Genomic DNA, 225,177 nt, shown 5'->3' on the forward strand with positions numbered 1-225,177 from the left:
CACCGTTGCGGGCGGTGAAGCCCTCGGCCCGCCCCACCACGCCGAACACCTTCATGCCGCGCTCCTTGGCCTCGCGCACCGCATGGACCAGATTGGCGCTGACGTTGCGCTCGGCATCGCCGCCGCCCACCGACAGGACGAACAGGGCATCATCGGCCCGCGCGCGGCTGGTGCGCAGCCAGGCGACAAAGACGGTGTCCCAGCCCTCGTCATTGGTCCTGGCCGTCAGTTCCGACACATTGTCGATGGGAGCATACGCCTCGATCCCGCACAGCTTGCGGAAATCGTTGACGGCGTGGCTGCAATTGCCGGCACTGCCACCCACCCCAAGCAGGAACAACCGCCCTCCCCGCTCGCGCAGGGCGGCCAATTGGACGGCGAGAGCCTCGATGGCATCGCGATCGATGGCGGCGGCGATCTTAGCGACTTCATCGAAATAGGTCTTCGCGTGCATGTTCACTACCGTCATCCAGTCCAGGGAAGCCCGTTTCTAGACCTTGGGCGTCATCAGGGTCAAGCGCCGAGGAATTCTCCCGCCAGGACGTATTCCTCGCCGTTCATGCCGCGCTTGAAGGCGGCGATGCCCGGGGTCAGCCTGTCATCGATGCCCCCCAGGTCGAGCCTGCTCACGCCATGTCGGGGCAACTCCTCCACCGCCTGCCATAGCAGACGGTTGTTCGCCTTAAGCCGGCGCCCCGCCTCACCGTTCCATCCCACCAGATAAGTGGCGCATTGGCCGTGACGGGCCACAAGGATTCCGGCCACCGGCTCGGTGCCGTCCATCGCACGCAGAACCAGCAGATCGTCGGGACGGAAAGAATGGGCCGCCAGCGCCTCGATCAGGGCGGGCGGCGTGGCTCCGAATCCCCGTTCGGCCAGCAGCGTGCCGTAACGCTCCAGCATCCAGGGCAGAAAGTCGGGCGAGGATTCCACCGACAGCGCGGTCTTCTCCGAAGCGTTCAGCATGTTGCGCCACTTGCCATCCAGGCGCTTACGCAGTTCGGCCGGCTCCCGGGACAGATCCAGCCAGGCCGAGCGCCAGCAATCGGCGCGGCGGCGCAGAAAGGCGGGAAGCGGGCTGCCCAAGGGCAGTTCCGGGGCCAGGGACAGTGCGCCCAGACGGAACCAGCGCCAGGGGCGGCGCAACCGGCTGATCACCGCAAGTTTCCCGGCGATCGCCAATTCGTCCAGCCATACCGGCCCACGATTGAGACGACCCACCCGGACCAGCCCGGCGACCCGCTTTTCCAGCACCTGGGCCAGAGCCACCGGCCGGTCGCCGAAGCGGACCACGGCGCGGCGCGGCACCCACCCCTCCACCTGCCGTTTGGCCTCGCCATAGGCCCAGCTCTGCACCAGAGATGAGGCCGCAGCGTTGGCGAACATCACCTCCCACTCCGACCGGGTGGCGCCATCCCAGGAAACCGTCAGGCTCATGTCAACACCTTGGAATAGGCGGACCCCACCTGGTCGGGCGACAGCGCGCCATGCACGGGCAGCAAGAGCACCGAACGGCGCAAGGCCACGGCACCATGGACATGAGCCGGATCGCCGGCCACTTCCGGCGGCAGATCGGGCCAGCTTTCCACCGGCAGATGGGCGGCCCGCAAGGCCTGATAATGGCGGACCGCCAGCTCGGGCGACGCGGCGCGAAGCGCCATGCGGTAGGGAACCCAGTCGCCGGCCGGAAACAGCGGTTCCAGATCCGGCACTGCCGCCACCATCCGCCGCAGGACGGCCTCGTTTGCCCGGCGCCGAGCCGCCTCGCGTCCCAGGTCGCCGACCGCCAGCAGCCGGCGGGCCAGGCGGGAGGGGGCGACGGGCGGCTCCATGGAATGGGTGGCCGGATCCGTATTGAAATCCGCCTGTCCGCCCAGGGACAGGCACGGGCGCAAAGTGTCGGGGATCAAGGCCTGGATCAGACGCCGTCCCAGCCAACGCCAGTCGTCGGAGGCATTGGCGGGCTGCCCCAAGACCTCGGCCATGGCCGAGGTCCAGCCGGCGGCGCGTGACCGCATGACCAGAATTGCGCCTTCCGGCACCGCCAGCAGCTTGTGGGGCGAATACAGCACCATGTCCCCGGATTCATGGAGGCCAGGGCCAGGCATCAGCACGTGGGCGGCATCCTCGACCAGCAGCGCCCCCCGGTCATCGGCGAATTTCCGCGCCGCTCCCGGCTCGGCCGGGAAGCCGAAGGTATGGACCACCACCACCACGTCTATGGCACCCATTACCCCGGCGGCGGCCCAGTCCATGCCGCCATCGGAGCGCACCGGCAAAAAGGTCAGCTCGGCCCCGGTCTGACGCAACGGCCACAGGGACTGATTGCAGATCCAGCCCGGCAGCAACACCCTGGCCGGAGCGCCTCGACGGCGCGATACGGCCGTCGCCACCGCCGCCAGGGCCCAGGCGGAACGCGGGGTCAGGAACCCGGTATCCAGGGGTCTCAGCCAGGGTGAAACCAGCATCGCCCTATCCGGCCGGGCAAAGGCGGCTCGCCCCAGATCGGCCCAGTTCGGCAACGGCGCGGTGGTGATCATCGCGTCGCCTCCCAGCGCTCCAGTACCAGCAATGCCCAGACCAGCAAGGAACAATCCCGACGCCCGGCCCGATGGGCCGCCAGCAGGCGGTCCACGGCCTTCCACTCCAGGCCCAGGGCGGCCATGCGCTCCGGCACCAGACGCTCGGCCACCATGGCGGCCAACTCGTTCCTCAACCACAGGCCCATGGGGGGATTGAAGCCAAGTTTGGGACGATCGACGATCTCGGTTGGCAACAGCCGGCGGGCAACCGCCTTCAGCAGCGTCTTCTTGCCGGCGGCGAAACGACAGCGTGCGGACAAATTTTGGGTCAGTTCGATCAGGCGATGGTCAAGCAGCGGCAGGCGCAATTCCAGAGCATGGGCCATGCTCATTGCATCGCCATAGGCCATCAGGTTGCCGGGCAGGAAGGACAGCAGATCGGTCTCCTGCATGGCGTCCAGGGCATTGCCGCGACCGGTGGCCGTATAGATCCCGGCGATGGGGCGGCCGGGCAAGGTCCCGCCCAGCAGGGCCTGCCGTTCCGCCGGGCTGAAATATTCCACCCAGGACGCGTACATCTCGGCGTCGGGCAGTCCGGCGGACGCCACGAATTCGCGGATTCGGCGCAAGGTATGGTGGCCGGAGGTGCTTTCCGGCAGCAAGGCCACGACCGGCTCTATCACACCCTTGCGCAGGATCGCCGGAATGCGCCGCCACTTGGCCGCCAACAGGCCGCCCTGATAGCGGGGATAGCCGGCGAACACCTCGTCTCCACCATCGCCCACCAGGGCAACGGTGACATGCCGGCGGGCACTCTGCGACAGATCACCGATCAGCAGCGCGGTGGGATTGCCGAAAGGCTCTCCGAAAGCGGCGATCATGCGGTCAAGCCCGCCGACCAGCCCGGCGGAAGCCGGCAGTTCGCTATGGCGGGTTCCCACATGCCGCGACACCGCCTTGGCGGCGTCGCGTTCGTCATAGGCGGCCTCGGCGAAGGTCATGGTGAAGCTGGACACCGTGTCCCGCCCGAGTTCCTCGGCCATCAGGGCGGCGATCACCGAGGAATCGATGCCCCCCGAGAGGAAGCAGCCCACCGGCACATCCGACACCATGCACGACCTCACGGCCGAGCGCAGGGCCGGCATCAGTTCCTCCACCGCCTGATCAGGGGTCAGCACCCGCTCACCGGAAAAGGCCGGACGCCACCATTGATGGACCTCCGGCGGGCTTCCCGGCACGAAGCGCAGGAGATGGCCTGGGGCAAGCTTTCTGATCCCCGCATGGATGGTGCGGGGGGCGGGGACGTAAAGGCAGGCGAGGAATTGGCTCAGTGCCTCACGGTCGATAGCGAGATCAATGCCGGGCGCCTGGCTGAGCGCCCGGATCTCCGAGGCGAAGGCCAATCCGCCACCGGGCAGCGTCGCCCAGACCAGTGGCTTGATCCCCACCCGATCCCGGGCCAGCAGGACAGAACCGGTTTCGCGATCCAGCAGGCCGAAGGCGAACATCCCCACCAGCCGTTCCAGAGCCCCTTCGCCCAGACGCATCAGCAGGCGAAGCAGGACCTCTGTGTCGCTGCTGCTGGTGAAGTGCTCCCCCTTGGCCTCCAACTCGGCTCGCAATTGGGCGTGATTGTAGATTTCACCGTTGAAGGCAATGACCCATCGTCCGCAGGGCGAGACCATGGGCTGGCGCCCGCCTTCGCTCAAATCGATCACCGCCAGACGGGTATGGGCGAGGCCGAAACCGGTTCGCTCGCAGATGAACACACCATTGCCATCCGGGCCACGGTGGGCCAAGCGATCGAGCATCCCGGCCAGGAGCTGCGGTGTGGCGCCGCTGGTTCCAGCTATTCCGCACATGGCGACCAATCCTGAACGGCGGCATTTTCAAGCATCGGCCATCTCCGCCAGACCTGACGAGGGCGCCTGGGCGTGGCTGCCTTCCACATGCAGGCGAATGGTCAGTTCGAGAGCCGTCAGGGCGTAAAGCCGGAACGCGTCGGCGCCCGGGCGGGCCAGCAGCCGATCGATCCCCCGCTCCGTCCACCAGCCGCGATCAAGGGTTTCCCGGCGAGTAAGCAGACGCCGGGCCGGAGCGGCCAAGCCCCCGGTAGCGAACCAGGCGGGCACCGGCGAGGCGAACCCCTGCTTGGGTGCGTCCAGCAGCGCGGATGGCAGAAAATCGGCGGCAATCGCCCGTTCCAGCGCCTTCTGCCGGCCGCCGGGCGTGCGGATGGCGGGGGGAACGGCCAGGGCGGCCTCGACCAGCCGGTGATCGAGCAGCGGCACCCGCCCCTCCACCGAATGGGCCATGGTGGTGCGGTCCAGCAGGCACAGCAGGTCGTCGGGCAGATAGGTGTTGATCTCGGCGTAAAGCGCCCCGCTGTCGGCCGGCCCGTCGAATTCGGCGAAATAGGCCGATTGCGCCGGAGAGGGCAAGGACAGGCGCCCACCCAGAACCGCCATGACCGGCGGCGGAAACAAGGTGGAATGATCGAACAGATAGGCCCCACGGTCGCGATCGAACTTCTCGGCCCGGGCCAATTGCCAGGCCCGGAAGGGCTGGACCGTCGCGACCAGCGACTCGGCCGCCTTGCGCAGCGGGCGGGACAGACCCAACCAGCGCGTCTCGACCGGCAGGCGGAAATAGCGGCCATAGCCCGCGAACAGTTCGTCGCCGCCGGTACCGTTCAGCACCACTCTGGTCTCGCGGCCGATCACCTCGTTGATCAGATAATTGGGCAGCAGCGAAGCGTCGGCCAGGGGCTCGTCGGCATGCCAGCAAAGGCGGGGAAGCAACTGGGCGGCGCTGTCGGTGGACAGCTCGAAGACCGTGTGATCGGTGCCGTAGCGCTGGGCCACCGCGGCAGCCAGCGGCGTCTCGTCGACCCGGGCCCCGAGGAAGCGCACCGTATAGGTCTTGAGCGGTCGGTCCAGTTCCCGGGCCGCCATTGCCACCAATAGGCCGGAATCCAGCCCACCCGACAGCATGGCCCCAACGGGCACGTCCGAGCGCAATTGCAGCCGCACCGAATCGGCCATCACCTCCACCAGTCTGGCGCGAATGCCTGCCTCGTCACCCGGCAGGTCGGCCACCGGCGTGGGACGCCAGTAGCGCTCGATGGAAATCTCGCCATCCCGATTCACCGTCATCCGCGATGCCGGCGGCAGCTTGAACACACCCTTGTACAAGGTGGCGGGAGCCGGGACGTAGCCATGGGCCAGGAAAGCGGCAACCGACGCTTCGTCCACCTCGGGCCAGGCCAATCCCGAGGCGAACAGCGCCTTGATCTCCGAGGCGAACAACACACCGCCGCCCGCCGTGCGGGTCCAGTACAGCGGCTTGACCCCCAGGCGGTCGCGGACCAGCGTCAGGCGGTGCTCGCCGCGCTGGTAAAGGGCCATGGCGTACATGCCGTTGAGGTCATCGACGAAATCGGGACCTTTGGCGACAAAGGCCTCCAGCGCCGGTTCCATGTCGCCTTCGGTATGGAAAACATGGCCCTTGGCACGCAGTTCGGCCCTTAATTCCCGGTAGTTATAGACCTCGCCATTGCCAAGCAGAACGGTCTCGCCGCCATTGCGGACCAACGGCTGGCCACCGGTGGCCAGATCGATGATCGCCAAACGCGCGAATCCGGCCTGGAAGCGGCGATCCTCCGAGACATGACGACCAACGCCGTCGGGTCCCCGATGACGGATACGGTTCAGCATCCCATCCAGACGGGCCTCGACCACGCCGGCGGCGCGGGGCAGGAACAACCCGGCAAAGCCGCACATGTCAGGCCCTCGCCATGAGGTTCGGGGAGATGGGCGGCCGGCGGCGCGCTATCCGGGCTAAGGTCATGAACATGGAATGCTTTTAGCGGAGACTCGGGGCGGACACCATAGGTGATCGCAGCGCGACCAGTCGGGCCGAAAGGCTAGGTCTTCGGCAATCCAGCCGACCGCCAAACCTCCGAGCCGGGCAGCGGAACCTCCGCCGTTTCCAGGCCCGCGATGGCGGCACGGCCCATGGCCAACACCGCCTCCTCGGCGCTGCCGCCGATATGGGGAGTGGCCAGCACGTTGGGCATGGCCAGCAATTCGCGGTCTTCCGGCGGCTCGCCGTTGAAGACGTCCAGGCCAGCACCCGCCAACTTGCCCTCGGCCAGCATGGCCTTCAGGGCCGCCTCGTCCAACAGCCCGCCTCGGGCGCAATTGATCAGCACCGCGTCGGGCCGCATCAATGCCAGCTTTTCCACCGACAGAAGGTTGGAGGTGGACGCATCCAACGGCAGATGCAGCGTCACCACGTCGGCACGGGCCAGCAATTCGTCCAACCCCACCTTTTCAACGCCATGCGCCGCGTAGAACTCCGGGAAATCGCGAATGTCGTGGGCCAGCACCGAGCATCCGAAGGCCCGCAACAGAACCGTCAGGTCCTTGCCGATATGTCCACAGCCGACAATGCCGACCGTGCGGTCCGAGAGGTGGCGCCCCATCAACTGGCGCCAGCCGCCGGCCCGTACCTCCTGATTGCCTTGGGGAACGCGACGCAGCAGGGAGATCGCCATGGCGATAACCAACTCGGATACCGAACGTCGGTTGACGCCGCCGGTCCAGCCCAGACGGACGCCGTGGTCGCGCATGGCGGCAAGATCGATCATGTCTAGCCCGACACCATACTTTCCTACCACCCGCAATTCCGGCAAGGCGGCGAAGAAGGCGCCGTCCAGCCGCTCCAGGGCCGTTACGGCGCGGTCGTGACCGCGCACGAACTCGATCAAATCCTGTCCCGCCAGGCTGACCCCGGCATCATTGAAGGTGATGTCGTCATAGCGGGCCTGCAATTCGGCCCGCAGCACCGGATGGCGCGAGAAAGAGCGGGAGCAGACCGCGATGCGGGTCATGACGCCAAATCCGCGAGAGCCTGATCCAACCGGTCGAAATGCTCGATCACCCGGTCGGCGCCCAAGTCCTCGATGCCGTCCTTGCTGTAGCCGAAAGCCACCGCGACCACCGGCAGCCCGGCATCGCGGGCGGCGGCCACGTCGGTTTCGCTGTCGCCCACATAGGCGGCGCGAAGACCGGCGGCCCCCATGCGGGCCAGGGTCTCGCTGACATGACGGCCATCGGGCTTGCGGAAGGGCAGGGTATCGCCCCCCACCACCGCGGTGAACAAGCCGCTCAGATCCAGGGCATCGAGAACCAGGCGGGTGACACCCTCGGGCTTGTTGGTGCAGATGCCGAGCAGGGCGCCCGTCGCCTTCAGCCGGCGCAGCGCCTCGACGGCGCCGGGATAGACCACCGTATCGACCACCGGCCGCGCCGAATAGGCCGCCAGGTAATCGGTCAATGCGGCTTCAAGGCCTTCATCGGGCCCACCAGTGGCGGCGAAGGCGCGTTCAAGCATGACGCGAGCCCCCTCCCCCACCATCAGGCGAACCTCGTCCAGGGACAACGACCGGCGCCCTCGTCCACCCAACATGGTGTTCAAGGCATTGCGCACGTCCGGAACACTGTCGATCAGCGTTCCGTCCAAGTCGAAAACCACGGCCCCGAAGACCATGTCCCTCTCCCTCACCGGGTGGAAGCGCGGGGAGCATACAGCCCCTGCTCGACGAACCACTGTCCAATCGCCTGGCCGGCAATACGGTGCCCGGCCTCCGACCAGTGCCCGTCATGGGCAAAATGGGTTCCCTCCAGCCCCGCCTGCTTGAACTGAGGGAACAGATCCAGGGTCTTGATGCCGCGGGCGTTCAGCGCCTCCGCCTCGGCGAGGCGCATGTCGCGGAAATAGGTGTTGCCGTCGCGAATCTCGAAACGGGCAGGGAACAGCACCACCAGGAAAGGAACCTCGGGGGGAACCATGGCCCTCAGGCCCTTCAGGGCATCGGCGGTGGTTTCCACCATGCGATGCGCCTCTTCGGGCGAATGGTTGGCATGCAAGACGAGTTCCGTGCTTTTCACCAGCCCCAGGGCCAGAAGCCCCCTCTCGATCACCCCGACTCGTTTAAGAGAGACCGCAAAGAAGTTATAAAGTGCCGAATGCGCGGTCAGGAACATCTTGGTGGTCATGGGGTCGAGCAGTTCACCCAGGCCGGGAGCAGGCGGCGGACGATGGGCCGCCTCCTCGGCCGCGCGCACTTCGGCGTCACAATCATAGACCTTCATGCGGTTTTCGATGGTGAGCCCCACCACCACCGCCGCCGGCACCACGTCCTTGGGCATGCGGGCATAGATCGCCTTCCAGCCACAGACGTTGGTTCCCGGTCCCGCCACGTTATAGGTCCTGGCCTCAATCACGTCCGCTATGACCTGGGTATAGATCCGCTCGCGGTCTACCCCCCAACCGAAGGACATGGAATCACCGATCACCCAGATCCGCCCGTCGGCCGCGGCAACCGGCTCGTCGTTGCGCAGACCGGATTCGTTAATACGGATGCGGCTGCGAAAATCGCCGTTGTTTTGCGAGAAATAACCGTCGAAACCAGGTCGCCCCAGCGTGACGGCGGCGTATCCCGGGGTGTGAACCGGCACCATGAACCAAGCGGAGGAATATTCCCGCCAGTTGGGCATGGCAACCCGCAGGATGACTTCCGCCATCGCCCCCAGCAGCAGCAACCCGACCAGCAGCGCCACAAGGGCGCCCAACGCCGATGGTTTGACCTTGTCCTTCATCTCTCTCAGCCCCGCTTGCGTCCGATCATGTCGAAGAGCGCCCCCTCACGAGCGAAGGTGGCCAGCCACGAGGTCTGAGTCACCGTACGCTGGTAGATATTTCCCGGGCTGGTCTGGTCGAACAGGCCGGGCGCGTCCTCGCCGTCGGTCCCCAGAATGGCGGGCGAGCAGTTCAGGAAGTCCACATGGTTTTCCTCGAACCATCCCAGCGTCTCGTCGATGGAATGCCAGGTCTCGTGCGGATTGTAGTACTGGTCCTTGATCCAGATATCGGCCTTGCGGGCATCCTGGATGCGATTGCGCACCACGTAATCGATGCGGTTGCCGAACAGTCGGATCAGCTTGGAGCGGATCCATGTGGGCAGACGGGCCGGACGGTTGTACAGCCCGACCATGATGATGCCGCCGGGCTTAGCCTTGCGGACGATCTGGCCGAAGGCGCGCCGCGCGTCGAAGGTGTGGTGCAGCACGCCATGGGAAATCACCACGTCGAAGCTGTTGTCCTTGATGGACAGGTCGAAGATGTTCATCTGGGCAAAGGCGCTGCGCGGCAGGTCGTTGCGCAGTTTGTGTTCCATGGCCAGGCCCAGGCTGGCCAGGCACATGTCGATGCCCAGGACGTGATTGTTGTTCAACTGCAGGAAGTGACTGAGCTGGCCGGTGCCGCAGCCGCATTCCAGCACGGTCTTGTTGTAGCCGATGGCCTTCAGCAGCTGGGCCGAGAACGGATTGCGGCCGCCCTTGTTGACCAGTTCGCCGAATTCCTCGAGGCCCTCGTAGCTGGGAATGGGGTTCTCCTCGTAGAACGAACGCACGCGGGCGGTGACCTCCTCACCCTCGCCGGGTGGCGGCTGGTAGAGCGACGGTACGCCCCGGATATGCTCGTAGATTTTGCCGGAGAGAGTCCCACGCAAACCGCCGTCCACCAGTTCCAGCCCCGATTCGTCGGGGCCGCCGGGCTCCTTCAGGCAGGCCAGGATACGCGGGGAGAACAGCGGTGTTGACGCGACGGCGCCGTCTTGGACTGGGGCCATCACTGCTTCTCCTTCCACAGAACCTTGTTGCCCAACACCAGCATGTCCATCTCGGTTCCCATGAAGCAGCGATAGGCGTCGTCGGGAGTACAGACGATGGGCTCGTCACGGACATTGAAGCTGGTATTGACCAGAATTGGGCAGCCGGTACGGGCCTTGAAGGCCTCCAGAAGACGATAGAACTGGGGATTACTCTCCGGATGTACCGTCTGGATACGGGCGGAATAATCCACGTGAGTCACCGCCGGAATGGAGCTGCGCACCTGGTTTAGCCGCTCGAGACCCTGCAAGGCGGCCTCTTCGGCACCGAGAGTGCGGCGGTGTTCCTCCAGGACCGGAGCGACGATCAGCATGTAAGGGCTATCCCCGTCCAGACCGAACCATTCGCCCACATGCTCGCGCATCACGGCCGGCGCGAAGGGGCGGAAGCCCTCGCGGTATTTGATCTTCAGATTGAGCATGCGCTGCATGCGCTCGGAGCGGGGATCCCCCAGGATCGAGCGGTTGCCCAAAGCACGCGGTCCGAATTCCATCCGACCCTGGAACCAGCCCACCACCTTGTCCGAGGCCAGAGCCTCGGCGACAGTGGAAAACAGGTCGGCGTCGGATACGTCGCTCCACACCGCGCCGCGAGCGGTCAGCGCCTCGGCCACCTGGGCCTCGTCGAAGGCCGGACCCAGATACGAGCCCTGCATGGAATCGCCAGCGGCGGCCACCACCCTGGGAACACCCCCCTTGGTGTGTGAAACCGCCAGGGCCACGCCCAGCGCGCCGCCGGCATCGCCCGCCGCCGGTTGGATCCAGATGTTCTTGAACGGTCCTTCCCGCAGCAGCCGGCCATTGGCGACACAGTTCAACGCCACGCCACCGGCCATGCACAGATTGTCCATCCCGGTCTCGCGGTGCAGCGTCCGGGCGACGCGCAGCACCACTTCCTCGGTCACCGCCTGGACCGAACGGGCCAGGTCCATATGGCGCTGGGTCAGCGGCTCCGCGGATTTGCGCGGCGGACCGCCGAACAGCAGGTCGAAGGCGCCATTGGTCATGGTCAGCCCGGTGCAGTAGTTGAAATACTGCATGTCCAGGCGGAACGAACCGTCATCCTTCAGGTCCAGCAGCTTGTCCAGCATCAGCTGCGCATATTTCGGCTCGCCATAGGGTGCCAGCCCCATGACCTTGTACTCGCCTTCATTGACCTTGAAGCCGAGGTAGTAGGTCAGGGCGGAATACAGCATGCCGATGGAATGGGGGAAGCGGATCTCCCGATCCAGCGTCAGGGTGGCACCCTCACCCCGCCCCATGGTCGTGGTGGCCCATTCGCCGACGCCGTCCATCACCAACACCGCCGCCTTGTCGAAGGGCGACGGGTAGAAGGCGCTGGCGGCATGGGAGTGGTGGTGGAAACTGAACAATATCTGCCCGGGACTCACCTTGCCCCGGTCGAGTCCGTTAAGGCCGTCGCGGATCAGATCCTTTTGCAGGATCTTTTCCTTCACCCAGACCGGAATGGCCGCGACGAACGAACCAAAGCCGCGCGGCGCGAAGGCAAGGTAGGTTTCCAGCAGCCGGTTGAAGGTCAGGAGCGGCTTGTCGTAGAAGGCGGCATAATCCACCTGATCCAGGGAAATTCCCGCCTGATCCAGGCAATAGGCGATGGATCTGGCGGGAAAACCGGAATCGTGCTTCTCACGGGTGAAACGCTCCTCCTGGGCGGCGGCGATGACCACGCCGTCGCGGACCAGGGCTGCCGCGCTGTCATGATAGAAGGCGGAAATACCAAGGACGATCATGGATACCGGCCGTCAGAAGATAGCGTAGATGAAGGGGGCGATAGCGGTGCTTTGCGCCGCGACCAGCAACAGACCCAATGCCAGCAGGCCCAGAATGATCGGGGCAAGCCAGAATTTCCGATAGACCTGCATGAACTTGAACAATTGGCCAAGGACGGAAAGCATTGCCGGCTCCGTAATTCGCTAGAAAAGATCGTCGAGGGTATCGGTGGTGGATTGCCGCTGAACTGGGGTCCAGTAGGTCCCATCCCCAGGCATCCTGTCCCGCTGCATGGGGTCCTTCCCGAGCGCGCGGAGTATAAACCCGACCGGTGTGACCAGGAGGTAAAAAAACAGGCCGAGCAGCAGATGATTGCTCACATGTCCCACCGCCCCCCCCACCAGCCGCCACAGCCGGTTGAACGGCATCAGCAAGCCGGGCATGACCAGCGCAACGGCCAGGAAGCCCACCGCCCAGGCCCACGCCCAGGTCAGCCAATGCTGGAAGACCACGCCGGCGACCACGAAGATGACGGCGAACACGCCGGCAAAGGTCAGGCCAAAGGCCCGGTCGGTCTGTTTGGGTGGCTTCATGACGGTTCCTCAAGCTTCCAGCGCGCCTTCCAGGCAGGATCGGCGCAATAGATTCGATAGACCAGTTCCATGGTCCGCAACGCCTGCAACGAGGAACCGTCCTCAACCGGGCGACCCTCCGTCACGCAGCGGGCAAAATCGGCGATCTCATCGGCCCAGGACGGGTCGTGATTATAGCGGGTGGTCTGTTCACGCGGATCACCGCCGCCATCCTCGTCGGCCCAGACCACGGTCAGGGTTTCGGCGCCATAGCTCTTGGAGCCCGAGAGAATGCCCGACAGGATCAGGCCACCCCTCTCCAGGGTGACCTCCAGGCGGAAACGATGCCGCCACTGGGTGGCCGAAGAATGCAGCATGGCAACCACGCCGGACTCGCTCCGCATCAGGGCGTAGGCGTTGTCCTCCACGTCATGCCCCCAAAAGCCGTTGGAGATCACGGAGTGGATATCGGTGAACTCGCCGGCGAACAGCCGCATCAGGTCCACCATATGGATGCCCTGGTCCAACAGGATGCCGCCACCGGCAATGGCGCGCTTCGAGCGCCAGTCGCTCTGGCCGAAACTGATGACCTTGGACTTGCCGTAGGCCCCCTTGATGTCGATCACCCGGCCCAGCTCGCCCGAACGCATATGGGCCAGGGCATCGCGCACCGAATCATGGTAACGGTGGTTGAAGCCGTATTTGAGCTTCAGGCCGGGATGGCGCTTTTCCACCGCGATCACGCTCTGGATATCGGCCACGTCGCGGCCCGGCGGCTTCTCGCAGAAGACATGCAGGCCGCGCTCCAGCCCCGCACGGGTCACCTCGGCGGCCACATCGTTGGTCAGACAGACGAACAGGACGTCCAGAGTCTGATCCAGCAGCCTCTCCCAACCGACGAAGGCGGGAATTCCATCGTCCAGGGTCCCATCCTCTGCGAAGGCGCGGTCACACACCGCCACCGTGACCATGTCGTCACGGGCATCGATGTGCTGGCGCCGTCGCCGTCCCACCACGCCGTAACCGGCGATACCGACCCGCAGCCTGGTCATGCCGGAAGGTCCAGATAGCGGGCCGTCGCCGGATCGGCACGCAGCATGGATTCTCCGCGCGCCAGATCGGCGGGCGTATCGACGCCGACAGTCTCGATATCGCTCCTGACGATGCGGATGGGCAGGCCGTGCTCCAGGGTGCGCAGCATGTCGATGCCCTCGGCGATTTCCAGAGGGGTGCGCTCCAATGCGCCGAAGCGGGTCAGGAAGGATGGCTTGAAACCGATCACCCCGGTCTGCTGGTAGACAGGCACCTCGGGTTGGCGCACCCGGGAGGGAATGGGCGAGCGCGAGAAGAAAAGGGCGCGGCCGTCAGGTGCGCTGCACACCTTTACCGCGTTGGGATCGTCGTGATCCTCGGGCCGATACAGCCGGGTGGCGAGGTTGACGACCTGATCACCGGTGCGGGCGTAGGTCTCCACCACCTCGGCCATCATCTCGGGCGTCACCATGACCTCGTCGCCCTGGACCATCAGCACCAGATCCGCGTCGTTCAAGCTCTCGCCCATGTTGGCGATGGCCTCCACCGTGCGATCGACGCAGCCGGGATGGGTGTCGGCGGTCATCACCGCCTCGCCGCCCGCCGCGACCACCGCATCGAAAATCTCCTGGTCACAGGTGGCCACCGCCACCCGATCGACACCCGCGGCAAGGCGGCAGCGGTGCCAGACGTGCAGGATCAGGGCGAGGCCCAGCATGGGCTTCAGCGGCTTGCCGGGAAAGCGGCTGGAGGCCATGCGGGCGGGAATGACGCAGACTGTTCTCATGGCGCGACCTTGGCGACGGCCGCCAGGGCGGTCCGGATGGCGATGGCGTCGGTGCCGTAGGCGATGAAGCGGAAACCTTCGGCCTTGCGGGCCTCGAGCTCGGCGGCGACCGTGGCAACCTGATGAATACCAAGGGCCTTGCCGTGCAGGCGGCAAGCCTCCCTGACCCGGACGAGCGAGTCCTTATACCCCGGGGTGGTGAAGTCGCCCGGCTGTCCCAGGCTGGCCGACAGGTCGTAAGGTCCAAGGAAAAGGGCGTCCACCTCGGGCAGGGCGGCGATGGCGGCGGCGGCCTCCACTCCGGCCATGGTCTCGATCTGCGGCACGATGACCGGACTGAAGCCGGTCAGGTAATCCTGGAAGTGAGCGCCCCACTCGTTGCAGCGCGACAGGCCGACGCCGCGCCGCCCCTTGGGCGGATAGAGGCAATGGTTCAGGAAGCCGGAAAACGCCTCGGCGCTTTCCACCACCGGCACGATCAGTCCGGCGGCGCCGCCATCCAACAAGCGTCGGGCCAGATAGGGATCGGCCGAGGTCAGGCGGGCCAGCGGGGCAACACCGAAACGCTCGGCGGCGCGGAAGGCCGCGCAGGCTTCGCGCACCCCGGCCGAACCGTGCTCCATATCGACCGCCAGCCAATGGAAACCCAGCGAGGCCATGATCTCGGCGACCTCGTCGGACGAAGTGGTCAGCCAGGCCCCCACCAGGGTCTCGCCCTCGGCCATACGGTGCTTCAGCGGGTTGCCCATTCCCGATTCCCCCTCAGCGCCGCAACAGGCGAAACACCGCCCGGCCCAGTTGGAACAGCCCCAGGCGCCGCAGCAGATCCTTGACCGTCTCGCGGCGCTCGAAGCGGCGGATGATGGCGCGCATCATCGCATATTCGCCGGACAGATCGGGCTCGGCCACCGTGTCGGCCCGGCGAAAGGTCAGCGAGAAGTGAACGCCGCCGTAGCTTTCCTCGTGGATGGCTTCCAACCCGGCAACGGCAGCGAGTTGGCGCAGCCGCGCGGGAGTGAAATACCACAGATGCGCGCTTTGAAACATGCCGAGGCATACATCTCGGCCATCGGGAACTTCGATATGGAAGACGCCACCGTCCGCCAGCATGGCGGCGCCCTGGGCCAGGGCGGCAGCGGGATCGGGCATATGCTCCAGCACGTGGGAAAGTATCAGGACATCGAAGCGCTCGCCCTCCAGGGCGTCCATGGCGCCCTGGCGGATGTCCATGCCCATGGCCCGTCCCGCGGCAGTCAGCTCGGGACTGTAATCGACACCGGTCACCGACTTGCCGTCCTCATGGAAGGCCCAGAGATTCCACCCCGCGCCGCAACCGATCTCGCCCACCCGCCGGATACGGTCGTAATCCACCGACTTCGCCACGGTATCACGTCGCCGCGTCATGCCCTCGGCCCGCGCCAGAAACTTCTCCCGGGTGTGGGGCAGCATCTTGGCGCTGTTGTAGAGGCGGCGATAGACGTCACTGCCGTAGAACCAGGCGATGGTGTCGTCGGCCATGCGCGGCCGGCAAAACATCAGGCCACACCGGCGGCACAGAACAACCGGCTGCCAGATACGGTACCGGTCATAGGTGGCGACCTGATCGAACTCGGTATTGCCACACAGGCATTGAGCCGGCTCGGTGAACGCCAGCTCCCCCGCCCTGGCCCGGCGGTTGAATTCGGCGACCAAGGCCTGCTGTTCACTGTCCAGGGTCTCGCTCGACGGATAGGCCGGGTCATGAAACAGCGGATGGCGGGTGATGATGGTCACGGGCACGAGGTTCCCCGGTTGGCGAATGGGCCAGACAATAGTCGAGACCATGCCTCTTCGTCCACGGTGGCGAAAATCACCTCGCGAGCCGGCGGCGTAGACGGCTGCAAACGGTCGAGATCGGCAGCCAGCGAGGCTGCCGAAGTCACCGGGACCGCCGCTCCCTCCGGCAGGATATCCAGGGCGACGCGGCCCGTCGGGCGGAATCGCAGGGTCGGCAACCCCATCAACAGGGCCTCCAACCCAACGGTCGTGGCGGCGAAAACCACCGCCGAAACCGCCGTCATCTCGCCCAGGCCACCCGTGGCACGCGCCACGCCGGGGGATTCGGCGAAGGCGAAGGGCGTCATGGGGTGGTCCTTGACCACGAAACGGCGCCCCGTGGCAGCGGCGAGGCGGGCAGCCTCCACCATCTCGGCGGCCACCGGGGCGTCGAAGGGCAGCGCCACGAATACCGGCGCGGCGGAATCAAAGCGCCCCCCGGCAACGGAGAACGGCCGCCGCGCCCCGCCCACCGCCAGCCGCTCGGCGGGAAATCCCCAGCGGCGCAACTGATCCAGGGTGGCGGAACCGGAGCACAGGACGTGGTCGGGAAGGCTGGCGGCACCATCTGGATTGGAACCGGGGCCGTAATTAAGCATCTGGCGGCCGATCACCGAATGCTGATAGCCCAGGGTCTTGATGCCGAGGCGGCGGGCCTGGCGTACGAAATCGCGCTCCCAGCCATGATTCTCCCACGGCCAGGCCACCACCGGCGGCCGGGCACGAGCCAGCCAGCGGCGCTGGCAATGCAGCTGCCAGGCGATGGCGGCGGCCTGGGCACCACCGCCTTCCAGGGCGGCGGCGCGGCGGACCAGCCAGGAATACCGCCCAGACATCACCGCCGAACCGGGCTTCCAACGGGCCAAGGGCAGGGCCAGAAGGGCCGTCAGCGGCGAGCCGAAACCATGCAGCGACACGGTGCGGCCGGCAACACTCAGGCTCTGGAGACGTTCGCCCCGCGCATCCACATGGAGCAGCCGGACCAGATGGGGCTGGCGCGCCATCAGGTCGCCGAAATAGGCGTCGGCCCCGGCGGCGTCGCTGCGGGGATGGCCATAGACCAGCAGGCTGGGGGTGGCGGCGGGCAGCGAGGCGGCCATGCCCCGCTGCGCCCAGGCCAAGCGGGCGGTGGACAGGCCGTAGGCGAGCCGCGCGGCGAGGCCGCGCAGGGCGAGACGCAGGCGGCGCCACAAAATGGGCGGTGCGTCCCCGGCCTCGACGCCGGGCAGCGCGGACAGGTGGCGGAACAGCCAGGGATCATCGCAAACCACCAAGGTAACCTCGGCTTCCCTGGCCCAGGACTCGATCAGCGCGGCCCAAGCCATCATCAGGCCGAAATCGGACGGATTGGGCGCGGCGCTGGGCGCGTGGGCCAGCACCGCCGAGGGCTCCGCTCCCATCCGTTTGGCCAAATCCAGCCAACAGGGGGCGGCGGCATCGAAGGCCCCCTCCAGCGTCGAATCCAAATCCGGCCGCCGCGACGCGGGATCCAGGCCGATGGGGGAAGGAGCGGCAATGGCGATCCACCAGCGCCAGGACGAAGCCGAAAGCGTCCGGCCGGACCGGCGCAACAATACGGTCATGGCCGCCCCGGCCGCCGGGCCAGCAGCCACATATGGGACGACAAGCCGTTATCCGCCAGGAAATCCTGGAAGGCCTCGGCGACGCAGGCGGGGCCGCGCAGCAGCTGTCGCAGGAACGGATCAATCACCGCCCCATCGTCCTGGGCCAGCGTATTGCGGACGATGTCCACGTCCAGCTTGCCCGGGGTCAGGAACGACAACAGCTCCAACCCGGCCTTGGCCACCATGGTTTCGGCACCGGCCCGGCTGAGAAAGGTGAGATGGTGGGGAGGCGACACCGCCTTGGAACGCTCCCCCAGGGTCATGATGTCAAAGCCGGTGCCGCACAGCCCCGACAGCGCCACCAGCCCGCCGGGGCGGGCAAGGCGGCCAAGATCCGTCAGAAAGGCCAGCGGATCGATCAGATGCTCGATCACCTCGAAGGAGGCGACCAGATCGGCGGTGCCTTCCAGCCCGGAAGCGGCCGCGTCGGCGGCGAAGCCCTCCACGGTCTGGAAGCCCTTGGCGCGCAGCTGGATCGCCGCGTCGCAAGCCGGCTCGACGGCCCAATGCTCGCGGCCCAGGCCCAGCGCGCGGGCTTCCTCCAGGAACAGCCCCAGCCCGGCCCCCACATCCACCACCCGCACCGGGTCGATGCCATGGCGGGTGGCCAGCTCCTTCAGCCGCTCGACACGCGGCCGAAAGATGGCGCCGCGCCGCGCCTCGGCCACCGCCGGAAAAAACACGGTGTTCCAATAGGTCTGGGACGGGCTGTCGCGATAGAAGGCCGACAAGGCCTCGCCGGGCGGCACCGCCTTGACGTAAAGGGTTGCACAGGCGCGACAGCGGACCAGGGTGAAACCGTTCTTGGTGAAGCCGAATTCGCTCGCATCCTCGCCACAGCCCGGGCAGGCACGATCAACCAGACGGGCGGAATCGGGAAAGAACCGGGCGGAATCCTCGGCGCTGAGGCGCAGATATTCCGCCAGCAGGTCGGCGGGACGGATATCGGCCTCGCGCATGGCCGGACCTAGTTGTACGGCCGGAAGACAGGCTTCACCACCGGCCCCAGCAACAAGGCATCGGTTCCGCTTTCCAGGGCGCGGACATAGACCTTCAGCGCCTTGCGGGCGGCCTCCAGGGTGGCATCGACCTCGGCGGGACCGTGGGAATAGCCCGGCGCGATGTAATTGATGATCACCCCGTGACGGGCCATTTCCTGCAGGAAGAGGGTCCGCAAGGCCATGGAGACCTTACCCTCCGCGTCCAGAGTAAGGTAGGCCGGGCTGCACGAAATGCCGAAGGCCTTGAAGGACTGCCCCACCCCCATCTCGGCGGCCACGGCGTTAAGGCCTTTGATCAGCTTGGCGCCGGTATCCCACATGGTCTCGATCACCGGCTGGGTACGGAAGATGTCCAGGGTCGCCATGCCCGCGGCGAGTCCGTGATTTTCGGCGCCGTGAGTGGTGGAGATCATGAACACCCGCTTCTTGTCATGGAACAGGCCGCCCAGTTCCATGACCTCGCGCTTGCCCACCAGGGCGGCGACGGCGAAACCGTTGGCCATGCCCTTGCCGAAGGTTGCCATGTCGGGATCAAGGCCATAGGTGACCTGAGCCCCCTGCTGGTGCCAGCGGAAGCCGGTGATCATCTCGTCGAGGATGAACAAGGCGCCATGCTTGCGGCACAGGGCCTGGACACCCTGGAGAAAGCCGGGCTTGGGCTCCTCGGAGGTGGCGGCTTCCATGATCACGCAGGAGATCTTGCCGGGATGGGTGTCGAACTGGAATTCCAGGCTGGCGAGGTCGTTGTAGCGGAACGGCAGCGACAGAGCTCCGAAACCTGACGGAATGCCGCCATCGCAGGGCGTGGTGCCAATGAACCAGTCGTCATAGCTGAAAAATGGATGGTCCTTGCAGAAGGCCACGTAGTCGCGGCCGGTATAGGCCCGGGCCAGCTTGACGGCGGCGCTGGTGACCGTGGAGCCGTTCTTGGCGAACTTGACCATCTCGGCGCAGGGAATATGGTCGATCAGCCGCTCGGCATATTCAGTTTCGATGAAGGAGGGCCGCCCGAAATTCGAGCCCCTCCACATCTGGGCGATGGCGGCCTCGATCACCGGCCTGATGCCGTAACCCAGGCTCATGCTGCGCAAGCCGGCGGTCCAATCGAGGAACCTGTTGTCCTCGTCGTCCCACACATAAGGGCCTTCGCCACGCTCGAGATAGGCGGGCGCGTTCGCGGGAAACTGGTCGTCACCCTTGGAATAGGTGTGGGCCCCACCGGGAATCAGGCGATGGGTCAAGGCCGACTTGGTGTTGCTCATGCCTGAATACCTTGCTCGTTGCTCTTCTCGGCGCGCAACAGCAATTCGAGAACCGCTTCATCCTTCTCGAAGCTGAACGGCCATGGCCGTTCACCCCGCACGGCGGCGACAAAGTCGGCCATCTCCCGCTCATAGGGCTCGTCGGAATGGATGTAGTCGGTCTCGACCCGCACGGCGTCAAAGGAGAAGACCTGCTCCTCGTAGGCGTTGGCCTTGCCGGTGGGGGTCCACAGACGCACCGAATTACTGGCGTGGTTCCACTCCATGGAGCCTTCCGAACCGTTGATGCGGAAGATACGGAAAGCGGGGCGCGAGACCACGTCCACCACCAGATGGCCGATCATCCCCGATTTAAAGCGCAGCAACAGCTGGTACACATCGTCGATGTCGCATTCCAGGTCGGTCAGCTTGTCCTTCATGCACATCAACGCATCCACCGGGCCCAGCATATCCACCATCCAGGACAGCTCGAAGGGCACGATCTCGCGGCAGGCGCCGGTGTCGCGCTTGGAGACGTAGAAGTCCTTGTAGCTTTCCCAGGGGTGCCAATCGGGCAGGTACTGGCCGCTCTGATAGGTGAAGGACAGGGGCTTGCCGATGGCACCCGATTCCAGCAGTTCGGTCATCTTGCGCGGGCCGGCGAAGTAGCGCAGGGTCGAGGACGGCGCCCCCACCTTGCCGGTCTCCTTCAGGCGACGGATCATCTCGTGACCACGCGGGTCGGTGACGTTGGCTTCGCAGAAGAAGTGGCGCCCCCGGTCCAGCGCCTTGAAGCCGTAATCCAGATGGGTGTCTGGCGGCGTGGAGATGACCCAGGCGTCCACCTCCAACGCTTCGGCGACGGCCCAGTCGCCCACCGTCTTGATGGCGTATTTTTCCTCGGCCTCGGCACGGCGGTCGGCGCGGGGGTCGAAGCCGGTGATGTCGGTGAAGCCAAGACGCTTGAGATTGCGCACCCGGCGCTTGCCCATGGAACCGAGACCAACGATGAGAAAGCGCATGGGAGCCAACCTTGATTGTGGAAGTGATGGGCCGGGTCTCAGGAGGCCGGCGAATCGCCCTGCGACCAAGCCGTTCAGGCGTTAGGGGGCATTTTCGAGAGCGTTTCCTCGGCAAGGCGAATGAAGACGGGGCGAGTGAAATCCATTTGCCGGGAGAAGTCAATTGAACCGGATAGGCCCGCCGCCACCGCGGCGTAAGGCGCCATCTTGAACGACGCCGTGGCTTGCGCGGCACGGCGATTCTTGCATTTCCCCGGACCCGCCCGAGCATACGTTTCAGCCCGTAATTGGCGCGGGCTTTACAGTGACGGAATGTTCCGCTCTTCGACTATTGCGCCCGATGCTGATCAGTCCTGCGGAATCCCACGGAGATGGTCGTGGACTGATCGGAGACGGGTCTGGTAAGAAAGCGCCGTCTGAAGTTGACCTCGCTCTTGCTAATAGCCATCGGGCAAAAATGGATCATCTCGATCAACTCGAACACCAAAGCGTCTACATCTTCCGTGAGGCGTTCCATGCCTTCGACAAGTTGGCCATGCTGTGGTCGATCGGCAAGGATTCCAACGTGATGCTGTGGCTGGCCCGGAAGGCCTTCGGCGGCCACGTGCCGTTTCCGGTAATTCACGTGGACACCAGCTACAAGATTCCCGAGATGATCGAATTCCGCGATCGCATCGCGGCCGAATTGAAGCTGAAGATCATCATCGGCAAGAACGAGGAGGCGCTCGCCGCTGGCATGGGGCCGGACAAGGGCCGCGTCACCTGCTGCGGCGCGCTGAAGACCGAGCCGTTGAAGAAGATCATCGCCGAGCACGGCTTCACCGGCGTCATCGCCGGCATCCGCCGCGATGAAGAGGGCACACGCGCCAAGGAGCGGGTGTTCAGCCCCCGCAACGTCGCCAATGAATGGGACGTCAAGGACCAGCCGCCCGAATTCTGGGACCAGTACAAGATCGATTTCGCGCCCGGCACCCATGTCCGTATTCATCCCCTGCTCGCCTGGACCGAGCAGGACATCTGGCGCTATATCCGCCGCGAGAAGATTCCTCTGGTGGAACTGTATTTCGCCAAGTGCGGCCGCCGCTACCGTTCGCTGGGCTGCGCGCCCTGCACCGGCTCCATCGCGTCCGAGGCCACCACCCTGGACCAGGTGATCGCCGAACTGGAGCAGACCACCCTGTCGGAGCGGTCGGGCCGCGCCCAGGATAAGGAATCCGAAGACGCCTTCGAACGTCTTCGCGCCCAGGGATACATGTAATGACCGACCCCCGTGCCCCCCTTCGCATCGTCGTCGCCGGCCATGTGGACCACGGCAAATCGACCCTGGTCGGCCGCATGCTGCACGAAACCGGCGCCCTGCCCGACGGCAAGGTCGATGCCCTGAAATCGGCCAGCGAAAAGCGCGGCATGCCCTTCGAGTGGGCCTTTGTCATGGATGCCCTGCAAGCCGAACGCGACCAGGGCATCACCATCGACACCGCCCACATCATGTTCAGCACCGCGCTGCGCCCCTATGTCATCATCGACGCGCCGGGGCACAAGGAATTCCTCAAGAACATGGTGACCGGCGCCGCCGGTTGCGACGCCGCCCTGCTGCTGGTGGACGCCGAGGAGGGTGTCCGAGACCAGACCCGCCGACACGGATATCTCCTCCATCTGCTGGGGGTCAGAAGCGTCGCGGTGGTGATCAACAAGATGGACCGGCTGGGCTTCGATCAGACCCGCTTCGACGGCGTCGCCGCCGAGGTCCGGTCCTATCTGGACGAATTGGGCCTGTCGGCCTCGGCGCTGATTCCCATTTCGGCCCGCGACGGAGATAACGTGGCCGCAGCCTCGGACCGTACGCCCTGGTACAAGGGGCCGACCGTGGTCACGGCCCTGGACGCCTTCCCCGAACGCCCCCAGGCCATGGACCGGCCACTGCGCCTGCCGGTGCAGGATGTCTACAAGTTCGACGACCGGCGCCTGATCGCCGGCCGGATTGAAAGCGGCCGCCTGGCCGTGGGCGACCGGCTGATGTTCTCGCCCTCAAACAAGACGGCGCGGGTGGCTTCCATCGAGACCTGGAACGCCCCGCCCGCCACGGAAGCGGCGGCGGGGGAATCGGTCGCCATCACCCTGGACGACCAGATCTTCGTCCAGCGCGGCGAGGTAATCAGCCACATCGAACGCGCCCCGGTGGAAACCAATGTCTTCAGGGCACGCGTCTTCTGGCTGGGACATCGCCCGCTGACCCAGGGCGCCGGTTACCGCTTGCGGGTGGCGACCGCCAGCTACCCTGTGGAAGTGGTGTCCATCGACCGGGTGATCGACGTCAGCGACCTGTCGCACCATGACGGTGAGACGGTGGAGCGTAACGGCGTCGCCGAAATCACCCTGCGAAGCCGCGTGATGATGGTGATTGACGATCACGCCACCGATCCGGCTCTGGGGCGCTTCGTGATGGTTGATGGTTGGGACATTGCCGGCGGTGGCATCATCAGCCTTGAGGGATGCCGAGACCAGCGTTCCAGCCATACCGTGCGCTCGACCAACGTAACCACCGCCGAGCACAAGGTTACCATGCCCGAACGCTGGCATTCCTCCGGCCACAAAAGCGGCATCCTGTGGCTCACCGGTCTGTCGGGGTCGGGCAAGACCACTCTGGCGCTGGAGTTGGAACGCCGTCTGTTCCGTCGGGGCCGCATGGTCTATGTCCTGGATGGCGACAATATCCGTCAGGGGCTGTCGGCGGATCTGGGCTTCACCCCGGACGAACGCTCTGAAAACATCCGCCGGATCGGCGAAGTGGCCAAGCTTTTCGCCGATGCCGGCCTGATCGTCATCACCGCCTTCATCTCGCCCTATCGCGATGACCGCGATCGGGCGCGCGCCATCGCCGGTGACCTGTTCCATGAGATCCACATTGCGGCCGATCTCGACCACTGCGAAGCCAGAGATCCCCGAGGCCTGTACAAGAAGGCCCGTGCCGGAGAGATCCGCGAGTTCACCGGCATTTCCGCCCCCTATGAGGCACCGGTCCAACCGGAGCTGAAGGTCGATACCGCCAATCAGACAGTCGAGCAGAGCCTGGAATGCCTGATGAGCTACATCGAAGCCCACTTCACCCTGAACGAGTGACGGAATTCCGGCCAAAGTTGACGTAACTCGCTCGCGCCCCGTATGGTGCGCCTCGATTAGCAAGATAGCGGCCAGAGGGTAGGGATGGGACGCCTAGGTGGAGCTCTCATGAGGCATATGTACGTTCATATCAGCCAGCCCAAAGCCGACACCGCATTCTTGCTGCGACAGGTGTTTCCCCAACCCGACGTCCAGTTCCCGGACCATCATGACCGTGCAAATCCGGTCCCTGATCGGCGAATCGGTGGCGACTTGGCCCAATATGGATATTTTTGACCAGACGGAGAGCGCCAAATGAGACGGTCGGCCGTAATCGTCTGGAGCCTGTTCGACCGGGCGACCCGTTTACGGGCCGTCCTGCTGGTCGGCCAGATTATCTTCACGGGATTGCTTGAAGCCGCCGGCATCGGCATGGTCTTGCCGCTGTTCCAGGTGATCAGCAACCCCGCGAGCCTGGAAACCGACCGCTGGCTCAGCATGGCTAACGACCTTCTCGGCCGCCCCGGGCATGGACGTTTCATCCAGCTCTTCTGCGTCTTCATGCTGATCTTCTTTGTCTTCAAGAACATCCTGGTGGCATTGGACAGTTATTCCCGTGCCCGCTTCGTCTGGCGCGGCAGCACGCGTCTGGCCGCCCGGCTGCTCACGGTTTACATGTACCGCCCGTTCAGCCGCCACCAACAGGAAAATTCCGCGGTGCTGGTGCGCAACGTCACCACCTCCATCAACCAGTGCTTTATTGGCATGGTCATGCCGGCATTGATGCTGCTCTCCGAGTTGGCGGTGGCGACGGCGGTGGTGGGCGTGCTGTTCATGGCCCAACCGATGGCGGCGAGCATCGTGGTGGCGGTCCTCGGCCTGCCCATGGCGGTGCTGATGCCGTTCCTGCGCCGCCCACTGTCCCGTTGGGGGCGACGCCTCCATGAATGCAGCGCCGAGATTCTGACAATCCTGCATCACTGCTTTGGCGGTCTGAAGGAAATCAAGGTGTTGGGACGCGAACAGAACTTTCTCGGTACCTTCCGCGAGGTCACTCAGGGCTTTGCCCTGATCCAGGAACGACGCATGCTGCTGGAAAGCGTGCCGCGCATGTTGCTGGAGATTCTCATCATCATCAGTCTTATGTCCATGGCACTGGCCGTGGTCGGCGAAGGCAAGAACGCGGTCGATGTCGTGCCGGTGCTGGGTCTGTTCGGCGCGGCGGCCTTCCGGCTGATGCCGTCTCTCAACCGCATCAGCAGCCTGACCAATTCCATGAAGTTCAACGAGGCCGCCCTGGTGGAAATCGCCACCGACATGGAGGAAGAGCCCCAGGCCAGGCGGACCGCTGCCCGGATTGCCGATTCCGTCCGCGACGTGCCGCTGCGCCAATCCTTCGAATTGCGTGACGTCACCTGCCTGTATCCCGGTGCCGACCGGCCGGCGCTGCAGGATGTCAGCATCGCCATCCGGCGCGGCGAATCGGTGGCCTTCATAGGGTCGACCGGCGCCGGCAAGACCACCCTGGCCAATCTGGTCCTGGGATTGCTGGAACCCGATTCCGGCAAAGTCCTGGTCGATGGTGTCGAGGTCAGCCACCGTGGCGCCTGGGTCGGGCATGTGGGCTTGGTACCCCAGGACGTGTTCCTGCTGGATGATACCTTGCGCCGCAATATCGCCCTTGGCCTGCCCGATGCCCTGATCGACGAGAGCGCCCTGGCGCTGGCCGTCTCCATGGCCCAGTTGGAAGAATTGATCGCCACCCTGCCGTCAGGCCTCGACACCGTCGTAGGTGAGCGCGGGGCGCGGCTTTCGGGCGGGCAGCGCCAAAGAGTGGCCATTGCCAGGGCGCTTTACGGCAATCCCGACCTGCTGATCCTGGATGAGGCAACCTCCGCCCTGGACGCCGAGACCGAAGCCGCCGTCACCGGCGCCATAACCCGCCTGCATGGCGCCAAGACCCTGATCCTCATCGCCCATCGCCTCAGCACGGTGCGTCATTGCGACCGCCTGTACTGGATGAAGGACGGTCGAATCGTCGATAGCGGCAGTTTTGACGACCTCGCCCGCAGGAATCAGGAGTTCCAGAGCATGCTGCGCCATCTGGACCTGTCCGAAACTCTGGCGCTTGAGCGCGATGGGGATTAGAACCTTTTCTTGGCTTGCGAGTCTGGGCGATCAATGAGCGGACAGAAAATCCTCGTTACCGGATCCGATGGTTTCATCGGATCACACCTGACGGAATATCTGGTGCGTGCCGGACACGACGTGCGCGCGTTCGTCATGTACAATTCATTCAATTCCTGGGGATGGCTCGATCAGTCCGAACCCAGTGTCAAGGCTGACCTCGACGTGTTCGCCGGCGACGTACGCGATCCCCACGGCGTACGGGAAGCCATGAAGGGGTGTGACATCGTACTGCATCTGGCGGCACTGATCGCGATACCCTATTCCTACCACTCGCCCCAGTCCTATGTGGACACCAACATCACAGGCACCCTGAACGTGCTGCAAGCGGCGCGCGATCTTGGCATCTCGAAGGTCGTGCACACCTCGACCAGCGAAGTCTACGGCACCGCCCGCTTCGTTCCCATCACCGAGGAGCACCCACTTCAGGGCCAGTCGCCCTATTCCGCCAGCAAGATCGGCGCCGATCAGATCGCCCTATCGTTCCACCGCTCCTTCGGGACGCCGGTAACCGTCATCCGGCCCTTCAACACCTATGGTCCGCGACAGTCGGCCCGCGCCGTCCTGCCCACCATCATGACCCAGCTGCTGACCGGCCGGAAAACCTTGAAACTGGGGGCGCTGCGCCCAACCCGCGACTTCAATTTCATCAAGGACACCGTGGCCGGCTTCATCGCCATGATGAACTCCGACGCCGTCCTCGGTGAAGTGGTGAACATCGGCAGCAATTTCGAGATCAGCGTCGGCGATGCGGTGCGGGTCATTGCCGAGGTTATCGGAGTGGACCCGGTGATCGAGTGCGAGGCCGAACGTTTGCGGCCGGAGGCCAGCGAGGTGGAGCGTCTGTGGGCCGACAATGCCAAGGCCGCCCACCTGACGGGGTGGGCGCCGAACTATGGCGGCCTTGACGGCTTCCGCCGTGGCATCGCCGAGACAGTGGAGTGGTTTCGCCAACCCGAAATCCTGAAAGCCTACAAGCCCGAGCTCTATAACCGATGAAGAGCAACGCCGACCTTCTGCCGTCGCTGATCGTCCCGCCCGAGACGACCATCATCGATGCCGTGTCCCAGATCACCCGCGCTGCCCGCAAGATCCTGCTGGTGGCCGACAGGGACAATCGTCTGCTGGGTGTGGTGACCGATTACGACGTGCGCCGCGCCATCCTCGACCACATTGATTTCACTTCGCCGGTAGAGGTGGTGATGTCGCGTCATCCCGTGGCCGGCAGGGTAGGCATGTCGCGGACGGATATCCTCGCCCTGATCCGGGAACGGGCCTGCGCGCAGATTCCGTTGCTGGATGCGGACGGGCGAATCGTCGACATCCATTTCATAGACGAATACCTGAACGGCGATTCCTCGCCCCGGATGGCCGTGGTCATGGCCGGTGGCCAGGGCAAGCGGTTACGCCCGTTCACCGAACACACGCCCAAGCCGCTGTTGACGGTGGCGGGACGCCCCATCATCTTCATCCTGCTCGACCAGTTGCTGTCGGAAGGCATCGAGCGGGTCTACGTCTCGGTCAATTACAAGGCCGACATGATCAAGATGGCGGTGATGGACGTGCCCCGCTACCGCAATCACGTCACCTTCCTGGAAGAAACCAAGGAGCTGGGTACTGCCGGGCCGCTCAGCCTGCTGCCGTCACGGCCGGACGAGCCCTTCCTGGTGGTCAATGCCGATGTGCTGACCAGTATTTCCATGCAGGAAATGCTGCGCTACCACGCGGCTGAAGGCAATGAAATCACCCTGGCCACCAAGCGCGACGTCCACAACGTCCCCTATGGTGTCGTGAATCTGGAGGGGAGCCAAGTCACCGGCCTTGTGGAGAAGCCCAAATACGTCTACTTCGTCAACACTGGTGTCTATGTCCTGAACCCATCGGTCCTGGACCAGCTTGAAAGCGCCGGCCACCGCGACATGCCGGACGTCATCGCCCAGACCCTGCAAACCGGCAAGCGGGTAGGCAGCTTCCCGGTGCATGAATACTGGCTCGACATCGGCAATCACGAACATTACGCCCGCGCCCAGGAGGATTTCATCCGCCTGTTCGGCGACGGGGTCATCGGCGAAGTAGAATCGTGAACAGCGCGGCGGCAGGCCTGCTTGACCGGTTGAACGGCCATTTTCGCGGCCGCGAGAGGCGAGAGGGGCTCATCACTCTGCACGAGCCGTGGTTTCGCGGTCGCGAATGGGACTACGTCAAGGAATGCCTGGACACCGGCTGGGTTTCCTCGGTGGGCTCCTTCGTCGATCGCTTCGAAGCCCTGGTGGCAGAGGCTTGCGATACCCGTTTCGCCGTGGCCGCGGTCAACGGCACCGCCGCCACCCACGTCCTGCTTCATGCCATGGGAATTGGCCCCGGCGACCTGGTCGTGGTACCGGCACTGTCTTTCGTCGCCACCGCCAATGCGGTCGCTCATTGCGGTGGGTCGCCCATCTTCATGGACATCGATCCCGCCACCTTGGGCATGAGCCCTGCCGCCCTGGCCTCATTCCTGGCCGAGGAATGCGAGTACACCGCCGACGGCACGCTGCGCCGGCGTGGTTGCGGCCGCCGGGTGGCGGCAATCATGCCGGTTCACGTCTTCGGGCATCCCTGCGACATGGACGGGCTGGCGGCCTTGGCCCAGCAATACGGCCTGCCGCTGGTTGAGGATGCCGCAGAGGCATTGGGCAGCCGCTACAAGGGGCGACGCTGCGGCAGCCTCGGCCGGGCCGCCATGATCAGCTTCAACGGCAACAAACTGGTGACCACCGGCGGCGGCGGTATGGTGGTGACCAATGACGAGGCCCTGGCCAGGCGGGTCAAGCATCTGTCCACCACCGCGCGGGTCGGCAAGGGGTGGGTGTTCGACCATGACGAGGTCGGCTTCAACTACCGCCTTCCCAACCTCAACGCCGCCCTGGGCTGTGCCCAGATGGAGGCGTTGACGGACACGGTGGCCCGCAAGCGCGGGCTGGCCGGATTGTACCGTGATCTGGCCGCCGGGCTCGAAGGCGTCTCCATCTTCTCCGAACAATCCTGGGCCGAAAGCAATTACTGGCTGAACGCCGCCCTGTTCGACAGCCCGGCCGAGCGCGACATCTTCCTGGAGAACAGCAACGCCGCCGGTTTGCAGACCAGACCATGCTGGCGACTGCTGTGCGACTTGCCCATGTATGTGGATGCGCCACGGGGCGCCCACGGGCTTGATGCGGCCCGGACGGTAGAGGCCCGGCTGGTCTGCCTGCCCAGTTCCGCCTTTCTGCATGCCAACCCCTCGGAGAATGCCCAGCCGTGACCGCTTTTCCCCTGGTCATCGCCGAAGCCGGCGTCAATCACAACGGCGACGAGGCTCTGGCCCACCGCCTGATCGACGAAGCCTCCGCCTCCGGGGCTGATGTGGTCAAGTTCCAGACCTTCAGAACCGAAAGACTGGCCTCGGCCGATGCCCCGAAATGCGGTTATCAGATCGAGGCTACCGACCGGGGCGAGTCGGCATTCGCAATGCTGAAACGCCTTGAGTTGGATCGGGAAGCCTATCCCCGCCTGATGGCCCATTGCGCAGAGCGCGGGCTCGAGTTCATGTCGACCCCATTCGACGAGGAATCCGCCGACTTCCTGGTCGCCCTGGGCATGCGCCGGGTCAAGCTGCCCTCGGGCGAGGTTACCAATGTACCATTGCTGCGCCATGTGGCTCGGCTGGGGCGTCCGATTCTGCTGTCCACCGGCATGTCCGACCTGGACGAGGTCGTGTTGGCCGCCAGCGTCCTGCAAATGGCCGGCTGCACCGATCTCACATTGCTGCATTGCCTGACCGATTACCCCGCCCCGGTGGCCGAGACAAATCTGCGCGCCATGGCCACCATGGGCGCGGCCACCGGCCTGCCCATCGGCTATTCCGACCATACTGAAGGCATCACCGTGTCCCTGGCCGCCGTCGCCCTGGGCGCGGTGGTCATCGAAAAGCACTTCACCCTGGATCGCACCATGGAGGGGCCCGACCATAAGGCATCGCTCGAGCCGGCCGAGCTGAAAGCCCTGGTCGAGGGCTGCCGAGCGGTGGCACTCGCCCTCGGGGACGGCCGCAAGGTGCCTGCTCCCAGCGAGGCGGAAAACCGCAACGTAATCCGCCGCAGCCTTACCCTTGTGGCCGCCGCCCCCGCCGGGACGCCGCTGACAGCAGAAATGCTGATCGCCAGGCGCCCGGCCAGCGGCATCTCACCCGCCGCCATCGATCGGGTGGTGGGCCGTCGCCTCAAGGCCGCCGCCGAAGCGGGCGCCATCCTGACCGAGGACATGCTGGCATGAGCGCTTCGCCCCGTGAAATTGCGGTGGTTACCGGAACACGCGCTGATTTCGGCATCTACCTTCCGGTGCTGCGTGCCATCCTGGCCGAACCCGCCCTCCGGTTGCGGCTGCTGGTCTGTGGCATGCATCTGGCGCCCGAATTCGGCCATACCGTCGATTCCATCCTGGCCGAGGATATTCCCGTGGCCGAGCGCATCGACACCCTGCTGGCCACCGATACTCCTGCCGCCATCGCCAAGTCCATGGGGTTGGGTCTCTCCGGGTTCGCCCAGAGCTTCGCCGCTCGCCGGCCTGATCTGCTGCTTTTGCTGGGCGACCGCTATGAGATGTTTGCGGCGGGCGCCGCCGCCCTGCCCTTCGCCCTGCCCATCGCCCACCTGCATGGCGGCGAACTGACGGAGGGGCTGATTGATGAGGCCATCCGCCACGCCCTTACCAAGATGAGCCACATCCACTTCGTCTCAACCGAGACCTATCGCCGCAGGGTTATCCAGATGGGCGAGGCCCCCGAACGGGTGCATCTGGTGGGCGCGCCCAGCCTGGACAATCTCAAGACCGTACCCTTGCTGTCGGACGAGGAGTTGTCGGAGCGCATCGGCCTACCTCTGAATCCCGCTCCTCTGGTGGTCACGTTCCATCCCGTCACCCTGGAATACCAAGATACCGCCAGCCATGCGGTGGAGCTGATGGCGGCGCTGGACCGGGCCGGATTGCCGGTGGTGTTCACCTATCCCAACGCCGATACCCAAGGCCGGGTGCTGATCGAGGCCATCGACACCTATATTGCCGCCCATGCCAATGCGCGGGCGGTGCGCAGCCTGGGCACCCAGGCCTATTTCTCCCTGATGCGTCGCGCCTCGGCCATGGTGGGGAATTCCTCCAGCGGCATCCTGGAGGCCGCCAGCTTCGGTTTGCCGGTGGTCAATATCGGCTCGCGCCAGCAAGGCCGGGTCAAGGGCGCCAATGTCATCGATTGCGGCCCCGGCCGTGACGCCGTCTCCGCCGCCCTGGCCAAGGCGCTGGACCCCGCTTTCCGGTCCAAGGTGGCGGATATGGTCAATCCCTACGGCGACGGCACGGCGTCGCCGCGCATCGTCGCGTGCTTGCGCGACATCCCGTTGGACCGGGCCCTGATCGAGAAACGCTTCCACGATTTGCCGGAGACCTGATGCGAATCGTCTTTATCGGGGCGGTTGAGTTCAGCCGCCATTGCCTGGAAGTCACACTGGACGCCGGCGGCGACGTGGTGGGCGTGCTGACCATCCCGCCCGAGGCCAACAGGTTCAACGCCGATGCCGCCGACCTGGCCGGGCTGGCCCACTCCCGCGGGGTTCCGGTGCACCTGGTGGCCAAGGTGAACGACCCCGCCACCATCGCCCTGCTCCGCGACCTGACACCCGATGTTCTGTTCGTATTTGGCTTCTCCCAGCTGATCGGTCCGGAAATATTGGCAATTCCCCGCCTGGGCTCCATCGGCGTCCATCCGGCGCTTCTGCCCGAGGGGCGGGGGCGCCACCCCCTGATCTGGGCTTTGGCGCTGGGCCTGCCCCGCTCTGGCCTCAGCTTCTTCTGGATGGGCGAAGGGGCGGATGACGGACCGCTGCTGTGGCAGAAGGCGTTTGACATCTCTCTGGAGGATGATGCCGCTAGCCTCTATGCCCGCATCAAGGTTCTGGCCGCCGAGGCCATCCCCCAGTTCCTGCCGCAACTGGCCGGGGGCGAGCCACCGAGGATTCCCCAGGACGAAAGTCGCGCCACCGTCTGGCGCAAGCGCGGCGAGGCAGATGGCGAAATCCAGTGGAACGGTCCCGCCCGTACCGCCTACGACCTGATCCGCGCCTTGACCCGACCTTACGTCGGGGCGCATACCTTTCTCGGTCAGGAACGCCTGACGGTGTGGAAGAGCCGCCTGGACCCCTGTCCCGCCGGAGAGCCTGGCGAGGTGGTCGAACTGGGGCCCGATGGTCCGCTGATCAGTACCGGAGACGGCGGCTTGCGGCTGTTGCGGTGGACCGGCCCCGCCCTGGCTAAAGGGCACCGTTTGGGAGGATCAAGGTGAACCAGCGCATTCTTTGCGTCGCACCCCACGCGGATGACGAAACCCTGGGCTGCGGCGCCACCTTGCTGCGTCACAAGGCCGAGGGCGACCAGATCCATTGGCTGCTGGCCACCGATCCCAAGCCCCCCCTGTACGGCTCCGACTACATCACCAACCGCGAGGCGGTGATCGCCAGGGTGGCCGGCGATTACGGATTTGCCGCCATTCACCGCCTAGGCCTGCCGGCCGCCGGCCTGGATCGTATCCCCGAAGGCGAAGTGATCGAGGCGCTGCGAACGGCGATCGCCAAGGCTGCCCCCGACGTGATTTATCTGCCCCATGGCGGCGATGTCCATTCCGACCACCGCATCCTGTTCGCTTGCGCCATGGCGGCGCTGAAGCCATTCCGCTGCGGCCTGTCAGTCAAGCGGATCTATGCCTACGAAACCATCTCGGAAACCGAGCAATCCGCGCTCGCCCCCCCGTTCCTGCCCAACAGCCTGGTGGACGTTTCGGGCACTTTCGAGGCCAAGCTGGACATCATGGCCCGCTTCGAAACAGAACTGCAGCCCTTTCCCCTGCCCCGGGAGGCCAGCGCCATCCGGGCCCTGGCGCGGCTGCGCGGCGCGACCCTGGGAGTGGCGTATGCCGAGGCCTTCATGCTGATCCGTGAAGTTCGATGAACCCGATTGCCCTGCTGGGCGGCGGCGGCCATGCCCGATCCCTGCTGGAGGCTCTTCGCGGCCTGGGAATCGAGGTCGTGGGACTGGCCGATCCCGATCCGTCCCGCGCAGCGATCCTGGGACTGGCCTGGTTGGGAGCCGATCTGCCCCCCGACTTTCCTGTCTCGACCCAACTGGTCAATGGCCTGGGCGGCGTCCGCGACACGCGCCTGCGCCGCGCCGTGTTCGAGGGAGCCCGCCAGCGCGGCTTTCGCTTCGCCACCATCGTCCATCCCGCCGCCTATGTCGCCGACGACGCCAAACTGGCCGAGGGCGCCCAGGTCATGGCGGGAGCGGTGATCGGCAGCGGCGCCGGCCTCGGCGTCAACTGTATCGTCAATACCAGGGCGGCGGTGGATCACGACTGCATCATTGGCAACCACGCCCATATCGCGCCCGGGGCCGTCCTATCCGGCAGCGTCACGGTCGGCGAGGGCGCCCATGTGGGAACCGGTGCGGCGATAATCCAGGGCATCACCTTGGGTCGCCACTGTCTGATCGGAGCTGGCGCAACCGTCATCCGCGATGTTCCCGATGGCGCGACGGCGCTGGGCGTGCCCGCCCGAATAGGGAATTCGACGACCGGTCTGCCATCTCGCCGGAGCTGACACAGATCCCGCCCAATGGCCAAGTTTAGCGCGACGCCGACAATCAACAGATTGCCATAATGGCATGCCATGCTGCCACATTGCCCGATGGTGCCAAGAAGCCATTCCGCCCATCGGCGACCGGTTCCACGGAAGCGAGGGGCATTGGTCCACCGCATCGAATGATGGACGTCCACATTCAGCCAGAAACGGCGTTTTGAATTGCTCACGGGGCTTTCGCTGACATATTCTCTTCGATCGGCTGACCCTGCGCGAATCTTGATCTGATTGTGCCCTAGTTGTGGGAACGTAAGCTCCTTCAGGAAGGATGATGTTGATGAGTGACGGTAGCGATTCCATTGCCCAAGCGGAAAGTGCAGAGGGTGTGGAGTTCAATGCAAATGCGACTTTTCATGAAGAGGTCTATCGCGAAGACTGGAAAAGTCATCGTCCTTCGGAGTACTTCGAATACCGCAGGATGTGGGATGAAGTCCCCCGCAACAAGGTCGAGCTGGATTTTCCCCTCCACCTGGACATCGAGACGTCCAACATCTGCAATCTGCGCTGCCCCATGTGCCCGCGCACTCTGCTGGTGGATCAGGGCGATACCAACTACACCGATGCTTCGCGCATGAGCCGTGAGGATTTCGCCTCCATTATCGACCAGGGCGTCACCCACGGGGTCAAGAGCATCAAGCTCAATTACCTGAGTGAGCCGCTGGCCCACAAGGATGTAATGTGGCAGGTGGAATACGCCAAATCCAAGGGCGTCCTCGATGTCATGATGAACACGAATGCCGTCCTGTTGCGCAAGGACAAGGCCGAGCAATTGCTGGCCGCGGGCATCGACAACGTCTTCGTGTCGTTCGATGCCATTTCCCCTAATCTATGGGAAGAACAGCGTGTCGGCAGCACGCTGGGCCAAGTGATCGACAACCTCTATGGCTTCGTTAAACTGCGCAACCAGTCGTATCCTCACGTCCAGGTCCGGGTCTCCATGGTCATGTACAAGGAGCCCAAGTGGCTGGAGCAGTTTGAGGGCCTGAAAACCATGTGGAAATACGTGGTCGATGCCGTGGGTTACGGCTTCTACACGGAGCGGGATCCCGACAAGCGCGGCGAATACGATCGGGTCCAGGGTTTCTGGTGCGCCCAACCCTTCCAGCGCATGTTCCTCAAGAACAACGGCAACGTCACAATCTGCTGTGTCGATGACAAGGACGAAGTGATCGTCGGCGATTGGCGGCGTGAAAAGCTGCACGACATCTGGAATGGCGAGCAGTACCGCGAAATTCGCCGCCTACATGCGACCGGCAACTACTACGACATGGCGCTGTGCCGCAAATGCTATATGCCGGTTTCGGAGTAGGTGGATACGTGCCATGCCGGAATTGAATGTTCTGATTACCGCCCGGCTCGGCAGCTCGCGACTGGCTGCCAAGCACCTTCAGGCAATGAGAGGTGAGACGCCGGCCATCGTCTGCCTTATCGAACGGTTGCGGACCCAGCCCCTCCCGCTGGTCCTGTGCGTTCCCACCGGCGATGTCGATGCCCCACTGAAGGAAATCGCCACGGCCCAGTCAATCGGCTGCTTTGCTGGTGACGGCGATAACGTGCTGCTCCGATACTCCCAGGCCATGGAAGCCAGCGGCGCACCGGCAGCGATCATCATCGATGCGGATGACGCCTTCGTCTGCATCGAAGCCATCACCGGCATCGCGGAGGCTTATGATTGCCACGACGTCATCACCTGCGCCGGATTGCCCTATGGTGGAGCGCCCTATCTGCTCTCCAAGCGGTTCATCGATGCCATGCTCGCGTCGGACATTACGACCAGCGGCTGGTCGCGCTTTCTTACTAGCCTGCCGGGCAAGAAACTGACGTTGAATGATTGGGCAGTAGGCCCGGCCGAGCAATCCTATCGTCTGTCGCTGGATTACGACGAGGACCTGGCATTCATGCGGCACATCTACGCCCATGTTCCGGCCCGGCCAGTGGTTCGCCTTGCTGATGTGGTCGGCTACATTACCGCTCATTTCGACGCATTGAAGTCGCGGTTCCCGACTCTGTTCGATGGCACCTTGGCCGAACGGGCGCAACAGCACATGGGCCGCTAAGTGTCCGGTGAACTGAGGGTCGCCATTCTCGGCTGCGGGCTGGCCGCAGGCCTTGGTAATGACGAATCCGTATGGTCACACCCCCAGGCCATGGCCCATGTGCCAGGCCTCCATCTGGCTGCGGCCTTCGACCCGGATGACGGGCGCCTGGCGGCCTTCTGCGACCGTTGGGGCTGCGCCGCAGCCACCTCGGCCGAGGATCTGCTGGCGCGCCGGCCACATATCCTGCTGATCTGCGCCCCGACGGCCCTTCACGAACACTATCTTTCCGCCGCGCTGGCCGCCGGCATCTCGACAGTGGTCTGCGAAAAGCCCATGGTCGGGGATGCCGCCACGGCGCGACGCCTGGTCAACGCCTATGGCGAGGCCGGACACTCGCTTTACGTCTACTACCCTCGCCGATGGATCAGTGATCTCCGCGGTCTTGCCGCCGAGATCGCCGCCGGGGCATGGGGGCGGCCCTTGGGTTTTCACGGTTGGTACGGCAAGGGAATCCTGACTATAGGCTGTCATTGCATCGATCTGGTACGCCAGTTGCTGGACCCGGTGGAGCGGGTCATGGCGTTGCCCCGGCACATAAGTGGCACCGCACCCAACGAAGTTACCCCGGATCTTCGTCTGACCCTTACCTCGGGTGTTTCAGGCATCCTGCAGTCCTATGACTATTCCCGCTACGCCTTGACCGATCTTGACCTCCTGTTCGAAGAAGGCCGCATCCGGCTGACTGACCTTGGATTCCGTATCCAGCGCTGGCGCCGCAGCCCCAGCCCCCATTTCGAGGGGTTCTTTGAATTGGCCTCCCATGGTCCATCCGAGACGGATTATGCGAGAGCCGCCCTGAGCCTGTGGCAACAGGTCAGCGACAATCATGGCCGCCTGACCGTGGTCGATGACGGCGATTGCATGATACTTGGCGTTATCGACGCGGTCGCCCGTTCCCTCCAAAGCGGGAGAGAGGAAAATGTCCATTCTGGCGATTAAGGGCGGCTCGCCCGTCCGTCAACGCCCCTTCCAGGAATACAATCCCTTCGGCGAGGCTGATCGCAAGGCAGTGCTGGAGGTAATCGACAGCGGGGTGCTTTCGGGCTTTGTCGGCAGCCGTTGCGACGAGTTCTTCGGCGGTCCCAGGGTGAGGCGCCTGGAAGCTGCCTGGGCCGAGGCCCACAGCATCAAGCACGCCGTCTCCTCCAACTCAGCGACCTCCAGCCTGGTGTCGGCCCTGGGCGCCTGCAAGATCGGCCCGGGCGACGAGGTCATCGTCACCCCCTTCACCATGAGCGCCACCATCACCGCCATCCTGTTCAATCATGCAGTGCCGGTGTTCGTCGATGTGGAGTGGGAAACCTTCAACCTCGATCCTGCCAAGATCGAGGCGGCCATCACAGATCACACCAAGGCCATCATGGTAGTGCACCTGTTCGGCCATCCCGCCGACATGCCGGCCATCATGGCCATCGCCAGAAAGCACAAGCTTTGGGTAATCGAGGACAACGCACAGTCGCTGGCCGCCACGATAGACGGTAAACTGGCGGGAACCTTTGGCGATATCGGAGTGTTCAGCCTCAATCGCCACAAACTGATCCAGTCGGGCGAAGGCGGCATTGCCGTCACTGACAACGATGAACTGGCGCTACGCCTTCAGTTGATCCGCAATCATGGAGAAAACGCGGCTTCCTCCTTTGGCCTTGCCGACCTCTCCCACACCATCGGTCACAACATGCGCATGACCGAGTTGGAAGCGGCAGTGGCCTACGAGCAGTTCATCCGCAAGGACGAGCTGATCGGCGGCATCATCGACATGGCCGCCCTGCTTGACCGCGAACTTGGCCGTCTGCCCGGCCTGGCCCCGGTTACCGTTCGCCCCAACGCCACCCACACCCGCATGCATCACACCCTGATTTATGACGAGACGGCAACCAGAGTTCCTCGCGACCTGTTCGTCAAGGCGCTGAATGCCGAAGGCATTCCGCTTTGGGGGGGCTATCTCTTCCCGCAGTATTTGATGCCTGCCTTGCAGCAGCAGGCGGTCTTCGGCCCCACCGGCTGCCCACTGCGCTGCCCCCATTACAAGGGAAAGCTGCAGGACTGGAAGCAAGGGCTGTGCCCGACGGCAGAGCGGCTGCATCAGGTGATGATCAATCACGACCTCCACCGCCCGCCCAATACCATGGCGGATATGGCTGATATCATCACCGCCTTCCACAAGGTGAGCGATAATCTGGATGAGCTGCGGAGCCTGGCATGAGTATTCTGCTGGTCGGTGAGGATCCGGGGGGGATCGATGTCATCGTCCCCATCAAACGCCGCCTGGATACACTTGGAATGGCCGCGCCGGTGATTTGCAGCGGCCCCGGCTGTCCGGTTTGGGAGAGGCACGGCATCGCCTTTCAAGACATCACCGACAAGGTCGCGGGGCAGATTAGCGCCGAGGAAGCCAGGAAACTGATCGCCGCCCACCGGCCGAGCATTCTGCTCACCGCCACCAGCTTTCCCCGCACAGTGGAGAAGGTGTTCCGCCGAGAAGCCCGGGCAACGGGTATTCCCACGGTGATGGTACTGGATGCCGACCGCGACGACCTTTACCGCTCGGAGCCCCAGGAACTGGCCTGCCGGCCTGATTTAGCTCTGTCCATCAGTGGGCGGATGACCAGCCAGTTGGAAGCGGCCGGCTATGCCAGGGTACTGACCACCGGCCATCTCGCCTTTGCTGATATCATTGCTTCGGGCAATGCGGTCAATCCCGTCGACTTGGAAAACTGGAAAAGAACAGAGCTGAATGTAGACCCGTCTCGTGAGCTCATCGTCATTTTTTCAGACAACATTACACAGGTGTTTGGAGCGGAAGGCGCGCTTACCGAGATAGGTTTCCACGAAGGGATTGCAGTGCGGGACTTGCTGAGAGCCATCTCGGCTTTAGCACGTGCCAGCCAGAGATCATTTGAAGTTATAGTTAAGCTTCACCCGAAAGAAAATTTTGGTGGTTTTAATGACATATTCGACGAGCTCTCTGATGAATATGTAAGATTTAAGGAGATATCACGCATCGACAATATAAGGTTGATTCTTTCTGCTGATTATATCATGGGCATGTTTTCAATTATCATGGTCTGGAGCGCCCTGCTTGGGCGACTGACTCTCAGTTACCAACCAGGGGCTAAAAAGAACACTTTCCTGGTTACCGCTCAGGAAAATGTTGTTCCCTGCTGTTACGATCCCTCCTCTCTGCCAGAAATGGTTCGATCCTTCCTGACCGATTCCGGGTGGCGGGCAAACTGGCTGGCGACACTGGCGAATTGGCGCCCTCCTACGGACGGATTGGATCGGGCCATGAACGAGATCCTCCGGCTCCACTCTCAAGGAACCTCGACGCCTTCGAGCCGATAAGGCGTCAACCCGGCTGGGCCCGTCGATCTTCTCGTGAAGAGATGTAATGTATTCTTGTTGGTCGTATCATAGGCGTTGTGATGGGTGCTCAAAATTTCCGGCCGGACGACGTTAGCTAGCGGAGTTAGTATGCCTCAGATGTACATCCATATTGGCCTTCCCAAGACCGGCTCGACTTTCCTTCAGCGGCAGGTTTTTCCCAAGCTGAACCTGCTTTTCCTTGATGACCCAAGGAATTCCCGCAAGAACCCTTCCCACATCTTCAACAAAATGCCGCCTCGGGAATGGACCGCCGCTGAGAAGGTCGCCATCAGGGACGAACTGACGGCCTTTGTTGATCAAGCTATAAAAGAAAATCCCGGTACGGAAAAGATCTTGTGGTCCTGGGAAGGCTTGGTCGGCGATGTGAACATGGGATATCTCAACCAAAATAATGTGGCCGACATATTGAAGGGATGCTTTCCTGAGTCAAAAATTATATTATTTTTGCGCCGGCAAGACAACTATGCTGAGAGCATTTATGTTCAAACAATTCACAACTACTCATGGGGAAAGCCTGATGATTTTATATTGAGAGATGATAATGGAAATTTTTGCCAGTTTCACTTCAACTCAGTGCGGCATAATCCTGTTTTGTCAGTAAACGACCTCGACTGGACGAATATCTGCGAGCTTTACTGGGACAGATTTGGCCGGGATAATATGCTCGTCATGCCGTATGAGGGTATGCGGGGAGATTATGAAGCCTTCATGGCGGAATTATACGCGTTCCTGGAAAGTACCCCCAACAGCCCCGTGGTAAGGCGGGAAGAAAATCGCTCCTACTCCCAGCATTCATTCCTCATCGCCCGCTTCTTGAACCGGTTCACCAGGGAGGGCGGATCAGGCTTCCCGCTCATCATCAACAAGCCATTCTGCAACAGGCTGTATCCCCATATCCACACCAACCGCCTCGCGCGATTGGCTTATGGAGTGCTGCGTCGCCTGGATTTACGCCGGATTCTGCAAGAATATGTCGATCGGCTGTTCTGGCAGCCAAACCATGCCTTTAGTGATTCGCTGAAAGAAGAAATTCGAAAGCATCATGGCGCCGCCAATCAGGCGTTGGATGCCAAGATTGGCGGAAAGCTCAAGAAATACGGCTATTACTAGAGCGGCTTCTGCTCGATCACGGTCATATCCAGCAGCGACGAAGTCGCTCTGACATTCGATTTGGATGAAAGCATCAATACCCGGGCTAATACCAGCCTGCGCTGACCGCGACTCATCGCAGTTTGGATAGGCCCGAAGGGCCGCGCCGCTTATGCGGCGGGAGGCAAGGGCGCTCGCGCCCGCCCGCCGATTGTGGGCGATCCCGGTGATCGGTTGCGGTCACTGGGATCTGGTATAAGCGTCGATCCGGGTTCCCCAGGCCAGACCGGGCGCGGATTCGACCTCGGCCAATCCCGCCGCCTTCAGCAATTCCGCCACCTCGCGGTGGTCCTGGCAGATCTCGTAATGGGGATTGAGCCAGTCGAAGGTGTCTAGCACCGTCCACTCGTATTGCTGCTCGCGGCTCAGTTCCGGCGGATGGGTGGCGCAGATGGGGACGAAGCGGGTGAAGAAACGCACCTTGGGGATAGCGCTCATCCGGCGGGTCAGCGGGAAGAACCAGCGCACCAGCGCCTCGCACAGAGCCAGCAGGCGCTTCTGGTCCCAATGGGGGGTCAGGCGGCGCAGGGCGTACTTGACCACCTCCAGTCGGCGCAGCGGGTTCTTCTCGTAGAAATTATAGGCCAGATGCCCGCCGGGCTTCAGCAGGGGCGGCAGGGCGCGCATCACCGCCGCCGGGTCGGGGGTGTGCTGGATCACCCCCATGCAATACACCGCGTCGAACACGCCGGGACGCAATGGCAGGTTCAGCAGGTTGGCCTGCAGCCAGGCCACCTCGCCGCGCTCCGGGGCGCGCCCCGCCGGTTCGTCGCAATTGGCGCGACAGGCGTCGATGGCCGCCGACAGGTCGCAGGCCACCACGCGGGCGCCCAGTTGGGCGGCCACGTCGGTGAAACGCCCGGCGCCGCAACCGGCATCGAGGATCAGCTTTCCCTTGATCCAGGCGGGGTCCCAGCGGGAATCCGCCAGGAAGCGGCGCTGGGACAAGGGATGACCGGACAGGCGGTCCACCTGCAGGGTGCGCCAACGGTTCCACTGCCAGCCGAAGCCCTCGGCATAATTCTCCGCCCCCTCCACGAAGCGGGGAATGCCGCGCACCACCGGCACGCGCCTGCCGCAGCCGGGGCACAGCAGGGCCTCGCCGTCCAGAACCAGCGGCGCGTCGCTCCGGCAGGATGGGCAGTGCAGCAGGTCCAGCAGCCAGGGGGCGATCACGGGCGGCCTCACGTCGTTATGAAAGCGGAATGGAGACGTCTGGCCCAGCCGCGCAGGGAGGATTCTCCCAGCCACTGTGCCACCGGCACGAAGAATCCGGTCTTGGGGCGGTCCAGGATGGCGGCGGGCAGGGCCGGTTCGGCACAGGCGGCCATGTCGGCCTTCCCGGGCGCCCGCCCGGCGGCGCGCAGGTCCAGCACCGCGTCCAGGAGGGCGGTATCCACCAGCGGCACCCGGATTTCCAGGGAATGGGCCATGCCCGCCCAATCGGCGTCGCGCAGCAGCTGGTTGCGCATGTAGAACTGCATTTCCAGGGCGGAGATGGCCGCGACGGGATCGTCGAGACCGGCGGCGGCCTCCTTCAGGCGCAGGCGGGGGGCCAGGGCCTCAAGCCCGGCCCGGGCCATGTCCGGATCCATCAGACGGGGCAGTTCCCAGGGCATGAACAGGCCGCGCCGCAGCAGGTAGGCGTCCGGAAGGCGCCCTCCCAGTTCGATCAGCCCGGCAAGCTTGGCCCGCACCAGGGGCCCCGCCACGACGCGGAACGTCCGTCCGAGGCCGGGAACCGCCGCCAGCGGCCCCAGCAGCGACACCATGCGGGGAATGGCGGAGAAATTGTCGTAGCCGGCGAACAGTTCGTCGCCGCCCAGGCCCGACAGGGCGACCTTGAGGCCGGCTTCCCGCGCGGCGCGGGCCACGAACCAGACGTTGACGCCGTCGATGGTCGGCTGGTCCATGTCGGCGATGATGCGGTCGCGGCAGGCGGCGAAGTCTCCGGCGGGAATACGTCGGGTGATGTGTTCGGTTCCGTAACGGGCCGCGACCCGCTCGGCCAGGGGGGCTTCGTCCTTGGCCGTGCCGGCGAATTCCGCGAAGGCCAGGGTGACGCTTTTCAGGGCGCCGTGGCCGAGCCCGGCCGCCAGGGCGGCCAGGGTGGCGGAATCGCGCCCGGCCGACAGGAACACTCCCACCGGGACGTCGGCGATCAGGTGGTGGGCGACCGAATCGGCCATGGCCGCGCGCAGATCGATGCGGGGCGCCCGGCGTGGACGGCGCAGTTCGGCGCCAAGGTCGTAGAACCTGCCGTCGCGCCGCTCTCCATCCAGGCCGCGCCACAGCCACGTGCCCGGTGGCAGTGCCTGGATGCCGCGATACAGGGTATGGGGCTCGGGGACATGGCCCCACAGGAAGAACCCTGCGTGTCCGGCCGGATCGGGATCTGTGTCGATGCCGCCGCCGGCCAGCAGCGCCCTGACCTGGGAGGCGGCGCGCAGGCCGTCCCCGGTTTCGGCCAGATAGAGCGGTTTGATGCCCAGCCCGTCGCGAGCAAGGAGCAGTCCCTGCCGCTCCCCGTCCCACAGGGCGATGGCGAACATCCCCCGCAGGCGGCCCAGCATGGCCACGCCGTGGCGACGGTAAAGCTCGAGGATCACTTCGGTATCCGAGCCCGAACGGAACCGCGCGCCCTGTGCTTCCAATTCGCCTTTCAATTCCCAGTAGTTGTAGATCTCGCCGTTGAAGGCGATCACCGCCCGTCCATCGGCCGAGGCCATGGGCTGGGCGCCGGATTCGCTCAGGTCCAGGATGGACAGGCGGCGATGGCCCAGAAGGACCCGGCCCTCGGCCCCGCTCCAGGCGCCGCCGCCATCGGGGCCGCGCTTGTGCATGGCACCGGTTACCGCCGCCAGCCAAGGGGCGCCGGGCAGTGAAGAGCGGGACGTCAAATTGAGAAAGGCGGCAATGCCACACATGGAAAGCTACGCAGTTCACTCGACGGAGAATCGCCCACCAATAGCGGATTTTCCGCGGGTCCACCAGCCGCGCGCTCCGCTTTTGCCGTTGGACTCGCCTGCGGGTTCGGAATAAATATGGCGCGAAGATTCGGTCCGGCGGACGGGACGTGCAGGTGCGGTGACGAAAATCAGAGTTCAGTTGACACGGGCGCATATCGCCTTCACCCACGACATGGTCATGGCGGCGGCGTCGTTCCTGATATCGCTTTATCTTCGTCTGGGTGACGACATGGTTCGGCTGTGGACCGGCACCGACCTGTGGCTGGGAGTTCTGCTGTTCGCCGCCGTCGCCGCTCCGATCTTCCTGTCGCAGCAGCTCTATCGCGGGGTCTGGCGCTATGCCTCGGTCAATGATCTGATGGCGTTGACCCGAGCCGCCACCATGACCGTCCTGGTGTTCATGGCGCTGCTGTTCCTGGTGACCCGCCTGCAGACCCTGCCGCGCTCGGTGATGTTCATCAACTGGTTCGTGCTGATGGCATTGCTGGGTGGCCCGCGCTTTCTCTACCGATCGTTCAAGGACGGGCGCCAGCGGGTCCGGCACATGGCCAATTCGCACAATCAGGTGCCGGTGCTGCTGGTGGGGGCTGGCGACGAGGCGGAACTGTTCATCCGCGCCACCCGCAATCCCGAGGCCGAGTATCGGCCGGTGGGGCTGGTGTGTGAGCGCAACACCCGGGTGGGACGCAACATCCATGGCATCGACGTGCTGGGCAGCACCGACGATCTCGAGGAGGTGGTGGCGACCCTGCGGCGCAAGGGCCAGGCGCCCCAGCGACTGATCATCACCGACCATCGCATGGATGGCGCCGAGGTCCGCACCCTGCTCGACCTGGCCGACCGGCTGGGAATGGGATTGGCCCGGATTCCCCGGCTTACCGATCTCAAGGACGGGCTGACCGATGGCATCACCATCCGCCCCATCGCGGTGGAGGATTTGCTGGGCCGGCCGCAGGCGGTGCTGGACCGCGCCGGTATCTCGGCCATGATCAAGGGCCGGCGGGTTCTGGTGACCGGAGCCGGCGGTTCCATCGGCAGCGAGCTGGTGCGTCAGGTTTCCGACCTGGAACCTGCCCAGCTGCTTCTCTTCGATGCCTGCGAATTCAACCTCTATGAAATCGACATGGAGATCGCCCTGCGTCAGCCCGATCTGGAACGGGTGGCCATATTGGGTGATGTGCGCGACACGGCGCGGGTGCGCCAGGTCATGCTCGAGCGCTCTCCCGAGCTGGTGTTCCATGCCGCTGCCCTCAAGCATGTTCCCATGGTCGAGTACAATCCCGACGAGGGAATCCTCACCAATGCGGTCGGCACCCGTATCGTGGCCGATGCCTGCCGCGATGCCGGTGTCGGCCTGATGGTGCAGATTTCCACCGACAAGGCGGTCAACCCCACCAATGTCATGGGTGCGTCCAAGCGTATCGCCGAGATGTACACCCAGGCCCTGGACCTGGCTGGAGCCACGTCCGGAGGGACCCGCTACGTCACGGTGCGCTTTGGCAACGTGCTGGGCTCGACCGGCTCGGTGGTGCCGCTGTTCCAGCGCCAGCTGGCCAAGGGTGGGCCGCTGACCGTGACCCATCCCGAGATGACCCGCTATTTCATGACGGTGCGCGAAGCGGTGGAGCTGGTGCTTCAGGCCGCCGCCTTCGGGCGCGAGAGCAGCAACTACCGGGGGCGGATCTTCGTGCTCGACATGGGTGAACCGGTACGCATCGTCGATCTGGCCCGTCAGATGATCAGGCTGGCCGGACTACGCCCCGATCACGATATCCGGCTGGAATTCACCGGTCTGCGGCCCGGCGAGAAGCTGTTCGAGGAAATCTTCCACGGCGCGGAGCCGCCGATGCCGACCGAGCGTCCCGGCATCCTGGCGGCCGAACCCCGTGTGGTGCTGGTTGATGAACTGGGGCCGGCGCTGGACGATCTCGCCCTGGCCTGCGCCGCTCACCAGCCCGAGCTGGCGCTGGCGATCCTGCATCGTCTGGTTCCGGAATATTCCCCGGCGGCGAACTGATCTTGAAGGACGGGGCCATGACCCGGCGTATCGGCCTGATCGGCCTCGGCACCATGGGCCGCAATCTGGCCCTCAATTTGAGGGATCACGGCCTGGAGGTGGTCGGCTTCGATGCCGACGACGGCGCCCGGAGCGCTTTCGCGGCCGCCGGTGCCGGTCCTGCCGCGGCAAGCCTTGCCGCTCTGGTCGCCGCTCTCCCGCCGCCCCGCATTCTGCTGCTCCTGGTTCCGGCCGGCGCGGCGGTTGAGCGGATCAAGGATGCGGTTCGGCCCCTGTTGGCGGCGGGGGACGTGGTGGCCGATTGCGGCAATTCCCACTACGGCGATACCGGCCGGCGCTGCCGCGACTGGGCGGCGGACGGGCTTCACTGGCTGGGAATCGGGGTGTCGGGCGGCGAGCGTGGCGCCCGGCGCGGCCCGGCCATCATGGCCGGCGGCAATAGCGAGGCCCTCGATCGGATCGAGCCCTTGCTGGCCCCGGCGGCTTCCATGTCGGCGTCAGGTCGTTGCTTCGGCCGGTTCGGCGATGAGGGCGCCGGCCACTTCGTCAAGATGGTTCACAACGGCATCGAATACGCCGAGATGCAGCTGATCGCCGAGGCCTACCTGGTGCTTCGCCATGGCCTCGGTCTTTCGCTGCCGGCGCTCTCCGCGCGTTTCGCCCAATGGGCGGCGGGAGACCAGGGGTCCTATCTGCTGGAGATCACCGCGGCGATTCTGGCCGAGGGTGATGGCGAAGGCGGTGGGCCGCTGATCGATCGGGTGGCGGATGCCGCCGAGCAGAAGGGAACCGGCCACTGGGCCATCACCGCCGCCGCGGAATTGGGGGTGGCGGTGCCGACCATGGCGGCGGCGGTCAATGCCCGCCTGTTGTCGGCGGCCCTGGCGGATCGCGCCCAGGTACGCGAGCGGCTGGCCTCGGTCAGTCCCGGCGGTGTGGAGTGCGAGATCGATCAGGTGTATGCGGCGCTTCTGGCGGCGCGGCTCTGCGCCTTCGCACAGGGTATCGCCCTGCTGCGGTCGGCCCGGTCGGCCTTTGGCTGGGACCTTGATCCCGCCGAGGCGGTGCGGGTGTGGTCGGGAGGCTGCATCATCCGCACCCGTCTTCTGGCACCCATGGCGGCGGCCCTGGCCACCGGCGGCGAAGGGATCAATTTGCTGGCCCTGCCGGCCATGTCCCAGGCGCTCGACGATGCCGATGCCGGGTGGCGCCGGGTCGTGGCCTCGGCCAGCCATGCCGGATGGCCCATTCCGGCCCTGGCCTCGGCCCTGGCCTACCGCGACGGCTTGGCCATCGCCCGCCCGGGGAGTGAACTGATCCAGGCCCAGCGCGATTGCTTCGGAGCCCACGGCTATGGCCGCCTGGATCGACCCGGCCGCTTCCATTCGTCCTGGGGGGTTGATCCGTGATCCTGGTGATCATGGGGGTGTCCGGGGTGGGAAAGACGGTGATCGGCCGCCTGCTGGCCGAGGCGCTGGCGGTGCCCTTCCTCGACGGCGACGACTTCCATCCGGCGGCCAATCTGGCGAAAATGAAGGCCGGCGTGCCGTTGGACGATTCCGACCGCCTGCCCTGGCTGGCCATCCTGGCGCAGAAGTTGGGCGAGGCGGCGGCGGGGACCGGCCTGGTGCTGGCGTGCTCGGCCCTCCGCGAGGAATATCGCCGGATTCTGCTGGCCGATGTGGTGGGGCGGGCCCGGCTGATCTGGCTGCACGGGCCCCGGTCGCTGATCGCCGAACGCCTGGAAAGGCGGCAGGGCCACTTCATGCCGCCCGGGCTGCTGGCCAGTCAGTTGGCCACCTTGGAGCCGCCCGGGGCGGACGAAGCGCTGCCGGTGGATATTTCCTCGCCCCCCGCCATCCTGGTCGCCACCATCCTGGCCTCGCTGCGGGGCGGCAATGATGATTTCCTGCCCGGTCCCGGCTGTGCTATACCCCCGGCAATTTCCCACTTCTTCCGCCAGCCGGAGGCTCTCATGTCCGATTTGATGCCCGTTCGCCGTGCCCTGTTCTCCGTTTCGGACAAAACGGGACTGATCGAATTCGGCCGCTTCCTGGCCGGCCAGGGTGTCGAGATCCTGTCCACCGGCGGCACCTGCAAGGCGCTGCGCGACGCCGGCATCGCCGTCACCGAGGTCGCCGACCACACCGGCTTCCCCGAGATGCTGGACGGCCGCGTCAAGACCCTGCACCCCAAGGTGCACGGCGGCCTGCTGGGCATTCGCGGCAACGCCGAGCACGAGGCGGCCATGGCCCAGCACGGCATCGCCCCCATCGACCTGCTGGTGGTCAACCTCTATCCCTTCGAGAGCACGGTGGCCAAGGGCGCCGGCTACGACGAATGCGTCGAGAACATCGACATCGGCGGCCCGGCCATGATCCGCGCCGCCTCCAAGAACCACGCCGCCGTTGCCGTGGTGGTGGACGTGGAGGACTACGCCGTGGTCCGGGCCGAGATGGAAGCCAATGACGGCGCCACCTCCCTGGGCCTCAGGAAGCGCCTGGCCGCCACGGCTTACGCCCGCACCGGCGCCTATGACGCCGCCATCAGCCAGTGGTTCGCGCGTGAACTGGGCGACACCTTCCCCCGCCGCGTCGTCGTCGCCGGCGAGTTGAAGCAGTCGCTGCGCTATGGCGAGAACCCGCACCAGGCCGCCGCCTTCTACGTCACCGGCCACCAGCGCCCCGGCGTGGCTTCGGCGAAGCAGCTGCAGGGCAAGGAACTCAGCTACAACAACCTGAACGACACCGACGCCGCCTACGAGCTGGTCGCCGAATTCGACGAGCCGGCCGTGGCCATCATCAAGCACGCCAATCCCTGCGGCGTGGCGGTGGGCAAGGACATCGTCTCGGCCTACAAGGCGGCCCTGGCCACCGATCCGGTCTCGGCCTTCGGCGGCATCGTCGCCATCAACCGCCGCCTCGACGGCGCCACCGCCGAGGAGATCGCCAAGCTGTTCACCGAGGTGGTGATCGCCCCCGAGGCCGACGAAGCGGCCGTCGCCGCCTTCGCCGCCAAGAAGAACCTGCGCCTGCTGGTCACCGGCGGCATGCCCGACCCGTCGGAGGCCGGCATGACGCTCCGCCCGGTGGCAGGCGGCTACCTGTTCCAGACCAAGGACAACGGCCGCGTCATGCTGCCCGACCTCAAGGTGGTGACCAAGCGGGCGCCTTCCGAACAGGAGCTGAAGGATCTGCTGCTGGCCTTCCGCATCTGCAAGCACGTCAAGTCCAACGCCATCATCTACGTCAAGGACGGCGCCACCGTGGGCATCGGCGCCGGCCAGATGAGCCGGGTGGACAGCTCGCGCATCGCCGCCTGGAAGAGCCAGGAGGCGGCCACCGCCGCCGGCCTGTCCCAGCCCGGCACCATCGGCTCGGTGGTGGCGTCCGACGCCTTCTTCCCCTTCGCCGACGGCCTGCTGGCCGCCGCAGCCGCGGGCGCCACGGCGGTGATCCAGCCGGGCGGCTCCATGCGCGACGCCGAAGTCATCGCGGCGGCCGACGAGAAGGGCTTGGCCATGGTCTTCACCGGCATGCGCCACTTCCGGCACTGAGGCGGCGTGGCATCTTTGGAAGGAATGGGGGGACTGCCATTGGCTGACGCGAGGGATCAGGTGAAGAGTGTAATCGTCGCCGGCGGAGCCGGGTTCGTCGGCTCGTCCCTCGCCCTTTCGTTGAAGCGGGACCATGCCGGCTGGTGCGTGACCGCCCTTGACAACCTCAAGCGCCGCGGCAGCGAACTGGCCGTGGAGCGGCTGCGCCAAGGTGGTGTCGGGTTCATCCATGGCGACATCCGCAATCCCGAGGACCTGGAGGCGGCAGGCGCCTGCGACCTGCTGCTGGATTGCTCGGCCGAGCCCAGCGTCCATGCCGGCTACGGGGCCAGCCCGGCCTATCTCATCAACACCAATCTGATGGGGACCGTGAACTGCCTGGAGCACGCGCGGCGCTCGGGCGCCGCCGTAGCCTTCATCTCCACCAGTCGGGTCTATCCCATCGCCCCGTTGCGTGCCCTGCCCCTGTCGCCCGAGGGCGACCGCCTGGTCCTGCCGCCCGGCGCCGCCGGCCCCGGCTGGTCGGAAGCGGGCATCTCCGAGGATTTCCCCCTGGCCGGGCCGCGTTCGCTCTATGGCGCCACCAAGCTGGCCTCCGAGATGCTGGTGGAGGAATACCGCGCCACCTATGGGCTCAAGACCCTGACCTACCGCTGCGGCGTGCTGGCCGGGCCGTGGCAGATGGGCAAGGTGGACCAGGGCTTCATGGTTCTGTGGGCGGCCCGCCATCTCTATGGCGGCGGGCTGGGTTACATGGGCTTTGGCGGACATGGCCATCAGGTGCGTGACGTGCTGCATGTGGAGGATCTTTACGATCTGCTGGCGCTGCAATTGGCCGACCTCGATCGCTGGAACGGTTCGCTGTTCAATGTGGGTGGCGGCGCCGGCAATTCCGTGTCGCTGCGTGAATTGACCGCCCTGTGCGAAAAGGCGACGGGCCGCACGGTGGCCATGGGCAGTACGCCGGAAACCCGTGATGCCGACATACCCTATTATGTTACCGACAACGCCCGCGTCACCGCCGCCACCGGCTGGAAGCCGAAGCGGGACGTGCCGGGCCTTGTCGAGGATATCTGCCGCTGGCTGACGGATAATCGCGCCCGGCTTGAACCCATCTTGCGCTAAGGACGTCCATATGAGCGTTGCCATCGTCACCGGCTCGGCGGGTCTCATCGGTTCCGAGGCCGCCCGTTTCTTTCACGCCCAGGGGCTGGAGGTGGTGGGTATCGACAACGACATGCGCAGGGCCTTCTTCGGCGAGGGCGCCAGCACCGCCTGGTCGCTGGGTGAACTGACCCGCGACTTGACGGCCTATCGTCACGAGAGCCTGGACATTCGCGACGCGGCCGCCATGGACGCGCTGTTCGCCCGCTACGGCAAATCCATCGCGGTGGTGATTCATACGGCGGCGCAGCCTTCCCACGACTGGGCGGCCAGCGATCCCCACACCGACTTCACCGTCAACGCCAATGGCACGCTGGCCCTGCTGGAGGCGGCGCGCAAGCATTGCCCCGACGCGCCGTTCATCCACTGCTCCACCAACAAGGTTTACGGCGATACGCCCAACCGCCTGCCGCTGGTGGAGCGGGAGACCCGCTGGGAGCTGGACCCGGCCCACCCCTTCGCCACCCACGGCATCGACGAGAGCATGAGCATCGACGGCTGCATGCATTCGCTGTTCGGGGTGTCCAAGGCGGCCTCGGACCTGTTGGTGCAGGAATACGGCCGCTATTTCGGCATGAAGACGGCGTGCTTCCGCGGCGGCTGTCTGACCGGACCCAACCATTCCGGCGCCCAGTTGCACGGATTCCTGAGCTATCTGGTCAAGTGCGCCGTGACCGGCGACGCCTATACGGTGTTCGGCTACAAGGGCAAGCAGGTCAGGGACAACATCCATGCCTGGGACCTGGTCAACGCCTTCTGGCATGTGTTCCAGGCTCCGCGCTCGGCGGAAATCTACAATATGGGCGGTTCGCGGCACTCCAACTGCTCCATGCTGGAAGCCATCGCTTTGTGCGAGGAGCTGACCGGGCGTCCCATGAACTGGAGCTACGCCGAGGGCAACCGGGCCGGTGACCACATCTGGTGGATCAGCGACGTCCGGCGCTTCCAGTCCCATTATCCCGAATGGTCCTATCGCTACGACATCCGGGGCATCCTGGGCGAGATTCACGAGGCCATGGCCGAAAGGTTCGCAAGATGACCGAATCGGCCTTCCGCTCCCTGGCCGAGTGGGTGGAGGTCGGCGTTCCCGGCCTGCTCAGCGTGGTGATTCCGGCCCATAACGAGGAAGGCAACCTGATCGAGACGGTTCCGGCCCTGGTCACCGCCCTGGAGGCGGCCGGCATCGATTACGAGATCGTGGTGGTCAACGACAATTCCACCGATGGCACCCTGGCCGAGTTGCAAGGGCTGGAGGCGCGCTTTCCCAAGCTGCGCCATGTGGACAACACTCCGCCCAACGGCTTCGGCTTCGCCGTGCGGCGCGGCCTGGCCGAGTTCCGGGGCGAGGCGGTGGCCATCGTCATGGCCGACCTGTCCGATTCCCCCGCCGATCTGGTGGCCTATTGGCGCAAGCTGAACGAAGGCTATGACTGCGTCTTCGGCTCGCGCTTCATCAAGGGCGGCAAGGTGGTGGATTATCCGCCGCACAAGCTGGTGCTGAACCGGCTGGCCAACACCTTCATCCGAGTGCTGTTCGGCCTGGGCCTCAATGACACCACCAACGCCTTCAAGTGCTATCGGCGCGAGGTGATCGCCGGAGTCCAGCCCTTCCTCGCCCACCACTTCAACCTGACGGTGGAACTGCCGCTCAAGGCCATCATCCGGGGTTATTCCTACGCCGTGGTGCCCAATTCCTGGCACAACCGCAAGACCGGCGTGTCCAAGCTCAGAATTCGCGAAATGGGCTCGCGCTATCTGTTCATCGTGCTCTATTGCCTGATCGAGAAGTTGCTGTCGCGCGGCGACTATCGCCGCCCCACCTCGCGGACCGCCTGATGGCGTGGCCGCCATATCCCAACCGTATCCTGCTCGCCACCTCGGGCGTGGCGGTGGCGGTGGCGGCGTTGCTGATGGCCATGCGAGTGGGGACGGCCATTTCGTTGGGCGAATCCCGCCTGGTGGTGACCAGCGGCGCCGAGGAAGAGGCCGTGATGAGTCTCTTCCGGGCCATGACGGGCGAGCCCTACGCCGATCCTTCACGGCTGCCGTTTTCCGCCTCCTACTACAACTTCCTGTTCTACGCCGTGTTCGGCGGAATCGGCCGTCTGGCCAGTTGGGCCGGCATGCCCGTGGAATGGCTGCCGACGGTCTGGCGGCTGGTGTCCCTGGCGGTTGTGCCGGCCTGGCTGGGCGTGGCCTTGGCCGCCATGCGCATCTTCGTGCCGGTGACAGCGGATGCTGGCGTCCACGGCCATAACCGTCTCGCGGCACTGTTCGTGGCCGTGGGGCCGCTGGTCGGGTTTTGGGCGGTGTCATACAACCCGGAGCTGGCGGCGTCGGCCCTGTCGGCGGCGGCGCTGGTGGTGCTGGCGGCCCGTTATGACCGGTCACCCCTGTCGGCGGCGGCGGCGGCGGCGACCCTGTCCCTGGCGGCGTGGTCGTTCAAGCAATCCTATCTGTTCGCCGCCCTGGCCTTGGGTCTATTCCTCCTGCTGCGCAGAGACTGGCGCGGCGTGGTGCTGGTGGTGGTGTCGCACGCCCTGTGGGTCGCGGCGGTCATGGCCTTCGGATCGGAACCGTTCCGCCGGCAATTGCTGAGCCATGTGGAAATTCCCTGGGCCGGCTGGCAATTGGTCCGCAACCTTCAGAATTTGGGGATCAAGGTTCTGCCGTTCCTGGCCGGTGCCGCCCTGGCCTTGTTGTGGAGTCGCGGGCGAATGCCCAAGGACACACCGGGCCAGGTGGCGGCCCTGGGGCTGCTGGCGGCGCTTCCCGCCCTGCCGTTCAGTGCCAAGGTGGGGGCATCGGAGAACTATTTCTTCCTGCTCAGCCTGATGCTGGCGGTCATGAGCGGCCGCGCCACGGCCATCCTGGCCCAGCGGGGCTGGCCGCGCTGGCCCACCCTGATGCTGGCGGCGACCTGGCTGGTGGAGGCGGCGGCCTGTCTCGCCGTGGTGTCCGGCCGGCAAGGGGCGGTGTCCCTGGATGACATGCATCGCCGTCACCTGGCGCAGCGCTCTTGCGTCGCCGATCTGCCTGCTCCGTTCTACTCCACCGATTCCTACCTGGTGTTGCCGTGGATGCATTCGGCCGGACCGCATATCGTCCCCGCCTATTATTATGCAGACGACCGTCGGCGGAACCGCCCGTTCGAGAACGGTGGAATCGGCGGCATGATCGCCGCGTCGACCATGGCGTCGGTCGCCGTGCCTCATTCCGATGAGCCGCCGGTTGTGGATGGCGCCCCCCTCTCCCCATCTTACGTCAAGTTCCGCACCGATTGCGCCGGCCTGGACATCTGGGTGCCCGCCGGAAAGCGCTAGGAAATCTCCCTTGGATAGTCTCGCGTCACGTCTGAGCATCGTCATCCCCTCGTATCGCTCCTCCCACCTCGGCGACGTCGTGACGGCGCTGCGGAGCCTGGGGGCGCTGGAGATCCTGGTGGTGGATTCCTCGCCCGAAGCGCCGGTATTGCCGGAGGGCTGCCGGCTGATCCGGCCCACGGGGCGGTGTGGTGCAGGGCAGGCCCGCAACCTGGGCGCCAGGGCTGCCAAGGGCGAGGTGATCCTGTTCGTGGATTCCGACGTGGTGCTGCGGCCCCAGGCGCTTGAAGAGGTGCGGCACCATCTGGCAGAGCCGGTCTCCGATATCCTGTGCGGACTTTATCGCTGCGACGTCCCCGGTGACAGCTTTGCCAGCCGGCTGCAGAACCGCATTCTGGCCTACCGCCTCTTCCACCGCTGGCAGGGGCGGCCGCCTGTGGGCTCGTCGTCGCATTTCCTCATGTCCAAGGCCGCCTTCGAGCATGTGGGCGGCTTCAACGAGGCGCTGCCGTCCTACGAGGATATCGAGTTCTTCGTCCGTGCCACCGCCATGGGCCACACCCTGGCGACCTCGGAGCGGCTGGTGGCGGATCACCTCAAGGTCTTCAGCCTTAAGTCCCTGCTGGGCGATTACGGGCGCAAGACCTTCCAGGCCTACGGCATCCGCAAGGACCAGGCGGCCCTGTTCCGCCAGTGCGACGCCAATCTCGGCGCCATGATGATGGGCTCCTGGTTGGCGGCGGGGGTGCTGCTGCCCCTTTTCCTGCTGCTGTCGCCTTGGTTTTCCTGGGCGCTGCCGCCCGCGCTGCTCTGCGCCCTGGTTCCCTGCCTGGCCTGGCGCCCGGTCCTGGCCGCCGAGTCCCAGGCGTTCAGGTTGGCCGCCCTGGCGTGTTGGCCACTGATCGGCGCGGTGGTGTTCGGTGCCGCGGGATTGGCGGCACTGGTCTGGCATGCCCGGCGTGCGGCGAGGCTTCTGGTCGGCTGGTGGGACTATGCCCGTATCCTGGTTCGCGTCCTGCTGCGCACCGGGCGGCCGATCCAGCTGATCCAGTATGTGACGGCGCGCTGCAATCTGCGTTGCGAGCACTGCTTCTACAAGGAATCCCTCGAGGCGCCCAATCCCGGCGAACTGCCGTTCGAGACGCTGGACGCGGTGATGCGCGACACCGGGCCGGTGCTGTGGTTCTCCCTGGCCGGTGGCGAGCCTTTCCTGCGCAAGGATCTGGTCGAACTGATGCTGGCGGTGCGCCGCCATAACCGCCCCAAGGTCTTCTCCTTTCCCACCAACGGCTGGTACACCGAGCGGACCTTCGAGATGGTGCTGCGCTATCTGCAGCGGGCGCCGGGTGGCAACTTCATGCTGTTCTTCTCCCTCGATGGCCCGGAAGAGGTTCACGATTCCATCCGTGGGCCGAATTCCTATGCCAAGGTGCGAGAGACCATGGAGCGGCTGCGGCCGTTGCAGAAGCTCTATCCCCATCTGCATCTCAACGTGGTCACCACGGTGCAACCCGGCAACATGGCCCACTTTCCCGGCTTCATCGACCGGATCGCCGAGGAGTTCCGCCCCAACGCCATCTCCATCAATCTGTTCCGTCACCATTCCCTCGACCATCCGCCGCTGGCGCCGGGGCTGATCGATGCCTATTCCAAGGCGGTGGACGCGTACCGCGCCCTGCTGGCCCGAGGCGGACTGGCCCATTACGGTTTCACCGGCGGGCGGGTGCTGCGCTTGAAGGAGATTCTGCAGAAGGACCTGATCGAGCGGGTGGCGCGCAACAATGAATTCGTCACCCCCTGCACCGCCGGCACGCTGAGTTATGTCTCCATGGAGGACGGCCGTCTGCTGCCCTGCGAAATCCTGTCCGACAGCATCGGCAATGTGGGTAGCCGCCGGCTGGCCGAACTGATCCGCACCCCCGAGGCGGCCGAGCTGCGGCGCTGGATCAGGGACACCAAGTGCCGCTGCACCTATGAATGCGCCATGTCGAGCAACGTGCTGTTCTCATGGCCCATGACGCGGAGACTGATGGTGGCCTATGTCCGCGATCTGGTCCGATTGCGTTAACGGCCCTATTTCCGGCCGCGCAGCAGTACCACCCGTTCGAACCATGGAATGAGACGGCGGACGGTTCCGGCATCGACGAAGGCCGAAGCCAGGATCGAGGCGGTGCTGAAATAGCCCTGCTCGGGAATGTCGCAGCCCTCGCACAACGGCAGGCCGGTATACTCGAGGCGTTTAAGCTTGGCGCGCAGAGCGATCAGTTCCGCTGAATTCCACAAATCCTCCAGCGCGGTCTCGCGGGCATTGCCGGACAGGACCGCCGCATCGAAATCCATGCAGCAGAGTTGAAGCCGCCCGTCCCAGGCGATGGCCATCATGTTCCACAGCCAATAGCAGGGACGGGTATGGCGCAGGTTGTTGTCCGCGGCCGAATAGGTCTTGAACAGCGGCTTCAGGCGGAACGAGCCGATCTGACGGCGCTCCTCGGGCGTGAACTGATTCCGGAATGCCTCGATCTCGGGCTGGGTCCGGTCCGAGACGATCATCTGGAGTTCGATGTGCGTCCGCGCCTTCAGCTCTGCCCGCCGGGCCAGCAGCATGCGGATATTGACGACCAGCCGGTCGAAATCCCCGCCGACCCGGATGGATTCGTAGGTTTCCTTGGTGGCGCCATCCATGGCGATGATCAGATGGTCGAGGCCGCTGGTCAGAATCGCCGTGGCACTGCGTTCGGTCAGCGGCAAGCCGTTGGTGGAGAGCACCGTGGTCAGGCCCTTGCCGGCGGCGTAGGAGACGTAGCCGGGCAATTCCTTATGCAGGAAGCTTTCACCCGTTCCGTACAGGTAGACCAACTCGGCCCGTCCGGCGGCCTGGTCGATGATGGAACGGAACAGCGCTTCGTCCATGAAGCCCTTGTCACGGGTCATGGTCTTCTGGGGGCACATGACGCAGGCGAGGTTGCAGTGATTGGTCAGCTCGATAACGACTTCCTGGGGGAAGATCCGCCAGCGGGGGGCACCGGTGAAGTAACTGCCGATCATGCGGGCCCGGTTGATGAAGCCGCCGATCATGACTTGCGGGCTCCCAAACCCAGCGCCTGTCGGAAGGTCATGAAGGCGCCTTGGGCAACGGCGGCCGGCCGCGTCATTTCGTTCCAATCGACCATGTTGCAGAACGAGCAGAAACGGCAGGGCAGATCCGACGCCCGGTCCAGGGCACGGTCGAGACCTCCGTCGAAGACTGTGAGAGCCTTGAAATCCGGGCTATTCCACCAATGGGCACAGGGGAATACCTCGCCGTACTCATTGAAGTGGTACTGGAAGCGGCCGTAGGGGCAGGGCGTGGTGTAATAGCTCTCTTCGGGATCCCCTTTCATCACAACCCGGTCGAAGGTGGTGGGGTAGCCCATCATGTACTGCATGGACGCGTCGGAATTCATGATCCGGTCGTTGTTCCGGCGTGTCTGCGCCAGATTTCGGAAAAAGCTCCGCATGCCGTCGTCCGACAATTGCCAGCGGGCGGTCTCCTCGCGGCGGAATTCGGGCACGTCGATGCAAGGCGTGAAGGTCACGACCATGCGCCGCCTTTCGCAAAGGTCGAGAATGTAGCCGACCTGCTCGGCGTTGGCCCGGGTGACGACCACGTTGAGGCGGACGGGAATTCCCGCCGCCTCGGCCGCATCGATGGCCGTCAGGGCACGGGCGTGCCAGCCTTGTCCCCGCAGGAGATCATTGCTTTCCCGGTCGCCATCCAGGCTGATGGTAAGCTGCGACGCTTTGGCCAGGATTTCCAGCTTGCGCGGCACCAGCGCTCCATTGCTGGTCACGTTAAAGAACATGTCGCGGCGATGCAGATGCTCCACCACAGCATCGAAATGGGGGCTGAGCAGCGGTTCACCGCCCACCAGGGTGAAATAGCGCACGCCCCGCGCCACCAGATCATCGATCAGGTTCAGCCATTCCTCGGTGGAAAGCACCCGCTTGGACGCCGCCACACTGGCGTCGGCGGGGTGGACATCGCCGACATAACAATAGGTGCATCGCGCGTTGCATCGCGAGGTGAGGAACAGATTGGCGACCAGAGGCCGCGGTTCGGGCCGCCGCCCACGGGTCAGAAGGCCAGCCACCAGGCGGCCTCGTTGGCGGAGATTGCGAAGCAGCCAGCCCAGTCTCATGCCCGCGCGACCTTGGAGAAGCAGCACACGTGGCAAACCGGCGGCAAGTCGCTTCCGAACGCGTCGATGCGCCGCAACACCTCACCATAGGCGGGGGCTGCCAGGACTTTGCCCACCGAGTACCCGCTATCACGCACATTTCCCAGTCCCTGGGACTGGCAGGGGATCACCTGTCCGTCGGGCAGAACGGTGATCAGGGCGCGCGGCAGGGCGCACGGAGCATAGCCCTTGCGACCACCATTGGCGAGGAAGCGGCGCAAGGTGGCGGGATCGGAAATTCGCGGGAAAAGGACCACCGGACAGCGGCGGTTGTCCTCGTCCCACAATTGCGTGATCTCCTCGACGATCCGCTCGGGCTGGGCATAGGGATAGAGATGGGAATCGCCGCTCCAGATGCGCTCTGGGTCATTACAATGGAGCAGCGACCATTGGTGATGGCCGCCTTCCTTGCGCAGCGAGACATTGAGGGCGCTCGCTCCCAATTCCTCGGCGCAGAAGCGGCGGAATTCCGCCATGCGTCCGACCATGTCGTCGCTGAGCACCGTCTTGATGGAGATGGCCGGCCGGCGGCGGCCATTGCGCATGGCTTTGAGCCGTCGGAGATTGGCACACACTTTGTCGAACAATCCCGGCATGTTCCGGTTTCTATCGTGAGTGTCCGCGAAACCATCCAACGACACGGAGACATTGCGGACATGGGGTTCGGTCAGGATCTGGAAATGCTGCTCCTTCCATTGCGACGCATTGCTGTTGACCGTGATCAGATGGCGCCCTCGGGCAGCGGCGACGATCGGAGCGAACGCTGCGCAGATGGTCGGCTCGCCGCCGGAGAGTCCCAGCAGGGTCGGGGCGGGAAGATTTTCCACCACCTTGACCCATTCCTCGGCGCGGAAGGGCGCGCGGCTGGAATCCACGAAGGGGGCGATGGTGAGCGATTGCTCGCGCTGCCAGCAATAGCTGCAGTCCAGATCGCAGGCGCCCGTAATGTAAAGGAAGACGCTGAGCGGACGACGCAGCAGGAACGGCAGACGTCGCCGCGCATGGCCGTAGCGGTAGAGGAGTTCGTCGGATAGGGATTTGGAGATCATGGTGTTACGCAATTCCTTACGGCAAGCCGAAAGATGTGCATCTCGGGTCTCGCCGTCGCCGGGCTCCTGCCCGCCATGCTCTCGCCGTGGAGAGGCGACCATAGCAAACCCGAATGGGCGGTTCAATTCGCATGTTTTCTGTGGTTTTTCCCGGGCTGCGGCGGGGCGTCCGGTCGGGTTTTTCTTGCGGCGCCCGGACCGGATGGGCTAAGAACAACGGCGCTACTCCCTCGAAATTCTTTACGTTTCGGACAGCAGAGCAGTCTATGAAGGTTCTTCTTGTCCGGCATCGCTATGTCACCGTCATCCGGCCATTCGAGCCGTATGGCATGTTGACCATTTCAGCCGTGCTCAACGCCCTTCCCGGCATCGAAGCCAAGGTTTTCGATGCCAATACCGTGATCCGCGACTACACCGAGGATCAGGTTATGGCGCGGATCAGGGACGAGGCGCCCGACCTCCTGGGGCTGGCGGTCAACCTGTACAATGCGCGCGCCACCTATGACCTGATCGAGCGACTGCGCCGTGAGATGCCGGACCTGCCGGTGGTCTTGGGCGGCATCCATACCTATGACGCCATCGACGAGATCATGCGGGAATCGCGGCCCGACGCCATCGCCAAGGGCGAGGCGGAAATCCCCATGTCGCAGCTGGTTCAGGCCATGGGTGCCGAACGCGGCAAGGCGGCGCTGCGCCGGGCGGCGCGGGGAGTCGCCGGGTTCCAGGTGCTGAACGAGGACATGCAGGGCTTCACCGATACGGGGCGGGGTGCGCTGATTGAGAATCTGGACGAACTTCCGTTCGTCGATCCGCGCCAGATGAATATCGAGGATTTCGTCGCAAGCCCTAACGACCATCAGTTCAACACCAATATCGTGCTGTTCCAGCGCGGCTGCCCGTATTCCTGCTCGTTCTGCAAGGCCGACTTCATGGCCGGCAAGGTGCGCCAGACCTCTCCGGCAGTGGCGGCCCGCCACATCGCCTTCCTGGTCGATATCATCAAGTACGATCATATTTTCATCGCCGACAACAATTTCACCCTCAACAAGAAATGGGTGATCGCCTTCGCCCGCGAGATCGTGGCACTGGGGCTCGATAAGCGCGTGGCATTCGAGATCCAGACCAATATCCGCACCAAGATCGACGAAGAAGTTCTCGAGGCCATGCGCCTGGCAAACGTGTCGCGCATTGAACTTGGCATCGAGCGCCTGACCCCACGGGGCTGGCGCATGGGGGAAAAGGCTTTTGATCTCGGCGAGATGGAGCACAAGCTCAAGCTGATGAAGGCTTACGGCTTCGAGATTTTCACCAATATCCTGCTGGGCTTTCCGGAAGACGATCTTGACTCGGTCCGCGAGGAAAAAGCTGCCTTCATGTCCTATCGTGACTATTTTGGAGCAATCGGGGTCAAAATCTTCATTCCCATTCCAGGAACGGCCTTGCATCGGGCAGCCGACGAACATGTTCGCGAATGGTATCTGAAGAAGGATTTTCTCAAGATCCGCACTTCATTCTTCCAGATGTCCCTGTTCGATTTCGCGGCGGTGTATTTCGTCAATCCCTACCGTCTATCCCGCCGCCTGCTGCGTGAAATCGCCTTGATCCAGGCGATATTCCTCACTCATACCGCTGTACGGACCCACCCGCTTCTGCTGGTGCCGCGATTGGCCGAGATCGTGCTGAGTCTCCTGTCCCTGGCCCTCTACCGCATCCATCCCCGGCTGGAGAACATGGTGTTCGGTGCCCTGATGACCCTGCGTTCCAGGCTCCTCAACGTCATCTACACCAAGCTCTTCAATCGCAAGGGACGGCATTCCGCCGCAGTGGCGATTTCCTCGGAAGACCATGCGGCCTAGGCCAGGAATTTCGGCCGGCGTCACGGACAGTCGAGCCCGTATCGCGGCGTTTCTGTGCCTCTTCCTGCCCTATTGCGTCGTACTGGCGTTGGAACTGGCGGTTTTCGGCCGGAGTTTCACCGATATCGCGGCTCTGGACGCCAATATGTGGAGTCTGGTTGGCGGTCTGTCCTGGCTGTACCAGGATGTGCCGTTTTTGGGCCTCAATGCTCCGCAGGTGACCCATCATCCCGATATTCTGCTGGGGCAGGTGGCAGCGCTTTATCTTCGCTTGTGGGGGTTGCCATTCGCCGACCTGGGGCCGTTTTCCGGCTTTCTGATCGGTACTAACCTGTCGATGACCGCATTCCTGGCCGCAATTGCGGCCCATTTCGGGGCAGGGTTGCGGCTTCCCCCGATGGTTCTGCTGGGATTCGGTGTCCTGGGAGCCGTCCATCCCGCCAACTGGATTTTGTATTGCGACTATCCTTTCCTCACCATGATGGCCATGGCCATCGGCCTGGGGCTGGCGGCCAGCCTGGCGGGACAGACGGGGCGGGGCGGCGAGTTTCTGTGGCTGTTCCTGGTTGGCCTGGGCGTGGCTATCCATTTTCTCATGGTTTTCGTGGCGGCTGGTGCCGGGCTGGCCTTCCTTTGGGGGATGCGGCGTGATGGATGCCGCTTGCGATCGCCCACCGTGGAGCGTCTTCTCACCACTGTGGCACTGCTGCTCGGATTGGTCTTCGTTTTGGGTTTCGTATGGGCCGGAACGCCGGTTCTGGGCAAGCTGTCCGATTTTCTCCGTCTTCAGGTCGGCTCGCTTCGGCCCTATCGCCTTCCTGTTCTGATCGCGCTGCCGCTCGTGGTCATGGGGTTGGCGATGGTGACGGCCAGACTGGCGGGGTGGGTTAACGGCTCGACACCCGGTTGGCTCCTGGCGCGGCTGGCCTGTCCGGCCCTGGTGGGCTGGGCGATCGGGATGAACGTCGCCATACTCAACGGTTGGCAGCAGGCCCTTCTGGCCCATGCGGCGGGATTGGAGGCAAGGGCCAGTTGGCAGGATTTCCTGATTTATCTCGCGCCGCCGCCATTTGGCGCCATTCCGATTCTGCTCTGTCTTTCCGGCCTGGCCATGCTGGTGGCTCGCCGGGGGGATTATCGCGCCGCCGGCCTGGGCGGGCTGGTCTGCATTGCCGGTTGCGGGCTGGCCATCTGGTGGAACAGTGGCGGCGCCATGATTTCGGTGCTGGCCACCGATCACGAGAATGCTTTCCTGTCCCTCTTCATCCTTGGACATCTGATGTTTCCCATGCTGTTCGGCGCCACGCTTCTGGGGGGGAGCACGCTTCGCCAACCAAGTGTTGCCGCGGGAACCATCCTTGGCCTGTGCCTGCTGCTGTCGCTGGCCAGCAAGATCAGGGCGGAGCTGTCGATCTGGCCACATCTGTCGGCGGATCATCGCCTGGAGGCCGCGTGGGCCGTTCGCTCGGCCCAATTTCTTGAACGTTACCCCGAGGGTGAGGTGGTTTGCCTGGCGACCCGGCGGCTGGATCGTTGCGTGGCTGCGCAATCCTATGCCCGCATGGCCGAGGCCGTAGAGGGGTCTGCGCGCCTTGACCTGATGAATCGGCTGGCGGCAGGCCGAACTCGCTGGATCATGCCGGGCAGAGCCTGCGGTTCGGTGGAAGAATGTCTGGCCGCGGGGGAGGCGCATGGTCCCATCCTGGTGCTGGCCGAGGGCCCCTTGCCCCCGCCGGTCCGCGATGTGGCGATTCTGGTGGAGGGAGACGAGCATGGTGCCATCCCTCATGTTTCCGCCATCGTGCCGGGACGAACGGAGAAGGATCGATGAGCGCATCCAACCAGTCGTGCGGGTGCGGAGGGACGTTCCGCCAGTATCGGGCCGGCTATCACCGCTGCGGCCGCTGCGGCCTGTGGAGCCTGCTTCCGCAGCCTTCGGACACCCGCCTGGCCGAGATTTACGGATCCGGCTACTATCAGTCATGGGGAGAGGCCGGTGGCGATCACATGTCGCGGCCCACATACTGGACGCTGAAGCACGATCTCTTTCGACACCTGCTGAGCCGGGCAGGTGTCCGTCCGGGACCTGGACGGGCGCTTGATGTCGGCTGCGCGACCGGAGCGTGCTTATCGGTTCTGGGCGAGCTTGGCTATACCGCCCACGGTGTTGACATCAACCCCCATGCGGTGGAGGTTGCTCGTCGTCTGGTTCCCTCGGCGGTGGTGCATACAGGTAGCCTGGAGACCGCGGGTCTCGATACCGGCAGCTTCGATCTCTGCGTGCTGTCCGATGTAGTCGAGCATCTGCGTGATCCCTGGGCCTTCATGCGATGCCTGCGTGAGGTGCTGCGCCCAGGGGGCCGAGCGGTGATCCTGACGCCCGACGTGGGATCGCTGAGCGCCGCCATGATGCGGGGGGCTTGGCCGCACATCAAGGAAGAGCACCTCTTTCTGTTCAGCCGCACCAGCCTGGTCAAGCTGGTTCACGATTGCGGCTTTAAGGTGGTGCGGGTATGCGCGGCCTCAAAGCCCCTAACCTTTGACTATGCGGTGCGGCAGTTTGATGCCTATCCCCACCCCCTGATCTCGCCCGCCTTGCGGCTGCTGAGGCGAACGGTGCCCCACGGCCTGGCGCATCGCTCCATACCGGTTCGTATGGGCGAGATGCTTCTGGTGGCCGAGCGGATCAGCTAATCGTTGTGGTCCGGCGAAAAATGCCCAGGACATAGGACCCCCAGCCCACCGGCAGCGCACCGGGCCACCATCGGTCAACCAGCCGCAGGGTCTCGGTGGCCAGCCAGAATAGCGGCCAGAGCCTGAAGTGCCGAAGGAATGCGAGGCCATAGCGGGGGTTGATCCCCTCCACCAGGACCTGCTGGAAGCCACGCACGGCCAGTTCCCCGGCGACATTGCGATAGTCGAGCGCCTCCTCGTGCTCGTCGAAATAGACCAGTCTGGCCAGCGGAGAGGCCATGAACAGCCGCCGCGGCAGGAACAACCTGTTGGGTTCGAAGATCAGTATCAGACCGTCCTCGTCCAGCAGCCGGCAGGCCTCGTCCAGCGCGGCCTGGCGGTCTTCATCGCCGAAATGGTGCAGACTGACCCAGAAAGCGGCCAGTCCCATGGTTCCATCGGCGAGATAGGGGCGCCGTACGTCGCACCGCACCCGATAGAGCGTCGGGTCTGCATTGGCCAGGGCCCGCTTTGAAACGTCGCACACATAGGCTCTGGTACCGGAGGATCTCATGAATGCTCGGGCGAACCATCCCTCGCCGCCGCCGATCTCAACCCCCGTCCGGGTTCTTCCCAGAAACGGCATGACCTTGTCCAGCACCCGGGTGAACAAGCCCGGATGGAAATAGCAGACGCCTTCGATGGGCAGGCTGTCGAAGACCTCGGCCTCGTGGGCGGCACGCCCCTCAAGGCGGTGAGGGGCGATGAGGTCCGCGATGCCGTCAGAGACGGGATAGCAGGTGCCATCCGACGCCATCAGGCCGGACTCCCCCGATCTCAATGGAGCCCGATGGAGTGGATCGACCAGCCGGGCCAGACCCTCATCCTGCATGGCGGAATCCGCTTTCGGCCAGAAGATCGTCTATCTTGGCGGTCACCTCGGTCACGGTGATCCTGTCCATGCAATGGGCCGGGAAGCAATTTTCGAAATGCTTGTTGTCGATGGCCGTGAGGCAGGGGCTGCAATACAGCCCCTTATAGACGGTGCGGGCCATGGGATTGAGCGGCCCGTACAAGACCGGTGTTTCCGGTCCGAACAGCACCACTTCGGGAATACGGTAGGCGGCGGCAATGTGGGCGGGTCCACTGTCGTTGCTGACCATCAGCGCCGCCCCCTCGATCACCGCCAGGAGCGTCTGAAAATCCGTTCGCCCGGCCAGATTGATGACCCGATCCTGCAGATCCCCGACCATGGACTGAAGCAGGGCGACCACCTCCACCTCCTTGGGAGCCCCGATCAGTACCAGTGTCAACTCGGGGTACTTGACGGCCAGATGGCGGATCACATCGGCAAAGCGTTCGGGCTTCCAGGCGCGCAATGGGCACAGGGTCGAGGTGTTGGGATTGATGATGGCGTAGGGACCCGATTGCAATACCGCCGGCAGGGCATCAAGGCCGTGGGAGTTGTCGCGACGCATGCTGGGCAGGCTGGGGGGCTTGTCCTGCACCTGGGTGATGTCGATCTCCAGGGCTTCGGCCATGGCAAGGAAGGCGCGCGACACGTGCATGTAGTGATTGAGCGAAACGGGATGGGTCAAAAGTGGCGAGCGCAGGTTGAAATGCGCGAAGAAACCGACCCGGGTGCCGGCACCCGAAAGGGCTGACATCACCGCCGAAAAGCGTGAGAAGAATTCCAGGTCGATACAGATATCCGGCCTCAGGCGCCACAATCTGAATACCACCCGGGCGATGTCGGCCAGGAAACGGCCGGCGGAGCTGGGATCGATCACCAGAATCTCGTCGACCAGTCCAGAGATGTCCACCAACTTCCGCTGTTCGGGAAAGGTCACGAAGACCAGGCGTGCCGTCGGATACCCCGTCCGCAGCGCCTGCAGTAGCGGCAGTGCGTTGATGATACTGCCCATGCCGAGATATTTCTGCACCACGATGGCCTTGACTGGCCGTGGTGACCGATGCGATCCGGCACGCAATGCATCTGCGAGGGCCGTGACGGCGCGCAGTATGACCAGACTGACCGCCCCGGCGTAACGGTCGATGCGGCGCATGGTGCCAATAGAGATGGCCACGACCGTCGGCTCCTTTATCCGCTAGGGCGATAGAACAGCCGATAAAACATATCCTTCGCCCAGATTTCCAGCGGAAATGCCGTGAAATGGTGGCGCAGGCGCAGACGGGCGATGGGCTTGTACAAGGAGATGAAAGGCTGCATCGCCCGGGTCAGCCAACCGTTCCGGGCGAAATACATGTCGTACTTGTTATCGACGAAGTAGATGGCACAGTAGATGGTGTCCAGGAGACGGCGGCGCCTCTTGTCGATCCACGGGCATTTCTTGGCATTGTTCTCGAACTGGAGATCACCCCATTCCTCGAGGGTTGACGGCACGGGAAAGCCGGATTTGACGGCGCTTTCGAACAACTCGTTGCCGGGATAGGGGGTGTACTGATGGAAGCCGGAAATCTGGCAATTCCGGTTCTCCTTGGTCAGCTGCAGGATCAGCCGGGTGGACGCGGCGATGTCCTCTTCCGTCTCGCCAGGGATGCCGGAAAAGAAATTGTAGAGGGGAACCAGCTGGGGATGCTGCGCCAGTCGGCGATTGACCTCAATGGCATGCTCGGCCTTCATGCCCTTCTTCAATTCCTTCAGGATACGGTTGCTGCCTGATTCCACGCCGATATTCAGATGGCGGGTGCCAATGCGTTCGAGAAGGCCGATATCGTCGTCGGTGAGCTTGCGCAAGTCCGAGATGCGCACACCGCGGAAGCCCACCTTGATGTGCTTGGGCTTGGTGGCCTCCACGTGGCGCAGGATGGCCCGGGCGCGCTCCAGGTCAACGAAGAAATCATCATCGATGAACGACAGATAGCTGGGCTGGTAGCGGGCCAGGATGTCGTCGATTTCCGCGCAGGTATCCGCCACTGGGTCGGGGCGCCAGCGGATGTCGCCGACGATGGCGCTGTTATAGCAGAAGGTGCATTTGTGCGGGCAGTTGCGGCTGGTCATGATCGGGAAGACCCGCCGTTCGAAACCCGTGCGGGCATAATCGTCGATATCGACCAGATCGTAGGGGACCGGCGGCATCTTGCCCCAATTTCCGTCGTCGTCCTCGGCGTTGGATCGGGTCCTGCCGTCTTCGATCCAGGTCAGGCCGGGGACGTCGTCAAGGCGCCCGCTGCCATCCAACGCGCGGCTGAGAGCCAGGGCCGCGCGCTCACCCTTTCCCCGGATGAGGTAGTCCACCAGGGGATGGGCGATGGTCACGTCGGCTAAAATAGTAGGGTGAATTCCACCCCATACCATGGGTGCGGAGGAGTGTCGGCGAACAACCTGGGCCAATTGCAGCGCGTGCCAGATGGGCTCGCCGGTCATGGTGGTGAAGCCGATCCACAGGGGCGGGGATTCCTCGATCAGCTCCTGCAGCCTGGAATGGGTCCGGTTGAGGGTTACCCGTTGATCCAGAACCTGGACGTCATAGCCCTCGGCGACGAGCATGCGGGCCGTGTACAGCAGCCCCAGCGGCATGTCGCGGATAAACAGGTCGTATTTGCCGCAGGCCGGCTGGATCAGAATGATGCGCTTGCTCATGGCCGTCCCGTCGGCTTCAGCGGATGAAGGGGGTGTTGTTCCACCGGGACCGGCAGAACATCACGCCCGTTGATGGGAAGAAGGTACTCATCGACGTAATGCTGATCCAGCCCGATCAGGCAGACGGGAGAACGCTTCTTGTACTGGTCCCATTGCAGCATGCGGCTCCACACCGACTCGAGGCGTTCATCGCGCAGGTTGCCGTGGGAAATGAAGCTCATGGCGCATCCCTGGACGTCGCCATAGGGCGAGACCGAGATCTTCTCGTATCCTGCCGGGCAGCCCTTGCGCAGCGAGAGATTGATGGTCCAATCGGAGCGGACATGCGGATTGGCCTGCATGAAGGCATCCACCTCGTCCCATTCCTCAGGGGTCAGCATCTGGTCCTTGGCGCCATTCCAATTGCCCGCCGGCGTGGCCAGCGAGAACACGATGCCGATCCCCATATCCTCGGCATAGGACGTCAGCTGCCGGACCGATGCGAAATTGCCGTGGGCCACCACCACCGACAGGCAGACATCGTAGCCCAGGCCCTTGGCGGTCTTGATCGCCTCGGCCACCTTGGCGTTGTGGCCCTTGTGGTCGCGCTCGCGGTCGTTGGTCTCCGGGTCGAGGCTGTTCAGACTGAAATGGATCACCGACAGGCCCGCCTTGCGCAGGCGTTCCATCTGGACGGCGCCCAGCAGGATGGCGTTGGTGGTCATGCTGATGATGGTGTGCTTGGGGTCCAAGGCCGCGATAATGTCGGGCAGATCCTTGCGCATGGTGGGCTCGCCGCCGGACAAATGGGCCGTGAAGGCCCCAAGCGCCTTGGCCTGCTCCCAAATGGCCGCATACTCGTCGGGCTTCATCATCTGCCGGTCGTTGTCCACGATCTTGGTGGCGTAGCACATGGGGCAGTTGACGTTGCAATGGGGGGTGATGGCGAATTCGAGGGTTCTAAGAACCGGCCTGCCCAGCACCAGAGTGTTGAAATATCCCTGCACCAGCTTGGGCAGCACCCCGATATTGTTCCAGACAATGCTGGAATGGTAGACAAAGTGCTTGGCCTTCTTCAGCACGGTCATACGCGGCAACTCCGATCTCAGCCACAGTCCGGATTCGATGCGGCGCTAACATAGGCCCGTTCCGGGTTTCCCAGGTCAAGGGCATAATGCACCCCCTTGTGGCTGAATCCGGATCCGCGATGGCATGTGAGGATGCGCCGACCTGGTTTCAAGATAAAGCCCGCACCGCCAAGGTGCCCGCAAGGCCATTGAGTTATTATGGTTATTGTGGAGAAATGATGTATCGGCCACGATCTCGATGTGGATATATCAGTTCAAATATCTTTCACGAAATACGTGAAAAGGTGAGCAAATAATGCTTTTTACAGATCCGGTATTTATTTTCTTATTTTGCCCTGCCGCAATCATTATATTTCATGCCGCAAATGCGTGGCGGCCTGGGCTAGCTATCTGCTGGCTCGCCGGCGCATCGGCTTTCTTTTACGGCTGGTGGCGCTGGGAATCGCTTTTCCTGCTGGCCGGGTCCATTGGCTTCAACTACCTGATGGGACAAGTGATTGCGGGTCTGAAGGCTCCGGCGCAAACCCGCCTCCGCCATCTTGTCCTTGGAGCGGCCATCGGAATCGATCTGGTGGTTCTCGGCTACTTCAAATACGCCAATTTCTTTGTGCAGACGGTAAACGGCGTGGCGGGGACGGGATTATCCCTGGGCGACATCGTCTTGCCACTGGGAGTATCCTTCTTCACCTTCACCCAGATCGCTTATCTGGTGGATGTGGCCAGGGGGCAGGTGACGGGATCGCGCTTTGCGGATTACGTTCTGTTCGTCACCTATTTCCCCCATCTGATCGCTGGCCCGGTCATTCATCATGCCGAGGTGATGCCGCAATTCCGCAAGCCGCTCCAAGGCTCGGCCATGCCGGATCTCGCGGCAGGCTTGACCTTGTTTATCATCGGTTTGTTCAAGAAGACGATGCTGGCCGATAGCGTTGCCCCGTTTGTTGCCCCGACCTTTCAGGCCGCATCCAAGGGTTGGGCACTGTGTTTCGTGGATTCCTGGATGGCGGCCACTGCCTATGCCATGCAAATCTATTTCGATTTCTCCGGCTATTGCGACATGGCTATCGGCTTGTCCTTGATGCTGGGGATAAGACTTCCGGTGAATTTCAATTCACCCTACAAGGCCGTCAATATCTCCGAGTTTTGGCGGCGTTGGCACATGACGCTGTCGCGGTTCCTGCGCGACTATCTCTATTTTCCTTTGGGAGGAAACCGCAAGGGCCGGGGTCGGCGCCACCTCAACCTGATGATCGTCATGGTACTGGGGGGCGGATGGCATGGGGTGGGCTGGACCTTCCTGGCCTGGGGTGCGCTGCACGGTGCCTATCTGGTGGTCTATCATCATTGGGCCGAGCACATCCGCCCCAGTCTGCCGGCCAAGATGGTGTCGGGGAGGGTGTGGCGGGGAGCGGGCGTGCTGCTGACCTTCGCCTGCGTCACGCTGGCCTGGGTGTTCTTTCGGGCTCCGGACATCGAAACCGCGGGACGCATGGTTCACGCCATGCTGGGGCTGGATGGCCTGACGGTCCCAGGCCCCTCGGGATTGGCGCCCGCGTCCCTGGCGGGGAGGACGGTGGAGGCGCTGTTGGGACAGGGTAACCCCATGCCTTATGTTCCGCTTCAGGCGGTTTCCCGATTGACCGGCCTGCTGGCACTTCTATGGCTGCTGCCTAATTCCCAGCAGATCATGGCCTCGGCGCGGCCGGTCCTGGGGGAGATCGGGGAGGTGAAGGGATGTCTAACCTGGCGTCCTTCCCTTTCGTGGGGGCTGGGCATGGCGATCCTGGCGGGTGTGGCCATCTGGAACATCGACGTTTCCAGTGAATTTCTGTACTTCCAGTTCTGATGATGCCTTCGAAGTTCTATTTTCTCGCCCTGGCGGCGGTGATGGTGGCAAGCGGACTGGCCGTCCAGATGGGGGCCGGGGTGTTTGCCTGTTCCGCCGGCGGCTATGGGCCGGGGCGCTATCTCGGATATTGCGATCACAAGTATTACGGCAATTTCGACGAGAAGAACCGGTACTGGTCGTTTGATGGCCGATCGGCCGAAGCTCTGGCATCGGCCGAGATTCTCGTTCTCGGCAACAGTCGTACGCAATTCGCCTTCTCCAACGACGTGACCCGGAATTTTTTCGGATCACATGGGTGGAGGGCCTATGTCATGGGGCTCTCAGGGCGGAATTATGGCATCGCTGAAAGTCTTCTGGCGCGCCATCACCCCCATCCGCGCGCGGTGATCGTCAATGCCGATCCCTTCTATGCCCCCGGAGATGGCGGGATGCCGGGATTCGGTCCTTGGGAAAGGGCGCGCGGCTGGGGCCAGTGGTTGGCTCAGTCGGTTCACCGCCGGGTCTGCGGCCGGTGGGCGGAGTTATGCGGAGCGTCGCGGGCCGTGTTTATGTCGTCGGAAGACGGCACCTGGGTCCTGAACGAGGAGTGGCGGGTGGGGGCCATTCCGGCCGGAAGCTTCGGTGCCACGTCGGAGCCGTGGGACGATTCCGGAGTGGCGGGGCTGGCCAGGGAGATGGCGGACATGCTGGGGGTTGAGCCGGCCTGCGTGATTCACACCTATGTCCCAAGCGCCGAAACTCGCCCTTCGGCCGGTCGGGCTCTGCTGGCGGCGGGCTTTGTTTACGTGGAGTTGCCCTTGACCGGGCTGACGACCGTCGATGGCACCCACCTCGACCAGGAGAGCGCCCGGCGATGGTCGAAGGCCTTTCTGGCGTCCATCGAGCCCAGGCTCCGCCAGTGTCTCGAAAAGCGCTGATCTGATCGCGATCAGATTGGCTTGCGCGCCGAGATGAACCAGGAAAAACCCATGATCTCGCCCAGTTTCAGTTCCATGGGGGACTGAATGGGCCAGGGCTCGCCATAGACCAGGACGCCGCCGGGATGGGTGCCGTAACGCTTGATCTGGTATTTGCGATAGAGTCGGCCGAGCTTGGGCACCAGATACCAGAAGAAATCGGCCTTGCGATAGGTCAGACCCTCGAAGGCGGCGAACAGACGCCTGATGCCCGTAGCGGTGTAGCAGCGGGTGATGGGGTTGGCCACGGTCTGGCGATGCTTGCCGCCCCATTCGGTGGCCTTGCCCAGCCAATTGGGGTCGCGGAAGGCCTTGCCCATCAGGAGGCCGATGGGCAGAAACATGTTGATCCAGTAGTGCCACGAGCTCTTGCAATAGAGCATGATCACCGCTTGTCCGCCGGGCTTCAGGACGCGGAAAACCTCGGCGACGGCCCTTTCGGTGTCCAGGGTGTGGTGCAGGACGCCGTTGGAATAGACGATATCGAAGGTGGAATCGGCAAAGGGCAGGTTTTCCGAATCGCCGTTGAGGGCGTGGCACTGTTCCGCCCGCTCGCCCATCAGCCGGAACTTGGCCTCCGTGGCGCGGGCGCGGGCCGGGGTGATGTCCAGGCTGGTCATGTGGGCGCCATGCTTGGCGAACAGCGCGGAATGGCCGCCAGCCCCGGGGCCGATCTCGAGAACTCTTTTTCCGGCCAGGTCGGCCAGGGGCATCTCCACCACCGCCATATGGCGCCGGAAGCGGAACATGTCCTCGAGATCGTCGAGGGACTTGAACAGCGCCTCGCGGGTCAGCCCGGCATCCACATCCTCGTAGAGGGAATTGTACAGCGCCTTCCAGAAGGCCTGGATGTCCGTCTTGGCGGGAGCCGTCATTTATACCCTCTCAAAGCCCAGCAGGATGCAGGTGCACAGCCAGCGGTCGAGGGGTGAGGCCTCGATCAGCGGCTCGACCGGACGCAACATCCGGAACAGCCATTCCGGCGTCATGTCGGGAAAGAAATTGAACCGTTCCACCCGATAGGGCCGGAACCCGGCGGCGGCGAAGATTTTCGTCAGCTCATCGACCCGGAAGCTCTCCTCCCCGGCGGCGCGATAGCGGGGGGTGAGCTCGGCCAGCTTGCGGCCGAAATTGTTGCCGTTGGGCTCGAGAATCACCACCCGCTTGGCGACCTTGCCCAGGCAATTGACCACCGCCGGGGTGAAGCTCTTGATATGGTGGAGGATCGCCATCAGGAAGCAGGAATCATAGGTTCCCAGGGACTCCAGATCCATGGTGGTGATATCGGCCACGCGGAAGTCCGCATTGGCCGCGCCCTGGGCCCGGGCGCGGGCGATGGCTGCTTCGGACACATCGAAGGCCTCGACCTTGCCATAATGCCGGGCCAGCTGCTTCGCGGCGAAGCCGCCGTCGCCGCAGCCCAGCTCCAGGACCCGCCCATCGCCGGGGGTGCCCATGGCATCAGCCAGGGCCATGGTCTTGGCATAGACCCGTTCCATCACATGGCGGGCCACCACCGGGCTGGCGAACACCGCGTTCTCATAGCCCATTTCGCCGGCGCGTTCCCAGAAGGCGCGGGATTCGACGGTATCAACCATGAAGGCTCTCTCCGTAACGTCTGGCGCGCAACAGAGCGTCGAGATCGGCAAGTCCCTGATGGGAACCGACCTCGTAGAAGCGCTGGAAAATCTCGTATCCGGCCAGGTGCCCCTGCTTGACCAGGCTGCCATAGAGCGCCGCGAGATCAAAGGCCTGGTCATCGGGCCAGGCTTCCAGCGCCTCGGCCTTCATGACGCCCAGACCGTAATCGATGTGCAGCATGGCGGGCGTGCGATCCACCTTGTCGTAGCGCTGGATGCGGCCATCGCTGAACTCAACGTTGCTGGTGTCCCACAGGCCTTCATTGCGGAAGACGGTCATCAGGGCTGGCTGGCCGCTGGCCCGGAAGGCGGCGATCACGGCGGCGTAATCGATCTCCAGCCAGCTATCGCCGTAGAGAATCTGAAACTCGTCGCCCAGCAGGGGCAGGGCCTTGCGCAGCGCGCCACCGGTGCCCAGCAGGGGCTCGCCGTCCCAGGAATAGGCAACCTCCAGGCCGAAGCGGCGGCCATTGCCCACATGCTCCTCGATCATGTTGCCCAGATAGCCGGCGCAGATGACCGCGCGGCGTACCCCCTGACCGGCCAGCAACTCCAGCTGCCAGTCGATGAAGGGGCGCCCGGCGACCTCCACCAGGGATTTGGGGATGGTCTCGGTGATGGGACGCAGCCGGGTGGCGAGGCCGCCCGACAGGATGGCCACCGGCGGCAGATTCATTGGACGACCACCTTGGTGCCCTCGAAGTCGAAGCGCAGACGCACCTCGGACAGGCCGGCACCCAGCATGGCGTGGCGCAGCTTGATCTTGTTCTCGGTATAGAACATCAGGAAGCCGCCGCCGCCCGCCCCGATCAGCTTGCCGCCGATGGCACCGTTGGCCATGGCCAACCGGTACCAGTCGTCGATCTTCGGATTGGACATGCCACCCGAGCGTTGCTTCTTGTGCTCCCAATGCTCGTGCATCAGCGTGCCGAAGGTGTGCAGGTCGCCGGTCTCCAGCGCCTGCTTACTGCGCAGTCCAAGATCCTTGACGTAATGCAGGTTGGCGACCATGCCCTGGTCGTCCTTGCGGGTCTTGTCGTCCTGTTCCTTGAGGATCGACGAGGCCGAGCGGGAATAGCCGGTGAAGAACATCACCAGGCTGTCTTCCAGGTTGTGCTGGATCTCGTCGGACAGCGCCAGTGGCCGGGCTTCGACGCTGTCATCGGGATTGAAGGTGAAGGCCGTGATGCCGCCGAATGCCGCGATGTATTGGTCCTGCTTGCCGATGGGCTCGCCACAGCGGTCGATCTCGATGTGGCAGGCCTGTTCCGCCAGCTCCTGCGGGTGGATCAGGTTCTTCTGGTAGGTGTGCAGCGCCGCCAGCAGGGCGGTGGTGAAACTGCCCGAGGAGCCCAGCCCGGTACCGGCGGGAATGTCGGCCATGCTGGTCAGTTCCAGGCAGCGGCCGGGAATGCCCAGCAGGCCCAGGGATTCGCGCACGATGGGGTGCTGAAGCTCCGAGGCGTTGGCCACCCGCTCCATGCGCGAATACTTGACGATCAGATCCTCGACGAAGGTCTCGTGCAGGGTGATGTAGACGTAACGCTGAATCGCGGCGGCGATCAGGAAGCCGCCGTGGTCGCGGTAATAGGACGGCAGGTCGGTACCGCCACCGCCGAGAGTGATGCGCAACGGGCTGCGGGTGATGATCATGGGCGGCTCCGGGGGGCGTAGGCCTGTTCAATGATACGGTGCATGGCGACGGCGTCGTCGATGTCGCCCGAGGCGCGCCGGCCGGTGGCGATGGCGGCGGCGAAATCCTCCATCTCGCGATCCCATGACCTATCCGGGAACGGCCATTCCCAGGTGGTGGTCTCGGGCGGCCCCATCTCGGGGAGCATGCGATAATAGGTCAGGCGTTCGACGCCATAGCTTCCACCCAGGCCGTCGATCGCCAGCTTGCCGTCGCGGCCGCAGATCTCGAACGAGAACATGTTCTTCCATTCGGTCCAGGTGGCATGCAGCCAAGCCAGCGCCCCGCTGGTGGGCGAGCGCAGGGCGAGGAAGCAATTGTCTTCCACGTCGATGTCCCAGTAATAGGTTGGCACCGCCGCGTAATCCAGTTCCAGATCACCCAGGAACCAGCGTGACAGATCGATCAGATGGGTGCCCTGGTCGATCAGCTCGCCGCCACCGGACAATTCCTTCTTGCAGCGCCATTCCTGGTCATAGCCCACGCGGCCGCCATGCCCGTAGCGGCCGCGGATATACATCAACGGCCCCATTTCACCCGTATCGAAAATCTCTCGGGCCTTTTGCAGGGCGGGATGGAAGCGATGGTTGAAGCCCACCTTGACCACCACGCCCTTGGCCCTGGCGGCCTCCGCCACCCCGGCCACGTCGGCGCTGCTCATGCCCGCAGGCTTTTCCACCAGCACATGCTTGCCCGCCGCCACGGCGGCCAGGGAGATTTCAGCCAGGGCACCGTGATTGGTGGCCACCATGACCGCGTCAAGATCGGCGGCGATCACGTCCCGCCAATCGGCGGTCGCCATGGCCTTGTGCCGCGCCGCCAGGGCCTGGGCGCGGTCCAGGTCCAGGTCGGCGACCGCAACCACGGGATGCTTGCCCGCGGCATTGGCACGCTTTTGTCCGATCAGGCCGCAACCGATGATGCCGATACGCATGGGCTAATCGTTCCCCCAGGTCTTGCCGCGTTCCTTGGGCAGGATACGACGCAGCGTATAGATGTCGCCGCCATCCAGGTCGTCCTTGTGCTCGTGCAGGGTCTGCCACGGATCCCACACCGCCGCCAGCAGGCGGCCGCCGATACCGTCGCTTTGCGCCGAGGCGAGATAGACGCACAGCGAGGCCGGAACCTCCAGCGGCGTGCCGCCCTCGGCGCGGATCTTGACCATGCGGGCGTGGAAGGCCTCGCCCACCCGTTCGGGGCCGGCGTCGATGACCTGGTCCATCAGCCGGGTCGCCAGGGCGCCGGGGGCGATGGCGTTGACGTCGATGCCCAGATGCTTGACCTCTTCCGACAGGGTCTCGGTGAATCGTACCACCGCGGCCTTCGAGGCGGCGTAGGCCGACAGCCGGGGCAGGGGCTGGGTGGCGCCGCCGCCCGACAGATTGACGATCTTGCCGTAGCCCTGCCGCCGCATGAGGGGCAATACGGCACGGCAGGGATAGACGGTGCCCAGCAGGTTGATGGAGATGGCATCGGCCCATTCGGCCCAATCCACCTCGTCGATGCAGCCGGTGGGACCGTAGACTCCGGCGTTGTTGACCAGGACGTCGATGCGGCCCAGCGTTTGGGCGGCAAAAGTCACCAGGGCGTCCACCGAGGCGGGATCGGCCACGTCGGCGGTCTGGGCCAGAATCCGCTGTCCGGGGGCGGCGCGGGCGGCGAGGCGATCGCGAATCTCGGCCAGCTTGCCCTCCGAGCGGGCGCACAGCACCACCGAGGCGCCGGCGGCCACATAGGCCTCGGCGATGGCGACGCCCAGCCCATGACTGGCTCCGGTGATGATGGCGTTGCGTCCCTTAAGCGGCATGAGGTTCCTAACTCCTTGGCTCGGCAATGGTTCCAGTCAGCAAGGACCGGCGCATGGCCAGGGCGGTGCGCTGCCCTTCGGCGGCACGCTCGAGGGCGGCCAGCGGCTGTGCCTCGCCGCGGCAGCAGGCGAGGACGTGGCGCATCTCGGCCATGAACATCTCGTTGCGTTCGAACCCGGGAAACTCGGTCCGCTGGCGTCCGCCGTCGGCGACGTTGTCTACCACCACCGTGTTTTCGGCAAGACTCCATGTGACCACGCCGTTCTCGCCCCGCACCACGATGGAGGCCTGGGCCGGGCGCTGGACGAAGGAGGTCGCCAGGGTCACCGGCAGGGGCCGCCCGTCCCGGCGGCAATCCATCAAGGTGGTGGCGGTGTCCTCCACCGCCAGGTCGAGGGGGGACAGGGCTCCGCCCAGGGTCCACAGGCTTTGGGGCCGCCCGAACATCTCGACCAGCAGGTCCAGCAGATGAATCTCGGTGAGAATCACGCCGCCGCCCAGGTCGGCGCGGCCGGCATAGAAATCGGTGACGCTCTCATAGGGATGCCAGGCGGGCAGGAAGGAATGGGCCTCGGCCCGCACACCGTAGAGCCGGCCCAGAACGCCCGAGGCAACCACCTCCATCAGGCGGCGGACCGCGGGGTTGAAGCGCAACATGTAACCCACATGGATCGGCGTCCCGCTGTCCCGGACGGCGTCCAGGATGGCATCCAGCTCGTCATCGGTGGCACAGACCGGCTTTTCCAGCAGGGTCGGGATGCCGGCCCGGGCCAGGGCGATGGCCTGGGCGGCATGGACGCTGGTCGGGCTGGCGACAACCGCCAGAGTGGGGCGGAATTTCTCCACGGCCGTGGCGATGTCGGGGAAGGTCCGGATGCCGTATTTCGCGACGATATCGACGCCCATGTCGGCGCTGAGATCGGATCGGATTTCAAAAGCGCGGCCCAGATGCCGCACGGCCGCCAGTTCCGCATCGGGTTCGATCCGGCGCAGATTGCGCAGGTGACGCTGGCCGACACCGCCAAGGCCCAGGAACAACGCGCGCGTGGTCATCATCCCACCTCCACCGGTATGCCGCCGGCCAGGGAGTCCAGCATGGCCATGGCGATGTGATGTCCGTCCATGGTCTGGGCGAGCGACGGCTCGGGCGGTCTGCCTTCGGCCAGGGCCGCCAGGAATTCGGCCATCTCCGCCGCGAACATGGAATTGCGTTGGAAATCAGGAAGTTCGTAGATCTCTCGCTGGCCGGCCATCTCGTCGTCGAGGCTGACCCTCGCGGCCAGCAGGTCCCATTCCAGCCGGCCACGCTCGCCGTTGATGGCAAGGCGCCGCGCCGAGGGCCGTTCCACCATGGACATGTGCAGGCTGACCGGAAAGGGCCGCCCCTGTCGGCGGTATTCCAGCAAGGCCGTTACCGTATCGTCCACGTCGGGACCGCTGCCCGACAGACGGCCGCCGACACACCACAACCGCTCGGGCTTACCGAACAGCAGACCCAGCAGATCGGTATTGTGGGTTTCGCTCAGAATCACGCCGCCGCCCAGGTCGCGCCGTCCCAGATAGAAGGACTCGATGGGCTCGTAGGAATGGTTGCGGATCAGCCAGTTGTGGCAGATGGACTGGGCCGACAGCAAAGGCCCGATGCGTTCCTCCGCCAGCCATCGGGCCAGACGGCGGGTGGCGGGGTGGAAGCGCTGCATGAAACCGGCCATGACCGGCACGCCGCGCGCCTGGGTCTCGGCCAGCAGGGTTTCGGCCGAGGCCCGGTCGCAAGCCAGCGGCTTTTCCAGCAACAGCGGGATTCCCGCCTTCACCAGGGTCAGGGCGGTGGCGGCATGCAGGCTGGAGGGATTGGCCACCACCGCCAGATCGGGGCGCCAGTCCACACCCTGAGACAGGTCGGTGAAGCACTCGATAGCATATTTGGCAACGATATCGGTGGAATGGTCGGGAACCAGATCGTCGCCGATCTCGAACGTCCGGTCGCGGGTCCGGACCGCGCCGATTCGGGCATCGGGACGCTGACGGAGCAGATTGCGCAAATGGCGCTGCCCCACCCCGCCCAACCCTATGAACAGCGCCTTCATGACGGCAGCAATCCTTCGGCCTTCAGGGTGGCTATGGCGGCGGGCCAGAATGGCTCGTCACGGGTTCCCGGCATCTTGATGTAATCGGCGATAAAGCGGTCATAGACCCCGTCATCGATCGTCAGGTCGCGGGGAAGATCCAGACGGGCGGGGTCGTCGATCATCTGAACGCTTTGGCCCAGGGCTTCGGCATAGGCAGTCAGGGCGATCTCGTGCCACCAGTGGCGGGCCTGGCGGCGGGTGGCAAGGATCATGATCGGCTTGCGGAACATCACCGCCATGGTGATGGAGGTGCTGCGATGGGCCAGGACCAGACTGCTTTCCGCGATCAGACGGTCGGTCTGGCCCTTCAGGATGACGCGGTCGCCGAACAGACCCGGGCGCGATTCATAGTCGGAACGGGGTGAGGCGGCGATCACCACCGTCAGGCCCAGTTCGCGCTCAACCCGGTCGAACACGCCGCGCAGGGCGCCGTAATAATGGTCGGGATCTTCCGGCGGCTCGGCGTTGACGCCTGCCAGATCGCGGTGATAGGGCAGGTACTCGTCCAGGAAGACGGCCGTTCCGGTCGGCTTGCTGGCGGCGGCGGCAACCCGCAGGAAGCGGTCGTAATCCATGGAATGGACGAAGACCTGCCGGGTGGCGGGACCGGCATGGCGATTCAGCCCCACCGAGCGGGCTCCGCTGTAAAGAATGGCGTCGGCATGGGGAATCCCCAGCCATCCGCGCGGCAGCCGGGCGATCAGCGAATCCATGAGGTCGATATTGGGCAGTCGCTTGCAGATGTCGGCCAGCCGGGCGCCCAGACGGCCTTGCTCGGCGCGGAAACGGTTGAAGCCGGGATAGATGTTGGTGGAATGGGTGATCCACGGCCTCGCGGCCCCCGCCACAGCCCGGAAGATGGGCAGATTGCCGCGGGTGAAGCCACTGGTGCCGCATAAGCAGAGGATCAGGTCGGCGCGAGCCATCTCGCCCGCTTCTTCCGCCAGCATGGCGGTGCTTTCGATCCGCCGCAGCCGGAAGCCGGAAAAACCACCATAGGCCGAGCGGTCCTGTTCCAGATGGGGAAAGGACAGATCGGCGCATTCCAGCACCGTGACCGAGAAGCCGTGCTCCATCAGGCAGGCGATCCCCCAGCGGTCGAGATCACGGGGGGCCAATGCCGATTCGATCAGATAGACGATACGGCCGCCTACCACGTTGTTCGCCCGCCATCGGCCGAGATCACGGCGCCGTTCATGTAGCTCGAGGCGTCCGTGCACAGGAACTGGACGGCACCGCGGTACTCGTCCTTGCGAGCCATGCGGCCCAGGGGAATCAGCCGGCTCAGCTCGGCCACGAAGGCATCCGGCTGACCATTATAGACGCCGCCGGGGCACAGCGCGTTGGCGCGGACGCCGCGATCGGCCCAATAGGTGGCGAGATAGCGGGTCAGGCCGATCAATCCGTGCTTGACCACCGAATAGGTCACCGGCTTGACCGGCTGCTCGTCGGGCTCCAGGCCGGGCTTGCGGTACAGCCGCTGATCCGGCGCAATCAGCCCCAGATCCGAGGCGATGTTGAGGATCACGCCGCCGCCCTGGCGGGCCAGATGGGCGCCGACCACGCGCGAGCACAGGAAGGCGCCGGTCAGTCCCACCGCGATGTCCTGGCCCCAGGCCTCCAGGGGAAAGTTCTCCAGCCGCGACCATGACGGGGCGCCTCCGGCCGGCACCTTGGGGTCGTTGGCGGCGTTGTTGATCAATCCGGCCAGCTTGCCGTCGCACGAGGCCAGGGTTTCTGCCAGACCGGCCTCCACCGCCGCCTGGGAGGTGATGTCCACCCTCAGGCCGTGACAGGGAGCATTCCATCGGGCGGCGATGGCGGCCGCCGCCTCGGCCACGGATGGGTTGAGATCCCACAGTACCGGAATCCCTCCGATCTCGGCGATGGCGGCGGCGTGCTCGACCCCCAGCAGGCCCGCGCCGCCGGTGATGATCACCGCGCGTCCGTCCAGACGGAACCGTGACGGCGCGCTCACGTCATGCCCTGCGACTGCTTCCATTCTTCCCATTCCTCCGGGGTATCGATCTCCACCAGCCGTCGGGCGGTCTCGTCGTCCAGCATCACCGGCAGGGTGTGGGGTCCGATCAGCTCGCTGTTGAGCCCATCGACCGCTCCGGCGCGGCAGCAGGCCAGGTAGTGGTAATAACGCCAGGCTGGAGGCCGGTCCTGTCGGCGGAAGGCGTCATTGGGGATGTACTGGCTGAGGACGCGGCTCGTCTCGTCCCATTCCCAGCAGGTCCAGGGATGGCAGGGGGCGGGAATGAAGCTGAGCAGGCTGGGCGCATTCTCCTGCTCCAGCATGGCCCGCGCCCGGTCGAAATCGGCGCGGTCCTTATAGAGCACGGTCAGATAGAACAGCCACAAGGCATCGTCGTCGGCCAGTTTCATATCGTCGACGATGCGGCGATAGACCTGCTTGATGGAGACGGCCGGGCCGGCCAGTTCGGCGGGGCGGAGATGGATATCATAACCACGTCCGCGCGCCATCTCTTCCACCACCGGATCGTCGGTGGAGACGATCACCCTGGAAATCCAAGGTAATTGGGCCAGAAAGTCGGCGGTGTAGTCGAAGAAGATGCGGTTCTTGCCGGGAAAGCCCATGCTGCCGGCGCGGGCGGGGATGATGGCGACGTGCGTCATGATGCCTGTCCATCCGGCCAAAGCGCGGCCAGCCACTCCAACTGGCGGCGGAACACCGCCACGCCCTCGTCGTCGCGGAAGGCCTGCATGATGAAGGGGCCGCGAAAGCCGACCTGGGCGACACAGTCGATCACCGCGGCGAAATCGGCATCACCGGTGCCGAGCACGACCGAGCCGCCACCCAGGACGCGGTCCTTGATGTGAAGGTCGCTGATGCGGCGTCCATAGGCCGCGAACTCCTCGCGCGGCTTGAAGCCCAGGGCGGCGCTGTTGCCGATGTCGTAATTGACGGTGATCCGGGGTGACGGCAACCGCTCCAGCAGGCGGGCGAAGCGGACGGGGTCCAGATCGGTTTCCAGGGACAGGTTGAGCCCGGCTTCCTCGGCGGCCGGCAGGCAGGCTTCCAGCGCGAGGGCCAGGCGCTCGAAATCCCCATCATCGGCCAGCCGCGACTGATCGACGCAGGGCACAACCACGTCGGTGACACCGATCTCACCCGCCCGCCGGATCAGCCGCAGCATGACCGCCAGACTGTCATCGGCCGTTGCAGGCCGGTGCAGCGGCGCCTCCATGAAGTAGTCGGCGCAAACGGTTCGCACCGCCACGCCGGTCTGGGCGGTGGCCGCCAGGATCGCCGCCGCCCCATCACGGGCCAGCAGGGGGTTTTCCTCGGCTCCGTCGAAATCGAGAATGAACTCGATCAGCGACAGGCCCAGCGAAGCCGCGACGGGAAACTCGTCCCGCCAGTAGCCGCGCGGATGCGCCTGATAGCGGCCCTGATACTTGGGCAGCAGGCGCCCCTGCATGACGCCGATGGGGGTGGGCAACGGCATGGCGGCCAACCGGTCCTAGAGGCCCATGGCGGCGGCGGTGGGCTTCAGTTTCTCGCGCGCCTTGCGCTCGGTCTCGGTGACGCGCTTGACGCCGTCGCCCATGGCGCGCTCGACGGCACGGACCATCTTGACCAGCTTTTCCAGGCCCACCAGTTCCACCGAGGCGGCCTGGTCCGAACCGTACATGGCGCGATCCAGGGTGATGTGACGTTCCAGCGAGCTGATGCCCATGGCTGCGGCGGCGACGCTGACGGCGAGGCCGGTCTCGTGGCCGGAATAGCCCACATCGCAGCCATAGCGCTGACGCAGAGTGTCGATGCAGCGCAGATTGGCGTCGTCCACCGACATGGGGTACGAGCTGTTGCAGTGCATGATCTCGAAGGGGCACTTGGCGGCGCGGAAGATTTCCACCGCGGCGTCGATTTCGGCCAGTTCGTGCATGCCGGTGGAGATGAAGGTGTGCTTGCCTTCCTCGGCGATCAGCTTCAGCAGCGGAAAGTTGGTCAGCATGGCCGAGGCGACCTTGTTGTACTTGCAGTCGAACTGACGCAGAAAGCGCTGGGAATCCACGTCCCAGGCCGACGCGAACCAGGCGATGCCCTTCTCGCGGCAATAGGCGTCGATCTCGCGGTACTGCTCCAGCCCGAATTCCAGGCCTTCCTTCTGAGCGCGCTGGGTGGTGCCCCAGGGGCTCTCGCGCGGGCCGTCCAGGGTGGCCTTGTCATAGACCTTGTCGATGGTGCGCTTTTGGAACTTGACGGCATCGGCGCCGAACCGGGCGGCGCCGTCGATCAGCTTTTTGGCCAGGGCCATGTCGCCGTTATGGTTGATTCCGATTTCAGCGATGATGAAGACAGCCATCAGACGGCACCTCCGGGGCCAGTAAGGATATCAAGGAATTCGCGCAGCACGCCTTCGCCCCCCCTGGCGCGGGTCACCGCGCAAGCCAGGGCGAGAATCAGGGGATGGGCATCGGCCGGGGCGACGGGGAAGCCCACCAGCCGCATGGCCTCAAGATCATTGGTGTCGTTGCCCACATAAGCGGTCTTGGTCAGGTCGGCCCCGATCCCGGCGGCATACTTGGCCAGTGTGGTCGCCTTGTCGTCGACGCCCTGGATCACCGGAATTTTCAGCTTTGCCGCCCGTGCCGAGACCACGGGATTGGCCTCGGTGGAAATGATGATCTGACGCAGGCCGCGCTTGCGCAGGGCGGCGACCGCCATGCCGTCGCCGCGATGGCAGAATACCGCTTCGCGGCCGTCCTCGGAAACCAGGACGCGGTTGTCGGTCATCACCCCGTCGAAATCGTAGACAATCAGGTCGAGCTGGTCGAGCCGGGGGGCGGCACCGGACTTGGTCATTCCGTTCCTCGCGGCAGGCTGATACGGAGCAGTTTGGGATGCAGCACCCGCTCGGTCGGCAAGTGGAGGGCCGCGCGTTCGAAAGCGTCCAGCGGATGAACGAGGGCGGTGATCAGCACCGCGTCCACCTCGCCCAATTCGGCAAGGCCTCGGACCACCGGCAGGCCCAGCAAGTCGCCCTCCCGTTCTCCGTCGATGACCGCAAGAGGCCGCAGCGACAGCTCGCTGGCGCACAGAACCGCAATCTCGGTAAGGTCGGAGGCGCCGAAGAACGCGACCCGGGTCCAGTCCCGCTCGACGCAACGGCGCAGCAGGTCGGAATACTGGGTGCGGGCCTGGCGGAACAGGCTGAAGGATTGCGAGACGAATTCCGCCGTCAGCCGGCTCTTTTCCACGAAGCCGTGGGGCGTCAGGTAATAGGCGTAGCGTTGGGCCGGGACCTTGGAGATCTTGACGTAGCCCTTGCGGATGCAGCGTCCCAGATAGGCGTTGGCCAAGCCCAGGGCGATACCCAGACGGCTGGCCATGGAGCGCTGGCTGACCGTGGCACTGTCCTCGATCATGGACAGCAGCTGGAGGGTGATCTCGCTCTCGTTGTCGATGGCCATGAGGCTGGATGTGCCCAAGAAATTGCGCCCCCCCTTTACCATGTTCACGGCGTGAACGTCAACGAATGGAGCGCTTACTTCAGCCGGGCGGCCAGACGCCGCCCCAGCGCGATTCCGGGGCGTTCCAGGCAGAGATGAACCAAAGCGGCCAAAGCCAGCGCCAGCGCGATGTTGACGCCGGGCCAGATTCCGACGGTCCCGAACAGGCGGGGCACGACGGGGTGCAGCAGATAGAGGCTGTAGCTGATGTCGCCAAGGCGCCGGACCGGCCGGGCGTTGATGGGCATGAGCTTGCTCAGCACCAGGAAGACGACGAGGGCGAACAGGTGGTTTCCCACGAAGGAGGAATAGTTGTCGGCTCCGATCCACCCATCGCCGAAGACCAGGCGGCCGATGGCATACAGGATGCCGAAGGCGAAGACGCAGAAGGCCGATATGGTCCAAGGCTTCCAAAGCCGGTCCACGTCAAGGCGGTGGAACAGGGCGCCGATGAAGAAGATCGCCAGGAAAAGCGGCAGCGAGAACGGCAGCGACACCCCCGCGTACCGGCGGGCGGCGGCGGCGGCCAGGGCCAGCAGGAGCAGGATTCCCACCAGGACGGTCAACCGTCTGGCCGACCCCAAGATTCCCAATGGCGCCAGGATCGTGATCAGGACATAAAAGACGATCTCATAGAACAGCGTCCAGAATACGCCCAGCACGTCGGGCTGGCCCAGCGCCGTCTGGATCATGGTCAGGTTGGCCAGATAGGTCCATGGGCCGTAGGATCCGCCGAACGGCCCGCCCTCGACCAGCATGACCAGGAGCACCGCCAGCCAATAGGCGGGATAAAGGCGGAACAGCCGCCGCACCCAGAACCTCGCCACGGTGCGAAGCAAGGGCCGAGCGAGCGGCAGCTTCAAGGTCAGGGCGATGGAATAGCCGCTGACCAGAAAGAACAGAAGCACGCCGGTACGACCGGCGTCACCGACCCAGGGGATCGGATGCAACTCACCGACATGGTAGGTCACCACCAGCATGGCGGCGATTCCGCGCATGGAATCGAGCCAGCCGAGGCGTGGTGGCGTATCTGGCGCCCTGGTCGTGGCCGAGCACTCCGGGATCAGAGCTTGTAGCCAGCCGCCTGGGCGTCGCGATAGAACATCTTGACGGTCTCCAGCGAATACTCGGCCAGATCCTTGCCCACCAGCGCCAGCTTATCCAGGACGTCCTTGGTGGCGGTGATGATGTGGCAGCCGGTCTCGTCGGCCTGGAACACGTTGAGCAGTTCGCGCGGGCTGGCCCACAGCAGTTCGGCCTTGGGCTTGTCCTTCATCAGGGTCAGCGCCTGGGCCATCACGGGAACCGGATCGACGCCGGTATCGGCGATGCGGCCGGCGAAAACGGAAATCACGGCGGGAGTCTTGGCGTCCAGGGCCTCGGCCACCTCGGCCACCTGCTCCAGGGTCAGTATGGCGGTGACGTTCAGGGCCACGCCCTCGGCCGACAGTTTGCGGATCAGCGGCGCGGTGGATTCGCCCTTGGTGTTGGTCACCGGAATCTTGATGTAGGTGTTGCCGCCCCAGGAGGCGATGACCCGGGCCTCGCGTTCCATTTCCGCCAGTTCATCGGAGAAGACCTCGAAGGAAATGGGCAGATCCCCCACCGCCTGCAGCGCCAGTTTGGCGAAGGCGGCATAATCGTCGATTCCTGCCTTGCGCATCAGGGTCGGATTTGTGGTGAAGCCCTTGATCATGGGGTTCTTGGCAGCTTGGCGCATGGCCTCCACGTCCGCCCCGTCCATGAACAGCTTCACGCGCAAAGAAGAGACCTTCGACATGATGGATAGACCTTTTCGTCCGATATGGCCCTGGGCATATCTGCTCAGGGCGCTTGGTAGGCCAGTTGCCCCAGCCTTGTCAATGGCGACCGGAACCGACCGTAATCCAGCGCAGCCCGGGCTTTCCCCCCAGATTGGCCTCCAGGAAGCGGTTGGGGTCGATCACCAGCGGATTGGCCATGGCCGCTGCCGCGCGGCCGGCCTCCAGCTCGCGGAACTCGGGCCATTCGGTCATGACCACGGCCGCATCGGCGGCGGCCAGGGCGCAATCCATGGTCTCGGCCAGGGTGATGATGCCATTGAGCTCTGGCGGCAAGGCGATGACCGCCGGATCGAAGCCGACCACGGCGACGTCCTCGGCGGCCAGGGCGCGGGCCAGTTCCACGGAGGCGGACCGCCGCAACGTGTCGGTGCCCGGCCGATAGGCCAGCCCCAGAAGGGCGACCCGCTTGCCGCGAAGTTGCCCCAGTTCCAGCCGCAAACGCTGCAAGGGCCAGTTCTTATGGGCGGTATTGCTGGTCAGGACCGCGCCGAACAGGCGGCCCGGCAGGCCCAGACGGTGCTGCATGCCGTCCAGGAAGGTGACGTCGCGGGCCAGTGTCCCGCCGGCGAAGCTGCCGCCGGGACGGATATAGGCCTTGGGGCCGACGCGGGGTTCGCTTCGCAGCGCACGTTCCACTTCTCCGGCGTCGGCGCCCATGTTCTCGCAAATCACCGCCAGCTCGTTGATGAAGGTGACGCAGGTGGCGAGATAGGCGTTGAGCGCGTGCTTGCTCATCTCGGCGGATTCCACCCCGATCCACAAGACGGTGTCGCTGAACTTTGCCAGGACGGGGGCGATCACCGCGCGGGCGTGTTCATCGCGGGCTCCGACGATGATTCGTTCCGGCTTGCGGAAGGCGTCCAGCGCCTTGCCCAGGCGCAAATTTTCCGGGCTGTAGGCAAAGGAGGCCCTGCCCTCGGGACGCAGCCGGGCAAAGGCGGCCTCCAGGACCGCCGTGCTGCCCACCGGCAATTGCGACGAGATCAGCACCACTGCGCCATCGGCCAGATGGGGCAGAATCGCGCCGACCCGCTTCACCACGTAATCCACGTCGGCGTGGTCGTCGTCATCCACCGGGGTGTCCCAGGCAACCCAAACCAGATCGGCTCCGGTCACGGCGGATTCGAGGTCGGCGGTGAAGGACAGGCGGCCGGAATCGAGGCCGTCCTTGACCAGATCCTCGAGACCGGGTTCGAACAGCGGCGGCTTGCCCTGACACAAGCCGGCCACGGCGGCGCCATCATCGTCGCCTCCCATTACCGTGAAACCAGCCGAGGCCAGACAGGCGGCGGTCACCGAGCCCAGATGCCACAGGCCGAGAACGCAGATCTTCATGCCCTCTGCTCCAGGACCCAACGATTGGCCTGCAGCCATTCCAAGGTGCGGATCACGCCGTCGCGGATGGTCAGCTTGGGCGTCCAGCCCATGGCGCGAATGCGTGCCGTGTCGAGATAGATGAAAGGGCTGTCGCCGATCCAGCCGCGCTCGCCACCGGCATAATCCAGGCGCGGCCTCACCCCCAGGTGCTCGCAGATCCAGCCGATGGAATCGTTGACCTCGGTCCAGCCGTCCACCCCCAGATTGAGGATGTTCAGCGGGGCCTCCGAGCCGTCGATGGCGGTCAGCATGGCATCCAGGCAGTCCTGGATATAGAGGTAGGATTTGCGCTGCTTGCCGTTGCCCAGCACGTCGAGGCGGGTGGGATCGGCGAGAAGCTTGCGATAGAAATCGAAGACGTGGCCGTGGGTGTAGCGCTCGCCAAGAATGGAGGTGAAGCGGAAGATGAAACCCTGGAAGCCGAAGCCGGTGACATAGGCCGAGATCAGCCCCTCTCCCGCCAGCTTGGAGGCGCCGTACAGCGATGTCTGAGTGGGAAAGGGAGCATCCTCCGGGGTGGGAAACACCTCGGGCTCGCCATAGATCGAACCGGTGGAGGAGAAGGCGATGCGCCGCGCTCCGTTGGCTCGCATGGCCTCCAGAACATTGAAGGTCACGATGGTGTTCTGTTCCAGGTCGCGGCTGGGGTGATGAGTGCCGAACCGCACATCGGCATTGGCGGCCAGGTGGAACACGAAATCCACCCCCGCCATGGCCTCGGTCAAGCTCTTGGTATCCAGCAGGTCGGCTTCCACCAGGCGAAAGGCGGGATTGGCCAGGGCGCCTTCGAGAAACCGGATCTGGCCGGTGGACAGGTTGTCATAGGCGGTGACGCGATGGCCCAGCGACAGAAGGCGGTCCACCAGATTGGAACCGATGAAGCCGGCTCCTCCGGTCACCATGACGTGGCTGTGTTCCATGTCGTCTCCTCTTGAACTAGCAGTGGGTCAGGGTTTGCGCGCCACCGCGAAGCAACGGATGCCAAAGGGCAGCCGCGCCAGCCGCGCCAGCTTGGCCTCGATCCGCATCAGGGCGGTCAGCGGGCCGTTGAGGCGGCCCGACCGCTGATTGGCGCTCAGCGCTTGTTCCAATTGCGCCTTGGCGTCGGCCGGCGGCATTTTCTGGTGGCGGCGCTTGGTCCAGGCGAAGGGGGGATAGAGGAAGAAGCCCATGTGATTGGCCTCCTCCACGATCAGGCCCGCCTGTTCGACCAGGGCGACCAGATCCTTCAGATCATAGCGGCGGTGATGCATCCAGGCCTGATCGTAGAAGTCGAACAGATGCCGGCCGGCCGGCAGTTCGATCACCGTGATGCCGCCGGGCTTGAGCAGGCGGGCCATCTCGGCCACCGCCCGGCCATCATCCTCGATATGTTCCAGCACGTTGAGCGCCACCACCGCGTCCATGGAGGCGTCGGGCAGCGGACAACGGGTGAGGTCGAAGCGAAGCAACGGAACCGGGGGCAGCGTCCGGGCCAGTCGGACCAGCGGCTCCAGCACGTAATCGGAGCCGATGACGAAAGCCTCGGGCAATTCCCGGACCAGGTCGGCCAGCAGGTAGCCTGACGAGCAGCCCACTTCCAGGATGGTCGGCGCCCGGACCGGAAGGTGGCGCCTCAGCGCGGCCACCGCCCGTTCGCGCGAGGCGATCTCGATGAAATGGCGGCCGCCATGCATGTCTTCGAGCGAATCGGTGAATTCCTCGGTCCAGCCCGACAGGCCCACATCATAGGCCAGGACAGGCTCGCGGTGGTCACCGATCTGGAAGCCGCCGCCCAGCCATTCCGGAATCGGCCCGGTGGATTCGGTGGGAGGGAGCGCAAAGGGAAATGGTCGAGGCAATGAAGGCGACCCTACCGGCTGGGAAGCCAGGCGCCTCCGTAGCGCCCGTCCAAAGGGGGGTTATGCACATGTGGGGCGGCGATCGCAACCCCGCTCTCTCGCCGTGCGGGGCGTAAGCTCGGGGAAACGCTGCCGCCGTCACCGTCAAAGCTTGACTAAGCAAGTTTGGTATCAATATAAAAGCTCCTCTAATAGCCTTGAATATCCACACTGTTCTCGTTGGATTTATGTGGCGATACGAGAATTTGCTTCCTCTGGCGGTGGGCGGAGGGCTATATCCGTGTCGCTCTGAGATGGCCGAGGCGCGCCGGTTCCGCCGATCGGGCCGCAGGAAGGTGGTTTCGATGAAAATTACCCTGATTCAGACTCCGTGGTCGGACGCTTCGCATCGCGAGTACAAGGGTGTGGCCAAGCGCTATGCCCTGTATCCTCCGCTGGGGCTGCTTTACCTGACGGCGGCGGTGGAACGCAGCGGCAGGCATCAGGCCGACGTCATCGACCTCGAAGTCCGCAACATGCACATCGACGAACTGGTGACGCAGATCAAGGCCAGCGGGTCCGATCTGATCGGTTTGACCGTCACATCACCGGTGTTTCACCTGGGCCAGGCCCTGGCCGCCGCCCTGCGCGAGCGGCTTGATCAGCCCATCATCGTCGGCGGTCCTCACATCACCGTGGTCAAGGAAGAGGCATTCACCCCGGAATTCGACTTCGCCGTGGTGCAGGAGGGCGAGGAAACCCTGGTCGAATTCATGGACCAGTTGGAGGGGGGCAAGGATTTCGCCAGCGTGAAGGGCCTGATGTGGCGTGACGGCGAGGGCCGCATCGTCACCAACCCGCCGCGCGCTTTCATCAAGGATCTGGATTCCCTGCCTTTTCCGTCGCGGGAAAAGCTCGATCCCATGGATTACGTCTTCGAGGTTCCCAACCAGGGCGTGATTCCGGTGGCGACCATCGAATTGACGCGGGGCTGCCCGTTCAAATGCGTGTTCTGTTCCGAGCCGCTCAATACCGGACGCGGCCTTCGCAAGCGTTCGGCCAAGAACGTCGTCGACGAGATGCTGGACGTGAAGCAGCGGTTCGGCATCACCCATTTCATGACCCTGGATTCCACCCTTACTCTTAATCGCAAGCTGATCGAGAGCTTTTGCGAGGAGTTGATCGCTCGTGACGCCGGGGTGACCTGGGAAGGCCAGACCCGCGCCAATCTGGTGGATGAGGATCTGCTGGTGCTCATGCAGCGGGCCGGTCTGACCCGCATCAGCTTCGGCCTGGAAAGCGCCAACCGTGAGGTTCTGAAGCTGATGCGCAAGGAGGTGGAGCCCGAATCCATGCGCGAGGCCTATCGCCTGTGCAAGAAGCTGGGCCTGTCCACCTTGACCGGCGTGATGATCGGCAATCCCGGCGACACCGTGGAAACGGTGATGGAAACCGCGCGCTTCATTCGCTCCATCCCGGAAATCCGCTACGCGCCATGCGCCATCGCCATTCCCTATCCCGGCACCGAACTGGCCCAGATGGCGGAAAAGGGCATGTACGGTCTGAAGCTGCTGACCAAGGATTACGCCAAGTATTCCCGTTATGCCGGTGGCGTAATGGAAGTCAACGGCATGGGACCTGCCGAATTGTTGCGGCTTCAGCGCCACGCCTTGTTCGTGATGCATTCGACCCCCGGCAAGGCCATTGGCCTGATTGCCCATTTCGGGTTGAAGAACGTGCTGAGTATCGGTCTGAAGATGCTGAAGAGCGAGATCGTGACTCTGTTCGGCGGCAAGGAACCCATGCTGATGGACTCGGTGGCGGAGAACAACACCACCCTGAAAAGCCTGGGAACCACCTTCAAAAGCGACAAAGCCGCCTGACCCTGGAAGGAGCCGGCGAAAGCTGCTATTTATCGGCCTCCCTCCTTCAGGTGCTGAAGATTCTGATGGTTCAACCTGTCATTTCCGTCATTGTTCCAGTCTACAAGGAAGAGGACAACATCGTTCCCTTCCTTGAGCGGACGGTTCCGGTGCTTGAGGCCATCGGCCCTTACGAGATTCTGTTCTGTCTGGATCCGTCCCCGGACCGCACCGAGGAGGTCATCCGTCGCGAAGCCGCCACCAATCCCGCCATCGGGTTGATGGTGTTCAGCCGCCGCTTCGGCCAACCCGCCGCCACCATGGCCGGCATCCTCAATTGCCGGGGCGATTCTTGCGTGGTGATCGACGTTGATCTCCAGGACCAGCCCGAACTGATCACTCAGTTGCACGCCAAGCTGGTCGAGGGCTACGACGTGGTCTATGCCAAGCGACGCCGGGGCAGGAAGGGCGAAACCGCGTTGAAGAAGCTGGTGTCCTACGTGGGCTACTGGCTGATCAATCATGTTTCGGACGTGGATATTCCCCGCGATACCGGCGATTTCCGCATCATGAGCCGGCGGACCATCGAGGCCCTCCGCCACCTGCCCGAGCGGCACGGCTTCCTGCGCGGTCTGGTGGCCTTCGCCGGTTATCGCCAGACCTATGTGGAATACGACCGCGATGCGAGAGCTGCGGGAATCACCAAGTACAATCCGTTCACCGGATCGTTCAAGATCGGCTTCAATGGTCTGTTCGGCTTTTCCACGTTTCCGCTGGCCTTCATCCTGTGGCTCGGGGTGGTGGTCGCCACCTTGAGCTTCATCGTTATCACCCTGATGTTCCTGGCTCGCTTCGTCTTCGACGTGGATTATCCCCTGGGTGTTCCCACCATCACCGTGGGCATGCTGTTCATCGGCAGCGTCCAACTGGTGGCCATTGGCGTGTTGGGGGAGTATGTCGGCCGGGTCTACGAGGAGGTGCGCCACCGCCCTCTGTATATCGTCGATCGCACCGAGAATGTGGTGGTCCGCAATCCCTGGGGGCCACAACCCGACGTCCAGGCCCCGGCTGGACACAGTGAGGGCTCTCCGTGAGTCTTGGGTTCTTCGGTGTCTTGGATCTGACCCAGGCGCTGGTAAGTATTGCCGTCTTCCTGACCATTCGCCACAGGATGCCGGCTCCCATGGGCCGTCATGCCGCCGTGCGCTGGGCAATCCTCTGGGTGGTGGCCGCGACGGCTCTGTTCTGGGTGGCGGGCCCCTATTCCTTCGCCCTGCGGGCTTCCGAGCTTGATAGTGTGCCCTTGGTGGCGGTTCCCCCGCTTTTTCCGGGAGAGATGGGCTTCCTGCACAACTATGCCGGCGGTGTTGATGCCTACGGATTTGCCGTCAACACCGGGCAGTACCTGTCTCTGGAACGCGTGCTGTTCCAGATGCTGCCCCTTTGGCCGGCCTACGCCATCCACAAGATCACCCTTTACGCCATTTACATGCTGGGTGGGTACAAATTGGCCCGCGGTTTCGGCGGATCGCGTGAAACCGCACTCGCCGCCGGGGGGCTGGCGTCCATGGGAATGGGGGCGCTGAACTTCGTCACCGTCACCCATGGCCTGGCCTATGGACTGGCGCCGTTGATCGCTCACGTTCTGGTTCAAAGACTGGGCCGCCGGCGCTATTGGGCCGGAGTTCTGGCGGTTGGTTTTTCGCTGTCCATCAGCAGTTCCTTTCCCCATGCACTCCTGTCGGTGATTACGGCAACCGGTGTCGTGGCACTGTTGAATGGATTTGGTACGGCGGTGCGCATCATTCCCGCGCTGGCCGTGGTGGTCGGTCTGTTTCTGCTTAACTGGCACGAAACGGCCTATGCCATGGCTCTGCTCGGACCACACACCTTCAGAGGTGCCGAGATATCGTTTGCCGCCCCCGATATTCGAGGATTCCTGTCACAGCTTTTCAATCGTTACGGAGAATTCCGCGAGGTCACCGCGCTTACCGCGTTTGCCGTGACGATGATGCTCGTCCGGCGTTCTCCCCGGGCCGTATGGGTTGGCGGATTGATGGTCCTGTTCCTCGTGGCGGGGCCGGCTCTGGTCCAGGTGCCCTGGGACCGTCTGGGTCTTGGCATATTGCGGGGCTACAATTTCCATTACCTTCTGTTCGCCTTGCCGGTGGTGGCGGCGGCTGTCGCCGGGATTGCCGACCGGGAGTGCGCCCGGCCGGGGACTGTCGGTCCGGTAGCCACCATTGCCTTGACTCTTCTGCTGGGACGCTTCGCCTGGTCACAGGCCTACGAGGTGTCGGTATGGCTTGGCGATGGTGGACTTCAAAGTATCGTGGGGAGCCCGAATCTGGCCCAGCGCAGCTGGGCGCCGGACCCGACCACACGGGTGATATCCGTTCCCTACCGGCTGCCGACCGGTGCAGCGGCTATGGCGGGTCTCGAGACGCTGGACGGCACATTGCACCTTATGACCAGAAGCGCCGCTCTTTATTGGCAGAAGGGCATCAATGCGCCGACCTCCATCAGTGCGAGTGGCGGACATCTGACCCTGTGGCGGCTTCAGAAGATGGAAAAGTGCTGCCCCCACTATCGCTTGGCGGAGTATGCAGACCTCAACCTGCTGCGTGCCGCCAATGTAGGGATGGTGCTGTCGCGCCTGCCGCTCACGGATCCCGAGCTGTCCCGCGTTGATGGTCCGCCGGACGGCACGGTTCCGCCGCGGGCGGGGACTCCGCTCCCGGCGAGAATCCGCGAGTATATCCGCCTCATCGTCTCCCCCGATCCGCTGTACGTCTACCGTCTGTCGGATCCGTGGCCAAGGGTTTCAGCGGCCCGTCGTCTGGAGATCGTGCCATCGGGCATTTCCGAGCAGGACATGCTGGCCCATCTCAGTAAGCTTGCGGGAGAACGTCCCGCCGTCATACGTGCCGACGCCGCAACGTCGCTTCCCGCCGCGGGACGGATCGAGGTGCGGCGCTTTACCGTGATACGGGATGGCTTCGACATCGAAGTCGATGCCCCCGAAGCCGGAATCGTGATGCTCAATACTCCATATCTGCCGTTCTGGAAGGTCCGTGCCGATGGTGTGGAATTGGCCGTGGTTCCCGCCAACGGCATCCAGATGGCGGTTGCGGTTCCGCCGGGGGCAAAGCGGCTGGAGGCACGGTACGAACGCCCGCTGTTGCGGGAGCGGGCATGGGAAAAAGTAGCTCCCGCGAAGCCTTTGACGCACGCGTCGGCACCATGATAGCTTCCAGCTGTGCCGATTGAGCATGATTTTCTTGCACAAGGACGAGTCCCAGCCTGTGGTGGAGACATCTGATCAGCGGTCTGTTGCCCCCCCTGCCGGTAAGGCGAGAGTCGTCATCATCGACACCGGTGTCGCCAATAACCAGTCGGTTCTCAACGCCTTCGACTATCTTGGATGCGACACCCAGGTATCGGCCGACCCAAAGACCATCCGTGATGCGTCAAGGCTGGTTTTTCCGGGTGTTGGCGCCTTCGGGGCGGGAATAGGGTCGGTTCGCGCACGTGGGCTTGACGAGGTGCTGGCCGTCGAGATCACCAAGGGCAAGCCGATCCTTGGTATCTGTCTGGGATATCAAATGATGGCGGAAATCAGCCACGAAGATGGCGAGTTCCGGGGTTTGGGCTGGGTTCCCGGCCAGGTGGAGCGCATCGTGTCCACCAGCCCGGAGATCAAGGTACCCCATGTCGGCTTCAATACTGTGACTGCCCGTGCCGGCTCGCGGCTGTTCGCCGGGGTTGAGACCGCCGATTTCTATTTCGTTCACAGCTATCATCTCATCACCCGGCCGGAAATTGTTGCCGCCACTGTCAATCATGGCGGATCTTTGTGTGCCGCCATTGAATCCGACAACCTCATGGGTGTTCAGTTCCATCCGGAAAAAAGCCAGAGTGCGGGGCTGCGTCTGCTCCGCAACTTCCTGGCAATGGAATAGGATGCGGCGCCGTGCTGAAGAAACGCATGATTCTCTGCTTGCTGATGCGCAACGACGGCGTGTTTTGCAACAGCCGGGACTTCAACTTGCAGCCCGTGGGTGAGCTCGCCTGGATTCGGCGCTATCTCAGCTTTGATGCCATCGATGAGCTGGTGCTGCTCAACGTGGACCGCAAGCCCAAGTCGGTATCCGCCTTCGCCGCCCAGCTGCGCCAGCTGGGCCGGCTCTGCTTTGTTCCCATCGCCGCCGGCGGCGGGGTTTCGACCCTGGAGCATTTCGAGGAACTGCTGCAATCAGGGGCCGACAAGGTGGTGATCAACAGCCACGCATTCATCAACCCCGCCTTCATCACCGAGGCGGCGCGCCGCTTCGGCAGCCAATGCGTGGTGGTCTCAATCGATTATCGCGGCGGTTTGACCGGGTCCACACTCATCAATAACGGCCAGAAGCGTACCGGCCGTACTCCCCTGGACTGGGCCCGCGAGGTGGAATCCCGGGGCGCCGGCGAGATCTTCCTGACCTCAATCGATTGCGACGGCACCGGTACCGGCTATGATCTCGACACCATCCGCGCCATCAGCGAAGGGGTCAACATCCCGGTGATCGCTTCGGGCGGGGTCGGCGAGTTTTCCCATCTGGTTGACGGAATTGTCGAAGGCAAAGCCTCGGCCGTTTCGGCGGCCAACATCTTTCACTACATCGGCAACGGCCTGGAGAAGGCCAAGCAGTACCTCGCCAGCCAGGGTGCGGACTTCCCGATGTGGAATTTCATGTGATCCGGATATGAGTAGCGGAGAGTTGATTCGCGCCGACACCTAGCGAGCTGGCTTTGAGTTCTCAGGGAGCAGGACGCTTCTGGTATGGGCAGTGCGTCGCCCGTGTAGACTCGGAGTGCGATTTTGAGGTAGACCCCGGCCGTCTGCATTTCCTTCGCGTTCACGCTCGAAGGTGGCGTGGGGAATTCCGCGGGTAGCTTGGGTTTGATCCCAGATGACTGGAGGCCTTGATAAATGAGTGTTGATCCGGAGATGCTCTACTGTGAATCCTGCACACACCCTAATACAAGGCCAAGAATCCGCTTTAACAAAGATGGAATATGCAACGGCTGTGTCAGGACTGAAGAGAAAAAGTCGATAGATTGGAAGGAAAAAGAAAAAGAATTTAAGGATATTGTTAGCTCAATTATTGCAAGAAGCCCGGACAGGGAATACGACTGCATTATACCGGTCAGTGGCGGCAAAGACAGTACATTCCAGACTTGGTACGCAATCAACGTCCTGGGTGTCCGACCTCTGTGCGTCAATATTGCCCCATATCTTGAGACTGAAGTCGGCGTCAAGAATCTGCGTAATATTCCTGAAAAGCTCAAGGCTGATCTAATTTCTTTTACGCCAAATCAGCCGATTTTTACCAAACTGACGCGGATATTCTTCGAGCGCTATGGCGATCCCTACCCGCCATTCCTTTACCTTGTCTTCGCCATGGTCGCGCGAATTGCACTTCAGAAGAAGATTCCTCTGATCCTGTATGGAGAGAATGGCGAAACGGAGTACGCCGGTTCGGAAGATCCGGAGTTTCAGCTGTTGGACAACAAGGGAGTCACCAGCCGCATCAAGTCCGATAAGCGTGGATTTCTTGAGCCCAAGGATTGGGGTGAGTTCGGACTTACTCCAGGTGAAATCGCACCCTACCTGGATCCGTCGGATGAGGAAATGGCCACCATCGGACTCCAACGTCTGTTCTTCAGCGATTATACTCCATGGACGAACAACTACCATCTTCACGTTGCACTCAACTTGGTTGGGGGCTTCCAGATGGCAGAAAAGCGGGCGCCGGGGACTTTCACTTTTGGCTACAGCACCGATGACGATCTTTACGACATCTACATCTGGATGCTGTGGCCAAAGTTCGGCTTCTGCCGCGCGACCAAGTACACCTCCAAGGATATTCAGGAAGGCAAGATTACCCGTTCCGAAGCCATCAGCCTGGTCCGCGATTACGACGGGGAGTTCCCGTGGGAGGCCCTGGACCGCTTCCTCGCCAAGACGAAGATGAGTGAGGGTGAGTTTTGGGACGTCGTCTCCCGCTTTGTCGGCGACCATGATAATCTGGAGGCCGAAGCCAAGCGTAGTGGTGAACCGAAGAAGCTTCCCGCCTGGGAAAAAATAGGTGATCGTCAATGGAGGCTGCGCGCTACCTTGCATGGTCATGAGCGCATCCTGTCGCTGCCACTGCAGCGGCCCCTGGTCAATGAGTGATGGATCCGCTTCCGGTATTGGAGGCGGGACCAATCCGATTGGTGCCGCCTCACATCGCTTTTGCCGCGGATCTTTTCGACTACGGGTCCGATCCGCGGTTTCAGGCCTTTATCGGGTCGCAGCCCTTCAAGGTGATCGATGAGGCGGAGTCCTTTGTGCGGCGTCTTATGGACGACAATGAGCAGCTACGGCGACGCTATTGGCTGATCATCCATGAGAGCGAGGGGCGTGCCATTGGGTCACTAGGGTTCAACCTCCTTTTTCCGCACGAGCAGAGGATGGCGGATTTCGGCTACGGCTTGGCTCCGTCCTATTGGGGGAAAGGCTATTTCGCCACGGCCGCCAGGGCCGTTCTGCAATATGGGTTCACGACCTTGGGATATGACCGGATTCAGGTGATGACCCGGACCGAGAACGCGGCTTCGGTCATGGCGGTTCAACGCTTGGGATTCCAACCGGAAGGGATTCTGAGGGAATTCTACGCCACCCCCCAGGGTCGACGGGATTGCACGGTGCTAGGCTTGTTGAAGGCCGAGTGGATGGAGAGGCAATGAAATTCCGCAGACTGCTCAGGCCGGAACCATCCTTTCCTCTTCCTACAAGCCAGTACTGTTCCCACCTTGACCTCCAAGTGGAGACCATAGGTATCGCCGCCATCGAGCGGATGTTTGAGAAATTCAGCGCCATCCGGGATATTACCCGCGCTTTTGAAGTTTTTCTGGGCACGGCGGACGCCACGCTGTGCCTGAAGAAAGCCCTGCACGAGGTCTATGAGCGTGCTTTGCGCTCCTGGGGCCTTCGCCTCGCCAAGCCGGAGGCCGAGGGATTTGATCCGATAGACGTGGATTCCGGGCCGCTGGATCGCATCGCCCTCGCAGACTTCATCGCGCTAAGCCCCGAGGCGGCAGCCGTCGCCGGTGGTATCGAGCCCAGGGTCTCACGCTGGCATTTGCCTCTCGCCGCCTTGCTCTGGGGGCTGATTCTCTGTGGACGTGCATTCCTGATCCTGATCAGGCAAGGGGCCTGGAGGGTTGCACGGCGGCATTACACCTATGCCACCCAGGATTTCTGGGATCAGTCTCGCTGGCAGGAATTCTTGAATGCCGCCGGTCTGACATCACCGGCCCGCGACCGCTTCGTGGTGTTTCTCGAGCGCAAGGACAACGAGTCCCTGGCTCGTGCCGGGTTCCAGTGCCTGGATCCCGGCAAGGCCAGGGTTCCCATCTGGCGCTGGATACGGGAAGCGCTTCTACCGGCTCTAATGCTGACCGGACGTGTCTGGGCCATCATGTTACGCCATCTCAGGAACGACCACATTGTTTTCGCGGCGACGGAATGTCTTCACCATGCCGCCATCGCCCTGAACATTCAGCGCACTAAGTACGAAGTGTCTTTTGACTATTGTTTCGACATCGTCGAATACAACGCTTCACACGTTTTGAAGAGCCTCATTCATGGCCGGCAGGGTGGCCGCGTCGTGCGTCTGCCCTATACCGAGATCGATTCGTCCGGAGCGGCGACGGCCTATCTCGGTTTCGATGTGTTTTTTTCCGGAGGTCGGTATCTGCCAAGGAACTTTGGGGGAAGCTGGCGCAGTTCAACCAAGACCGTAGTGGTCGGCCAGATGCAAAATGACCGGCGCCGCAAGCGGCCCACCCAGGTGGATCCCGAGATTGGTCGAAGGATCGAAGCCGAACGTGCCGTGGGGCGGAAACTGGTCGTCTATTTTGGCAGCAGCACTGTCCCCGGGCTTGCGCGAGTGGAAAATTCCATTCTGGAGGCTATTTGGACCGTGGTCAGCCAGCGGACAGATTGTGTACTGGTCATCAAGCCGAAAGGCTCGAACCGCTTGTATGAAAGGCTGCGGGCCGCGCCAACACTCTCGGAAATGTTGTCGTCACCCAAAGTTATCCCCTTGATGTACAAGGCCGACGGCGTGGAGGTGTGCCCCGCCGCCTGGCTGTTCGAAAGAATGACACTCGGGACGACCATCCCCGGCACAATACAGATAGAAGCCTTGCTCAAGGAACGGGTGGTGCTGTCGTATTATCCCCTCGAAGAAAGGAGGGAACTGCCCGCCCTTTTGTGCGACCGCGGCTTTCGTTTCAGCGACCTGGAGTATTTTCGCCAGGCGGCTGGCCGTTGTCTCGACGGAGACGGGCCGGCAATCCCTTCAGAGTGGTTGCAGGAAGCCTTCGATCCGTTCAACGATGATGATGCGATCGGCCGGATGTTCGCCGCGCTGTCATAGCGGGGGTTGCCTGGCATCGGCTCGACATGACCGGCGCAACCGGGCCATCTGGTCGAAACCCCGGTCCCATGGATCAATATCCGGCGCTCGAGATCCAGTTCAGGCTGTCGCTCAAACCAGACTCGCCAAAAGGGCATCCCACGCGCCTTGTTCGGCCTCACGACGGAAGCGGCAAGAACCGAGCCTAGAATGTCCTAGCGCGGACCAGATCGGCGCTCATGCGGGTCTGGCGCAGATACTGGGCCAGCACGTGCATCAGCGACTGGTGGACGTCCTCGACCACGCCGTAATTGTCTGATTCCACGTGCAGGTTGACGTCGGCCATGGCCGCCGAGCGTCCTCCGGAAAAGCCGGTCATTGCGATCGTGGAAAGATCGTTCTCCCTGGCCCACTGCAGGGCGCGCACCACGTTTTCCGAATTGCCCGAGGACGAGATGGTGATCAGCAGATCGCCGGGCCGCGCCGCCAGGGCCAGTTGGTGGCTGAACACGTCGCCGTAGGAGACGTCGTTGGCGATGGCGGTCAGAATCTCGATGTTGCACGACAGGCTGTGCACCCTGGGCCTGAGGCCGGTATCGACGGACAGGCCCCTGGAATGATCACAGACCAGATGATTGGAAATGGCCGCCGAACCACCGTTACCGCAAGCGTAAACCACGGCGTCGCGCTCGACGGTCGCCGACAGCAGGGCCTGCGCACGGTCCAGGGCCTCGGCGGATACCGAGGCGGCGGCGGCGGCCAGGGCATCGCGGTAATCGCTGAAGAAGGCGGCGATGGTGCCGTACTTTTCGGCGGGAAAGCTCATTCCTGGGGCCTTGTGCTGGAGTACTGCCAGCAGCCATACCCCAAAGCCGATTTGGAAACAACCTCTTCGCCACTTGGTGCGCGGCTAGCGCCGATGGTATGAAGAGCCGTCCGAAACTCCCCCGGAAGTCTGCCGTCCATGTCTCAGTTGCGCCATCGCCTCGCCCGCCCCTGGGCGGCCGCCAGCCGATTGGCCAGCCGCCTGGTACCGCCGCCGGACGGCGCCTTCCGCATCCTGATGTTCCACGACGTCCCGGCCAAGGAGCGGCCGGCCTTTGCCCGGCTGGTGGACCGCCTGGCCGAGGCCGGCCGATTGATCACTCCCGCCGAGGCCGAGGCGCTGCTGGCCGGGACCCTGACACGCCGTTTCCCCGCCCCGCCCTGTCTGCTCAGCTTCGACGATGGCTTCGCCTCCAACGCCGAGGTGGCAGAGGCCATCCTGGCGCCCCTGGATGTCAAGGCGGTGTTCTTCGTCTGCCCCGGCCTGATGGACCTGCCGCCCGAGGCCCAGGCGGAACGGGTTTCCGCCAATGTCTTCCGCAGCCTCAGACCGGCACCCGAACCCCTGATGGATTGGGCCACGGTCGAGACGCTGGCCCGGGCCGGCCACGCCATCGGCAACCACACCCTCCACCATCTCCGCCTGTCCGCCCTGGCCCCTCCCCAGGCGGCCGAGGAAATCGGCCGGGCCGCCGAGATTCTGAGCCGGCGTCTCGGCCCGACACCGTGGTTCGCCTACACCTTCGGCGACATCGGCAGCACCGACGCCGCCGCCCTGGCCGAGATCGGCCGTCATCACCACTATTGCCGCTCGGGCGTGCGGGGGCTCTGCCATCGCGGACTCCACCCCCTGACCCTGCGCGGCGACCAGGTCGGCCTGGACGGCCCGGACGCCTGGCGTCAGGTCATCGTCGAAGGCGGCCTCGACCCGCTATACCGCCGGCAGCGACGCATGCTCGACGCCATGGCCGATCGGAGTTAAGAAAGCGCCATGAAGCAGATCATCCAAAGCGCCAAATCCGGCAAGCTGTCGCTCAAACATGTCCCCGAGCCCCACGTGCGCTCCGGCCACCTGCTGGTGGAGACCCGCGCCTCGCTGATCAGCGCCGGCACCGAGCGCATGGTCATCGACTTTGCCAAGAAGAGTCTGGCCGCCAAGGCCAAGGCGCGGCCCGACCTGGTGCGCAAGGTGGTGGACAAGGCAAGGCGCGACGGCATCCTGGCCACCTTCAAGGCGGTGATGGCCCGCCTGGACGAGCCGCTGCCCCTGGGCTATTCCGCTGCCGGAACGATATCCGCCGTGGGTGGCGGCCTGGAAGGCGCCTTCACAATCGGCCAGCGCGTCGCCATGGCCGGGGCGGGCCTCGCCAACCATGCCGAGCTCAACGTGGTGCCGCGCAATCTGGCCGCGCCCATTCCCGACGACGTTTCCGACGAGGAGGCGGCCTTCGGCACGGTGGGCGCCATCGCCCTGGCCGGCATCCGCTCCCTGGGGGCGCAGCTGGGCGATGTGGTCGCCGTGCTGGGCGTTGGGCTGGTGGGCCAGTTGGCGGTGCAGCTTCTGGCCCTGCAAGGCGCCCGCGTCATTGCCGTCGACGTCAACCCCGACCGGCTGGCCCTGGCCAGGGCCATGGGGGCCGAGCTGACCTGGAGCCTGGACGAACCCGGCCTGCCGGACGCGGTGGCGGCCCTGTCGGGCGGGCTGGGCTGTGATTCCGTGCTGATCGCGGCGGCCACCGATTCGTCCGAGCCCCTGGCGCTCGCCGCCGAACTGGCCCGCGACCGTGCCCGCGTGGTGCTGGTGGGCAAGACCGGAACCGAGTTCGACTACGCCGCCTACATGAAGAAGGAGCTGACCCTGTCGGTGTCGCGTTCCTACGGTCCCGGCCGCTACGACGAGGAGTTCGAGGGCCGGGGAATCAAGTATCCGGTGGGCTGGGTGCGCTGGACCGAGACCGAGAACCTGCGCGAAGTAATCCGCCTGATGAGCCCGTCTCTGCCCCGCCGCCTGAACGTGGGCGCCCTGATCACGCATCGTTTCGACTTCGATCAGGCGGAGGAGGCCTATCGCCTGGTCACCGGCGGCGAGCAGCCGTCGCTGGGCGTGGTGCTGCGTTACGCCGGCCGGCCGCAGGCCGCGCCCGCCTTCGCCCCCGCCGCCCCCTCCGGCGGCAAGTGTGTGCTGGGCGTCATCGGCGCCGGCAATTTCGCCCGCACCGTGCTGCTGCCCGAACTGGTCCGGCTGCCCGGCGTGGAGTTCCGCACGCTGTGCACCCAGCGCGGCCAGACCGCCGAGCACGGGCAGCAGACCTTCGGCTTCGCCCACGCCACCACCGATGTCGATGCCGTGCTGAACGATCCTTCCATCAACGCCGTGCTGGTCGCCACCCGCCACGGCAACCACGCCGAGATGGTGGCCCGGGTGCTGGCCGCCGGCAAGTCGGTGCTGGTGGAAAAGCCCCTGGCGCTGGACCGCGGGCAGCTGAACCGGGTGATCGCGGCGCGCCAGGGCTCGGCCGGCTTCTTCACCGTGGGCTTCAACCGCCGCTTCGCCCCCATGACCCGGAAAATGGCCGCCCACCTGGCCCGCCATCCCGGCCCCAAGGTGGCGGTGCTGCGCGTCAATGCCGGGGCTCTTCCCGCCGAAAGCTGGGTCAATGCCGCCGAGGAAGGGGGCGGACGCATCCTGGGCGAGGTCTGCCATTTCGTCGATCTGGCCCGCGCCCTGATCGGCGCTCCCATCAGGACGGTGCAGGCCGACGCCGCCCGGGTGACCCATGGCGTGTGCGACGATCTGTCGGTGTCGCTCTCCTTCGCCGACGGCTCGCTGGCCACCATCATCTATACCGCCCAGGGCGACACCTCCGTTTCCAAGGAACGCTTCGAGTGTTTCGCTGGCGGAACGGTCATCGCCGTGGACAATTTCCTCTCCCTGTCGGTGACCCAGGGCGGCGCCACCAAGGTGGAAAAGTGCCTGGGCCAGGACAAGGGCCACAAGGCCGAGCTGGCCGCCTTCGTCCAGGCGGTGACGGCCGGTGGCCCCGCCCCGGTGGATGAAGCCGAACTGGTCGAGACCTCGCTCGCCACCATCGCCGTGCTGGATTCGCTGGCCCAGGGCCGGCGAATCAGCCTGGAGGACTAGACATGGCCGAGGCCTGGCAGGCGGGCATGGTGGCCGGCGCGGCCACCTTCGCGGCCACCATCGTCTCGACCCGTCTGGCGCTGTCCTGGCTGCGCCACAGGCAGATTCTCGACCATCCCAACGAGCGCTCCAGCCATTCCCTGCCCACCCCGCGCGGCGGCGGCCTGGGAGTCACCCCGGTGCTGGCGGCCGGCCTGATCCTGGCGGCCTATGCGGTCCCCGGCGACGCCACCCTCCTGGCGGCCGGCGCCCTGATCCTGATGGCGGTATCGTGGCTGGACGACCGCGGGGGCCTTCCCCCCCTGCCCCGCCTCGCCGCCCAGGCCGCCGTCATTACCGCCACCCTGATCGGACTGGAAGGCGGCATGGTTTTCGGCGGCATGCTGCCCCTTTGGGCCGACCGGGTGCTGGTCGGGCTGGGCTGGCTGTGGTTCGTCAATCTCTACAACTTCATGGACGGCATCGACGGCATCACCGGGGTGGAAAGCGCCGCCATCGGCCTCGGCATCGCCCTGGTGGCCGCCATCAGCGGCGACGGCGCCCTGTTTCCCCCCGCCATGATCGTCGCCGCCTCCGGGCTGGGCTTCCTGGTGTGGAACTGGCACCCGGCCCGCATTTTCCTGGGGGATTCCGGATCGATACCGCTGGGCTTCGTGCTGGGCGGCCTGCTGGTCCATCTCGCCGTCCATGGACAGCTCGTGGCCGCCCTGATCCTGCCCGGCTATTACGTCGCCGACGCCACCATCACCCTGCTGTGGCGCCTGAAGGACGGCGAGCGGATCTGGCAGGCCCATCGCCGCCACTTCTACCAGCGCGCCGTGCGCGGCGGACAAAGCCACGCCCGGGTGTCCGGTGCCGTGGCCCTGGGCAACGGATTGCTGGTGGCCTGCGCCGCCCTGGCGGCGGCCGGATTCCCCCTGGGAGCGGGCGTGGCCGCCATCCTGGTGGTGAGCGGCATGCTGACCCTGTTCACCCGCTGGGCCGGGGGGATTGCGCGATGAAGGTCCTGATCACCGGCGCCAACGGCTTCGTCGGCAAGGCGCTCGGCCTCCGCCTGCTGGAGGAGGGTCATTCCGTCTACGGAGCGATCCGCCCTCAGCGCCACCTGCCCACCGGCATCGAGGCGCGGCCCGCCGCCCCCCTGTCGGCCCAGAGCGATTGGAGTACGGCCCTGGCCGGCTGCGAGGCCGTGGTGCATCTGGCGGCCCGCGTCCATGTCATGCACGACACCGCCACCGATCCCCTGGCCGAGTTCCGCGCCGCCAACGTCGCCGGCACCCTGCGGCTGGCCGAGCAGGCGGCGGCGGCCGGACTGCGCCATCTGGTGTTCCTGTCCTCCATCAAGGCCAATGGCGAGGAGACCTTCGGCATTCCCTTCGGCCCCGACAACGCCGCCCCGGTGGATGCCTACGGCATTTCCAAACTGGAGGCCGAGCAGGGTCTGGCCGCCCTGGCGGCGCGCACCGGGCTGGCCGTGACGGTGCTGCGTCCGCCCCTGGTCTACGGGCCGGGAGTGAAGGGCAATTTCCGCTCGCTGATCGGGCTGGTGGACCGGGGAATTCCCCTGCCGCTGGGCGCCATCCACAACCGCCGTTCGCTGATCGGCCTGGACAACCTGACCGACGCCATCCGCGCCTGCCTGGACCATCCGCCGCAGGCCGGGCAATGCCGCGTCTTCACCCTGGCCGACGGCGAGGCGGTGTCGTCGCCGGAACTGGTGCGGCGGATCGCCCGCGCGCTGGGCCGCCCCGCCCGCCTGCCGCCGGTTCCCGTCGGCCTGATGCGTCTGGCCGGCCGGCTGACCGGCAAGGCCGCCGCCGTGCAGCGCCTGACCGCCTCGCTCGAGGTGGATTCCGGCGCCATCGCCGCCACGATCGGCTGGTCGGCCCCCCTGACCCTGGACGAAGGGCTGGACGCCACCGCCCGCTGGTGGCGCAACAAGGAGACGAGGTCATGAGCGCCCCCATTCCGGTGATCCTGTCCGGCGGAGCCGGCACCCGCCTGTGGCCGCTGTCGCGCGAACTGATGCCCAAGCAGCTGCTGAAGCTGACGGGCGAGCGCACGCTTTTGCAGGAAACCGCTCTTCGCCTCGACCAGCCCCCGGTGGTGGTGTGCAACCTCGAGCATCGCTTCATCGTCGCCGAGCAATTGCGCGAGGAAGGGATCGAGCCGCGCGCCGTGGTCATCGAGCCGGTGGGCCGCAACACCGCCCCGGCGGCGGCGGTGGCCGCCCTGATGCTGGTGGAAAGCGACCCCGACGCCCTGATGCTGCTGATGCCGTCGGATCATCTGATCGCCGATACCGCCGCCTTCCGTCGGGCGGTGGAGACGGCAATCCCCCTGGCCCGCCAGGGCCGCATGGTGACCTTCGGCATCACGCCGACCGGCCCCAACACCGGCTATGGCTATATCAAGCGCGGCACCCCCCTGGAGGGCGGCTTCATGGTCGAGCGCTTTGTCGAAAAGCCCGACCTCGCCACCGCCCAATCCTACATCGCCTCGGGGGATTACACCTGGAACAGCGGCATCTTCCTGCTGCCGGTCGGCCTCTTCCTGGCCGAATTGGACCGATTCGCCCCCGGAATCAAGACCGGCTCGGCCGAGGCCCTGGCCCGGGGCCAGCGCGACCTGTTCTTCTTCCGCCTGGACGAGGCGGCCTTCGGCGCCCTGGATAGCCGCTCCATCGATTACGCGGTGATGGAACCGTCCGACAAGGTGGCGGTGGTGCCGGTGGACATGGGCTGGTCCGACATCGGCTCGTGGTCGGCGCTTTGGCAGGAAAGCCCGCGCGACGCCGACGGCAACGTCGTTCAGGGTGACGTCCTGGTGGTGGACAGCGCCGATTGCTATCTGCGCAGCCAGGACCATCTGGTGGCGACGGTGGGGGTTCGCGACCTCGTGGTGATCGCCACCGACGATGCGGTGCTGGTGGCCGACAAGAGCCGCGACCAGGAGGTCAAGGCCATCGTCGAGGCCCTGAAGCGCGACGGCCGCCCGGAGGCCACCCAGGGCACCCGCGGCTGGCGCCCCTGGGGCTGGTACAAGACCATCGAGCAGGGCGAGCGCTTCAAGGTCAAGCAGATCCACGTCGATCCGGGTTCCAAACTGTCCCTGCAAAAGCATTGGCACCGCTCGGAACACTGGGTGGTGGTGCAGGGCACCGCCCTGGTCACCTGCGGCGACAAATCCTTCGTGCTGAGGGAAAACGAATCCACCTTCATTCCCGCCGGGACCAACCACCGCCTGGAAAACCCCGGCAAGGTGCCGCTGTGTCTGATCGAGGTGCAATCGGGCGAATACGTGGGCGAGGACGACATCGTCCGCATCGAGGACGATTACGGGCGCTGAACCTCAACCCAGAGCGATGGCAAGAACCCTGCGGGCATGGGCGAGATCAAGGGTCAGCAACAGACCCCAGCTGACGAAGCTGGTGGTCAGGAGCATACCGACGGCCCGCGCCGACCTGGAGGCGTCCAACCGGTCCTGAAGCTGGGGAGCCATGGCCCGCATGGCTTGGCGCCAGCCCATCCACAGGCTGAGTCCCGCGCCATGGTACAGGCCGTACAGCACCCAGTTCAGGGAATCGCCGTGCCACGTTCCGATGAACAGGAAGGTGACGAAGATGCTGAGCATGGCCCCGGCCACCGGCGGCAGCGACGGCAGGCGGACCGCCAGGACGCGGACCAGGGGGTAGAAAATGTGGTCGCGGCACCATTGCGATAACGAAATGTGCCAGCGATTCCAGAAATCCTGAATGCTGACCGCCGCCAGGGGAAACTGGAAGTTCTCCGGCATCCGCACCCCGAACAGGGCCGAGACCGCGATCACCAGATCGGTATAGCCGGCGAATTCGAAGTAGATATAGGCGAAATAGGCGTAGACGCCCAAAATCGCCTGCCAACGCTCGACACCGGCCATATCGGCGGGAATGCCGGGAATCGACCAGTACCAGGCCAGCCGGGACAGAACCACCAGCTTGATGGTCCCGGCGGCGAGGCGGAAACAGACGGCATGGAGCTCCGCCCGGTCGAGGGGCTTGGGGCCGGAATCCATATCCTTGGCGAAGGCGGCGAAACGGTTGATTGGGCCAGCGATCACCGGCGGGAAATACAGGAGATAGGCCAGGGCCACCGCCGGGCTGAAGATCTTGGTCCGTTCGGATCGCGCCGCCATCAGCATGTCGACGGCGCGGAAGCTGGCATAGGACAGGCCGATCCAGCCGGCCAGGGCCAGGCCGCGCAGGGTGGGATGCTCACCCACCAGGGCGGCGGTGTAGTTGGGATAGCGGAACACCATCATCACCGCCACCATCAGCACCACCGCCGCCAGCAATATCTTGCCCCGGCTGGGCTTGGCGACACGGCGGACCAGCAGCGCCATGCCGATGGCCATTGCCGCCCAGGCGGCGAACCAACCGCCGTAAACGGTGAACGACAGAAACTTCCACAGAAACACCAGGCTGATGGCCGACAGGGCCAAGGCACGGCCCTCGACTCCCAGGCGGGGCGCCGCAAGGCGATAGCCCAAGGCCAGGGCCACGGCCAGCCCCAGGAACCACAGATTGAGCAGCGGTGTCACGAAGCCTCGTCGGAGATCAGGGCGTGCGCCGCCTTGCGGTCGATCTTGCCGTTGAGATTGCGGGGAAAGTCGGACACCTGAATCACCCGCCGGGGCAGCATGTAGGCGGGCATGGTCCGGGCGCAATGGGCCAGCACCGCGTCGGCATCAAACGCGCTTCCCGGCTCGACGGCCACCAGGGCGACGATTTCCGGCTGGTTCCCGTCGAGGAACAGGGCGATACCTTCATGCACCCCCCGACAGCCGTTCAAGGCGGCCTCGATCTCTCCCAGTTCGACCCGGAATCCCATGACCTTGACCTGGGAATCGGCACGGCCGACGAAATGGATGCGTCCATCCCCGTCCTTCCACGCCAGATCGCCGGTATCGTACATGCGGGCGGCGAAATCGGCCTTCAGCGGATTGCGGCGGAAGGCCCGCTCGGTCAGGTCGGGACGGCGCCAATACCCGTCGGCCAGTTGGGAGCCGCAGATCATCAGCCGCCCCACCTCGCCCGGCACCGCAGGTTCGTCACGGTCGGGATGCAGCACCAGCAGCTCGCTGTCCCTGGTCTCCACGCCGATGGGAACCGGCTTGTCCTCCTCGAACGGCGAGTCCACCCCGATGTTGTGGACGGTGCAGACGATGGCCGCCTCGGTGGGACCATAGAGATTGTAGATCGGCACATGCGGCTGATGCTTGCGCCAGGCGGCGGCCATGGCCGGAGTCAGCGGCTCGCCGGCGAACAGCGCCGCCCGCAGATCGGGAAACGGCCCGGCCGCCAGCTGGCGGGACTGCAGCATCAGGTTGATGACGCTGGGCACCGAGAACCACAGCGACACCCGCCGCTTGCGGATGAAATCGCCGGGAAAGGCGCAGTCACCCTTGCGCACCAGGGGCAGAAGCGTCGCCCCGGCAAAGGCGGCGCAGAAGATGTCGAACAGGCTGACGTCGAAGCTGAGGCGGGAATGGTTGGACAGCCGGTCGGCGGGGCCGATGGCGAAGTGATCCACCCCCCAGACGATGGTGGATTTGACCGCCCGATGCGACACCATCACCCCCTTGGGCGTGCCGGTGGTGCCCGAGGTGAACAGGATATAGGCGAGGTCCTCCTCGATATTGCGACTGGGCGCGGCAAACGGTACCGCCGCCTCGATCTCGGCCAGCCCGGCCACCTGGGCGAAGCGATCGCCGGCCCCGGATTGCTCCAGGGCGGCGCGGGCCTCGTCGGCCGTACCGTCCAGCAGCAGGAACAGGCGTGGCTGGGCGCTGGCCAACAATGCGGCCGCCTGGGCCGCCGACGCCAACAATTCACGGGTGCAGGCAAAGGCCGCCGCTTCGGCTTGATCCAGTATGGCGGCGATGCGCTGCGCCGGATAACCGGGATTAAGGGCGACGAAGGCCGCGTCCGCCCGCATGATCCCATAAATTCCCTGACAGGCCTCGATGCCGTTGTCGGCCAGCAGCGCCACCCGATCATGACGGACCACCCCGGACGTCCGCAGCAGAGTGGCGATCCGGTTGAGGGTTTCGGCCAGGGCGCCATAGCTGACCTGGCGCTCACCCACCTCGATGGCCGGGTGATCCGGGCGAGTTTCAGCGTGATACAGGATCGCGTCGTGCAGCAGCCGGAAGCTCACTTGCTCAGCCGTCCTTCCTCATCCAGAAACGAAAGAATTGCCGCCACCGAAGTCAGCTCTCCGAACAGTTCGGCGGGAACCTCCTCGCCCATTTCCTGTTCCAGAGCCATCATCACGTGAATCTGCGACAGCGAATCCCAGTTCCGCAGAGTTCCCATGGCGGATTCAAGCGTCACGGTCTCGGCCCTCAGGGCCTTCTTGATCATGGCGATGACATCGTCGGCGGTCATGTGGCTCTCGAATTGGTTAGCGACTGGCTTCTTATCATCGCTCCGGGTCCAGTGCCACCAGCGCGTTGAAATCGCCAAACCGGGCTGTCATCCGGTCGTGGAGATCGCGGATATCCCGCCGCGCGGAGTCCAGATCCAGCAGATGACCCGACAGGTAGAGAACCTCCCATATCCGCCAGAACGCCGCCCCCGCCTTGCCGGCCAGCCGCTCCTCGCCCGCCAGTTGTCTTCCGTAGCAGTCCATCAGGATGGACGCCGCCCCGAGATGGAAGGCGACATAAGGGTGGCGCAGCAGGTCCAGCCCGGCCGGATCGAAGCCGCGCCAGAACGTGGGCCAGTCGCGTTCTGGCGCGATGGCGCAGTTGGAGTGCCCTTCATGGCTGGCCTGGGCCATGTCGAACACCGACATGGGCACCACGCCCGAGACCTCGCCCTCGATGGTGAAGACCGGCGCGAAGGGATAGGTGCGGCAATGAAGAGGCCGGCGCCGCACTCCGTCGCATCGGCCCAGCAACCCACATTGGACGGTGATCGCCGACAGCGCCCGGCCATCGCCAAGGTCCAGCGCCAGACGGCGGATACCCGGCTCGCCAAAGCCGGGAACCTCGCCTCGGGCGGCCAGATAGGCGAACTCCCGCTCCATGTAGAACAGCGTGACGCCAGTACTCCGAATCAGCCGGAACGAGCCTTCCGGCAGTTTGGGATCGCAGCAATGCCCACCACCGCAGCGCTGCCAGCAGGCGGGCGCCTCCACATATTCGCGGGACAGCAGCGCCTCCCAATCGGGATCAGAAGCGACCATAATACACCGTCACCACGTCACCGGCCGTCAAGCCGAACAGATTTCGGTTGAGGATCAGCGACAAAGTCACCGCCAGGGCGGCACCCGCCGCCAAGTCGAGCAGCCATGGGCGGCGGGCGAACCACGTCGCCACTCTCTTGCCGTCTACCATGGAATGCATCCTCCTGAGCGGCCATCATAGTCAATGCATCGCCTGGCCTCGACCATGGGCAGCCCGGCGGACGATTTCGCGTCCGCCCGGGGATGCAGGCCTCCGAGCACACCCTCCCGGCGCAAGGCGTCCAGCAGCAGCAGGCTCTGCCGATAGCGACCGATGATGTTGGCGTTATAGCCGGTCGCTATGAAGGGTGGGGTGCTGCACCCCTGGTTATCGGAACGACAGGTCAGGGCAAAATCAGCAATTCCGAGATTGTGATCAACGGTATGGTCGATGAAGACCGGCCTCCAGGGTGCCAGCCATTCACGGATACGGTCCATGTAACGCGGCCTGAACTCGGCGGCATGGGCGGTGGGCGGCACGCCCAGCATGGGCTGGCCGTAGATCACCAGTCGGGCGCCCCGCGCCTCGGCCACCGCCGCCAGCATTTCCAGCCACAGACGCTGTGCGTCGCGTTCAGGGCCGTCGAGATAGTCCCTGTTGTCGAAGGGCTCCACCAGGGCGCGATAATCCGGCCGGCCGGTCATGGCCATTGCCCAGTTCAACTCGCGGCGAATGCCCTCGTCACGGCGCAAGGTATCGGCGCCAAGGGCGACCAGGGGAAGATGGAGTAATCGGGCCGAGCCGCCGAGAATGGTATTGATTCCCGCCTTGGCCCTAACCAGGACGAATTGCAACAGGGAGCTGAATGACGCGTCGTCGGACAATTGCGTCTCGGCGGCGTTGAGGGTTGCCGCCCAGGGGGCCTCGATGGTGGCCGCCTCCGAATGAAGGGCCTTGCGCCAGTCGGGATGGCGCCGCTCGCCTTCTTGAAATGCCGCGCCGCGCCGCAACGTGTCGCCAAAGGCCCGGATGGATGGAGCGGCCTGTGGCAGATCGGCCTCCATTCGCTCCAGCGCGGCGACCACTTCCAGGGCGTCATCCGGCCCAAGCGCCGTGGAGAGGCCGAGACCATTGATGAAGATGATCGAGCTCAAGCCCGGAACACGGGAGGCGTACCACAGCAATTGGGCCTGATGGGCCAGATTGGTGTTGGGGGCCGAGATATCGAAGAAACCATCGTCCCGGCCGCCGTCATAGGCGGTGCGCAGAACATGGTTCAGCACATTGCCCAGCCAGGCGGACACTTCGTTGCGCGGCGGGATGCCCGGCTTGTCCATGTCGTTGGCGACGATGGGCAGCGACACCTCGCAGCTGCCGATGATCACATGTCGCCGCGCCGGCCCGAGCCAGGGCGAGAACGCCTCGGTCCGCAGCATGTCCTTGCGGCTATAGGATGCCGGCGCCTGGGTATGGGAGAACGGCAAACTCGCCACCGCCGTAATTGCCGCCACGGCGCAAAAACCTGCGGCCATCCGGGCAAGAGTGGCAACGGGTGGAAACGAGGGCATCCGGCATCCGATCCTGGAATCCGTCGGTAATCGCCGGGAAGGTAGCATAATCGGCCTCGGGGGCAATAGGGCGGCCGGCCCTATAAGCCCCCATAGGCCGCCACGGCCCGCTCACCGTAATCGGACCAGCCGAATCCAGCCTCCACCCGCCGCCGGGCCGCCTCTCCCATGGCGCGGCGGCGCTCCGGCGCGGCGGACAGGTCCGCCAGCGCCTGGGCCAGGGCGTCCGCATCACGCGACGGCACGATCAGGCCCTCGACGCCGTGGGTGATCAGGTCGGCAGCCCCGGTCTCGGGCGTCGCCACCACCGGCAGGCCGGCGGCCATGGCCTGCAGCAGGGTCAGCGGCAGCCCCTCCTCCAGGGATGGCAGACAGAAGATGTCGGCCTGGGCATATTCGGCGGGAAGCGCCCCGCCCGGCTTCGGCCCCGCCACCTCGGCGCCACCCTGGGCGAGCAAGTCCTCCATTCCGGCCTCCACCGGCCCCACCAGCCGCACCGCGCATGTGCCGGCGAGCCGCCGCCCCGCCTCCAGCAGCGACGGCACTCCCTTGCGCAGGCCGACGCGACCGACGAACAGCACGCGCGGAAGCTTGCGAACCGGCCGCCCGGCCGGTGGGGCAAAGCCGCTCAGGTCGACGCCATAGGGATTGATCGCCAGCCGCCCGGCGGGAATACCCCGCGCCAGGAAGGTGTCGCGGGCAAATCCGGTGGGGACGCAGATCAGGTCGGCGGCGGCGTATTCCGCCTCCTCGCGGACAATCATGCGCGGGTCCACGCCGGCCGAGGGCAGGCCGAAGCGCCCGGCCTCGGCGGCCAGCACCTCGGCCTGATGACGGATGTGGCTGGAGCCGCGTTCGATCACCAGCTTGAAGCCACGCACCCGCGCCGGCTCCATGGCCTCCAGGGTGGCGCCGCTCCAGCCCACCAGGATGCCCGGCTCCTTGGGCAGGTTGGCGGCGACGAAGCGGGCGAAAGCCCGGCCGATGAACAGGTCCGGCGACGGCACCAGCGGCAGACGCCGCAGCGCCTCCAGCCAGGGAGCCGTCCGTGCCGGCAGGTCGGCGGGCAGGAAGCGCCGCACCGCGAAGGCGGGATAGGTGGTGAACAGGCGCTCCAACCGGTCCCGGCACCACATCTCCCGGGCCAGGTCAAAGCCGTGGAAGCGGCCGTGCACGGCGACGCTCACCTTCATTTCAGCCCCTCCACCGCAGGACCAGGATGGCCAGGGTCAGGAACGCGGCCACGCAGGACCCCGACAGCGCCCAGGCCACCCGCTCCACCTCCTGCGCCCCGCTCCACCAGAAGGGCGCCAGCGGCAGCAGGAACGCCGCGTACTGGACGAGGCGGGCCACCAGCAACAGCCGCACCCGGCGGGCCGCCACCGTGTAGGAGCGCAACACCTCGAAGGGCAACACCGCGACGATGACTCCCACCAGGGCGGCCAGGATGGCGGCGGCGGGGCCCCAGGCCGGCCCGAAGATCATGGGGACCAGGGGGTCGGCCCACAGCCAGACGACGACCGCCGCCACGCCGAGCGGCAGGGCCAGCAACAGCAATGCCTTGCGGCACCCCGCCTGGCGCACGGTTTCATCGTCCTGGCGGGCCAGCCAGGTGAACAGCACCCGCGACGTCACCGGCTGGAGGAATTGCTGCGGCACCACCGCCAGACGATTGGCCTGATAGAACAGACCGGCCCCGGTCAACCCGCCGACGGCGCTGACCACCAGCAGCACCAGGCGCTGGAAGCTGCCTTCCAGCATGCTGTCCAGCCAGATGCCCCGCACCCTGCGCAGAGTGTCGCGCCATTCCCATGCGGCGGGCCAGTAGGGGCGGTAGAAACTGAGGGTGCCCATCCATCCCAGGACCGCCAGCCCGGCCAGGGCGATGAACATCTCGCGGATATAGATGGTCGCCGCCCCCATTCCGGCCACGACCAGCCCGATGGCCAGCAGGTGGCCGGCCACGCTGGCGCCGGTCTCGATCAGGGCCAGCAACCCGTACCGCATGGAACGCTCGAAGAAGGTGCGGTTGTGGGTGCTCCAATGGACGATCAGGACGGCCGCCACCAGCAACAGGTCCGAGGGATGCCAGACGTCGCTGGTGCCCAGCCAAAGGACGGTGATCAGCCCCGCCGCCAGCGTCTCGATGCCCAGCACCGAAAACAGGCGGCGACGGACCTCCGGGGTCAGTTCGGCCTCGGAACCGCCCAGGACCTGGGTCCCCACCCTGAGCGAAATCAGCGACAGAATCAGCCCGGCACCCGCCTGCACCACGGCGAAGCGGCCGAAATCGGCGGGATCCAGATATCGCACCAGCACCAGGTTGGCGGCGAAGGCGATCAGCGCCTGGACCACCGTTCCGCCCACCAGGAAGGCACCGCTGAGGGTGAGCTGCCGCAGCCCGGCCATCTCAGGCGATCCTCTCGAAACGCCAGTCCATTGCCGCCCGCTCGCCGGTCAACGGTATCTCCAGCCGGATGCAGCGGGTCGGACTCATCTCGTGGAAGCGGGGCGCATAGCGGGACTGGTCCAGACACACCGCCAGCCCGTGGGCGGTAAAGCGCCAGAGGCGGCCGCCGGGCAGGGCCAGCCGCACTCCCTCGCCCTCCGGCTCGGCGGTCACCGAAGGGTGCAGATGGAAACGGACGGCCAGACGGTGAGCGGACCCGGCACCGGCGCGATACACCTCGTCTTGCCCCGCCAGGGCCGATTCGGATAGCTCGAGCCGGCGGCGATGAGCAAGGCCGAGGCGCGCCCAGCCGTCGAACTCGCCCACGAAACGCCCGCCCTCGGCCGAGGCGGAAAAGCGTCGGGGCCGGCGGCCCAGGCGGAAGGCACCGTAGACCTCGGCGCTGTCCCCGTCATCCACCGTCAGGGTGGAGTGGAACGCGGTCCCCCGGAAGCGGTTGCGCCATTCCGGGTCCTGATAGACGTAGGTCCCGCAATTGACCACCAGGGGGTGATCGCCGTCATACAGCTCGAAGGACAGGGTGTCGGCATGGGCGTGAGCCGGCAGGTCGTCGGGGCAGCAGGGGCCGCAATCGACCATCAGCCGGGCGGCTCCGGCCTCCAGCCGCCAGTATCCCGCCTCGGGCAGCGCGGCGGGCGCCGCCGCCTCCACCTTCTCGGGCCCATCCACGGTGCCGTCGTTGAACTGGGCCAGGGCGCCGGGCGCCATCAGGAAGAAGGCCGCCGCCGGACGCATGCGCTCCACCGCTTCGGTCAGGAAGGCCGGTATCGGCCGCCCGGCGGCGGTGAACAAGGTGCAAAGCTCCTCCAGATCGGCCAGGACCTGAAGATGATAGCTGGGCGAGCGCTCGTAATGGCAGCCATCGGCCAGGATCTGGCGGCGCGATTGCCGCTCCAGTTCGTCCACCGCCCGGCGCAATCCAGCCGAGTGACCGGGCAGGCACAGGGCGGCGGAGATGGCCGCCTTGAGATTCTTGATCAGGTGGTTGCCGCCCACGTCGCGCTCCCACACCCGCTCCAGATGGCGGGCCTGACGGTGCAGGGAGCGGTGGAAGGCGGCGATGAACTCGGGCGACGCGCCTTCACACAGGAAGGCCGCGTGGGCCAGCCAGGAGACGAGGCGAAGGGACAGGGGATAGGGATGCCACGCCACCGGATCGAAGCGATCGAAGCGGGTCAGCCAGTCGGCCACCAGGGATCGGGCCGGCTCCCGTCCCGCCTCGCCCAGGGCCTGCAGATCCGCCAGCCATTCGAAGTAGTGAAGGGTGAACCGCCACAACAACGGCCGCGCGGCGTCGTTCCACGCGTCGGGCGGCCCTTCCAGTCCCACCAGCCGGGTCCGGCCCGTCAGGATCAGGCGTCCAGCCTCGGCATCGCCGCCTTTGGGCGATGGCGGGGCCAGAATGGGGGCGGCGGTGTCGTTGCCGAGGCCGGCGGATGCGAAAGCGCCGCGAAACCACGGCAGCCGCGCCCGGTACCACAGGCGATGCGCCACCTGGGAGGGCCGCAGATGCCTGAGGGTCCGCCACAGCCTCATGGGCGCCGCCCGGCCGCCACGCGCTCGAAGATGGCGATCAGCCGGTCCACATGGGACGCCCAGGTGAAGGCCTGTACCACCCGTTCGCGCCCCATCCGCACCATCCTGCCCCGCAGTTCCGCGTCGCCGTCCAGGCGCCGGACGCACTCTACCAAGGCCGATGGGCGCAGGGGATCGAAATACAGCGCCGCGTCGCCGCACACTTCCCGATTGACCGGGGTGTCGGCCGCCACCACCGGCAGGCCGCTGCTCAGAGCCTCGACCATGGGATGGCCGAAGGTCTCGGAGATGGAGGGAAAGACGAAGACGTCATGGCCGTGATAGAGGCCCGGCAGGTCCTCGTAGCGCCGCCGCCCCAGTTCGACCAGGCCGTCGGCTTCGGCCTGGCGGAGCAGGATATGGTCGTGGACGCCGCCCAGGAAATCGCGGGTCTCGGCGATCCCCATCGTGATGGTCGCCCGCGCCTCGATTCCCTCGGCCAGCAAGTTGCGCACCGCCTGACATATCAGTCCGGGCTGCTTGTGGGGATAGTAGACCGAGACGTAGAGCAGCCGGAGCGTCCCGTCGCCGCGCCAGGCCCTGGGCGCCTCGCGGGCGGGCGTGAAGGCGTCGCTGAGCGTCCCATAGGAATTGACCTCGACCTTGCCCTCCAGATCGGGCGCCCAGGCCAGCAACATGTCGCGCATGGTGGCGGTGGGAGTGATCACCAGATCGGAGTTGCGCGCCGAACCGATGATCAGGCGGCGGCGGATTCCCCGTTGCAGGCCGGCCACCGGCCCCTGTTCCGGGGTGCAATTGGCCAGATAGTAGGGATCGAACAGCCCGCCCTCGCGCACCAGCAGAACCTGCGGCACCGGCGAGCGGAACAGTCCGAAATTGGCCGAGGAGAACAGCACGTCGGGCGCCAGGCGCTTGACCATGGCCCGCCAGGCGGTCTGCTCCCACAAGAAGCGCCGCAGCGGCCGCAGGTCCGATGCCGCCAGCCGCATCACCCCCGGCCTCTCGTCGGGAAAGCGGGCGGAAACGGCGAAGGTGGAGTTCACCCGCCGCTCGTTGAGGCTGGCCAGCAGATTGCGGGTATAGGTGACGATGCCGCCCATGCGCGCGGAAATGGCGTTGACCAGAATCTTCATGACGGCGGCTCCTGCAAGGCCGGGTGGCCGAGGATGGTCTTCAGGCGGGTCGGGTGATCGTGGGCGTCGGCCAGCATCCGGCGGCGGCCGGCGGCGGCGGCGGCAAGACGGGCGGGTTCGTCGCCCAGCCAGCGCTGACATTGGGCGATCAGCTCGGCGTCATGGGCGAAGAACGCCGCCTCGCGCCCTTCGGCGAGCAGACGCTCCGCCTCGGGGGAACGCTCGTGCAGCATGAAGCCGCCGCAGGCGGGAATTTCGACGGTGCGGCAGGTCTGCAGGTCGCGGTTGCCCTTGCGCAGGAAGCCCAGATTGATGCGGCTGGCCGACACCACCCGGGCGTAATCCTCGTCATAGACCGGCCGGTCCTCGATGACGAGACCGGGATGCGCCCCCGCCATGCCCCGCCAGCCGTTGCCCCAGACCCGGATCCGGAAGCCGGCCTGAGCCAGGGCCAGAAGACTGCGGGCACGCGGCGCCTCGCAGGTGCCCACGAAAGCGATGTCGGCGCCGAACCGCCGACGCTCGTCCTCGGACAGTTCCATGGGCCGGTGAAGATGGGGATCGAAGGAATTGTCCACGAACAGCGCGCGGCGCACCCCCAGGGAGGGCATCTCGTCGGCCCGGGTGTTGAAGCTCTTGGTGGTGACCCACAGGTCGAACAGCCCCAGCGCCCGGTCCAGCTGCCGCGAGCGGTGCACCGGGTTCATCATGTCGTCCTCGGAATACCAGACCAGGCGGGCCGAGGGGCGCGCCGCCTTGACCCGGCGCAAGGTGGAGGCGGCGATCATGGGGGCCGCCTCGATCCACACCACGTCGCAGCTCCGTTCCGCCGCCCGCAGCACTCCTTGATTGGCCCCGGCCGGATCGGCGGGAAGGCGCAGGCGATAGCGCAGCCGATCCATCAGGCTCGGGCGGTCCTCGTAGGTGGCCCCGGGATTGTTGATGGGCACCATGGTCACCCGGTGGCCCAGTTCGGCGAAGGCGCGCGCCCGCTGCGGCGTGCGGCTGCCCATGATGGTCTGGCCCACCAGGATGATCTCAGCGCACATGGTCCAGGGCCTCGCGCAATCCGGCCAGATCGGCCTCGAAATCCCAGACGGCGATGCGGGTCGCCGCCGCGCGGCCCAGTTCTGCCGAATTCTCCAGGACCCTGGATAGAGCCTCCGTCAGGGCGGCGGCGTCGCCGGCGGGGAACACCGCGCCGCAGGTTTCGTCCACCAGGTCGCGGGCGGCGCCCACCTGGTCGCTGACCACCACGGCGGTGCCGCAGGCCATGGCCTCGTTGACCGCCAGGCCCCAGGGCTCGGCCTCGGAAGGCAGCACGAAGGCGTCGGCCAGGGCGTAAAGGGCGGGCAGTTCGGACTGGTTGCGGAAACCGGCGAAGATGATCCCCGTGGCCCGGCGCGCCTCCAGCTCCGCCCGCATCTCACCATCGCCCACCATCAGCAGCACCGACCGGGGCGAGGCCATCCTTTCCCAGGCGTCCAGCAGCAGATCGGGACGCTTGCGCCGCTGGAACTTGCCCGCGAACAGCACCACCCGGGAACCTTCGGGAATTCCCAGCTCGCGCCGCAGCCCGGCCAGGTCGGCGGCGGCGGCCCGCGCCGCGAAGGCGACGTTGTCCACGGCATAGGGAACCATGAACACCCGCCCCGGCTCCACGCCGCGGCGCAGATAATAGTCGCGGTTGGCCGCGCCGATGGCGAGAAAGGCGGCGCAGCGCCGGAACACCCAGGCCAGGAACCGCCGCTTGGCCCAGCCGCGCAGCCCCCTTCCGTCGGGCATGGCCTGATCCTGGTTCTCGCCGCGCATCAGCACCGGGCGGCCCTCGACCCTGGCCAGGGCCAGGGCGCGCAGAAGCATGGACGAGCCCCAGCCATGCAGCCAGACAACATCGGCCTTGCGGATCTCGGCCCGAAGATCGGTCTCGGCCAGGGCGGCGCTGTCATAGCCCCGGCGTAGCGGCACGTCCCAAGCCAGACGGACCCCGAAACCGGAATCGAAATATCCGCCTTCCGTATCGGTCCGCTCGAACACCACCCGAAGGGCGACGCCGGGCTCGGCCGCCAGCCGGGCCAGCAGCGGCGCCTGATACTGGATGGGATGACTGACCAGATACAGCAGGCGGACCGGCCGGCTCATCGCGCCGCCTCGGCAAGGATCGCCGCGGTTCGCCGCGCGGTGATCTCCCACGAGAAATTACCGGCCCGTTCCAGCCCTCGCCGGCCCAACTCGTCCCGGGCCGCCGCGTCCCCCAGCAGGTCGATCACCGTGCGGGCCATGGCCCCGGCATCCAGCGGATCGAAATACCGGGCGCCGTCGCCCGCCACCTCGGGCATGGCCGAAACGTTGGAACAGACCACGGCGGCACCGCAGGCCATGGCCTCCACCAGCGGATTGCCGAAGGTCTCCACCGTCGAGGGGAAGACGAACAGGTCGCATCGGCGATACAGATCCACCAGTTCCCGCGGCGAGACGCCGCCCAGGAATTCCACCGCGTCCGCCAGGCCATGCCGGGCGACGGCCGCCAGCAATTCTCCGTGATACTCGGCATCGACCAGTCGCCCGGCCACCACCAGCCGTGCCCCGGGATGGGCCGCCCGGATGGACGGCAGGGCGGCGATCAGGGTGTGCAGGTTCTTCTGCACGTAGACGTCGGACACCGCCAGCAGCATGCCCGGCACCCTCCCCACCGACGGATCGGGGGTGAAGCGGGGATCGACGCCGTGGTGAATCACCTCGATCTTGCGCCCGAACCAGTCGGGCAGGCCGAAACTGAGGGCCTTGCGGGCATAGGCCGACACCGCCACCGCCCGCCGGCAGCCCAACAGCGACACCATGGTCGCCAGGGCGAGCCCGACCCAGTACAGCCGCTTGCCCATGCGCTGTTCCCGCTGCACCACCGCCAGGGAATTGCGCAGCACGATCACCGGATTGGGCGCCAGCAACGGGCCGTAATTGGCGGGCGAGAAGGTGACGTCGGCGCCCATTTCATGGGCCAGGATGGGCAGCGAGATTTGCTCCCAGGCCAGCAGGCGCAGGAAGCTGGCGCGGAATTCCAGCAGATGCAGCCTGACCCCTTCCGGCGGCTCGCCGAACAGCTCGTACTGGTCCACATGAAGGAAGAGATGGAGCTCCAGGGCCTCGGCCTCGGCCAGCGGCGCCAGGATATTGCGCAGATAGGTGACGCCGCCGCCGCTCTTGGCATGAAGCGCGTTGATGATCACCCGAATCTTGCCGTTGGATCGAAGTGAACCGGCCATCACAGCTTCTCCTCGATTGCCGATTGCAACCGGGCGATGAAATCCGGCCTTTCGCCATTGCTGAACGGCAGGCGCAGCAGCATTTCCCCCAGCCGCAACGGCAACAGCAGCACCTGAACCAGTGCCGCTCCCCACGCGCCGCGCGCCCTGTGCCCCATCACCGCCTCATAGTGGATGATGACGGTGCGCAGCGCCACCAGCGGCACGACCGGGCCGGGCAGGCGGCGCAGAATACCCATGTGGCGGCGCAGGATGGCCAGCGAACACTTCACCTTGCGGCCGATATTGCTGGTGATGCCCTGGGGCGCCAGGGTATAGCGCAGCAGCGGATCGGCGAAGGTCTCGAACCGGCTCCCCGCCCGGGCCAGCACCGCCAGCCACAGCTCGTAATCCTGGGCCGAGCGCAAACCGGTATCGAAGCCCCCCACCGCCAGCACCGCATCCCGGCGCACCACCACGGTGGACGACGAGACGAAGCCCCGCAGGAACAGGGTCCGGTAGGGATCCGCCGGATTTTTCAGCCAGCGGGACCGGCTGTCGTTCAGCGTTTCACCCTCGGGACCCACGTTGAACAGATTGTGGGAGCACATGACCAGACCGCCGGCTTCCAGCACCGCCATGGAGCGTTCGATCTTGGCGGGCAGCCACTCGTCGTCGGCGTCGAGAAAGGCCAGCCAGGTTCCCTCGGCCGCCGCCACCGCCCGGTTGCGCGCCGCTCCCGCGCCCTGGTTGGCCTGACGGAACAGGCGAAGGCGCACTCCGTTCATGTGCGGGGCCAAGGCGCGCACCGCGTCGGCGGTGCCGTCGGTGGAGCCGTCGTCCACCACGATGACCTCCAGGGGCCGCAGGGTCTGCGCCGCGATGGACGTCAGGGCGCGGGCCACCGTGTCGGCATTGTCGTAGGCGGGCATCACCACCGAGACATCGGCGAATTCAGCCATGTCAGAGCCTTTCCACCATGATCTCGCCCCGCCAGGGCAGGGAGGCCTCGACGGCGGTCTCGATGCGGGATGCGGACTCGCCCTGACCATAGGCCTGCCAGGACAGGGCCGGAACCACCGCCAGTTCGGCACCGGAGACGGTGATGGCGAAGCCCGCGCCGCCGGCATCCCTCAGCACCAGCCGCCCGCCATCCCGCTCAACTCCCATGGTGGTTTGCAGCCGCCGCGTCACCCGGTGGCGGCCACGGCCCTGGATTTCGTCGGCGATCACCAGCCTTGACCCGGCAAAGCGCCATTGCCGCCGCCATGCCCCCACCCCGCCGAGGCGGGAGAACCCGTGGCTTTCCAGGACAATACCGTCATCGCGGCGCTCAAGCCGGGGCGGCGGCCCGGCCATGCGACGGCGGAATTCCGGGTCGAAATAGGGCTTGTTGGGGCCATAGGGATCGGCGCCGTCCACCGACAGCCCGTTATGGGCGCGGGCCGAAACGTATTCCTCCGCCTCGCCGGCGATGGCATAGGAGCCGCGCCCGGGATCGACGAAGAGTGGCCGGCCGCCGTGATGCAGCTCGAACGAGCCGCAATCCTGGTGACCGTGGCCCGGCATGTGGCTGAAGCCTTCGGGAGAGGCATGCCACAGCCCGCTCCATTCCCCCTGGTCGAAGCGCCGCCAGCCGTGGGCGGCCAGGGATTCGGCCTCCACCGCCCGGCCCAGGCGCTCCTCCAGGGCGGCGCGATCCTCGGGCGCCAGGCGCCCCATCCAGCCGCCGTGCCGATCTCCGCCCGGCAGCAAACCGAACAGATCGGACGGCGGGCAATCGGGCGACACGTCGCCCACCAGGGGAAACCGGCCGGGCAGGGTGAAATGGGGCAGCACGGCCAGGGCGGCGTCGAGCACCCTGGCGAATTCACCGGCCTCGGAACGCCCGGCGGCACGCGCCGCCAGCCAGATCTCGGCCCAGGAGCGGGTCAGCAGCAGGTGGTAATGGGTCGAGCCCTCGCGCAGCACGCCGGAGGGCTGGAAGATGCGGCGGCCCTCCTCCAGCAGGATGCGCGCCCCCGCCTCCGTCGCCCGGGGCAGGCCGAGGGCGAGACCCAGCAGATAGAGACCACGCCCGTTATTGGCCAGATGGTTGGAGGAGTGGTGGTCGCCGAAATATTCCAGCCCGGCGGCGATGGCGGGGGCATGGGCGGCCAGGCATTCCAGCGTGCGGCCGGCCGGACCCGGCAGGAAATGGCGGCGCGCGAAGCCCAGCAGGTTGACCGCCCGCTCGGCCGCCGTATAGGGATGCCAGGCCCACGAGCCGTCGGGTGTCTCGAACCGCTCCATCCAGGCCGTCCACACGGCGTTCACCCAACGGGGATCGTCGCCCTCGGCCATCAGGGGCACCCAGGCGAAGCGGTGCAGGCTGAGCCGGGTCTCGATGTCGTCGAAATGGCGGGCGACCAGTTGGGCCGCGTCGCCCGTGACGGTGGCCCCGGCCAGCCGCAGGACCGCCGGTCCGGCCGGCTCGCCATCCGGCGCGGGAGCGAACGCGGCGGATGGGGCTTCCAGGGGAAGTCCCGGCCATCCGTCCCCGAGATAGGGGGGGCGATGGGCGGTATAGGGGGGCTCGCCCGGACTCAGGCGCAGGGCGCGCAGGGCGACCCAGCGGCGCAGCACCGGGTCGGCGGCCAATTGACGTGCCTTGCGGACAAGGGAAGCCAGCATGAAGGATCAGCGCCCGACCAATTCACCGGAATGACGCGGGCTCCCCGCCCACGTCTAATCCAGTTCGAAGGCGTTCTTATAATCCAGTTTGAGCGCGGGGTCCTGCTCCTCTTTGCGCAGGAAGCAATTGCCCACCACCAGCACCTCGATCTCGCTGCCCATGAAGCAGCGGAAGGCGTCCTCGGGGGTGCAGACGATGGGCTCGCCCCGGACGTTGAAGCTGGTATTGACCACCACGCCGCATCCGGTGCGCGCCTTGAAGGCCGAGATCAGGGCGTGGTAGCGGGGATTGGTGTCGGCGTGGATGGTCTGGACGCGGGCCGAGTAATCCACGTGGGTCACCGCCGGAATGGCGGAACGCGGCACGTTCAGCTTATCGATACCGAACAGCTTCTGCTCGTCCTCGGTCATGGCGCGGCGATGCTTTTCCGACACCGGGGCCACCAGCAGCATGTAGGGCGAATCGCCGTCCAGGTCGAACCACTCGGCCACATCCTCGCGCAACACCGACGGGGCGAAGGGGCGGAAGCTTTCCCGGTACTTGACCTTGAGATTCAGGGTCTTCTGCATGGAGGGAGACCGGGGATCGCCCAGGATGGAACGGCCGCCCAGCGCGCGGGGGCCGAATTCCATGCGACCCTGCATCCAGCCCACCGCCTTTTCGTCGGCCAGGGCCTGGGCGGTGGCCTCGATCACCGCGTCGTCGCCCATCACCTCGAATTTGGCGCCGGCCTTGGTGAGACGCGCCTCGATATCCGCCTGCTCGAACACCGGGCCGAGATAGGAGCCCTTCATGGCATCCTTGCCGGGCGTGACGCTGCGGGGCTGGCCCTTGTGGATGTGATAGCCGGCCAGGGCGGCGCCCAGGGCACCGCCGGCATCGCCGGCCGCCGGTTGAATCCAGATGTTGTCGAAGATGCCTTCGCGCAGGATCTTGCCGTTGGCGACGCAATTGAGCGCCACGCCGCCGGCCAGGCACAAATTCCTCGCCCCCGTCTCCTTCCTGATGCCGTGGCACAGCTTGGAGACGATGATCTCGGTGACCTCCTGGATGGAGGCGGCGATGTCCATGTGGAACTGGGTCAGCTGGTCCTTGTCGGCCTTGCGCACGGGCTGGCCGAACAGCGCCGAGAAGCGCTGGTTGGTCATGGTGAGCCCGGTGCAATAGTCGAAATAGGACTGGTCCAGGTGGAAGGAGCCGTCCTCCTTCAGGTCCACCAGATTGTCGAGGATCACCCGGGTGTATTTGGGCTCGCCATAGGGCGCCAGGCCCATCAGCTTGTACTCGCCCGAATTGACCTTGAAGCCGGTGTAGTAGGTGAAGGCGGAATAGAGCAGCCCCAGGGAATGGGGGAAGTGCAGTTCCTTGTGGATTTCCAGCCGGTTGCCCGAGCCCATGGCCAGCGAGGTGGTGGTCCACTCGCCGACGCCGTCCATGGTCAGCACCGCCGCGTCCTCGAAGGGTGAGGGAAAGAAGGCGCTGGCCGCGTGGCTGAGATGGTGCTCGGCGAACAGCAGCTTGTTCATCCAGTCGAAATCAGGCGCGAAGCGCTTGAACTCGCGGGACAGCAGGTCCTTCTGGAACAGCTTCTCCTTCAGCCAGACCGGAATGGCGGTCTTGAACGAGGTGAACCCCCGGGGCGCGAAGGCCACGTAGGTTTCCAGCAACCGCTCGAACTTGAGGAACGGCTTGTCGTAGAACACCACGTGATCCAGGTCGTTGAGGCCGATTCCGGCCTCCGCCAGGCAATAGGCGACGGCGTGCTCGGGAAACGAGGCGTCGTGCTTCTTGCGGGTGAAGCGCTCTTCCTGGGCCGCCGCGACGATGCGGCCGTCCTCGACCAGGGCGGCGGCGCTGTCGTGGTACAGGGCGGAAAGGCCGAGAATGCGCAAGGGCCCGCCCCCTTTTAGAACAGGGTGTAGATGAAGGGCGCCACCGCCGAACCCTGCGACAGCACGATCAGCCCGCCGAACACCACCATCATGATCAGGATGGGCAGCAGCCAGAATTTCTTGCGCTCGCGCAGGAACTGCCAAAGCTCGATGAGGAAGCTCACAATCGGTCTCCTAGAACTGGCGCCGCATGGTTTCGGGCGCCGGGCCCGGCGGGGTGCGGTTGATCCAATAGCTGGCGGCCTTGTCGTCACGGGCCAGGCGCAGCGGGTCCTTGCCCAAGGCGCGCATGATCAGGGCGATGGGCGTCACCGTCACGAAGAACAGCAGCCCCATCACCAGCGGCGTCACCACGTGATGCAGCGCCATGCCGACCAGGAACCACAGCTTGTTGAGGGGCTTCAGAGCCTTGGGGTAAACGAAGGCCACCAGCAGGAAGGCGGCGGCCACCGCGCCGGCCCACACCCGAATATCGCCGCCGTCCTTCAGAGGAAACAGCGCGACGATGGCGAACACCACCGCGAAGACCAGACCGAACGACCGGTCCGAGCCCATTTCCACCGCCCGCGCGTGGGAGCCGCCGTCGATGCCACCTTGTGATCTGCTCATGCGCGAAAACGCCCGCTCGGTAGAATGTGCCGGACTTCTACCACAGTCGTCACCACTGCGGCAAACCGCTCAGGCCGGGGCCGAGATGGCCTCCACCTGATCACAGAGCGCATGGCCGATCAGGATGTGCATTTCCTGAATGCGGGCGGTGACGCTGGACGGCACGATCAGCAGCGGATCGGCCAGCCCCACCATCTTGCCGCCGTCGCGACCCGAGAAGCCAGCGGCCACCAGACCCATGTCGCGGGCGACCGCCAGGGCGGTCAGCACGTTCGGGCTGTTGCCCGAGGTGGTGATGCCGATGGCCACGTCGCCGGGCCGGCCCAGCGCCTCGATCTGGCGCGAGAAGATCTCCTCGTAGGAGAAGTCGTTGGCGCAGGCGGTCAGCAGCGAGGTGTCGGTGGTCAGCGCCACTGCCGCCAGGGCCTTGCGGTTGTAGCGGTAGCGGATCACCAGCTCGGTCGCCAGATGCTGGGCGTCCGCCGCCGACCCGCCATTGCCGAAGAACAGGATCTTGCCGCCCGCAGCCAGGCTGTCGATGCAGGCCTGGACCAGACGCTGGAAGGGCTCGCGCACCGCCGCGCCGGTAACGGCCAGCGTCTCGGCATGCTCGGCGATCTGCTGATCGAGAAAGGAGGCGAACTTCATGGCGCGGCCCTCATGTCGTTGATGCCTTTCCCTTAGCCGTTCCCGCCCGGCACCGCAACACCCGACTCGGTCAGGGTGCGCAATTGCCGATTGGCGACCATGATCATGGAAAGATCGATATGGGACGCGGCCTTCAGTTCGGCCAGCAGTGTCTCGGCCCGCTCCACCGCCGCCCGGTTGGCTTCGACCCAGGCCTGAACCGCCCCCTCGGCGTCAAGGCCGGGATAGGAAGCCGCCACCACGCTGGTGATGTCGCGCTGATGGCCGTAGAGGTCCTCGATGGCCGCCGCCGCCGCCAGCTTCAGCCAGTGGCCGCGCCCCGACAGCTTTTCCGCCGAAGCCCGCAGCCAGCCCAGCGAGAACCGCGCCCCCACCGCGAAATAGAGGCGCCCCGCCATCTCGATGGTGAGGGTCTGGCGGGTGGCGATGCGCAGGATGTCGGCGGCCGAGGCCAGCACGATCAGGTTGCCCACCCGCTGGGCCAGGTCGTGGGGCACCCCCTGGCCGACGAAATGCTCGATGCGGGCCAGCACGGCCGCCGCCGCGTCGGGCGGCAGGATGGCCGGAACCGCGCCTTCCAGCGCCTTGACGCCGGGCGACAGCTCGGCGATGCCCGCCCCCAGGGCGAAGGGGGACGGCATGGAGCGCAGCACCCACAGGGTGGCGCGCTCCACCAGCCGGTTGGCCTCCAGCTGCATGGCGGTCTGGGCCGAGGCCGGCACCTTGCCGTCCAGCTCCTCGATGGCCCGCCACACTTCCCGCATGCGGAAGGCGTCGCGCGCCACGATATAGGCCCGGGCCACCTGGGCGGGAGGATGGCCGGTGGTCTCCATCAGCTCCGAGACGAAGGCGCCGCCCACCCTGTTGACGATGGAATTGGTCACCACCGTGGCGATGATCTCGCGCCGCAACCGGTGGCGTTGTATTTCGTGTCCGAAACGATCCCTGAGCTGGGTGGGAAAGTAGTTGGTGAGATCGATGGCCATGAAGGGGTCGTCGGGCAGCTCCGAGGCCAGGATGTGGTCGTAGAGCCAGATCTTGCCATAGGCCAGCAGCACCGCCAGTTCGGGACGGGTGAAGCCCTGCTTCCTCGCCGCCCGCTCGGTCAGCGTTTCGTCGGTGGGCAGGAACTCGATGGCCCGGTCGAGGCGGCCGCTCTTTTCCAGAAGGCGCATGAAGCGCGCCTCGGCGTCCAGCAGCTCGGGCCCCTGGGCCTGCAGCATGGAAAGCGCCTGGGTCTGGAGGTAATTGTCCCGAAGCACCAGGGCACCCACCTCCTGCGTCATCTCGGCCAGCAGGTGATCGCGCTGCTTGGGCGTCAGGTCGCCGGCCGCCACCAGGTCGTTGACCAGGATCTTGATGTTGACCTCGTGGTCCGAGCAATCCACCCCGGCGGAATTGTCGATGGCGTCGGTGTCGATGCGCCCGCCCTCGCCGCCCGCCCCTTCTTGCGCGTATTCGATGCGGCCCAGCTGGGTGAAGCCCAGATTGGCGCCCTCGCCCACCACCTTGGCCCCGATCTCGGCGCCGTTGACGCGCAGCGCGTCGTTGGCGCGGTCGCCGGCATCGGCGTTGCTCTCGCCCGAGGCCTTCACGTAGGTGCCGATGCCGCCCAGGAACAGCAGGTCCACCTTCGCCTTCAGCAAGGCGCGAATCAGTTCGGTCGGGGTCAGGCTGTCCGCTTCGATACCGAAACGGGCCTTGGCTTGCGGACTGATGGCAATGGTCTTGGCGGTCCGGGGCCAGATGCCGCCGCCGTCCGAGATCAGCGAGGTATCGTAATCGGGCCAGGCCTTGACCGCATTGAACAGCCTCTCCCGCTCGGCGAAGGTTCTTTGCGGGTCCGGATCGGGGTCGAGGAAGATGTGGGCGTGGTTGAAGGCGGCCACCAGCCGGGCATGGGGCGAGCGCAGCATGCCGTTGCCGAACACGTCGCCCGACATGTCGCCCACCCCGATCACCGTGAAGTCCTGGCTCCTCGTGTCGATGCCCATCTCGCGGAAGTGACGCTCCACCGCCACCCAGGCGCCCTTGGCGGTGATGCCCATCTTCTTGTGGTCGTAGCCCTGGGACCCCCCCGAGGCGAAGGCGTCACCCAGCCAGTGGCCGTATTCCAGCGACACCGAATTGGCGATGTCGGAGAAGGTGGCGGTGCCCTTGTCGGCGGCCACCACCAGATAGGGGTCGTCACCGTCCTTGCGCACCACGTCGCGGGGCGGCCGCACTCCCTCCGGAGTCAGGTTGTCGGTAAGGTCGAGCAGGCCCCGCATCAGGGTCTTGTAGCACTCGATTCCCTCGGCCAGGATCGCCTCGCGCCCGCCGCCGGTCGGAGGCCTCTTGACCACGAAGCCGCCCTTGGCCCCCACCGGTACGATCACCGCGTTCTTGACCATCTGGGCCTTCATCAGGCCCAGGATCTCGGTGCGGAAATCCTCGCGCCGGTCGGACCAGCGGATGCCGCCGCGCGCCACCTTGCCGCCACGCAGGTGAATGGCCTCGACCCGGGGGGAATAGACGAACACCTCGACCATGGGCCGGGGCGCCGGCAATTCGTCCACGGCCCTGGAATCCAGCTTGAAGGAGAGGTAGGCCTTGGGCCGACCGCCCGGATCGGCCTGGAAGTAATTCGTTCGCAAGGTGGAACGGATCAGGTTGAGGAAGCGTCGCAGGATGCGGTCGTCGTCGGCGCTGACCACCTTGTCCAGCCCGGCCAGCAGGATCGCCTCGGACGCCAGCGCCTGGCCGTGATCCCCCTTGGGATCGAAGCCGGCGAGAAACAGCTGGACAAGGGCGGCGGCCATGTCGGCGTTGCCGGCCAGGGCCTGCTCGATATAGGCCTGCGAATAGGTGATCCCGGTCTGGCGCAGATACTTGGTGTAGGCGCGCAGCACCATGATCTCGCGCCACGACAGGCCGGCGGACAGCACCAGACGGTTGAAGCCGTCGCTTTCCGAATCGCCCCGCCACACCGCCGCCAGGGCGTCGTGGAACAGCTCGCGCCGCTCGGCCACGTCGAGCGCCGATCCGTCGGCGCTTTCCACCTCGAAATCGTGAATCCACACGCTTCCCTCGCCGCCATCGGGAGTGACCTCGTGGGGGACCTCGGCGATGACCACCAGCCCCATGGCCTCCAGCATGGGCAGGATGCCCGACAGGGGCACCGGATGGCCCGAGCGGTAAAGCTTGAGGCGGCCCTGGCGCGGCTCCGCCTCCACCGGGCGGTAGAGATTGAGGACGATGTCGCCGCCCGCCGCCGCCTGGATGCGGCCCACGTCTGCGACCGCCGCCAGCGCGCTGTGGCTTTCCCGATAGGAAGCGGGAAAGCCCTTGCCCCAGCGGCGCGACAGGGCCAGCCCGCCGGCCTCTCCATGGGTCTGGATCAAGGCGTCCTGCAGGTGCTCGTGCCAGGTCCTGGCCGCGTCGGCGATGCGGGCCTCCAGCGCCTGGGAATCCACCTTGGGCAGATGGCCGGGCGTGGTGCGGATGATGAAGTGCAGCCGGGCGAGCGGCAGGTCGGCCACCTGGGTGTAGAAGGCATCCAGCGTGCCGCCCACCGCTTCCTCCAGCATGGCGGTGATGGCCAGACGCAGCGGCGTGTCATAACGGTCGCGCGGCACGAACACCAGGCAGGAGACGAAACGCTGGAATTCGTCGTTCCTGAGGAACACCGCCACCCGCTGGCGGTCCTGCAGGTGCAGGATGCCGATGCTGGTCTCGAACAGGGCGTCCTCGGACACCTGGAACAGCTCGTCCCGGGGATAGGTCTCCAGGATGTTGGTGAGCGCCTTGGCGTCATGGCCGGACTTGTTGAAGCCGGCCCGGGCCTCGACCCGGGCGATCTTGCGGCGCAGCAGGGGAATCTGGGCCGGACGGTCGTTGTAGGCGGCCGAGGTGAACAGGCCGAGAAAGGCGTGCAGCCCCACCACCCTGCCCTTGGCGTCGAATTGCTTCAGACCGATGATGTCCATGCGCACCGGACGGTGTATCACGGCGTGACGCGCCGATTTGGTGACCATCAACGGATCTGGGCGACTGACGAAGGCGCGCAGCTCGGCGGGCATGGCGGCCAGGGTCAGGGTGTCGTCGAACACATGGGCCTGGGGGTCCGAGAGGATGCCCAGCCCGCTGGCCGGGTCGGCCACGACGCCCTTGGCGAGGTCGAAGCGGCGATAGCCCAGGAAGGTGAAATGGTTGTCGGCCAGCCATTCCAGGAAGGCCAGGGCTTCCTGCTTCTCGTCGGCCGGCACCTTGGTCGCGACCGTCTCGAATTCCGTCACCCCCCCCCACAGGGTATCCAGCATGCGGCGCCAGTCGGCGACCGCCAGACGGACCTGGCCCAGCACGTCGGCCAGGGAGGCGGCCAGCTCCATCTGGAGTCCGGCCGGCTGGCGGTCGATCTCCACATGCATCACCGATTCCTGCAGGGCGCCGTCGCCGTTGGCGGTCACCCGGACCAGCCCACCGCCCCCATCGCGATCGACCCGCACCACCGGATGGACCAGCAGATGCACCTTGATGCCACGCCGGGCCAGTTCCATGGCCACCGAATCCACCAGGAACGGCATGTCGTCGTTGACGATCTCCACCACCGAATGGCTGGAGACCCAGCCGTGGCGGTCGAGGTCGGGATCGAACACCCGGATGGACGGCGCGCCGGGCCTTCGTTCGCGCATGAAGGCGAACAGGCCGAGGGCCGCGCCGTAGACCATCTCCGGCTCGGCCTCGGCCAGATCTGCCTGGGGAATGCCGGCCGCATAGGCGCGGATCAGGCGCTCTGCTCCCACCTTGGCCAGGGAATCAGACAATTCGGCGATGCGCCGGTCCAGATAAACCGAGATGTCCATGGCCCGTCCCCCCTTCACCGGCAGAGTCTGCGCCTGCCTATGAGAAAAGAATGGGGGGCTTTCCTGGTTTCTACAAGACTCAGGTGGAATCGAATAGTGTTCGTATTCAGCGCTCTATTGTGCGAGCGCCATCAGGCGGGGGGCAAGCCATGCTGCAATGCGGCGATTTCCCGCCGGCGTGGTGTGAACCCAGTCGTAGAAATCGCCGTCCTCGAAGGTCAGTTCGCCACCCAGATCGAGGCAAACCGCCTTCGCCCTGGCACAGGCCGCCATGGCCCTGCGGTTGAAGGCCGTCTGCATGGCCCATGCGCCGAAATCCACCGAGCCCGGCGACAGCGCCCGTCCCAGGGGCTGTCCCGCGGCGGTCACCCGGTAGTCGGAGCGGCTTTGGGTGACGATCACCGCTTCGGCGCCCATGGCCCGAATGCGGGCGATCAGGGCCTCGACCCGCTGTTCATAGGCGCCGAGCAGGGCCGGATCCACCGCCTTGTCCGGATCGGGTGGCGACCCGGCGACCCAGGGGCCGCGCGCGTATTCGGTTCCGCCATGCACCACATGGGCCTTGCGGGCCTTCAACGTCCCCTGAACGGTGGTCACCACCTGAACCAGGGCGGAATGGTTGACGATGTAGCGCTCCACCCGGCGCCAGAGCGAGGGCGACGCCATGTCGTCCCATTGTTGCTGCCCGTCCAGATGCGCGTCGTTGACGCCGATATAGGCCAGGACGTAGCGGGGCCTCAGGCCGGGGATCTGCGACAGCCAGCGATCGAAGGCCCGCAGGTGGCCCAGCGTGGACTGGCCGTCGATGCCGGCATTGACCACCACCTTGCCGCCCAGGTCCCGCGCCAGATGATCCTGCCAGGTCTGGCCGTCGCCGATGAATCGCTGGTCGGTGGTCGAGCCGCCGATGGTCAGGATGTCGATGGCGCCAGGATCGGCGTAGGACCCGCGCAGGCCCCAGCGATCCCGGGAATAGACGGCATCCTTGGGGCCGCCATAAAGGCCACTGACGTCGAAGACCCGGCGAACGTCGCGGGGGATGTTCATGGTTCCCCAGTTGGGGCCGAACAGCCAGCTGCCGAAAATCAGCTCGGCGAGCAGCAGGCCTGCCAGCAGGATGGCGGCGTTTATGCCGAGGACCCTGATCATCGCCGGACCACCGCAACCATGATCATCGTCTCGCCGCCGCCCGGGCGATCATCATCAAGGCCCGGGAGGTGATCTCGGCGGCCGGCATGCCGGTGGTCTTGCAATCCACCTCGGCCTCGGTCAACAGATCCAGCGCCTTGCCCAGCCGGTCGGCGGGCCAGCGCGACAACTGGCGCTTGAAGCGGTCGGCGGCCTTGAAGATCACCGGCGGCTTCAGGGCCGCCATGGCCTGATCGGTGGATTTTCCCTGATTCATCAGCCCGGCGGCCAGATGCAGGCGCTGGAAGTGCCGCGCCACCGAACGCAGCATGCCCACCGGCTGGTTGCCTTCGCGCAGCAGCCGGTCCAGGACCCGCTGCGCCCCGGCATGGTCGCCATCGGCGGTGGCCAGCGCCAGATCGTCGAGGCCGAGCGCGGCGGTATCGCCGACGCAGGCAACGGCGTCCTCCAGGCTCACCCGGCCGGGTCCGCCCATGTAGAGGGCCAGCTTGCCCAGCTCGGCGCGGGTCAGGCGGCGGTCGCCGCCCAGATGGTCGGTGAGATACGCCATGGCGTCGGGTTCGGCCATCAGCCCGGCGGCCTTCAATTCGTCCTGAATCACCCCGGCCAGCGAGCCGCCCTCGTCGCCGTAACAGGCCAAGGCGGCGGCGTTGTCTGCTCCTTCGAACAGCTTGCGCAAGCTGGAGCGCGGCCCCAGTTCGCCGCCTTCGACCACCACCAGGGCGTCACCCATGGGCCGCGCCAGGAAGGACGATACCGCGCCGCTCTGGCCGTCGCCGGCGTCTCGCACCACCACCACCCGCCGTCCACCGCCCAGTGCCATGGCGGCGGCCTCGTCGGCCAGCCGGGACGGAACCTCCTTCAGCGCCGCCGGCGTCAGCTCGGCGACCCGGAAGGGGTCGGAGACATCGGCAACCACCGAGCGGACGAGTCGCTGGACCCTTTCGCGCACCAGGCCGAGGTCGGGGCCGAACACCAGCACGGCACGGACGGCTGGGTCCGGCGTCTTGATGAACGCCTCGGCCCGCGATCCGGTCAGCTTCATCAGCGGGCCTCGCCCTGGACGTCCCGGAAAATGGTCTGCCGACGATAGCGTTGGTCGTTGGGATTGGCCTGATAGCGCTGAATGGCCACCGCGATCCGATTGCGGATGTCGTCGGCCAACTGGTTGAGCGCCCGCTCCTCGGCATCGCGTTCGGTGGCGACGCTGGCGTAGCGCGGTCCCAGATGGTCGAAATAGACGGTGGTGCTGACCGAATCGCCCAGGATGGTTCCCTTGCCGCTGTTCAGCTGAATCTGAGCCGACATGGTGAGATTGGCGACCGTGGCGTAGGTATCCTTGCGGAAGCCCAGATTGTTCACGGTCTCACCCAGCCGGACCTCCAGCGTATAGGCATAATCCACCGCCTCGCCACGCGGCGACAGACGCTGCACCAGGGCGTTGCGCAATTGCTGGCCGATGCGGTCCTTGATCGGCTCGATGCGGATGGCGGCCAGATCCGCGTCCGCGCCGGACGCGGCGCCGGACGGCGTGCCGTACATGGGCCTGAAGCCGCAGCCCGTCGGGCCCAGCGCCAGGACGGCGAACAGAAGAAGCGCTCTAGACCACCACATTGACGATCCGATTGGGCACGACCACGACCTTGCGCGCGGGTTTACCCGACATTGCCGAAATCACCTGGGGTTGCGCAAGCGCCGTCTGCTCCGCCAGGGCGGCATCGGCATCCTTGGGCAGCTCGATGGTGGCGCGCAGCTTGCCGTTGACCTGCACGGCGACGGTGACGCTGTCCTCCACCAGCAGGGCGGGATCGGCCTCGGGCCAGGCCGCCTCGGCCAGCAGGCCGGCACCGCCCAGAGCCAGCCACATCTCCTCGGCCAGATGGGGCATCATGGGGCCGATCAGGCGGGCGGTCGCCTCCAGACCCTCGCGCAGAACCCAGGCGGCGCCGGCATCGCCGGCCGGCAATTCGCCCAATCCGTTGGTCATCTCGCGAATGCGGGCCACCGCCTTGTTGAAGTGGAAGCGCTCCAGGTCCTCGCCCACCTGGGCGATGGTCTTGTGGACCAGACGGCGGACCTTGGCCACTTCGGGCGACAGGTCGGGCATGGGCGTGCCGGGAGCGGGCAGTTCGGCCGCCGCCACCATGCGCCACAGCCGGTTGACGTAGCGCCAGGCACCGTCGATGCCGGCCTCGGTCCAGTCCAGGTCACGCTCGGGCGGCGAATCCGACAGCATGAACAGCCGGGCGGTATCGGCGCCATAGCCGTCGATGATGCCGGCCGGGTCCACCACGTTCTTCTTGGACTTGCTCATCTTCTCGGAGCGGCCGCCGGTGACCGGCGCCCCGGTTTCCACGTGGATCAGCTTGCCGTCGGCGCCGCTGGTCACCTCGGTGGGGTAGAGCCAGGCGCCGTCCTGGGACCTGTAGGTCTCGTGGCAGATCATGCCCTGGGTCAACAGGCCGGCGAAGGGCTCCTTGACGTCGAGATAGCCGCAATCCTTGAGCGCCCGGGTGAAGAAACGGGAATAGAGCAGGTGCAGCACGGCGTGCTCGATGCCGCCGATATACTGGTCCACCGGCATCCAGTGATCGGCGGCGGCCTTGTCGAAGGCCACGTCGGCGCGGTCGGGCGAGGTGTAGCGGGCGAAATACCAGCTGGATTCGAAGAAGGTGTCGAAGGTGTCGGTCTCGCGCCGGGCGGGCTTGCCGCAGCAGGGGCAAGCCACGTGCTTCCAGGTGGGATGATGGTCGAGCGGATTGCCGGGCTTGTCGAAGCTGACGTCCTCGGGCAGCACCACCGGAAGCTGCTCGGCCGGAACCGGCACGGTGCCGCAGGACTCGCAGTGGATCACCGGAATGGGGCAGCCCCAGTAACGCTGGCGCGACACGCCCCAGTCGCGCAGGCGGTAATTGATGGTGCGCTCGCCCCGTCCCATCTCCTCGATGCGGCGAATGGCCTCGGCCTTGGCCTCGTCCACCGCCAGACCATCCAGGAACCTGGAATTGATGGCCTTGCCGTCGCCGGTATAGGCCTCGCCCCTGGCGATGGCGGCCAGCACCGCGTCCTTGTCGGAAGCGGGCTCCACCACCTGGGTCCAGCCCAGGCCGTACCGGTTGGCGAAGTCCAGGTCGCGCTGGTCGTGGGCGGGACAGCCGAAGATGGCGCCCGAGCCGTAATCCATCAGCACGAAATTGGCGACGTAGATGGGCAGCGTCCAATCGGGGTCGAAGGGATGCACGGCCCGAAGGCCGGTGTCGAAGCCCTTCTTCTCGGCGGTCTCGATGGCCGCTTCCGAGGTGCCCATGCGGTTGCATTCGGCGACGAACTCGGCCAGCGCCGGATTGCCCGCCGCCAGCTCGGCGGCCAGGGGATGGTTGGCGGCGATGGCGACGAACTTCGCCCCGAACAGGGTGTCGGGGCGGGTGGTGAAGATCTCCAGCCGATCGGACCGGCCGGACAGGTCGAACATCAGCCGGGCCCCTTCGGAGCGGCCGATCCAGTTCTCCTGCATCAGCCGCACCCGTTCGGGCCAGCGCTCCAGGGTGGCGAGCGAGTCCAGCAGGTCCTGGGCGTAATGGGTGATCTTCAGGAACCACTGGGACAGCAGGCGCTTTTCCACCAGGGCGCCCGAGCGCCAGCCGCGCCCGTCGATCACCTGCTCGTTGGCCAGCACGGTGTTTTCCACCGGGTCCCAGTTGACCCAGGATTCCTTGCGGTAGACCAGCCCGGCCTCGAGGAAGTCCAGGAACATCTTCTGTTCATGGCGGTAGTATTCGGGCTCGCAGGTCGCCACTTCGCGCCGCCAGTCATAGGACAGGCCCATGGACTTCAGCTGCTCGCGCATGGCGGCGATGTTCTCGCGCGTCCACTTGGCGGGGTGGACGTTGTTCTGGATGGCGGCATTCTCGGCGGGCAGGCCGAAGGCGTCCCAGCCCATGGGGTGCAGGACGTTGAAGCCCCTGGCCCTCTTATAGCGCGCCACCACGTCGCCCAGGGTGTAGTTGCGCACATGGCCCATATGGATGCGCCCCGACGGATAGGGGAACATCTCCAGGACGTAGTATTTGGGCTTGCCCGGCACGATCTCGGCCTCGAAGCAGCGCTTCTCCTCCCAGGCCTTCTGCCAGCGGGCTTCGGTTTCCTTGACGTTGTAGCGGTCGCCGCTGATGCCATCCGGGCGCGACATGGGCCTATCCATTGCTTCAAGGTGGGGATGTGACGGGATCGGGGCGGCGCGAGGGGCCGCCCCGATCTCCCGTTATTGCGTGGGCTCGCTCGACACGACCCGCAGCTGCCGGGCGCGGGTCAGGATCGAGTTCTCCAGATCGACGACCATCTTGGGATCGACGCGCACATCGACCCAATTGCCCGATCCGTCGCGCACCTGCTTGAACAGCGACACCTTGACGCCATCGGCGCGCAGCGTCCTGTCCAGGATGAAGACGTTGACCTTGTACCGCTCGCTGGGAGTCTCCGGCAGCTGGTACCAGTCGGTGATGATGGTGCCGCCGAAGGCGTCGGCGGTGGTGATGGGCATGAACGAGACGGTGTCGAGCGACGCCCGCCACAGGAAGGCGTTGACGCCGATTCCCACGCCCTCGCCCTCGGGCTTGCTCTTGCCGAACAGGCCTTCCGGCCCGAAAATGGTCTCGCGCTTCTCGTTGGACATGCGCGGCGCCGACTCACCCCTGTCCTTATCGGGATAGACCGCCTGGGTCTTGTCGCAGGCCGACAGAAGAAGAGTCGCGCCGATCACCGCCACGGCACCCGCCAAAATCTTTCCGCCCACCGAAATCTTCCTCGTCATCACCGTCATCACCCCGCCACGCCAGCGCGCGGCCTGTTGGCACGCGAAAGTCCTCCGACGGCAGGGACCCGCCGTCGCGACAGGCAACAATGCTACGAGAGGCGCCCACCCTGCAAGCGGTAACGCCGGCAAGACCTCGACATCACCTTGTGTTGCATCCATGCCACAGTGCGGAGTTTTCGATACAGCACCCCGGCCGCCTTGCTTGACTGTGGCGGCCCGCCATGGCGTGATGGCGACCGTTCGTTCATTTGGATAGCGGGTGCGGCCATTGGGGGTCGTCGTCGCAAGGCCAAAGAGAGGAGATACCATGAAGAAGATTCTTTTGACCAGCACCGCGCTGGTCGCCGCCGGCATGATCAGCGCCGGCGCCGCTTCCGCCGCTGAGAAGATCAAGCTGAACCTCGGTGGCTTCTCCAAGTGGTGGGTCGTCGGCGCTTGGCAGGATAAGTCCTTCCAGGACGGCATCGCCGTGCAGAGCAACAACGTCGGCGCCGGCACCAACGGCAGCGGCGTGCAGCGCCAGAACGTCGACGTCAAGGGCTTCAACCTGATCACCTTCTCGGGTGACACCGCTCTGGACAACGGCCTGAAGGTCGGCGTCATGTTCAGCCTGGTGGCCGGCGGCCACTCCGATACCGTCACCGACGTGATCGACAACGCCTACTCGTGGATCGAGGGTGGTTTCGGTAAGGTCCTGGCCGGTATGCATGCCAACGGCACCGCCCTGCTGCACGTGCAGGCTCCCGACGCCGCCGCCAACTTCACCAACGGCGGCGTGATGATGGGCAACTGGGCCATCACCAAGCCGACCGGCGTGATGGGCATGAACCAGCGCGTGGGCTACACCTCCTCGTCCAACACCACCGCCATCATCAGCGATGACAAGGCCGAGAAGCTGACCTACGTTGCTCCGTCCTTCTACGGCCTGACCGTCGGCGCCTCGTACATCCCGAACGTCGTGCGCAACGCCACCGGCACCTCGCTGGGCGCTCACACCCGCGGCAACGGCTCCGACCGTCTGTCCGCTTGGGGCGGCGGCGCTCTGTACGCCAACACCTTCGGCCCGGTGGGCGTGAAGGCCTCGGCCGGCTATGTGTGGGTCGACCTGACCGCCACCGGCGGCGCCGAGAAGGCCCTGACCCAGCAGGCTTACGGCGCTCAGCTGTCGTATGCCGGCTTCACCCTGGGTGGTTCGGTGCAGCGCGCCTCCGACGACCGCAAGCAGGGCGGCGTCACCACCGCCGTGCTGACCAACACCTCGCAGGTTGGTTCCTCCGGTAAGGGCGGCGCCGAGATCGACTTCGGCGGTATCGCCTACGACGTGGGTCTGCAGTACGCCTCCGGCCCGTATGCCGTGTCGTTCGCCTACTTCCATTCCTCGGTCGTTGGTATCACCAACAGCACCCTGCGCAATGGCAAGGACGACACCATCGACGCCTACCAGGCTTCGGGCAAGTACAACCTCGGCCCGGGCGTGGACGTCCTGGCCTCGGTCGGCTACATCGAGTACAAGGACCAGCGCCATGGTCTGAGCGGCGTGACCACCGCCAACAACAACCAGTACTCCAACTCCGGTTGGACTGCCATGACCGGTCTGTCGCTGTCCTTCTAATAGGACGTCGACATCTCGACATGGGGAGGGCGGCTTCGGCCGCCCTCTTGCTTTTGTGAGCCCGCCATGACCACCCCCAGTTTCGAACAGGCCGTGCTGTTCATGAGCCAGGGCCGGCCGGCCGAGGCCGCCGGACTCGCCGAGACCCTGCTCGCAACCCAACCCGGCAACGGCCGCCTGTGGCATCTGCTGGGATGCGCCCGGCTCCAGCTGGGCCAGGCCGACGACGCCGTCCGGCATATCCGCCAGGCCATCGCCATGGACGATTCCAACCCCGCCGCCCACGCCAATCTCGCCCGCGCCCTCATGGCCCGGAAGGAATCCGCCGCCGACCGGGACGGGGCGGAAGCCGCCATCCGCCGCGCCATCGCCGCTGCGCCATCCGACCTGTCCTTCCGCCTGACCCTGGCCGAAATCCTGCAGGCCGCCCGCCGCTATCGGGACGCGGTGGCGGAACTGCGCCGGGCCCGGGAGCTGGCTCCCGGCCACCCCGACATCGCCGCCACCCTGGCCTCCGCCCTGCATCTGGCCGGCGAGGCCGACGAAGCCCTTTCCCTGTGCGCCCGGGTCCTTGCCGACCATCCCGGCCATGTGGGCGCGTGGATCAACAAGGGCAACGCCCATCTGCTGAAGGGCGAGGTGGCCGCCGCCCGCGCCGCCCTCGACCGGGCGGTGGATCTGGCCCCGGACAACGCCCAGGCCCGCTTCAACCGTGGCTTCGCCGCGTTGCGCCAGGAGGATTACGCCACCGGCTGGGCCGATTACGAATCCCGCCACGCCCGCCCCTTCGCCCTCCTGCCCGACCGTCTGGAAGGCCGCACCCTGTTGATCGACCAGGATCAGTACGCGGGCGATACGTTCCAGTATGTCCGCTTCGTCCTGCCCCTGCTGGAGCGGGGAGCCCGCATCATCCTGTCCCTGCCGGCCCGACTGGGTGCCATGCTGGGCCGGTGTTTCGCCACCCATCCCAGGCTGGAGTACCACGTCCTGGGAGCACCGGAGCCCGCCTGCGACCACAAATTCGGCATCGCCAGCCTGCCGCTGCTGCTGTGGCCCACCGAGCCGTTCGGCGCCGGCCGCATTCCCTATCTCCGGGCTCCCGGCGATGCGGTGGAGGCCTGGCGCCGCCGCATCCGCCGCCCCGGACGGCTGGCGGTGGCCATCAACTGGCAGGGCAATCCCGGTTATGATCTGGATCATTTCCGCTCGGTGCCGCTCGACCACCTGGAACCACTGGCGGCCGTGGCCGACCGGGTGGATTTCTTCAGCGTCCACGGTGGCGATGAACAGGTCGAACGGGCGCCCTTCCCGCTCAATCCGCTGCCCAAGGATTGCGACGCCGAAGGCGCCTTCCTCGGCACCGCCGCCCTGATGCAGGCCTGTGATCTGGTGGTGTCGTCGGATACCTCCACCGCCCATCTGGCGGGAGGATTGGGCTGTCCTCTATGGCTGATGGCCTCGGCCTATCCCGAGTGGCGCTGGCTGGATGGCCGGGCCGATTCGCCCTGGTACCCCACCGCCCGGTTGTTCCGCCAGCCCAACGTGGGCGACTGGCGGCCGGTGGCCGCCGCCATCGCCGAGGGGCTCAGGACCCTGTAAGACCGCCGATCGCCGCCATGCCCGCCGCCCCCTTCAGGTGCCTCAGGCGATGGCGGGTCATGCCGCCCAGCGCGATGACGGGAATTCTGGCCCGTTGCGCCCACAGACCGAAACGCACCGGCCCGATGGTGGCGGCGCCGGGATGGCTGGCGGTGGGAAACACCGGCGACAGCAGGGCGCCATCCGCGCCGAGATCCCTGGCCCGTCCCAGGGCCGGAAGACTGTGGCAGGCCACCAGCAACAGGCGACGGCGCCGCCAGACCCAGCCCAGGGCTCCGGCCAGCACGCCATGACGGGCCATGCCCTCGGGCAGATGAAGGCCGTCCGCCCCCAGTTCCGCCGCCAGGCGCCAATCGCCCGCCACCAGCAGCACCAGACGGCGGCGGCGGGCCAGGGCGGCCACCGCCTTGGCCAGCCCCTGCCGCCTTTCGGTTCCGTAATGACGCAGGATGACCCCGGCCCCCGGCGGCAGATGCTCCATGGCCGCCCGAGGATCGGGCAGTCTTGCCTCGTCGGTCACCAGGAGCAGCCAGCCGGAGGGATCGCGGGCGGGCGTGTTGAGTCGGGAGCGGCGGTTTGCTACGGTCATGGCCGCATTCTAACGGAGACCCGCCCGTCTTGTCCGCCGTCACCGCCGGTCTTCAGGCCATTCGATCCCGTATCGCCGCCGCCGCGCGGGGGCGTACCGTCACCCTGGTGGCGGTGAGCAAGACCCACCCCGCCGAATCGGTGCGCGAGGCGCTGACCGCCGGTCAACAGGTGTTCGGCGAGAACCGGGTGCAGGAGGCCAAGGCCAAGTTCCCCGAGCTGCGCAAGGACTTTCCCGACCTGCGGCTTCATCTGATCGGCCCCTTGCAGACCAACAAGGTGCGCGACGCCGTCGCCCTGTTCGACGTCATCGAGACCATCGATCGTCCCAAGCTGGCGCGCGCCGTGGCCGACGAGATGGAGCGCAGCGGCCGCCGGCCGCTCGTGCTGATCCAGGTCAATACCGGCCGCGAGCCGCAGAAGGCCGGAATCGACCCCGATCAGCTGGACGCCATGGTCGCCATCTGTCGCGACCAGTACCGGCTGCCCCTGGCCGGGCTGATGTGCATTCCTCCGGCGGAGGAGGACCCCGCCCCCCATTTCTGCCTTCTGGCCGGCCTGGCGGCCCGCCACGGCCTGGAGATCATCAGCATGGGAATGAGCGGTGATTTCGAGACGGCCATCGCCGAAGGCGCCACCCATGTGCGGGTGGGCTCGGCCATATTCGGCCATCGGAGCTGACCATTACTGTTCGGTAATGGTGTTCTGGGGCGAATGGCCCAGGCGCGAGGTCTTCTCGTACTTGTCCATGGCCTGCATCATGGAGGCGGTGAACCAGTCCCCGGATTGCGGGGCGGCAGCGCCCCCCTTGGTGGACGCGTCCGCCTGGGCGGCCACCATCTGCTGCGCCATGGCCGCCGAGGCGGCGCGCTGGGCATTGGGGCGATGGCCGGCGATGGGCGCGTTGGAGCGGTAGCCGGTGCTGGATACCGTCGTTCCGATGGCCGGCGGCCCCTGGGTGGCCAGCGGCGTGGTCCGCCCGGGAATGGGCATCAGCCGGGATTCGCGACCCAGCGGCATGGGGCGGTTCGCGGCGTTGGCGACCTGTTCGGTGGCGGACTGAACGGAAGCGGCATTGGTCGCGGCGGCAACCGGCCTGGGGGCGGGAGTGGCGGCCGGCGCGGCATCTCCACCCACCAGATCGGTCATCAGCAGCGGCTGGGCCTTGGCCGCGTGGTCGGCTTTGATGTCCGCCGCCTTGGGCTCGGCGGCGGCCAGTACCTGACCCTGCTGCGGCACGGAGGCATCCAGGCGGGCGGCCGGGGTTTCGCGGGTCGGAGCGGCCTCGCCGGCGGCGGCCAGGGCGGTGCCGGTACCCGTGGCGGCCGGCTCGTCGTCGCGGAACAGGGCCAGCACGTGGCCGCCGGCGTCGTGGCCGGTGGATTCCTCCAGGACGCAATTGGCCGCCGAGGCGAGCAGGCCCAGCGGCCCGCCGAACAGGGTGCCGCCCACCAGACGGGCGGCGACGCCGATCTTGTCGCCGGTGGCCTCGCGATAAAGGTTATTGACGATGGGGATGTGCTGCAGCGGATTGATGACGTCGAGGAAATCCCAGAAGGACGCTTCCTCGTCGCCCTCGGCGAACATGGTGAGCTGCTTGGCATCGGGGGTGGACCGTGCCTTCGAGGCGTCCGCCGCCGTCACCGCGTTCTCGGTGGGCAGGGTCGGCACCAGCGTGTCCATGGTCAGGCTGGACGGCTGGTAGGAAGACACGGCGGATAGCGACATGGCGCACCTCGGAGAAAGGACGCCACACTCTTTGCAACCCTAATGCCAGTTTTACTATATTGAAAACACTACGTTTTCCCCTGGATTCGCCCGGCAGAAGCCACCATGGGGCAAAAACCGGACGGCAATTCCTGCCGGGAGGATGATCAGAACAGATGGCCGCTGCGCGTCGCCTTGGTGCGCAGGTAGCCCTGGTTGTGATCGTTGGAGGGGAAGACGTGCGGCACCCGCTCGGTGACCTCGACGCCGTGGCGGGCCAGGGCGTCCACCTTCAGGGGGTTGTTGGTGAGCAGCCGCACCCGGCCGATGCCCAGCAACCGCAGCATCTGGGCGGCCGGCAGATAGATGCGCTCGTCATCGTCGAAGCCCAGTTGCAGATTGGCGTCCAGGGTATCGAAGCCGTCGTCCTGCAGCTGATAGGCCCGAAGCTTGTTGACCAGCCCGATGCCCCGACCCTCCTGGGCGAGGTAGAGCAGGACGCCGCTGCCGGTCTGGGCGATCTCGGCGATGGCTCCCCTCAGCTGGTCGCCGCAATCGCAGCGCAAGGACCCCAGCAGATCGCCGGTGAAGCATTCGGAATGCAGGCGGGTCAGTACCGGCTGGTCGGGATCGGGATCGCCGATGACGATGGCCAGATGCTCGATGCCGCCATCGGAGGGACGGAAGGCGACGATGCGGGCGTTCTCGGCATTTTCCAGGGGAACCCGGGCCTGGCTCACTTGCCGCAGCGAGCGGGCGGCATTCTCCTGGTAGCCGGTGACCTCCACCGCCGCCACCCGCACCGCCTGGGTCGGTGAATTGGTGACCAAGGCCAGGACCGCGGCCGGCAGCAGGCGGGCCAGCTTGGCCAAGGCGACGCAGGCCTCGTCCAGACCGCCGGCGCGATGGGCATCCAGGCCGGAAAAGGCCGGCATGGGCAGCGAACGGGCGCCGGGATCGGCCAGCCAGGCGATCGTTGCCGTATCGAAACCGTTTGCGGCACTGACCCGGAATACCCCGGCCTCGGTATCGCCCAAGCCCAGCACACCGGCGCGGCGGCCGGTCAGCGCCAGCAGGGCGCCCGAACCGCCGGCCGCCACCAGCAGGCCGAGGCTTTCATCCGACACCGCCTCGGCCGCCATCATCAGCGCCGAGCCCTCGGCGTGCTCCACCAGCACCAGCCCGCCGCGGCGCAACTCGGCGATGGCGCGATCCACGGCGATGAGCGAGGGAGGAGCCGCAAGTTCCGGCTTGGGTGTGGTATCGAGGCTTCGGGTCATGAACGGGCTTTGATTTTCGGCCGGCCGGAACCATACAGCCTTTGAAATGGAAAAGCCAATCCGACTCGCTGGGCCCCGGCCCCGTCATCGGACCGCCATCGCCCGGCCATCGCCAGGACACAAAGGGGTGTGATATAGGGGGAACAGTCGCAAGGGCCGGACATGACATCAGAATCCCGCATCCTCGTCGCCATCGCCGACGCCCCCTTGAGCCAAGGCGTCGCCGGCCATCTGCGCCAGGTCGCCGGCTGGTCGGTGACCCAGGTCACCGAGGCGGCCGGGGTTTTGGAACAGGCCCCGAACCATCACCTCGCGGTGATCGACGAAGCCCTGGACGGCCCGGCCATCTGCCTGCAGCTGCGCGAGGCCGGAATCGGCTTGCCCCTGTTGCTGCTGAGCGCCGCCTCCACCGCGCGCTGCTGCGGCATCGAGGCCGTGCTGCCCAAGCCGCTGCGCCTGCCCGTGCTGGCGGCCCGCATCCGCGAGCTGCTGGCCCGGCCGGCCGGGCTCGCCATCGGACGCTGGCAATTCGACGAGGGCCGCTCGGTGCTGAACGGCGCCGCCGGCGCCATGGTCCGCCTGACCGCCAAGGAAAGCGCCATCCTGGCCCGGCTCCACCGCGCCGCCGGCCAGGTGGTGCCACGCGAGACCTTGCTGGACGAGGTCTGGGGCTATGGTGCCGGCATCGACACCCACACCCTGGAGACCCACATCTACAAGCTGCGCCGCAAGCTGGGCGGCGGGGTGCTGGTCAGCGAGAACGGCGGGTATCGGCTGGAAAAGAAGTAAATCGGGATTTGAGCAACAGATGCATCGGTGGCTCATTTTCCAACCTATCCGCCTACAGGTCGAAATCCACCATCACCGGCACGTGATCCGAGGGCTGGGTCCAGGCGCGGGCTTCGCGCGCCACCAGGGTGGAGCGCAAGGTGGGCGCCAGGGCGGGGGTCACCCAGACATGGTCGAGCCGCCGGCCACGGTCGTTCTTCTGCCAGTCGGGCGAGCGGTAGCTCCACCAGGTGAACAGCTTCTCCTCGGGCGGCACGAAATGGCGCACCGCGTCGACGAAGGGCACCGAGGCCTGGAAGGCGTTGAGCAGTTCCACCTCGACGGGGGTGTGGCTGACCACCTTGAGCAGCTGCTTGTGCGACCACACGTCGCTTTCCAGGGGCGCGATGTTGAAGTCGCCGGCCAGGATCGCCCGGGACTGGGGCGTGAAGGTCGCCGCCGCCCAATGGGTGACCTCGCGCACGAAATCCAGCTTGTGGGCGAACTTGTCGTTGATTTCCGGGTCCGGAACGTCGCCGCCGGCCGGGATATAGAGGCAATGCACCTCCACCCCGTTCTCCAGGCGCGCCATCAGGTGACGGCGGTCGTCGCGGCCGCAGCGCGACAGCGGCCGGACCTCGGCCAGGGGCAGTCGCGACAGGATGGCGACACCGTTATAGCCCTTCATGCCGTGGAAGGCGACGTGGGGAAAGCCCATGGCGCGGCAATCGTCCAGGGGGAACAGCGGATCGTCCACCTTGATTTCCTGCAGACAGACGATGTCGGGGTTCATCACCGACGCCACCTGCCGCAACAGGTCGATACGCAGGCGGATTGAGTTTATGTTCCAGGTGACGAGACGCAAGGCGAGGCTACTCCGGCTTGATAGGGGCATCATGCCTCCCGACGAGCCCCATGGCGAGGAGGCAAGCGCAAGGCGCGCCGCGCCTTATGGCGCGAAAGCCAAGCGGCCTGCAAGGCCGCGCCCGGCGAGTGAGGGAGATATAAACGAAAAGGGCGCCCGGTCAGGGGGGTAACCGGGCGCCCTATTGCTCCGTGTGGAGCGCGGGGTGGCAGGGGAAACCGACCCCGCAGGGCCGGACCATTGCAGTCTCGGCCGTGCTCCTTGGAATCTGGGGAGTCGTTTCCCCCTTCACAGGTGCACTTGACGCATGGTGGCCATGCGTTTGACGCATGGCTCAATTGCCGGTGTTGAGAGTGGGCGCCGCGAACTTGGGATTCTTGAACTCGAACAGCTTGGAATCCAGGGAAAGGCCGCTCTGGGCCTGATAGAGCGACACGGTGGTCACCTGATGCTGGGCATCCTTGACCTGCCATTGCCGCAGCGCGAAGGGCTTGTCGGAGAACACCAGGGTGATCTCTCCCGCCGCCGCGTCGTCGGCCTCGACCATGGAGATGCGCACCACGCCGGGCTGGCGGACCACCCGGGTGACCGCCACGTCGCCGCCGTCCAGCTTGACACCCTGGCGCACCAGGATGCCGGCGGGGGTGGAGCCCAGGGGAATGTAGCTGGGCTCGCCCAGCTGGCTGTCGTGGACGATGAGGAAAGAACCGTCGGCCACCACCAGCAGCGGGCTGGGCGGATCGTATTGCAGCCGCAGCCGGCCCGGCCGCGACAGATAGGCATCGCCCTCGACGGAGGCGCCGTTGGGCGAGACCTGGAGGAAGCGGGCCTTCAGCGTGGTGACGCCGTTGAGATACTCCTCGGCGCGGGCGATGTCGGCCTTGTCCTGGGGGGAGAGCGGCGTACGGGCCGGCGGGGCGGCGTTGGCGGGCGCCGTCAAGAGGCCGAACAGCAACGCCAGCACGCCGATCTTCAATCTACCCATCATCTCTCAGTCCCATTCCGTCCGATGCCGCCGGCATCATGGTTCACCACGAAGACACGAAGAATGTGGAAGAAATATGGTCTTCATCCTTTCCTTCCCGTCTTGGTGCCTTCGGGGTGAAATTTTCTTTCCTCAATACTCGACCCCGGTGCGGGCCAGCACCTCGCGCTTGCCCACATGGTTGGGCTTGCCCACCACGCCCTCGGCTTCCATGCGCTCGATCAGGCGGGCGGCGCGATTGTAGCCGATCTGCAGGTGGCGCTGCACGAAGGAGGTGGAGGCCTTGCCCTCGCGGCAGACCAGGGCCACCGCCTGGTCGTAAAGATCGTCGCCCGAGCCGCCGCCACCCTCGCCGCCCATGCCGAACTCGGCCTGCTCCTCCTCGGTGACCGCCTCGACGTAAGCGGGCTCGCCCTGGCTGCGCAGGTGATCCACCACCTTCTCCACCTCGTCGTCGGAGACGAAGGGGCCATGCACGCGGGTGACGCGGCCGCCCGAGGCCATGTAGAGCATGTCGCCCTGGCCCAGCAGCTGCTCGGCGCCCTGCTCGCCCAGAATGGTGCGGGAATCGATCTTGCTGGTCACCTGGAAGGAGATGCGGGTGGGGAAATTGGCCTTGATGGTGCCGGTGATGACGTCCACCGAGGGGCGCTGGGTGGCCATCAGGATGTGGATGCCGGCGGCGCGCGCCATCTGGGCCAGGCGCTGGACCGCCGCCTCGATGTCCTTGCCCGCCACCAGCATCAGGTCGGCCATCTCGTCGACGATGACCACGATGAAGGGCAGCGGCTCCAGCGCCAGGGTCTGCTCCTCATACAGAGGCTTGCCGGTGTCGGGATCGAAGCCGGTCTGCACGGTGCGGGTCAGCACCTCGCCCCGGTCGCGGGCCTCGGCCAGACGGTGGTTGTAGCCGGCGATGTTGCGCACGCCCAGCTGGCTCATGGCGCGGTAGCGGTCTTCCATCTCGCGCACCGCCCATTTCAGCGCCACCACCGCCTTGCCCGGCTCGGTGACCACCGGGGCCAGCAGATGGGGAATGCCGTCATAGACCGAGAGTTCCAGCATCTTGGGATCGATCATGATGATGCGGCACTCTTCCGGCGTCAGGCGGTAGAGCAGCGACAGGATCATGGTGTTGATGGCCACCGACTTGCCCGAGCCGGTGGTGCCGGCGATCAAGAGGTGGGGCATGCGGGCGAGGTCGACCATCACCGGCGCGCCGCCGATGTCCTTGCCCAGCACCAGGGTCAGCTTGGCCGAGGCCTTCTCGAACTGCTCGGCGGCCAGCAATTCGCGCAAGAATACGGTTTCCCGCTTCTGGTTGGGCAGCTCGATGCCGATGACGCTGCGCCCCGGCACCGTGGCGATGCGCACCGAAAGGGCGCTCATGGACCGCGCGATGTCGTCGGCCAGCCCGATCACCCGGCTGGTCTTGGTGCCCGGGGCCGGCTCCAGCTCGTACAGCGTCACCACCGGGCCGGGACGGACCTTCACCACCTTGCCGTTGACGCCGAAATCCGACAGCACTTCTTCCAGCAGACGGGCGTTCTGGGCCAGGGCATCCTGGTTGATGCGGGTCTGCCCCTGGTCGGGGGCGGGAGCCAGCAGGGTGAGCGGCGGCAGCTGGTAGCCCGAGCCGGGCGGCGGCGCGCCCAGGTCGAGGGTGCCCTGGCGGGCGGCGCGCTCGCGCTTGCCCGGGGTCACCGGCGGGCGCTTGGGCTGGACCAGGGAGCCGGCCGGCCGGGCCGGAGCGGCGGCTTCGTCGAGCGGTGGCGGCACGAAGGGATCGTCGTCCTCGTCCTCGTCGGGCGGCAGGGGGGTGGAAAGCGGCTCGGCGCGCGGCGGCACCGGGCGCAGCACCGGGTCCACCCGACGGATGCCGGGTTCGGGCTCGGCGAAGGGATGGGCGCGCAAGGAGGAGGCCGCCTGACCGGCGGCGCTGGCCATGTCCAGCGACCGGCGCCCCAGTCCGGCCCATTCGGCGCCGGTCAGGCCCAGCACGAACACCGTCGCCCCCAGGGCGACCAGCAGGGCGGCGGGACCGGCGATCCAGGCGAATTCGGGCGGCAGCAGCAGGCCGAGGCCCTTGACCAGCAGCAGGCCCAGCGCTCCGCCGGGACCGGCGGGCAGCGAGGGAAAGGCGGGCAGGGGAAGCGCCGCCAGGGCCAGGCCCCACAGCACCATGGCGGGCGGCAGGACCATCAGGCGGACCACCCAATGCCCGGGCAGCCGCACCCGGATCAGCACCAGCAGACCCCACACCGCCCAGGTCAGGGCGAGCAGGGCGCCGCCCCAACCCACCGCCTGGAACAGGAAATCGGCGAACCAGGCGCCGGGACGGCCCAAAGCGTTGATCACCGGCCCGCTGGCGGCGGTGTCGAAGCTGGGGTCATGGGAATCGGCGGTACCCAGGGCGGCAAGACCGGCCAGCCCGAGGGCCAGCAGGGCGAGGCCGCCCAACTGGGTCAGGCGGCGGCGCAGGAAATCCACGGTCCCGCGCGGCAGGAACCCGCCCGACGGCATGGTCTTGCGCGATGGAGCCGCCATTGTCCCTCCTATCCTCCCAGAATTTCCGCCATCCGGGACAGCGCGCTCTCCGTGGTGGCCAGGTCGTGGACCAGGGCGACGCGGATGAAACGGCTGCCGGGATTGCCATCCTCGGAATCCTCGGCGGCGAGATAGGCGCCGGGCAGCACCCGGATGTTGCCCTCGCGCCACAGCTTGACCGCCGCCGCCTCGCCGTCGCCCACGTCCAGCCACAGGAAGAAGCCGCCGGCCGGGCGGTAGAAGCCGAAGCGGCCACCCAGAATGCGTTCGGCCACGTCCAGCTTGGCGCGGTAGAGATCGTTGCTCTCCACCACGTGGGTCTCGTCCCGCCACAGGGCGCTGGCGACGGCGGCGATGGGCAGCGGCGTCGCCGCTCCGCCATAGGAGCGCAGACGGGCGAAGGCGTGAATCACCGCCTCGTCACCCACCACCACGCCGGAGCGCAGGCCCGGCACGCTGGACCGTTTCGACAGCGAATTGAACATCAGGACGTTGGCCAGCCCCTCGCCCAGGGCGGCGCAGGTGGCCAGCACGCCGGGAGGCGGCGCCTTGTCCCAGATCTCGGAATAACACTCGTCGGCGGCCAGCACGAAACCGTGGCGGCGCGCCGTCAGCACCTGGCGCTCCAAAAGCGCCGCGTCGGCGACCATTCCTTGCGGATTGGCCGGGCTGCACAGATAGGCCAGGGCCGTGCGGTCCAGCAGGTCGGACGGCAGGGTGGAGTAATCGGGCTGGCTGGCCGGACCCTTGGCGCCGGGCACGAAGACCGGATGGGCTCCGGCCATCACCGCGGCGCCGGCATAGACCTGATAGAACGGGTTGGGCAGCAGCACCAGCGGCCGTTCTCCGCCCCGGTCGCCGCACACCGTCTGGGCGATGAGGTAGAGCGCCTCGCGGGTGCCGGCCACCGGCAGGATGGCCTTTTCCGGATCGATCAGCCCCTCGGGCAGGCCATAGCGCCGCCCGGCCCATTCGGCCACCGCCCGGCGTAGCTCGGCCGGGCCGTTGGCCGGCGGATACTTGCCCCACAGGCCCGCATTGGCGGCCAGCACCTCGGCCACCATGGCGGGCGGCTTGTGCTGGGGCTCGCCGATGGACATGACGATGGAATCGGGCCCGGCCGGCGCGCCCAGCAGCTTGGCCAGCCGGGCGAAGGGGTAGTCGGGCAGGCCGTCGAGACGGGCGTCGAGATGGGGAGCGATGGTCATGTCTTCTGTACGGACCGAGGCAAACGTTGATGGAACATTCATTACCTCAATTTGCCGCCCGGCCCAAAGAGAAAGGGCGCCGGGTTTCCCCGACGCCCTTCCTCAACCTCTCTCCCGCGGCGACGGGTCGAGGCCTTGAGGATCTTAGTGGACGGTCTCGCCGTGCAGGGCGATGTCCAGGCCCTCGCGCTCTTCCTCGGCGGAGACCCGCAGACCCATGACCATGTCGATGGCCTTGAGCAGGATGAACGAGACGACCGCGGTGTAGACGCCGGTGATCAGCACGCCGTAGATCTGCTTCATCACCTGGCCGGCATTGCCTTCCAGCAGGCCGGGGGTGCCGCCGATGGCCTCGACCGCGAACACGCCGGTCAGGATGGCGCCGACCACGCCGCCGATGCCGTGCACGCCGAAGGCGTCCAGCGAGTCGTCGTACTTGAGGGCATGCTTGAGGCCGGTGGCGCCCCAGTAGCAGACCACGCCGGCGATCAGGCCGATGACGATGGCGCCCTTGACGTCCACGAAGCCGGCGGCGGGGGTGATGGCGACCAGACCGGCCACGGCGCCCGAGATGATGCCCAGGGCGGACGGCTTCTTGCGCAGCAGCCACTCGGCGAACATCCACGACACGGCGGCGGCGGCGGCACCCACCTGGGTCACGGCCATGGCCATGCCCGCACGGCCGTCGGCGGCCACGGCGGAGCCGGCGTTGAAGCCGAACCAGCCCACCCACAGCAGCGAGGCGCCGATCATGGACAGCGACAGGTTATGGGGAGCCATGTTGTCGGTGCCGTAGCCCTTGCGGGGGCCGATGACCAGGCAGGCGACCAGGCCGGCGATGCCCGCGTTGATGTGCACCACGGTGCCGCCGGCGAAGTCCAGCACGCCCATGGCGCCCAGGAAGCCGGTGGCGGTGCCCTTCTCGTCCATCATCCACACCCAGTGGCAGATGGGGGCGTAGACCACCAGCAGCCACAGGCTCATGAACACCAGCATGGAGGAGAACTTCATGCGGTCGGCGAAGGCGCCGGTGATCAGGGCCGGGGTGATGATGGCGAAGGTCATCTGGAACATCATGAAGACCGATTCGGGGAAGGCGTTGGGCAACGCCAGGGAACCCTTCTCCATGCCGGACAGCAGGAAGCGGTCGAAGCCGCCGATGAACGGGCTGGAGCCGGTGAAGGCGAGCGAGTAGCCGACGATGACCCACAGCAGGGTGATGACGCAGGTGATGGCGAAGCTCTGCATCATGGTGCCCAGCAGGTTCTTCTTGCGCACCATGCCGGCATAGAACAGCGCCAGGCCGGGAATGGTCATCAGCAGCACCAGGGCGGTGGAGGTGAGCATCCAGGCGGTGTTGCCGGAATCCAGCACCACCGGGGCGGCGGCGGCGGCCGGGGCGGCGGCCTCCTCGGCGCCCGCGACCGAGGCGAGAAGCGTAAGGCCGAGCGCGGGGCCTACGCCTAACAGGACGGACTTCAAACGATTGCTCATGGTTACCCCCGAAGCGGCTCAGCGAATGAATGGTTTGATCGGCCCTTGATGATCCTCGGGCACGATCGACTGCCCTCTCAGTAACAAGAACCGTGCCAAGTGAGGAATTTCGGGGGAATCATGCCGCGAAAAGCAGGCAACGCGCGGCATTAGGGCGCCAATGCCCAAAAATAATGCCGCAATGACTGGCCCTGTCTAGAAAATAGGCAGTGATTTTCAATGCTGTATCCGCCTTGCAGGACTCAATGCTCAGCCTCGTGTCAGGCTGCGGCGGTACTCCTGGAACAGGCGGGCGCAGGTCAGGTCATTGCGCAGCTGAATGTCGGCCTGCACGTGCCCCAGCATGTCGTTGATGTCCGCCCTGATGGCGGCGCAGTCATGTTCGGAAAAGCTCATGGCGGTGGCGAAGACCCGCCGCGCCTTGCTTGGCGCCTCGGGCTTGATCAGTTCCATGTTCTGGGGATGGAAGGCAAAGCCGAGAAACACCAGGGTTTCCGCTTCTTCCACCCGTTCGCGCATGGCCGCCAGGGAGTCGTGGTCCTCGGTCTGCTCGGTAAACGTCTTGATCTGCGAGGCGATGGCGAGTAGGTCACAGCCGCCCCGGCTATTCCCAAACGGCACGGGTCTTCCGCTATTTTGCCAGGACAGCAACCCGGCAACGCCATAGGGATGATAAATGGCGGCATCCCGGACAATCGCCTGAGCCTCCTCCTTGCCAAGTTTATAATAATTTTTGATGGCATGGGCAAGATAATGCTCGATGCATCTATCATAATTAAACGTAATAAATGATACATTATTAAGAATATTACTAGTTTCATTTCTACTGAGTTGCTCGGATGCAATCTTAAAGAATTCTGAAAGCCATTTATCTTCTACCTGATTAAAATCTATCGTATTTTTTTGCTCATCTTCCTTGAGAAGGCTTTGGCCCTCGGCATCCAGAATCGACTTGACGATAGCCAGTTTGGCGCACAGGGCGATTTGCGGATCATCCCGGTGCGCATCCACATAATTGTCGATGGAAATCGCCTGCGGCATGGCATCGCGGATGGCCCAGCCGGCATGTATGAAGGGGTTGATGTCGCCCCGATGCCTCGTTTGCGGATCCACGACCGAAGCGTAAAGTGCCTGGGTTATAGAATGATCTCCGGACTCTTGGTTGTAACCATCCGGAAAGCGAATATCCAGCCGCTTTGCGATATCGGTCTTCAATTGGCTGCCGACCGGCAGGCCGAATTCGGTGCTGGCGCCGGCTCCCACGATGAAGACGGTATTGGGCTTGAACATCGCATGTTCCCAGAGTGATCGAATTTGGGAGGAACTGTATCAAAAGGCGATTTTACCACAAGGTATTACGCTGAAATTTAGTGGCCACCTTGAAAACCACCAAGGCACCAAGAACACCAAGAGGGCAGAGCCAAGGGGTTGCCTTCGCCCTCCTCCGTCATGGCCGGTGAAATAATTGCTTTCGCGGATGGGCGTGGTTACGCGGGAAAGCCCGCGCAAGACGAAAATGGAAAGGAGTCCTCTTGGTGTCCTTGGTGTCTTGGTGGTGAATCATCCTCACAATTCAGCGGACCTAAGCTCACGATCGAAGTGCAACACCCGCTATAATGGGTGCTGCGATGGGACAACGATACAATCAGCTCAGTCTGGATGAGCGGTGCGAGATTTACCGTCTGCATGCAGACGGTAAATCTCGGCGAGCCATTGCCCGGGCCTTGGGCCGGGCGGCGTCAACAATCAGCCGAGAGCTGGAGCGCAACAGTGGCGCCCAAGTCGGCTACAAGGTGGATTGGGCGATGATCCAGGCCCGCGCCCGGCGGCGGCGCAAGCTTTACAAACTGGAGCGCTCGAGCGCGCTCAGGAAACTGACCTTGGACGGCCTTGCGATGGGATGGTCCCCGGAGCAGATCGCCGGGCGGCTCGAGCTTGAGCAAGGTAGGCCGGTGATCAGCCACGAGTCAATTTACCGCTACATCTACTGGCGCGTGAACAGCCACAAGGACTATCTGCACCGGCTGCTGCCGCGCGCCAAGTTTCAGCGTGGCTGGCGTGGCCGCAAGGGCGGCAGCTCGGTGCATTTCATTCCCCAGCGAGTGCCGGTAGCCGAGCGTCCCGCCGAGGTCGCCGACCGGCGCCAGACCGGCCACTGGGAAGCCGATCTGATGCTGTTCTCCCGCTATCGCCAAGCCGTCCTGGTGGCGCACGAACGTAGCTCGCGCCTGCTTCTGCTCCGGCATCACCTCAGCAAAGCCGCCGAGCCAATCGCCGACAGCCTGACCGCCATGCTGCGGCGATTTCCTGCCGAGCAGCGCCGCACCATCACCTTCGATAACGGCTCTGAATTCGCGGCCCATCGCCGCCTGAAGACAAGGCTTCGCATGAAAACCTATTTCTGCGATCCCCATAGCCCCTGGCAGAAGGGCGGCGTCGAGAACGCCATCGGGCGAATGCGGCGGGGACTGCCGCGAAAAACAGATCTCGCGGCAGTTTCCCAGGCCGATCTGGACGACCTGGCCATGGACTACAACCTCACCCCGCGAAAGTGCCTCGGATATCGAACTCCGCTTGAGGCTTTCCTCGGAAAAGCCATCGATCTCGGTGTTGCACTTGAAATGTGAGTCCATCGGATCGCATTACCGTAATGTGATCCGGACAGCAAGAAGCCCGGAAGAATTGGGCCTTCCGGGCTTCGAGGGCTTGCACCGCTGGGCAGATGTCAAAGCGCTTCCGCGTTGCTTTCGCCGGTGCGGATGCGATAGGCCTGCTGGATCTCGGTGACGAACACCTTGCCGTCACCGATCTTGCCGGTGCGGGCAGCGGTCTGGATGGCTTCCACCACGCGGTCCACCAGATCGTCGTTGACGGCGACCTCGATCTTCACCTTGGGCAGGAAGTTCACCACGTATTCGGCGCCGCGATAGATTTCGGTTTGGCCCTTCTGGCGGCCGAAGCCCTTGACCTCGCTCACGGTCAGGCCCTGGACGCCCAGCGGCGTCAGGGCCTCGCGAACCTCGTCGAGCTTGAAGGGCTTGATGATGGCCATGATCAGCTTCATCTTGGGGTCCCCATGCAATTCCAGGGATCCGTCGTCCCGGTGCGGAATCCGCCGATGACCTGGCGGGCCGGAAAAACGAATCACGGTTGATCGGTCGCAAGCCTTCTTGCGAATGTTCCGCTTCCCCTTCCCATTCAAGCGGCATGCCGAAATCGCCGCCTCATATGAAATTGATGGAAAATACCGTTTTGCCAAGGTGTTGGCACGGGCAGCCGGCGAAGACCCGCTCGAATCTTGGGCGCTTTTGCACCCCGTTTGCCTGTTTCCTCGGCGATTGCCTAATCCATTGCCCCGCTTGCGCCCGCCGGCCGGGGGTGGCAGAACAAATTCCATGAGCAGTTCCTCTCCCCTCCGGGTCGATATCCTGATCAATGGCGGCGGGCCGGTCGGCGCCCTGCTGGCCGCCGTGCTGGGTCGCGCCGGCATCCGCGTCGCCGTGGTCGAGGCGGCCCCGCCCGAGGCCCTGGCCCGGCCCGGTTCCGACGCCCGGGCCATCGCCATCGCCTATACGGCGCGCAAGGTGATCGCCGCCGCCGGGGCCTGGGACGGCATGAAGGCCGAGGCGGGCGAGATCCTGGAGATCCGCGTCACCGACGATGGCTCGCCGCTCCATCTGCATTACGACCACCGGGACATCGGCGATGATCCCCTGGGCTGGATCGTGCCCAATCCGGCCATTCGCCGCGAGATGCTGGCGGCGCTCGTCCGCGCGCCCTCGGTCGCGCTGCTGGCCCCGGCGCGGCTGAAGCGCCTGGAGCGTCTGCCCCACCGGGTCGAGGCGGAACTGGAGGATGGCCGGGTCGTCCACGCCGCCCTGGCGGTGGCCGCCGACGGGCGCGGCTCCCTGCTGAGAAACCAGGCGGGCATCAAGGTGACCCGGCGCGACTACCATGAAAGCGGCATCGTCTGCATCATGGCTCACGACGTGCCCCATCACGGCATCGCCCACGAACGCTTCCTGCCCGCCGGCCCCTTCGCCATCCTGCCTTTGGCGGGCAACCGCAGCGGCATCGTGTGGACCGAGGCCAACGACACCGCCGCCGCCATCTGCGGGCAGGACGACGAGGCCTTCCGCGCCGAACTGGCCGCCAAGGTCGGCGGCTTCCTCGGCGACATCGCCGTGGAAGGGCCGCGCTTCCACCATCCCCTCACCCTGCAATTCGCCGAGAGGATGATCGACCACCGCCTCGCCCTGATCGGCGATTCCGCCCACGGCATGCATCCCATCGCCGGCCAGGGCATGAACATGGGCATCCGCGACGTGGCCGCCCTGGCGGAAGTGATCGCCGACGCGCTCCGCCTCGGCCTCGATCCCGGCGGCCCCGACGTCCTGGAGCGCTATCAGCGCTGGCGGCGCTTCGACACCATGCTGATGCTGGGCCTCACCGACGGGCTGGACCGCCTGTTCTCCAACCACGTCGAACCGCTGAAGCACCTGCGGCGCCTGGGCCTGGCCGGCGTCCACCAGCTGGGCCACACCAAGCGCTTCTTCATGCGCCACGCCATGGGTCTGGTGGGCGATCTGCCGCGCCTGATGAAGGGCGAGCGGCTTTAGGTCCCCCGAATCAACCGCCAGCGGCGCGGCGCACCGCATCCGCGTTCATCCATGTTTCCTGGATCGGGTGATCCGGTCGGGAGAAGCCTACACCCCGGTCTTGGGCAGCATGTGGCCGAGCTTGCGGCCGCCGAAGATGTGGATGTGCAGGTGGGGCACTTCCTGGTGGCCGTTCTCGCCGATATTGCTGAGCATGCGCCAGCCATCGGCGGTCACCCCGGCCATCTCGGCCACCTTGCCCACGGCGCGCACCAGCCCGGCGATCTCGGAATCCGAGGCATTGGCGGCGAAATCATTCATGGAGACGTAGGCACCCTTGGGGATCACCAGAATGTGGACCGGGGCCTGGGGATTGATGTCGTGGAAGGCCAGGGTGTGCTCGTCCTCGTGCACTTTCTTGCAGGGGATTTCCCCGCGCAGGATGCGGGCGAAGATGTTGTTGGAATCGTAGGCCATCTCTCTCTCCCTTGCCGACATCGTCACTTCTTGGCGCGCGACTTCTTCTCGTCGATGCCCGAGGTGCCGGTGCGCCGGGCCAGCTCGGCCCACACCTTGGCCGGCTCGACGCCGCAATCGGCCCACAGCACCAGCAGGTGATAGAGCGTGTCGGCGCTTTCGCCCACCAGCTGCTCCTTGCCTTCCGACAGGGCGGCGACCACGGTCTCCACCGCTTCCTCGCCGAACTTCTGGGCGATCTTGCCGCGCCCGCGGGCGAACAGTTTGGCGGTATAGGACTTGTCGGGATCGGTGCCCTTGCGGCTGGCGATCACCGTGTACAATTCCTCGAGAATCTTGCTGTCCTGCGCCAACGCACCCTCTCTTTGGATTTTTTCCAGACCGTCATGTTCGCTTGCGGTCGTACTAACAGATGAATATCGGCCTGTCACGCCTTCAGGGGCGGACGGGAATTCCGGCGGCGCGCATGTGGGCCTTGGCCTGGGCGATGGTGTAGGTGCCGAAATGGAAGATGGAGGCGGCCAATACGGCGGTGGCATGGCCGTCGCGGATGCCTTCCACCAGATGGTCGAGATTGCCGACGCCGCCCGAGGCGATCACCGGCACGGTGACGGCGTCGGCCACGGCACGGGTCAGCGGGATGTTGAAGCCCTGCTTGGTGCCGTCGCGGTCCATGGAGGTGAGCAGGATCTCGCCCGCCCCGTATTCGGTCATGCGCCTGGCCCATTCCACCGCGTCGATGCCGGTGGGGTTGCGGCCGCCATGGGTGAAGATCTCGAACTTGTTCTCGGCCACCTGCTTGGCGTCGATGGCCACCACGATACACTGGCTGCCGAACTTCTCGGCCGCCTCGCGGACGAATTCCGGGCGATGCACGGCCGCCGTGTTGATGGAGACCTTGTCGGCCCCGGCCAGCAGCAGCTTGCGGATGTCGTCGTTGACCCGCACGCCGCCCCCCACGGTCAGCGGCATGAAGCATTGCTCGGCGGTGCGGCGCACCACGTCGTAGATGGTGTCGCGGTTCTCGTGGCTGGCGGTGATGTCGAGGAAGGTCAGCTCGTCGGCGCCGGCCCGGTCGTAGAGCTTGGCCTGCTCCACCGGATCGCCGGCGTCGATCAGGTCGACGAAGTTGACTCCCTTGACCACGCGGCCGTCCTTGACGTCCAGGCAGGGAATGATGCGCATCTTGAGCATGGGCTTAGGCCTTCAGCAGCGCGATGGCCTGGGCCACGTCGATGCGCCCGTCATAGATGGCGCGGCCCGAGATGACGCCTTCCAGCTTGGGATAAGCCTTCAGCGCCTTCAGATCGTCGAGCGACGACACGCCGCCCGAGGCGATCACCGGAATGGAGATGGCATCGGCCAGGGCCGCCGTGGCCGCCACGTTGGGGCCGGCCAGCACGCCGTCGCGGTCGATGTCGGTGTAGATCAGGGCGGCGACGCCGCAATCCTCGAACTTGCGGGCCAGTTCCAGCACGGTGAGGTCCGAGGTCTCGGCCCAGCCTTCCACCGCCACCTTGCCGCCCTTGGCGTCGATGCCCACCGCCACCCGGCCGGGAAAGCGCTTGCAGGCCTCCTTGACCAAGGACGGGTTCTTCAAGGCCACGGTGCCGAGGATCACCCGGCGGATGCCGCGCGCCAGCCAATCCTCGATGGTGGCCATCTCGCGGATGCCGCCACCCAGTTGGACCGGAACCGAAACGGACTTGAGGATGCTGTCCACCGCGGCGCCGTTGACCGGCTTGCCGGCGAAGGCGCCGTTGAGGTCGACCACATGGATCCACTCGGCTCCGGCGGCGGCGAAGTCGCGGGCCTGGGCGCCGGGATCGGTGTTGAACACCGTGGATTCCTCCATCAGGCCCAATTTGAGCCGAACGCAGGCGCCGTCCTTGAGGTCGATGGCGGGAAACAGGAACATCTTAGGGAGTCCACGTCAGGAAGTTGGAAATCACCTTGAGCCCCGTCACCTGGGACTTCTCGGGATGGAACTGGGTGCCGACCATGTTGTCGCGCCCCACCACGGCGGTGACCGGCCCGCCATATTCCACATGGGCGAGGCGATGGGCGGGATTGGCCGGCTCGAACTTGTAGGAATGGACGAAATAGGCGTGGGCCTCGGCGTCGAGGCCGGCCAGCAGCGGATGGGACAGCCCGTCGGGCACCAGCTGGTTCCAGCCCATGTGCGGCACCTTGAGCCCCTGGTCCTCGACGCCCAGCGGCACCACCTCGCCGGCGATCCAGCCCAGACCGGCATGCATGCCGTGCTCGCGGCCGATGCTGGCCATCAGCTGCATGCCGACGCAGATGCCGAAGAACGGCACGCCGCGCGCCAGAACCCGTTCGGTCAGGGTCTCGGCCATGCCGGGAAGCGCCATCAGGCCGGCGCGGCAATCGGCGAAGGCGCCGACGCCGGGCAGCACGATGCGCGAGGCGCCCTCCACCACCTTGGGGTCGTTGGTGACCGCCACGGCGAGGTCCAGGCTGGCCTCGGCCACCACCCGCTCGAAGGCCTTGGCGGCCGAGCGCAGGTTGCCCGAGCCGTAATCGATGATGGCGACGGTACCGCTCACAAAGACCCCCCCAGCGTCCCCTTGGTGGACGGTACGGAATCGGCCTTGCGCGGGTCGATCTCCATGGCGTCGCGCAAGGCGCGGGCCAGGGCCTTGAAGCAGCTTTCGACGATATGGTGGTCGTTGTCGCCGTACAGGCATTCCACATGCAGGGTCGCGCCGGCCGCCCCTGCAAAGGCCTGGAACCATTCCTTGAACAGCTCGGTGTCCATGGTGCCCAGCTTGTCGCGGCCGAACTTCACCTTCCAGATCAGGTAGGGGCGGTTCGACAGGTCGAGCGCCACCCGGGTCAACGCCTCGTCCATGGGGACATAGGCCGAGCCGTAGCGGGCGATGCCCTTGCGGTCGCCCAGCGCCTGGTTGACCGCCTGTCCGATGCTGATGCCCACGTCCTCGGTGGTGTGGTGGGCGTCGATGTGCAGGTCGCCCTTGGCCTCCACCTCGAGGTCCATCAGCGAGTGCCGGGACAGCTGCTCCAGCATGTGGTCGAGGAAACCGACCCCGGTCTTGACGGCATACTTGCCGCTGCCGTCCAGATCGACGGCGACCTTGATGCTGGTTTCGGTGGTGTTGCGCGTGATGGCAGCCTTGCGCATGGGGCCCTCCATAATCCGTCCCGTTGTGTATCAGGAATGGACGTTCCTTGCCAGTGCGAGCGTCCGCACGCCATGGGTGAGCGCCGTCGAAAGTCATCTTTCGTCGATTGCCTGATACCCGTATCCTTTGTACGCTTCGGCCATTCGCTCGTTGATCGAACGCAGAGGGGGCATCGGAATGCGATCAGGACTGAGGGTGATGGCCGTTTCGGCTATCGCAATGCTTGGGGCGTGCGCCACGCCCAACTATCCGCCGGAGCCCAAGGAAGCGCCCGCCGCCCCCGCCACCCAGCGCCAGGCCCAGCAGGCGACGGCGGCCCAGCCCGTCGAGACGGCCAAGATCCTGAAGCGCAAGATCGCCATCGGCCGCTTCAGCAACGAGACCCGCTACGGCCGCACCTTCGTGCGCAGCGAGAGCGGCGACCCGCTGGGCAAGCAGACTTCGGACATGCTGGCGTCTCGCCTGGTGGAATCCGGCGCCTTCCTGGTGTTCGAGCGCCCCGACCTGGACAAGCTGGTCAAGGAACAGGCCCTGAGCGGCGGTTCGGGGGCCGACATCGTCGGGGTCGACACCCTGATCCTCGGCTCGCTGACCGAATTCGGCCGCTCCACCGTGACCCGCGGCGGCCTGCTCAGCAATACCAAGCTGCAGAAGGTGGACGCCAAGGTGGAGATCCGCCTGGCCGATCCCAGAACCGGCCATGTCTTCTTTTCCGCCTCGGGCCGGGGCAGCAGTTCGTCCGAAGCCGGCGAGGTGTTCGGCTTCGGCTCCCAGGCCGATTACGACGGCAGCCTCAACGACAAGGCCATCGGCGCCGCCGTTTCCGACGTGATGAACGCCCTGGTGGTCAAGCTGAAGGAACGCCCCTGGCGCACCGACATCCTCAAGGTCGAGGGCTCGCGCCTCTATATCAGCGGCGGCGTCCGCCAGGGCCTGAAAATCGGCGACCTGCTGACCGTCATGCGTCCCGGCGACAAGGTGAAGAGCGGCCAGTCCGGCTTCAACATCTCGCTGCCCTCGGCCGAGGTCGCCACCATCAGGGTGGTCGCCCAGTTCGGTGAAAGCGATACCGACGAGGGCTCGGTGGCCGAACTGGTTTCCGGCTCCCTGGCCGGCCAGCCGGCGGCGTCGCTCTATATCGCCGAACGCAAGGGGGGCTGATCATGAAGCGCATCCTCACCATCGCGGCGGTCGCCGCCCTGGCCGCCGCCTGCTCGCCGGCCGAGCGGGTCGAGATCGTCGATGACCGCCCCTCCCTGGAGGTGACGGGAGCCGCCGCCGGGGCGCGGCTCTACGTCGACGGCCTGGACATGGGACCCGTCGGCCAGCCGCTGCTGCTGGAGCCCGGCACCCACATGGTCAAGGTGGTCGGCCCCAAGGGCGGCGCCTATTCGGAAAAGGTGTTCGTCAGCGGTCGCGGCCTGCGCAAGCTGGCGGTGCCGGCGGGAGCGGCGGAATGATGCGCCCCCTGCGCCACGCCGCCCTGGCCGCCGCCCTCTGCCTGGCCGCCTGCGCCCCGCAGCAGGACATCTTCGTCTGGGGCACCTACGACCAGTCCCTGCTGGACTTCTACGAGGATTCCGCCAATTCCGACAAGCTGACCAGCGAGCTGGAGCGCCTCACCGTAGCCTACGAGGATTCGAGCGTGCCCGAGCTGGGCGAGGTGCTGGCCCGCGCCTCGTCGGACGATCGCGATACCCGCCGCAAGGCCCTCATGGAAGCGGTGGACGCCTTCAAGCCCATGGAAGTGGGCAAGGCCAGGCTGGCCCCCGGCCTGACCGCCGAGCTGGGCTACCTCTACATGCAGGCCGGCGCGCCGGAGAAGGCGGTCGCCCTGTTCAAGCGGGAAAAGCGCACCTGGCCGGAATCCGCCTATTTCATGGAGGTGATGATCCGCGTCGCCGAAGGCCCGAAAAAGGACGCGGCCGGCGAGTCCAAGGTGATCGAGGCCGAGGCCGCCCGCCTGCGGGCCGCCGAACAGGCCAGGGAGAAGAAGAAATGATCCGCCGAATCCTGGTCGCCATCGCCCTGATGGCCGGGCTGTCCGCCTGCGCCGTTCCGAGCCCCAAGAACTACGAGGCCTTCGCCGCCGCCAATCCCTATTCCATCCTGGTGGTGCCGCCGGTCAACAAGAGCGTCGACGCCATGGCGGGGGAATACCTGTCCACCACCATCGCCCGGCCCCTGGCCAACCGCGGCTATTACGTCTTTCCGGTCAATCTGGTGCGCCGGGTGCTGGAAGACGACGGCCTGCCCGATCCCGAAATGGTCCACGACGCCGACCCCGCCCATGTGGGCCAGCTGTTCGGCGCCGATTCCGTGCTCTACATCACCATCGAGAAGTGGACGGCCAAATATCTGGTGGTCAACACCTCGGTGGAGGTGGACATCTCCTACAAGCTCAAGGAGACCGCCACGGGCGCCACCATCTGGGAGCACCGCCAGGTCGCCCAGTACCAGACCAACCAGGGCGGCGGCGGCGGGATCGCCGGCCTGGTCGTCCAAGTGGTGGCGGCCGCCATCGCCAAGGCCAAGCCCGATTACATCGGTCTGGCCCGTCAGGCCAACCGCGCCGCCTTCTCCACCCCGGACCAGGGATTGCCCCCCGGCCCCCATTTCGTTCAGCGGGCCACCGAGAAGGATATGGCCAAGCCTTGAATTTAGGGACTCGGAGAGGAGCGGGCCTTTGCTATGATGCCCGCCCCTCTCCCCTTCGGGTCCGCCTCATGTCCGACACATCCCTTCCTTCCTGGCACGGCACCACCATTCTCTGCGTGCGCAAATCGGGGCGCGTGGTCATCGCCGGCGACGGTCAGGTCAGTCTCGGCGCCACGGTGATCAAGGGCAACGCCCGCAAGGTGCGCAAGGTGGGCGGTGACGGCATTCTGGTGGGCTTCGCCGGCGCCACCGCCGACGCCTTCACCCTGCTGGAGCGCCTGGAGGCCAAGCTGGAGAAGCATCCCGGCCAGCTGACCCGGGCCTGCGTCGAGCTGGCCAAGGACTGGCGCACCGACCGCTACCTCCGCCGCCTGGAGGCCATGATGGCGGTGGCCGACAAGGACGTCTCGCTGGTGCTGACCGGCCAGGGCGACGTGCTGGAGCCCGAGGACGGCATCATCGGCATCGGCTCGGGCGGCAATTACGCCCTGGCCGCCGCCCGCGCCCTGATCGACGTGGACGGCATGGACGCCGAGGCCATCGCGCGCAAGGCCATGAGCATCGCCGCCGGCATCTGCGTCTACACCAATGGCAACATGATCGTGGAAAGCCTGTGATGAGCGCCGCCGCCTTCTCCCCCCGCGAAATCGTTTCGGAACTGGACCGGTTCATCGTCGGCCAGAACGACGCCAAGCGCGCCGTGGCCATCGCGCTCAGGAACCGCTGGCGCCGCCAGCAATTGTCGGAGAGCCTGCGGGAAGAAGTCCTGCCCAAGAACATCCTGATGATCGGCCCCACCGGGGTGGGCAAGACCGAGATCGCGAGGCGCCTCGCCCGCCTGGCCCAGGCCCCCTTCCTGAAAGTGGAGGCGACCAAGTTCACCGAGGTGGGCTATGTGGGCCGCGACGTGGAGCAGATCGTCCGAGATCTGGTGGAAGTCGCCATCCTGATGACCCGCGAACGCCTGCGCAAGCAGGTCACCGCCAAGGCCGAAATCGCCGCCGAGGAAAGGCTGCTGGATTCCCTGGTGGGCGAGACCGCCGGAGCCGACACCCGTCAGAAGTTCCGCAAGATGCTGCGGGAAGGCAGCCTGGATTCCAAGGAGGTGGAGATCCAGGTGGCCGATTCCGGAACGGGCGGCATGCCGGCCTTCGACATGCCCGGCATGCCCGGCTCGCAGGTGGGCATGATCAACCTGTCGGACATGCTGGGCAAGGCGTTCGGCGGCGGCCGCACCCGGCCGCGCAAGCTGCCGGTCAAGGAGGCGCTGGACGCCCTGACCAATGAGGAATCCGACAAGCTGCTGGATCCCGACAAGGTGGTGAAGGACGCCATCTGGTCGGTGGAGAATCACGGCATCGTCTTCATCGACGAGATCGACAAGATCTGCGCCCGCTCCTCCGAGCATCACGTGGGCGGCGACGTCAGCCGAGAAGGCGTGCAGCGCGACCTGCTGCCCCTGATCGAGGGCACCACGGTCGCCACCAAGCACGGCTCGGTGAAGACCGACCACGTGCTGTTCATCGCGTCGGGCGCCTTCCATCTGGCCAAGCCCTCGGACCTCTTGCCCGAGCTGCAGGGCCGCCTGCCCATCCGCGTCGAGCTGAAGGCGCTGTCGCGCGACGATTTGATGCGCATCCTCACCGAGCCCGAGGCCAGCCTGCTGAAGCAGTATCAGGCCCTGCTCGCCACCGAGGAGGTGAATTTGAGCTTCGAGCCCGGCTCGGTCGAGGCCATCGCCGACCTGGCCGCCGAGATCAACGCCACGGTCGAGAACATCGGGGCGCGCCGCCTGCAGACCGTGATGGAGCGCCTGCTGGAGGAAATCAGCTTCACCGCCCCCGACCAGCCCCCCGGCACCAGCATCGCCATCACCGCCGCCATGGTCCACGAGCGGGTGGGTGAACTGGCCAGGAAGGCCGATCTGGCCAAGTTCATCCTGTAGCCGAACACCGACTGCTCATTGCGGAGGCGGAACGGAAAGGGGCGGTCACGCCACCACCGCCGCCGCCTTGGCCCCCAGGGCCCGAAGCGCGTCGGCGGGCGACAGGTGGACCTGGACGCCCCGACCGCCGCCGTTGATGAACACCTTGGAATGGGACAGCGCGGCCTCCTCCATCACGGTGGGAGCCGCCTTCTTCTGGCCGAAGGGCGAGATGCCGCCCACCACGTAGCCGGTGGCGCGCTCGGCGTCGGCCGGCTTCATCATCTGAGCCGACTTGGCCCCCAGGGCGGCGGCCAGCTTCTTCATGGAGACCTCGCGATCGGAGGGCACCACCACGCAGGCGGGCTTGCCGTCGGCCAGCACCATCAGGGTCTTCAGCACCATGGCGGGATCGGCGCCCAGCGCCTCGGCCGCCTGCATGCCCACCTTGTCGGCGCTGCCGTCATACTCGTAAAGGCGGACCTCATAGGCGATTCCCGCCCTGTCGAGAGCCTGGGTGGCCCGCGTGGTCTTGGACATGAGGGTCAGCCGCAGCCGCAACCACCGCCCGACTTGGACCCGCCGCCCCCGCCGCAGCCATGGGCCTTGGGCGGCGGCACCTTGCTAAGCGCCGGATCGCGCGACAGGCCCAGCGCCTCCAGCTCGGCCAGGTAATCGGCCCAGATGGCGTCCTGGTTGGCGCCCAGCGCGTAGAGGTAGTCCCACGAATAGATGCCGCTGTCGTGCAGGTCGTCGAACACCAGCTTGACGGCGTAATTGCCCACCGGCTCGACGCCGATGATACCCACATGCATGCGGCCGGAGACCAGCTGCTTCTGGTCGGGGGAATGGCCCTGAACCTCGGCCGAGGGACTTTCCACCCGCAGCAGTTCGGCCGGCAGCACGAAGGTCCTGCCGTCGGAGAAGGCGACCTTCAGGGTGCGCGCCGCCTTGTCCACCTTGATCTCTTCCGGCCAGGGCCGTTCGGCGGGCATGGTCATCGCGCGTCTCCCTCGATGGCGCGGGCTTCGTCCACCAGCATGATCGGAATCCCGTCGCGGATGGGATAGGCCAGACCACCCTTGTCGTCGATCAGTTCCTGGGCGGCGGCGTCATAACGGAGCGGCGCGTGGGTACCGGGCGCCACCAGGATGTCCAGCAGCTTCGTATCGAAGGCGGAAACACGCTCGGGCATGGGAAACGCTCCTAATGGATCGAGGAGCCGCCGCTTTCGTTCAGCAGCTCCCGTTGGATCAAGGTGGTCATCAGGCGGCAGCGCTCGGCATGGCTGGCCGCTTCCAGCAGGGCCTGCTTCTCCACGGGGGCGAAGGGGCAGGCCATGGCCAGACGGACGGTGAGATCGGCGTCGTCGGCCTTTTCCAATTGGGCAATGTCGGCCGACATGCCAAGCCCCCCCAGATAGGCGCGCACGATGGAAAGCAGCCCGCGCCGGTCCACCGGGCCGGTGTCGCTGCCGTCCAGGTCGGCGGCATAGGGAATGTAGTCGGTCCGCACCCGGCGATAGCCGGCGCGGCCCTCCACCTCGCCGGCCAGCCGGAAGCGGCAGATGCCGGCGGCGGTGATCAGGTAGCGGCCATCCCCGGTCTCGCCGAAGGCGGTGATGCGCGCCAGGCAGCCGGTATCGTAGAGGCCGGGCACCGTGCCGCCCAAATCCTTGTCGTCGCGCGGCTGCACCAGGCCGAACAGCCGTCCCTTGCCCAGCGCGTCGTCGACCATGGCCAGGTAGCGGGGCTCGAACACCATGAACGGCGCGGTGCCCTTGGGCAGCAGGATGGCCCCCGACACCGCGAAGACCGGCAGGTCGCGGGGCAGGTCGTCGATGCGCAAGGGACGGTCGGCCTGCATGCTTGCCTTACGAGAACAGCAGGGTGGACAGCCGCTTGCGCCCCGAGACAGTCAGCGGATGGGTGGGGCCGAAGGCCTCGAACAGCTTGACCAGCTGCTTGCGCGCCGCGTCCTCGTTCCAGGCGCGGTTGCGGCGGAACAGTTCCAGCAGTTCGTCCACCGCCGCCTCGCCCTCGCCGGCGGCGTAATAGGCCAGCGCCAGATCGTAGCGGGCCTGATGGTCGTCGGCATCGGAGGCCAGCCGGCGGCGCAGTTCGGCGGCCTCGCCCACGCCGCCGGCGCTCTTGGCCAGCTCCAGCGCGGTGGCCACGGCGGCGATTTCGGGATGGCGGGCCATTTCGGGAGCGAGACGGGCCAGCATGGACTCGGCCTGGGCGCCCTGGCCCACCGCCATCAGGCAACGCAGCAGCCCGGCCATGGCCGAGGCGTTGTCGGGGGCCTCCTGCAAGATCTGGTTGAAGATGCCGGCCGCCGTCTGGGGATCGCCTTCCTCCAGCACCTGCTTCGCCTCGGCGATGTAGTCGTCGATGGTCGGCCCCGCGCCGCTGCCGGCGATCAGGCGCTTGACGAATTCCTTCAGCTGGCTTTCCGGCTGGGCGCCGGTGAAGGCGTCCACCGGACGGCCGCCCTTGAAGGCGTAGACGGTGGGAACCGACTGGATGCGCAGCTGCGCCGCCAGGTCCTGGTTCTTGTCCACGTCCACCTTGACCATGCGCACCGCGCCCCTTGCCTCGCGCACCACCTTTTCCAGGGCGGGCCCCAGGGTCTTGCACGGGCCGCACCACGTCGCCCAGAAATCGACGATCACCGGCACCTTCTTGGACATCTCGATGACGTCGGCCACGAAGGTGGCGGTGGTGGCGTCCTTGATCAGTTCGCCCGGCGCTGCCGGGGCGGCGCCCTGGGCTCCGGAATTGAAGATCAGGTCCATGGTGTTTCGGTCCCTCGAGGTGGCGGGTTCGACCCGCAATAGATGGACCGTTGCCGCCGCTCTGGCAAGTCCAAACCCGGCGGTTGGCGGGCCTGGAAAAAAGCCTGCGAAAAAGTGCTTGCGTCGGCCAATTCTTTTCGTATTATCCGGGCCTCGCCGCTGGAAACGGCAGCGGGAACGCCGGATTGAGCGGGCGTAGCTCAGGGGTAGAGCACAACCTTGCCAAGGTTGGGGTCGAGGGTTCGAATCCCTTCGCCCGCTCCAATCGGACCACGAAGTAAGGCCGCGGGAAACCGCGGCCTTTCGCGTTTCGGGGCTCGCCTCACCCCTCGAGCGCGCGCAGCTCGGCGTTGGTGTAGCGCAGGCGGCTGGCCAGGATGCTGGCCAGGCTTTCCATCAGGTTCATGCCCGCCTTCTTGTGATGCTCGGCGAAAAGGTCGAAGGCCTTGCGCGACAGCACGTAGAGATGGGCCTGGGTGAAGGCCACGGCGTCGGCCGAGCGGGAATCGCCGTCGAGGAAGGCCATCTCGCCGAAGAACGCGCCGCGGCCGAAGGTGGCGATATGCCGGACATGGCCGCCGGACAGCGGCAGCACGATGCGCACGATGCCCTTGCGGATCAGGAACAGCTCGTCGCCCTGGTCGCCGATGGAGAAGATCTTCTCGCCGGCGGGAATCACCCGGACCTCCATGCTCTTTTCCAGCTCGTCCAGGGTTTCCTTCTTCCGGGCCTTGAACAGCTCGATCTCGGCCAGTTCCAGCAGGGCTTCCTCGTTGGTGGCCAGGTCCGCCTCGGCGATGATGCGGTCCTCGACCCATTCCATGGCCTGGTCGGCCTCGCCGAAGATGCGCACCGGCTGGCCCGATCGCACCACCCCGGTCTGGTCGAAGTACTTCTCCATGTCCTTGCCGCTGGGCAGGTGCTTGGGAATCTGGCTGAAGATCAGCACGCCTTGGCGCTCGGCCAGGATGTCCCTGATCTGGTCGAGCATGTGGGCGGCGGTGATGTCCACCGACTGAACCCGGCGCATGTCCAGGATCAGGTATTTGCGGGTCTTGAGGTCGTTCTCCAGGGCGTGGAACAGCTGGCTGGTGGTGCCGAAGAACAGGCTGCCCTGCAGTTCGGCGATGGCGGTCTGGCCGCCCCGCTCGGCCAGGATGTCCATCTCGTCCTGGGTGCGGACCCGCTTGGAGAAGGACTGGTCGCCCGAGGCGATGCGGCGGACCACCGAGCCGTGCACCTGCTCGCGGATGAACAGGACGATGGCCAGCACCACCCCGACACCGGAGGCGACGATCAGGCTGATGGACAGGGCGCAGGCCACCACCGCGGCGATCACCACGAAATCCATGATGGTGTCGCGGGATTTGAGGAAATTCAGGCTGTGCCGGTCGATCATGCGCACGCCGATGACCAGCAGGATGCCCGACAGCGACGCCACCGGCACCCACGAGATCAGATTGGCCAGCAGGACGAAGGCGATCAGGGCGGAAACGCCTTCGACCAGCCCCGACAGTCTGGTCTGGGCGCCGCTGGACATGTTGACCAGGGTGGCGCCCATGGTGCCGGCGCCGGGAACGCCGCCCGACATCCCGGCGGCCAGGTTGCCCAGGCCCTGGCCCATCAGCTCGCGGTTGGAATCGTGGCGGGTGCGGGTCAGGGCGTCCAGAACCACGCAGGTCTTGAGCGTGTCGATGGACAACAGCACCGCCAGGGTCAGCGCCGGAATCAGCAGATCGCGCAGGGTGGAAAGCCCCAGCTGTCCCAGGGCCGACCAGCGGGCGGCGAAGCTGTCCACCAGGCTGCCGCCCTCGCCGCCCAGGGCGCCGACCACGAAGCCGTTGCCGGCCAGCGTCATCAGGGCGGGATCGAACAGGCCGAGCAGGAGGTAGGTGAGAATGCCGGCCAGCAGGCCCAGCACCGGGGCGGGAACCTTCTTGGTCACCTTGGGCGCGGCCAGCATCACCACGATGGTGGCGGCGCCCACCAGCATGCCCTGCCAGCGCCACAAGGAGGGCGACATCAGCGCCTCGCCGAACCTGACGCCCTTGGGCGTGCCGAGGAAGCGCGGCAGCTGGCTGCCGATGATGATCAGGCCGACGCCCGACAGATAGCCGCTGACCACCGGATAGGGCATGTACTTGATCAGCCGGCCGAGCTTGAGCACGCCCATCAGCAGCTGCAGACCGCCGGCCATCAGGCCCATCAGGGCCAGCAGCAGAAGGCCCAGCTCGGGACTGCCGCCGCGCGCCACGTGATCGATGGCGAAGGCCGACAGCACCGCCGCCGCCGGGGCGCAAGGCGCGCTGATCAGCCGGTTGGTGCCGCCGAACAGCGGCGCCAGCAGGCCCAGCGCCACGGTCCCCAGGATGCCGGCGACGGCGCCCTGGGCCCCGTACTGGCTGCCCAGGGCCGAGAAGATGGTGACGCCGAAGGCGATGGCCGAGGGCAGGGCCACCAGCATGGCCGCCGTACCGCCCCAGAGGTCACCGGACAGAGTGGCGGACTTCAAGGTCTTCATCCCGCATCTCCCACCCTCGATCCATACAAAAGTAGACTGAATCACTCCCTGCCGAAAGTCGGAATGAATAGGCCGTTCCGGCTGCCTTTTCCCCTCGACAAGAATTCGGAGAGATCGGACACTTCGCCGAGATCGGCGATACTGAAGGATGGGCGTGGGATGGCCAGGATCATCGGTCCCGAGGGCTCAACCGATTGTTCCTGGACATTGCGGCGCCTTCCGGGGCGCGCGGCCCTGGCGCTGGGCGCCCTTTTGCTGCTGGCCTCGGCCACGGCCAATGCCCAGCCGAGGCCGAAGGACGCCTTGCAGGAGGCCCGGCAGGCCATCGCCCAGGGCGAATTCGAACGCGCCTTCGACATCGCCCGGCAGGTTCAGGAATCCCTGCCGCCCAATTCGCCCATGGAGCGCCGGGCCGGACCCGTCGCCCTGTCCGTCATGGCCAGCGCCCTGGCGGCGCGGGGCCGCGCCGTGGAAGCCGAGGCGCTGTTGCGCCGGGCCGGCGATTCCCTGGCGGCCCGTTTGGGCGACAGCGCCGGACCGGTGATGCGAATCCGCGCCGACGACGGCACCTTGCTGCGCCGCATGGGACGGATCGCCGAAGCGCGGGAGATTCTGGGCCGGGTGCCGTTGACCGGCGACGAGGAAGGCGCCACCCGCCACGGGCTGCGCGCCAGGCTGCAGCTGGCCGATCTGTCGCGAATGGTGGGCGACCGCAAGGGCGCAACGGCCATGATCGAGCAGGTTCTGGCCGCCGCCGGCACGGATCCGGCACTGGACGGACCCCGGGCGGGGGCCGCCGCCATGCTGGCCAGGGTGCTGTCGGAAGAAGGCAGGATCACGGAGGCCTATGAACTGGCCCGCCGCTCCCTGGCGGCGCGCGAGCAGCAATTCGGTGCTCAGGGAATGCTGACCATCGTGACCCGGGCTCAGGCCGGAGCCCTGGCCCTGCGCTTGGAACGCAAGGACGATGCCGAGCCCCTGCTTTCCACCGCCCTGGCCGATGCCGAGAAGGTGTTCGGCTCCAACAGCGACTATTTCGCCACCATCGCCCAGGATCTCGCCGATCTGCGCGAGCAGCAGCGGCAGTTCGAGACGGCGGCGGTGCTGCACGGGCGCGCCGCCGCCGCCGCCCATTCCTCCGGCTCGGATCTGCAGGCAGCCAATGCCGACCGGCGGGCGGCGCTGTATTTCCAGCGCCGCAATCAGCCTGACAAATCCCTGCCCTATTTCCGCGGCGCCATCACCCGGCTGGAACGGATCTTTTCCGGCGCCCGCTCGCTGGACGAGGGTTCACGCCAAGGCCTGACCGACCGGTTCTCGGGGCTTTACACGGATTTGCTGGGCGTGCTGGCCAGCCTCCACGCCGCCAATCCGTCGGGCGGCCATGACCGCGAGGCCCTGGCCGTTTCCAGCCAGGCGCAGAGCCGTATCTTCACCGACCTGATGCGTCAGGCCGATGTGCGGCGCTTTTCCTCCGACCCGCGTTTCCTGGACGGGAAAGAGCGCCTGGAACAGGCCCGGCAGCATCTGGCGCATTTGCGCGAAAGCAATGCGCTGGCCGGACTGGACGGCGGCGAGGCCGACATTCCCCAAGCCGCCGCCGCCGAGCTGCAGGCGGCCGGGGCGGAGGCCAAGGCGGCCGAGGACCACATGTGGCGGGATTTTCCCCGTTTCATGGAACTGGTCCAGCCCCGCCCGGTCACCGTCGACGACCTGCAGCAGCGGCTGCTGCGGCCCGGCGAGGCCCTGATTTCCACCGCCACCTTGGCCGACGTCACCCTGGTGTTCGCCGTCACCCGCGACTCCTTCCGCATGGTGGCGGCCCCGCTGGGGCGAAAGGAGGTGGACGCCTCGGTCCTGGCCCTCCGATCCGCCATCGAGACCGCGTCCGAGGGAACCAGGGAGGCCTTCGCCGCCTTCGACCCGGCCCTGTCCCACACCTTGTACCGGACGCTGGTGGCGCCGGTGGAGGCGCTCCTGGCTGGGACGTCGCAGGTCTTCGTGGTCACCGACCATTCGCTGCAGACCCTTCCCTTCGAATTGCTGGTGACCCAGTGGGGCGAGGCGGAGAACAAGGCGTTCCAGGCCGCCCGCGCCGCCGGCCCTTTCCTGGCGGAATACGCCACCATTCCCTGGCTGGCCAACCGCTACCGCTTCGCCTATCTGCCCAGCCTGGCCGCCCTGGCCTCGGAACGGCTTTACGCCCGCAGCCCGGGCAATGCCTCGGGCCTGGTATCCTTCGCCGATCCGGTTTTCGCCCCTGCCGGGGGTTCCACCGCGCTGCCGCGCCTGCCCGAGACCGCCGCCGAAGCCCGCGCCATCGCCCAGGCCCTGGGCGGCGACGCCCGCCTGTACCTGCGCGCCGAAGCCAGTGAACACGCGGTCAAGCGCACCCGGCTGGACAAGACCCGCTACCTGCACTTCGCCACCCACGGCCTGCTGTCCGGCGAGTTCCTGGCCCTGGGCGGCGATGACGCCGCCACCGCCCACCCCCAGCCGGCCCTGGCGCTCACCATGGTGGGCGAGCTCAACGGCGAGGACGGTCTGCTCACCATGCGCGAGGTGATCGAGGAGCTGAAGCTGGACAGCGATCTGGTGGTGCTGTCCGCCTGCAACACCGCCGGCGAGCCCGGCCGGGCCGGAACCGGCGAAGGCTTCGCCGGATTGACCCGGGCGTTCATGTTCGCCGGAGCCCACGGCCTGGTGGTCAGTCACTGGAGCGTGGAAAGCACCTCGGCCCACGACCTGATCACCACCACCTTCCGCCGCATCGCCGAGGGCGACCGGCCCCTGGCGGCGCTGGAAACGGCGCGCCACGCCCTGCGCAGCCAGACGGCTCCGGGGTCGCGGCCCTTCGTGCCGGCCCATCCGTTCTTCTGGGCGCCCTTCGTGTATGTGGGCAGCTAGCAGACCCGCAGAACGCCGGCGAAAAACCGCGCCAGACCCCGGTAATCGTCGAGCGGCAGGATTTCGGCCACGTACTGGTCCGGCCTGACGACGATCAGACAGCCCTTGTCCCGGTCGATTCCCCGCATGTCGTAGATGTGCCGGCCGCTCTTGAAATCGGGGCAGAACACCTTCTCGTAATCCTTCAAACCGTATCGCCCCTTGGCCGGAACCAGCAGGGGATGGAGGGTTTCGAGCCGCATGTCGCGGTGGGGCGTCTGAAACACCGCCCGCAGGTCGATGATGGATTCCACGTCGCCGCCCGGAGGCGTATGGCGGCGCAGCGGCGAGCCGGGATCGCCGTCCAGGAATTCGCACAGGGCGCGGATGCCGCAATCGGATTCCATGGGCGCTGCCCTTCCGGCGAAGGCGAAGACCCGCCAGCGGCCGTCGGCTTCGATACAATGGCCCAATTGCATGGGCTTGGCGTCGGCCAGCCGGATGACCGGGGCGGAGTGAAAGCGCATGCCGAGCACCTGGCCCCTGGCCAGATGCTGGTGCGCGCCGTCGCCCACCAGGACGGAAGGCTTGTAATGGGTCGCCGTTCCGGCTGTGAAACGACCGAATTGGGTGAAGTAGCGCTGAAACTCCGCCGGATCGACGCCATCGGGATTATCCGCCGATTTCGGCTTGGCGCTGAACATCCGGGCCAGTTCGCGGTCGAAGTCGATGAGCTGTCCGGCGATGTCCTGGCGCTCGGCCGAATAGGTGAGCAGCAATTGGGCATCGGCCCGCCCGTCGAGCACGTGAGCCAGTTTCCAACCCAGGTTCCAGGTATCGTTGACCGAGGTGTTGAGACCCTGGCCCGCCTTGGGGCTGTGGGTATGGCAGGCGTCGCCGGCCAGGAACACGCGGGGCGCCCGGCCGGGCTCGGCATCGTCGAAGGCGGTGGTCAGACGCTGGCCGATCTCGTAGACGCTCCACCAGGCCACTTCCTTCACGTCGATGGCATAGGGCCGCATGATGCGCCTAGCGGCGGCGACCAGATAGTCCGAGGTGACGCTGTCGCGGGAAATCCGCTGGTTTTCCTTCAGCTTGTCCAGCTCGATATAGAGCCGCACCATGTACCCGCCTTCCCGGGGGATCACCAGCATGTTGCCTTCGTTGCCGGAATGAATCACCGCCTTCAGCCGGATATCGGGAAAGTCGGTCACCGCCAGCACGTCCATCACGCCCCAGGCCTGATTGAGCGCGTCGCCCACCAGTTCGCGGCCGATGGCCTGGCGCACCGTGCTGCGCGCCCCGTCGCAGCCCACCACATAACGGGCCCTGACCGTTTCCAGGGTCTTGGAGGTCTGGGAATGGGTCACCGCCCGCTCGAAGGTCAGGGTCACCGGGTAGTCGGCCGCGCTCCGGTCCACCTCCAGCCCGATCAGCCGGCGCGAGTAGAAAGGCTCGATTCGGGCCGGACTCTGACGCATGACGTCGAGGAACATGTCGTGGATGCGCGCCTGATTGATGATCACGTGCGGCATTTCCGACAGGTCGTCCTCCACGTCCTGGATGCGGTCGCTGCGCATGATCTCGTGGGGGGCGTCGGGATCGGGCTTCCAGAAGGTGACCTCGTTGACGCCGTAGGCTTCCTGGATGACCTGGTCGGCGAAGCCGTAGGCCTGGAACATCTCCAGCGTCCGGCACGCCATGCCGTCGGCCTGGCCCACCAGCAGCCGGTCGTCCTTCAGATCGGCGATACAGGTCCTGATTCCGGCGAACTTGGACAGCAGGGCCGCCAGATTGAGCCCGGCCGGGCCGCAGCCGACGATCATCACGTCCACCTCGGCGGGCAGGGGACGCTTGATGGGCGGCGGCACCACCCTATCCTGGGGATCGGCGAAGCGGGGGTCGCCGGGATGAAATCCATCCAGATGGAACTGCATGCGCGCCTCCCTCGATCGGTGCCAGTGAAGCACAGTTGATCTCCGCGGACCAGGGTCCGGGGCACAAATCCCTTTGCCCATTTCCACCGGACCCGCCAAAAAGGGCGTCGGAAACCGTGACTGTCTTTCCTTACCGGAGTGCCTGATGGATCATTGGCGGCTGATACCGGATTTCGGCAACCTGACCGGCTTCGCCCAGGTCCTGTTCGCCGTCATCGTCCTCGTCCTGGCCGGCAAGGCCATGGTGCGCGACCGTCACGGCGTGGCGGTGCAGTTCATCGCCGGCTGGGGGGCCTATGCCGTCCTGATGACCCTGTGGGGGATCGTCACCGCCGCCTCGTTGCGTCTGCCCGCCACCGCCTTCCTGCTGGTTTCGCTGGCGGGCTTGGTGACGGCCCTGCGGGGAAAGGGCGGCAAGGCCGATCTGGCCGAGGCCGGGCGCATGGCCCTGGTCGCCGCCCCCCTGCTGTGGGTGATGGCCGACATCCTGCCCTCGCAATCGGACAACCTGGCGGTGATGTTGCCCAACACCGCCTATATCTTCGATTGGGGGCATTTCCCCACCCAGGACGGGCCGCCCGTCTATACCGACGTGCCGGTGGCGCCCTACAATTTCCACCTGCTGTCCTTTCTCGGCTCGCTGGCCGGCAACGTCTACGCCCCCAACTCGCCGTCCCTGGTCACCGTCTTCCTGCATCTGGCCGCTGGCCTGCTGTTCGCCACCGCCCTGGCGGACGGCAGACGTCCCGGCCTGGCGCTCGCCGCCCTCGGCCTGGGTCTGGCCACCGCCCTCAATCCCGGCTTCGTTCCCCGGGTCAGCCTGGCCGGCTATGGCGAGGCGCCCCTGGCCATCACGCTGCTGTTCTCGGTGTGGCTGGCCCTTTCCGTCATGGACGATCTGGCCGAGGGCCGCCGCCCCGATCTGCTGCCCCTGATCCTGGCCCAGATCACCCTGATTCTCATCAAGCAGCAGGGAATCGGGCTGTTCACCGCCCATCTGGGCGCCATCGTGCTGGTCGGCGCCCTGGATCGCCGCATCGGGTGGCGGCGCGCCGCCGTCACCCTGGGCGGGGCCGCCCTGCCCGCCATCGCCCTGTATCTGGGCTGGCGGCTGTACGTGGGCAGCGCCTTTCCCGCCGGCGAGCTGCGCGCCATGCCCCTGTCCCAATGGCAATGGCATCTGCTGCCCGAGATTTTCCGCGACGTGGGCCGGGTCATCCTCCGCCACGCCCCCTATTTCGTGTTCCTGGGACTGGCGGCGCTTCTTCTCGTCCGGCGGCCCGGCTGGCTGGGCGTGCGGAGCCGCCGCGCCCTGGGGATCACCCTGGCGGCCGCCCTGTTCTACAATGGCTTCCTGATGCTGACCTTCGTCGGCCACTTCAAGGGCGAGCACTCGTTCTTCCGCTACAACACCCATCAATCCATGATGCTGGTCCTGGCCCTGGCCCTGGCCGCCCGCGACCTGTGGACGCGCTTCGGGGTGTCCGATTCCGTGGAGCGGCGCGCCGGCCGGGCCGCCCTGGCGGTGATGCTGGCCGCCCCCCTGGTCACGGCGCCGCTGCTGCGCTTCGACCGCGACATGCCGCAGCCTCTGCTCCATGGCCTGGCCGACCGGATCGGGGCCGAGATCAGGCCCACCGACCGGCTGGCCCTGTTGCTGCCGGGCGACAACAATTCGGTGCGCGACGCGCTCAGCTCGCTGCTGCGCTTCGCCCCCGAGCGCCGGCCCCTGCTGGACATCCGGGCCTGGTATTCGTCGGATCGGGCCGCCCTGGACGAAGCCGCCCGGGCGGGCTACCGGGTCGCGGCGCTGTCATGCACCGACGGCAACACGCTCGGCCTGCCGGCCAAGGCGGCGGCCCTGCTGGTTCTGGGCGAGAACGGCTGGACCGCCGCCAGGGTCTGGCCCTATCCGCCGCCGCCCAGGCGGACCTGGTGGAACTGGACCGCCTTCATCGCGTCGGAGCCGTTCTGCCTGAAGTAGGGCAGAATCAAGCGCCGCAGCACTTCTTGAACTTCTTGCCCGATCCGCAGGGGCAGGGATCGTTGCGGCCGGCCTTGACCGCGACGCGGCGCTGCTCCACCGGCGCGCCGCCGATGCGGCCCGAGACGTAATACCAGCGGCCGTCCTCGCGGCGGAAGGTGGAGAGCTCGCGATGGGCCTCGTTCTTGCCGTCCATGCGGAAACGGGCGGTGAAATCCACCGTTCCCTCGTCGTCTCCGTCCCCACCGCCGCTGGTGCCGTGAATGGTCAGGCCCAGCCACTGGGACGACCTGGCCCACTTCTCGGTGTCGCCGCGGTGGAAATCGCCGCGCTCGTCGGGGGCCAGGGTATCGTGCAGGTAGTCGATGGCCGCCACCGTGAAGGCGGCATAGCGCGAGCGCATCAGCGCCTCGGGCGTCGGCGGCAGGGCCTTGCCCAGGATGAAGGGTTCGCAGCAGGAATCGTAGGACTGGCCGGAGCCGCAGGGACAGGAGGTCATGCTTCACTCGATCGGATGAATAGGGCGGGAATGGCCGGAAGAATGGCTGGCGTCAGGCCGGGGCGCAACACTTCTTGTACTTGCGCCCCGAACCGCAGGGACAAGGATCGTTGCGGCCGGCCCTGACGGCGGCCCGCGCCGGCTCGGACACGCCGGGTGGAGCCACCATGCGGCCGTTGACGTAGTACCAGCGGCCGTCCTCCCGCCGGAAGGCGGAAATCTCCCTGTAGGTCTGGGTACGGCCCTCCATGGTGAAGCGTACGCTGAATTCGATCACACCGGTGGAATCGCCGCCCCCGCCCCCTTCGACGGAGTGGATGTCCAGCCCCAGCCATTTGGCGGAATTGGCCCATTTCTCGATCATCGGGCGATTGACGTTGTGCCGCTCCTCGGGAGCGCGCCCGTCGCAGATGTAATCGATGGCCTTCACCGTATAGGCGCTGTAGCGCGAGCGCATCAGCGCCTCGGCGGTGGGCGGCAGGACCCTGCCCAGAATGAAGGGCTCGCAGCATTCGGCGAAAGCCGCACCCGATCCGCAGGGACAGACGGCCATTCAGAACTCGATCAGGTTGGAGAATGTGAAGATGCCGATGACGGCGGCCAGATAGAAGGCCCCACCCACCCCCAGCATGAACAGCACATTGCCGGCGGTGCGCAGCGGGTGCATGTGGCGGTCGCGGTTGATCCGGTCCATGGACCGGCGCTCGAAGCCGCCGACGATGGTGACGAAATGGCGCCCGCCGAAGAACGGGAAGGTGATGCGGATGTTGATGGGATGCTTGCGCCAGCTGATGGGCTTGGCGGCATTCCACAGGGCGGCCCGCTGCTCGGCGGTGAAGGATTCGACGACGTCGTCGGGCAGATTGGCCAGCAACGCGTCAAGCGATGCGTTCTCTTCGGTGTTCGCCATCCCTCGTCTCCCCCGGATTCTTCCGTGCCGCCCACCTATACTACAAAGGCGGGCGGCGTCTTCATAGAGGGGAGATCAAGGAGTCCTTCAGCCCCTCGAGCGCCGGGCGCGGGCTGATAGCCCGCTTGGCTTCCGCGGCATAAGCCGCGCGGCCCCTTGGGCCTGGCCAAATCTCGGCAAGCAGGGGCTCGTCGAGATTTGGCCTACACCGTGTCCAGATCCTCGACCGACCGGTCGGGATTGCGCGACAGGCGGGCCAGGATGTCGTCCAGCTGTTCCAGCGACCCGTAGGAGACGGTCAGTTCGCCACCCTTGCCCAGCGAGCGGATCGCCACCTTGCACCCCAGCTGGGCGGTGAGGTCGCGTTCCAGCGCCGCGATGTCGGGGTCCTTGGCCGCGCCGGCCGGGCGGCCGCCATTGGTCGGCTTGGCCTTGCCCTCGTCGTTGACCAGCTTCTCCGTCTGCCGCACGTTCAGCGCCCGGGCCACCACGTCCCGGGCCAGCCGCAGCGGATCGGCCGCGGTCAGCAGGGCGCGGGCGTGCCCCGCCGTCAGTTCGCCCTTTTCCAGCATGGTCTTGACCGGATCGGGAAGCGCCAGCAGGCGGATCATGTTGGCCACGTGCGAGCGCGACTTGCCCACCGCCTTGGCCAGTTCCTCCTGGGTGTGGGAGAACTCGTCCATCAGGCGGCGATAGCCGTCGGCCTCCTCCAGCGGCGACAGGTCCTGGCGCTGCAGGTTCTCGACCAGCGCGACCTCCAGGGCCTCGCGGTCCGAGAGTTCGCGGACGATGACCGGAACCTCGTGCAGCTTGGCCCCTTGCGCCGCCCGCCAGCGCCGTTCGCCGGCGATGATCTCGAAGCGGGCCGGATTGCCCGGCAGCGGGCGCACCAGCAGCGGCTGCAGGATGCCCTTTTCCCGCACCGATTCCACCAGATCGGCGATGCGGTCCTCGTCGAAGGTGCGGCGCGGCTGGAACTTGCCCGGCTGGAGATGCTCCAGCGGCATGGTCCGGAGGCCCTTGATGGCCGCCTGGCCTTCCGGCCCGGCGGCGGCGGCGCTGGTCACCGCCTGGATGGCCGAGGCGGCGTGATCGCCCAACAGGGCGGACAGGCCGCGCCCCAGGCCCTTCTTCTTTTCGTCAGCCAATTTAAACCTCTTGGTTTGCCCTCAGTCGCCGGGCGCTTCGCTAGGCTCTCGCGGCATAAGCCGCGGCGCGCATTCGCGCTTGCCTCCTCGCCCCCGGCCCGTCGGAATTAGGCCCTCAATTGCCGTTCGCGTTTGAGCACTTCCGAAGCCAGATTGATATAGGCCTCGGCCCCCGTGCACTTCATGTCGTAGAGCAATACCGGCTTGCCGTGGCTGGGAGCCTCGGACACCCGGACGTTGCGCGGAATCACCGTCTTGTAGACCTTGTCGCCGAAATACTCGCGCACGTCGGCGGCCACCTGATCCGACAGGTTGTTGCGCTTGTCGAACATGGTGAGGATGATGCCCTGCAGTTCCAGGCCGGGATTGAAGGCCTGGCGCACCCGCTCGATGGTCTTGATCAGATGGCTGACGCCTTCCAGCGCGAAGAACTCGCATTGCAGCGGCACCATCACCGCATCGGCCGCCACCAGGGCGTTCAGCGTCAGGAGATTGAGCGACGGCGGGCAGTCGATCAGCACGTAGTCATAGGCGGAAAGCGACCCGGCCAGGGATTCCTTCAGCCGGTTCTCGCGGCGCTCGAACTCCACCAGCTCGATCTCGGCGCCCGACAGGTCGACGCCCGACGGCACCAGGGAGAGCCCCGGGATGGAGGTTTCGATCACCGCATCGGCCAGGGCCGCCTCGCCGATCAGCACATGATAGGAATTGACGTCGCGGGCCGAACGGTCGATGCCCAGCCCGGTGCTGGCATTGCCCTGGGGGTCGAGATCGATGATCAGCACCGTCTTTTTGGTCGCCGCCATGGCGGTGGCCAGATTGATGGCGGTGGTGGTCTTGCCCACGCCGCCCTTCTGGTTGGCGACGGCGATGACGCGGGCGCTGCTACGGCTGGGCTCGGCCACGGGATACCTCACGCAGATGAAGGACAAGACCGCCGGGATCGGTGAGCGAAGGCACCCGGCTCGCCGTGATATTCCATTCTTTCGCACTTGCGGTCAATTCGTCTTCCGCCCCCCTACCCTTCAGGAAGAGACATTCTCCCCCCGGGGCGAGATGGGGAAAGGCCCAACCCAGCAGGCGGTCCAGCGGCGCCAGGGCGCGGGCCGTCACCACGTCGGCGGAAAGCGACGGCACCTGCTCGATGCGCCTGTTGACCACGGTGACCGGCGTTTCGGTGACCCGGGCCACCTCGCGCAGGAAGGCGCATTTGCGGGCATCGCTTTCCACCAGATGCACGTCGGGCGCCCCCATCACCGCCAGCACCAGTCCGGGAAAGCCGGCGCCGCTGCCCAAATCCACCAGGCGCCCGGCCTCGGGCCGGATCAGGGGGAACAGCTGCGCGGAATCGAGGAAATGCCGCGACCACAAATCGGGCAGCGTGTCGGGGCCCACCAGATTGATGCGGGCCTGCCACTTGACCAGCAGGTCGGCATAGAGGCGCAGACGGTCGAGTGTTTCACGTGAAACACCAGATTTTGTCATGAACGTTTCGGGACTCATCAAGCGAGTCTCCATCCTGTGGTTTGTTTCACGTGAAACACAAAATCTAGGAGGCCCTTTTCACAAATCCCAGCAATGCCGTCACCGCCGCCGGGGTGATGCCGGGAATGCGGGAAGCCGCCGCCAGGGTGGCGGGCCGGGCTGCCTTGAACTTCTGGCGCACCTCGTTGGACAGCGAGCCGATGGCGTCGTAATCCAGATCGGCCGGCAGGACCAGACCCTCCTCGCGGCGATAGGCGCGGATGTCGGCCTCCTGGCGGTCGAGATAGCCGGCATACTTGCCCTCGATCTCCAGCTGCTCCGCCACCGCTCCCGACAGCTCGCCCAGCTCGGGCCACACCTGGGCGAGCCGGGCCAGATGGAGATCGGGATAGGCCAGCAGGTCCCAGGCCGAGCGCACCACCCCATCCCGGTTGATCTCCAGCCCGTGCCGGCGCAGCATGTCGGGGGAACCCTTCAGGGTGTGCAGCATCTGCCGCCCCCGCTCCAGCCCCGCCGACTTGACCATGAAGGCGGCCCAGCGCTCCGACCCGACGCACCCCGCCTCGCGCCCCCTGGGGGTCAGGCGGAGATCGGCATTGTCGGCCCTGAGCAGCAGCCGGTACTCGGCCCGCGAGGTGAACATGCGATAGGGCTCGCTGGTGCCCAGGCTGACCAGATCGTCGACCATCACCCCCAGATAGGCGTCGGCCCGGTCGAGAACCAGCGGCGCCGACCCGCCCAACTGGCGTGCCGCGTTGAGCCCGGCCAGCAGGCCCTGGCCCCCCGCCTCCTCGTAGCCGGTGGTGCCGTTGATCTGGCCGGCCAGGAACAGCCCGGCCACGGCGCGGGTCTCCAGCGAGCGATGCAGCGCCCGGGGATCGACGAAATCGTATTCGATGGCATAGCCGGGGCGAATCACCCGGCACCGTTCCAGGCCGGGGATGGTGGCGATCATGGCCAGTTGCACATCCTCGGGCAGCGAGGTGGAGATGCCGTTGGGATAGACGGTGTCGTCGTCGAGACCCTCGGGCTCCAGGAAGATCTGATGGCGCTCGCGGTCGGCGAAGCGCACCACCTTGTCCTCGATGCTGGGGCAATAGCGCGGACCGGTGCTCTGGATCTGGCCGGAATACATGGGCGCCCGCCCGAGGTTGGCGCGGATGATGGCGTGGGTTGCGGGCGTGGTGGCGGTGATGCCGCAGGCCACCTGCGGCGTGGTGATGCGCTCCGTCAGGTACGAGAACGGCACCGGCGGGTCGTCCCCCTCCTGACGGTCGAGCGAGTCCCAATCGATGGTCCGCCCGTCGAGCCGGGCCGGCGTGCCGGTCTTCAGCCGGCCCAGCGGCAGACCCGCCCGCTCCAGCGCCAGGGACAGGCCCAGCGACGGGGCGTCGCCCACCCTTCCCGCCGGCCAGGTCTTCTCCCCCAGATGGATCAGGCCACGCAGGAAGGTGCCGGTGGTGATCACCACCGCGCCGCAGGAAAGCGTCGTGCCGTCGGCCAGCACCACGCCCCGTACCCGGCCATCCTCGATGATCAGGTCCTCGGCCGAGCCTTCCCGCAGGGTCAGGTTCGCCGTCTCGTCGAGCAGAGCGCGCATGGCCAGGCGATAGAGCTTGCGGTCGGCCTGGGCGCGCGGCCCCTGCACCGCCGGTCCCTTGCTGCGGTTGAGGATGCGGAACTGGATGCCGGCGCGGTCGATGGCGCGGCCCATCAGCCCGTCCATTGCATCGATCTCGCGTACCAGCTGGCCCTTGGCCAGACCGCCGATGGCCGGGTTGCAGCTCATCTCGCCGATGGTCGCCAGACGCTGGGTGAGCAGCACGGTGCGTGCCCCGAAGCGCGCGGCGGCGCCCGCCGCCTCGCACCCGGCATGGCCCGCCCCGATCACCACCACATCGCAAGAACTTGTTTGTTTCACGTGAAACACACCATATCTAGGGGGACTCACTTCCCGATGCAGAACTCGTGGAAGATCACGTCCAAAATCTCGTCCACATCCACCCGCCCGGTGATCCGTCCCAGCGAACGGGCCGCGAGACGAAGGTCCTCGGCGGCCATCTCCACCCCCAAGGCGGGATCGAAGCGCGACAAGGCCGACACCGCCTCGGCCACCGCCACACGGTGACGCTCGCGGGTCAACACCGGGGCCGAGCCCACGGCGAAGCGGCTCTCCACCACCTGGGCCAGGGCGGCAACCAGATCATCCACGCCCTCGCCCCCCTTGGCCGACAGGGCCAGGACCGGACGGCCATGGATACCGGACGGAACTTCGCCCACCATCAGGTCGCGCTTGTTGAGCACCACCAGGGTGGCGTCGTCTATCATTTCCAGCGTGGCGGCGTCCAGATCGGGATAGAGCGATCCGTCGAAGACGCAGAGCCGAAAATCGGCATGGGCGGCGCGGGCCTCGGCCCGGCGCACCCCCTCGCTCTCGATTTCGCAGGCACTGTCCCTCAGGCCGGCGGTGTCGGCGACGATCACCGGCCAGCCCGCCAGATCCAGATGTACCTCGATCACATCCCGGGTGGTGCCGGCCTGGGACGAGACGATGGCGGCCTCCCGCCCGGCCAGCCGGTTCAGCAGGCTGGACTTGCCGGCATTGGGAGCGCCCAGGATGGCGATGTGGATACCGTCGCGAAGACGCTCGCCGCTCCGGCGCTCGTCCAGATGGCCCGCCATCTCGGCCCGCAATGCCCGAACCTCTTCCACCGACTGCTCTGCCAGGGTGTCGGGGATGTCCTCGTCGGCGAAGTCGATCACCGCTTCCAGATGGGCCATGGCGCGGATCAGGCCCATGCGCCATTCCTCCACCAGCCCGGCCAGACCACCGTCCAGCTGCCGCAGCGCCTGGCGCCGCTGAGCCGCCGTCTCGGCGTCCACCAGGTCGGCGATGGCCTCGGCGCGGGTGAGGTCGAGCTTGCCGTTGAGGAAGGCCCGGCGCGAGAACTCTCCCGGCTCGGCGGGGCGCAGGCCCAGTTCCCCCAGCCGCTGGGTGAGCGCCGCGGCCACCGCCCTTCCGCCATGCAGGTGCAGTTCGGCCACGTCCTCGCCGGTGAAGGACTGGGGGGCGGGAAACCACAGGACCAGACCATCGTCGATGGCCTCGCCGCCCGCATCGCGGACGCGGGCGCGCACCGCCTTGCGGGGCTCGGGCAGACTCTTGCCGGTCAGGGCCTGGAGCGCGTCGCCCGTCCCCTCGCCCGACAGCCGCCACACCGCCACGCCGGCGCGCCCCGCGGCGCTGGCAAGGGCGTAGATGGTGTCGGACATGGCCGGGCGGTCAGGGCGTGGGGGCGAGCATCAGACGCTCGACCCGGCCGCCCTTGACCACATGGGTGTCGAGGATCTCGTCGATGTCGGCGATGGTGTTGAAGCTGTACCAGATGCCCTCGGGATAGATCACCATCACCGGCCCCTGGCCGCAGCGGTCGAGGCAGCCGGCCGAGTTGATGCGCACGTCCTTGAGGCCGAGCTTCTTCTGCGCGCTCTTCATGTGCTCGCGCAAGTCCTCCGACCCCTTCTGGGCGCAGGAGCCCCGCTTGTTGTCGTCGGGCCGGCGGTTGGTGCAGATGAAGACGTGGACCCGGAAAAAGTCGGGGGGATCGCTGGGCAGACGGCTCACTTCTACTTCTCCTTGGGTCGCTGGCCGCCAGTGGAGAACTGGGACCAGAACATCTTCTGCAATTGCTCCATGCCCTGGACGCCGGCGGGCAGCCAGACCTTCAGCATGGTCTCCGGCTCCATGGCGTGCAGGCTGGCGGCCATCTGGTCCTGAATCTGCTTCATCAGGGCTTCCTGCATGGGCTTGACGTCGGGCAGGCCCAGGAAGGTCCGCGCCTCCTCCGGCGTACAGTCCACATCCACGGTAATCTTCATGTCGTCCTCGTCTTGCGCTCGGCCCCCATCCACCCAAACTAAGCATTAGCCTTTCCAGACGCAATGTCCCGCCGTTCAAGGATCACGGAATGTCCCACAATCGACTGGCCGCCGAGACCAGCCCCTACCTGCTGCAGCACGCCCACAATCCCGTCCACTGGTGGGCCTGGGGACCCGATGCCCTGGCCGAGGCCAAGCGCGCCAACAAGCCGATCCTGCTGTCGGTGGGCTATTCCGCCTGCCACTGGTGCCACGTCATGGCCCACGAAAGCTTCGAGGACGAAGGCATCGCCGGGCTGATGAACCAGCTGTTCGTCAACATCAAGGTCGATCGCGAGGAAAGGCCCGACCTGGACGCGCTGTACCAGAACGCGCTGGCCCTGATGGGCCAGCACGGCGGCTGGCCGCTGACCATGTTCCTCACCCCCGATGCCGAGCCGTTCTGGGGCGGCACCTACTTTCCCGCCACGCCGCGTTACGGCCGCGCCGCCTTTCCCGACGTGCTGGAAGGGATCGCCCATACCTTCCACCGCGATCCGGAAAAGATCGGCCACAATGTCGGACGCATCCGGGAGGCGCTGGAAAAGATGGCCCGCTCGCCCGGGCCCATGGGACTGGACATGGAGATCGTCGATCTGGCCGCCAGCCAATGCCTGCGCCTGATCGATTTCGAGGACGGCGGCACGGTGGGCGCGCCGAAATTCCCCCAGCCCGGCCTGTTCCGTTTCCTGTGGCATTCCTATCTGCGCACCGGCAATTCCAGCCTTCGGGATGCGGTGACGGTGACGCTGGATCATATCTGCCAGGGCGGCATCTACGACCACCTGGGCGGCGGCTTCATGCGCTATTCCACCGACGAGACCTGGCTGGTGCCCCATTTCGAGAAGATGCTCTACGACAACGCCCAGCTCGTGTCGCTGCTGACCAAGGCGTGGAAGCACACGGGATCGCCGCTTTACCGCACCCGCGTGTTCGAGACGGTGGGCTGGCTGCTCAGGGACATGAGCGCCGAGGGCGGGGCCTTCGCCGCGGCGCTCGACGCCGACAGCGACGGCGAGGAAGGGCTGTTCTACACCTGGACCTCGGAAGAAATCTCCGCCCTGCTGGACCTGGAAACCGCCTCGGAGTTCTGCCGGCTGTATGGCGTGCAGCCCCATGGCAATTGGGAAGGCCGCAACATCCTTCACCGCAACCATCCCAGGGGCGGCGGAGACGATGGCCCCCTGGCGGCGGCCAAGGCCGCCTTGCTGGCCGAGCGCGACAAGCGGGTGTGGCCGGGCCGCGACGGCAAGGTGCTGGCCGACTGGAACGCCATGATGATCGCCGCCCTGGCCGAGGCGGCGCTGGCCCTCGACCGCCCCGACTGGCTGGCCGCCGCCGAGCATGCCTTCGAGATCCTTGTCCAGAAGATGACCCGTCCCGACGGACGCCCCGCCCATTCGCTGTGCCAGGGCCGCGCCGAGACCGCCGCCGTGCTCGACGATTACGGCTGGCTGATCCTGGCGGCGCTGGCGCTGCACGAGATCACCGCCCGTCCCGATCATCTGGACCGGGCCAAGGCCTGGGCCGGGCAGGTTCACGCCCATCATTGGGACGAGGAGGGCGGCGGCTATTTCCACTCGGCCGACGATGCCGTCGACGTGGTGATCCGCACCAAGCCGAGCTTCGATTCGGCGGTGCCCAGCGGCAACGGCATGATGGCCGAGGCCCTGGCCCGGCTGTGGCTGGTCACCGGCGACGAATACTGGCGCGAGCGCGCCGGCGCGGTGATCGATGCCTTCGCCGCCGCCATTCCCGACCAGATTCCCCACATGACCTCGTTGCTCGAGGCCTTCTCCATCCTGGCCGAGCCGCTGCAGGTGGTGATCGTCGGGCCTTTGGACGACCCGGGCGGCCTGGCCCTGCTGCGGGCCTTCGCCGCCACGCCGCTGCCGCCGGCCTCCCTGCTGCGGGTCGAGGACGGCACGTCCCTGGCCGCCGGGCATCCCGCCCATGGCAAGTCGCTGGTGGAGGGCCGGGCGGCGGCTTATATTTGCCGGGGCTCCACCTGCAAGGCGCCGGTCACCGATCCCGGAGAGCTGGCCGCCCTGCTTCGCGAGAAATAGGACCAAGATGCCGCACCTCGCCTTCAATTCCCCCATCGGGCCGCTGGCCCTGTTCGAGGCCGATGACGCCATCGTCGCCCTGGACTGGGGCTTTCTGCCCGAGAACGACGAGACGCCCCTGCTGCTGAAAGCCCGCGATCAGCTGGAGGAATATTTCGACGGCAAGCGCACCGTCTTCGACCTGCCGCTGGCACCCCACGGCACGGCGTTCCAGCAAAAGGTCTGGGCGGCGCTGTCCCGGATTCCCTTCGGCCAGACCCGAAGCTACGGCCAGCTGGCCGAGGAATTGGGCACCGCGCCGCGCGCGCTGGGCGGCGCCTGCGGCCGCAATCCCATTCCGGTGATCATTCCCTGCCACCGGGTGCTGGGCGCCAATGGCGCCATGGGCGGCTATTCCGGCATCGACGGCATCGAGACCAAGCAATTCCTGCTGCGCCACGAAGGAGTATCCCTCAAGTGAAAACCCACGCCATCCGCATCCACCAGCCCGGCGGTCCCGAGGTCATGGCCTGGGAAGAGGTCGAAATCCCCGCTCCCGGCCCTGGCCAGGTTCTGCTGCGCCAAGCGGCCGTGGGCCTCAACTTCATCGACGTCTATCACCGCACCGGGCTTTATCCCGCCCCCCTGCCCTTCACCCCCGGCCTGGAAGGCGCCGGATTGGTCGAGGCGGTGGGTGATGGCGTCACCGAGTTCAAGCCGGGCGACCGGGTGGCCTACGCCAATCCGCCCCTGGGGGCCTATGCCGAGGCGCGCCTCATGCCCGCCGACCGGCTGGTGAAGCTGCCCGAGTCCATCGACGAGCGCACGGCCGCCGCCATGATGCTGCAGGGCATGACCGCCCAGTATCTGCTGCGCCGCACCTACCGCGTGCAGAAGGGCGACACCATCCTGATTCATGCCGCCGCCGGCGGAGTGGGGCTGATGGTCTGCCAGTGGGCGAGGCACCTGGGGGCCACCGTGATCGGCACGGTGGGCTCGGAGGACAAGGCGGACCTGGCCAGGGCCCATGGCTGCGATCACCCCATCCTCTACAAGTCCGAGGATTTCGTCGCCCGCGTGCGCGAGATCACCGGCGGCGAGGGCGTGCCGGTGGTCTACGATTCCGTGGGCAGGGATACCTTCCTCAAATCCCTCGACTGCCTGCGGCCCCTGGGCATGATGGTGTCGTTCGGCCAAAGCTCGGGCAAGGTCGAGCCCCTGGATACCGGCCTGCTGGCCGCCAAGGGTTCGCTGTTCCTGACCCGGCCCTCGCTGATGGCCTATACCGCCAAGCGCTCGGATCTGGTGGAATCGGCCGGGGAATTGTTCGAGGTGGTGCAGAAAGGCGTGGTCAAGGTGGAGATCAACCAGACCTATGCCCTGAAGGACGCCGCCAAGGCCCATGCCGATCTGGAAGCGCGCCGGACCACCGGCTCCACTCTCCTCTTGCCGTGAAGGCCCTTCCGAAAGGATAGTAGACTCCGGGTTCGGGGTTTCACCCGGGTTGGAGGGAAGGCGTGTCCAAGATCGGCAATACTGTGGTGACGATGGTCAGTCTGGCCTGGATGGCCTGGGCGGGCTGGGACCAGTTCGCCAATCTTCCCGCCGGCACGGTGGAGAACCACTCGTCGGAGACGGTCAAGGAACGGCTGCGCGACTGCTCGGGCACCTTCAAGCAACGCTATGAATGCAAGAACGCCGTGGTCATCGAGACCGATCGCAATTCGTTCTTCAACATGCTGGGCCGTATCGCCATCGTGGTGGTGCCGCCCATGCTGCTGGCCGGCGGCCTGCATCTGTGGCGGCGCCGCTCCGACGACGACGGCCCCTCGGACGATTTGCTGAGCCAGAGCCACCGGCGCCATCACCGGCGGCGGACGTCGGGACATCATTGAGACCAAGAAAAACGCCGGTCCTTCGACCGGCGTTTTTCTCTCCATCGTCATGGCCGGGCTTGACCCGGCCATCCATGGGCCCCCGGGTCAAGCCCGGGGGTGACGGTTTCAATCTGGATGCTACGAATTCATCGCTTCGAAGAAATCGCCGTTGTTCTTCGAGTGCTTGAGCTTGTCCACCAGGAATTCCATGGCATCGACCACGCCCATGGGCATCAGGATGCGGCGCAGCACCCACATCTTGGACAGGATGCCCTTGTCCACCAGCAGCTCTTCCTTGCGGGTGCCCGACTTGGTGATGTCGATGGCCGGGAAGGTGCGCTTGTCGCTGAGCTTGCGGTCCAGGATGATTTCCGAATTGCCGGTGCCCTTGAACTCCTCGAAGATCACCTCGTCCATGCGCGAGCCGGTGTCGATCAGGGCGGTGGCGATGATGGACAGCGAGCCGCCCTCCTCGATGTTGCGGGCCGCGCCGAAGAAGCGCTTGGGGCGCTGGAGCGCGTTGGCGTCCACGCCGCCGGTCAGCACCTTGCCCGAGCTGGGCACCACGGTGTTGTAGGCGCGCGCCAGACGGGTGATGGAATCCAGCAGGATCACCACGTCGCGCTTGTGCTCCACCAGACGCTTGGCCTTCTCCAGCACCATCTCGGTGACCTGGACGTGGCGCGACGCCGGCTCGTCGAAGGTGGACGAGATGACCTCGCCCTTCACCGAGCGGGCCATGTCCGTCACTTCCTCGGGCCGCTCGTCGATCAGCAGCACGATCAGGTAGACCTCGGGGTGATTGAGCGAAATGGCGTGCGCCATGTTCTGCAGCATCACGGTCTTGCCGGTGCGCGGCGGGGCGACGATCAGGGCGCGCTGGCCCTTGCCGATGGGAGCCACCAGATCGATCACGCGGGTGGTGAGATCCTTGCGGGTGGGGTCCTCGATCTCCAGCTTCAGCTTCTCGTCGGGATAAAGCGGGGTGAGGTTGTCGAAGTTGATGCGGTGGCGGACCTTTTCCGGGTCCTCGAAATTGATGTTGTTGACCTTGAGCAGGGCGAAATAGCGCTCGCCGTCCTTGGGCGCCCGGATCTGGCCGTCCACCGTGTCGCCGGTGCGCAGGCCGAAGCGGCGCACCTGGCTGGGGCTGACGTAGATGTCGTCGGGGCCGGGAAGGTAGTTGGCCTCGGGGCTCCTGAGGAAACCGAAGCCGTCCTGCAGGATTTCCAGCACGCCGTCGCCGTAGATGGGCGTGTCGTTGTCGGCCAGCTGCTTCAGGATGGCGAACATCATGTCCTGTTTGCGAAGCGTGCTGGCGTTTTCCACCTCCAGCTCTTCGGCAAAGGCCAGGAGTTCGGCCGGGCTCTTCTTCTTCAGGTCCTGCAGGTGCATGGGAAATATCCGTCGGATGAATGTTCCGCGCGAACGATCGGCCTAAGGTGGGACGGGTCCGACTGTAGAGCGGACCGGCTGCCGATCAGGCACGGATGCTGATGATCCGGCGCGGAAGAAGGATGGTGGGAAACGGGCGTGTTGGCCGCCCTGGAAGATTTGCTAGAGCATTAGCCAAAGCCGGCGGCGCTGTCAAACCTGATTATCAGAACGGCTTCACGATCACCACGATGACGATGACGATCATCAGCAGGGTGGGGACTTCGTTGATGACGCGGTAGAATTTCTCGGATCTGGTATTGCGGTCCTCGGCGAAGGAATCCTTGCAGCGGGCCAGGAAGAAATGGGCGACGGTCATCCCCACCACGCAGGCCAGCTTGAGGTGGAACCAACCCTGGGAGAACAGGCCGCCATCCACCGCCATGATCAGGCCGAGCGTCCAGGCCAGCACCATGGCCGGAGTCATGATCGCCTTGATCAGCCGGCGCTCCATGATCTTGAAGGTTTCCGAGGCCTCCGAGCGCGGCTTGACGCCGGTGTGGTAGACGAACAGGCGCGGCAGATAAAGCAGTCCCGCCATCCACGAGATGATGGCGATGACGTGCACCGCCTTGATCCACAGATAGGCCGATCCGCTCAGCATGCCGGGCAACTCCGCCCAAGATGTTTGCAGGCCTGGCCGGTGAAGGCCTGGGGCCGGTGAACCACGTCGGCCAGTCCGCGGACGAAGGCGGGATGGCAACCCAGCGCCGGCACCCGCACGTAAGCGGGAATGCCCAGGGTATCGGCCTTGTGGCGGTATTCGATGTCCAGTTCCACCAGGGTCTCGGAATGCTCGGAGACGAAGGCCACCGGCACGATCACCACCGGCACGCCATCGCTTCCGGCGCGTTCCAGCTCGGCCTCGGTGCTGGGACCGATCCATTCCATGGGACCGACCCGGCTCTGATAGCAGATGGCCCAGTCGAGATTGTCGATGCCGGTGGCGCGGGCCACCGAAGCGGCGGTCAGCTCAACCTGGGCCTGATAGGGATCACCCTTGGCGATCACCGATTTGGGCAGGCCGTGGGCGGAAAACAGGATGCGCGGCTTGCCGGCCGAAGCGGCCTCGCCGTATCCCGTCCTGGCCAGATCGGCCATGGCCGCCACCAGCCCCGGCTCGGTGGGATAGCAGCAGGCGAGACGGACCGGTGCGACGAGACCCTGCTTCCTCGCCTGGGCGTGCCATTCCTTCAGCGACGACCCGGTGGTGGTGGTGGAGAACTGGGGATAAAGCGGCAGCAGAACCACTTCGTCGGCACCCCATTCCTTGACGGCGGACACCGCCTCATGGGTGAAGGGATGCCAGTAGCGCATGGCGATGAAGCACTTGAAGCCGTCCCCCAGCACATGCTCCAAGGCCCTGGCCTGCGCCTCGGTCTCCGGCACCAGGGGCGACCGCCCGCCCAGCATCTGGTAGATGCCGCGCGCGGTCGGCGCCCGCTTGGCCGAGATGTACTTGGCCAGCAGCCAGCGGATGGGGCCGGGCGCCCCGATGATGGCCGGATCATTGAACAGGTTGAACAGGAACGGCTTCACCGCCTCGAGCGAATCGGGTCCGCCCAGGTTGAACAGAACGACAGCCGTCTTTCTGCCGCCGGCGGTGCTCATCCCTTCCAGCCCTTCACCCGCTCGGCGAGGCGTGCCACGTTGTCCGGCGGCGTCGGCGGAGTGATGCCGTGGCCGAGGTTGAAGATGAACGGTCCCTTGGACAGCGCCCTGAGCACCCGATCGATGCCGGCATCCAGCGCCTCGCCGCCCGCCACCAGCAGGATGGGATCAAGATTGCCCTGCACCGTGCAATGGGGCTGCAATTCGGCCGCCGTCCAGTCCAGCGGCACCGAGGGGTCGAGCGAAACGCCGCTGACCTTGGTCTCGGCCACATAGCGCTTGTAGAGCACGCCGGCTCCGCGCGGAAAGCCGATCACCGGAACGCCCGGCCGCTCGGCGCGGATACGCTCGACCAGGGCGCGGGTCGGGCCGATCACCCATTTGTCGAACATGTCCTCGGGCAGCGCGCCGGCCCAGGTGTCGAAGATCTGGATGGCCTCGGCGCCGTTGTCGATCTGGCGGATGAGATAATCACCGGTGGCCTGGACCAGCAGGTCCATCAGGCGGGCGAACAGCTCCGGCTGGCCGAACATCATGCCCTTGGCCTTGGCGAAGTCCTTGGAGCCGCTGCCCTCGATCATGTAGGTGGCCACCGTCCAGGGCGCGCCGGCGAAGCCGATCAGGGCGGTGGTCTCGGGAATGGCGGAAGACAGCTTCCGGACCGTCTCGTAGACCGGGGCGAGATGGTCGTGCAGGCCCGAGAGGTCGAGACCGCTCAGATCCTCTGCCGAGCGAATGGGCGTCAACACCGGACCTTCGCCTTCCTTGAAGGCAACCTGCTGCCGCAACGCATCGGGGACCACCAGGATGTCGGAGAACAGGATGGCGGCGTCGAAGCCATAGCGCCTGAGCGGCTGCAGGGTGACTTCACAGGCGAGATCGGAATTGTAGCACAGGTCGAGGAAGCTTCCCGCCTCGGCACGGGTGGCGCGGTATTCCGGCAGGTAGCGTCCGGCCTGGCGCATCAGCCAGAACGGCGGAGGGGTGAGGGTCTCGCCGGCGAGGGCGCGGAGGAAGGGCTTGGACGGGCTGGACACGGGCGTTTCCTCGGAGCTGGGGGCCTCGCAGGCTGGGGATGGCTCTCTCTTACAGACTTTAAGGTTTAGAGAAAAGGTTGCTGTGGTCTGTTGATGCCTGTGGAAAACGGGGATTGGACATTGTGCCAAAGCCATCCACAGGCTTGTTCTGATTTCGACCCATCGGCGACCCACTTGTGGACGAGTGCGGTGCAACAAGGTTAGCTCGTTGTTATTTCAGGCATTCATCCCTTGGGGAAAACGGGGAAATCGAGTGTGACGGACGCGGATTCACGCTATTGTCGGTGAGTGCGGAACGGTTTTGGACATGGGGGGATGTGCCTCCATGGAATCGGGGCCAGCGGGGAGCGTTTTCCCGCATTTCGCCAGGACCCCCCCTTATCCACGGACTTGCGGGTTATCCACAGCCATGCGGAGCTTTCACCTTCACCTCGTATCCGACGCCACCGGCGAGACGGTCACCTCGGTGGCCCGCGCCTGCCTCGTCCAGTTCGAAGGCGTGCAGCCCATTCAGCATAACTGGTGGCTGGTCCGCACCCAGGGTCAGGTGGAGCGGGTCATCGCCGGCATCGAGGACAATCCCGGCCTGGTGCTGTTCACCCTGGTGGACGGCGCGGTGCGGGGTGTGCTGGAGGAGGCCTGCCGCCATCGGGGCATTCCCTGCATCTCGCTGCTCGATCCGGTGATGGCGGGTCTGTCGGCCTTTCTCGACCTGGAGGTCACCGCCCTGCCCGGCCGCCAGTACCAGCTGGACGCCGAATATTTCCGCCGCATCGACGCCATGCAGTTCACCCTGTCCCACGACGACGGCCAGCTGATCGAGATGGTGGATCAGGCCGACATCGTGCTGGTCGGCGTTTCGCGCTCTTCCAAGACTCCCACCTGCATGTACCTGGCCAATCGCGGCCTGAAATGCGCCAATTATCCCCTGGTGCCCGGCGTGCCTCTGCCACCCGAGCTGGAACGGGCCAAGAAGCCGCTGGTGGTGGGCCTGACCAAGGACCCCAAGAGCCTGTCCGACATCCGCCGCGCCCGGCTGCGCCTCCTGAACCAGGAAGAGGAAGCCGATTACGCCCAGTTCGAGAAGGTCAAGGAGGAGGTGCAGCAGGCACGGCGCATCTTCTCGCGCCTGGGCTGGCCGGTGGTGGACGTGACGCGGCGCTCCATCGAGGAGGCCTCGGCCGCCATCATCCAGCTCTACGAGCGCCACCAGGAAAGGAACGGCGTCAGGAACGGCATCAAGGTGGAAAGCGCGCCCACATGATCGTTCTCGCCTCGGGCAGTTCCGCCCGTGCCCGCATGCTGGCCGATTCCGGCATCGCCTTCACCGTCGACGTGGCGGCGGTGGACGAACAGGCGGTCAAGGACTCGCTGGCGACCGAGACCCGCAATCCCGCCCGGGTGGCCGAGGTGCTGGCCGAGCTGAAGGCGGCGCGGGTCTCGTCCCGTCATCCCGGCGCCCTGGTGATCGGCGCCGACCAGATGCTCGACTGCGACGGAGCGTGGTTCGACAAGCCGGCCGACCGGGCCGCGGCGCGGGACCAGCTGCTGGCGCTGCGCCACAAGACCCATCGCCTGACCAGCGCCGTGGTGGCGGTCCGGGACGGCAGACGCGTCTGGCACCACACCGAATCCGCCAAGCTCACCATGCGCAATTTCAGCGAAGCCTTCCTCGATCGCTATCTGGAGGCGGCGGGCGAGGCGGTGCTGTCCTCGGTGGGGGCCTATCAGCTGGAAGGCCGGGGGGCCCAGCTGTTCCTGACGGTTGAAGGTGACTTCTTCACCATCCTGGGGCTGCCGCTGCTGGCCCTGATGGATTTCCTGCGCGAGAACGGAGAACTGGTCCCATGATCGTATCGGGCAAGGCCAGACTGGCCGGGGTGCTGGGCTGGCCGGTCTCCCATTCCCGCTCGCCCCGCCTGCACGGCTTCTGGCTGGAACGCTTGGGCATCGACGGCGCCTATCTGCCGCTGGCGGTGGCGCCCGAGAACCTGGACACCGTGATCCGCGCCCTGCCCCGCATGGGCTTTGCCGGCGCCAACGTCACCGTGCCCCACAAGGAGGCGGTGATGCGGCTGGTGGACCGTCTCGATCCCCTGGCGGCGCGCATCGGCGCGGTCAACACCCTGGTGGTCGGCGCGGACGGCTCACTGGAAGGCCGCAACACCGATGCCTACGGCTTCTTCGAGAATCTGCGCCAGGGCTGCCCCGCCTGGGTGCCCGCCTCCGGCCCGGCGGCGGTGATCGGCGCCGGCGGCGCGTCGCGCGCCGTGGTGGCGGCGCTGGCCGATGCCGGGGTGCCGGAAATCCGCCTCGCCAACCGCTCGCGTGAACGGGCGGAAATTCTGGCCGCCGAACTCGGCGGCCCGGTCCGGGTTGTGGAGTGGTCGGAACGGGCGGAGATGCTGGAAGGCTGCGCCCTGCTGGTCAACACCACCACGCTGGGGATGGCCGGTCAGGCGAGTTTGGACCTGGACCTCGCGGCCCTTCCAACCACCGCGTTGGTCAACGATATCGTCTATGTCCCGCTGGAAACCGATCTGCTGGCCCGCGCCCGGGCGCGGGGCAATCGGACAGTGGACGGGCTGGGCATGCTGCTGCATCAGGCGGTGCCGGGATTCGAGGCCTGGTTCGGCCGGCGGCCCGCAGTCACCGACGAGTTGCGGAGCTTCGTCCTGTCGTCATGAAGATCCTGGGTCTCACCGGCTCGATCGGCATGGGAAAAAGCACGGCCGCCGCCATGCTGCGCCGCCTGGGCGTGCCGGTGCACGACGCCGACGCCACCGTGCATGCGCTGTTCGCCCCCGGCGGCAAGGCGGTGGCGGCGGTGGAATCCGCCTTCCCCGGCGTGGTCAAGGACGGCGCGGTGGACCGGACCGCGCTGGGCGCCCGGGTGTTCGGCGACGATGGGGCGCTGAAGCGGCTGGAAGGCATCGTCCATCCCCTGGTGCGCGCCGCCGAACGCGACTTCCTGGCGCGGCATCGCCGCCATGGCACGCCACTGGTGGTTCTGGACATCCCGCTGCTGTTCGAGACCCATGGCGAGGATCGCTGCGACCTGGTGGCGGTGGTCAGCGCGCCGGCCTTCCTCCAGGCCGCCCGCGTGCTGGCCCGGCCCGGCATGACGCGGGCGCGCCTGGACGCGGTGCTTGCCAAGCAGATGCCCGATGAGCAAAAACGCCGCAGGGCCGACGTAGTGATTCCCACCGGATTGGGGAAAGGCCCGGCATGGAAGCGGCTGAAGGCCTTGGTGCAAGAAATGCGGGCTTGCCGCCCGCACCCGCTTGGGGCCAAGGGCCCCAAACCCCATCGATGAAATGAAATGGGGTCCGGGGCATTGGCCCCGGATGGGTTCGGGCGATAGCCCGATAGTTATTGATGAAAGGGCAGAACCCATGCGCGAGATCGTGCTCGATACGGAAACCACCGGCTTCGACCCCTTGAGCGGGCATCGGCTGGTGGAAATCGGCTGCGTCGAGCTGTTCAACCACCTGCCCACCGGCAACGTCTTTCACCGCTACTGCAATCCCGAGCGCGACATGCCGGAGGAGGCGTTCAAGGTCCACGGCCTGTCCGCCGAGTTCCTGGCGGACAAGCCGCTGTTCGCCGAGATCGTCGCCGACTTCCTGGACTTCATCGGCGACGCGCCGCTGGTCATCCACAATGCCGAATTCGACATGCGGTTCCTCAACGCCGAGCTGGCGCGGCTGGGCTTTCCCGCGCTTCCCATGAGCCGCTCCATCGACACCGTGCTGATGGCGCGCAAGAAGTTTCCCGGCGCCCAGGCCAACCTGGACGCGTTGTGCCGCCGCTTCGAGATCGACAACACCCATCGCACCAAGCACGGCGCGCTGCTGGATTCCGAATTGCTGGCCGAGGTCTATCTGCAGCTGATCGGCGGCCGCCAGCCGGGCCTCGAACTGGGTGGCGGCAAGGGCAATGGCGGCAATAACGCGGCCAATGCCTCGGCCGTCCAGGTCACGCGGGAGTTCCGCGCCCCCCGGCCCCATGCCCCGACCGAGGAGGAAACCGCGGCGCACACGGCGTTCGTGGCCAAGCTCAAGAACGCCGTGTGGCTGCGGGACTAGGCTTCCTCTTTCCGTCATCCCGGCCTTGAGCCGGGATCCAGGAGTCGTTCCCTCGGAACTTTGACCCCCTGGATCCCGGATAGCGCGTTGCGCTTCCGGGATGACGAGATAAGGGAATTAAGCCTGACCGGCGGCCTGCTGGGCGTTCATCTCTTCCACGCGGGCGCGGTAGAGCTGGACGAAATCCAGCGGCTGCAGCAGCAGCGGCGGCAGGCCGCCATCGCGGGTCATGTCGGCCACGATGTTGCGGGCGAAGGGGAATAGCAGGCGCGGGCATTCGATCAGCAGGACCGGATGAACCTGCTCTTCCGGCAGGTTCAGGGTGAACACGCCGGCATAGGCCAGTTCCAGGATGAACAGCGCCTTGCCGTCCAACAGGGCCTCGACCTTGAGGTGCAGCACCACTTCGTAGGCGTTGGCGCCCACATTGGCGACGTTGACGTCCACGTGGATCGGAATCTCGGGGTTCTTGCCCTGCATCTCGATGAAGGAGTGGGGGGCGCCGGGAATCTCGAAGGACAGGTCCTTGATGTACTGCATGTTGACCTGCAGCTGGGGCAGATCCTCGGACGGCGTCTGGGCGTCGGTCATGGTGCTCTCCGCAAGGAATGGCTGGCTAGGGGCGTAGCACGGACACCCTTACGGCTCAAGCCGCTTGTGATCCGGAGACGGAGACGGGCCGGGTTCCGGCGGAATGATCTCGTATTCGCCATCGATGACGGTCGGTCCGGCATGGGGCGCCGCGCCCGGATTTCCCACCACGACGCGGGCCGCCACCAGTCGCAGCAGCAGCAGGCGCACCGGCCGCAACATCACCAGAACCGCCATGGCGTCGGTGATGAAGCCGGGCAGCAGCAGCAGGAATCCGGCCAGCGCGATGCACAGCCCGTCGAACACCGCCGGTCCCGGCGGCTCGCCCCGCGCCATGCGGGCCCGCACTTCCAGCGCCATGCCCAGGCCGCCATGCCGCAGCAGGACCGAGCCGGCCAGGATGGCCAGGACGGTCAGGGCGACGGTGGCCAGGCCGCCGATGATGTCGGAGACGTGGATCCACACCATGATCTCCGCCACCGGCAGGGTCAGCACTCCGACCAGGAACACCCAAGCCATGCTTGCTCTTTCTCCCAACCCGCCTTATGTCTTTGACTGGACTAGCGCTCTACCCTACCTCGGACTGGCCTGATGAACGACGGCTATCACCTTCTCGACATCGTTTTTTTCGCCATGGTCGCCGCCTTCCTGGTGTTGCGCCTGCGTAGCGTGCTGGGCAAGCGCACCGGCGCCGAGCGTCCACCCGAGCAGTGGAGCCAGCCGGAAGCCGCCGCCGACAACGTGGTGGATCTGCAAAGCGTCCGCCGCTCGGCCGCCGAGCCGCCGGCCGAGACGCCCCTGGGCCAGGGTCTGGCCGCCATCCGCGCCGCCGACCGCGGCTTCGACCTGGACGTGTTCCTGGGGGGAGCCAAGGCGGCGTTCGAGATGATCGTCATCGCCTTCGCCCATGGTGACAAGGCGACGCTGCAGCCCCTGCTGGCCCCCGACGTCTACCGCCATTTCAGCGACGCCATCGATTCCCGGCGCCAGCACGGCGAGACCCTGCAGACCGAGCTGGTGGGCATCCGTTCCGCCGAGCTGGTCGAGGCGGGGATGGACGGCCGCTTCTCCGCCATCACCATCCGCTTCGTCAGCGAACAGGTCAACGCGCTGCGCGACGCCAAGGGCGAGGTGGTGGAAGGCAATCCCGAGCGGGTCATCGACGTGATCGACCTGTGGACCTTCCGCCGCGACACCCGCTCCACCGATCCCAACTGGGCGCTGGCCGCCACCCATACTCCCGAGTCATGAGGAAGGGGGCCGCCGCCGTCCTGGTGCTGGCCGCCGCCCTGGCCGGCTGCGCCACGCCGGAACCGCCGCCCGCGCCGCCGCCCGGCGGCCCGGACCGCATGGTGCTGCAGCCCGTGTCCTTCGACCGGCTGCCCGGCTGGTCCCAGGACGACATCGCCCGGGTGCTGCCCGCGCTGCAGAAATCGTGCAACCGCATCACCCGGCTGCCGGTGGACAGATCCATCGGCTTCGAGGGGGTGGGCGGCACCGCCGCCGACTGGTATTCCCCCTGCGCCGCCGCCCAGCGGGTCGCCTCGGGCGACCATGACGGCGCGCGAACCATGTTCGAGACCTGGTTCACCCCCTGGCAGGTCACCAATGAAGGACGTGCCGACGGCCTGTTCACCGGCTATTTCGAACCGGAGATCAGGGGCTCGCGCCAGCGCAAGGGCCCCTATGTCCACCCCATCCACGGCAAGCCCAACGATCTGGTGGTCAGCGGTTCGGGCAAGCCCGGACCGGACGAGCAGATGATCGGCCGGATGGAGAACGGCAGGCTGGTGCCCTATCACACCCGCGCCGAGATCGAACGGGGCGCCCTGGCCGGCAAGGCCCCGATTCTCGCCTGGACCGACGATCCGGTGGATCTGGCCATCATGCACATCCAGGGTTCGGGCCGGGTGCGCCTGGACGACGGCACGGTGATCCGCCTCGGTGTCGCCGGCAGCAACGGCCACAAGTTCGTCGGCATCGGCAAGGTGCTGAAGGACGAGGGCAAGCTGGGCTCCGACACCTCCATGCCCGCCATCCGCGCCTGGCTGAAGGCCAACCCCCAGGAAGGCCGTACCCTGCTGGCGCGTAATCCCCGCTACATCTTCTACGGCCTCAACGCCACCACCGACGGACCGTTGGGTACCGAGGGGGTGGCGCTGACCCCCGAACGTTCGCTGGCCGTCGATCCCCGCTTCGTGCCGCTGGGCGCGCCGGTGTGGGTGGACAGCACCGATCCGGCCGGCCGGCCGCTGCGCCGCATGATGATGGCCCAGGATACCGGCGCCGCCATCAAGGGTCCGGTGCGCGGCGACGTGTTCTGGGGGGCGGGTGAAAGCGCCTTCCAGATCGCCGGCAAGATGAAAAGTCCCGGCCGTCTGGTGGTGTTCCTGCCCAAGGCCCGCTCGCCCCGACTCGCCGGGAGGTAGGGGGCCGAGAGGTAGGGGTTGCCTTCCTCGGCAGGCTTGTCCATCCTTCGCATCGGAATGATCACAGGGAGTGGATCGCGGCGATGAGCCGGTTGCTGGCCGAATGGCGGGAACGCAAGGGACGCGAGGAGGAGCAGCTGCACGAGCAGCTGTGCGCCGCCATCCGCAACGGCCAGGTCCAGGTCTATACCGATCCCCGCCTGCTGGATTTCCAGGGTTCGCCGGTGCACCAGCATTGGGACCACCTGCTGCCCCTGACCATCGAATCCACCCTGGCCCTGTTGATCCTGCTGGCGACGGGCGTCGCCACCGGCATCATCGCCATGACGTTGTGCGTGCTGGCCCATCTCTACGGCAACAAGTACTACGTGGCCTGGCGGCTGAAGACCCGGGCGCTGGCCTATCTGATGGGTAATTACCAGCAATTCGTCACCCTGTGGCAGCTGGGCGGCATCGCCCTGGTGGTCAAGGGCGTCAACGAGGCGCCCTGCCTGGCGCCCAAGGGCGACTGGCGCAAGTTCATCCGCCGCAATCTCGGCGAGGCCGAGGCCCAGGCGCCCATGGCCAACGCCCCGGTTCCCGCCGGCCCCCGCATGACCGCGCCGCCCGCCCAGCCCGCCGCGCCGCCGCCGCCGGAACCGGCGGTGGAACCGCCGCCGGCCACGGTGGTGGAGACCGCGCCCCTGGCCGATGCCATCCAGCCCGAAATCATGGTGCCGCCCAGCCCCAAGCCCGGCGACCGCTGGGCCTCGGTCACCGACGAGGACGCGCCGCGCGACGAGGTTCTACCGAAGGCATGAGGGCCCAAATATGAGCCCGAAGCGTCTGGTCGAGCCGCGCCAGCCCCGCCGCCGGGTGGTCAGCGCCGACGAGATCCGGGTGTGGAAGGCGGTGGTGGCCGACGCCCGGCCGTTGCCCGGCCGCTCTCCCCCCGCCGAGCCGCCGCCCGGTGCCGAGACCGGACCCGAGCCGGTGGCCTCGCCGCCGCCGCCGCCCGGCAATCCGCCGGTCCGCCCCTCGGCCCATCCCGCCCCGCCGCCCCGTCACGGGCATGGTGAACTGCGCCACGGCAGTTCCCCCGGCCTGGACCGCCGCTCCGCCGAACGTCTGAAGAAGGGCGAGATGGAGATCGAGGCCGACATCGATCTGCACGGCCTGACCCAGGACATGGCCCACGCCCAGCTGCTGGCCTTCATCCAGCGCTGCTGGTCGGCGCAACGGCGCTGCGTCCTGGTGGTGACCGGCAAGGGGTCGCAGGGTCACGGAATCCTGCGCGCCCAGGTGCCGCGCTGGCTGAACCAGAGCCCCCTGCGCGAGCGCATCCTGGGATTCTCCTACGCCCAGCCGCGTCACGGCGGCGACGGGGCGCTGTACGTCCTGATCCGCAGGCAGCGGGCATGACTCCGTTCGGAAGTAAGATCCGCGCATTGCGCGACGCCAAGGGCATTCAGCTGCGCCAGATGGCCACCGACCTGCACATCTCGGCGGCCTATCTGTCGGCCCTGGAGCATGGCCATCGCGGCCGCCCGGCGCCTGGGCTGGTGATGCAGATCTGCGGCTATCTCGGCTGTATCTGGGACGAGGCCGAGGAGTTGAAGACCCTGGCCGAGCTGTCCCATCCCAAGGTGACCCTGGACACCTCGGGCCTCAGCCCCGCCCATACCGAACTGGCCAACCGCCTGGGCCAGACCATCCGCGATCTGCCGGAAGAGACGGTGGCGCGGCTGCTGAAGGTGTTGGGGGAGTCCTGAAGCTTCTATGGCCGGAGAGCTTGGCCTCCGCCGAGATCACCACAGAGGCACAGAGAAAAAGAGAAATGGTTTTATACCGGCCGTCATTTGACCTGACGTGTCATCCTGACGACCGCAGGGAGGAAGGATCTTTCAGTTGCAAGCGGTTGCCACCATGGTGTGAAAGATCCCTCGCCAAGGCTCGGGATGACAGGAAGAGTCGGTTCTTTCGGCGAACGGTTTTATTCCTCTGTGCTTTCTCTGAGTCTCTGTGCCTCTGTGGTTCAATCCACTATTTCAGCTACGAAGTCGTCGTCGCGGGGCGTCCTGGTGGTTAGCTGGCCCGATCATCTCAGCCGGAACACCCGTTTGTCCGGCCGCTCCAGCCGGCCTTCGGCCACCAGGGCGGCCAGGGTGCGGTACAGTGCTTCGTGGGTGAGGCCGATGTCCCGGGCGGCGACGGAAAGGGGGCGGTCGAGGGCGACGGCATCCTCGGCGGCGCCCAGCTGGGTCAGCCAGGCCACCACCCGGTCCCGCGCCCCGGGCAGGCGCATCACCTCCTGGTGGCCGCGCAGCCTCTGCACCTCGCGGGCGAGATAGGCGGAAAAGGCCAGGTTGAGATCGGGATGGGCGCGCAGGTAAAGCAGCATCGCCGCCTTGGGGAACACCCGCACGCGGGCGGCGGTCTCGGCCACCGCGTCGCAATGGTAATGGGAGGCGAACAGGGCGGCTTCGGCGAACAGCGAGCCGGCCCGGGCCACGTGCAGGGTCACCGCCGAACCGTCGGCACCGAAGCGGGCGAGGCGCAGGCGGCCCTGCTCCACGTGAAACACGGCGCGGGCCTCGTCGCCACGCCGGAACAGGGCTTCGCCCGCTTCCAGACGGCGCGATGATCCGCGGATACCGCCCAGGACCTTGCCCCAATCGTCCATGCCGTTCTCCCGCTTATGATCGGGATCATAAGCGGTTTATCCGGAATTGCCTATTGCGAGAGACGTCGCCCCGGGAGGACCCCATGATCAGCGCGGCCATTTCGCCTTGCTGACTCCGAAACGATCCTCTTATTCCGTGGCTTCCAGCCCACGGGCCGTTTCCAGCAGGACCTGACGGATGTGATTGACCTGGCCGACGGCGGGCTGGGGCAGATCGCCCAGGGGCCGCATCATGCAGGCATGCCAGACCCGCTGGCCTTCCGGCCCGTCGAGATAGACGCGCAGCAGCTTCAAGGCACCCTGCAGGGTCTTGACGGTGCGGCTGTCGGCGTAGAACTGGTCCCATGTCAGGTTGTTGCCGTGAACGACCATCAGCGCCTGGATGATGGTGCGGCAATGGCGCTCGAAGGCCTCGAAGCGCTTGTCCAGGGCGTGTTCCAGGAATTCGAAGTAATGGGGCAGATAGCCGCGTTGCAGGACCATGCCGTCGCCGGCCAGCAGATGCTCGAAGGGCCGCACCATCAGGCGATGGAACGGGTTGGCGCGCGCCCCCACATTGCCCTTGGGCATCTGGTGGGCCTTGCGGCACGCCTCTTCCTGGCGGATGTAGGCGGCGTCCAGCACCATGCTGCCGCCGCTGATCAGGGCGGCGATGCGCTCCAGGTCATGCAGGCTGACCGTGCCGTCCCTGGCCTTTTCCCGGACCAGGGTCATGATCACGTCGGTAACGATCATGGCCATGTCGTGGCAACGCCGCTTGTCCGTGGCCGACCCACAGCCCTTGATCGGTGCGGAGACATTCATCGGGTATGAACCCCATTTCTCACCGGCTGTTCGAGCATGAGGCCGGGCACGCAAAAGGCGCAATGCCCACAGAGGTCATAGGGCAACAGGACTCAGACAGCGCGGCCGGGCATCAGCCTTCGGTATGAGAGCGCCTCGGCCACCTGCAGGCGGCCCACCGTCTCGGCGCCCTGGAGGTCGGCGAGCGTCCGGGCGACGCGCAGCACCCGGTGCCAGCCGCGCGCCGACAGGCGCATGCGCTCCGCCGCCTCGGTCAGCAGCCGGCGCCCCGCCTCGTCCGGAGAGGCCACCCGCATCAGCAATTCCCCATCGGCCTCGGCATTGGTGCGGATGGCGGCGTCGCGGTAGCGGTCCAGCTGCAGGGCGCGGGCGGCGGCGACCCGGGCCGCCACCTCCGCCGATCCTTCGGCGGGTGGCGGCAGGGAGAGGTCGGCGGGGCTGACGGCGGGGACTTCCACGTGCAGGTCGATGCGGTCGAACAGGGGGCCCGAGATCTTGGACTGGTAGTCCTGGCCGCATTTGGGGGCCTTGGAGCAGGCCAGCGCCGGATCGCCGAGATGGCCGCAGCGGCAGGGATTCATGGCCGCCACCAGCTGGATGCGGGCGGGATAGGTGACGTGGGCGTTGGCGCGCGCCACCACGGCGCGGCCGGATTCCAGGGGCTGGCGCAGCGCCTCGAGGGCGGCTCTCTGGAATTCCGGCAGCTCGTCCAGGAACAGCACGCCGTTATGGGCCAGCGACACCTCGCCCGGCCGGGCCCGCATGCCGCCGCCCACCAGGGAGGGGACGGAGGCGGAATGATGGGGGTCGCGGAAGGGCCGCCGGGTCAGCAGGCGACCCTCGGCCAGTTGCCCCGCCACCGAGTGGATCATGCTGACCTCCAGCGCCTCGGCGGGCTCCAGCGGTGGCAGCAGGCCGGGCAGGCGGGCGGCCAGCATGGACTTGCCCGAGCCGGGCGGTCCCATCATCAGCAGGTTGTGCGCCCCGGCGGCGGCCACTTCCAGGGCACGCTTGGCCGTCTCCTGGCCCTTGATGTCCCTGAGGTCCAGATGGGCCCCGTCCTCCTCCATGCGCTTCGGCGCGGGGCGGGCCAGGATCTGGCTGCCCTTGAAATGATTGATCAGGCCGAGCAGCGAGGGGGCGGCCAGCACCTCCACCTCGCCCGCCCAGGCGGCTTCCGAGCCCTGGGACAGGGGGCAGATCAGGCCCCGGTCGCTGGCATTGGCGGCGATGGCGGCGGGCAGCACCCCGGCCACCGGCGCGATGGAGCCGTCCAGCCCCAGCTCGCCCAGAGCGACATAGCCGGCGATCTCGTCGGCGGGCAGCACCCCCATGGCGCCCAGCAGGCCCAGTGCGATGGGCAGGTCGAAATGGCTGCCCTCCTTCAGGAGGTCGGCGGGGGCCAGGTTGACGGTGATGCGCTTGGGCGGCAGCGCCAGGCCGATGGCGTTGAAGGCGGCGCGCACCCGTTCGCGGCTTTCCCCCACCGCCTTGTCGGGCAGCCCCACCAGGGTGAAGGCCGGCATGCCGGCCGCCACCTGCACCTGGACGTCGATATCGAGACAGTCGATGCCGGAAAAGGCGACGGTACTGGTGCGGGTGGTCATGAAGCATCATCCCGGTGAAAACGGGCAATCATAGCCAGTGCATGCAATCGACGCTAGCGAGGTCGCGCACCCGGCCGCGACCGGTTCCCTACAACCTGGGGACGAGTGCGACTCAGGCCCCGGCGGTTCCTCGCCGGGGCCGGTGGATTCGTTTCGCCCGCAGGCGCGGGGGAAGTCCCTATGGCCGGCTCGGTGGCATTCCTGCCGGCGGATTCCTCGGCGGCAGGGGGCGGGAGGCCGGCCGCGGCCGGCGCGGCCGGGGCATGGTCGCCGGGCGGGGGTCCTCGGCGGCGGGTGGCGTTCCCGACGGCCGCCGCCGGTCCGGCTGCCGGTCCGGCCGGCCGGGTGATCCGGTCGGCAAGGGGACGGGGTGATGGGGCGTGACCGGCCGGCGCGGTCGTCGCCACGCCTCGAACGGCATTCCGGGAGGGTGGCAGGGACCGGTGAGGTCGGGTGGAGCGAAAATGAGCCGTTCTCCTAAAACGGGTCACCAATCGGCATCCGGTCATCGGAGATTTGCCGGGAGGCGAAAGGGAGGTGAGCGGCCGGCGGCGGTCGATGACGGAGAATATAGGAATGAATGCCGATCATGTACCGCCGGTCCGGAGGGACGTCGGAGGTGAAGGCAGGGACGGCGGATGGCCCGGCCCGGACGACAACCGCGAATGCAGTTGAAGGGCCGCCGGGGGCGGAATTTCCCAACCACAAATGCAGTCGCAGAGCGGCGACGAGGCGGCGCTCAACTGCATGCGTTGATCGCGCGCCAACAGCCTCATGGAATATCAGATGGTTATGGCGAGTTATGAAGATGCCCGGCGAGCTTCGATGGCATCCCAGATCAGCCCTTCGATGCACACGCCATCGAACCGATCGATCTGCTGGATGCCGGTGGGGGAGGTCACGTTGATCTCGGTGAGGTAGTCGCCGATGACGTCGATGCCCACGAAGATGAGGCCGCGCTCCTTCAGCGTCGGGCCGATGGCGGCACAGATCTCCCGCTCGCGGGGGGTCAGCGTGGTGGGCTTGGCGGTGCCGCCGACGTGAAGGTTCGAGCGGGCCTCGCCCTCGGCCGGCACGCGGTTGACGGCGCCCACCGCCACGCCGTCCACCAGGATGATGCGCTTGTCGCCCTGGCGCACCTCGGGCAGATAGCGCTGGACCATCACCGGCTCGCGGTACAGCTGGGTGAACATCTCCAGCAGGGAATTGAGGTTCTCGTCCCCGGGCAGCAGATGGAAGACGCCGGCGCCGCCGTTGCCGAACAGCGGCTTGACGATGATGTCCTTGTGCTCGTCGCGGAAGTCCAGGATCTGCTCGCGGTCCGAGGTGATCAGGGTCGGCGGCATCAAATCGCCGAAATGGGTGACCAGCAGCTTTTCCGGGGCGTTGCGCACATGGGTGGGGTCGTTGACCACCAGGGTGCGGGGATGGATGTGGTCCAAAAGGTGGGTGGCGGTGATGTAGGCCATGTCGAAGGGCGGGTCCTGGCGCATCAGGACCACGTCCATGTCGGTCAGCTCGACAATCCGCGCCTCGCCCAGGGTGAAATGGTCGCCCCTGACCCGCCGCACCGACAGCGGCCGCACCCGGGCCAGGACCTTGCCGCCCCGCAGCGCCAGGTCGCGCGGCAGGTAGTGATACAGGACATGGCCTCTCTTCTCCGCCTCCAGCGCCAGGACGAAGGTGGAATCGGCATCGATGTCGATGGACTCGATGGGATCCATCTGGATGGCGACGGCAAGGCTCATGACGGGGTCCTTTTCAGTTCAGGCGACGCTTCAGCTCGGCCAGCAGAGCCAGGGTACGGGCCTTGGCCTGGGCGCTGGGGGTGCGGGCGAGGAACTGCTCCAGCGCGGCGATGGCCTGGGCGGCATGGTCGAGCCGCATGTGCATCAGCCCGGCCTCGCGCCACAACAGGCAGGTCTCGGGTGCCACCAGCAGCAGCGATTCCACCATGGCCAGGGCGCGATCCACGTAGCCCAGGCGCAGCAGCCGCAGCTTGGCGGCGTTGCCGAGCCTGAGCAGCAGGTCGCGGTTGCTCATGGCGGCGTAATGGGCGGGCTCCAGCTCGGCGTCCAGGCCGGCGGCGGCCTTCAGCATGGCGCGAAGATCGGGGGCGGTCAGCGGCTGGCCGCCGCCCAGGGGATCGACGATCACCCGGCTGCCGCCGGCGAGCCCCAGGCGCAGCAGGAAATGGGCGGGAAAGGCCAGTCCCTCGGCCACCATCCCGGCGCGCCGCGTCACCGCCAGGGCGAGCAGGCCGAGGGCGTCGTTGCCGCCCCGGCGGCGATCCATCACGGTCAGCAGATCGAGGTCGCCGAGATCGTCGTCGTCTCGCTCGTCACCCTGGAAGCGGTGGCGGCGTCCCAGCAGCTGGAACAGGGCGAGCGCCAGACCGTCGGCGTCGGGGCAATTGGCCGCCTCCTGCCGCAATTCCCCGGCCATGTCGTCGAGCAGGGTCAGATAGGGGCCGATATCCAGCGGCGCCCCTCGCCCGGCGCGGCCCAGGGCGGCCAGCAGCAGGGCCGGTTCCGCCGGGTCCAGGTCGCGGTCCTCCAGCCGGCCCAGGGCCGTCAGGCGTTCGCGCACCCGGGCGGCGGCCTCGCTCATCAGCCGCCGTTCCGCCGGGGATCGGACTTCAGGCGCACATGGCTGATCACCCGCTTCACCCCGCTGACGTCGCGGGCATGGGCGATCACCCGATCCAGTTCGGCGCTGTTCTGGGCGATGCCCAGCAGATAGACCACCGAATCGGTGACGTCGACGATGTAGTTGATGTTCTTCACCTCGCCGTCGGTGAGCAGCCGGGCCTTGAGCTTGTTCTGAATCCACAGGTCTCCCGCCTGATCCCAGCCGGATTCCCCGCTTGGGACCACCTTGACCTCGTTCAGCACCTCCTTGACCCCGCCCACCTGCCAGGCCAGCCGCACCGCGTCGGCGCGGGCCTGCTCGGTGGGGACCATGCCGGTCAGCATCACCCGGCCTTCCGAGATGTTGAGGGTGACCTTGCGGTACATCTCCACATCCTTCTGGAACCACAAGTGATTGATTTCAGCCCGGATTTTCAGATCATCCACGGCACCGTCCAGGCCGCGCTCCTCGGCGGCGGCCACGCCGGCCGAGGCGCCGGCCCCCACCACGGTGGCGGCACAGCCGGACAGCGTTCCGCCCAGGGCGGCGATCAGCAGGGCATTGAGCAGCGGACGCAAGGGGATACTCCATTGATGGACGGCGGGAGATTTCGTTCCCCAGTGTACGGCGGGCGGGAGTCGCTAATCAATTCTCCAGGCGTCGGGGATGTGACGGGGCAGGCGCCAGGGGGCGACCAGCACCACGTCGAAGCGCACTCCCCCTCCCGCCAGCTCGGGCCGCCGGGCCAGGAAGGCGGCGGCGGCGCGCTCGATCCGCTGTCGCTGGAAAGATGTAATGGAATCAATGGCCTGGTTCAGGCTTGCCCGATTCTTGACCTCGACGAAGACCACCAGATCGCCGCGGCGGACCACCAGATCCACTTCGCCCGCCCCCGATCCCCGGCCGGATTTCAGGCCTTGGGCGAGGATTCCATAGCCCTTGAGACGTAAAAACAGGGCGGCGATCCGCTCCGCCATCCGGCCGCGCCGTTGCGCCGCCTGACGGGAGGGGGAACGGCCAGCGGAATTCATTCCTCGTTGCCCCCTCGGAACAGTCGCAGCGCCTTGGCGTAGACATCGCGCCTCGGATGCCCGGTTTCCGCCGCCACCAGGGCACTGGCATCCTTGATGGAAAGGCCTTTTTCTACTTCAGCGCGCAATCGGCCCTCCATGTCCGCTTGGGTGACGGGGCCGCCGGCACCGGGTCCCGCCACCACGATGGCCACCTCTCCGCGCGGGGGGGTCTGGGCATAGCGGCGGGCCAGTTCGGACAGGCTGCCCCTGGCCACCTCCTCGTGCAGCTTGGTCAGCTCGCGGGTGACCGCCCCCATCCGGTCCCCCAGCACGGTGACCATGTCGGCCAGGGACTCCCCCGTCCGGTGGGGGGATTCGTAAAACACCAGGGCGGCGGGGACCTGGGCCAGGTCCTGCAGCGCGGCGCGGCGCGCCACCCCCTTGGCGGGCAGGAAGCCGGCGAAGAGGAAACGCTCGGCGGCAATTCCTGATAGTTGTAAAGCCGTCAAAACCGCCGAAGCACCGGGCAGGGCGGTGACCGGGATATCCGATTCGATACAATCCCGAACCAGCTTGAATCCCGGGTCCGAGACCATGGGCGTGCCGGCGTCGGAGACCAGGGCGACCACCTCGCCCCGGCGCAGGCGGGCGATGAGGGCGGGCCGCGCCCTGTCGGCGTTGTGGTCGTGATAGGGAGTGAGCGGCGCCTTCAGGCCCAGCAGCTGCATCAGCTTGCCGGTGACGCGGGTGTCCTCGCAGGCCACCAGGTCGGCATGGCCCAGCACCTCGAGGGCGCGCAGCGTGATGTCGCCCAGATTGCCGATGGGGGTGGCGACCAGATAGAGCCCGGCGCTCGGTTTACTTCCGCGTGCCCAGGGTCTACCTTTCGGCTCTGCATCGCCGCCGGGCTCCAAGGCCCCGGTTCCGTCGTCCGAGGAGGCTTGTCTTGCGCCATTTGGGCTTTTTCCGGCGCCCCGCCCCGTTCCTGCCATTGCTTGCCGCCATGCTGATGGTTTCGGGCTGTCAACAGGCGTCAGAGTTATCACCTTGGCTCGGCGGAACCAAGCCCGCTCCCCAGGCGCAGCCGGTTCCGGCCCCCGTTCCGGTTCCGCCGCCCGCCGCCGCCAAGGCGGCTCCCGTTCCGGCTCCGGCCGCCCAGCAGCCCGCACCGGCCGAGCCGCAGGTGGCCAGCCTGCCGCCCGCGCCCCCATCGTCCATGCCGGCGTCCCCCCGGGCGCTTCATCAGGGCGAGGTGCGCGCCGCCTTGCTGCTGCCCCTGTCCGGGCCGCAGGCCGCCATTGGCCAGGCCCTGTCCAACGCGGCGCAGCTGGCGCTGTTCGAGATCGCCGATTCCCGGTTCAGCCTGATTCCGCTGGACACCAAGGGCACCGCCGAGGGCGCCGCCGCCGCCGCCCAGGCCGCCATGGCTCAGGGCGCCACCATCGTGCTCGGTCCGGTGTTCAGCTTCGAGGTCAAGGCGGCGACACCGGTGGTGCGCGATCAGGTGGTTCCGCTGCTGGCCTACACCACCGACCGCTCGGTGGCGGGAAGCGGCGTCTATGCCCTGGGCTTCCTGCCCGGTCCCCAGGTGGCCCGCGTCCTGGCCCATGCCCGCGAGCAGGGATTGCGGCGCATTGGCGTGCTGGCCCGCTCCGACGATTACGGCCGGGCCGTGGCCGATGCCGCCAAGGAGGCGGTCGCCGTTCAGGGGCTGGAACTGGTGGCTGTGGATTATTACGATCCCGCCGCCACCGATTTCACCCAGGTGGTCAAGCGCTTCGCGGCCCGCAAGGGAGTGACCTCCAAGGGCGTTCCCGGCTCGGCCTATGACGCCATTCTAGTACCCGACGAGGGGGTGCGGCTTCGGAACATCGCCTCGCTGCTGTCCTACTACATGAGCGAAGGCGGCGCCGAGGTGCCGCGCCTGCTGGGCACCCTGCTGTGGGACGATCCCAAGCTGGCGCAGGAACCGGCTTTGGTCGGCGGCTGGTATCCGGCTCCGCCCGTCGCCGGCCATCTGGCCTTCGAGCAGCGTTATGCCAAGGCCTTCGGCGCCCTGCCGCCGCGTTTGGGCGGGCTGGCCGGCATCGCCTACGATTCCACCGCGCTCGCCGCCGCGCTCGCCCGCAACGGCATGGGCGATTTCGGATCTGCGGTGTTGCAGAACCCCAACGGCTTCGCCGGAGTGGACGGCATCTTCCGTCTGGGCGCCAACGGCGTGGCCGAACGCGGCCTGACCGTCAAGGAAATCGTCCCCACCGGCGCACGGGAAGTGGGCGCGGCGCCCAGTGCGTTCCAGTAGCTCAGGCCAGCAATTCGCCGAGCACGGCATTGAGCACCAGCCGTCCCTTGTCGGTGGTGCGCAGACCTTTCTCGTCCTCGATCAGGAAGCCGTCCTCGACCATGCGGGCAAGGCCGGCGGGGTCGAGGGCGGGGCGAAGCTCGGCCAGCAAGGCGGGCGTCAGACCGTTGCGCAGCCGCAATCCCATCAGCGCCAGCTCGGACAGGCGCTCGGCCGGGTCGAGGCGGTAGCGGGTCTCGGTGGCGTGACCGTTCTGCTCGACCTGGGCCAACCAGGTGCCGGGCGAGCGGGCCTGGGCCAGGGCTTCTCCGCCGAAGCGGCCATGGGCGCCGGGGCCGATGCCCAGCCATTCGCCCCCGGTCCAGTAGGTGAGGTTGTGACGGCACTCGGCGCCGGGGCGGGCGTGGTTGGAAATCTCGTAGGCCGGCAGTCCGGCCGCCTCGCACATCTCCTGGGTGGCCTCGAACTGGGCGGCGGCCTCGTCCTCGTCGGGCAGGACGAAGTCGCCGCGGGCCTGGGCGGGGGCAAAGGCGGTGCCGTCCTCGACGGTCAGCTGGTAGAGCGACAGATGCTCGCCGGCGAGGTCCAGGGCGCGGGCCAGCTCGGCCCGCCACCCGGCCCCGGTCTGGCCGGGCCGGGAATAGATCAGGTCGAAGGACACGCGGGGAAAGACGGCCTGGGCCAGGTTCAGCGCCGCCAGCGCCTCGTCCATCGAATGCTTGCGCCCCAGGAAGGCCAGGGAGTCCGCATCCAGGGCCTGGATACCCAGCGACAGGCGGTTGATGCCGGCGTCGCGGAAGGCGCGGAAACGGTCGGCCTCGACGCTGGTGGGATTGGCCTCGAGCGTCACTTCCAGGTCGGGGGCGCAGGCCCAGCGGCTTTTCACCATGGCCACCAGGGCGCCCGCCGTCTCGGGCGCCATCAGCGACGGCGTGCCGCCGCCGAAGAAGACGCTGGTGGGGGTGCGCCCCTCGGTTTCACCGGCGAAATGATCCAGCTCGGCCAGCAGGGCGGCCCGCCAGCGCCCCTGGTCCATGGATTGGGCGGCGTGGCTGTTGAAGTCGCAATAGGGGCACTTGGACAGGCAGAACGGCCAGTGGATATAGATGCCGAAGCCTGGGGAAGACGTCATGGGAAAGCCCCCCTGACAAAATCAAAGGGGGTCCGGGGCATGGCCCCGGATGGGTTCGGGCGATAGCCCAATCAATCCCTGGTTCCAAAACACGCCGCCACCAGCTTGGCGAAGGCGTCGGCGCGGTGGCTGATGGCGTGCTTGGCCGCCGCGTCCATCTCGCCGAAGGTCAGCGCTCCGCCCTTGGGCAGGAAGATGGGATCGTAGCCGAAGCCGTTCTCGCCCTTGGGCGGCCAGACGATGTCGCCTTCCACCGTACCCTCGAAGGTCTCGCAATGGCCGTCGGGCCAGGCGAGCGCCAGGGCGCAGACGAAGCGGGCGGTGCGGTCCTTTTCCTCGCCCAGCGCCGACTGGACCTTGGCCATGGCGAAGGCGAAATCCTTCTTCTCGCCCGCCCAGCGGGCGGAATAGATGCCGGGTGCTCCGGCCAGGGCGTCCACCGCCAGCCCCGAATCGTCGGCCAGCGCCGGCAGGCCGGCGGCGGCGGCGGCGGCGCGGGCCTTCAGCTCCGCATTGGCGACGAAGGTGTCGCCGGTTTCCTCGGGCTCGGCCAGACCCAGGGTGCCGGCCGAGACGACCTCGGTGCCGTAAGGGGCGAGAAGCTCGCCGATCTCGCGGACCTTGCCGGCATTGTGACTGGCGATGACCAGCCTGCCCCCCTGGAACCGCCGGGCGCTCATGACAGCCCCAGGGCCTTCTTCTGGGCCTCGACCAGCTGGCGGATGCCGGCCTCGGCCAGATCGGTGAGCTGGAGGAACTGGGCGCGCGAGAAGGGGCGCTCCTCGGCGGTGCCCTGAATCTCGACGATGCCGCCGGTTCCGGTCATGACGAAATTGGCGTCGGCCTGGGCGTTGGAATCCTCGGGATAATCCAGGTCGAGCACCGCGACCCCTTCGTAGATGCCGCAAGAGATGGCGGCCACGTGGTCGGTGAGCGGCACGGCCTTCAAGAGTTCCAGGCGCACCAGCCGCTGGAAGGCCAGATGCAGGGCGACGAAGGCGCCGGTGATGGAGGCGGTCCGCGTGCCGCCGTCGGCCTGCAGCACGTCGCAATCGATCTTGATCTGGCGCTCGCCCATGGCCGCGAGATCGGTGACCGAGCGCAACGAACGGCCGATCAGGCGCTGAATCTCGTGGGTGCGGCCCGATTGCTTGCCCTTGGCCGCCTCGCGGTCGGTGCGGGTGTGGGTCGAGCGCGGCAGCATACCGTATTCGGCGGTGACCCAGCCCTTGCCGGTGTTGCGCAGGAAGGGCGGCACCTTCTCCTCCACCGAGGCCGTGCACAGCACATGGGTATCGCCGAACCTGGCGATGCAAGAGCCCTCGGCATGGCGGGACACGCCGGTTTCCAGGATGACGGTGCGAAGCTGGTCGGGGGCGCGGCCGGACGGTCTCATGCTTATGGAAGTCCTCTAAAGGGGAAGAGGCGGCAAGCTACCTCCATATGGGGGGGGCCGTCCACAATCTCGACCCCCCGACGTTGACGGGGAGGCAAGGCACCACTAGATTTTCGCCGCACCGGAGAAGGCCATGGTACGGACCAAGGGACCCGTCATCACCGAGCTGAACGACAGATCGCGGGAAATCTTCCGCCAGATCGTGGAATCCTATGTGGAGACCGGCGAGCCCATCGGCTCGCGCACCCTGTCGCGCCGCCTCACCCTGGGGCTGTCGCCGGCCACCATCCGCAACGTCATGGCCGATCTGGAAGATTTCGGCCTGCTTTACGCGCCGCACACCTCGGCCGGGCGGCTGCCCACCCAGGCCGGCATGCGCCTGTTCGTCAACGGCCTGCTGGAAGTGGGCCGCATGGCCGAGGCCGAGCGTTCGGCCATCGACGCCCAGTGCCGGGCGGCGGGCCGCTCCATGGAGCAGGTGCTGGGCGAGGCGCTGGGCGCGCTGTCGGGATTGAGCCGCTGCGCCGGCGTGGTGGTGGCGCCCAAGATCCAACGCACGCTGAAGCACGTGGAATTCGTCTGGCTGGGCCGCAACCGCGCCCTGGTGGTGCTGGTCACCGAGGACGGCATGGTGGAGAACCGCATTCTCGACCTGCCCGACGGCGTCGAGATGTCCACCCTGGTGGAAGCGGGCAATTACCTCAATGCCCGGCTGGCGGGACGTTCGCTGGACGAGGTCAGGGACGAGATCACCGCCGAGCTGGAACAGCAGCGCACCCTGCTGGACGCCTTGACCAAGCGGGTGATCGAGGCCGGGCTGGCCACCTGGGCGGGGGGTGAAAGCCAGTCGGCGCTCATCGTGCGCGGCCAGTCCCACCTTCTGGAAGACGTCACCGCCGTCGAGGACCTGGAGCGCATCCGCGGCCTGTTCGAGGCGCTGGAGACCTCGGAGCAGTTCCTGCGCCTGGTGGACCTCACCCGTGTGGCCGACGGGGTGCAGATCTTCATCGGCGCCGAAAGCGACCTGTTCGGCGTCACCGGCTGTTCCATGGTGGTGGCGCCCTATCGCGATTCGCGCGAACGCATCGTCGGGGCCATCGGCGTGATCGGCCCGCAACGCATCAACTACGCCCGCATCATTCCCATGGTCGATTACACCGCCAAGGTGATCGGCCGCCTGATCGGGCAACCCACCTGACAACCCCCAGAGCCCCTGACAACCCCTAGAGATCGAGAGAGCCTTATTATGACCCAGGATCAGACTGCTGAGCAGACGCCCGCCGCCGAGGAGGCCGCGCCCGGCCCGGCCGCCGAATCCGCTGCGCCGCCGGCCGCCGAATCCGAACGCGTCGCCCAGCTGGAGGCGGAAATCGCCAAGCTGAAGAACGACGTGCTCTACGCCAAGGCCGAGACCGAGAACACCCGGCGCCGCCTGGAGCAGCAGGCCGAGGATCGCGGCAAGTACGCCATCTCCAACATCGCCAAGGACGTGCTGTCGGTGGCCGACAACCTGCGCCGCGCCCTGGATTCGGTGCCGGCCAGCGCGCGGGACGGCAATGAATCCCTGGCCGCTCTCACCACCGGCGTCGAAATGACCGAGCGCGAATTGCTGGCCACCTTCGAGCGCTACGGCATCAAGCCGGTGGCGGCCCAGGGCGAGAAGTTCGACCCCAACCTGCATCAGGCCATGATGGAGATGGAAGATCCCAGCCAGATCGAGGGCACCGTGGTGCTGGTGATGCAGGCGGGCTACACCCTGCACGACCGCCTGCTGCGGCCCGCCCTGGTGGGTGTCGCCAAGGGCGGCCCCAAGGGCGGCGGCGGCAACGTCGACACCAGCGCCTGAGACGACCGACCCGTTCGGGGGACCCCCCATTCCATCGGCCGTCACCCCCGGACTTGATCCGGGGGTCCAGATTGCCGGGTCAAGCCCACTGCCGTCCGGTTGAAATTTCCATGAGAGACCCGAATGGCGGAGCCAATGCGGGTTTCATCTGGTCATGGAACACGGATTATGGAAATCCCCTGTGATCATCCTGGGGCGGGATCGGGGAGGTGGCCGGAAACGAGCGCATGTCCGTGTTTATCCGTGAGCGGTGCGAAGCACCGCATCCGTGACATCCGTGTCTCATGACTCCACGGGAGCCCAGGCCTATCGTAGCGCCCCGTAGACCAGGGCTCCCAGCAGGATGGCCAGCACGGTCATCATGCCGTAGAACACCTTGCGCGAGAACGCCACCTCCTCCGCCGAGGCGTGTTCCCATTCCTTGTAGCGGCGCCTGATTTTCGGCTGTTCCTCGGGCTTGCTGTCCTCGCTCATCGCTCAAAGCCCCAATACGTCGCGCATGGAATAAAGCCCCGGCTTCCGGTCGGCCGCCCAGCGGGCGGCGCGCACCGCGCCCTTGGCGAAGACGGCGCGCGACGAGGCCTTGTGGGTCAGCTCCACCCGCTCGCCAAGGGCGGCGAACATCACCGTGTGGTCGCCCACCACGTCGCCGCCGCGCAGGGTGGCGAAACCGATCTCGCCCTTGGGCCGCGCGCCGGTGTGGCCGTCGCGGCTCTTGCACCATACGGAGTCGAGCGCCACCTGCCGGCCGAGAGCGGCGGAGCGGCCGAGGCCCAGCGCCGTGCCGGAGGGTGCGTCCACCTTGTGGCGGTGGTGCATCTCGACGATCTCGATATCGTAATCATCCCCCAGGACGGCGGCGGCGCGTTCGGTCAGCGCCATCAGCAGGTTGACGCCGACGCTGAAATTGGGGGCGTAGACGATGGGGGCGCGCCTGGCGGCCTCGGCCAGCCTGGCCTCGTCGTCCTTGGAAAGGCCGGTGGTGCCCACCACCAGCACCTTGCCCGTCTCGGCGGCCAGGGCGGCGTGGACCAGGGTGGCGGCCGGCGTGGTGAAGTCGATGACGGCGTCCGAGGCGGCGAACAGGGAGGCCGCGTCGGCGCTGACCGAGGCGCCGACCGATTCACGGCCCAGCAGCCCGCCCAGGTCGCGGCCGATGAACTCGGTTCCGGCCCGCTCGGTGCCGCCCGAAAGGCGACAGCCCTCGGAGGCCAGCACCGCCTCCATCAGCATCCGGCCCATGCGCCCGGCGCAACCGACGATTCCGATCCTCATGTCCCGATCCTTTTCAAAACGCTCCCACTTTCTTAGAGGCAGAAGGCCGGGAAATCCAGCATGGAGAGACAAAAGTAGGGTAATCACCGGATTCTGTTGCAGTGCATAAACTGTCAGTGGCACTGTCCAATTTGGAATTGGTCCAATGGATTCGGATTTGATGACCGGCGACGTCGTGGCCCTTGCCCGCACAGACGATGACCTTGGCGGCTATCGCTCCCTGTTCGAGAACGCGGTCGAGGGCATCTACCGCACCACCCCGGACGGGCGCTATCTCGACGCCAACCCGGCATTGGCGCGGATCTACGGCTACAAGGACCCGGCCGAGCTGATCGCCGGGCTGACCGACATCGCCCGCTCCCTTTACGTCGATCCGTCCGACCGCGACCGCTTCCGCGAGATCCTGGCCCGCGATTCGGTGGTGCGCAATTTCGAGGCGCGGGTGTGGACCCATGACGGCGGAATCATCTGGATCGCCGAGAACGCCCGGGCGGTCTATGACGGGCGCGGCCGGCTGGTGTGCTACGAAGGCACCGTCCAGGACATCACGGCGCGCAAGAAGGCCGAGGACTCGCTGCGTCTGGCCGCCACGGTGTTCGAGACGGTGGGCGAGGCCATCGTGGTCACCGACCGCGAGCGGCGTATCCTGGCGGTCAACGACGCCTTCGAGCGCATGACCGGCTGGGCCGCCGCCGAAGTCGTCGGCCAGCCCTGCGACCTGCTGGCCGTCGAGATGATCGGCAACCGCGAGATCGAGGAGATGTGGCGCCTGGCCACCGCCAGCGGCCAGTGGTCGGGGGAGACCTGGACGCGGCGCAAGGACTCCGAGCCCTTCCCCGCCGCCCTGGCGCTGACCGCCGTGGACCAGGGCGCCGATGGGCGCTTCGTGCTGCTGCTGCGCGACATCACCCGCAAGCGGCGCGACGAGCAGCGCATCCGCTTCCACGCCAGCCACGACGCCCTGACCCGTCTGCCCAACCGCCACACGGTGATGGAAGCCCTGGGCGAGGCCATCGTGCGGGCCGAGCAGACCGGCGAGCGCCTGGCGGTGCTCTATCTCGACGTCAACCGCTTCAAGGACATCAACGACAGCTACGGCCACGCGGTGGGCGACGAGCTGCTGCGCCAGGTGGCGCGGCGCCTCAAGGCCTGCGTGCGGGCCAGCGACATCATCGGCCGTCTGGGCGGCGACGAGTTCGTCATGCTGCTGCCCGGCGTCGGCGACCATACGGGCGCCCAGGCCTGCGCCGGCAAGGTGCTCTATGCCTTCACCGAGCCCTTCGACATCGACGGATTGCAGCTGTTCGCCGGCACCTCCATCGGCATCGCGCTTTTTCCCGACGATGCCGACGGGGCGGAAAGCCTGCTGTCCAGGGCCGATGCCGCCATGTACCACGCCAAGCGCGGCGGCCTGCCCTATAGTTGTTTCGATATGGAAATGGACCGCCAGGTGGCGGAGCGGGTCAGCCTGGAGAACGATCTGCGCCTGGCGCTGGGCGAGGATCAGTTCCGTCTGGTGTTCCAGCCCAAGGTGGACGCCCTGTCGGGCGCCATCGTCGGCGCCGAGGCGCTGATCCGCTGGCGCCATCCCGTCCGGGCCGACGTGTCGCCCGGCCTGTTCATTCCCGTCGCCGAACGGGCCGGCCTGATCGGGGCCATCGACGACTGGGTGCTGGGCGCGGCTTGCCGTCAGGTGGCGGAATGGCGGAGCCAGGGGCTGATGCTGCCCTCGGTCAGCGTCAACCTGTCGCCGGCCCAGTTCCACGACGGGCGCCTGAAGGACAAGGTCAAGAAGGCGCTGGCCGAATCCGGCCTGCCGCCCCAGGTGCTGGAGCTGGAGATCACCGAGACCATGATGGCCAGCGACGTGGACCGCGCCATCGAGATCCTGGGGCAGCTCACCACGCTGGGGGTCCGGGTGTCGCTGGACGATTTCGGCACCGGCTATTCCTCGCTGGCCTATCTCAAGCTGTTTCCGGTCTCGACGCTGAAGATCGACCGCGCCTTCGTCACCGAGCTGCCGGGCAACGCCAAGGACGGGGCCATCATCGCCTCGATCATCGCGCTCGCCGCCAATCTGGGCTTTTCCGTCATCGCCGAGGGCGTCGAGACCCGCGAGCAGGCCGCCTTCCTGGCGGCGCGCGGCTGTCCGGTGATGCAAGGATTCCTGTTCTCGCGGCCCGTCAACGCCGCCACCTTCGCCGGATTGCTGTCCAATCCGGAAGGGCTGATCCGTCTGTAGCGTCGTGTCTGTACCCGCTTGTGTTGGTCCCGGCTCCAGCCTATAAGAAATAAATCTTTTCCGGTGCTTGCAGACCATGCTGATCACCTGCCCCGCCTGTGGAACCAACTTCTCCATTCCCGACAGCGCGCTCGGAACCTCCGGGCGCAAGCTGAAATGCGCCAAATGCGCCCACAAGTGGTTCCAGACGCCGCTGGCCCTGGACGAGGACGACACCGACCTGGATCTGGCCGGACCGTCCTTCGCCGCCCCCGAGCGGGCGGCACCGGATTTTTCCCGGGTGTCGGGCTTCAATCCGGTCAAGGACGATTCGGTGTTCGACGCGCCGCGCCCCTCGGCCCGCCCGTCCGCCCCGTCTGACGACGATTTCGACCTGGACGCCCCGCCGGTTCCCACCTTCTCCAACCGGCTGCCCCCCGACGAAGGCATGGAGCGCCCCGGCGAGGTCGATCTGCTGGACGACGAGCCGCAGCCGGTGCCCGAGCTGTTCGCCACCCCGGCGAGCGAGGGCAAGAAGGGAACGGGCGTCCTGTGGGTGCTGCTGGTGCTGCTGATTCTCGGCGGGCTGGGCGGCGCCGGCTATTACTTCCAGGACCAGCTGGTCGAGGCGGTGCCCGAGGCCGGGGAGTTGCTGGGCCAGGCGGGACTGCGCCGGGAAAAGCCCGGCGCCGGGCTGGAGCTGCGCAAGGCCGGCACGCCGGAACGCTTCGTCCACAACGACACCGACGTGCTGGTGGTGCGCGGCATCATCGCCAACGTCACCGACCGCTCGCGGCCGGTGCCGACCATGAAGCTGGTGCTGATGGACCGCAACAAGCAGGCGGTCCAGGAAAAGCTGTCGCAGCCGCCGGTCAGCGAGCTGGCCTCCCAGGGTACCGTCAGCTTCAAGATCATGCTGGAACGGCCCGATCCCAACGCCGTCGAGGTGGTGGTGGTGTTCGTCGATACGGCCGAGGCGAAGCCCGCCGAGGCCAAGCCCGCCATGGCGCCGCCGCCGGCACCCGCTCCGGCGGCTCCGGCACCTGCTCCCGCTCCGGCACCCACCCCGGTCGCCCCGGCGGCGGATACGCCTCCGGCCGCCCCCGTCGCTCCGCCCACCGAGACCAAGCCGGCCGAGGTGAAGTAGCCGTCCCCGGCTTGCGGCCAGGATGCCCGCGCTCCGTCTCATACCAAGATGCACTGATCGGAACCGATCAGTGCATCGCCCTCAATCGCCGGGCGCCACCTGTGGCGGCTGGGCTCCCGCCGCATAAGCGGCGCGGCCCTTCGGGCCTATCCAAACTGCGATGAGTCACGCTCATCGCAGTTTGGTATCATACCATCCGCCGAAGGAACCGACTCTTCCTGTCATCCCGAGCGAAGTCGAGGGATCTTTCACGTCATGGCGGCAGCCGCCTGCAGCTGAAAGATCCTTCCTCCCTGCGGTCGTCAGGATGACAGGTCGGTTCGAATGACGGCCGGGATCATGGAGCGCGGCCGTCCCGGCCGCGTGATCAGAACGGCTTCAGCAAGCGCCTGATGTAGTCCCGTTCCGGCTCCGGCCGGTGGGAATCGCCGGAGCGCCGGCGCAGTTCCTGAAGGATTTCCCGCGCCCGCATGGTGTCCGATCGGCCGGGCACCTTGGTGCGGCCGTCATCGGCGAAGGTGGAACCGTTCAGCATGCGGCCGAAGGGGTCGCGGGGCAGCAGGGCAGGCGATCCCTTGCCCCTGGCCGCCTCCATGCGCTCCATCATCTGGCGCGCCCCTTCCTGCAGGCGCTTGACCGCCTCGGCCTGCTGGTCGGCGGCGTCGTCCCACTCGCCGTCCTCCAGGCTGGATTCGGCGCCGCGCATGGATCGTTCCGCTTCTGCAAGAAAATCGGGTGGCGGGTCCAGGGATTTGCCCAGCTGGTCGAGGGCTTGGCGCAGCGCCTTCTGCTCCTGGGCGGCCTTGCGGCCTTCGGCCCGTTCGGCCGCTGACGGCTTGCGCCGGGGCGCGTCCTCGTCACGGTCCTCGGGCGGGGTGGCCTTGCGGAAGCTCCGGTCCAGCAATTCCTGCTGGCGGGTGGTCAGCTCCTTCAGGCGGCGCATGGCCTCCGCCGCCGCCGGGTCGCCCCGCTGGCCGCGTCCCACGGACCCCATCTCGGCCAAAAGGCGCGACATCTGCTCCAGCCGGCGGCGCAGGCCCTCGCGGTCGCCGGTCTCGGCCAATCCGCGCAGCTCTTCCAGCATGTCGGACAGGTCGGCGGCGGGCGCACCGGGTTCGGGCGGCAGCGGGGACTGATCCAGGCCCAGCTCGGCCAGGGCGTCCATCCACTGCTCCAGGGCGGCCTCCAGCTCGTGGACCAGCCGGGACAGCTCGGCGGAACCGGCCTTGCCGGCCAGGGCGCGCTCCAGCCGTGTCCGCGCCTCTTCCAGGCTCTTCTCGGCGGCGGGCAGGCCACCATCCTCGAGGCGGGTGGCGGCGTACCACAGCAGCGAGCGCATGCGGTCGCGCTCGAATTCGGGGCGCGTCAGCATGTGGCGGGTGACGGAAAGCGCCAGGAACACCCGCCGGTCGCCGCCGAAGGCCTGGGGCTCGTCGAGGATCTGCCGCAATTCCTCGGCGATCTCCGGCCCCAGCCGGGGGGCGTCGCTCAACTGGCGGCGCCACTCCACCAGGGCGCGCGCCAGGGGATGGCGGAACAGGCGTTCGGGCAGGATTGCTTCGATCGGCGGGGCGCTGCCCATCTGCCCGGCACCGTCCTCGGCCCTGGCCGTGAGGCGCACCTTGTGTCCGGCCCAGTCGTGGTCGGCCAGATCGGCGCGGAGCGGCAGTCGCGCCCGGCGCATCCGCTCGCCCGGCAGGACCAGGTCGAGGCGCAGCGCCTCGCCTGCCTCGTCCAGGGACTGCACCTCCACCCAGGCCCGGACCAGGCCGTAATCGTCGCCGGCCTCCAGCTCCAGGGTCAGGCGGCCGCGCTCGTCGCCCTGGGGCGGCTGGGTGACGGCGATGTCGGGCGGGGCATCGGGACGGATGTGGATGGGCCACGAGGCGGCAAGGCGCAGACCCAGGCGGATGTCCAGGCTGGGCCCGTCCTTGATCGCCAGTTCGGCGCGGCCGTCGTCGCCGAACGGCGTCGCTTCGCCTCCCGCCGACAGGGCGGAACCGCCCCAGCCCCGCCACGAGGTCACGGCGCGGGCCAGGCTTCCGGCCGGCACGGTGACGGTGCCCTGGCCCGGCTTCAGCAGGGTCTGGCCCAGGCCGGTATGGGCGGGCGGCACGATCCACGCCTCCAGCGTGTCGGAGTCCAGGGCCGGGCGGTGGGAATAGGGGTCGACGGCGCGGGCCAGCCGCTCCTGGAGGTCGGAGCGTCCCCCGGCGGCGGCGATGATCAGCAGCAAAAGGGCGGCGAAGCGCAGGCCGAGCGGGTCCCTGGCCGGCAGCACGGGGTCGGGCCAGCCGGGGCGCAAGCGCTCCGCCGCCTGCTCCATGCGGGCGCGGTGGGCCTGCCACAGGGTCTCGTCGCCGACGGCCAGCCGGTCGGAAAGGGCGGCCAGCGGGCGGTGAGCCGCGCCCGAATCCCGTTCCAGCCGCCGCGCCACCTCGTCGCCCGAGGGCCGTTCCACCCGCCATGCCGTCCACAGCAGGACAAGGATGGCGAGGGCGAAGGCGGGGGCGAGGGCGGCATGCAGCCAGAACGGCAGCAGCGGGAGGACGTCGAACAGGGCCAGCGCCAGGAACAGGGCCAGCAGGGACAAGGCCGCCGCCAGGGACGGCCACGCCCTTTCCCACAGCAGCGCGAGGCGGACCAGACGCAGCTTGCGGGAAAGGGAATTGTTCATTCAGCCTCGAACCATCCGGGCAGGCTTTCCAGCGACCGCATGTCGTCGTAGCTGGGCCGGGCGCGGATCACGGCGAATTCGGCCCCCTTGACCAGCACTTCCGGAATCAGCGGCCGGGTGTTGTAGGTGGACGACATGGCGGCGCCATAGGCTCCGGCGGTGCCGAAAGCCAGCAGGTCGTCGGCCCGCATGGGAGGCAGGCGGCGCTGGCGTGCGAAGGTGTCGCCGGTTTCGCACACCGGACCGACCACGTCCACCTCGGCCAGGGCGGCGCCCGCCTTGGGCTCCGCCACCGGGAAGATGGAGTGGTAGGCGTCGTAGAGCGAAGGCCGCGCCAGATCGTTCATGGCGGCATCGACGATCAGGAAGGTTCGCGTGCTGCCCTCCTTCACCCGGATGATCCGCGACACCAGGATGCCGGCATTGCCCACCAGCAGGCGGCCGGGCTCGAAGACGAAGCGGCAGCCGAGATCGCCCAGGGTTTCCTTGATCACCTGGGCGTAGGCCTTGGGCTCGGGCGGGGTCTCGTCGTCATAGGGCACGCCCAGGCCGCCGCCCAGATCCAGGCGGCGGATGTCGATGCCGTCGGCGCGCAGCATGGCCACCAGATCGCGCACCCGGATGAAGGCCTCGCGGAAGGGCGCCAGCTCGGTCAGCTGCGAGCCGATATGGCAGGCGACGCCCACCGGCTCGATTCCGGGCAGGGCGCGCGCGCGGGCATAGACCTCGCGGGCCCGCGTCCACTCGATGCCGAACTTGTTCTCCTTCTTGCCGGTGGTGATCTTGGCGTGGGTGCCGGCGTCCACGTCGGGATTGACCCGGATGGCGATGGGCATCACCAGACCGCGCGCGGCGGCGATCTCGGACAGCATCTCCAGCTCGGGCTCGGATTCCACGTTGATCTGGAAGATGCCCTTGGCCACGGCGAATTCTAGTTCGTGCCGGGTCTTGCCCACGCCGGAGAACACGATGCGGGCCGGGGGCACCCCGGCGGCCAGGGCCTGGCGCAGCTCGCCCTCGCTGACCACGTCGGCGCCGGCGCCCAATCGGGCGAAGGTGCGGACCACCGCCACATTGGGATTGGACTTGAGGGCGAAGCAGATGGTGGAGTCCAGCCCGGCGGCGGCCAGCGCCTCGGCGAACACCGTGTAATGCCGCTCCAGCGTATTGGTGGAATAGCAATAGAACGGGGTGCCGACCTCGCGGGCGATGCGGGCGATGGCGACGTCCTCGGCGAACAGCTCGCCGTTGGAATACTGGAAGTGGTTCATGCTTGTTCCTGGGGCCGGTCAGTAGCTGGAATTGGTGTTCAGGTCGGAGGGCTTTTTCTTCGATTCCGCCGGCATGGGGGTATGGGGGTAGTCGCGGGGATAGACCGCGTCGTCGGGCCGCTCCGGCATGCCCTTGCGGCCGCAGGCGGCGACGCCCAGGACCAGGGCGAGGATCAGGACGGAACGCATCGTCATGTGACGTCCTCCTTCAGGCGGTTGCGGGCGGCCGCCACGGCGTCGCGCACCCGGGCCGGCGCGGTGCCGCCCAGGCTGGTGCGGCTGTTGACCGAGGACTCCACCGACAGCACGGCACGGGCCTCCTCGGTGATGCCGGGCTCGATGGCCTGCATCTCGGCGAGCGACAGGTCTTCCAGGCCGCATCCCTTGCCCTCGGCCAGCTTGACCAGCGATCCCGCCACGTGGTGGGCGCGGCGGAACGGCATCTTCAGGGCGCGCACGCACCAGTCGGCGATGTCGGTGGCGGTGGTGAAGCCCGCTCCGGCGGCGGCGCGCAGGGTCTCGACGTTGACCGTCATGTCGCGAACCATGCCGGTCATGGCGGCGATGGCCAGTTCCATGGTGTCGGCCACCTCGAACACCGGCTCCTTGTCGTCCTGCATGTCCTTGGAATAGGCCAGCGGCAGGCCCTTCATGACGATCAAGAGGGCGTTCAGATCGCCGATCACCCGTCCGGTCTTGGCGCGGATCAGCTCGGCGGCGTCGGGGTTGCGCTTCTGCGGCATGATGGACGAGCCGGTGGTGAAGGCGTCCGACAGGGTGACGAAGCGGAACTGGGCGGAGGTCCAGATCACCAGCTCCTCGGCCAGCCGCGACAGGTGCACGGCGCAGATGGCGCTGGCCGCCATGAATTCCAGGGCGAAATCGCGGTCCGACACGCCGTCCAGCGAATTGCGCATCGGGCCCGCGAAGCCCAGTTCGGCGGCGGTGGCCTCGCGGTCGATGGGGAACGAGGTGCCGGCCAGGGCGGCCGAGCCCAGCGGGCATTCGTTGAGCCGGGCCCGGGCGTCCCTGAGGCGCGAGCGGTCGCGCGAGATCATCTCCACATAGGCCATCATGTGGTGGCCGAAGGTCACCGGCTGGGCGGTCTGCAGATGGGTGAAGCCGGGCATCACCGTGGCGGCGTGCTCCTCGGCGCGGTCGAGCAGGGCGGCGAGCAGCTCGTGCAGGGCGCCGTCCATGCCGTCCATGGCGTCACGCACCCACAGGCGGAAATCGGTGGCCACCTGGTCATTGCGCGAGCGCGCCGTGTGCAGCCGCCCGGCCGCCTCGCCGATCAGCTCGGCCAGACGGGATTCCACGTTCATGTGGATGTCTTCCAGGGCGTGACTGAACGGGAAGTTGCCCGCCTCGATCTCGGCCAGCACCTTGTCCAGGCCCTCCTGGATCAGCACGCCGTCGGCCTCGGTCAGGATCTGCTGCTTGACCAGCATGCGGCAATGGGCCTTGGAGCCCCGGATGTCCTGGGCATAGAGGCGCTTGTCGAAATCGATGGAGGCGTTGATCCGCTGCATGATGGCGGCGGGGCCGCCGGCGAACCGCCCGCCCCACATGGAGGACGCGGCCTTGGTCTTGTCGGTGTCGGTCATGAAAGCCCTGGTGAAAGCCCGAGAGTGAAGGAAATCCGCGCCAACCTACACCCTTCGGGCCGGGGCTG

The 225,177-nt window shown here is 66.2% G+C and carries 207 protein-coding genes, 1 tRNA gene and 1 pseudogene (1 of these 209 running past the window's edge); 78 read left to right on the forward strand and 131 right to left on the reverse strand.

Annotation, left to right across the window (positions count from 1 at the left end):
- The 20 genes from ACV4UZ_RS16720 to ACV4UZ_RS16815 form a co-directional block, all read right to left on the reverse strand.
- Positions 1-454, reverse strand: partial view of an SIS domain-containing protein gene (locus tag ACV4UZ_RS16720; RefSeq protein ID WP_491602433.1) — the 5' portion only. Its footprint begins 143 nt before the window's first position; the window shows 454 of its 597 coding nt (coding positions 1-454); it begins with the start codon at positions 452-454; the stop codon falls past the left edge of the window.
- A gap of 59 nt (positions 455-513) precedes the next feature.
- Positions 514-1,437: a lipid II:glycine glycyltransferase FemX gene (locus tag ACV4UZ_RS16725; RefSeq protein WP_491601923.1), complete on the reverse strand. Its 924-nt coding sequence runs from the start codon at positions 1,435-1,437 to the stop codon at positions 514-516.
- Positions 1,434-2,540, reverse strand: coding sequence for a hypothetical protein (locus ACV4UZ_RS16730; protein WP_491601924.1), 1,107 nt, complete (start codon positions 2,538-2,540; stop codon positions 1,434-1,436). The genes ACV4UZ_RS16725 and ACV4UZ_RS16730 overlap by 4 nt, the downstream gene beginning before the upstream one ends.
- Positions 2,537-4,384 (reverse strand): asparagine synthase (glutamine-hydrolyzing), encoded by a 1,848-nt coding sequence (gene asnB, locus ACV4UZ_RS16735; protein ID WP_491601925.1) that lies wholly within the window; start codon positions 4,382-4,384, stop codon positions 2,537-2,539. Before asnB (ACV4UZ_RS16735) ends, ACV4UZ_RS16730 begins: the two co-directional genes overlap by 4 nt.
- Before the next feature lie 27 nt (positions 4,385-4,411).
- Entirely contained in the window at positions 4,412-6,304 is a 1,893-nt protein-coding gene (gene asnB / locus ACV4UZ_RS16740) for an asparagine synthase (glutamine-hydrolyzing) (protein WP_491601926.1), read from the reverse strand.
- A gap of 143 nt (positions 6,305-6,447) precedes the next feature.
- Complete coding sequence (locus tag ACV4UZ_RS16745; RefSeq protein WP_491601927.1) at positions 6,448-7,416, reverse strand: phosphoglycerate dehydrogenase; 969 nt, start codon at positions 7,414-7,416, stop codon at positions 6,448-6,450.
- Positions 7,413-8,075 (reverse strand): phosphoglycolate phosphatase, encoded by a 663-nt coding sequence (gene gph / locus ACV4UZ_RS16750; protein WP_491601928.1) that lies wholly within the window; start codon positions 8,073-8,075, stop codon positions 7,413-7,415. Before gph ends, ACV4UZ_RS16745 begins: the two co-directional genes overlap by 4 nt.
- Before the next feature lie 11 nt (positions 8,076-8,086).
- Positions 8,087-9,187: an SGNH/GDSL hydrolase family protein gene (locus ACV4UZ_RS16755; protein WP_491601929.1), complete on the reverse strand. Its 1,101-nt coding sequence runs from the start codon at positions 9,185-9,187 to the stop codon at positions 8,087-8,089.
- Between the two features lie 5 nt (positions 9,188-9,192).
- The gene (locus ACV4UZ_RS16760; RefSeq protein WP_491601930.1) at positions 9,193-10,221 is read right to left on the reverse strand and encodes a class I SAM-dependent methyltransferase; all 1,029 of its coding nucleotides are present in this window, start codon (positions 10,219-10,221) and stop codon (positions 9,193-9,195) included.
- Positions 10,221-12,011 (reverse strand): carbamoyltransferase family protein, encoded by a 1,791-nt coding sequence (locus tag ACV4UZ_RS16765; protein ID WP_491601931.1) that lies wholly within the window; start codon positions 12,009-12,011, stop codon positions 10,221-10,223. The genes ACV4UZ_RS16760 and ACV4UZ_RS16765 overlap by 1 nt, the downstream gene beginning before the upstream one ends.
- Before the next feature lie 12 nt (positions 12,012-12,023).
- On the reverse strand, positions 12,024-12,176 hold the full coding sequence (locus ACV4UZ_RS16770) for a DUF5989 family protein (protein WP_491601932.1): 153 nt from the start codon (positions 12,174-12,176) through the stop codon (positions 12,024-12,026).
- Between the two features lie 18 nt (positions 12,177-12,194).
- Positions 12,195-12,584: an SxtJ family membrane protein gene (locus tag ACV4UZ_RS16775; protein WP_491601933.1), complete on the reverse strand. Its 390-nt coding sequence runs from the start codon at positions 12,582-12,584 to the stop codon at positions 12,195-12,197.
- Positions 12,581-13,615, reverse strand: coding sequence for a Gfo/Idh/MocA family protein (locus ACV4UZ_RS16780; RefSeq protein WP_491601934.1), 1,035 nt, complete (start codon positions 13,613-13,615; stop codon positions 12,581-12,583). The genes ACV4UZ_RS16775 and ACV4UZ_RS16780 overlap by 4 nt, the downstream gene beginning before the upstream one ends.
- Positions 13,612-14,382 (reverse strand): 3-deoxy-manno-octulosonate cytidylyltransferase, encoded by a 771-nt coding sequence (locus tag ACV4UZ_RS16785; protein ID WP_491601935.1) that lies wholly within the window; start codon positions 14,380-14,382, stop codon positions 13,612-13,614. The genes ACV4UZ_RS16780 and ACV4UZ_RS16785 overlap by 4 nt, the downstream gene beginning before the upstream one ends.
- Positions 14,379-15,131 carry an HpcH/HpaI aldolase family protein gene (locus ACV4UZ_RS16790; protein ID WP_491601936.1) on the reverse strand — a complete coding sequence of 251 codons (753 nt, stop codon included), beginning with the start codon at positions 15,129-15,131 and terminating at the stop codon, positions 14,379-14,381. The genes ACV4UZ_RS16785 and ACV4UZ_RS16790 overlap by 4 nt, the downstream gene beginning before the upstream one ends.
- A 13-nt stretch (positions 15,132-15,144) precedes the next feature.
- Positions 15,145-16,161: a class I SAM-dependent methyltransferase gene (locus ACV4UZ_RS16795; RefSeq protein WP_491601937.1), complete on the reverse strand. Its 1,017-nt coding sequence runs from the start codon at positions 16,159-16,161 to the stop codon at positions 15,145-15,147.
- Entirely contained in the window at positions 16,152-17,780 is a 1,629-nt protein-coding gene (locus ACV4UZ_RS16800) for a hypothetical protein (RefSeq protein WP_491601938.1), read from the reverse strand. The genes ACV4UZ_RS16795 and ACV4UZ_RS16800 overlap by 10 nt, the downstream gene beginning before the upstream one ends.
- Positions 17,777-18,781 (reverse strand): class I SAM-dependent methyltransferase, encoded by a 1,005-nt coding sequence (locus ACV4UZ_RS16805; RefSeq protein WP_491601939.1) that lies wholly within the window; start codon positions 18,779-18,781, stop codon positions 17,777-17,779. Before ACV4UZ_RS16805 ends, ACV4UZ_RS16800 begins: the two co-directional genes overlap by 4 nt.
- Positions 18,782-18,789: 8 nt before the next feature.
- Positions 18,790-20,085 carry a glutamate-1-semialdehyde 2,1-aminomutase gene (locus ACV4UZ_RS16810; protein ID WP_491601940.1) on the reverse strand — a complete coding sequence of 432 codons (1,296 nt, stop codon included), beginning with the start codon at positions 20,083-20,085 and terminating at the stop codon, positions 18,790-18,792.
- Positions 20,082-21,086: a Gfo/Idh/MocA family protein gene (locus ACV4UZ_RS16815; protein WP_491601941.1), complete on the reverse strand. Its 1,005-nt coding sequence runs from the start codon at positions 21,084-21,086 to the stop codon at positions 20,082-20,084. Before ACV4UZ_RS16815 ends, ACV4UZ_RS16810 begins: the two co-directional genes overlap by 4 nt.
- 457 nt (positions 21,087-21,543) lie before the next feature.
- On the opposite strand from ACV4UZ_RS16815, the gene cysD reads away from it, so the two are divergent.
- The 17 genes from cysD to ACV4UZ_RS16900 all read left to right on the forward strand — a co-directional run bounded on the left by cysD (position 21,544) and on the right by ACV4UZ_RS16900 (position 40,665).
- A complete protein-coding gene (gene cysD / locus ACV4UZ_RS16820) occupies positions 21,544-22,344 on the forward strand; it encodes a sulfate adenylyltransferase subunit CysD (protein WP_491601942.1) in 801 nt (266 codons plus the stop codon).
- Complete coding sequence (gene cysC / locus ACV4UZ_RS16825; protein WP_491601943.1) at positions 22,344-24,206, forward strand: adenylyl-sulfate kinase; 1,863 nt, start codon at positions 22,344-22,346, stop codon at positions 24,204-24,206. Before cysD ends, cysC begins: the two co-directional genes overlap by 1 nt.
- A 294-nt stretch (positions 24,207-24,500) precedes the next feature.
- Positions 24,501-26,333 carry an ABC transporter ATP-binding protein gene (locus ACV4UZ_RS16830; protein ID WP_491601944.1) on the forward strand — a complete coding sequence of 611 codons (1,833 nt, stop codon included), beginning with the start codon at positions 24,501-24,503 and terminating at the stop codon, positions 26,331-26,333.
- Positions 26,334-26,366: 33 nt separating this feature from the next.
- Positions 26,367-27,371 carry an NAD-dependent 4,6-dehydratase LegB gene (locus ACV4UZ_RS16835; protein WP_491601945.1) on the forward strand — a complete coding sequence of 335 codons (1,005 nt, stop codon included), beginning with the start codon at positions 26,367-26,369 and terminating at the stop codon, positions 27,369-27,371.
- On the forward strand, positions 27,368-28,456 hold the full coding sequence (locus ACV4UZ_RS16840; protein WP_491601946.1) for a nucleotidyltransferase family protein: 1,089 nt from the start codon (positions 27,368-27,370) through the stop codon (positions 28,454-28,456). The genes ACV4UZ_RS16835 and ACV4UZ_RS16840 overlap by 4 nt, the downstream gene beginning before the upstream one ends.
- Positions 28,453-29,655 carry a LegC family aminotransferase gene (locus ACV4UZ_RS16845; RefSeq protein WP_491601947.1) on the forward strand — a complete coding sequence of 401 codons (1,203 nt, stop codon included), beginning with the start codon at positions 28,453-28,455 and terminating at the stop codon, positions 29,653-29,655. The genes ACV4UZ_RS16840 and ACV4UZ_RS16845 overlap by 4 nt, the downstream gene beginning before the upstream one ends.
- Positions 29,652-30,665 (forward strand): N-acetylneuraminate synthase, encoded by a 1,014-nt coding sequence (gene neuB, locus ACV4UZ_RS16850; protein ID WP_491601948.1) that lies wholly within the window; start codon positions 29,652-29,654, stop codon positions 30,663-30,665. Before ACV4UZ_RS16845 ends, neuB begins: the two co-directional genes overlap by 4 nt.
- Complete coding sequence (neuC, locus tag ACV4UZ_RS16855) at positions 30,662-31,834, forward strand: UDP-N-acetylglucosamine 2-epimerase (protein ID WP_491601949.1); 1,173 nt, start codon at positions 30,662-30,664, stop codon at positions 31,832-31,834. The genes neuB and neuC overlap by 4 nt, the downstream gene beginning before the upstream one ends.
- Positions 31,834-32,724, forward strand: coding sequence for a methionyl-tRNA formyltransferase (locus ACV4UZ_RS16860; RefSeq protein ID WP_491601950.1), 891 nt, complete (start codon positions 31,834-31,836; stop codon positions 32,722-32,724). The genes neuC and ACV4UZ_RS16860 overlap by 1 nt, the downstream gene beginning before the upstream one ends.
- Entirely contained in the window at positions 32,721-33,386 is a 666-nt protein-coding gene (locus ACV4UZ_RS16865) for a PIG-L deacetylase family protein (protein WP_491601951.1), read from the forward strand. Before ACV4UZ_RS16860 ends, ACV4UZ_RS16865 begins: the two co-directional genes overlap by 4 nt.
- A complete protein-coding gene (locus ACV4UZ_RS16870; protein ID WP_491601952.1) occupies positions 33,383-34,033 on the forward strand; it encodes an acetyltransferase in 651 nt (216 codons plus the stop codon). The genes ACV4UZ_RS16865 and ACV4UZ_RS16870 overlap by 4 nt, the downstream gene beginning before the upstream one ends.
- A 316-nt stretch (positions 34,034-34,349) precedes the next feature.
- Complete coding sequence (locus tag ACV4UZ_RS16875; RefSeq protein WP_491601953.1) at positions 34,350-35,381, forward strand: radical SAM/SPASM domain-containing protein; 1,032 nt, start codon at positions 34,350-34,352, stop codon at positions 35,379-35,381.
- Positions 35,382-35,394: 13 nt separating this feature from the next.
- Positions 35,395-36,129, forward strand: coding sequence for a glycosyltransferase family protein (locus tag ACV4UZ_RS16880; RefSeq protein ID WP_491601954.1), 735 nt, complete (start codon positions 35,395-35,397; stop codon positions 36,127-36,129).
- Complete coding sequence (locus ACV4UZ_RS16885; protein WP_491601955.1) at positions 36,130-37,110, forward strand: Gfo/Idh/MocA family protein; 981 nt, start codon at positions 36,130-36,132, stop codon at positions 37,108-37,110.
- Complete coding sequence (locus ACV4UZ_RS16890; RefSeq protein WP_491601956.1) at positions 37,091-38,374, forward strand: DegT/DnrJ/EryC1/StrS family aminotransferase; 1,284 nt, start codon at positions 37,091-37,093, stop codon at positions 38,372-38,374. The genes ACV4UZ_RS16885 and ACV4UZ_RS16890 overlap by 20 nt, the downstream gene beginning before the upstream one ends.
- Positions 38,371-39,513: a hypothetical protein gene (locus ACV4UZ_RS16895; RefSeq protein ID WP_491601957.1), complete on the forward strand. Its 1,143-nt coding sequence runs from the start codon at positions 38,371-38,373 to the stop codon at positions 39,511-39,513. Before ACV4UZ_RS16890 ends, ACV4UZ_RS16895 begins: the two co-directional genes overlap by 4 nt.
- 129 nt (positions 39,514-39,642) lie before the next feature.
- A complete protein-coding gene (locus ACV4UZ_RS16900; RefSeq protein ID WP_491601958.1) occupies positions 39,643-40,665 on the forward strand; it encodes a sulfotransferase domain-containing protein in 1,023 nt (340 codons plus the stop codon).
- A gap of 219 nt (positions 40,666-40,884) precedes the next feature.
- Here ACV4UZ_RS16900 and ACV4UZ_RS16905 read toward each other — a convergent pair whose 3' ends face one another.
- Both ACV4UZ_RS16905 and asnB (ACV4UZ_RS16910) read right to left on the reverse strand, forming a co-directional pair.
- Entirely contained in the window at positions 40,885-41,880 is a 996-nt protein-coding gene (locus ACV4UZ_RS16905; RefSeq protein WP_491601959.1) for a methyltransferase domain-containing protein, read from the reverse strand.
- A gap of 8 nt (positions 41,881-41,888) precedes the next feature.
- Positions 41,889-43,631 carry an asparagine synthase (glutamine-hydrolyzing) gene (asnB, locus tag ACV4UZ_RS16910; protein WP_491601960.1) on the reverse strand — a complete coding sequence of 581 codons (1,743 nt, stop codon included), beginning with the start codon at positions 43,629-43,631 and terminating at the stop codon, positions 41,889-41,891.
- Between the two features lie 214 nt (positions 43,632-43,845).
- Between asnB (ACV4UZ_RS16910) and ACV4UZ_RS16915 the strand changes: the two genes are divergently transcribed.
- The 9 genes and pseudogenes from ACV4UZ_RS16915 (at position 43,846) to ACV4UZ_RS16955 (ending at position 55,801) form a co-directional block, all read left to right on the forward strand.
- Positions 43,846-45,690 carry a polysaccharide biosynthesis protein gene (locus ACV4UZ_RS16915; protein WP_491602434.1) on the forward strand — a complete coding sequence of 615 codons (1,845 nt, stop codon included), beginning with the start codon at positions 43,846-43,848 and terminating at the stop codon, positions 45,688-45,690.
- Between the two features lie 17 nt (positions 45,691-45,707).
- A complete protein-coding gene (gnd, locus tag ACV4UZ_RS16920) occupies positions 45,708-47,099 on the forward strand; it encodes an NADP-dependent phosphogluconate dehydrogenase (protein ID WP_491601961.1) in 1,392 nt (463 codons plus the stop codon).
- Positions 47,100-47,110: 11 nt separating this feature from the next.
- Positions 47,111-47,548: pseudogene (locus ACV4UZ_RS16925) on the forward strand (gluconokinase); the annotation flags it as partial.
- Between the two features lie 117 nt (positions 47,549-47,665).
- The gene (purH, locus tag ACV4UZ_RS16930; protein ID WP_491602435.1) at positions 47,666-49,246 is read left to right on the forward strand and encodes a bifunctional phosphoribosylaminoimidazolecarboxamide formyltransferase/IMP cyclohydrolase; all 1,581 of its coding nucleotides are present in this window, start codon (positions 47,666-47,668) and stop codon (positions 49,244-49,246) included.
- A 60-nt stretch (positions 49,247-49,306) separates the two neighbouring features.
- Entirely contained in the window at positions 49,307-50,371 is a 1,065-nt protein-coding gene (locus tag ACV4UZ_RS16935; RefSeq protein ID WP_491601962.1) for an NAD-dependent epimerase/dehydratase family protein, read from the forward strand.
- 10 nt (positions 50,372-50,381) lie between these two features.
- The gene (locus ACV4UZ_RS16940; protein ID WP_491601963.1) at positions 50,382-51,449 is read left to right on the forward strand and encodes an NAD-dependent epimerase/dehydratase family protein; all 1,068 of its coding nucleotides are present in this window, start codon (positions 50,382-50,384) and stop codon (positions 51,447-51,449) included.
- Entirely contained in the window at positions 51,446-52,246 is an 801-nt protein-coding gene (locus tag ACV4UZ_RS16945) for a glycosyltransferase family 2 protein (RefSeq protein WP_491601964.1), read from the forward strand. The genes ACV4UZ_RS16940 and ACV4UZ_RS16945 overlap by 4 nt, the downstream gene beginning before the upstream one ends.
- On the forward strand, positions 52,246-53,733 hold the full coding sequence (locus tag ACV4UZ_RS16950; protein WP_491601965.1) for a hypothetical protein: 1,488 nt from the start codon (positions 52,246-52,248) through the stop codon (positions 53,731-53,733). Before ACV4UZ_RS16945 ends, ACV4UZ_RS16950 begins: the two co-directional genes overlap by 1 nt.
- Before the next feature lie 10 nt (positions 53,734-53,743).
- Entirely contained in the window at positions 53,744-55,801 is a 2,058-nt protein-coding gene (locus ACV4UZ_RS16955; protein WP_491601966.1) for a glycosyltransferase, read from the forward strand.
- 5 nt (positions 55,802-55,806) lie between these two features.
- Here ACV4UZ_RS16955 and ACV4UZ_RS16960 read toward each other — a convergent pair whose 3' ends face one another.
- Genes ACV4UZ_RS16960 through ACV4UZ_RS16970 form a run of 3 tightly spaced genes read right to left on the reverse strand, consistent with a single transcriptional unit; the run spans position 55,807 to position 59,125 of the window.
- Complete coding sequence (locus ACV4UZ_RS16960) at positions 55,807-56,808, reverse strand: radical SAM/SPASM domain-containing protein (RefSeq protein ID WP_491601967.1); 1,002 nt, start codon at positions 56,806-56,808, stop codon at positions 55,807-55,809.
- Positions 56,805-57,863 (reverse strand): radical SAM/SPASM domain-containing protein, encoded by a 1,059-nt coding sequence (locus ACV4UZ_RS16965; RefSeq protein WP_491601968.1) that lies wholly within the window; start codon positions 57,861-57,863, stop codon positions 56,805-56,807. Before ACV4UZ_RS16965 ends, ACV4UZ_RS16960 begins: the two co-directional genes overlap by 4 nt.
- A 44-nt stretch (positions 57,864-57,907) precedes the next feature.
- On the reverse strand, positions 57,908-59,125 hold the full coding sequence (locus ACV4UZ_RS16970; protein ID WP_491601969.1) for a radical SAM protein: 1,218 nt from the start codon (positions 59,123-59,125) through the stop codon (positions 57,908-57,910).
- Between the two features lie 140 nt (positions 59,126-59,265).
- Here ACV4UZ_RS16970 and ACV4UZ_RS16975 point away from each other — a divergent pair, with 140 nt between their 5' ends.
- The 3 genes from ACV4UZ_RS16975 to ACV4UZ_RS16985 all read left to right on the forward strand — a co-directional run bounded on the left by ACV4UZ_RS16975 (position 59,266) and on the right by ACV4UZ_RS16985 (position 63,549).
- Entirely contained in the window at positions 59,266-60,855 is a 1,590-nt protein-coding gene (locus ACV4UZ_RS16975; protein ID WP_491601970.1) for a B12-binding domain-containing radical SAM protein, read from the forward strand.
- A gap of 88 nt (positions 60,856-60,943) precedes the next feature.
- The gene (locus ACV4UZ_RS16980) at positions 60,944-62,686 is read left to right on the forward strand and encodes a hypothetical protein (protein ID WP_491601971.1); all 1,743 of its coding nucleotides are present in this window, start codon (positions 60,944-60,946) and stop codon (positions 62,684-62,686) included.
- On the forward strand, positions 62,683-63,549 hold the full coding sequence (locus tag ACV4UZ_RS16985) for a class I SAM-dependent methyltransferase (RefSeq protein WP_491601972.1): 867 nt from the start codon (positions 62,683-62,685) through the stop codon (positions 63,547-63,549). The genes ACV4UZ_RS16980 and ACV4UZ_RS16985 overlap by 4 nt, the downstream gene beginning before the upstream one ends.
- On the opposite strand, the gene ACV4UZ_RS16990 is transcribed toward ACV4UZ_RS16985, so the two are convergent.
- From ACV4UZ_RS16990 to ACV4UZ_RS17005, 4 genes are read right to left on the reverse strand one after another with little or no spacing between them, the layout of a single operon-like run.
- Positions 63,542-64,420, reverse strand: coding sequence for a class I SAM-dependent methyltransferase (locus ACV4UZ_RS16990; RefSeq protein WP_491601973.1), 879 nt, complete (start codon positions 64,418-64,420; stop codon positions 63,542-63,544). The genes ACV4UZ_RS16985 and ACV4UZ_RS16990 overlap by 8 nt on opposite strands.
- On the reverse strand, positions 64,410-65,615 hold the full coding sequence (locus tag ACV4UZ_RS16995) for a glycosyltransferase family 9 protein (protein ID WP_491601974.1): 1,206 nt from the start codon (positions 65,613-65,615) through the stop codon (positions 64,410-64,412). Before ACV4UZ_RS16995 ends, ACV4UZ_RS16990 begins: the two co-directional genes overlap by 11 nt.
- 14 nt (positions 65,616-65,629) lie before the next feature.
- A complete protein-coding gene (locus ACV4UZ_RS17000) occupies positions 65,630-67,132 on the reverse strand; it encodes a B12-binding domain-containing radical SAM protein (RefSeq protein WP_491601975.1) in 1,503 nt (500 codons plus the stop codon).
- Positions 67,129-68,199: a radical SAM/SPASM domain-containing protein gene (locus ACV4UZ_RS17005; protein WP_491601976.1), complete on the reverse strand. Its 1,071-nt coding sequence runs from the start codon at positions 68,197-68,199 to the stop codon at positions 67,129-67,131. Before ACV4UZ_RS17005 ends, ACV4UZ_RS17000 begins: the two co-directional genes overlap by 4 nt.
- Positions 68,200-68,494: 295 nt before the next feature.
- Here ACV4UZ_RS17005 and ACV4UZ_RS17010 point away from each other — a divergent pair, with 295 nt between their 5' ends.
- A complete protein-coding gene (locus ACV4UZ_RS17010) occupies positions 68,495-70,045 on the forward strand; it encodes an MBOAT family O-acyltransferase (protein ID WP_491601977.1) in 1,551 nt (516 codons plus the stop codon).
- Positions 70,045-70,965: a hypothetical protein gene (locus ACV4UZ_RS17015; RefSeq protein ID WP_491601978.1), complete on the forward strand. Its 921-nt coding sequence runs from the start codon at positions 70,045-70,047 to the stop codon at positions 70,963-70,965. Before ACV4UZ_RS17010 ends, ACV4UZ_RS17015 begins: the two co-directional genes overlap by 1 nt.
- 11 nt (positions 70,966-70,976) lie before the next feature.
- Here ACV4UZ_RS17015 and ACV4UZ_RS17020 read toward each other — a convergent pair whose 3' ends face one another.
- The 20 genes from ACV4UZ_RS17020 to ACV4UZ_RS17115 form a co-directional block, all read right to left on the reverse strand.
- Positions 70,977-71,879 carry a class I SAM-dependent methyltransferase gene (locus ACV4UZ_RS17020; RefSeq protein WP_491601979.1) on the reverse strand — a complete coding sequence of 301 codons (903 nt, stop codon included), beginning with the start codon at positions 71,877-71,879 and terminating at the stop codon, positions 70,977-70,979.
- On the reverse strand, positions 71,880-72,602 hold the full coding sequence (locus tag ACV4UZ_RS17025) for a class I SAM-dependent methyltransferase (RefSeq protein WP_491601980.1): 723 nt from the start codon (positions 72,600-72,602) through the stop codon (positions 71,880-71,882). It abuts the gene before it with no gap.
- Entirely contained in the window at positions 72,595-73,320 is a 726-nt protein-coding gene (locus ACV4UZ_RS17030) for a nucleotidyltransferase family protein (protein WP_491601981.1), read from the reverse strand. Before ACV4UZ_RS17030 ends, ACV4UZ_RS17025 begins: the two co-directional genes overlap by 8 nt.
- A complete protein-coding gene (locus ACV4UZ_RS17035) occupies positions 73,317-74,297 on the reverse strand; it encodes a GHMP family kinase ATP-binding protein (RefSeq protein WP_491601982.1) in 981 nt (326 codons plus the stop codon). The genes ACV4UZ_RS17030 and ACV4UZ_RS17035 overlap by 4 nt, the downstream gene beginning before the upstream one ends.
- Positions 74,294-75,271, reverse strand: coding sequence for a Gfo/Idh/MocA family protein (locus tag ACV4UZ_RS17040; RefSeq protein WP_491601983.1), 978 nt, complete (start codon positions 75,269-75,271; stop codon positions 74,294-74,296). The genes ACV4UZ_RS17035 and ACV4UZ_RS17040 overlap by 4 nt, the downstream gene beginning before the upstream one ends.
- Positions 75,272-75,274: 3 nt before the next feature.
- Positions 75,275-76,144: an SDR family NAD(P)-dependent oxidoreductase gene (locus ACV4UZ_RS17045; RefSeq protein WP_491601984.1), complete on the reverse strand. Its 870-nt coding sequence runs from the start codon at positions 76,142-76,144 to the stop codon at positions 75,275-75,277.
- A 7-nt stretch (positions 76,145-76,151) separates the two neighbouring features.
- On the reverse strand, positions 76,152-77,201 hold the full coding sequence (locus ACV4UZ_RS17050; protein WP_491601985.1) for a Gfo/Idh/MocA family protein: 1,050 nt from the start codon (positions 77,199-77,201) through the stop codon (positions 76,152-76,154).
- Positions 77,198-78,232 carry a Gfo/Idh/MocA family protein gene (locus ACV4UZ_RS17055; protein ID WP_491601986.1) on the reverse strand — a complete coding sequence of 345 codons (1,035 nt, stop codon included), beginning with the start codon at positions 78,230-78,232 and terminating at the stop codon, positions 77,198-77,200. Before ACV4UZ_RS17055 ends, ACV4UZ_RS17050 begins: the two co-directional genes overlap by 4 nt.
- Positions 78,229-79,431: a hypothetical protein gene (locus ACV4UZ_RS17060; protein ID WP_491601987.1), complete on the reverse strand. Its 1,203-nt coding sequence runs from the start codon at positions 79,429-79,431 to the stop codon at positions 78,229-78,231. Before ACV4UZ_RS17060 ends, ACV4UZ_RS17055 begins: the two co-directional genes overlap by 4 nt.
- A complete protein-coding gene (locus ACV4UZ_RS17065; protein WP_491601988.1) occupies positions 79,425-80,276 on the reverse strand; it encodes an SDR family oxidoreductase in 852 nt (283 codons plus the stop codon). The genes ACV4UZ_RS17060 and ACV4UZ_RS17065 overlap by 7 nt, the downstream gene beginning before the upstream one ends.
- Positions 80,249-80,917 carry an acylneuraminate cytidylyltransferase family protein gene (locus ACV4UZ_RS17070; protein WP_491601989.1) on the reverse strand — a complete coding sequence of 223 codons (669 nt, stop codon included), beginning with the start codon at positions 80,915-80,917 and terminating at the stop codon, positions 80,249-80,251. The genes ACV4UZ_RS17065 and ACV4UZ_RS17070 overlap by 28 nt, the downstream gene beginning before the upstream one ends.
- Positions 80,914-81,750: a sugar phosphate isomerase/epimerase family protein gene (locus ACV4UZ_RS17075; protein WP_491601990.1), complete on the reverse strand. Its 837-nt coding sequence runs from the start codon at positions 81,748-81,750 to the stop codon at positions 80,914-80,916. The genes ACV4UZ_RS17070 and ACV4UZ_RS17075 overlap by 4 nt, the downstream gene beginning before the upstream one ends.
- A gap of 15 nt (positions 81,751-81,765) precedes the next feature.
- Positions 81,766-82,611, reverse strand: coding sequence for an N-acetylneuraminate synthase family protein (locus ACV4UZ_RS17080; protein ID WP_491601991.1), 846 nt, complete (start codon positions 82,609-82,611; stop codon positions 81,766-81,768).
- Positions 82,611-83,111, reverse strand: coding sequence for a KdsC family phosphatase (locus ACV4UZ_RS17085; protein ID WP_491601992.1), 501 nt, complete (start codon positions 83,109-83,111; stop codon positions 82,611-82,613). Before ACV4UZ_RS17085 ends, ACV4UZ_RS17080 begins: the two co-directional genes overlap by 1 nt.
- Positions 83,108-83,737 (reverse strand): winged helix-turn-helix transcriptional regulator, encoded by a 630-nt coding sequence (locus ACV4UZ_RS17090; protein WP_491601993.1) that lies wholly within the window; start codon positions 83,735-83,737, stop codon positions 83,108-83,110. Before ACV4UZ_RS17090 ends, ACV4UZ_RS17085 begins: the two co-directional genes overlap by 4 nt.
- 56 nt (positions 83,738-83,793) lie before the next feature.
- A complete protein-coding gene (locus tag ACV4UZ_RS17095) occupies positions 83,794-84,825 on the reverse strand; it encodes an acyltransferase family protein (RefSeq protein WP_491602436.1) in 1,032 nt (343 codons plus the stop codon).
- Positions 84,822-85,514: a transaldolase gene (locus ACV4UZ_RS17100; RefSeq protein ID WP_491602437.1), complete on the reverse strand. Its 693-nt coding sequence runs from the start codon at positions 85,512-85,514 to the stop codon at positions 84,822-84,824. The genes ACV4UZ_RS17095 and ACV4UZ_RS17100 overlap by 4 nt, the downstream gene beginning before the upstream one ends.
- A gap of 103 nt (positions 85,515-85,617) precedes the next feature.
- Positions 85,618-86,916, reverse strand: a complete 1,299-nt coding sequence (locus ACV4UZ_RS17105) for a nucleotide sugar dehydrogenase (RefSeq protein ID WP_491601994.1) — start codon at positions 86,914-86,916, stop codon at positions 85,618-85,620.
- Positions 86,913-87,878 carry an NAD-dependent epimerase/dehydratase family protein gene (locus ACV4UZ_RS17110; protein WP_491601995.1) on the reverse strand — a complete coding sequence of 322 codons (966 nt, stop codon included), beginning with the start codon at positions 87,876-87,878 and terminating at the stop codon, positions 86,913-86,915. The genes ACV4UZ_RS17105 and ACV4UZ_RS17110 overlap by 4 nt, the downstream gene beginning before the upstream one ends.
- 27 nt (positions 87,879-87,905) lie before the next feature.
- Positions 87,906-88,799 carry a methyltransferase domain-containing protein gene (locus ACV4UZ_RS17115; RefSeq protein WP_491601996.1) on the reverse strand — a complete coding sequence of 298 codons (894 nt, stop codon included), beginning with the start codon at positions 88,797-88,799 and terminating at the stop codon, positions 87,906-87,908.
- Between the two features lie 344 nt (positions 88,800-89,143).
- On the opposite strand from ACV4UZ_RS17115, the gene ACV4UZ_RS17120 reads away from it, so the two are divergent.
- The 8 genes from ACV4UZ_RS17120 (at position 89,144) to ACV4UZ_RS17155 (ending at position 99,111) form a co-directional block, all read left to right on the forward strand.
- A complete protein-coding gene (locus tag ACV4UZ_RS17120; RefSeq protein ID WP_491601997.1) occupies positions 89,144-90,661 on the forward strand; it encodes a B12-binding domain-containing radical SAM protein in 1,518 nt (505 codons plus the stop codon).
- Positions 90,662-90,726: 65 nt separating this feature from the next.
- Entirely contained in the window at positions 90,727-91,734 is a 1,008-nt protein-coding gene (locus ACV4UZ_RS17125; RefSeq protein WP_491601998.1) for a glycosyltransferase family 2 protein, read from the forward strand.
- The gene (locus tag ACV4UZ_RS17130; protein WP_491601999.1) at positions 91,731-93,887 is read left to right on the forward strand and encodes a hypothetical protein; all 2,157 of its coding nucleotides are present in this window, start codon (positions 91,731-91,733) and stop codon (positions 93,885-93,887) included. Before ACV4UZ_RS17125 ends, ACV4UZ_RS17130 begins: the two co-directional genes overlap by 4 nt.
- A 25-nt stretch (positions 93,888-93,912) precedes the next feature.
- Positions 93,913-94,602, forward strand: a complete 690-nt coding sequence (gene hisH, locus ACV4UZ_RS17135) for an imidazole glycerol phosphate synthase subunit HisH (protein ID WP_491602000.1) — start codon at positions 93,913-93,915, stop codon at positions 94,600-94,602.
- 11 nt (positions 94,603-94,613) lie between these two features.
- Positions 94,614-95,378 (forward strand): imidazole glycerol phosphate synthase subunit HisF, encoded by a 765-nt coding sequence (hisF, locus tag ACV4UZ_RS17140; protein ID WP_491602001.1) that lies wholly within the window; start codon positions 94,614-94,616, stop codon positions 95,376-95,378.
- A 234-nt stretch (positions 95,379-95,612) separates the two neighbouring features.
- Positions 95,613-96,860: an N-acetyl sugar amidotransferase gene (locus ACV4UZ_RS17145; RefSeq protein WP_491602002.1), complete on the forward strand. Its 1,248-nt coding sequence runs from the start codon at positions 95,613-95,615 to the stop codon at positions 96,858-96,860.
- A complete protein-coding gene (locus tag ACV4UZ_RS17150) occupies positions 96,860-97,414 on the forward strand; it encodes a GNAT family N-acetyltransferase (protein WP_491602003.1) in 555 nt (184 codons plus the stop codon). Before ACV4UZ_RS17145 ends, ACV4UZ_RS17150 begins: the two co-directional genes overlap by 1 nt.
- On the forward strand, positions 97,411-99,111 hold the full coding sequence (locus ACV4UZ_RS17155) for a hypothetical protein (RefSeq protein ID WP_491602004.1): 1,701 nt from the start codon (positions 97,411-97,413) through the stop codon (positions 99,109-99,111). Before ACV4UZ_RS17150 ends, ACV4UZ_RS17155 begins: the two co-directional genes overlap by 4 nt.
- 184 nt (positions 99,112-99,295) lie before the next feature.
- On the opposite strand, the gene ACV4UZ_RS17160 is transcribed toward ACV4UZ_RS17155, so the two are convergent.
- A complete protein-coding gene (locus tag ACV4UZ_RS17160; RefSeq protein WP_491602005.1) occupies positions 99,296-99,916 on the reverse strand; it encodes an SIS domain-containing protein in 621 nt (206 codons plus the stop codon).
- 138 nt (positions 99,917-100,054) lie between these two features.
- Here ACV4UZ_RS17160 and ACV4UZ_RS17165 point away from each other — a divergent pair, with 138 nt between their 5' ends.
- From ACV4UZ_RS17165 to ACV4UZ_RS17185, 5 genes are read left to right on the forward strand one after another with little or no spacing between them, the layout of a single operon-like run.
- Positions 100,055-100,897, forward strand: coding sequence for a polysaccharide deacetylase family protein (locus ACV4UZ_RS17165; protein ID WP_491602006.1), 843 nt, complete (start codon positions 100,055-100,057; stop codon positions 100,895-100,897).
- 9 nt (positions 100,898-100,906) lie between these two features.
- Positions 100,907-103,057 carry a bi-domain-containing oxidoreductase gene (locus ACV4UZ_RS17170; RefSeq protein ID WP_491602007.1) on the forward strand — a complete coding sequence of 717 codons (2,151 nt, stop codon included), beginning with the start codon at positions 100,907-100,909 and terminating at the stop codon, positions 103,055-103,057.
- A gap of 2 nt (positions 103,058-103,059) precedes the next feature.
- Entirely contained in the window at positions 103,060-104,058 is a 999-nt protein-coding gene (locus tag ACV4UZ_RS17175; protein WP_491602008.1) for an MraY family glycosyltransferase, read from the forward strand.
- Positions 104,055-105,014, forward strand: a complete 960-nt coding sequence (locus ACV4UZ_RS17180) for a UDP-glucose 4-epimerase family protein (RefSeq protein WP_491602009.1) — start codon at positions 104,055-104,057, stop codon at positions 105,012-105,014. The genes ACV4UZ_RS17175 and ACV4UZ_RS17180 overlap by 4 nt, the downstream gene beginning before the upstream one ends.
- Positions 105,011-106,405: a mannose-1-phosphate guanylyltransferase/mannose-6-phosphate isomerase gene (locus tag ACV4UZ_RS17185; RefSeq protein ID WP_491602010.1), complete on the forward strand. Its 1,395-nt coding sequence runs from the start codon at positions 105,011-105,013 to the stop codon at positions 106,403-106,405. The genes ACV4UZ_RS17180 and ACV4UZ_RS17185 overlap by 4 nt, the downstream gene beginning before the upstream one ends.
- A 3-nt stretch (positions 106,406-106,408) precedes the next feature.
- Here ACV4UZ_RS17185 and ACV4UZ_RS17190 read toward each other — a convergent pair whose 3' ends face one another.
- From ACV4UZ_RS17190 to ACV4UZ_RS17310, 25 genes are all read right to left on the reverse strand, one after another.
- On the reverse strand, positions 106,409-107,635 hold the full coding sequence (locus ACV4UZ_RS17190; protein WP_491602011.1) for an MBOAT family O-acyltransferase: 1,227 nt from the start codon (positions 107,633-107,635) through the stop codon (positions 106,409-106,411).
- Positions 107,632-109,254 (reverse strand): amino acid adenylation domain-containing protein, encoded by a 1,623-nt coding sequence (locus ACV4UZ_RS17195; protein WP_491602012.1) that lies wholly within the window; start codon positions 109,252-109,254, stop codon positions 107,632-107,634. Before ACV4UZ_RS17195 ends, ACV4UZ_RS17190 begins: the two co-directional genes overlap by 4 nt.
- On the reverse strand, positions 109,251-109,484 hold the full coding sequence (locus ACV4UZ_RS17200; RefSeq protein WP_491602013.1) for an acyl carrier protein: 234 nt from the start codon (positions 109,482-109,484) through the stop codon (positions 109,251-109,253). The genes ACV4UZ_RS17195 and ACV4UZ_RS17200 overlap by 4 nt, the downstream gene beginning before the upstream one ends.
- Before the next feature lie 34 nt (positions 109,485-109,518).
- Positions 109,519-110,286, reverse strand: coding sequence for a hypothetical protein (locus tag ACV4UZ_RS17205; protein ID WP_491602014.1), 768 nt, complete (start codon positions 110,284-110,286; stop codon positions 109,519-109,521).
- The gene (locus ACV4UZ_RS17210) at positions 110,273-110,437 is read right to left on the reverse strand and encodes a hypothetical protein (protein WP_491602015.1); all 165 of its coding nucleotides are present in this window, start codon (positions 110,435-110,437) and stop codon (positions 110,273-110,275) included. The genes ACV4UZ_RS17205 and ACV4UZ_RS17210 overlap by 14 nt, the downstream gene beginning before the upstream one ends.
- Positions 110,431-111,777: a hypothetical protein gene (locus ACV4UZ_RS17215; RefSeq protein WP_491602016.1), complete on the reverse strand. Its 1,347-nt coding sequence runs from the start codon at positions 111,775-111,777 to the stop codon at positions 110,431-110,433. The genes ACV4UZ_RS17210 and ACV4UZ_RS17215 overlap by 7 nt, the downstream gene beginning before the upstream one ends.
- Before the next feature lie 137 nt (positions 111,778-111,914).
- Entirely contained in the window at positions 111,915-113,027 is a 1,113-nt protein-coding gene (locus ACV4UZ_RS17220) for a glycosyltransferase family 4 protein (RefSeq protein WP_491602017.1), read from the reverse strand.
- A gap of 1 nt (position 113,028) precedes the next feature.
- Positions 113,029-114,243, reverse strand: a complete 1,215-nt coding sequence (locus tag ACV4UZ_RS17225) for an oligosaccharide flippase family protein (protein WP_491602018.1) — start codon at positions 114,241-114,243, stop codon at positions 113,029-113,031.
- Position 114,244: 1 nt separating this feature from the next.
- Positions 114,245-115,840 (reverse strand): heparinase II/III family protein, encoded by a 1,596-nt coding sequence (locus ACV4UZ_RS17230; RefSeq protein WP_491602019.1) that lies wholly within the window; start codon positions 115,838-115,840, stop codon positions 114,245-114,247.
- Entirely contained in the window at positions 115,837-116,973 is a 1,137-nt protein-coding gene (locus ACV4UZ_RS17235; RefSeq protein WP_491602020.1) for a glycosyltransferase family 4 protein, read from the reverse strand. The genes ACV4UZ_RS17230 and ACV4UZ_RS17235 overlap by 4 nt, the downstream gene beginning before the upstream one ends.
- Complete coding sequence (locus ACV4UZ_RS17240; RefSeq protein ID WP_491602021.1) at positions 116,970-118,022, reverse strand: CgeB family protein; 1,053 nt, start codon at positions 118,020-118,022, stop codon at positions 116,970-116,972. The genes ACV4UZ_RS17235 and ACV4UZ_RS17240 overlap by 4 nt, the downstream gene beginning before the upstream one ends.
- On the reverse strand, positions 118,012-119,115 hold the full coding sequence (locus ACV4UZ_RS17245) for a glycosyltransferase family 4 protein (RefSeq protein WP_491602022.1): 1,104 nt from the start codon (positions 119,113-119,115) through the stop codon (positions 118,012-118,014). Before ACV4UZ_RS17245 ends, ACV4UZ_RS17240 begins: the two co-directional genes overlap by 11 nt.
- Complete coding sequence (locus ACV4UZ_RS17250) at positions 119,112-120,236, reverse strand: glycosyltransferase family 4 protein (RefSeq protein WP_491602023.1); 1,125 nt, start codon at positions 120,234-120,236, stop codon at positions 119,112-119,114. The genes ACV4UZ_RS17245 and ACV4UZ_RS17250 overlap by 4 nt, the downstream gene beginning before the upstream one ends.
- Entirely contained in the window at positions 120,236-121,177 is a 942-nt protein-coding gene (locus ACV4UZ_RS17255) for a glycosyltransferase family 2 protein (protein WP_491602024.1), read from the reverse strand. The genes ACV4UZ_RS17250 and ACV4UZ_RS17255 overlap by 1 nt, the downstream gene beginning before the upstream one ends.
- Position 121,178: 1 nt before the next feature.
- Complete coding sequence (locus ACV4UZ_RS17260; RefSeq protein WP_491602025.1) at positions 121,179-122,888, reverse strand: heparinase II/III family protein; 1,710 nt, start codon at positions 122,886-122,888, stop codon at positions 121,179-121,181.
- Between the two features lie 54 nt (positions 122,889-122,942).
- Positions 122,943-124,781: a carbamoyltransferase family protein gene (locus ACV4UZ_RS17265; RefSeq protein WP_491602026.1), complete on the reverse strand. Its 1,839-nt coding sequence runs from the start codon at positions 124,779-124,781 to the stop codon at positions 122,943-122,945.
- Positions 124,782-124,795: 14 nt separating this feature from the next.
- On the reverse strand, positions 124,796-124,945 hold the full coding sequence (locus ACV4UZ_RS17270; RefSeq protein WP_008616124.1) for a DUF5989 family protein: 150 nt from the start codon (positions 124,943-124,945) through the stop codon (positions 124,796-124,798).
- Positions 124,946-124,955: 10 nt separating this feature from the next.
- A complete protein-coding gene (locus ACV4UZ_RS17275; RefSeq protein WP_491602027.1) occupies positions 124,956-125,390 on the reverse strand; it encodes an SxtJ family membrane protein in 435 nt (144 codons plus the stop codon).
- Positions 125,391-125,459: 69 nt separating this feature from the next.
- Positions 125,460-126,038, reverse strand: a complete 579-nt coding sequence (locus tag ACV4UZ_RS17280) for a D-sedoheptulose 7-phosphate isomerase (RefSeq protein WP_491602028.1) — start codon at positions 126,036-126,038, stop codon at positions 125,460-125,462.
- Positions 126,039-126,070: 32 nt separating this feature from the next.
- Positions 126,071-130,882 (reverse strand): NAD-glutamate dehydrogenase, encoded by a 4,812-nt coding sequence (locus tag ACV4UZ_RS17285; protein WP_491602029.1) that lies wholly within the window; start codon positions 130,880-130,882, stop codon positions 126,071-126,073.
- A gap of 114 nt (positions 130,883-130,996) precedes the next feature.
- Positions 130,997-132,031 (reverse strand): SGNH/GDSL hydrolase family protein, encoded by a 1,035-nt coding sequence (locus ACV4UZ_RS17290; RefSeq protein ID WP_491602030.1) that lies wholly within the window; start codon positions 132,029-132,031, stop codon positions 130,997-130,999.
- A gap of 22 nt (positions 132,032-132,053) precedes the next feature.
- Positions 132,054-133,076: a DNA polymerase III subunit delta gene (gene holA, locus ACV4UZ_RS17295; RefSeq protein WP_491602031.1), complete on the reverse strand. Its 1,023-nt coding sequence runs from the start codon at positions 133,074-133,076 to the stop codon at positions 132,054-132,056.
- Positions 133,076-133,645 (reverse strand): LPS assembly lipoprotein LptE, encoded by a 570-nt coding sequence (lptE, locus tag ACV4UZ_RS17300; protein WP_491602032.1) that lies wholly within the window; start codon positions 133,643-133,645, stop codon positions 133,076-133,078. The genes holA and lptE overlap by 1 nt, the downstream gene beginning before the upstream one ends.
- Positions 133,632-136,220 (reverse strand): leucine--tRNA ligase, encoded by a 2,589-nt coding sequence (leuS, locus tag ACV4UZ_RS17305; RefSeq protein ID WP_491602033.1) that lies wholly within the window; start codon positions 136,218-136,220, stop codon positions 133,632-133,634. Before leuS ends, lptE begins: the two co-directional genes overlap by 14 nt.
- A 72-nt stretch (positions 136,221-136,292) precedes the next feature.
- Positions 136,293-136,841, reverse strand: a complete 549-nt coding sequence (locus tag ACV4UZ_RS17310) for a DUF3576 domain-containing protein (RefSeq protein WP_491602034.1) — start codon at positions 136,839-136,841, stop codon at positions 136,293-136,295.
- Positions 136,842-137,151: 310 nt separating this feature from the next.
- On the opposite strand from ACV4UZ_RS17310, the gene ACV4UZ_RS17315 reads away from it, so the two are divergent.
- Positions 137,152-138,456, forward strand: a complete 1,305-nt coding sequence (locus tag ACV4UZ_RS17315) for a porin (RefSeq protein WP_491602035.1) — start codon at positions 137,152-137,154, stop codon at positions 138,454-138,456.
- Between the two features lie 66 nt (positions 138,457-138,522).
- Positions 138,523-140,055 (forward strand): tetratricopeptide repeat protein, encoded by a 1,533-nt coding sequence (locus ACV4UZ_RS17320; protein ID WP_491602036.1) that lies wholly within the window; start codon positions 138,523-138,525, stop codon positions 140,053-140,055.
- Here the strand turns inward: ACV4UZ_RS17320 and ACV4UZ_RS17325 are convergent.
- Entirely contained in the window at positions 140,042-140,644 is a 603-nt protein-coding gene (locus tag ACV4UZ_RS17325; RefSeq protein WP_491602037.1) for a thiamine phosphate synthase, read from the reverse strand. The genes ACV4UZ_RS17320 and ACV4UZ_RS17325 overlap by 14 nt on opposite strands.
- Positions 140,645-140,673: 29 nt before the next feature.
- On the opposite strand from ACV4UZ_RS17325, the gene ACV4UZ_RS17330 reads away from it, so the two are divergent.
- The gene (locus ACV4UZ_RS17330) at positions 140,674-141,324 is read left to right on the forward strand and encodes a YggS family pyridoxal phosphate-dependent enzyme (protein WP_491602038.1); all 651 of its coding nucleotides are present in this window, start codon (positions 140,674-140,676) and stop codon (positions 141,322-141,324) included.
- A 3-nt stretch (positions 141,325-141,327) separates the two neighbouring features.
- Here the strand turns inward: ACV4UZ_RS17330 and ACV4UZ_RS17335 are convergent, their stop codons facing one another.
- Together ACV4UZ_RS17335 and ribA are read right to left on the reverse strand one after the other, a co-directional pair.
- A complete protein-coding gene (locus ACV4UZ_RS17335) occupies positions 141,328-142,371 on the reverse strand; it encodes a hypothetical protein (RefSeq protein ID WP_491602039.1) in 1,044 nt (347 codons plus the stop codon).
- 146 nt (positions 142,372-142,517) lie between these two features.
- Complete coding sequence (gene ribA / locus ACV4UZ_RS17340; protein WP_491602040.1) at positions 142,518-143,630, reverse strand: GTP cyclohydrolase II; 1,113 nt, start codon at positions 143,628-143,630, stop codon at positions 142,518-142,520.
- 162 nt (positions 143,631-143,792) lie between these two features.
- Here ribA and ACV4UZ_RS17345 point away from each other — a divergent pair, with 162 nt between their 5' ends.
- On the forward strand, positions 143,793-144,419 hold the full coding sequence (locus tag ACV4UZ_RS17345; protein WP_491602041.1) for a response regulator transcription factor: 627 nt from the start codon (positions 143,793-143,795) through the stop codon (positions 144,417-144,419).
- A gap of 52 nt (positions 144,420-144,471) precedes the next feature.
- On the opposite strand, the gene ACV4UZ_RS17350 is transcribed toward ACV4UZ_RS17345, so the two are convergent.
- From ACV4UZ_RS17350 to ACV4UZ_RS17375, 6 genes are all read right to left on the reverse strand, one after another.
- A complete protein-coding gene (locus tag ACV4UZ_RS17350) occupies positions 144,472-145,263 on the reverse strand; it encodes an exodeoxyribonuclease III (RefSeq protein ID WP_491602042.1) in 792 nt (263 codons plus the stop codon).
- A gap of 334 nt (positions 145,264-145,597) precedes the next feature.
- Positions 145,598-146,251, reverse strand: a complete 654-nt coding sequence (locus ACV4UZ_RS17355) for a LolA family protein (protein ID WP_491602043.1) — start codon at positions 146,249-146,251, stop codon at positions 145,598-145,600.
- A 129-nt stretch (positions 146,252-146,380) separates the two neighbouring features.
- Positions 146,381-148,795: an FtsK/SpoIIIE family DNA translocase gene (locus tag ACV4UZ_RS17360; protein WP_491602044.1), complete on the reverse strand. Its 2,415-nt coding sequence runs from the start codon at positions 148,793-148,795 to the stop codon at positions 146,381-146,383.
- 8 nt (positions 148,796-148,803) lie between these two features.
- Positions 148,804-150,003 (reverse strand): aminotransferase class I/II-fold pyridoxal phosphate-dependent enzyme, encoded by a 1,200-nt coding sequence (locus ACV4UZ_RS17365; protein ID WP_491602045.1) that lies wholly within the window; start codon positions 150,001-150,003, stop codon positions 148,804-148,806.
- Positions 150,004-150,147: 144 nt separating this feature from the next.
- Positions 150,148-151,497 carry an ammonium transporter gene (locus ACV4UZ_RS17370; protein WP_491602046.1) on the reverse strand — a complete coding sequence of 450 codons (1,350 nt, stop codon included), beginning with the start codon at positions 151,495-151,497 and terminating at the stop codon, positions 150,148-150,150.
- A 249-nt stretch (positions 151,498-151,746) separates the two neighbouring features.
- The gene (locus ACV4UZ_RS17375; protein WP_491602047.1) at positions 151,747-152,787 is read right to left on the reverse strand and encodes a hypothetical protein; all 1,041 of its coding nucleotides are present in this window, start codon (positions 152,785-152,787) and stop codon (positions 151,747-151,749) included.
- Positions 152,788-153,113: 326 nt separating this feature from the next.
- On the opposite strand from ACV4UZ_RS17375, the gene ACV4UZ_RS17380 reads away from it, so the two are divergent.
- Positions 153,114-154,124, forward strand: coding sequence for an IS30 family transposase (locus ACV4UZ_RS17380; RefSeq protein ID WP_491599453.1), 1,011 nt, complete (start codon positions 153,114-153,116; stop codon positions 154,122-154,124).
- Positions 154,125-154,222: 98 nt separating this feature from the next.
- Here the strand turns inward: ACV4UZ_RS17380 and ACV4UZ_RS17385 are convergent, their stop codons facing one another.
- Complete coding sequence (locus tag ACV4UZ_RS17385; RefSeq protein WP_008621271.1) at positions 154,223-154,561, reverse strand: P-II family nitrogen regulator; 339 nt, start codon at positions 154,559-154,561, stop codon at positions 154,223-154,225.
- Between the two features lie 331 nt (positions 154,562-154,892).
- Between ACV4UZ_RS17385 and ACV4UZ_RS17390 the strand changes: the two genes are divergently transcribed.
- Positions 154,893-156,116 carry a UbiH/UbiF/VisC/COQ6 family ubiquinone biosynthesis hydroxylase gene (locus ACV4UZ_RS17390; RefSeq protein WP_491602048.1) on the forward strand — a complete coding sequence of 408 codons (1,224 nt, stop codon included), beginning with the start codon at positions 154,893-154,895 and terminating at the stop codon, positions 156,114-156,116.
- Between the two features lie 87 nt (positions 156,117-156,203).
- Here the strand turns inward: ACV4UZ_RS17390 and ACV4UZ_RS17395 are convergent, their stop codons facing one another.
- From ACV4UZ_RS17395 to hisB, 6 genes are all read right to left on the reverse strand, one after another.
- On the reverse strand, positions 156,204-156,572 hold the full coding sequence (locus tag ACV4UZ_RS17395; protein ID WP_491602049.1) for a histidine triad nucleotide-binding protein: 369 nt from the start codon (positions 156,570-156,572) through the stop codon (positions 156,204-156,206).
- A 23-nt stretch (positions 156,573-156,595) separates the two neighbouring features.
- Positions 156,596-156,925, reverse strand: a complete 330-nt coding sequence (locus ACV4UZ_RS17400; protein ID WP_068429927.1) for a phosphoribosyl-ATP diphosphatase — start codon at positions 156,923-156,925, stop codon at positions 156,596-156,598.
- Positions 156,926-157,007: 82 nt separating this feature from the next.
- Positions 157,008-157,766, reverse strand: coding sequence for an imidazole glycerol phosphate synthase subunit HisF (gene hisF, locus ACV4UZ_RS17405; protein WP_491602050.1), 759 nt, complete (start codon positions 157,764-157,766; stop codon positions 157,008-157,010).
- 4 nt (positions 157,767-157,770) lie between these two features.
- On the reverse strand, positions 157,771-158,490 hold the full coding sequence (gene hisA / locus ACV4UZ_RS17410) for a 1-(5-phosphoribosyl)-5-[(5-phosphoribosylamino)methylideneamino]imidazole-4-carboxamide isomerase (RefSeq protein ID WP_491602051.1): 720 nt from the start codon (positions 158,488-158,490) through the stop codon (positions 157,771-157,773).
- Between the two features lies 1 nt (position 158,491).
- Entirely contained in the window at positions 158,492-159,142 is a 651-nt protein-coding gene (hisH, locus tag ACV4UZ_RS17415; RefSeq protein ID WP_491602052.1) for an imidazole glycerol phosphate synthase subunit HisH, read from the reverse strand.
- On the reverse strand, positions 159,139-159,738 hold the full coding sequence (gene hisB, locus ACV4UZ_RS17420) for an imidazoleglycerol-phosphate dehydratase HisB (protein ID WP_491602053.1): 600 nt from the start codon (positions 159,736-159,738) through the stop codon (positions 159,139-159,141). The genes hisH (ACV4UZ_RS17415) and hisB overlap by 4 nt, the downstream gene beginning before the upstream one ends.
- Before the next feature lie 220 nt (positions 159,739-159,958).
- Here hisB and ACV4UZ_RS17425 point away from each other — a divergent pair, with 220 nt between their 5' ends.
- From ACV4UZ_RS17425 to hslU, 6 genes are all read left to right on the forward strand, one after another.
- On the forward strand, positions 159,959-160,900 hold the full coding sequence (locus ACV4UZ_RS17425; RefSeq protein ID WP_491602054.1) for a CsgG/HfaB family protein: 942 nt from the start codon (positions 159,959-159,961) through the stop codon (positions 160,898-160,900).
- A gap of 2 nt (positions 160,901-160,902) precedes the next feature.
- A complete protein-coding gene (locus ACV4UZ_RS17430) occupies positions 160,903-161,199 on the forward strand; it encodes a hypothetical protein (protein WP_491602055.1) in 297 nt (98 codons plus the stop codon).
- On the forward strand, positions 161,196-161,741 hold the full coding sequence (locus tag ACV4UZ_RS17435) for a DUF4810 domain-containing protein (RefSeq protein ID WP_491602056.1): 546 nt from the start codon (positions 161,196-161,198) through the stop codon (positions 161,739-161,741). Before ACV4UZ_RS17430 ends, ACV4UZ_RS17435 begins: the two co-directional genes overlap by 4 nt.
- On the forward strand, positions 161,738-162,397 hold the full coding sequence (locus tag ACV4UZ_RS17440) for a GNA1162 family protein (protein WP_491602057.1): 660 nt from the start codon (positions 161,738-161,740) through the stop codon (positions 162,395-162,397). The genes ACV4UZ_RS17435 and ACV4UZ_RS17440 overlap by 4 nt, the downstream gene beginning before the upstream one ends.
- 68 nt (positions 162,398-162,465) lie before the next feature.
- Positions 162,466-163,014, forward strand: a complete 549-nt coding sequence (gene hslV / locus ACV4UZ_RS17445) for an ATP-dependent protease subunit HslV (protein ID WP_491602058.1) — start codon at positions 162,466-162,468, stop codon at positions 163,012-163,014.
- Entirely contained in the window at positions 163,014-164,342 is a 1,329-nt protein-coding gene (gene hslU / locus ACV4UZ_RS17450) for an ATP-dependent protease ATPase subunit HslU (RefSeq protein WP_491602059.1), read from the forward strand. The genes hslV and hslU overlap by 1 nt, the downstream gene beginning before the upstream one ends.
- A 45-nt stretch (positions 164,343-164,387) precedes the next feature.
- On the opposite strand, the gene ybaK is transcribed toward hslU, so the two are convergent.
- The 5 genes from ybaK to trxA are packed head-to-tail and all read right to left on the reverse strand — an operon-like array spanning position 164,388 to position 167,118.
- The gene (gene ybaK / locus ACV4UZ_RS17455; protein ID WP_491602060.1) at positions 164,388-164,861 is read right to left on the reverse strand and encodes a Cys-tRNA(Pro) deacylase; all 474 of its coding nucleotides are present in this window, start codon (positions 164,859-164,861) and stop codon (positions 164,388-164,390) included.
- A 5-nt stretch (positions 164,862-164,866) separates the two neighbouring features.
- Positions 164,867-165,322 (reverse strand): gamma-butyrobetaine hydroxylase family protein, encoded by a 456-nt coding sequence (locus ACV4UZ_RS17460; protein ID WP_491602061.1) that lies wholly within the window; start codon positions 165,320-165,322, stop codon positions 164,867-164,869.
- The gene (locus tag ACV4UZ_RS17465) at positions 165,319-165,516 is read right to left on the reverse strand and encodes a Trm112 family protein (protein ID WP_491602062.1); all 198 of its coding nucleotides are present in this window, start codon (positions 165,514-165,516) and stop codon (positions 165,319-165,321) included. The genes ACV4UZ_RS17460 and ACV4UZ_RS17465 overlap by 4 nt, the downstream gene beginning before the upstream one ends.
- 11 nt (positions 165,517-165,527) lie before the next feature.
- Positions 165,528-166,187, reverse strand: coding sequence for an LON peptidase substrate-binding domain-containing protein (locus ACV4UZ_RS17470; RefSeq protein ID WP_491602063.1), 660 nt, complete (start codon positions 166,185-166,187; stop codon positions 165,528-165,530).
- Positions 166,188-166,194: 7 nt separating this feature from the next.
- Positions 166,195-167,118: a thioredoxin gene (trxA, locus tag ACV4UZ_RS17475; protein ID WP_491602064.1), complete on the reverse strand. Its 924-nt coding sequence runs from the start codon at positions 167,116-167,118 to the stop codon at positions 166,195-166,197.
- Positions 167,119-167,307: 189 nt separating this feature from the next.
- Here trxA and ACV4UZ_RS17480 point away from each other — a divergent pair.
- A tRNA-Gly gene (locus tag ACV4UZ_RS17480) sits at positions 167,308-167,382 on the forward strand.
- 58 nt (positions 167,383-167,440) lie between these two features.
- Here ACV4UZ_RS17480 and ACV4UZ_RS17485 read toward each other — a convergent pair.
- Positions 167,441-169,639, reverse strand: a complete 2,199-nt coding sequence (locus ACV4UZ_RS17485; protein ID WP_491602065.1) for an SLC26A/SulP transporter family protein — start codon at positions 169,637-169,639, stop codon at positions 167,441-167,443.
- A 159-nt stretch (positions 169,640-169,798) separates the two neighbouring features.
- Between ACV4UZ_RS17485 and ACV4UZ_RS17490 the strand changes: the two genes are divergently transcribed.
- Positions 169,799-172,546: a CHAT domain-containing protein gene (locus tag ACV4UZ_RS17490; protein WP_491602066.1), complete on the forward strand. Its 2,748-nt coding sequence runs from the start codon at positions 169,799-169,801 to the stop codon at positions 172,544-172,546.
- On the opposite strand, the gene ACV4UZ_RS17495 is transcribed toward ACV4UZ_RS17490, so the two are convergent.
- Complete coding sequence (locus tag ACV4UZ_RS17495) at positions 172,543-174,462, reverse strand: FAD-binding monooxygenase (protein ID WP_491602067.1); 1,920 nt, start codon at positions 174,460-174,462, stop codon at positions 172,543-172,545. The genes ACV4UZ_RS17490 and ACV4UZ_RS17495 overlap by 4 nt on opposite strands.
- Before the next feature lie 145 nt (positions 174,463-174,607).
- On the opposite strand from ACV4UZ_RS17495, the gene ACV4UZ_RS17500 reads away from it, so the two are divergent.
- Positions 174,608-176,446 carry a hypothetical protein gene (locus ACV4UZ_RS17500; RefSeq protein ID WP_491602068.1) on the forward strand — a complete coding sequence of 613 codons (1,839 nt, stop codon included), beginning with the start codon at positions 174,608-174,610 and terminating at the stop codon, positions 176,444-176,446.
- 7 nt (positions 176,447-176,453) lie between these two features.
- Here ACV4UZ_RS17500 and ACV4UZ_RS17505 read toward each other — a convergent pair whose 3' ends face one another.
- From ACV4UZ_RS17505 to ACV4UZ_RS17550, 10 genes are all read right to left on the reverse strand, one after another.
- Entirely contained in the window at positions 176,454-176,945 is a 492-nt protein-coding gene (locus tag ACV4UZ_RS17505) for a YchJ family protein (protein ID WP_491602069.1), read from the reverse strand.
- 52 nt (positions 176,946-176,997) lie between these two features.
- Positions 176,998-177,498: a YchJ family protein gene (locus ACV4UZ_RS17510; RefSeq protein ID WP_491602070.1), complete on the reverse strand. Its 501-nt coding sequence runs from the start codon at positions 177,496-177,498 to the stop codon at positions 176,998-177,000.
- Positions 177,499-177,855, reverse strand: a complete 357-nt coding sequence (locus ACV4UZ_RS17515) for a hypothetical protein (protein ID WP_491602071.1) — start codon at positions 177,853-177,855, stop codon at positions 177,499-177,501.
- Positions 177,856-178,058: 203 nt separating this feature from the next.
- A complete protein-coding gene (locus ACV4UZ_RS17520) occupies positions 178,059-179,003 on the reverse strand; it encodes a ParB/RepB/Spo0J family partition protein (protein WP_491602072.1) in 945 nt (314 codons plus the stop codon).
- A gap of 107 nt (positions 179,004-179,110) precedes the next feature.
- A complete protein-coding gene (locus ACV4UZ_RS17525) occupies positions 179,111-179,908 on the reverse strand; it encodes a ParA family protein (RefSeq protein WP_491602073.1) in 798 nt (265 codons plus the stop codon).
- A complete protein-coding gene (gene rsmG / locus ACV4UZ_RS17530; RefSeq protein ID WP_491602074.1) occupies positions 179,889-180,506 on the reverse strand; it encodes a 16S rRNA (guanine(527)-N(7))-methyltransferase RsmG in 618 nt (205 codons plus the stop codon). Before rsmG ends, ACV4UZ_RS17525 begins: the two co-directional genes overlap by 20 nt.
- Positions 180,507-180,552: 46 nt before the next feature.
- Positions 180,553-182,385 carry a tRNA uridine-5-carboxymethylaminomethyl(34) synthesis enzyme MnmG gene (gene mnmG / locus ACV4UZ_RS17535; protein WP_491602438.1) on the reverse strand — a complete coding sequence of 611 codons (1,833 nt, stop codon included), beginning with the start codon at positions 182,383-182,385 and terminating at the stop codon, positions 180,553-180,555.
- Between the two features lie 50 nt (positions 182,386-182,435).
- Positions 182,436-183,761: a tRNA uridine-5-carboxymethylaminomethyl(34) synthesis GTPase MnmE gene (mnmE, locus tag ACV4UZ_RS17540; RefSeq protein ID WP_491602075.1), complete on the reverse strand. Its 1,326-nt coding sequence runs from the start codon at positions 183,759-183,761 to the stop codon at positions 182,436-182,438.
- A gap of 10 nt (positions 183,762-183,771) precedes the next feature.
- Positions 183,772-184,113, reverse strand: coding sequence for a (2Fe-2S) ferredoxin domain-containing protein (locus ACV4UZ_RS17545; RefSeq protein WP_491602076.1), 342 nt, complete (start codon positions 184,111-184,113; stop codon positions 183,772-183,774).
- 2 nt (positions 184,114-184,115) lie between these two features.
- On the reverse strand, positions 184,116-184,367 hold the full coding sequence (locus ACV4UZ_RS17550; protein ID WP_491602077.1) for a DUF6489 family protein: 252 nt from the start codon (positions 184,365-184,367) through the stop codon (positions 184,116-184,118).
- A gap of 89 nt (positions 184,368-184,456) precedes the next feature.
- Here ACV4UZ_RS17550 and ACV4UZ_RS17555 point away from each other — a divergent pair, with 89 nt between their 5' ends.
- The 4 genes from ACV4UZ_RS17555 to ACV4UZ_RS17570 all read left to right on the forward strand — a co-directional run bounded on the left by ACV4UZ_RS17555 (position 184,457) and on the right by ACV4UZ_RS17570 (position 188,346).
- The gene (locus ACV4UZ_RS17555) at positions 184,457-186,472 is read left to right on the forward strand and encodes a thioredoxin domain-containing protein (protein WP_491602078.1); all 2,016 of its coding nucleotides are present in this window, start codon (positions 184,457-184,459) and stop codon (positions 186,470-186,472) included.
- Positions 186,473-186,479: 7 nt separating this feature from the next.
- Positions 186,480-186,932, forward strand: coding sequence for a methylated-DNA--[protein]-cysteine S-methyltransferase (locus ACV4UZ_RS17560; RefSeq protein ID WP_491602079.1), 453 nt, complete (start codon positions 186,480-186,482; stop codon positions 186,930-186,932).
- Positions 186,929-187,906, forward strand: coding sequence for a quinone oxidoreductase family protein (locus tag ACV4UZ_RS17565; RefSeq protein WP_491602080.1), 978 nt, complete (start codon positions 186,929-186,931; stop codon positions 187,904-187,906). The genes ACV4UZ_RS17560 and ACV4UZ_RS17565 overlap by 4 nt, the downstream gene beginning before the upstream one ends.
- Before the next feature lie 62 nt (positions 187,907-187,968).
- Positions 187,969-188,346, forward strand: coding sequence for a hypothetical protein (locus tag ACV4UZ_RS17570; protein WP_491602081.1), 378 nt, complete (start codon positions 187,969-187,971; stop codon positions 188,344-188,346).
- A 120-nt stretch (positions 188,347-188,466) separates the two neighbouring features.
- On the opposite strand, the gene rho is transcribed toward ACV4UZ_RS17570, so the two are convergent.
- The 4 genes from rho to hemE all read right to left on the reverse strand — a co-directional run bounded on the left by rho (position 188,467) and on the right by hemE (position 192,410).
- A complete protein-coding gene (gene rho / locus ACV4UZ_RS17575) occupies positions 188,467-189,723 on the reverse strand; it encodes a transcription termination factor Rho (RefSeq protein ID WP_068430002.1) in 1,257 nt (418 codons plus the stop codon).
- A gap of 205 nt (positions 189,724-189,928) precedes the next feature.
- Complete coding sequence (hemJ, locus tag ACV4UZ_RS17580) at positions 189,929-190,366, reverse strand: protoporphyrinogen oxidase HemJ (protein ID WP_491602082.1); 438 nt, start codon at positions 190,364-190,366, stop codon at positions 189,929-189,931.
- Complete coding sequence (gene hemH, locus ACV4UZ_RS17585) at positions 190,360-191,373, reverse strand: ferrochelatase (RefSeq protein ID WP_491602083.1); 1,014 nt, start codon at positions 191,371-191,373, stop codon at positions 190,360-190,362. The genes hemJ and hemH overlap by 7 nt, the downstream gene beginning before the upstream one ends.
- Positions 191,370-192,410 carry a uroporphyrinogen decarboxylase gene (gene hemE, locus ACV4UZ_RS17590; protein WP_491602084.1) on the reverse strand — a complete coding sequence of 347 codons (1,041 nt, stop codon included), beginning with the start codon at positions 192,408-192,410 and terminating at the stop codon, positions 191,370-191,372. Before hemE ends, hemH begins: the two co-directional genes overlap by 4 nt.
- Before the next feature lie 409 nt (positions 192,411-192,819).
- Between hemE and ACV4UZ_RS17595 the strand changes: the two genes are divergently transcribed.
- From ACV4UZ_RS17595 to dnaQ, 5 genes are all read left to right on the forward strand, one after another.
- Positions 192,820-193,674 (forward strand): pyruvate, water dikinase regulatory protein, encoded by an 855-nt coding sequence (locus ACV4UZ_RS17595; RefSeq protein WP_491602085.1) that lies wholly within the window; start codon positions 192,820-192,822, stop codon positions 193,672-193,674.
- Positions 193,671-194,261 carry a Maf family protein gene (locus ACV4UZ_RS17600; RefSeq protein WP_491602086.1) on the forward strand — a complete coding sequence of 197 codons (591 nt, stop codon included), beginning with the start codon at positions 193,671-193,673 and terminating at the stop codon, positions 194,259-194,261. Before ACV4UZ_RS17595 ends, ACV4UZ_RS17600 begins: the two co-directional genes overlap by 4 nt.
- On the forward strand, positions 194,258-195,097 hold the full coding sequence (locus ACV4UZ_RS17605; protein WP_491602087.1) for a shikimate dehydrogenase: 840 nt from the start codon (positions 194,258-194,260) through the stop codon (positions 195,095-195,097). Before ACV4UZ_RS17600 ends, ACV4UZ_RS17605 begins: the two co-directional genes overlap by 4 nt.
- A complete protein-coding gene (gene coaE, locus ACV4UZ_RS17610; protein WP_491602088.1) occupies positions 195,094-195,726 on the forward strand; it encodes a dephospho-CoA kinase in 633 nt (210 codons plus the stop codon). Before ACV4UZ_RS17605 ends, coaE begins: the two co-directional genes overlap by 4 nt.
- Positions 195,727-195,805: 79 nt before the next feature.
- The gene (dnaQ, locus tag ACV4UZ_RS17615; RefSeq protein ID WP_491602089.1) at positions 195,806-196,498 is read left to right on the forward strand and encodes a DNA polymerase III subunit epsilon; all 693 of its coding nucleotides are present in this window, start codon (positions 195,806-195,808) and stop codon (positions 196,496-196,498) included.
- A 117-nt stretch (positions 196,499-196,615) separates the two neighbouring features.
- Here dnaQ and secB read toward each other — a convergent pair whose 3' ends face one another.
- Positions 196,616-197,089, reverse strand: a complete 474-nt coding sequence (gene secB / locus ACV4UZ_RS17620; protein ID WP_491602090.1) for a protein-export chaperone SecB — start codon at positions 197,087-197,089, stop codon at positions 196,616-196,618.
- Between the two features lie 48 nt (positions 197,090-197,137).
- Positions 197,138-197,608, reverse strand: coding sequence for an FxsA family protein (locus ACV4UZ_RS17625; protein WP_491602091.1), 471 nt, complete (start codon positions 197,606-197,608; stop codon positions 197,138-197,140).
- A 72-nt stretch (positions 197,609-197,680) separates the two neighbouring features.
- On the opposite strand from ACV4UZ_RS17625, the gene ACV4UZ_RS17630 reads away from it, so the two are divergent.
- The 5 genes from ACV4UZ_RS17630 (at position 197,681) to ACV4UZ_RS17650 (ending at position 201,269) form a co-directional block, all read left to right on the forward strand.
- Complete coding sequence (locus ACV4UZ_RS17630) at positions 197,681-198,340, forward strand: Tim44/TimA family putative adaptor protein (protein ID WP_491602092.1); 660 nt, start codon at positions 197,681-197,683, stop codon at positions 198,338-198,340.
- Complete coding sequence (mltA, locus tag ACV4UZ_RS17635; protein WP_491602093.1) at positions 198,337-199,518, forward strand: murein transglycosylase A; 1,182 nt, start codon at positions 198,337-198,339, stop codon at positions 199,516-199,518. The genes ACV4UZ_RS17630 and mltA overlap by 4 nt, the downstream gene beginning before the upstream one ends.
- A gap of 83 nt (positions 199,519-199,601) precedes the next feature.
- On the forward strand, positions 199,602-200,318 hold the full coding sequence (locus tag ACV4UZ_RS17640; RefSeq protein WP_491602094.1) for a hypothetical protein: 717 nt from the start codon (positions 199,602-199,604) through the stop codon (positions 200,316-200,318).
- A 10-nt stretch (positions 200,319-200,328) separates the two neighbouring features.
- A complete protein-coding gene (locus tag ACV4UZ_RS17645; RefSeq protein ID WP_491602095.1) occupies positions 200,329-200,919 on the forward strand; it encodes a Smr/MutS family protein in 591 nt (196 codons plus the stop codon).
- A complete protein-coding gene (locus tag ACV4UZ_RS17650) occupies positions 200,916-201,269 on the forward strand; it encodes a helix-turn-helix domain-containing protein (RefSeq protein WP_491602096.1) in 354 nt (117 codons plus the stop codon). The genes ACV4UZ_RS17645 and ACV4UZ_RS17650 overlap by 4 nt, the downstream gene beginning before the upstream one ends.
- 326 nt (positions 201,270-201,595) lie before the next feature.
- On the opposite strand, the gene ACV4UZ_RS17655 is transcribed toward ACV4UZ_RS17650, so the two are convergent.
- The 8 genes from ACV4UZ_RS17655 to rsmI all read right to left on the reverse strand — a co-directional run bounded on the left by ACV4UZ_RS17655 (position 201,596) and on the right by rsmI (position 209,149).
- Complete coding sequence (locus tag ACV4UZ_RS17655) at positions 201,596-202,180, reverse strand: Crp/Fnr family transcriptional regulator (protein ID WP_491602097.1); 585 nt, start codon at positions 202,178-202,180, stop codon at positions 201,596-201,598.
- A 129-nt stretch (positions 202,181-202,309) separates the two neighbouring features.
- Positions 202,310-202,921: a hypothetical protein gene (locus ACV4UZ_RS17660; RefSeq protein WP_491602098.1), complete on the reverse strand. Its 612-nt coding sequence runs from the start codon at positions 202,919-202,921 to the stop codon at positions 202,310-202,312.
- Positions 202,922-203,076: 155 nt separating this feature from the next.
- Positions 203,077-204,591: a YifB family Mg chelatase-like AAA ATPase gene (locus ACV4UZ_RS17665; RefSeq protein ID WP_491602099.1), complete on the reverse strand. Its 1,515-nt coding sequence runs from the start codon at positions 204,589-204,591 to the stop codon at positions 203,077-203,079.
- An 800-nt stretch (positions 204,592-205,391) separates the two neighbouring features.
- Positions 205,392-206,339, reverse strand: coding sequence for a glutathione synthase (gshB, locus tag ACV4UZ_RS17670; RefSeq protein ID WP_491602100.1), 948 nt, complete (start codon positions 206,337-206,339; stop codon positions 205,392-205,394).
- 13 nt (positions 206,340-206,352) lie between these two features.
- Positions 206,353-207,201, reverse strand: a complete 849-nt coding sequence (locus tag ACV4UZ_RS17675) for a SirB1 family protein (protein WP_491602101.1) — start codon at positions 207,199-207,201, stop codon at positions 206,353-206,355.
- Positions 207,201-207,800: a BON domain-containing protein gene (locus ACV4UZ_RS17680; protein WP_491602102.1), complete on the reverse strand. Its 600-nt coding sequence runs from the start codon at positions 207,798-207,800 to the stop codon at positions 207,201-207,203. Before ACV4UZ_RS17680 ends, ACV4UZ_RS17675 begins: the two co-directional genes overlap by 1 nt.
- Before the next feature lie 63 nt (positions 207,801-207,863).
- Positions 207,864-208,253, reverse strand: coding sequence for a YraN family protein (locus tag ACV4UZ_RS17685; RefSeq protein WP_491602103.1), 390 nt, complete (start codon positions 208,251-208,253; stop codon positions 207,864-207,866).
- On the reverse strand, positions 208,250-209,149 hold the full coding sequence (gene rsmI / locus ACV4UZ_RS17690; RefSeq protein WP_491602104.1) for a 16S rRNA (cytidine(1402)-2'-O)-methyltransferase: 900 nt from the start codon (positions 209,147-209,149) through the stop codon (positions 208,250-208,252). The genes ACV4UZ_RS17685 and rsmI overlap by 4 nt, the downstream gene beginning before the upstream one ends.
- Positions 209,150-209,181: 32 nt before the next feature.
- Between rsmI and ACV4UZ_RS17695 the strand changes: the two genes are divergently transcribed.
- Positions 209,182-210,537: a penicillin-binding protein activator gene (locus tag ACV4UZ_RS17695; RefSeq protein WP_491602105.1), complete on the forward strand. Its 1,356-nt coding sequence runs from the start codon at positions 209,182-209,184 to the stop codon at positions 210,535-210,537.
- Between the two features lies 1 nt (position 210,538).
- Here the strand turns inward: ACV4UZ_RS17695 and hemW are convergent, their stop codons facing one another.
- The 3 genes from hemW to rph form a co-directional block, all read right to left on the reverse strand.
- The gene (gene hemW / locus ACV4UZ_RS17700; protein WP_491602106.1) at positions 210,539-211,669 is read right to left on the reverse strand and encodes a radical SAM family heme chaperone HemW; all 1,131 of its coding nucleotides are present in this window, start codon (positions 211,667-211,669) and stop codon (positions 210,539-210,541) included.
- A 71-nt stretch (positions 211,670-211,740) separates the two neighbouring features.
- The gene (rdgB, locus tag ACV4UZ_RS17705; protein WP_491602107.1) at positions 211,741-212,349 is read right to left on the reverse strand and encodes an RdgB/HAM1 family non-canonical purine NTP pyrophosphatase; all 609 of its coding nucleotides are present in this window, start codon (positions 212,347-212,349) and stop codon (positions 211,741-211,743) included.
- On the reverse strand, positions 212,346-213,065 hold the full coding sequence (rph, locus tag ACV4UZ_RS17710) for a ribonuclease PH (RefSeq protein WP_491602108.1): 720 nt from the start codon (positions 213,063-213,065) through the stop codon (positions 212,346-212,348). Before rph ends, rdgB begins: the two co-directional genes overlap by 4 nt.
- Before the next feature lie 133 nt (positions 213,066-213,198).
- Here rph and hrcA point away from each other — a divergent pair, with 133 nt between their 5' ends.
- Both hrcA and grpE read left to right on the forward strand, forming a co-directional pair.
- Complete coding sequence (hrcA, locus tag ACV4UZ_RS17715) at positions 213,199-214,263, forward strand: heat-inducible transcriptional repressor HrcA (RefSeq protein WP_491602109.1); 1,065 nt, start codon at positions 213,199-213,201, stop codon at positions 214,261-214,263.
- A 48-nt stretch (positions 214,264-214,311) separates the two neighbouring features.
- On the forward strand, positions 214,312-214,911 hold the full coding sequence (gene grpE / locus ACV4UZ_RS17720) for a nucleotide exchange factor GrpE (RefSeq protein WP_491602110.1): 600 nt from the start codon (positions 214,312-214,314) through the stop codon (positions 214,909-214,911).
- A 306-nt stretch (positions 214,912-215,217) separates the two neighbouring features.
- Here grpE and ACV4UZ_RS17725 read toward each other — a convergent pair whose 3' ends face one another.
- Entirely contained in the window at positions 215,218-215,385 is a 168-nt protein-coding gene (locus ACV4UZ_RS17725; RefSeq protein ID WP_491602111.1) for a hypothetical protein, read from the reverse strand.
- 3 nt (positions 215,386-215,388) lie between these two features.
- A complete protein-coding gene (gene dapB, locus ACV4UZ_RS17730; protein ID WP_491602112.1) occupies positions 215,389-216,186 on the reverse strand; it encodes a 4-hydroxy-tetrahydrodipicolinate reductase in 798 nt (265 codons plus the stop codon).
- Positions 216,187-216,346: 160 nt separating this feature from the next.
- Between dapB and ACV4UZ_RS17735 the strand changes: the two genes are divergently transcribed.
- Positions 216,347-218,428 (forward strand): putative bifunctional diguanylate cyclase/phosphodiesterase, encoded by a 2,082-nt coding sequence (locus ACV4UZ_RS17735; protein WP_491602113.1) that lies wholly within the window; start codon positions 216,347-216,349, stop codon positions 218,426-218,428.
- Between the two features lie 76 nt (positions 218,429-218,504).
- On the forward strand, positions 218,505-219,554 hold the full coding sequence (locus tag ACV4UZ_RS17740; RefSeq protein ID WP_491602114.1) for a zinc-ribbon domain-containing protein: 1,050 nt from the start codon (positions 218,505-218,507) through the stop codon (positions 219,552-219,554).
- 367 nt (positions 219,555-219,921) lie between these two features.
- Here the strand turns inward: ACV4UZ_RS17740 and ACV4UZ_RS17745 are convergent, their stop codons facing one another.
- The 4 genes from ACV4UZ_RS17745 to argH are packed head-to-tail and all read right to left on the reverse strand — an operon-like array spanning position 219,922 to position 225,109.
- Entirely contained in the window at positions 219,922-222,231 is a 2,310-nt protein-coding gene (locus ACV4UZ_RS17745; RefSeq protein WP_491602115.1) for a DUF4175 domain-containing protein, read from the reverse strand.
- Entirely contained in the window at positions 222,228-223,502 is a 1,275-nt protein-coding gene (lysA, locus tag ACV4UZ_RS17750; protein WP_491602116.1) for a diaminopimelate decarboxylase, read from the reverse strand. Before lysA ends, ACV4UZ_RS17745 begins: the two co-directional genes overlap by 4 nt.
- An 18-nt stretch (positions 223,503-223,520) precedes the next feature.
- Positions 223,521-223,697: a lipoprotein gene (locus ACV4UZ_RS17755; protein WP_491602117.1), complete on the reverse strand. Its 177-nt coding sequence runs from the start codon at positions 223,695-223,697 to the stop codon at positions 223,521-223,523.
- On the reverse strand, positions 223,694-225,109 hold the full coding sequence (gene argH, locus ACV4UZ_RS17760) for an argininosuccinate lyase (RefSeq protein ID WP_491602118.1): 1,416 nt from the start codon (positions 225,107-225,109) through the stop codon (positions 223,694-223,696). The genes ACV4UZ_RS17755 and argH overlap by 4 nt, the downstream gene beginning before the upstream one ends.
- Positions 225,110-225,177 lie beyond the last annotated feature (68 nt).

Source organism: Paramagnetospirillum sp. (assembly GCF_058402745.1).

What these genes read in the sequence shown, in the direction of transcription:
- ACV4UZ_RS16725 (WP_491601923.1), bottom strand. Translation starts at nt 1,437, where the DNA reads ATGAGCCTGACGGTTTCCTGGGATGGCGCCACCCGGTCGGAGTGGGAG.
- ACV4UZ_RS16730 (WP_491601924.1), bottom strand. Translation starts at nt 2,540, where the DNA reads ATGATCACCACCGCGCCGTTGCCGAACTGGGCCGATCTGGGGCGAGCC.
- asnB (WP_491601925.1), bottom strand. Translation starts at nt 4,384, where the DNA reads ATGTGCGGAATAGCTGGAACCAGCGGCGCCACACCGCAGCTCCTGGCC.
- asnB (WP_491601926.1), bottom strand. Translation starts at nt 6,304, where the DNA reads ATGTGCGGCTTTGCCGGGTTGTTCCTGCCCCGCGCCGCCGGCGTGGTC.
- ACV4UZ_RS16745 (WP_491601927.1), bottom strand. Translation starts at nt 7,416, where the DNA reads ATGACCCGCATCGCGGTCTGCTCCCGCTCTTTCTCGCGCCATCCGGTG.
- gph (WP_491601928.1), bottom strand. Translation starts at nt 8,075, where the DNA reads ATGGTCTTCGGGGCCGTGGTTTTCGACTTGGACGGAACGCTGATCGAC.
- ACV4UZ_RS16755 (WP_491601929.1), bottom strand. Translation starts at nt 9,187, where the DNA reads ATGAAGGACAAGGTCAAACCATCGGCGTTGGGCGCCCTTGTGGCGCTG.
- ACV4UZ_RS16760 (WP_491601930.1), bottom strand. Translation starts at nt 10,221, where the DNA reads ATGGCCCCAGTCCAAGACGGCGCCGTCGCGTCAACACCGCTGTTCTCC.
- ACV4UZ_RS16765 (WP_491601931.1), bottom strand. Translation starts at nt 12,011, where the DNA reads ATGATCGTCCTTGGTATTTCCGCCTTCTATCATGACAGCGCGGCAGCC.
- ACV4UZ_RS16770 (WP_491601932.1), bottom strand. Translation starts at nt 12,176, where the DNA reads ATGCTTTCCGTCCTTGGCCAATTGTTCAAGTTCATGCAGGTCTATCGG.
- ACV4UZ_RS16775 (WP_491601933.1), bottom strand. Translation starts at nt 12,584, where the DNA reads ATGAAGCCACCCAAACAGACCGACCGGGCCTTTGGCCTGACCTTTGCC.
- ACV4UZ_RS16780 (WP_491601934.1), bottom strand. Translation starts at nt 13,615, where the DNA reads ATGACCAGGCTGCGGGTCGGTATCGCCGGTTACGGCGTGGTGGGACGG.
- ACV4UZ_RS16785 (WP_491601935.1), bottom strand. Translation starts at nt 14,382, where the DNA reads ATGAGAACAGTCTGCGTCATTCCCGCCCGCATGGCCTCCAGCCGCTTT.
- ACV4UZ_RS16790 (WP_491601936.1), bottom strand. Translation starts at nt 15,131, where the DNA reads ATGGGCAACCCGCTGAAGCACCGTATGGCCGAGGGCGAGACCCTGGTG.
- ACV4UZ_RS16800 (WP_491601938.1), bottom strand. Translation starts at nt 17,780, where the DNA reads ATGACCGTATTGTTGCGCCGGTCCGGCCGGACGCTTTCGGCTTCGTCC.
- ACV4UZ_RS16805 (WP_491601939.1), bottom strand. Translation starts at nt 18,781, where the DNA reads ATGCGCGAGGCCGATATCCGTCCCGCCGACCTGCTGGCGGAATATCTG.
- ACV4UZ_RS16810 (WP_491601940.1), bottom strand. Translation starts at nt 20,085, where the DNA reads ATGAGCAACACCAAGTCGGCCTTGACCCATCGCCTGATTCCCGGTGGG.
- ACV4UZ_RS16815 (WP_491601941.1), bottom strand. Translation starts at nt 21,086, where the DNA reads ATGCGCTTTCTCATCGTTGGTCTCGGTTCCATGGGCAAGCGCCGGGTG.
- cysD (WP_491601942.1), top strand. Translation starts at nt 21,544, where the DNA reads ATGGATCATCTCGATCAACTCGAACACCAAAGCGTCTACATCTTCCGT.
- cysC (WP_491601943.1), top strand. Translation starts at nt 22,344, where the DNA reads ATGACCGACCCCCGTGCCCCCCTTCGCATCGTCGTCGCCGGCCATGTG.
- ACV4UZ_RS16830 (WP_491601944.1), top strand. Translation starts at nt 24,501, where the DNA reads ATGAGACGGTCGGCCGTAATCGTCTGGAGCCTGTTCGACCGGGCGACC.
- ACV4UZ_RS16835 (WP_491601945.1), top strand. Translation starts at nt 26,367, where the DNA reads ATGAGCGGACAGAAAATCCTCGTTACCGGATCCGATGGTTTCATCGGA.
- ACV4UZ_RS16840 (WP_491601946.1), top strand. Translation starts at nt 27,368, where the DNA reads ATGAAGAGCAACGCCGACCTTCTGCCGTCGCTGATCGTCCCGCCCGAG.
- neuC (WP_491601949.1), top strand. Translation starts at nt 30,662, where the DNA reads ATGAGCGCTTCGCCCCGTGAAATTGCGGTGGTTACCGGAACACGCGCT.
- ACV4UZ_RS16860 (WP_491601950.1), top strand. Translation starts at nt 31,834, where the DNA reads ATGCGAATCGTCTTTATCGGGGCGGTTGAGTTCAGCCGCCATTGCCTG.
- ACV4UZ_RS16870 (WP_491601952.1), top strand. Translation starts at nt 33,383, where the DNA reads ATGAACCCGATTGCCCTGCTGGGCGGCGGCGGCCATGCCCGATCCCTG.
- ACV4UZ_RS16875 (WP_491601953.1), top strand. Translation starts at nt 34,350, where the DNA reads ATGAGTGACGGTAGCGATTCCATTGCCCAAGCGGAAAGTGCAGAGGGT.
- ACV4UZ_RS16880 (WP_491601954.1), top strand. Translation starts at nt 35,395, where the DNA reads ATGCCGGAATTGAATGTTCTGATTACCGCCCGGCTCGGCAGCTCGCGA.
- ACV4UZ_RS16890 (WP_491601956.1), top strand. Translation starts at nt 37,091, where the DNA reads ATGTCCATTCTGGCGATTAAGGGCGGCTCGCCCGTCCGTCAACGCCCC.
- ACV4UZ_RS16895 (WP_491601957.1), top strand. Translation starts at nt 38,371, where the DNA reads ATGAGTATTCTGCTGGTCGGTGAGGATCCGGGGGGGATCGATGTCATC.
- ACV4UZ_RS16900 (WP_491601958.1), top strand. Translation starts at nt 39,643, where the DNA reads ATGCCTCAGATGTACATCCATATTGGCCTTCCCAAGACCGGCTCGACT.
- asnB (WP_491601960.1), bottom strand. Translation starts at nt 43,631, where the DNA reads ATGTGTGGCATTGCCGCCTTTCTCAATTTGACGTCCCGCTCTTCACTG.
- ACV4UZ_RS16915 (WP_491602434.1), top strand. Translation starts at nt 43,846, where the DNA reads ATGGTCATGGCGGCGGCGTCGTTCCTGATATCGCTTTATCTTCGTCTG.
- gnd (WP_491601961.1), top strand. Translation starts at nt 45,708, where the DNA reads ATGACCCGGCGTATCGGCCTGATCGGCCTCGGCACCATGGGCCGCAAT.
- purH (WP_491602435.1), top strand. Translation starts at nt 47,666, where the DNA reads ATGTCCGATTTGATGCCCGTTCGCCGTGCCCTGTTCTCCGTTTCGGAC.
- ACV4UZ_RS16940 (WP_491601963.1), top strand. Translation starts at nt 50,382, where the DNA reads ATGAGCGTTGCCATCGTCACCGGCTCGGCGGGTCTCATCGGTTCCGAG.
- ACV4UZ_RS16945 (WP_491601964.1), top strand. Translation starts at nt 51,446, where the DNA reads ATGACCGAATCGGCCTTCCGCTCCCTGGCCGAGTGGGTGGAGGTCGGC.
- ACV4UZ_RS16950 (WP_491601965.1), top strand. Translation starts at nt 52,246, where the DNA reads ATGGCGTGGCCGCCATATCCCAACCGTATCCTGCTCGCCACCTCGGGC.
- ACV4UZ_RS16960 (WP_491601967.1), bottom strand. Translation starts at nt 56,808, where the DNA reads ATGATCGGCGGCTTCATCAACCGGGCCCGCATGATCGGCAGTTACTTC.
- ACV4UZ_RS16975 (WP_491601970.1), top strand. Translation starts at nt 59,266, where the DNA reads ATGAAGGTTCTTCTTGTCCGGCATCGCTATGTCACCGTCATCCGGCCA.
- ACV4UZ_RS16985 (WP_491601972.1), top strand. Translation starts at nt 62,683, where the DNA reads ATGAGCGCATCCAACCAGTCGTGCGGGTGCGGAGGGACGTTCCGCCAG.
- ACV4UZ_RS16990 (WP_491601973.1), bottom strand. Translation starts at nt 64,420, where the DNA reads ATGCAGGATGAGGGTCTGGCCCGGCTGGTCGATCCACTCCATCGGGCT.
- ACV4UZ_RS17000 (WP_491601975.1), bottom strand. Translation starts at nt 67,132, where the DNA reads ATGAGCAAGCGCATCATTCTGATCCAGCCGGCCTGCGGCAAATACGAC.
- ACV4UZ_RS17005 (WP_491601976.1), bottom strand. Translation starts at nt 68,199, where the DNA reads ATGACCGTGCTGAAGAAGGCCAAGCACTTTGTCTACCATTCCAGCATT.
- ACV4UZ_RS17010 (WP_491601977.1), top strand. Translation starts at nt 68,495, where the DNA reads ATGCTTTTTACAGATCCGGTATTTATTTTCTTATTTTGCCCTGCCGCA.
- ACV4UZ_RS17015 (WP_491601978.1), top strand. Translation starts at nt 70,045, where the DNA reads ATGATGCCTTCGAAGTTCTATTTTCTCGCCCTGGCGGCGGTGATGGTG.
- ACV4UZ_RS17020 (WP_491601979.1), bottom strand. Translation starts at nt 71,879, where the DNA reads ATGACGGCTCCCGCCAAGACGGACATCCAGGCCTTCTGGAAGGCGCTG.
- ACV4UZ_RS17025 (WP_491601980.1), bottom strand. Translation starts at nt 72,602, where the DNA reads ATGGTTGATACCGTCGAATCCCGCGCCTTCTGGGAACGCGCCGGCGAA.
- ACV4UZ_RS17030 (WP_491601981.1), bottom strand. Translation starts at nt 73,320, where the DNA reads ATGAATCTGCCGCCGGTGGCCATCCTGTCGGGCGGCCTCGCCACCCGG.
- ACV4UZ_RS17035 (WP_491601982.1), bottom strand. Translation starts at nt 74,297, where the DNA reads ATGATCATCACCCGCAGCCCGTTGCGCATCACTCTCGGCGGTGGCGGT.
- ACV4UZ_RS17040 (WP_491601983.1), bottom strand. Translation starts at nt 75,271, where the DNA reads ATGCGTATCGGCATCATCGGTTGCGGCCTGATCGGACAAAAGCGTGCC.
- ACV4UZ_RS17045 (WP_491601984.1), bottom strand. Translation starts at nt 76,144, where the DNA reads ATGCCGCTTAAGGGACGCAACGCCATCATCACCGGAGCCAGTCATGGG.
- ACV4UZ_RS17050 (WP_491601985.1), bottom strand. Translation starts at nt 77,201, where the DNA reads ATGATGACCACGCGCGCGTTGTTCCTGGGCCTTGGCGGTGTCGGCCAG.
- ACV4UZ_RS17055 (WP_491601986.1), bottom strand. Translation starts at nt 78,232, where the DNA reads ATGAAGGCGCTGTTCATAGGGTTGGGCGGGGTGGGGCAGCGCCATTTG.
- ACV4UZ_RS17065 (WP_491601988.1), bottom strand. Translation starts at nt 80,276, where the DNA reads ATGGAAGCAGTCGCAGGGCATGACGTGAGCGCGCCGTCACGGTTCCGT.
- ACV4UZ_RS17070 (WP_491601989.1), bottom strand. Translation starts at nt 80,917, where the DNA reads ATGACGCACGTCGCCATCATCCCCGCCCGCGCCGGCAGCATGGGCTTT.
- ACV4UZ_RS17075 (WP_491601990.1), bottom strand. Translation starts at nt 81,750, where the DNA reads ATGCCGTTGCCCACCCCCATCGGCGTCATGCAGGGGCGCCTGCTGCCC.
- ACV4UZ_RS17080 (WP_491601991.1), bottom strand. Translation starts at nt 82,611, where the DNA reads ATGGCTGTCTTCATCATCGCTGAAATCGGAATCAACCATAACGGCGAC.
- ACV4UZ_RS17085 (WP_491601992.1), bottom strand. Translation starts at nt 83,111, where the DNA reads ATGACCAAGTCCGGTGCCGCCCCCCGGCTCGACCAGCTCGACCTGATT.
- ACV4UZ_RS17105 (WP_491601994.1), bottom strand. Translation starts at nt 86,916, where the DNA reads ATGAAGATCTGCGTTCTCGGCCTGTGGCATCTGGGCTCGGTGACCGCC.
- ACV4UZ_RS17110 (WP_491601995.1), bottom strand. Translation starts at nt 87,878, where the DNA reads ATGGAACACAGCCACGTCATGGTGACCGGAGGAGCCGGCTTCATCGGT.
- ACV4UZ_RS17120 (WP_491601997.1), top strand. Translation starts at nt 89,144, where the DNA reads ATGAAAATTACCCTGATTCAGACTCCGTGGTCGGACGCTTCGCATCGC.
- ACV4UZ_RS17125 (WP_491601998.1), top strand. Translation starts at nt 90,727, where the DNA reads ATGGTTCAACCTGTCATTTCCGTCATTGTTCCAGTCTACAAGGAAGAG.
- hisH (WP_491602000.1), top strand. Translation starts at nt 93,913, where the DNA reads ATGATTTTCTTGCACAAGGACGAGTCCCAGCCTGTGGTGGAGACATCT.
- ACV4UZ_RS17145 (WP_491602002.1), top strand. Translation starts at nt 95,613, where the DNA reads ATGAGTGTTGATCCGGAGATGCTCTACTGTGAATCCTGCACACACCCT.
- ACV4UZ_RS17150 (WP_491602003.1), top strand. Translation starts at nt 96,860, where the DNA reads ATGGATCCGCTTCCGGTATTGGAGGCGGGACCAATCCGATTGGTGCCG.
- ACV4UZ_RS17155 (WP_491602004.1), top strand. Translation starts at nt 97,411, where the DNA reads ATGAAATTCCGCAGACTGCTCAGGCCGGAACCATCCTTTCCTCTTCCT.
- ACV4UZ_RS17160 (WP_491602005.1), bottom strand. Translation starts at nt 99,916, where the DNA reads ATGAGCTTTCCCGCCGAAAAGTACGGCACCATCGCCGCCTTCTTCAGC.
- ACV4UZ_RS17165 (WP_491602006.1), top strand. Translation starts at nt 100,055, where the DNA reads ATGTCTCAGTTGCGCCATCGCCTCGCCCGCCCCTGGGCGGCCGCCAGC.
- ACV4UZ_RS17170 (WP_491602007.1), top strand. Translation starts at nt 100,907, where the DNA reads ATGAAGCAGATCATCCAAAGCGCCAAATCCGGCAAGCTGTCGCTCAAA.
- ACV4UZ_RS17175 (WP_491602008.1), top strand. Translation starts at nt 103,060, where the DNA reads ATGGCCGAGGCCTGGCAGGCGGGCATGGTGGCCGGCGCGGCCACCTTC.
- ACV4UZ_RS17180 (WP_491602009.1), top strand. Translation starts at nt 104,055, where the DNA reads ATGAAGGTCCTGATCACCGGCGCCAACGGCTTCGTCGGCAAGGCGCTC.
- ACV4UZ_RS17185 (WP_491602010.1), top strand. Translation starts at nt 105,011, where the DNA reads ATGAGCGCCCCCATTCCGGTGATCCTGTCCGGCGGAGCCGGCACCCGC.
- ACV4UZ_RS17200 (WP_491602013.1), bottom strand. Translation starts at nt 109,484, where the DNA reads ATGACCGCCGACGATGTCATCGCCATGATCAAGAAGGCCCTGAGGGCC.
- ACV4UZ_RS17205 (WP_491602014.1), bottom strand. Translation starts at nt 110,286, where the DNA reads ATGGTCGCTTCTGATCCCGATTGGGAGGCGCTGCTGTCCCGCGAATAT.
- ACV4UZ_RS17210 (WP_491602015.1), bottom strand. Translation starts at nt 110,437, where the DNA reads ATGGTAGACGGCAAGAGAGTGGCGACGTGGTTCGCCCGCCGCCCATGG.
- ACV4UZ_RS17220 (WP_491602017.1), bottom strand. Translation starts at nt 113,027, where the DNA reads ATGAAGGTGAGCGTCGCCGTGCACGGCCGCTTCCACGGCTTTGACCTG.
- ACV4UZ_RS17225 (WP_491602018.1), bottom strand. Translation starts at nt 114,243, where the DNA reads ATGGCCGGGCTGCGGCAGCTCACCCTCAGCGGTGCCTTCCTGGTGGGC.
- ACV4UZ_RS17230 (WP_491602019.1), bottom strand. Translation starts at nt 115,840, where the DNA reads ATGAGGCTGTGGCGGACCCTCAGGCATCTGCGGCCCTCCCAGGTGGCG.
- ACV4UZ_RS17235 (WP_491602020.1), bottom strand. Translation starts at nt 116,973, where the DNA reads ATGAAGATTCTGGTCAACGCCATTTCCGCGCGCATGGGCGGCATCGTC.
- ACV4UZ_RS17240 (WP_491602021.1), bottom strand. Translation starts at nt 118,022, where the DNA reads ATGTGCGCTGAGATCATCCTGGTGGGCCAGACCATCATGGGCAGCCGC.
- ACV4UZ_RS17245 (WP_491602022.1), bottom strand. Translation starts at nt 119,115, where the DNA reads ATGAGCCGGCCGGTCCGCCTGCTGTATCTGGTCAGTCATCCCATCCAG.
- ACV4UZ_RS17250 (WP_491602023.1), bottom strand. Translation starts at nt 120,236, where the DNA reads ATGGCCGGTTCACTTCGATCCAACGGCAAGATTCGGGTGATCATCAAC.
- ACV4UZ_RS17255 (WP_491602024.1), bottom strand. Translation starts at nt 121,177, where the DNA reads ATGGCTGAATTCGCCGATGTCTCGGTGGTGATGCCCGCCTACGACAAT.
- ACV4UZ_RS17260 (WP_491602025.1), bottom strand. Translation starts at nt 122,888, where the DNA reads ATGCTGGCTTCCCTTGTCCGCAAGGCACGTCAATTGGCCGCCGACCCG.
- ACV4UZ_RS17275 (WP_491602027.1), bottom strand. Translation starts at nt 125,390, where the DNA reads ATGAGCAGATCACAAGGTGGCATCGACGGCGGCTCCCACGCGCGGGCG.
- ACV4UZ_RS17280 (WP_491602028.1), bottom strand. Translation starts at nt 126,038, where the DNA reads ATGAAGTTCGCCTCCTTTCTCGATCAGCAGATCGCCGAGCATGCCGAG.
- ACV4UZ_RS17285 (WP_491602029.1), bottom strand. Translation starts at nt 130,882, where the DNA reads ATGGACATCTCGGTTTATCTGGACCGGCGCATCGCCGAATTGTCTGAT.
- ACV4UZ_RS17290 (WP_491602030.1), bottom strand. Translation starts at nt 132,031, where the DNA reads ATGATCAGGGTCCTCGGCATAAACGCCGCCATCCTGCTGGCAGGCCTG.
- holA (WP_491602031.1), bottom strand. Translation starts at nt 133,076, where the DNA reads ATGAAGCTGACCGGATCGCGGGCCGAGGCGTTCATCAAGACGCCGGAC.
- lptE (WP_491602032.1), bottom strand. Translation starts at nt 133,645, where the DNA reads ATGTGGTGGTCTAGAGCGCTTCTTCTGTTCGCCGTCCTGGCGCTGGGC.
- leuS (WP_491602033.1), bottom strand. Translation starts at nt 136,220, where the DNA reads ATGTCGCGCCCGGATGGCATCAGCGGCGACCGCTACAACGTCAAGGAA.
- ACV4UZ_RS17310 (WP_491602034.1), bottom strand. Translation starts at nt 136,841, where the DNA reads ATGACGAGGAAGATTTCGGTGGGCGGAAAGATTTTGGCGGGTGCCGTG.
- ACV4UZ_RS17315 (WP_491602035.1), top strand. Translation starts at nt 137,152, where the DNA reads ATGAAGAAGATTCTTTTGACCAGCACCGCGCTGGTCGCCGCCGGCATG.
- ACV4UZ_RS17320 (WP_491602036.1), top strand. Translation starts at nt 138,523, where the DNA reads ATGACCACCCCCAGTTTCGAACAGGCCGTGCTGTTCATGAGCCAGGGC.
- ACV4UZ_RS17325 (WP_491602037.1), bottom strand. Translation starts at nt 140,644, where the DNA reads ATGACCGTAGCAAACCGCCGCTCCCGACTCAACACGCCCGCCCGCGAT.
- ACV4UZ_RS17335 (WP_491602039.1), bottom strand. Translation starts at nt 142,371, where the DNA reads ATGTCGCTATCCGCCGTGTCTTCCTACCAGCCGTCCAGCCTGACCATG.
- ribA (WP_491602040.1), bottom strand. Translation starts at nt 143,630, where the DNA reads ATGACCCGAAGCCTCGATACCACACCCAAGCCGGAACTTGCGGCTCCT.
- ACV4UZ_RS17345 (WP_491602041.1), top strand. Translation starts at nt 143,793, where the DNA reads ATGACATCAGAATCCCGCATCCTCGTCGCCATCGCCGACGCCCCCTTG.
- ACV4UZ_RS17355 (WP_491602043.1), bottom strand. Translation starts at nt 146,251, where the DNA reads ATGATGGGTAGATTGAAGATCGGCGTGCTGGCGTTGCTGTTCGGCCTC.
- ACV4UZ_RS17360 (WP_491602044.1), bottom strand. Translation starts at nt 148,795, where the DNA reads ATGGCGGCTCCATCGCGCAAGACCATGCCGTCGGGCGGGTTCCTGCCG.
- ACV4UZ_RS17365 (WP_491602045.1), bottom strand. Translation starts at nt 150,003, where the DNA reads ATGACCATCGCTCCCCATCTCGACGCCCGTCTCGACGGCCTGCCCGAC.
- ACV4UZ_RS17370 (WP_491602046.1), bottom strand. Translation starts at nt 151,497, where the DNA reads ATGAGCAATCGTTTGAAGTCCGTCCTGTTAGGCGTAGGCCCCGCGCTC.
- ACV4UZ_RS17375 (WP_491602047.1), bottom strand. Translation starts at nt 152,787, where the DNA reads ATGTTCAAGCCCAATACCGTCTTCATCGTGGGAGCCGGCGCCAGCACC.
- ACV4UZ_RS17380 (WP_491599453.1), top strand. Translation starts at nt 153,114, where the DNA reads ATGGGTGCTGCGATGGGACAACGATACAATCAGCTCAGTCTGGATGAG.
- ACV4UZ_RS17385 (WP_008621271.1), bottom strand. Translation starts at nt 154,561, where the DNA reads ATGAAGCTGATCATGGCCATCATCAAGCCCTTCAAGCTCGACGAGGTT.
- ACV4UZ_RS17390 (WP_491602048.1), top strand. Translation starts at nt 154,893, where the DNA reads ATGAGCAGTTCCTCTCCCCTCCGGGTCGATATCCTGATCAATGGCGGC.
- ACV4UZ_RS17395 (WP_491602049.1), bottom strand. Translation starts at nt 156,572, where the DNA reads ATGGCCTACGATTCCAACAACATCTTCGCCCGCATCCTGCGCGGGGAA.
- hisF (WP_491602050.1), bottom strand. Translation starts at nt 157,766, where the DNA reads ATGCTCAAGATGCGCATCATTCCCTGCCTGGACGTCAAGGACGGCCGC.
- hisA (WP_491602051.1), bottom strand. Translation starts at nt 158,490, where the DNA reads ATGTTCCTGTTTCCCGCCATCGACCTCAAGGACGGCGCCTGCGTTCGG.
- hisB (WP_491602053.1), bottom strand. Translation starts at nt 159,738, where the DNA reads ATGCGCAAGGCTGCCATCACGCGCAACACCACCGAAACCAGCATCAAG.
- ACV4UZ_RS17425 (WP_491602054.1), top strand. Translation starts at nt 159,959, where the DNA reads ATGCTTGGGGCGTGCGCCACGCCCAACTATCCGCCGGAGCCCAAGGAA.
- ACV4UZ_RS17430 (WP_491602055.1), top strand. Translation starts at nt 160,903, where the DNA reads ATGAAGCGCATCCTCACCATCGCGGCGGTCGCCGCCCTGGCCGCCGCC.
- ACV4UZ_RS17435 (WP_491602056.1), top strand. Translation starts at nt 161,196, where the DNA reads ATGATGCGCCCCCTGCGCCACGCCGCCCTGGCCGCCGCCCTCTGCCTG.
- ACV4UZ_RS17440 (WP_491602057.1), top strand. Translation starts at nt 161,738, where the DNA reads ATGATCCGCCGAATCCTGGTCGCCATCGCCCTGATGGCCGGGCTGTCC.
- hslV (WP_491602058.1), top strand. Translation starts at nt 162,466, where the DNA reads ATGTCCGACACATCCCTTCCTTCCTGGCACGGCACCACCATTCTCTGC.
- hslU (WP_491602059.1), top strand. Translation starts at nt 163,014, where the DNA reads ATGAGCGCCGCCGCCTTCTCCCCCCGCGAAATCGTTTCGGAACTGGAC.
- ybaK (WP_491602060.1), bottom strand. Translation starts at nt 164,861, where the DNA reads ATGTCCAAGACCACGCGGGCCACCCAGGCTCTCGACAGGGCGGGAATC.
- ACV4UZ_RS17460 (WP_491602061.1), bottom strand. Translation starts at nt 165,322, where the DNA reads ATGACCATGCCCGCCGAACGGCCCTGGCCGGAAGAGATCAAGGTGGAC.
- ACV4UZ_RS17465 (WP_491602062.1), bottom strand. Translation starts at nt 165,516, where the DNA reads ATGCCCGAGCGTGTTTCCGCCTTCGATACGAAGCTGCTGGACATCCTG.
- ACV4UZ_RS17470 (WP_491602063.1), bottom strand. Translation starts at nt 166,187, where the DNA reads ATGCAGGCCGACCGTCCCTTGCGCATCGACGACCTGCCCCGCGACCTG.
- trxA (WP_491602064.1), bottom strand. Translation starts at nt 167,118, where the DNA reads ATGGACCTGATCTTCAATTCCGGAGCCCAGGGCGCCGCCCCGGCAGCG.
- ACV4UZ_RS17485 (WP_491602065.1), bottom strand. Translation starts at nt 169,639, where the DNA reads ATGAAGACCTTGAAGTCCGCCACTCTGTCCGGTGACCTCTGGGGCGGT.
- ACV4UZ_RS17490 (WP_491602066.1), top strand. Translation starts at nt 169,799, where the DNA reads ATGGCCAGGATCATCGGTCCCGAGGGCTCAACCGATTGTTCCTGGACA.
- ACV4UZ_RS17495 (WP_491602067.1), bottom strand. Translation starts at nt 174,462, where the DNA reads ATGCAGTTCCATCTGGATGGATTTCATCCCGGCGACCCCCGCTTCGCC.
- ACV4UZ_RS17500 (WP_491602068.1), top strand. Translation starts at nt 174,608, where the DNA reads ATGGATCATTGGCGGCTGATACCGGATTTCGGCAACCTGACCGGCTTC.
- ACV4UZ_RS17505 (WP_491602069.1), bottom strand. Translation starts at nt 176,945, where the DNA reads ATGACCTCCTGTCCCTGCGGCTCCGGCCAGTCCTACGATTCCTGCTGC.
- ACV4UZ_RS17510 (WP_491602070.1), bottom strand. Translation starts at nt 177,498, where the DNA reads ATGGCCGTCTGTCCCTGCGGATCGGGTGCGGCTTTCGCCGAATGCTGC.
- ACV4UZ_RS17515 (WP_491602071.1), bottom strand. Translation starts at nt 177,855, where the DNA reads ATGGCGAACACCGAAGAGAACGCATCGCTTGACGCGTTGCTGGCCAAT.
- rsmG (WP_491602074.1), bottom strand. Translation starts at nt 180,506, where the DNA reads ATGAGTCCCGAAACGTTCATGACAAAATCTGGTGTTTCACGTGAAACA.
- mnmE (WP_491602075.1), bottom strand. Translation starts at nt 183,761, where the DNA reads ATGTCCGACACCATCTACGCCCTTGCCAGCGCCGCGGGGCGCGCCGGC.
- ACV4UZ_RS17550 (WP_491602077.1), bottom strand. Translation starts at nt 184,367, where the DNA reads ATGAAGATTACCGTGGATGTGGACTGTACGCCGGAGGAGGCGCGGACC.
- ACV4UZ_RS17555 (WP_491602078.1), top strand. Translation starts at nt 184,457, where the DNA reads ATGTCCCACAATCGACTGGCCGCCGAGACCAGCCCCTACCTGCTGCAG.
- ACV4UZ_RS17560 (WP_491602079.1), top strand. Translation starts at nt 186,480, where the DNA reads ATGCCGCACCTCGCCTTCAATTCCCCCATCGGGCCGCTGGCCCTGTTC.
- rho (WP_068430002.1), bottom strand. Translation starts at nt 189,723, where the DNA reads ATGCACCTGCAGGACCTGAAGAAGAAGAGCCCGGCCGAACTCCTGGCC.
- hemJ (WP_491602082.1), bottom strand. Translation starts at nt 190,366, where the DNA reads ATGCTGAGCGGATCGGCCTATCTGTGGATCAAGGCGGTGCACGTCATC.
- hemH (WP_491602083.1), bottom strand. Translation starts at nt 191,373, where the DNA reads ATGAGCACCGCCGGCGGCAGAAAGACGGCTGTCGTTCTGTTCAACCTG.
- ACV4UZ_RS17595 (WP_491602085.1), top strand. Translation starts at nt 192,820, where the DNA reads ATGCGGAGCTTTCACCTTCACCTCGTATCCGACGCCACCGGCGAGACG.
- ACV4UZ_RS17600 (WP_491602086.1), top strand. Translation starts at nt 193,671, where the DNA reads ATGATCGTTCTCGCCTCGGGCAGTTCCGCCCGTGCCCGCATGCTGGCC.
- ACV4UZ_RS17605 (WP_491602087.1), top strand. Translation starts at nt 194,258, where the DNA reads ATGATCGTATCGGGCAAGGCCAGACTGGCCGGGGTGCTGGGCTGGCCG.
- coaE (WP_491602088.1), top strand. Translation starts at nt 195,094, where the DNA reads ATGAAGATCCTGGGTCTCACCGGCTCGATCGGCATGGGAAAAAGCACG.
- dnaQ (WP_491602089.1), top strand. Translation starts at nt 195,806, where the DNA reads ATGCGCGAGATCGTGCTCGATACGGAAACCACCGGCTTCGACCCCTTG.
- secB (WP_491602090.1), bottom strand. Translation starts at nt 197,089, where the DNA reads ATGACCGACGCCCAGACGCCGTCCGAGGATCTGCCCCAGCTGCAGGTC.
- ACV4UZ_RS17625 (WP_491602091.1), bottom strand. Translation starts at nt 197,608, where the DNA reads ATGGCTTGGGTGTTCCTGGTCGGAGTGCTGACCCTGCCGGTGGCGGAG.
- ACV4UZ_RS17630 (WP_491602092.1), top strand. Translation starts at nt 197,681, where the DNA reads ATGAACGACGGCTATCACCTTCTCGACATCGTTTTTTTCGCCATGGTC.
- mltA (WP_491602093.1), top strand. Translation starts at nt 198,337, where the DNA reads ATGAGGAAGGGGGCCGCCGCCGTCCTGGTGCTGGCCGCCGCCCTGGCC.
- ACV4UZ_RS17640 (WP_491602094.1), top strand. Translation starts at nt 199,602, where the DNA reads ATGAGCCGGTTGCTGGCCGAATGGCGGGAACGCAAGGGACGCGAGGAG.
- ACV4UZ_RS17645 (WP_491602095.1), top strand. Translation starts at nt 200,329, where the DNA reads ATGAGCCCGAAGCGTCTGGTCGAGCCGCGCCAGCCCCGCCGCCGGGTG.
- ACV4UZ_RS17650 (WP_491602096.1), top strand. Translation starts at nt 200,916, where the DNA reads ATGACTCCGTTCGGAAGTAAGATCCGCGCATTGCGCGACGCCAAGGGC.
- ACV4UZ_RS17655 (WP_491602097.1), bottom strand. Translation starts at nt 202,180, where the DNA reads ATGGACGATTGGGGCAAGGTCCTGGGCGGTATCCGCGGATCATCGCGC.
- ACV4UZ_RS17660 (WP_491602098.1), bottom strand. Translation starts at nt 202,921, where the DNA reads ATGGCCATGATCGTTACCGACGTGATCATGACCCTGGTCCGGGAAAAG.
- ACV4UZ_RS17665 (WP_491602099.1), bottom strand. Translation starts at nt 204,591, where the DNA reads ATGACCACCCGCACCAGTACCGTCGCCTTTTCCGGCATCGACTGTCTC.
- gshB (WP_491602100.1), bottom strand. Translation starts at nt 206,339, where the DNA reads ATGAGCCTTGCCGTCGCCATCCAGATGGATCCCATCGAGTCCATCGAC.
- ACV4UZ_RS17675 (WP_491602101.1), bottom strand. Translation starts at nt 207,201, where the DNA reads ATGAGCGAGGCCGCCGCCCGGGTGCGCGAACGCCTGACGGCCCTGGGC.
- ACV4UZ_RS17685 (WP_491602103.1), bottom strand. Translation starts at nt 208,253, where the DNA reads ATGAATTCCGCTGGCCGTTCCCCCTCCCGTCAGGCGGCGCAACGGCGC.
- hemW (WP_491602106.1), bottom strand. Translation starts at nt 211,669, where the DNA reads ATGACGTCTTCCCCAGGCTTCGGCATCTATATCCACTGGCCGTTCTGC.
- rdgB (WP_491602107.1), bottom strand. Translation starts at nt 212,349, where the DNA reads ATGAGCGCCCGGCGGTTCCAGGGGGGCAGGCTGGTCATCGCCAGTCAC.
- rph (WP_491602108.1), bottom strand. Translation starts at nt 213,065, where the DNA reads ATGAGACCGTCCGGCCGCGCCCCCGACCAGCTTCGCACCGTCATCCTG.
- hrcA (WP_491602109.1), top strand. Translation starts at nt 213,199, where the DNA reads ATGGTACGGACCAAGGGACCCGTCATCACCGAGCTGAACGACAGATCG.
- grpE (WP_491602110.1), top strand. Translation starts at nt 214,312, where the DNA reads ATGACCCAGGATCAGACTGCTGAGCAGACGCCCGCCGCCGAGGAGGCC.
- ACV4UZ_RS17725 (WP_491602111.1), bottom strand. Translation starts at nt 215,385, where the DNA reads ATGAGCGAGGACAGCAAGCCCGAGGAACAGCCGAAAATCAGGCGCCGC.
- dapB (WP_491602112.1), bottom strand. Translation starts at nt 216,186, where the DNA reads ATGAGGATCGGAATCGTCGGTTGCGCCGGGCGCATGGGCCGGATGCTG.
- ACV4UZ_RS17735 (WP_491602113.1), top strand. Translation starts at nt 216,347, where the DNA reads ATGACCGGCGACGTCGTGGCCCTTGCCCGCACAGACGATGACCTTGGC.
- ACV4UZ_RS17740 (WP_491602114.1), top strand. Translation starts at nt 218,505, where the DNA reads ATGCTGATCACCTGCCCCGCCTGTGGAACCAACTTCTCCATTCCCGAC.
- ACV4UZ_RS17745 (WP_491602115.1), bottom strand. Translation starts at nt 222,231, where the DNA reads ATGAACAATTCCCTTTCCCGCAAGCTGCGTCTGGTCCGCCTCGCGCTG.
- lysA (WP_491602116.1), bottom strand. Translation starts at nt 223,502, where the DNA reads ATGAACCACTTCCAGTATTCCAACGGCGAGCTGTTCGCCGAGGACGTC.
- ACV4UZ_RS17755 (WP_491602117.1), bottom strand. Translation starts at nt 223,697, where the DNA reads ATGACGATGCGTTCCGTCCTGATCCTCGCCCTGGTCCTGGGCGTCGCC.
- argH (WP_491602118.1), bottom strand. Translation starts at nt 225,109, where the DNA reads ATGACCGACACCGACAAGACCAAGGCCGCGTCCTCCATGTGGGGCGGG.